Consider the following 223,492-nt stretch of genomic DNA (forward strand, 5'->3'; position numbering starts at 1 on the left):
CGACGAGCCGGCGGTCTTCGACGTCGACGTCACCGCCCGGGAGGACTGCCCGGCGGAGCGCCTCGTCGCGCTCGCGGCGACGGCGTCCGCGGCGATCGACGCGGCGCTCGGCACGGCTCCGGCGGGGCGGCGCTTGAGCGAGCTGGTGCTGCGGGCCGGCGACGACGTCCTGGCGATCGCGGATCCGCGGGACCGGACCGCACCCGTCGAGGCCTGGGACGCCCTGCGCCGCGGCATCGACGGGAGCCTCTCGGTGCGGACGGTCGAGTCCTACCCCGTCCTCGCGATCGCCCTCGCCCCGGCGGGTGCGGCGACCGCGCTCGACGCCCTCGATCTGCTCCTCGACCAGCGCTCCGCGATCACCGAGGGCGATCTCGACTGGACGATCGAGCAGCCCGCGACCGACACCCGAGGCGCCGCCTCGATCCGCGTGCAGGAGGAGCGCCCGGCCGACGAGATCGTGCGCCTCGCCCACGAGATCGACGGCGCGTTCTCGGGGGTGCGGGAGTCGACGGTCCACCTGAACGGCACGGTCCTGAGCGTCTCGCTGACCGGTGCTCCCGGGACAGCCGCCCCGCGCTCGCTCCGTGACACGGTCCTCTGGCCGCGCGTGCTCGGCACGATGACGGCGCTGGCCGACCGGGGGAGCGGCTACGCGATTGGCGCCGAGATCGCGGCGGAGGCGGCCGACGGCTCCGGCCCGGTCGTCGACTCGTTCGCCTCGTCGTCAATGGACTGCGGGGCCACGCCCGGCGCGGGCGGGACGACGCAGGCCGCCTTCGAGCACCTCCGCACGTCGATCCGGCCCGCGCATCCCGGCGAGAGCTTCGCCTTGAACGGCCTGACGGCGCCGGCCTGCCGGTGAGCCCCGCACACCATCAGCGGAGAAGGGGGTCCCTCCCCCCACCGAGGAGGCCCACCCTCCTCAGCTGATGGTGTGCGCGGCCCCGGTCAGTCCAGGTGCCGGAGGTAGCGCTGCGGGTCGCCGAGGAAGCCGCGCCAGGTCCGCACGAGGTCCAGGTCGTCGTACTCCGCGCGGCGCAGGCCCCACTCGCCCAGCTCGTAGAGGTCAGCGCCCGGCAGCGCCGCGAGCACCGGCGAGTGCGTCGAGAGGATCACCTGCGAGCCGCCCGCGACCAGCGAGCGCAGCTGGCCGATCAGCGCGAGGCAGCCCGAGACCGACAGTGCCGACTCCGGCTCGTCGAGCAGCCACAGCCCGCGGATCCGGGAGCGGTTCACCACGATGTCGAGGAACGACTCCCCGTGGGAGCGCTCGTGGTAGTCCGCGTCGCCGAGGCCGATGTCCTCGAGGTAGGTGAAGAAGCCGTGCATCGTCTCCGCGCGGAGGAAGAAGCCGCGCTTCGAGGCGCCCGCCCCGCGCACCAGCTGCAGCTGCTGAGAGGTCGGACTCCGAGACGCGGGTCGAGTGCATCGCGCCGGTGGAGCCGCCCTCGGCGTTCAGCCCGTAGGCGAGCGCGATCGCCTCGAGCAGCGTCGACTTGCCGGAGCCGTTCTCACCGGTGATCACGGAGACCGGGCCGAGGTCCCAGCCCTCGTCGAGCACCTGGCGCACCGGCGGCAGGGTCGAGGGCCAGACGACGTACTCGAGCGCGGACGGGTGCTTCTGCACCCGGCGCACGGGGAGGGAGGAGAACACCTGCACCCCCTCCGGTCGCGACGACCCGGCCAGTCAAGCACGGGCCCGCGGGAGCCGGCGGCTCAGACCGCCCAGCCCGCCTCCGCCAAAGCGAGCGCGGCATCGGCGCGCGGCGAGTACGGCAGGTCCTGATCCAGCACCACGCGGTAGTCGGTGTCGCCCGGGCCGACCCAGAGGATCGAGTCGTCCGCCCCGGCCCGGCCGACGGCGGCGCGCACGGCGAGCGCGGGCTCGGCGATCTCCTGCACCTCGCAGCGGCCGTCGCGGGCGCCGTCGAGCAGGGCGCGGCGGATCCGCGCCGGGTCCTCGGAGCGCGGGTGGTGGTCGGTGACGATCAGCAGGTCGGCCCGCTCGGCGGCCGCGCGGCCCATCGGCGCGCGCTTGCTCGGGTCGCGGTCGCCGTCCGCGCCGAGGATCACCAGCACCCGGCCCGGGGTGACCTCGCGGAGGGCGTCGACGGTGCGGGCGACCGAGTCGGGGGTGTGCGAGAAGTCGACGTAGAGCCGCGGCCCGGCCTCGCCGGAGACGAGCAGGGTGCGGCCCGGTACGGCGACGTCGATGCCGTCGGCGACGGCATGGGTGAGCGCGTCGCGGTCGTGGCCGGCTGTCGCGAGCATCACCAGCGCCAGCGCCGCGTTCGACGCCATGTGCCGGCCGATCAGCGGCACGGAGGTGGTGAGGGTCCAGCCGTCGGGCGCGGTCAGGCGGAACCGGGTCGCGTCGGCGCTCAGCGCGAGGACGTCCACCTGCCAGTCCGCCTCCGCGGTGGAGCCGACGGTGACGACCGGGACCTCCGCCTCCGCGGCGACCGTCCGGCCCTCCGGAGTGTCGACCACGACGACGCCGCGCCGGCTGCGCTCGGGGGTGAAGAGCCGCTGCTTCGCCCGGAGGTAGGCGCCGAGGTCGCCGAAGTCGTCCAGGTGGTCGTGGCTGAGGTTGGTGAAGCCGGCGACGTCGAAGACGAGGCCGTCGACGCGCGAGCGGATGAGCGCCTGCGCGCTGACCTCGATCGCCGCGGAGGCGACGCCGTCCTCGCGCATCCGAGCGAGGAGCGCGTGCAGCTCGGGTGCCTCGGGCGAGGTCAGGCGGCTGGCGACGACGGTGTCGCGGCTGCGGCGGTCCGCGGTCGAGCTGAGGCCGGAGGGCACGCCGAGCCGGCGCAGCACCGCGTCGAGCAGGTGCACGGTGCTGGTCTTGCCGTTGGTGCCGGTGACGCCGAGCAGCTCGGGCCGGTCGCGGTCGGTGCCGTAGACGCGGGCGGCGATCCCGCCGAGGGCGGCCCGCGGGTCCGGGGAGAGCAGCAACGGCAGGCCGCTCGCCCGCGCGGCCGCGAGCCCGGCCTCGTCGGTGAGCACGGCGACCGCTCCGGCCGCGGCGGCCTCGCCGGCGAAGTCGGCCCCGTGCCGGCGCCGGCCGGGCAGCGCCGCGAACAGGGCGCCGGGGGAGATCTCGCGGTGCGCGAGCGTGACGCTGCGGATCAGGACATCGCCGTCTCCGCTCGGCATCGACGCGTCGCCCAGCTCGCGCAGGGGGACGCCCGCGACGCGGCGGGGTTCGAGGAGCCGGAAGGTCGGCATGGGCCTGTCTCCTGGGGACGGACCGGTCCCGCGCGGAAGCGACCGCGCGGGACCGGAGGGGTCGTGCTACTTCGCGGTGGGGCCGTAGAACGAGGTGATCTCGTCCAGCTCCATCTCGGCCGTGGTCTGGATGAGCTTCAGCAGCTCGGGGTCCAGACCCGGCGAGAACTCCTCGAAGCGCTCCGGCGCGATCGTCGACGGCACGCCCTCGGGGGCCTGCTCGTTCGCCGAGAGGTCGGTTCCGTCGTTCGAGGGGGAGGCGCCGCGGAAGATCTTGCCCGCCTCGGACGCGCCCTCGAGGTCGAAGGTGAACTGCTTGCTCTGCAGGCCGAGGTCGACCAGCTTCTTCACCTCGGGGAACTTCTCGGCGTTTGTCTTCGGGATCGGCAGGGTCTTCTTCCAGTCGATGCCGAGGGTCTCCAGTGCCTTCGCGTAGCCGTTCTCGTGCGCCTGGTCGCGGACGATCAGGTACGCGATGGTCGAGCGAGCGGTCTTGTTCTGCGTCATCTCGTAGATGCGGCACTTCTGCAGCCGCCCGGTGGACTCGAGCATGAGGTTGTAGAGCAGGTCGAGCACGAGGTTGCCCGAGTTGTAGACGTAGCTGCCGCTCCACGGGTTGCCGACCGAGTCGACGGGCAGGGCGCCCTGCGCTCCGACGAGGTAGTGGTGGATGTTGCCCGTGTCGAGCGCGATGTTCAGCGGAGTCGCGCCGCCGGCACCCGGGGTGTCCAGCGGGTCGGTCGGCTTGCCCTGGTAGCGCGGCGAGCCGTCGAGCAGGCGCGAGATGGTCGTGCCGATCAGCTCGACGTGGCCGATCTCCTCGGTGCCGATGCCCTGGATCAGGTCGCGGTACGGCTTCGCGTCCGCGCCGCGGAAGTTCATCGCCTGGAAGAGGTACTGCATCATCGTGCGCATCTCGCCGAACTGCCCGCCGAGGCCCTCCTGCAGCGCGTTCGCGGCGGCCGGATCCGGCTCGTCCTGCTCGATGTCGTTGATGAGTCGTTGAACGTGGAAGTACACCATTGCCTCCAGAAGGATCGTCGGTGTTCCCACCCTCCGTCGCGCTGGGGGCGTTTGCAGAGCCCCTTGCCACCGAGGGGGTGCGCGTGCGACCCGGGCGGGCGCGTGGGGGCCGCGCCGTTCGAGGCGTGCGCGCAGGCGTGGTCCGTGCCGGGCGGGATCCGTGCCGGGCGCGCACGGGTGTGCCAGGCTCGGAGGATGAGCGAGCAGGCGCGCACGGCCCCGGGACCCGTCGACTCCCGGGCGCTCGCGAGTGCGGGCGCCGCCGTGCTCGGCGCGCTGCTCGTCGGGATCCCTCTGCTCGCCTCCGCGCTGGCGGTGGCCGCGATCGTGCTCGCGCTCGGAGCGCGCGAGCGCCTGCGCGCCGACGACCGGCTCCGCGGTGCCCGCGCGAGTCTCGTCGGCTTCGTGCTCGGGCTCGGGGTGCTCGCCGTGGCCTTCGGCCCGCTGGTGCTCGGGTGGGTGCTCGGGCTCTTCTCCTGAGGCCCTCGGCTACCGCTGCGCGAACGCCTCCCGGTACAGGCTCGTCAGCTCGGGGGAGTCGGCCGCGCTCAGCCCGCAGGTGAGGATCGTGTCGCCGTCGGCGGCGATCAGGTAGTCGACGCCCCGCTCGAAGACGATCGGGGCCCCGTCGACCGCGGACTCCGCCGCCTGGGTGACCGAGACGGCGTCGCCGACGTCGCCGGCGAAGCGGTCGATCACGCGCAGGGTGACGGTGCCGTCGTCGATCGAGGCGACCTCGGCGCGGAAGGCGAGCTGCGACGGCGCGAGCGCCTCGGCGGTGACCGGGGCGCAGATGTCCATCGGTCCGCCGGTCGCGGGCAGCCGCAGCGCGGAGGCGGAGCCGCCGGTGGTGACGCCGAGGGCGAAGGGGAGCAGGAGCGACGCGGCGGCGCCCACGGCGAGCGCGCCGACTCCGACGATCAGCCAGGGGGAGCGGCGGCGGTGGACGGCGGTGGGGTCGGAGTCGTGGGGCTCGGTGCCCGGCTCGCCCAGCGCCTGCCCGCCCGACGCCTGCGCGCCCATCGCCCGCTCCCGGTGCTCGGCGAGCTGCGCGCGGGTGAGCGGAGCGAGCCCCTCCGCCGGGTCGGTCGAGCGCACCAGCCGGCGCAGCTCCGAGTCCTCGATCGCGGTCATCGTGCTCCTCCTTCTGTCGTCGTCGGGTCTTCGGTGCGGCTCTCGTACAGTTCCGCGAAGCGCAGGCGCGCCCGGTGCAGCCGGATCGACGCCGCGTTCGGCGTGATCCCGAGGACCTCGCCGATCTGCCGGGCGTCGAGCTCCTCCCACGACCACAGCCGCAGCAGCTCCGCGTCCGACTCGCGCAGCCGCGAGAGCACGAAGCGCACGGCGTCGTCGGTGGCGGAGGGTCCGTCGGCGTCGCGCACGACCTGCGGGGGATCGACGACCGCGATCCGGTGGGTGAGCAGTACCTGGCGCCGCTGCATCCGGCGCGCGTTCTGCAGCTGCAGCCGGGCGACGCCGATCGACCAGGCGATCGGGTCGTCCTCCGGCACGTCGGCGACGCGGCGCCAGAGCACGGCGAGGGTGGCGGCGAGCACGTCGTCGGCGGTGGCCTCGTCGGTGCGGCGCCACAGGTAGCGGCGGACGGGTTCGGCGACCGCGCCGGCGAGCGCGGCGAAGCGGTCGGGACCCGCGAGGGGAGCTGGCATGTGCCTCATGCTCCCTCCTGTCCGGCACGCCCGCCGTTCTTTCACCGGCGCGCCGAACGCGCTCCCGGCTGCGTCACGGGAGGGCGCCGTCGCCCACCCGCCGCCTCGCTACTCTGGAGCGCCCCCTCCCCACCCCTTCCGCCGAGGAGCCCCATGCCCATCTGGTCCCTGCACGGCGACGGCCGCACCGTCGCGCCCGGAGCCGTCGTCGGCCCCGCCGAGCGGCTCAACTGGCCCGCGACCGTCGCGATCGGCATCCAGCACGTCGTCGCGATGTTCGGCGCGACCTTCCTCGTGCCCGTGCTCACCGGCTTCCCCGTCGCGACGACCCTGCTCTTCTCGGGGGTCGGCACGCTGCTGTTCCTCCTGATCACCCGCAACAAGCTGCCCAGCTACCTCGGCTCGAGCTTCGCGTTCATCGCCCCGGTCACCGCGGCGACGGCGGTCGGCGGCACGGGATCGGCGCTCGCCGGAGTCGTCGCCGTCGGCGTGCTGCTCGCGCTCGTCGGCTTCGTGGTGCAGTTCGCCGGGCTCGGCTGGATCGACCGCCTGATGCCCCCGGTGGTCTCCGGCGCGATCGTGGCACTGATCGGCTTCAACCTCGCCCCGACCGCCTGGTCGAGCTTCCAGCAGGCGCCGGTCACCGCGACGGTCACGCTCGCCGCGATCATCCTCGGCAGCGTCTTCTTCCGCGGCTTCCTCGGCCGCGTCTCGATCTTCGTCGGCGTCGTGATCGGCTACGTCGTCGCGCTGATCCGCCAGGAGATCGACTACTCCGCCGTCGCCGACGCCGCCTGGGTCGGCCTGCCGCCGTTCACCTTCCCCGACTTCGCCTCCGGATCCACGTGGTCGGGCATCGCGATGTTCCTGCCCGTCGTCCTCGTGCTCATCGCCGAGAACGTCGGCCACGTGCGCGGCGTCGCGACGATGACCGACTCCTCGGTCAACCAGCACACCGGCCGCGCCCTGATCGCCGACGGCATCGCCACCACCGTCTCCGGCGCGTTCGGCGGCTCGGGCACCACCACCTACGGCGAGAACATCGGCGTGATGGCCGCGACCCGCGTCTACTCCACCGCGGCCTACTGGGTGGCCGGCGTCACCGCCGTGCTGCTGAGCCTCTCGCCCAAGGTCGGCGCGGTCTTCAACTCGATCCCCGCGGGCGTCCTCGGCGGCGCGACCACCGCGCTCTACGGCCTCATCGGCGTGATCGGCATCAAGATCTGGATCGACAACCGCGTCGACTTCTCCCGCCCGGTCAACCAGTACACCGCCGCCGTCTCCCTCGTCATCGCGATCGCCGGCTTCTCCTTCAGCTCCGGCGGCTTCGAGCTCGGCGGCATCGTCCTCGGCGCGGCCGCGGCCCTCGTGATCTACCACCTCGGCAACGCCGTCGCCCGCTGGCGCCGCACCGGCGCCGACGACGGCGGCCCGCTGCCCCCCATCGGCCAGCTCGGCGGCGACCCCCAGCGCTGAGCCCGCTCCCGCTCCGATCCGTCACGAACGGTCGTCCGCCACGCACGCAGACGACCGTCTGCGCCGGACCACGTGCGCCGGTCATCCCGATTCGACACTTTCTGCTGGTTCCGCAGGCTCGAAACCACAGAAAGTGTCGAACCGCGCGCCGGATCCAGCCCGACACGTGCGGCCGGCGCTCGGACACGTCGGTCTCGATACGCCGCCGCGCGGCTACTCGACCAGCAGGGGTGGGTGCGTTCCACGAGTGGACGCGTTTCGGGCTCCAGCTGCCGCTCGGGACCCGAGAAGTGTCCAGTCGGTGACTCCGGGTGCGTCGAGTGGACGCGGAACGGGCGTACGGGCCTGCGCAGCGCCCGGTGCGCGTCCACTCGCATCGGCGGGCTCGCCCCGCGCTCAGGCCTCCAGGGCGTGCAGCGCCAGCTTCGCGTAGAGGTCCTCGAGGAGGAGGCGCGTGTCGACGTGGGTGTAGACGCGGAGGTCCGGGCCGTCGCCGGCGCGCGGGCCGTACTGGCCGTCGGGGGTGATCGAGGGGCGGGGGACCCGTGCGGTGCGGCTGGAGGAGGCGTCGGGCTCGAAGGCGGAGAGCAGGGCGGTCGCGAGGACGAGCGGGCTGTCGCCGAGGGCGTAGGTCTCCCCGAGGCTCAGACCGTGCGCGGCGCCCCTGCGGAAGACGCCGTCGAGGGCGTCGTAGAGGTGCCGGCCGAGCTCGCCTGCGGTGCGCATCCGCACGCGCAGCTCGGCGACGGAGGCGAGCGGCTGCCGGTACGCGTCGCGCGGGAAGTGCTCGATCGGCAGCGAGGACGCGAACACCTCCGCGGCGGCGGGCACGTCGATCAGCAGGTTGTACTCGATCGGCATCGCGCCGGGCGGAGGGACGGCCAGGCCGGGGTGCTCCGGCCCGCCGATCCAGACCAGCGTCATCTGCGACGCGATCGACGGCTCGAGGCGCAGCGCCGCCGCGACCTCGGTCAGCCCGGCACCGGCGCAGAGGTACAGCGGCCGCGGGTCGTCCCGCAGCGCCTCCGCGACGATCGCGCGCGCCGCCGCCGAGACACCAGCATCCGGAGCGTTCGACCCCGCGACCACCGGCACGTCCGGGCGCCCGCAGAGTCCGAGCACCTCGCGCGCCGCCGCCGCCGCGTTGTCGGCGGTCCGCTCGGAGGGATCGAACGGGTCGCCCGGCCGCAGCCGCGAGCCGACGACCAGCGCCAGCTCGACCGACTGCGACAGCGCGTGCTGCGCGAGCTGCACCAGTCCGTCCGGGTCGCCGGAGTAGTCGTTGTCCGAGATCACCCGCACCCGCGGCGGCACTGCGCCCACAACCGCCCCCGCGCCCCCGCTCACGAGACCACCCGCGTCAGCCGCACGGCCATGAACTGCCGCGCCGGCAGCTCCACCCGGAACGACCCGGAGAACACCCCGGGCACCCGCGAGACGGTCATCCCCCAGGTGTCGATCACGTCCACGATCCAGGAGTCGGAGGGGTCGCGCACGATCTGCCGGAACCGCGGCCGGTTGAAGCCGAAGTAGACCAGCTGCACGCCGCCGCCCCCGCCCCAGGGCGCGTCCCAGTCCGAGGGCAGCGGGTCGATCCGCCCGTCCGGCATCTCGGCGGTGATCCGGCGGAGGAAGGCGATGCGCGCCGGGCTGTCGCCGACCAGCTCGCCGCCCTTGGACCACCAGAGCTCCTCGCGGTCGTTGAGGTACGTCTCGCCGTGGCCGACGTAGCCGCCCCGCACCGCCCCCTCCCAGAACCGCCGGACCATCTCCTCGCCGGTGATGTTGCCCCAGCCCTGGTCGATGTCGCCCTCGTAGGCGCACTCGTCGATCACGACCGGCTTGCCCCACTGCTCGCGCCAGGCGTCGGTGTTCTCGGCGGTCCGGTACACGTCGATCCGCTGCACGCTCGCGTGCGTGATCCACGGCCGGGAGTAGTCGTAGAAGCCGAAGCAGTTGTGGATGGAGAGCAGGTGGCCCACGGGATCCTCGGCGACGACGAGCGCGGCGAGGCGCTCCCAGTCGTCGACGGTCTTCGACCAGAGCAGGTCGTACTCGTTGGCGAGCGACCACCAGACGTTCGGCGAGGCGGCCAGGCGGCGGACCACGTAGCGGGTGACGAGGTCGTCGGCCGCGCGGCCCATGTCCGAGAAGCCCCAGCGGTCGTAGGCGTGGAAGAGGATGACGTCGGCCTGAATGCCGAGCGCGTCGAGGTCCGCGACCCGCTCCTCCAGCCGGCGGAAGAACGCGGGCGCCGGCCGGTCGAAGTCCCAGCCGTCGCCGTCGCGCTCGAACGGGTACAGCTCCGGCTCGTTCGTGTTGTACAGGTACGCCTTCGGGAAGACGCAGTGCCGCACCTTGGTGAACGGCGCGTCGGCGAGTGTGGCGAGAGTCGCCTCCTGCAGCGCCTCGCTCTGGTGCGTCCAGGCGTACGCGGTCGTGCCGAGCGGCAGGTGCCGGGTGCCGTCCTCGTGCGCGAAGTGGAAGGTGTCGGCGACCCGCACCGGCCCGTGCGCGCCGGGCAGGGCGGCCTCGACGGTCACGGAGGCGGTGAGCCCGTCGAGCGAGCGCGCGGTGGACGCGGTGGACACGCTCCAGACGCCGGCGGCGGGAGGCAGGAACCGCACCCGGTACACCCCGTCGCCGTCGTAGAACCCGCCCGCCCGCACTGTCTCGGTCCCGAGCGAGAACTCCGCCGAGAACTCGACGTCCACGAACGGGTTGCCGTGCGCCGGCCCGTCGACGACGACCTCGGCCGGCGCCCACACGGTCCCCACCGCGACAGGTCGCACCGCGGCGGACGCGACAGCCACGTCCTCGCCCTCGTAATCGGAGCGCGGCAGCACGGCCACCCGCTCCGGCCGCGGCGCCGCGACTCCGGAGTCGTCGACCGCGTCGAGCGCCGCCCAGAACGACGCCTCGCGCTCGGGGTCCGCCTTCAGCAGCGGGTCCATCCCCACGACGAGTCCGACCGGAGCGGAGCGCAGCTGCACCAGCAGCGGCGAGTTGACGACGCCCGGTACGAAGCGGCGCACGACGTCGCCCGCCTCCCCGTGGTCGAGGACGGCGGCCAGGGTCGATTCGCGGGAGAAGCCCACGGTCACACCTCCACGGTGGTCAGGGTCTGCACGGTGCGCCGGAACTCGGCCTGCATGTCGAGGGCGTCGCGCTGCAGCAGCCACTGCACCTGCAGCCCGTCCATGGTCGCGATCACGCGGATCGCGGCGCTGCGCGGATCGACGCCCGGCACGAGCTGCCCGCGGGTCAGCATGTCGCCGAACGCGCCGGTGAACAGGTCGACGATGAAGCGGTAGCGCTTCGCGAAGTACTCGTGCGCCGGGTGGTCGGCGTGGGTCGCCTCCGCCGAGAGCACGCACTGCAGCTCGACGAGCCCCGGGATCTCGGTGTTGTAGGCGACGAGGTCGATCAGCGCGCGGACCGTGTCGATGCCGGGGACGGCGTCGCCGCTGGGCACCCGGACGATCGAGTGGTCGTCGCGGAGGGTGAGCACCGCCGAGAGCAGCTCCCACTTGTTGGCGAAGTGGTGCAGCACGCCGGCCTGGCTGAGCCCGACCTTCTCGGCGATCTCGCGGAGCGACGCGGCGTGGTAGCCGCTCGCCGAGAAGACCTCCAGGCCCGCGGCCACGATCTCGGCGCGCCGGGCGGCGGTCTTGGCGTACTGCCCGCGCGGTCGCCGCGGGGGAGAGGTGGGGAGTGCCATGAAGTGCCTCCAGGCGCATCGTTGCGAGGGGGCACGGAGCCTCCGGTGCGAGAAACCTAACCCTTCGAGGTTTCTTAGTCAAAAACCCGGCGCGGAGTCGGCTTTCGAAGACGCGCCGGTCGGAGCGCAGTTCCGAGGAGCCGACGCGATGTGAACGGTCACGAGAATCACGAAAACCTAACGGGCCGAAGTTTTTCTTCTCAAAACCTAGGGGTCATCTGTTTTTCGTGTTAGCTTCCTCGGCACCGGTTCATGGGAGAACCGGGAGAACCTGGAGACCGAAGATGTTCCGATGGAAGAGGCTGGCGGCCGCTGCGATCGCCGTCACCACGATGGTCGGCCTGACCAGCTGCGCGGCCGACTCCGGCGGCGGTGCCTCCGGCGGCTCGAGCGAGACGCTCACGCTGGGTGCGATCCAGACCCTGTCGACGTTCGCCGCGGCGGACTCGTACTGGGCCAACGAGTCGCCCTACATGCAGGCCGTCTACGACACGGTGCTGCGCGCCGAGCCCGACGGCACCATCACCGAGGGCCTCGCCTCCGAGTGGTCCTACAACGAGGACAACACCGTCCTCACCCTGACCATCCGCGACGGCGTGACCTTCTCCGACGGCTCGACGCTCGACGCCGACGCCGTCGCGCAGAACCTGATCCGCTTCCGCGACGGCAACTCGCCCGACACGAACAAGATGGCCGACCTCGCCGACGCCGTCGCGACCGACGCCTCGACCGTCACGGTGACCCTCAAGCAGGCCAACCCGACCTTCCTCTTCTACCTGACCCAGAACGCCGGCCTCGTCGAGGCGCCCTCCGCCTTCGAGTCGGCCGACATCCAGACCGTCCCCGTCGGCTCCGGCCCCTACGAGCTCGACGCGGCCAAGACCGTCATCGGCACCTCCTACGCCTTCACCAAGCGCGACGGCTACTGGGACGAGGACTCGGTCCACTACGACAACCTGAACATCAACGTCTACAGCGACTCCACCGCTCTGGTGAACGCGATCAAGGGCGGTCAGGTCAACGCGGCGAACACGGTCGACAACAACGACCTCAAGGAGATCGAGGCGTCGGGCTTCACCGTCAACGCCTTCGAGCTCAACTGGACCGGTCTGCTGCTGCTCGACCGCGACGGCACCATCGCGCCGGCCCTGAAGGACGTCCGCGTCCGCCAGGCCATCAACTACGCGTTCGACAAGGAGTCGCTGCTGAAGGCCATCGGCCAGGGCTACGGCACCCCGACCACGCAGATCTTCCCGACCTCCTCCGAGGGCTACGACGAGTCGCTCGACGACGACTACCCCTACGACCCCGAGAAGGCCAAGGAGCTGCTCGCCGAGGCCGGCTACCCGGACGGCTTCGAGCTGAACATGCCCTCGAGCTCGCTCGTCGGCTCCTCGACCTTCACGCTGATCCAGCAGCAGCTCTCCGAGGTCGGCATCACCGTCACCTACACCGACGCCGGCAACAACTTCATCGCCGACGTCCTCGCCCCGAAGTACGCCGCCACCTGGCTCACGCTGCAGCAGGACCCCGATTGGGCCCTGATCAACTTCGAGCTCAGCCCCAATGCGATCTTCAACCCCTTCAAGAACGCCGACCCCGAGCTCGAGACGCTGATCGAGGCCGTCCGCACCGCGGACGAGTCCGGCTACGCCGCCGCCGTCCAGGCCGTCAACGCCTACACGGTCGAGAACGCCTGGTTCGCCCCCTGGTACCGCCAGCAGTCGAGCTTCGTGACCGACGCGAACACGAAGGTCGAGACCCAGACGGGCAACGCCTACCCGTACCTCTGGAACATCACCCCGGCCTGATCCGGATCGGCGGGCGGGTCGGCTCCGGTCGACCCGCCCGCTCCCTCTCTCCGCGCGTCACCGATCCGCTGATCAGGCCCGCGCCCTCCTCCGTTCGAAGGACCACTGATGACCAGGTTCATCCTGCGACGCGTCGTCTCGGGGATCATCCTCGTGGTGCTGATCTCCGTCGTCGCCTACGCACTCCTCTATCTCGGCGGCGGCGACATCGCCCGCCGCATCCTCGGGCAGAACGCGACGCCGGAGGCCGTGGCCCAGCGGGCCGCGCAGCTCGGCCTCGACCAGCCGATCTGGTCGCAGTACCTCGGCTGGCTCGGCCACGCCGTGACCGGCGACCTCGGCAGCTCCTGGTTCACCGGGCAGGCGGTCACCACCGCCATCTCCACCCGCGTCACCGTCACGCTCTCCCTGGTCATCGGCGCCACGATCATCTCCGCGATCGTCGCGGTCGTGCTCGGCGTCTGGGCCGCGGTCCGCCGGGGCTGGGCGGACAAGCTCGTGCAGCTGGTGTCGATCCTCGGCTTCGCGATCCCCGGCTTCCTGATCGCGCTGGGCCTCGTCACCGTCTTCGCGATCAACCTCCGCTGGTTCAAGCCGACCGGCTACGTCAACCTCACCGACTCGTTCTCGGGCTGGATCGCCACGGTCACCCTGCCGATCATCGCCCTCGCGATCGGCGGCATCGCCGGTGTCGCCCAGCAGGTCCGCGGCTCCGTCATCGACGCCCTCCGCCAGGACTACGTGCGGACCCTGCGCTCGCGCGGCCTCCCGGCCAACCGGATCGTGTTCCAGCACGTGCTGCGCAACGCCGGCGGCCCCGCACTCGCCGTCCTCGCCGTGCAGTTCATCGGCCTCCTCGGCGGCGCCGTCATCGTCGAGCAGATCTTCGCGATCCCCGGTCTCGGCCAGGTCGCGGTCACCGCGACCACCCAGGGCGACATCCCGCTGGTGATGGGCCTCGTGCTCGTCACCGCGATCATCGTCGTCATCGTCAACCTGCTCATCGACCTGCTCCAGGGCTGGCTCAACCCGAAGGTGCGACTCTCATGACCGCCACGACTCCGCTGCCCGCCAGCACCCCGTCGGTCGGAGTGGAGGAGCGCGCCGCCCGCACGCACCTCTTCCGCCGCCTGCTGCACAACCCGGTCGGGCTCGTCTCGCTGGTCTTCCTCGCGATCGTCGTCCTCTCCGGGATCTTCGCGCCGCTGCTCGCCCCGGCCGACCCGAACCGCGCCTCGCTGCAGGACGTGCTCGCCGAGCCCGGCGCCGCGCACCTGCTCGGCGCCGACAGCGCGGGCCGCGACGTCCTCTCACGACTGCTCTTCGGCACCCAGTTCAGCCTCGCCGGCGCCCTGGTCGCGCTCGCCGTCGCCGTCGTCATTGGCGTGACCAGCGGACTGCTGGCCGGCTACTTCGGCGGCTGGTTCGACTCGGTCTCGGCCTGGACCTCCGGCCTCGTGATGGCGCTGCCCGGCTTCGTCGTCCTGCTGGCGGCCCGCGCCGTCATCGGCCCCTCGATGTGGCTCTCGATGGCCATCTTCGGCGTCCTGCTCTCGCCGGCCTTCCACCGGCTGGTCTACGCCTCCGTCACCGCGGTGCGCGGCGAGCTCTTCGTCGACGCGGCCCGGGTGTCCGGCCTCAGCAACGGCCGGATCATCGCGCGGCACATCCTCACCGTCGTCCGCGCTCCCGTCATCATCCAGGCCTCGCTCGTCGCCGGCATCGCGATCGCGATCCAGGCCGGACTCGAGTTCCTCGGCCTCGGCGACCTGTCGATCCCGACCTGGGGCTCGATGCTCAACGACGGCTTCTCCAACGTCTTCAACGCCCCGATCCTGATGCTCTGGCCGAGCCTCGCGATCGCGCTCACCTCCATCGCGCTGACCCTGCTGGGCAACGCGATGCGCGACGAGCTCGAGCGCAGCGCCTCCGGAGCCAAGCGCTCGAAGAAGCGCAAGTCCGCCTCGGCCCCCGCGACGGTGCCGACCAGCCTCTCCACGATCGGCATCCAGACGATGCTCGACGAAACCGCCGCGGCGCCGAAGACCGTCGTGCACGAGGAGGAGGCCGGCGCCCGCAGTGCCGAGGAGATCCTCCGCGTCACGAACCTCTCGGTCGGCTACGGCCAGAACGACGGCTCGGTCAAGACCGTGGTGCACGACGTGTCCCTCGCGGTCCGCCGCGGCGAGATCCACGGCCTGATCGGCGAGTCGGGCTCGGGCAAGACGCAGACCGCCTGGTCGGTGCTGCGCCTGCTGCCCGAGGGCGGCCGGATCACCGGCGGCTCGATCGTCTTCGACGGCAAGGACCTCGCGCACCTGTCGGAGAAGGAGATGACCAAGCTCCGCGGCAAGCGCATCGCGTACATCCCGCAGGAGCCGATGTCGAACCTCGACCCCTCCTTCACCATCGGCACGCAGCTCGTGCAGCCGATGCGGATCTGCCTCGGTCTCTCGAAGGCGGCGGCGAAGGAGCGGGCGCTCGGCCTGCTCGCCCGGGTCGGCATCCCGAACCCGCAGCGCACGTTCGACGCCTACCCGCACGAGGTCTCCGGCGGCATGGCCCAGCGCGTGCTGATCGCCGGCGCCGTCTCCTGCGACCCCGACCTGCTGATCGCCGACGAGCCGACCACCGCGCTCGACGTCACGGTGCAGGCCGAGGTGCTCGACCTGCTCCGCGAGCTGCAGTCGGAGCTGAACATGGGCATGATCCTCGTCACGCACAACTTCGGCGTCGTCGCCGACCTGTGCGACCGCGTCTCGGTCATGCGCGACGGCCGGATCGTCGAGACCGGGCCCGTGCGCTCGATCTTCGCCGACCCCCGCCACCCCTACACCCGCGCCCTGTTCGACGCGATCCTCGAGGAGGGGCCCGCCCGCGGACCCCTCGTCGCCACCACCGCCGTGAAGGAGTCGAGCCGATGAGCGCCGCACCCGCTGCACCGTCCGAGCTGCTGCTGGACGTCAAGGACGTCGTCGTCGAGTACCCGGGCAAGGGCTTCCGCGCGAAGCCGTTCCAGGCGCTCAAGGGCGTCTCGCTCGACATCCGCCCCGGCGAGACGGTCGGCCTGGTCGGCGAGTCCGGCTCGGGCAAGACCACCCTCGGCCGCGCGGTCCTGGGGCTCGCCCCGGTCACCGGCGGCGAGATCCTCTACAACGGGCGCGACATCGCGCACCTCGACCGGCGCCAGCGCCGCGGGCTCTCCTCCGAGATCCAGGTCGTCTTCCAGGACCCGTACACCTCGCTCAACCCGTCGCTGACGATCGAGCAGATCCTGGTGGAGCCGCTCACCGTGCGGAAGGTCGACGCGAAGGTCGCCTCGAAGCGGGTGCGCGAGCTGCTCGACCAGGTGGGCCTGCCCCAGTCGGCGGCCGACCGCCTGCCGCGCGAGTTCTCCGGCGGCCAGCGCCAGCGGATCGCGATCGCCCGGGCGCTCGCCCTCGAACCGCGGCTGATCGTCTGCGACGAGCCCGTCTCGGCGCTGGACCTCTCGACCCAGGCGCGCGTCCTCCACCTCTTCACCGAGATCCAGGAGCGCACCGGAGTCGCGTACCTCTTCGTCTCGCACGACCTCGCCGTCGTGCGGCACCTCTCGCACCGCGTCGCCGTGATGTACCACGGTGAGATCGTGGAGTGGGGCGACGGCGACCAGGTCACCTCCCGCCCGGAGCGCCCCTACACCCAGCGCCTCTTCCTGGCCGCCCCCGTCGCCGACCCCGTCCGCCAGGCCACCCGCCGCGAGGAGCGCCGCGCCTTCGTGGCCGCCCACCCCTGACGCCCCGACCCCTGGACGCGCTGCGCGTCCGTCCCCTCTCCGCGAGATGCCTCTTCGGTACGCCTCACCCGGCGTGTCGCGTACTCAAGTGGCATCTCGCGGAAGGGGCCGGGGCGGGGTGCACCGTCAGAAACCCACTACTGCTAGGTTTTGAGGGACGACGACGTCGCCTCCCGAGAGAGAAAGAGTCACCGTGACCGACACCTCCACTGCTCCCCGCATCCCGGCCGAGGGACCCGACGCCGACGCCCTGCTCACCGAGCTGATCGCGCGCCTCGACCTCGAGGAGAAGGTGCAGCTGCTCACCGGCCGCGACTTCTGGACCACCTGGCCGATCGAGAGGATCGGCCTGCGCCGCATGCTCGTCTCCGACGGCCCGTCGGGCGTCCGCGGCGAGGTCTGGGACGAGCGCTCGCCCTCGCTCAACCTGCCCTCCGCGACCGCGCTGTCCTCCTCCTGGGACCGCTCGATCGCCCGCCGCTACGGCGCCGCCGCCGCGGTCGAGGCGCGCCGCAAGGACGTCGACGTCGTCCTCGGCCCGACCATCAACCTGCACCGCTCCCCGCTCGGCGGCCGCCACTTCGAGGGCTTCAGCGAGGACCCGGTGCTCACCGCCGATCTCGCCGCCGCCTACGTGGCCGGCGTGCAGGAGAACGGCGTCGGCGCCACTCCCAAGCACTACATCGCCAACGACTCCGAGACCGACCGCTTCACCGTCGACGTCCGCGTCGGCGACCGCGCGCTCCGCGAGCTCTACCTGCTCGCCTTCGAGCGCGCGATCGTCGAGACCCGCGCTTGGCTCGTGATGAGCTCCTACAACTCGATCAACGGCACCACCGCCACCGAGAGCGACCTGCTGGAGACCCCGCTGAACAACGAGTGGGGCTTCGACGGCGTCGTCATCAGCGACTGGACCGCCGTGCGCTCGGTCGACAGCGCCCGCGCCGCGCAGGACCTCGTCATGCCCGGGCCCGACGGCCCCTGGGGGGCGGCGCTGGTCGTCGCCGTCCGCGCCGGAGAGATCGAGGAGTCGGTCATCGACCGCAAGGTCCGCCGCATCCTCCGCCTCGCCGCGCGCGTCGGCGCCCTCGAGGGCTTCGAGCCCGCCGTCGCCGAGCCCGTGCTCGTCGAGGACGGCCGCGCCTTCGCTCGCGAGGCCGCCGCGGCCGGCAGCGTGCTGCTGCGCAACTCCGGCGAGCTGCCGTGGGACGCCTCGTCGCTATCCTCCGTCGCCGTGATCGGCCACAACGCCCGCGAGGCGCGCACCCAGGGCGGCGGATCCGCGACCGTCCTCCCCGAGAAGGTCGTCACCCCGCTCGACGGCGTCCGCGCCGCGCTGCCGCACGCCCGCGTCGACTACGCCCTCGGCGCGGTCGTGCAGGACGGCGTCGCCCCGCTCGTCCTCGACACCATCACCAACCCCGTCACCGGCGAGCCCGGGCAGCGCGTCCGCTTCCTCGCCGAGGACGGCGCCGAGCTGTTCGTCGAGGACCGCCGCGCCACCTCGCTGGTCTGGTTCGGCGGCACCGCGCCGATCGCCGCCTCGGCCCGCGTCGAGTTCTCGACGATCCTCACCCCCGCCGCCGACGCGACCGTCCGCCTGGGCTTCGCCGTCGCCGGCACCGCCCGCGTCTACGTCGACGGCGCGCTCTTCCTCGAGGAGACCCTCGCCGCCGTCGGCTCCGACCTCGGCGCCGCGCTGCTCGCCCCGCCGTCGGTCTCCGCGCCGCTGACCGTCACCGCCGGCACTCCCGTCGACATCCGGATCGAGTACGACATCGTGCACGCGGAGGGCGACCTCGAGGGTGCGCTCGGCTTCACCTACGGCCTCGAGCCCGACGCCACCCCCGCCGACGAGCTGATCGCGGAGGCGGTGGCGCTCGCCCGCGACGCCGACGTCGCCCTCGTGGTCGTCGGCACCAACTCCGCGGTCGAGTCCGAGGGTTACGACCGCAGCTCGCTCGACCTGCCCGGCCAGCAGGACGCGCTCGTGCGCGCCGTCGCCGCCGTCAACCCGCGCACCGTCGTGGTCGTGAACGCCGGCGCCCCCGTGCTGCTGCCGTGGCGCGACGAGGTCGCGGCCGTGCTGGTCGGCTACTTCGGCGGGCAGGAGATGGGCGACGCGGTCGCCGACGTCCTGCTCGGCCGCGTCGAGCCCGGCGGACGCCTGCCCACCACCTGGCCGGTCGCCATCGAGGACGTCCCCGTCCTCTCCACGCTGCCCACCGACGGCGAGCTGCACTACGACGAGGGCATCCACATCGGCTACCGCGCCTGGCTGCGCAGCGAGGTCGAGCCGGCCTACGTCTTCGGCCACGGCCTCGGCTACACCTCGTTCGAGCTCGTGTCGGTCTCCTCGCCCGAGCCCGTCCGCGGCGGGGAGGACGTCGCGCTGCTCGTCGACGTCGTCAACACCGGCGAGCGCGCCGGCAAGGTGGTGCTCCAGGCCTACGCCGAGCGCCGCGACTCCGCCGTCGAGCGCCCGGTGCGCTGGCTGGTCGGCTTCGAGAGCGCGACGCTGGAGGCGGGCGCGAGCGCGCAGATCGCCGTCACCGTGCCGACGCGCCTCCTCGCCACCTGGAACGACGGCTGGGAGTACGAGGCCGGAGCGTTCACGATCCGCCTCGGCACCTCGCTCGAGGACGTCCCGCTGGTGACCGGGCTGGAGCTGCGCGCATGAGCGCGGCCGTCGTGCCGGGCGGAGTCGCGATCGGCGACGTCGGCGCCCCCTTCCCCAACCCGCTGATCCCCGGCTTCAACCCCGACCCGAGCATCGTCCGCGTCGACGGCGTCTGCCACCTGGTCACCTCGACGTTCGAGTACCTGCCGGGCATCCCCGTGTACCGCAGCACCGACTTCGAGACCTGGGAGCGCGTCGGCAACGTCGCGACCCGCGCCGAGCAGATCGGCGTGGAGGAGGTGCCCACCGGCCTCGGCGTCTGGGCGCCGACCATCCGCCATCACGACGGCCTCTTCCACGTCATCGTGTCGGTGCCCGCGGGAGTGGGCACCGTCGTCTTCACCGCGGCGGACCCGGCCGGGGAGTGGAGCGACGGCACCGTCCTGACCGATGCCGACGGCGGCCCCCTCCAGGGCATCGACCCGGACCTCGCCTGGGACGAGGACGGCACCGCGTTCGTCACCTACTCCGGCCTCATCCTGAGCGGCGAGGAGGCCGGCGCGCACCTCGGCATCCAGCAGGTGCGGGTCGACCTCGCGGCCGGCCGCATCCTGGAGGAGCCGCGCTCGCTCTGGTCGGGCACCGGCGGCGGCTTCCCGGAGGCGCCGCACCTGTACCGGCGCTCGGTCGACGGCCGGGACGTCTGGTACCTCCTCATCGCCGAGGGCGGCACGGAGCGCGGCCACGGCGTCTCGATCGCCCGCAGCGACTCCCCGATCGGCCCGTTCGAGACCGCGCCCGGCAACCCGTTCCTCACCGCCCGCGGCACCACCCGACCGGTGCAGAACACCGGCCACGGCGACCTGGTGGAGGGCCCCGACGGCGAGACCCTGCTCGTCCTGCTCGGTGTCCGCCCGCGCGGGGCGACCCGTGCCTTCTCGGCGCTCGGCCGTGAGACCTTCGTCACCCGCGTGACCTGGGCGGACGGCTGGCCGGTCGCCGAGCCCGTCGCGCTCGCGCCGCGCGGTCCGCTGCGCGACGACGTCGACTTCTCCGGTCCGCTCGACGCGGGCTGGATCGGTGTGCGCCGCCTGCCGACCGCGCTCGCCACCGTGGCGGACGGCCGGCTGTCGCTGCCGGGGGAGGGGCGCACCCTGCGGCACCCGCAGCCCACGTTCGTCGGCCGCCGCCAGCTCACCCAGACGATGCAGGCCTCGGTCGTCGTCGACGTCTCGGCCGGCGTCGGCGGACTCGCCGTCCGCTACGACGAGACGACGTTCGCGTCGGTCGAGGCGGAGTCGACCGGTTCCGGCACGCGGGTCACCGCCCGCGCAGTGATCCCGTCCTTCGAGCAGGAGTGGACCGCCGAGCTGCCCGAGGGCCCGGTGACGCTGATACTCGAGTCCGAGCGCGACGCCGGCGTCGGCTTCGGCCCCGGCCAGATGACGAGCGACTTCCTCGTCCTCCGCGCGGAGGCCGGCGGCGTCTCCCGCACCCTCGCCCGCATCGACGGCCGCTCCTTCACCGCCGAGACCGCCACCTCTTTCACCGGCCGCGTCCTCGGCCTCTACGCGACGACCGGCACCCCGGCCTTCACCGCCTACCGCTACGCAGGCACCGACGACTGATGCTGATCGAGTAGCCCGCGGGCGGGCGTATCGAGATCCCGCCCGCTCCCGGGTTGTACCACGTCTGCGTCCAGCCGCAACCACGTGAACTCCCAGGCGGCTCGCCTCTACCGTCGAGGGAGGCGACCGCAGCAGCGGCCTGCCGCACACCGAGTGAGACATCAAGGAGCACTACCGTGTCGCAGATCATCGAGACCGTCGACGTCAACGTCCCCGTGTCCGTCGCGTACAACCAGTGGACCCAGTTCGAGGAGTTCCCCAAGTTCCTCGACGAGGTCGAGTCGATCCAGCAGGTCACCGACGTGCTGACCGTCTGGAAGGTGAAGGTCGGCCCCGTCGAGCGCGAGTTCGAGGCCAACATCACCGAGCAGCACCCCGACGAGCGCGTCGCCTGGAACAGCACCGGCGGCGAGACCGACCACGCCGGCGTCGTCACCTTCCACAAGCTCTCGGACACCGAGACCCGCGTCACCGTGCAGCTCGACTGGGAGCCGAAGGGCTTCTTCGAGACCGTCGGCTCGCTCGTCGGAGCCGGCAGCCACGCGGTCAAGAAGGACCTGAAGAACTTCAAGGAGTACATCGAGTCCAAGGGCACGCCGGACGGCGCCTGGCGCGGCGACGTCGAGGCCTGAGCCCCGATGTCGGACGACAGCACCCCGGACACCGGGACTCCTGAGGACGGCGGCCTCGGCACCGAGGGCACCATCCCTGACTCCGAGGACGGGATCGCCCTGGGCGTCTCGGGCGACTCGCACTTCAACCCCGAGGAGGACGCCCCGAGCGACTCCGAGGGCGAGGCCGACGAGAAGTAGCAGCACGAACGGAAGGGCCGGAGGCGGTGACGCCCCCGGCCCTTCGTCGTCTCAGCGCCAGGCGCGAGCGTACTGCGGCGGCACGAGGCCGAGCGGAGCGCCGAGCTCGCGGGCCATCCGCGACGGCGCGTGCGGGTCGCGCAGCAGCTCGCGCGCCAGCAGCACCACGTCGGCGTCGCCGCCGGCCACCACGCCCTCGGCCTGCTCAGCCGTGGTGATCAGCCCGACCGCCCCGACGGGAGCGCCGGTCGCCCGGCCCACCTCGCGGGCGAACGGCACCTGGTAGAGCGGTGCCACCGGGATGTCGGTCCCCTTCACGAGTCCGCCGGTCGAGACGTCGAAGAGGTCGACGCCCTCGTCGCGCGCCCACTCCGAGACCGTGATCGTCTCCTCGAGCGTCCAGCCGCCCTCGGCCCAGTCGGTGGCCGAGAAGCGGACCAGCAGCGGCAGCTCGCCGATCTCGGCGCGCACGGCGCGGACGACCTCGAGCAGGAGCCGCGCACGGTTCTCGAGCACTCCGCCGTAGGCGTCCTCGCGGTGGTTGGAGAGCGGCGAGAGGAACTGGTGCAGCAGGTAGCCGTGCGCCGCGTGCAGCTCGATCACGTCGAAGCCCGCATCGACGGCGCGGCGGGCGGAGGCGCGGAACGCCTCGACGATCCCCGGCAGCTCCTCGGCGTCGAGCGCCCGCGGCGCCGCGTAGCCCTCGAACGCGACGGCGGAGGGGGCGACGCTCTCCCAGCCGCCCTCGTCGACGGGGACGGAGCCGCGCCCGCTCCACTCGCGGTACGTCGACGCCTTGCGGCCGGCGTGCGCGAGCTGGATGCCGGCGAGGGCGCCCTGCCCGTGCACGAAGTCGACGATCGGCGCCCAGGCCGCCTGCTGCGCGTCGTTCCAGAGCCCGGTGTCCCAGGGGCTGATCCGCCCCTCGGGGACGACGCCGGTCGCCTCGACGATCACGACCCCCGCCCCGCCGCGCGCGAGCGAGCCGAGGTGCACGAGGTGCCAGGGAGTCGGGACGCCGTCCTGCGCCTCCACCGAGTACTGGCACATCGGCGCGGCCCAGACGCGGTTGCGCGCGGTGCGCGAGCGGAGGGTCAGCGGCTGGAAGAGGGCGGGCGAGTCGGTCGGGGTGTCAGTCGTGTCGGTCACTCCAGGCCCAACCGACGGAGCGGCCCGACTATGCCCGCGGACGTCCGGTGCGGCCCCGCTGTCGCTCAGCGCGGCCAGCTCGACCCCGGCGCCTCCTGCCAGACCGAGCTCGGCGGCGCGAGCGACTCCAGCTCCTCGAAGAGCGCGTCGGGGATGTCGAGCGCGTCGTCCGCGACGAACGCGTCGTAGTGCTCGGCGGTCGTCGCGCCGACCACCGTCGTCGTCACGCGCGGGTCGCGGGTGGAGAACTGCAGCGCCGCGGCCGCCAGCGGCACTCCGGCCCGCTCGCAGGCCTGGCCCATCGCGGCGACGGCCTCGACGATCTCCTGCGGCGCGGGCGCGTAGGCGTAGGAGCGCACCGGCTCCGGCCAGCGCGCGAGCGCCCCGCCGCCGTAGACGGCCGCGTTCACGACGACGACGCCGCGCTCGACGGAGGCGTCGATCAGCTCCTCGGAGGAGCGGTCGACCAGCGTGAAGCGGTTGTGCGTGATGACCGCGTCGAACAGCCCGGTGTCGACGTAGTGTCGCAGCATCGGCGCCGGCCCGCCCGAGATGCCGATCGAGAGCGCGACGCCCGCCTCCTTCATCGCGACGAGCGCGCGCACCGGACCGTCCTCGGCGAAGGCCTCGTCGTAGGAGATGCGCTCCGGGTCGTGCAGGTAGAGCAGCGGCAGGACGTCCATGCCCAGGCGCTCGCGGCTCTCGTCGAGGCTGCGGCGCATCCGCTCGGCGGAGTAGCTGCCCGTCTCGGGGTCGCGGTCGAGCTTCGTGACGACGGTGACCCCCTCCGGGACCCCGCCGCGCGCCCGCAGCGCCTCGCCGATCAGCCGCTCGCTGTGCCCGCGCGCGTACTCGTTCGAGGTGTCGATCACCGAGACGGGGCGGCCGGCGCCGGAGTCGAGCACGCGCTCGAGCGCGGGGACGGTGCCGAGCGAGCCGACGCGGTCGGGGTTCCAGGAGGTGCCGAGGGTGAGCCGGGTCACCGTGGCGCCCGACGGGCCGAAGGGACGGAGCGCGGAGGGCTGAGAGGTCATCCCGTCAGCCTGGCAGCCGGAGTGCTCAGTGCACCAGGGCGTCAGTGCACCAGCGTGCTCAGCCACACCACGACGAACCCGAGGAGCGTCGTGACGAGCGTGCTGAGCAGTCGGCGCCGCCACGAGCTGCCGCGCCGCGCCGACATCAGGTAGCCGAGCGCGGCGAGGATCGCCACGCCCGCGCCGAGCGCCAGGTAGTACGCCGTCCACTCGTCCAGCACGCCGAGCGGGCCGAGCGCGAGCAGCAGCGCCGGCACGACCATCGCGGCGATCATCCCGATCGAGTGCCGAGCGGTGTCGCGCACAGCGGCGAGCACGGAGCGCGGAGTCGGATCCGACTCGGGGAGGCGGGCGATCGTCCCGGAGTACAGGTGCGCGATCCAGAACACGGTCACCGAGCCGAGAAGGAAGAGCAGGACGTCGAGGTCTGTGTCCTCGTTCCAGCCGACGGCGATCAGCGTGAGCGAGAGCACCGTGCCGTAGATCGCGCCCTCGGTGCGCATCACGGCGCCGAGTGCGCCGACGGCGACGACCGCGCCGGTGCGCGTGGTCACGATCCGCCGCTGCGGCGGGGCCTGCTCGAGGGTCGGGGAGTCGTCGGGATCCATGGAGCTCGGCCTTCCGTCGGGCGCGGGCGACCGGCGGCGGACCGGTCTGACCACACCCTAGGGCCTGTCGGACACGATCCCGCGTGCTCGCGACGGCGGTCCCGCGTCCGGCGGGCCCTAGCGGCGCGCCTGAGCCCGCGGTCGCGTCTTCAGCGGCACGGGCGGCAGGTCGGCGAGGGCCGGAGCGACGAAGCCCGAGACGTCGGAGTAGTGCTCCTCCTCGCCCGCGCGGACGAACGACCAGCACTTCAGTGACGCGGGGCGGTCGCGCAACGGCAGGGGGCTCGCCTCGATGACCAGCGCGCCGTCACCGCGGAAGACCACTCGGGCGGGCACGCCGCGGCGGCGCCCGTCGATCGTGTGGCTCGCGGTGGGGCGGAGCACGCCGTCGCGGCTGTCGAGGCCCACGGAGAGGACGGAGCGGAAGTCGTCCGAGGCCGCGCCCATCCCGATCAGGAAGTCGGGGCCGGTGTCGCGGAGCACGAACACGACGTCGAGCCCCTTCTCGTGCCGCAGGGCGTAGGTCGCGGCCAGCATCCCCTTGCCGAACGAGGCGGCGCGCGCAGCGGCGTCCTCGTGATGGGTTCGAGCTTCCTGCTCGCGCATGCGGCACTCCTTCGGGTCCCCTTCACCGTAGAGGAGAGCCGCCCTATGATCGCCCCGTGCCTCGCATCCCGGACAGCGTCCCCACGCCCGCGCTCGTGCTCGACGAGGCGATCCTCGACCGCAACATCGCGGCCACCGCCCGCTCGGCCCGCGACCGCGGCGTCGCGCTGCGCCCGCACGCCAAGACGCACAAGTCGATCGAGATCGCCCGGCGGCAGCTGGCGGCCGGCGCGGTCGGCCTCACCGTCGCGACGGTGTCCGAGGCGGAGGTGTTCGCGGCCGGCGGCGTCGAGGACCTCTTCATCGCCTACCCGCTCTGGCTCGACGCCGAGCGCGCCGCCCGCCTCCGCGGGGTGCTCGAGCGGGCGCGGGTCCGGGTCGGCGCCGACTCCGCGGAGTCGGCGCGCCGTCTCGCCGCCGCGATCCCGGCGGGGCTCGAGGTCGTCGTCGAGGTCGACTCCGGCCACCACCGCAGCGGAGTGCCGCCGCAGGAGGCCGGCGCGGTCGCTGCCGCCGCGGTCGAGGCGGGGCTCGACGTCGTGGGCGTCTTCACCTTCCCCGGCCACAGCTACGCCCTCGACGGCCGCCGCGCCGCGGCCCGCGACGAGGCCGCCGCGCTGACGGCCGCCGCCGCCTCGCTCGCCGACGCCGGGGTCACGGCCCGCGTGATCAGCGGAGGCTCCACTCCGTCCCTCGAGTTCGCCGACACGGGCGTCCTCACCGAGCTGCGCCCGGGCGTCTCGGCCCTCGGCGACGCGCAGCAGTGGGAGATCGGCACCATCGGCCCGGAGTCGATCGCCGTCACCGTGCTCGCGACGATCGTCGCCCGCCGCGACGACCACCTGATCGCCGACGCGGGCAGCAAGGTGCTCTCCTCCGACCGCGGCGCCACCTCGACCGGCTTCGGCCGCCTGCTCGAGCACCCGGAGGCCCGCATCACCGTCCTCTCGGAGCACCACGCCACGATCACCGGCGTCGACCTGCCGCTCGGCACCCGGATCCGCATCGCCCCCAACCACGTCTGCGTCGCCGTCAACCTCGCTGACGACTACCGCGTCCTCCTCGCCGACGGCACCACCGCCACCTGGCCGGTCGACGCCCGCGGCCGCAACACGTAGCCGTTCCCTGCTGATCGAGTAGCCCGCGGAGCGGGCGTCTCGAGATCCACCAGGTCAGCGCCGCGGCACCCGCAGCCCGACCACCGCGGTCAGCCCGAGCAGCAGGAACGCCGAGGCGAACGCGGCCGTCGGCGACGCGGCGTCCGCGAGCGCCCCCGCGAGCAGCGGCCCGACGACACCGCCGAGGTCCGACGCCGCCTGGAAGAACGACACCGGCTTGCCGCCGCGCTCACCCGCCGCGTCGCCCACGAGCGCGCCCGGCGCCGTCCCCATGAACGCCGCCGCCGCTCCGTACACGCAGAGCAGCGCGATCAGCAGCCACAGCTCGTGCACCAGCGGCATCGCCAGCATCGCGACGGCCGCGACGGCGAACCCGCCGATCAGCGCGGGCCGCCGCCCGACCGTGTCGACGAAGCGCCCGGCCGGCGCGAGCGCGATGGTCTGCACCACCGCTGCGATGGCGAACGCGATGCCCGTCCAGGCCGGCTCGTCGCCCAGTCCCTCGACGACGAGCACCGGCACGAGCGTCGCCCGGACGCCCATCGCCGACCAGCCGAGCGCGAAGTTCGCGAGCACGGCGCTCTGGTAGCGCGGATCGCGGGCGACCTCCCGCATCGGCTTCGGCGCCGCGACGGCCGCTTTCGCCTCCGCGTCCCGGTCCGGCCGCTGCAGGAGCACCAGCCCGACCAGCCCGGCGATCGCGAGCGTCCCCGCGTAGAAGAAGAAGGGAGCGGTCAGCGAGATCGCCGTCAGCACGCCGCCGACGGCCGGTCCCGCCATGCCGCCGAGCAGGAACCCGCCCTGGTAGAAGCCGATCGACCGGCCCCGCCGCTCCGGATCCGCCGTCCGCAGCAGCAGCGTCATCGCGGCGACCGAGAACATCGCGGAGCCGATCCCGCCCGCCCCGCGCAGCAGCAGCAGGTGCGCGTAGTCGCCGGCGAGCCCGACGAGCGCGCTGGACACCGCCACGATCCCGATGCCGACGGCCAGCACGATGCGCTCGCCCACCCGGTCGACCAGCGGCCCGACGAAAGGATTCGCGACCAGCCGCATCAGCGCGAACGCCGACACCACCGCGCCGACCTCGACGTAGCCGACCCCGAAGCTCCGCACGTACACCGGCAGCACCGGCACGACGACGCCGAACCCCAGCATCACGAAGAAGGCGACGATCCCGAGGACCTTCACATCGCGGGGGAGCCGCGCCCCGGGTTCACGGTTCTTCCACGGAGCACGCACCCACCGACGCTACCCCGTGCGTCCGACGCCGTGCAGCGCGTGTTCTGCGCCGATCAGAGCAAAAGCTTTCTCCCCGACAACTCTCGCCCTACTGTGTCAGCTGTGAGTGAAGCTCACGAATGACATCTCAAGAGCAAGATAGGACCGAGGCTGACATGACTACAAGTAATACGTTTTCTCCTTCGATTGCGACCAGGGCGTTCTCCATTGCCGCAATCGGTTTGGCGTGCCTTGCGGGAGCGCCCGCGGCAGCTGCTTCTCCAGACCCGCTCTCCGCACCGTCAATTGCGTACAAGCCGGTAGGGCCGAAGAAACTGACGGTCGCACCGGGTTCGTACAACCGCAACAAGTTGTGCGAATACGAGTACCAGGGCCGATGTGTTACCTGGTACACGGGGGAGTCGACCTGCTACCACATTTTCGAGACATCCCAGCCGGACCATCGGAAGAAGGCGTGCACGATCTGGATTGCGACCGGCCATATGTACGTCGAGGGATGAACTCTCTTGGCTCGAGTCCGATCTCTACGAACGATATCGCTCGCGATCCCTGTCCTTCTGGCGAGCGGTTGCGCGATTCCGGGGCAAGTACAGGACCCGGCTTTCTGTCCTCCGGTCGAGGACTCGTGGAACGCCTTCCTGGCAGATCCCGTGCCACAGAGGCGAGAGGAGGTCGAGATCGCTCTCGACGCGTTGCAGTACGAGAACTCCACATCGACCGCCGCAGACGCGGCACGGCTCGCGAAGTTGGCGCTCCTCACTGATCTGGCGCGGACACCTGCTCGCAGTCCGTCCTTCTGGAACGCCCTCGACCTGATCGCCCGCGAGTGCGCCGCGGCCGGCGTCGACCTCTCCTTCGACGGCCACGGCGAGCCGCTGCCCGCCGTCGGCTGACGCGCCCAGGAATGCCAGGCCGGGACGCGCGTTGTCCTCAGGGATGACTTCCGCAGCAGACCCGTCCACCGTCCCCACTCCCGAGGTCCCCACTCCCGAGCAGCGCGCCCTCGTGGTCGGCGCCACCGGCATCGGCGGCTCCGCCCTCGTCGACCTGCTCACCGAGCGCGGCTGGCCCGTGACCGCCCTGTCCCGCCGGCCGATCGCCGAGCGCCCCGGCGTCATCCCGCTCTCCGCGGACCTCCGCTCGGCCGACGACCTCGCCCGCGTGCTCGCCGACGAGAAGCCGACCCACGTCTTCTTCACCGCCTGGTCGCGCCAGGCCACGGAGGAGGAGAACATCGCCGTCAACGGCGGCATGGTCCGCGACCTCCTCGCCGCGCTCTCGCACGCGCCGCTCCAGCACGTCGCGCTGGTCACCGGCCTCAAGCACTACCTCGGCCCGTTCGAGGCCTACGGCCAGGGCGCGATGCCCGACACCCCGTTCCACGAGGAGGAGGAGCGCCTCGACGCGCCCAACTTCTACTACGCGCAGGAGGACGAGCTCTTCGCCGCCGCCGAGCGCGACCGCTTCACCTGGTCGGTGCACCGCTCGCACACCGTGATCGGCCACGCGGTCGGCAACGCGATGAACATGGGCCTCACCCTCGCCGTCGCCGCGTCGATCCACCGCGCGCAGGGCACGCCGTTCGTCTTCCCCGGCTCGCTCACCCAGTGGAACGGCCTCACCGACATGACCGACTCCACCGTCCTCGCCGAGCAGATGCTCTGGGCGTCGACGAGCGAGGCGGGCCGCGACGAGGCGTTCAACGTCGTCAACGGCGACGTCTTCCGCTGGCGCTGGATGTGGTCGCGGATCGCCGAGCACTTCGGCGTCGAGCCCGTCGGTCCCGGCGAGGAGCCGCAGCCGCTCGAGCAGCAGATGGCCGGCGCCGACGACGTCTGGCAGCGCCTCGTCCGCGAGCACGACCTGATCGAGCCCGACCTCGAGCGCGTCGCCTCCTGGTGGCACACCGACGCCGATCTCGGCCGGCAGATCGAGGTGGTCACCGACATCAGCAAGTCGCGCCTGGCCGGCTTCGGCGTGCACCACCGCACGGTCGACTCCTTCACGGCCCTGTTCGACCGCTATCGCGCGGAGCGCCTGATCCCGTAGGCGCGCGGTAGGGGGTCGGCGGCCCCGTCCGGTCGCCGACCCGTCGCCCCGCGGACACCCGGCCGACACCCTGCGTCCCCCCGCGCTGCCTAGCGTCACGGCATGGCGGCGGCGGGGTACGGACGGGTGGGCACCCGGTGATCGAGCGGGTGGACCCGTTCCTCGGCACCGAGGCGACACAGCTCCCCGACGCGACCGGGCTGGCGGCGACCTGGTGGTCACCGAAGCCGCAGATCGGCAACACGCACCCGGGCGCGACCTTCCCGCTCGGGATGGTGTCCGCGTGCTCCTACTCCGGCGCCTACCCCACCGGCTACGGCCGCTACGACCTGGCGCTCGAGGGGGTCCCGCCGACGATCCAGGACGGCCTCGTCGCCTCCGGCTTCACGCACTTCCAGCAGTCCGGCACCGGCGCGATCCGCAAGTACTACAACTACCTCCGCGTCACGCCGATGCTCGAGCCGCTCGACGAGCTCGGCCGCAGCTGGGCGATCGAGGACGAGGTCGCCGAGCCCGGCTACTACGCCGCGACCCTCTCCTCCGGGATCCGCGCCGAGCTGACCGTCGGGCCCGCCTCGGTCGTGCACCGCTACACCTTCCCCGAGCACCGCAGCGCCCGCGTGGTCGTCGACCTCTCGCTCGGCGGCCTCGCGATCCCGTCCGGAGCGACGATCCCGCTCCGCGCGAAGCTGCACTCGATCTCGCCGGGGGTCGCCGCCGGCGAGGTCGTGATGGAGGGCGCGCCGCTCGCCGTCCACCTCGAGTGCGACGCCCTGCAATGGCGGCAGATGCTCTGGTACGACCGGCGGCTGATGCCCGGCGGCACCCGGCTCGACTTCGACCACATCCGCCCGACGACCCTGCGCCCGTTCGGACTGATGTGGGCCGGACCGAGCACGGCCGGGCAGACCGTCGAGCTGCGGATGGGCTTCTCCCTCCGCGGCACCGACCGCGCCCGCGAGAACCTGCACCGCGACGTCCCGGCCACGATCGGCGGCTTCGACCAGCGCCGCGACCGCACCCGCAAGACCTGGCGGAAGCGCCTGCGCACCGTCGCCGTGGACACCCCCTCGACCGAGCGCGAGACCGTGTTCGCCACGGCGCTCTACCACTCGCTGATCAAGCCGTGCCTGGCGCCGGACGAGAGCCCGTTCTGGCCGAGCGACGGCCCGTTCGTCTTCGACCTCAGCACGATGTGGGACATCTACCGCACTCAGCTCCCGCTGCTCACCGCGCTCGTCCCCGAGCGCGCGGTCGAGGTCGGCGCGGCGCTGCTCACCATCTGCGAGGAGGAGGGCAACTTCCCGATCGGCTACCGGATGGCCAAGGGCAGCGACCGCTTCTCCCGCCAGGGCAGCGCCCTCGCGCACACCTTCCTCGCCGACCTCTGCCGCCTCGGCCTGCCCGGCATCGACTGGGAGGCGGCCCTCGTGCACATGGGCGAGGACCTCAAGCGCACCTACGGCGAGGAGTTCCTGGCGGCGGGGGAGGCGCACCCGATCAGCCACACCCTCGACCTCGCGCACGGCTACTGGTGCACCGCGGTCGTGGCGCGGCACGTCGGCGACCACGTCCTCGCCGACCAGCTCGAGGAGCGAGCCGCCCAGTGGGTGAACGCCTACGACCTGCGCTCGGGCCTGCTCAAGGACTCGACCTACTACGAGGGCACCAGGCACAACTACTCCTTCCGCCTGCTGCACGACATGGCCGGCCGCATCGCGATCAGCGGCGGCGACGACGCCTTCGTCGTGCAGCTGGACGAGTTCTTCGGCTACGGCGCCGAGCCCGTCGTGCAGCCGGGACTGCGCCCGGACCGCGCCGAGATGCTCGCGGGCTCGGCCCTCGGCCGCTTCGAGGGGCTGAACAACGAGCCCGACATGGACGCACCCTGGGCGTACCACTACGCGGGCCGCCCCGACCGCACGGCCGAGGTCGTGCACGGGGTGCTGCACCAGCGCTTCGGCGCCGGCCGCGGCGGCCTGCCCGGCAACGACGACTCCGGGGGTCTGAGCTCCTGGTACGTCTGGGCGAGCCTCGGGCTCTTCCCGGTCGCCGGCCAGGGCCTGCTCCTGGTCAACGCGCCCGCCTTCGCCCGCGCCTCGCTCGCGATCGGCGGCGCGGACGTCGAGATCCGCACCACCGGCTTCATCGAGCCGGTGCCGGGCGGACCCGTCCAGTACGTGCAGCGGGCGGAGCTGAACGGCGCACCGCTCGAGGCGAGCTGGATCACCGCCGCCGAGCTGCACCGCGGCGGCGAGCTGACGCTGCACCTCGGCGCCGAGCCCGTCGCCTGGGGGAGCGCCCCCGAGCACCGGCCGCCGTCGTTCCCGCACCGCTGACCACCCGCACCGCCGACCACCCGCACGCCGCACCCGCCACCCGCACCGACCACCCGCACCCAGCATTCAGGAGGAGCCCCATGGACCAGAGCACGCACGCCCACACCGTGCAGAACCGACTCGTCATCGTGGTCCGCGCGGATCCGGTGATCTGCGGGCACTCGGTCGAGGCCCGCAACCTCGCCGAGACCGCCCTCGAGCGCGGCTTCGACGAGGTGCGCATCGTCACCTGGCCGATCGAGCGCCTCCAGGCCGCCGGCCTCCCGCTCAAGCCGCTCGACGCGGTCCTCCCCTACAGCGACGGCATCATCGTCGAGCGACCGGAGCCCGTCGGCGACTACAAGGTGCCGGACGGCCGCTTCCTCGCCGGCATGGTCGGCCGCCTGGTCGAGCTGTTCACCGACGGCGTGCCCACCGTCTGCCTCTCCCTCTACCTCAGCCCGCACACCCTCGCGGTGGCGGACGCCCTGCGCGCCGCCTGGAGCACCGGCCTCCCGGTCGACGTCACGACGGTCGCCGAGGCGGTCGGCTCCGACGTCACGAACGTCGTCCGCCGGGCGGTCGAGGAGGGCCGGCTCGGCGCCGCCGCGCACATCTTCGCCTCGTACCTGTCGCAGGACCACTGCGTCGCCGTCTCCGAGTACACCCGCGACCTGATCGTCGAGGAGGCCGAGCGGATCGACGCCGTCCACGGCACCCGGTTCGCCGAGCAGTGCCGCGCGCGCATCGAGATCTCCTACCCGGCGATCGACTCCGACGCCTACACCGGACTCGATCCCGCCGTGGTCGACGAGGTCGTGCGCGCCCGCGGCCTCCGCACCGACGGCTACGTGCTCTTCCTCTCCCGACTGACGGAGGCGAAGGGGGTCGAGGACCTGATCGCCGGCTACGAGCGCAGCGGCGTCCACGCCGACCGCGAGCTCGTGATCGCCGGACGCGGACCGCAGGAGGCGGAGCTGCGCCGCCTCGCGGCCGCCTCGCCGCTGGCGCACCGCATCCGCTTCCTCGATGACGTCGGCGACGCCGAGAAGCCCTACCTGATGGCCGGCTGCTCGGCGTTCGTGCTGCCGAGCAAGCCGCGCCCGGAGTTCGTCGAGACGTTCGGCATCGCGCTCGCCGAGAAGATGCTCGCGGGCGGCGGCCCCGTCATCACCACGCTCACCGGCGGGATCGGCGAGGCCGTCGGCGAGCACGCGTTCATCACCCCGGTCGAGGATCCGGACACGATCGCCGCGCTGCTGGACCACGTGGTGCTCGAGCTGACGGCGGAGGATCGGGCGCAGCGCGCGACGGCCGCGCGCGAGTACGCCCTGCAGTTCGACCGGCGGCGGGTCTTCGACCGGCTGTTCGCAGGGATCCCGCGACCGGCGCGCGCCGAGCAGGCCGCCTAGCGAGCAGGCCGCCCAGCGTGCAGGCCGCCCAGCGTGCAAGGCCGCCCGGCGTGCAGGCCGCCTAGATCGAGTCGCCCTGGGCGACCGCGAGGCGGTACCGCACGAAGCGGAGGGTGAACGTGTGCCGGTCGCCGCTGCGGATCCGCTCCGCGAGCACGCGGATCCCGAGGACGGCGACGACGCGCCACCACTCCAGATCGTCCGAGACGACGGCGGTGAACTCGTCGCCGGGCCGCACCTCGTGGACCCCGGCTGAGGCGCGCGGGGCGATGGTCGTGTCGATCGTCATGTCGCCGACTCCTGTCGGCGGGCCTCGCGGAGACGCTTCGGGTGCGCCGCGCACCCGGACGCCGGGCCCACGAGAGGGGGGCTCGCTACCCGGCGTCCGGTCATGCGTGCGGCCACGGGGTCGAGCCCGCCGGAACGAACCCGGACCGCCCTCGAAGTGTAGGCCTGTCAGTCAGGGGTGGCGCGGGATGTCCAGCCCTTGCGAGAGAGTTCGGAGAGTCCGACAGTCATCGGAGAAGTGGGCGGCGAACCGCGGAACCACGGGTCAGGCGGCGGGCTCCGCGCGCCGCAGCGGCACGGCGGCGGCGCCGACCGGCTCGGGAACGATGCGCAGACCGGCGCCGCTGTTGGCGCGTTCCATCAGGGCCTCGATCCACTCGGGGTTGATGGTGGGCTGGCGGCTGCCCTTGAAGTCGAACTGGATCGGGATGGTCGGGTGCATCCAGACGCCGCGGCGCCCGGTCCCCGCGTTCGGGCTGGCGTCGAGCGTCAGGAGGAAGCGCTCGTCCCGGCGGAACTTGTTGATGATCACGATCTGCAGGTGAGCCAGAGTCCGGTCGTCGACCTCGATGGCCGCCGGAGGAGTGCCGTACATGATGCTGCCCATGGTCTTCTCCCTGTCGCACGTCGAACAGGATGGGTGCACCCTGTCGCTAGACAGACTCTCTACTAGTTTGACTAACCATGTCAAGCCGGCCGGATGAACGATCGGTGACGCGGAGGGCGCGACGGAGAGGCGGGCCGTGCCCGCGAGTCGGGAGGCCGCTCAGGCGCGGCGTCGCTCGACCGTGAGCTCGGGCGCGACGTCGTCATCGAGGTCCTCGAGGCCGTCGCCGGGCGCCTCGACGATCTCGCGCACGGTCTGCAGGAAGCGGACCACTGCGCTCGCCTCCTCGGGGGAGAGCCGCTCGGCCGCCTCCAGCATCCGCTGGTTCATGTCGTCCAGCGTCTCGCGGACCTCGCGGTGCGAGGTGGGGGTGGCGACGATGCGGATCGCGCGCCGGTCGCTGGGGTGCGGCTGCCGGACGACGTGCCCGCTCTTGACCAGCCGGTCGATGAGAACGGTCGTCGAGGCGGAGGAGATGCCGAGGTAGGCGGCGAGGTCCTTGGGGCTGACGTGCTGGCCCCCCTGCTGGCGGCGCATGAGGAACTGCACGGCGAGGAGGTCGTTCTCGCCCATCCCCATCGATCCGCGGGTCCGCCGGCGCATCGCGCTCTCGGCGGTCCGGAACGCGCGCATCGCGCCGAGGACCTCGGCGGCGCCGGGCGCGCTCGCAGTGCCCGGGTGCCGAACGGCAGCCGGTCGAGTCAGCGCGACCTCATCCATGCACCACAGCTTAGACAGTCATGTAGCAAGAAGATCTAGTCATGTACAACCCCGTCCTGGTGCTTGTCCGCGAGGGCCGCACAGGGTACGAATGGATCAGCTAGTTAGACGAGCTAGCGATCTCACCGGATCAGATCTCATCGGACAGGAGGACGGGATGCTCGACACCGCACCGGTCCTCCCGCTCGCGGACCCGCTGCTCGGCACGACCCTGGCCGAGCGTTACCTCCTGCTCGAGCGCATCGGCGAGGGCGGCAGCGCCACGGTCTTCCGGGCTCGCGATCTGCGCCTGGCGCGCTCCGTCGCGGTGAAGGTCTACCGCGAGGTCGCCGGCACTCCGAACGAGCGGTCGCGCCGCGAGCGCGAGGTGCGGCTGCTGATCGACTCCCGCCACTCGTCGATCGTCGAGATCCTCGACCAGGGCGAGATCGCGACGGAGGAGGGGGCGCTCGCCTTCCTCGTCCTCGAGTACTTCGATGCGGCCGATCCCGCCGCCGACTGGTTCGCGTCGGGCGACGAGCGGCTTCTCGCTGAGGTCGGCGCGCAGCTCGCCGACGCGCTGGCGCACCTGCACTCCCGCGACGTCCTGCACCGGGACGTGAAGCCGGAGAACGTGCTGGTCCGCTCCCGCGCGATGCCCGCCGCCGGCTCGCTGCACGAGGCGAAGCTCAGCGACTTCGGGATCGCCCGCGCGGTGGACGACGCCCGGCTGACCCGCTCCGACGTCCTCGTCGGGACGGCCGCCTACCTCAGCCCCGAGAGCCTCGGCTCCGGGACGGTCGGTCCGGCGTCCGACGTCTACTCCCTCGGACTGGTCCTGCTCGAGGCCGTCTCCGGCCGCCGCGCCTACACCGGCACCACGCTCGAGATCTCGCTGCAGCGCATGCACCACGCGCCCGTCGTGCCGGCATCGGTCCCCGCCCGCTGGCGCGCGCTGCTCGCCGACATGACGCGACTCGACCCCGCGGCGCGGCCCTCGGCGGAGGAGGTCGCCTGCCGGCTGTGGTCGCAGCTGCGCGACGAGCCGCGGACGTCGACGCTGCGCACCGGCGTGCACGGCGCGATCGCGGCGCTCTCCGCCGCGGCGGTCGGCGTCGCCTCGACGCTCGCGCTCCTCGGCCACCTCGGCTGAAGCTCTCTTCCGCGCCGCGCTCAGCCGCCCGGAAGGAGGGCTGTCGTAGTCTCGCCCCGACTGTCGACCACTGCCGATCGTCGACCGACGCCGACCGTCCGGGGCTGTGCCGCGGACCCGAACGGAGCCGATCCCATGAGCCCCCGCCGCCTGTTCCGCCTCCTCTCGATCCTCGAGGCGGTGACGTGGACCCTCCTGCTCGTCGGCATGCTGCTCAAGTACGCCCTCGGAGCAGGGGACTGGCCGGTCAGCGTCGCCGGGCCGATCCACGGCTTCGCGTTCCTCGCCTACGGGGCGGCCGCCCTCGTCCTCGCGGTGAACCAGCGCTGGTCGGCGCGGGCGACCTTCCTGGCTCTCGTCAGCGCCGTGGTGCCCTACACGACCGTCCCGCTGGAGCGCGGCTTCGAGCGGCGCGGACTCCTCGAGGGGGAGTGGCGTCGCGAGGCCGGCGCCGACCCGCGCGACCGGCGGCTCCCGAGCCGGCTGCTGCGCTGGGCGCTCGGCCGTCCGGTCCTCGCGGCCGCCCTCGTGCTGGCCGCCGTCGCCGCGGTCTTCGCCGCCCTTCTCGTCGTCGGCCCACCCGGCGGCACCGAGGCCTGACAGCCCGGCTCCCTGCTGATCGAGCAGCCCGCGCAGCGCGGCGTATCGAGATCCACCACCGTCAGAACGGTGCGGGTGTGTCGTCGAAGCGGGGCCCGGGCGGTGGGTCCGGCGGACGGCCGGGGAGCCGTGGTGGGCGGTTGCCGACCCGCCGGCCGGTGGGGGTCGTCCAGGTGATGGTTCCGTCGGAGTCGTCCTTGACGTAGCTCCACTGCTCGCCGTGCCTGACGTGGTGGTGGGCGGTGCAGAGCATGACGAGGTTGTCGAGGGAGGTCTCACCGCCGTTGCTCCACTCGATCGTGTGGTCGGCCTCAGAGGTCGCGGCGGGGCGGGTGCAGCCCGCGAAGCGGCAGGTCTGATCGCGGAGCTGGAGGTGCAGGCGCATCTGCGGCGGTGGGACGCGCCAGGTGCGGCCGACCGAGACGACGGCGCCGGTGTCCGAGTCCGTGAGCACTCGGGTGAACGACGCAGCGGTCCGGATCGGCTCGCGGGCGATCTCGGCGGGGACGGGACCGTAGCCGTCCAGCTCCGCCGGGGCGTCGTCGAGGCCGACGGCGGTGGACGCCGCGAGCGTGAGCCGCACCTCGGCGCGGATGCCGGGGACGAACGTCGGGTCGGGGCGGCGCTCGGCGTCGGGAGTCGTCCCGGCGATGTCGCCGTCGCAGAGCAGGTCGATCGCGGCGTCGGCGCTGAGCTGCTGGAGGGTGCGCGGGTCACCGTCGTCGCGGAGGGTGCGGGCGATGCGGCGGAGCCGGTCGTAGGCGCCCGTCACTGCCGGAGCCGGCCCGTGCACGCAGAGCGTCGCCATCCCGTCGACGTCCGGTGTGATCCAGACTGCGCGGTCCTCGCGGGCGCGGGTGTGCCGGTCGGCGAGGGGCTGCTCGTGCAGCTCCTCGCGCCAGCGGCGCAGGGCGCGGCGCAGCTGCGTGGTGGTCATCGTCACGGCGGCGTCGGAAGCGCGCTCATCGAGAGCGGCGCGGGAGCCTTCGGGGAGGCTGCTCGCGGTTCGGCAGATCGCCTCGCCGACCTCCCACAGGATCCGCGCGTCGCGGAGCAGAACGCGCGTGAGGGGGAGGTGCTCCATCAGCATCTGTGCGGTCTCGACGCGGCGGGAGACGTCCCGCTCGGACAGGCCGAACGTTACCGCGAGCTCGGCGCGGATCGAGCGCTCGACGAGGTCGCGGGTCTCGCTGCGGGACGCGCCGCGGGCGAACGCCTCCGGGACGGTGAGCGCGACGCGATAGCCGCGGTGCAGGCGTTCCGCTGCTCGGAGGCGTGTCGGAGAGGCGGCACGCTCGGCGGCCGCGGCGCCGTCGAAGCAGTCGCGCACCTCCGCGAGTGCTGCTGCCGTCTCGTCCTCTGTCATACGCGTATTCAAGCAGGGACCACCGACACCGGAGCGGGGATGCAGGCCGATCGGGGAGAGCGCGGACCGATCGGGGACTGAGGAGGAGGCTTGCATCCCGGATGCCCGACGGTGGTGGGTCTCGATACGCCGCCGGGGGCGGCTGCTCGGCCAGCATGGGGCGCCCTGCGGGCGACTCGATCAGCAGGGGAGGCGCGACGGCGTCAGGCCGCGCGGGTCGCCGCGTCGATCAGGATCTCGGCGGCGCGGCGGGCGTGCAGCGCGGACTCGGGGGTGCCCGAGATGGCGGCGGTGGTCTGGGCGCCCTCGGCGAGGAGGGCGAGCTGGGCGGCCAGCTCGGGGCCGCCGCCCACCTCCGCCGCGAGCGCGGCGAGGAAGCTCTGGAAGGTGTCCTTGTGCTCGCGGGCGAGCGAGGCGACCGAGGGGTTGGACGAGCCGAACTCGCCGAAGGCGTTGATGAAGCTGCAGCCGCGGAAGGAGTCCTCGGAGAACCAGTCGAAGAGGAAGTCGTAGATCGCCAGGAGCTTCGGGCGGGCCCCCGTCGCGGCGGCGACCCGGGTGCGCACGCCGAGCGTCCACTGCTCGTGCCGCGCCTGCAGGACGGCCAGGACGAGCGACTCCTTGCTCGGGAACTCCGAGTAGAGGCGCTTGAGCGAGACGCCCGCGGCGGTGCGCAGCGCGTCCATCCCGACGGACTGGATCCCGCGCTCGTAGTAGAGGCGGTCGGCCGCCGCGAGGATCGCCTCGCGGGGCGGCGGGCCTTCGAGCGTTCGCGGCGTCATCCCTCCATCGTAGGCGCAGAGGGAACGCGCGTTCTCGGTTGTCCGACACTCGTTCGACACTCATCGCCCGGTGTCCGGGCCCCGTGTCGGCGGCTGCTGCTAGCGTCGGCCCCGCTCGGACCCTCCCTGATCGTCACCCGGCGGTCGCGGCCCGCGCGAGAGGCGGTTCCCGTGGTGCTGGCGATGCAGGCGGACGACTTCGGCGGGCCCGAGGCCCTCCGCGCGGTGACGGTGGAGCCGGGCGAGCCCGGTCCCGGCCGGGTGCGGATCCGCGTGCGCGCGGCGGGCGTCAATCCCGCCGACGCGAAGCTCCTCCGCGGCCTCTTCGGTCGCGGGCGCACGCCCGTCCGGCCCGGCAGCGAGGTCGCCGGCGTGGTCACCGCCGTGGGGGATGCAGCGACGGGGCCGCTCGGGGCCCTCGGCGTCGGGGACGAGGTGGTCGCCTTCCGCGTCTCCGGCGGGTACGCCGAGGAGATGGTCGTCCCGGCCGCCTCGGTGCTGCCGAAGCCGTCCAGGCTCGCCTGGGAGCAGGCGGCCGGGCTCCTGCTCGCGGGCACGACCGCGGTGCACCTGCTCGAGGCGACCCGCGTCTCCGCGGGCGACACCGTCCTGGTCCACGGCGCGAGCGGGGCCGTGGGCACCCTCCTCGTCCAGCTCGCGCGCGAGCGCGGAGCGCGCGTCCTCGGCACCTCGAGCGAGCGGGGCGCGGCGGTCGTCGAGCGCTTCGGCGCCGAGTCCGTCCGCTACGGCGCGGGACTGGAGGAGCGGGTGCGCGCCCTCGCGCCCGACGGCGTCGACGTCGCCCTCGACACGGCGGGCACCGACGAGGCGCTCGACGCCTCCGTCGCGCTCGTCGCGGACCGCTCCCGCATCGCCACCGTCGCCGGCTTCGAGCACGGCGCGGAGCTCGGCGTCCTCCTGCTCGGCGGGGGAGCGGGCGCGGATCCCGGCACCGCCCTGCGCGACGCCGCCCGGGCGCCGCTGCTCGAGCGCGCCGGTCGCGGCGAGCTCGAGGTGGTGCTCGGCCCCTCCTTCCCCCTCGCCTCGGCGGCGGAAGGGCTCGCGCTGGTGGAGTCGGGCCGCGCACGCGGCAAGGTGGTGCTCCTCCCCTGAGCACCGTCGATCCCCGCACCGTCGATCCCCGCACCGTCGATCCCCACCCCGTCGACGCGCTCCCCGTCGAGCTCGTCGCGAACGGCCCCTTCGACGTCGTCGGTGCCGCGAACCTCCTCCTGCACCACTCGCTGCCCGGCGTCGAGCGGGTCTCCGACGACGGGCGGCGGCTCGAGCGGCTCGTCACCGTCGGCGCGCGGGCGGTGCCGCTCGCGCTCGAGCTGGCTCCCGTGGGTGTCCGCGTCGCGACGACCGATGCCGCCGTGCTCCCGCTCGTCCGCGCCTGGTTCGACCTCGACTCCGACGTCGAGGGGATCGGAGCGGCCCTCGCCCGCGACCCGCTGCTCGCGCCGATGGTCGCCGCCCGTCCGGGCCTGCGGGCGACGCAGTACCCCGAGCCGTTCGAGGCCGCGGTGATGGCGGTCCTCGGCCAGCAGGTGTCGGTGGCGGCGGCCCGGACCTTCGGCGGTCGCGTCGTCACCGCGTTCGGCGGCGAGGGCGAGTGGGGCCTCCGCTCGTTCCCGACGCCCGCGGCCCTCCTCGCCGGACCGATCGAGGAGCTGCGCGCCGCGATCGGCGTGACCCGGGCCCGCGCGGCGACCGTCCGCGCCGTCGCCGCGGCCTTCGCCGACGGACTCGTGCTCGACCGCGCCGGCGATCTGGCCGAGCAGCGGCGGCTCCTGCTCGCGATACCCGGCATCGGCCCGTGGACCGCCGACTACCTCGGGCTCCGGCTGCTCGGCGACCCGGACGCGTTCCCCGCGGGCGACCTCGTGCTGCGCCGCGCACTCGGCGGGATCAGCACGGCGGCGGCCGACGCGGCGTCGCAGGCCTGGCGGCCGCACCGCGCCCACGCGGCCTTCCACCTCTGGGCGTCGACGGGCGCCGTCTGAGGCGTGCGACCGGGCCGAGCGTCCCCGACTAGCGCGACGAGGCGCGCACGACGAGGCTCCCCTCGAGGAGGATCGAGCCGGTGACGCCGCCGAGCAGGCGGTCGAGCGCGGCCTCGGCCAGCTGCTCGAGAGGCTGCCGGAGCGAGGTCAGGGGCGGCGCGCTGTACTCGCCCTCCCAGGTGCCGTCGAAGCTCGCCACGGCGACGTCGCCGGGCACTCGGAGCTCCGCGTCCCGGAGCGCGCGGAGCAGGCCGATCCCGATCAGGTCGGAGGCGGCGAAGACGGCGTCGGGCCGGGGGGACAGGCCGCTCAGGACGCGGCCGGCGGCCCACCCGCCCTCGCGGGAGTAGTCGGCCTGGAGCGCGGGACCCGGCTGCAGCCCGGCGTCGACGCAGGCCGTCTCCCATCCGCGCCGACGGGCCTCGAAGCGTCCGCGGTCGTCGCGTTCGACGTCGCCGACGAAGGCGATCCGGCGCCGGCCCGACTCGACCAGGTGGCGGGTCGCCAGCTCCGCGCCCGCCTCCAGGTCGACCCCGACGCCGTTCGCCGCCGTCTCGTCGCTGCTGTTGAGCTGCAGCCAGGGAACGCCGAAGGCGTCGATCGGGCCCCGGTCGACGGAGCCGCCCGCCAGGAGGAGCACCCCGGCGATCTGCCGGGCCGTCAGATCGCGGAGGCGGGCGTGCACGGTGTCGACGTCCGGGATCGACGTGATCACGAGCAGATCGAGGCCCCGGGCGCGCGCCGCGTCCTCGACGGCGCTGGCCAGCTCGGTGAAGAACGGGTTGGTGAAGACCCGACGGCTCCCGACCGGGGCGAGCAGCGCGATCGTCCGCGAGGTCCCGGTCCGCAGGGCGGCCGCGGTGGCGTTCGGCCGGTAGCCGAGCTCGGCGATCGCCGCCCGCACGCGGGCCGCGGTCGCCTCGGCGACGGGCGCGGTGCCGGTGAGCGTGTACGTCACGACGGCGTCGCTGACGCCGGCCAGGCGGGCGACGTCGCGTCGAGTGACCCGTCGCGAGGTGTTCATCGCAGCGAACCTACCGCGCCCGTGCCGCCCGTGCCGCCCGCGCCCGCACGACCGGAGTCATCCGCCTCAGCTCGCGAGCGGCCGCACGCTCCCGACCCGCGTCACCTCGTAGAGCACCCCGCGCTCGGGGTGCAGGAGCGGCGGGACGAGACCCGCGCGGCCGAGCAGGGCGCCGGACAGCTCGAAGACCCCGCCGTCCTGCGGCCACCAGATCGCGTCGCGGTCGGCGAGGCCCCGCGTGCCGACGACGACCGGGGCCACCCGGTACACCGACTCCGGATCGAGGCCGGGCAGGCGGACCCGCCCGGGGGAGACGACGCCGGCGCGGGCGAGCGAGACGTAGGAGTAGACGGCGGCCGAGCGGTCGGGAGCGACGACGCCGTGCACCGCGATCGTCTCGTCCGGGTGGTCCAGCCGGACGAGGTCGCCCCCGTGCAGCAGGGGCCGGAGCCGCTTGTGCAGGGCGATCCACTGGCGCAGCTCCTCGAGCTCCTCGTCGCCGGCGGAGCGCAGGTCCCACTCGACGCCGAGGTGGCCGAACAGCGCCGTCAGAGCGCGGAAGGACAGGTCGTGCACGCGGCCCGTCGTGTGCGAGGCGCCCGACGCGATGTGGGTGCCCATCAGCTCGGGCGGCAGCAGCTGGGTGGTCCAGCGGTTCATCTGCTGCCGGTCGAGCGGGTCGTTGTTGTCGGAGACCCAGACGCGGTCGGTCCGCTCCAGGATCTCGAGGTCGACCCGCGCTCCGCCCGAGGAGCAGGACTCGATCTCGAGCCCCGGGTGCAGAGCCCGGATCTCGTCCATCAGCCGGTACACCGCGAGCGTCTGCCGGTGCACGCCCGGGGCGCCGTCGGGGCGCCGACCCGCGTCGGTGAGGTCGCGGTTGTGGTCCCACTTGATGTAGCCGATGTCGTACTCGTCGAGGATCGCGAGGATCGCGTCGCGGAGATGGGCGAAGCAGTCCGGATCGCCCAGGTCGAGGACCTGCTGCCAGCGCGACTCGGGGGGCATCCGGTCTCCGGTCGAGAGGATCCACTCGGGGTGCGCCCGGGCGAGGTCCGAGTCCGGGTTGACCATCTCGGGCTCGAACCAGAGCCCGAACTGCAGGCCGAGCGAGCGCACGTGGTCGACCAGGGGGTGCAGTCCGTCCGGCCAGACGTCGCTCGAGACCGTCCAGTCGCCGAGCCCCGAGTGGTCGTCCCGGCGGCTCCCGAACCAGCCGTCGTCGAGCACGAAGCGCTCGATCCCGAGGTCGGCGGCGCGGTCGGCCAGCTCGACGAGCGCGTCGAGGTCGTGGTCGAAGTAGACGGCCTCCCAGACGTTGATCGTGACGGGCCGCGCCGAGTGCGGGTGACCCGGCCGGGCGCGCAGCTGCCGGTGGAAGCGCCGGGCGACCTCGTCGAGTCCGTCGCCGTGGACGGCGTGGATCCACGGACCGGTGTGGGTCTCGCCGTGCGCGAGCCGGACCTCGCCGGGCAGCAGCAGCTCGCCGCCGCCGAGGGTCTGCACGCCGGTGTGGACGCGCTCGACCTGGTGCACGTGGTTGCCGGACCACGCGGTGTGGATCGCCCAGACCTCGCCGCGGGCGAAGCCGAAGCCGGGCTCGCCGACGCTGAGCAGGGTGGCGGCGTCCGCTCCCGTCCGTCCGTGCCGGCCCTCGCGGCGGTGCGCTCCGATGGTGACGGCCGAGCGCTGCGGCACGCGCTCCTTGCCCCAGCGGCCGGCGAAGTCGAGGATCTCGCTCGCCGAGGGCGGCGTGGGCAGGCTGAGCAGCAGCTCGTCGACCTGATAGCCGTCGGCGCCGAGGTTGGTGAGCGCCGCCCGCATCCGCAGCACGCCGGAGGGGTCGAGGACGATCACGATCTCGAGGCCGAGCGCGGCGACGTCGTCCTGGGCGCGGACGACGAGCGTGCCCGCCCCGGAGTCGGCGATCGCTCCGGTCGGCAGGGCGGCGCCGTCGAGCTCGAGGCTCGTCGTGCGGAAGGACGGCGACCAGGCCGCGCCCGCGCGGGATCCGCTGAGGCCCGGCCGGCCGGTCCAGCCGGTGCGGTGCTCGGGGAGCACCGCGAGGCGGATCGGCTCGTCGATGTCGTTCGGACCGACCGGGGCGGTGCCGGAGAGCACCAGCGCGTCGAACGCCGCCCGGTCGAGCGGCCCGCAGTCCGCGCCCCAGTGCGCGACCATCGGCAGCAGGGAGTCGCTGAGATCCAGCACGAGGGCGACTCCGGCGCTGCGGAGGACGACTCCGGTCGAGGGGGTGGCGAGTGTCACGGTGAGTGTTCCTGTTCTGCCCGGATCAGGGCTGTTCTGCCCGATCAGGGCGCGGACGGTGCGCAGCCGCAGGACTCCCGCAGGAGCAGCTCCCCGCGGAACAGCGTGTGGTGTGCCCGGTCGGGCGTGAAGTCGATGATGGTGTCGATCGCAGCGCGGGCCATCTCGCGGACCGGCTGCTTGAAGGAGGTGAGCCGCGGGACGCTGAACGCGGACTCCGCGGTGCCGTCGTAGGAGACGATCCGGAGGTCCTCCGGGACCCGGAGCCCGAGGTCGGCCGCGCCGCGGAGGACGCCGATGCCGAGGAGGTCCGAGCCGGCGAAGACGGCGTCGGGCCGGTTCGGGGTGTCCAGGAGCATACGCGCCGCCTCGATCCCGCCCTCGCGGGTCCAGGTCGTCGTGACCACCGGTCCCGGCTCCAGGCCGATCTCCTCGATCGCCTCGGCCCAGCCGAGCACGCGCGGGTCGGTGGTCTGCTGCGAGCTCGCGCCGATGACGAGGCCGACGGAGCGGCAGCCGTGCACCTCGGCGAGGTGCCGGACCACGGTGCGAGCGCTGTGGCGGATGTCGACCCCGACGCTGGCGGCGCCCTCCGCGGGGTGGAACGCGTCGATCCACATCACGGGAACGGGGATCGAGTCGAGGGAGGAGCGGTCGCTCGCGTGCCGGACGCTCGAGAGCAGCACGCCGTCGACCCCGCGCTGCGCGATCTCGTCCAGGAGCCGCACCTCCGTCTCCAGGCTCTCGTGCGAATTCGCGATCAGCAGCGCGTAGCCCCGCTCCGTGGCGGCGATCTCGAGCTGCAGGGCGTACTCGGAGAAGAAGGGGTTGCTCACGTCGGCGACGATGAGGGCGAGGGTGTGCGTCCTGCCGGTGCGCAGGGCGCGAGCGGTGGAGTTCGGCCGGTAGCCGAGCTCCTCCATCGCCGTCCGCACGCGCTGGGCCGTCTCGGGGGTGACGTGCTTCGCCCCGGTCATCACGTAGCTGACGACGGCCGAGCTCACCTGGGCCCGCTCGGCGACGTCGTTGCGGGTCGGGCGCTTGCGCGGCGTGCTGATGTCCGGCACGGGGTGCCTCCTCGAGAAAAGCGACGATCGGCGGAGAGGGGGACAGAGCGCCCCCTCTCCGCCAGTCTGGCCGACGGGCTACTGGAACAGCGCGTTCACCTGATCGTTCGCCGACGAGAGCGACGACGGGTCGGCCTGTCCCTCGAACACCGCGTCGACGGCCGGCACCATGATGCCGTTGATCTTCGCCGCGTTGTCGGAGATCGGGAAGAGGAACGTGGTGCCCTCGTCGACCTGGCTGGTGAAGGCCGACACGTCGATCCCGCGCTCCGCGAAGGCGGCCTGCGCCGCGTCCGAGCCCGAGGGGATGGCCGGGAAGACGACGCCGGCGGCGCCGATGACGTCCTGGCAGTCGGCGGAGGCCATGTACTCGACCCACTTGGCCGAGGCGGCCTTGTTGTCCGAGCCGGACCAGATGGAATCGGCCAGTCCGTTGAACATCGTGGCGCGCGCGCCGGTGGGGCCGGTCGGGGTCGGAGCGGTGCCGACCTCGATGTCCTTGAGGCCGTAGAACGAGTTGATGTTCCACGAGCCGTTGGTGATCATCGCGTACTTGCCGGCGCCGAAGGTCTGCGTCGAGTCGCTGCCGGTGACGGCCGCGAGGGAGGGCATGTAGCCCTCGTCGATGACCTTCGCCATCCAGCCGATCGTCGCCTGGAAGCGCTCGTCGTCGTAGTTGTACTTCGTGCCCCACGGGTTCTTGTCGGTGTAGCTCCAGCCGGTGGTGCCGGCGTACATCGACCACTGGGTCTGGCCGTTGCCGCCGCCGGACTGGCCGTCGAGGCCCAGGCCGTACACGGCGACGCGGGTCTTGTCGAAGCCGTCCTCGTCGCCGCGGACGCCGTTGACGTCGACGGTGAGGTGCGCGATGGCCTTCTCGTAGCTGCCGCCGTCCTCCGGGTTCCAGTCCAGTCCGGCGATCTGCTCGGCGGTGTAGCCGCCGTCCTCGACGAGCGCCTTGTTGTAGAAGATCGCGGTGGTGTCCCAGTCCTTCGGCAGGCCGTAGCGCTGGCCGTCCTCGCCGACCCAGAGGTCCGCGAGGCCCTTCTGGTACTGCGAGACGTCGACGCCGTCCTTCTCGACGACGCCGTCGAGCGAGACGACCTGGCCGTTGTTGACGAAGTCCGCGAACTTCGAGAGGTGGTCGGTGAAGACGTCGGGGGCCGTGCCGGCGACGAAGCCGTTCGTGAGCTTCGTCCAGTAGTCGTCCCAGGAGTACTGCGAGATGGTGACGCTCACGTCGGGGTTCGCGGTGTGGAAGTCGTCGGCGCACTGCTGGTAGGCGGCCTTCTGGTTGTTGTCCCAGAGCCAGTAGTCGATGGTGCCGGAAGCGGAGCTGGTGTCGATGTCGGCGCTGTCGCCGCCGCCGCTCGCGGCGCCGCCGGAGCCGCCGACGCAGCCGGTGAGTCCGAGGGTGAGGACGGTGGTGCCGGCCAGGACGGCGGCGGATCGTCGGAGGATGCGGGTCATGGTGCTGGTTCCTGTCTGCTGCTTCATTGCACGGGAGGGAAGGGAGTGGAGAGGGGGAGGGGAAGGGAGAGGGGAGAGGAGAGCGGAAGTGGACGGGGAAGGGGAGAGGAGAGGGGAAGTGGACGGGGAAGGGGAGAGGAGAGGGGAGCGGAGAGGAGAAGAGGAGGGGAAGAGGGGCGGGCGCGTCACTTGACGCCCGAGAAGCCGATGGAGTCGACGATGCGACGGCCGAAGGCGAGGAAGAGGAGGAGGACGGGGACGGCGGCGACGAGGGTCGCGGCCATGAGCCCTGCCCAGTCGGGGCTGCCGCCCGGGGTCTGCGAGCGGAAGACGCCGAGGGCGACGGTGAGGACCCGGCTCTCCTCGGTGTTGCCGGCGAGCAGCGGCCAGAAGTAGTCGTTCCAGGTGTTGATGTAGGTGAGGATGCCCAGCGTCGCGAGCGGCGCCGTGCTCATCGGCACGATCAGGCGGAAGAAGATCCGCAGCTTGCCCGCTCCGTCGAGTTCCGCCGCCTCCTCGATCTCGCGGCTGATGCCGAGGAAGAACTGGCGGAGGAAGAACACCGCGAAGGGGGTCATCAGCAGCGTGGGCAGCGAGAGCCCGATGAACGAGTTGAGCAGCCCGAGATCGCGCATGAGGACGAAGTTGGGCAGGGCGGTGAAGATCGGCGGGACCATCAGCGCGGTGAGGAAGAGGAAGAAGACGGCGTCGCGGCCGGGCCAGCGCAGTCGCGCGAAGGCGTAGGCGGCCAGCGAGCAGAAGAGCAGCTGGCCGAGGGTGACCAGGGTGGCGTAGGCGACCGAGTTGCGCAGGTAGAGCCAGAAATTGACGGAGGCGCCGGACCCGCCCTCGGCGAGGGCCTGCTCCTGGGTGGAGAAGCCCAGGACCCGGGCGAAGGCGCCCCAGGTGAAGTCGACGGGCAGCAGCGAGGTGGTGTCGGTGGCGAGGGCGTTCCCGGTCGAGAACGCGGTGCGCACCATCCAGAAGAAGGGGAAGAGGGTGACGACGAGGGCGAGGATCAGCGCGATCCAGGCGACGACGCGGCCGAGGGAGGGTCGGCGCGCCGGCCGGGTGCGCCGGGGAGCGGGCGCGGGGGACGCGGCGGCGGCGGGATCGAGGGCGACGGGAGCTGCAGTGGTCATCGGCGTTCCTTACGCGAGGTCGGACTGGTCGGCGCGCAGCAGCCGGAGCTGGATCAGCGCGACGCCGGCGAGGATGACGAGGAGGACGACCGAGATCGCACTGGCGTAGCCGAAGTCGTTCTCGCCGAAGCCGACCTGGTAGATGTAGTACTGCATGACCCTCGTGGCGTTGACCGGGCCGCCTCGGGTGGTCACGGCGACGGTGTCGAAGACCTGGAACGAGCCGGTCACGGTGACCACGAGGACCAGCGCGAGCACCGGCCGCAGCAGCGGCAGGGTGATCTTCCAGAACGAGCGCCACTCGCTCGAGCCGTCGATCGCGGCCGCCTCGTAGACGTAGCTCGGGATGAGCTGCAGGCCGGCGAAGACCAGCAGCGCGGTGTAGCCCATGTGCCGCCAGACGTTGACCAGCGCGATCGTCGGGATCGCCCAGTTCGAGTCGGCGAAGAACGGGATGCGGGTGAGCCCGAGGCTCTCGATGACGCTGTTGACGAGGCCGAGCTGGTAGTCGAGCAGGAGGAACCAGATCATCGCCGCGATGACGTTGGAGATCAGGAAGGGCAGCAGGATCGCCCCGCGGATCACCACGGACTGGGTGAGGCGGTGCATCAGGACGGCGAGGCCGACCGCGACGACCGTCTGGACGACGATGTTGATCAGGACGTACTCGAGGGTGACGCCGACCGAGTTCCAGAACAGCGGGTCCTTCGCCAGGCGCAGGTAGTTGTCGAAGCCGATGTACGACGGCGCGCTCATCAGGTTGTAGTCCGTGAAGCTCAGGTAGATGCCGCGGATCGTCGGGACGACGTAGAACGCTCCGAAGCCGACGGCGGCCGGGAGGATGAAGGCGAGCGCGACGAGCAGCTCGGAGCGGCGCGCGCGGCGCCGGCCGAGCGACATCGTCGGGCGGATCCGGACCGCGGCGGCGCCCTCGCGGGCCCGCCCCTCGCGGAGAGCCGTCATCGTGCGCACCCGGTTCGTCGCGCGTTCGAGCGTCGTGAAAGCAGCAAGAGATGACTCCTTCGTCATGATCCGAGCAGGTGGAGAAGCGCCCGTTCCGCGGTGCGCGGGAGCGTGCTGCGAAGGAAGCTACACGAGTAACCAGGAGTATTCAAGACTGGGAAGAATGTTCTTACATGGCTACTGTCGACCTCGGCTCCGTGCAGTGCTGCCGGGCCGGAGAGAGAGCAGTGATGACGACTCCACTCGCGGATCCCGCGCGCATCGACGCGCAGATCGACCCCGACGGCGGCTTCGCCGACCTCCGGGGCTCGGGCGTCCGCGTCCACCTCGCCGAGACCGCATCGGGCGGCCTGCGGGTCGACGTCGGTGCCGTCGCCGCCGTGTCGAGAGTGCGGCTGCGGTGGGCCCGGGCGATCCCCGAGGACTGCCTGGTGCTCGGGGACGCCTGGGAGCGCTCCTACGGCGAGCTCGAGTGGCGCGGCGTCCGCGCCGAGCGGATCCTGCCCTGGACGGCCCTCGTGCACCACCCGCGCACGGGCACGACCGACGGCTGGGGCGTCGAGGTGGGCGGCGCGTCGTTCGCCTTCTGGCAGGTCGACCGGCGCGGAGTCACGCTGACCCTCGATCTGCGCAGCGGCGGCGCGGCGGTCGTCCCCGGCGACCGGACGCTGACCGCGGCGGTCGTGCACAGGATCTCCGGCGAGGAGGGCGCGTTCTCCGCCCAGCGGTCGCTCCTCCGCCGGCTCTGCCCGGAGCCGCTCACGACGGGCGGACCCCTGGTCGGCGCGAACAACTGGTACTACGCCTACGGGCGCGACTTCGGCCTCGCCGCCGTCGTCCGCGACGCGCGCACGATCGCCGACCTCGTCGGCGACCACGCGGTGCGCCCGTTCGGCGTCGTCGACGACGGCTGGAGCTCGGCCGGGACGGCCGACGGCCTCGCGGCCTCACCGGGTCCCTGGCGGGCTGGACGACCCGATCGCTTCCCCGACATGGCCGTGGCCGCGGAGGCCGTCCGGGCGGAGGGCGTGCGGCCGGGGGTGTGGTTCCGGCCGCTGCTGACGCGCGAGGAGCCGCTCGAGGGAGTGCGTGCGGGGCGGGACGGGGCCCTCGCCCTCGACCCCAGCTCGCCCGCCGTGCTCGAGCTCGTCGCGGAGGACGCGGCGCGCCTCGCCGGCTGGGGCTTCGAGCTGATCAAGCACGACTTCTCGACCTACGACCTCCTCGGCGCGTGGGGTCCGGACTTCGGCGCGGCGCCCGGCTCCGGGCCCGCGCTGCACGACCGCTCCGTGACGACGGCCGAGGCGCTCGTGCGCTTCTACGCGACGATGCGCGCCGCCGCCGGCGAGGCGCTGGTGCTGGGCTGCAACGTCGTCGGGCATCTCGCCGCCGGGCTCGTGCACGCCCAGCGGGTCGGCGACGACACGTCCGGCCTGCACTGGGACCGCACCCGCCGCGTCGGCGTCAACGCCCTGGCGTTCCGCCTCGCGCAGCACGACGCGTTCTTCACCCTCGACGCGGACTGCGTGCCCAGCACGAGCAGCACCGACTGGGCCCTGAACCGCCGCTTCCTCGATCTCGTCGCCCGCAGCGGGACCGCGCTCTTCGTCTCCGTCGACCCCGCGACGCGGACCGACGCCGTCGACGCCGACCTCGCGCGGGCGCTGCGGCTGGCGCTGGACGGCGGCACGCCCGGGGGAGTCGCTCCGCTCGACTGGCTGCACTCGCCGACGCCGTCGCGGTGGTCGGCGGGCGACGAGGTCGTCGAGTACGACTGGGTCGGCCCGGACGGCGCCGACGCCTTCGAGCCGTTCCTCGCGGGGAGCCCGGACCCGGCGCTCTGAGAAGCGGGGGCGGGCGCTGCGCCCGCCCCCGCTCAGTGCGTCAGACCCGCGCCGACACCGGGAGCGACGCCCCGACGGCGACCGGGGCGTCGCCGTGGTCGGGGATGGGCAGTCGCGCCCCGTCCTGCCGCGCCGACTCCATCGCGACCAGCCCGGGCAGGGTGTACCGGGCGGCGACCCAGGCGTTCACGGTCGGCAGGGTCCCGGTCGTGACGGCCCGGACGAAGTCGTCGACCAGGAGGTGGTGCGAGCCCTCGTGCCCGTTCGGCGCGCCCTCGAGCTCGCCTGGCAGTCGCGCGGCCTCCGCCTCGTGCACCGGTGCGTGGCCGCTGACGAAGGCGGCGCGCAGCGCGGGGGAGACGTTCTCGAGGCGCGGGTCGTCGTCCGCCATCGTCGCGGTCGTGGCGAGCTGCTCGGTCACGTCCTCGACGCCCTCGCCGGTCTGCCAGACGCTCGTCTGCACGAGCTGCTCGAAGACGCCGGCGGTGCCGAAGAAGCGGAAGCGGCTCTCGCGGAGGAAGGACGGGTAGCCGACCCGGCGGAACTCGTTGATGCGCATCGAGCCGCCGCCGTCGAGCTCGAACAGCGCGGTCATGTTCGAGAAGTCGTTGCCGAACATGCTGACGTCGGTGTCGAAGACCCCGTCGTCGAGGTGGTCGCGCATGCCCGTGCAGCTCACGCTGGTCGCGTGCCTCGGCACGGCCCCCAGCACGCCGCCGATGGAGTGGGTCGGGTACCACATCGGCGGGTAGCTGGCCGTCGCCTTCCAGTCCTCGCCGCCGCTGTAGCGGTAGGCGTCGTAGAAGCCGTGGTCCATGTCGTGGAGGTAGTCCCCCTCGAGGTAGAAGACGCGGCCGAAGGCGCCCTCCTCGAACTTGCGGCGGGCGAACACCGTCGCCGGGTTGTACTGGCTGGTCTCGCCCATCATGTAGGTCAGGCCGGTCGCGGAGACCAGCTCGATGATCTCCGCGATCTCGTCGGCGTCGCTCGCCATCGGGACGGCGGAGTAGACGTGCTTCCCCGCGCGGAGCGCCCGGGCGACCAGGGGGCCGTGGGTCCAGCGCTGCGTGAACAGGGCGACGGCGTCGACCGCCGGATCGGCGAGCATCGCCTCGAAGCTCTCGTGGGTCCCGGCGAGTCCCTCCGACTCGACGAGCGCCTCCGCGCGGCCGTCGAGGACATCGGTCACGGTGATCGCGCCGACTCCGGGGTGGCGGTGGAAGAGGTCGGCGAAGTGGCGGCTGAACTGGCCGGCGCCGACGATTCCGAGGGTGAAGGTCATGGGTTTCTCCTACTGCCGACGACGATCGGTGGCGCGGCGGACCCATTCGAGCACCTGCGTTTACTCGTGTCAACAGCCAGGTTTACTCGTGTCAATATTCGGACAGCGCACTGCGCGATCCGCCCGGCGGAGGAGGGTGGCCGCGCCTAGGTGAGGTACTCGACGTCGTCGTACTGCACGGCGTCGTCCGGCTCGAACTCGTCGACCGGGACGTCCTCGTGCTCGAGGATGACCGCGACGCCGGGGGAGACGAGCACGCAGACCTCGCGGTCGCCCGCGACGGTGAAGCTGACCATCCCGCCGCGCTCGCGCACGGCCTCGACGAGCTTCTTCTCCAGCTCCTCGGTGTCGAAGGAGAGGGCGAGCAGGAAGCGGCGGCCGTCGATGCTGAGGCTGGTGCGGCGCGTCGTGGGGGTCGGCACCTGAGTCCCGCGCCGGTCGGAGCCGGGGGTGACGGCGCGCACGCGCATCGGGGAGGCGTGCATCCGGATCACGGAGTTCATTCGGGATCCGGCCGGGACTCGTGGTGGCGGAGACCGTGCGAGCGACGGTCCTCCTTCATCTCGGACTCGAAGAGGTGGCGGCGACCGGCGGCGAGCTCGTCGCGTGCCGCGCGCTCCTGGTCGCGGAACGCGGCGTAGTAGCCGTCGTCGTAGTCCTCGACGATCTGGAAGGTCCAGCGGCCCTCGATGACGTTGCGGCCGACCAGCTCCTTCTCGAGGGAGTCGGCGAGCTCGTCGCGCCCCGCCTCCCGGAAGGCGTCGACCGCCTCGCCGAGCGCGAGGTCGGCGGCGCCGGTCAGCCGGTGGAAGCCGTAGAGGAGGCCGCGCGCGTGCTCGACGGTCTCGAGCGCCTCGGAGAGCTTGCCCAGCGCAGCGACGGTGGCGTCGTCGAGACCGTCCGGACGCAGGTGCGCGGAATCGGGGTGGTCGTGTGAGCTGGTCATCTCCGAGAGCTTAGGCCGACCATATTCCGCTGTGACCCCCTTGCGCCGCCGACCGGAACAGGTCGTCCCGCGGCTGAGCGGTCTCGAAGGCGGGCGTCGGAGCAGCGGTCCGCTCGTCGCTCAGCGGGTCGGCACGCGCACCGGGAGCGCGACCAGGCGCACGTCGCGGAGCTCGCCGGCGTCCGCGACCGCGGTGAGGTAGGTGCAGGCCGGCTGGCGGCGGCGGTCGGTCGGCGAGCCGGGGTTCAGCAGTCGCATCCCGGCCGGCGTCCGCGAGTCCCAGGGGATGTGGCTGTGGCCGAAGACGAGCAGGTCGGCGCCGGTGTGGGCGGCGTCGGCGCGCGCCTCCCGCCCCGCCGCGGGGCCGGTCTCGTGCACGACGCGCACGTCGAGGCCCGCGATCTCCGCGCGGGCGACCTCGGGGAGGCGCGCCCGCAGCCCGGCGGGGTCGTTGTTGCCCCACACGCCGAGCAGCCGTGCCGCCCGCGCCTCGAGGGCGTCCAGCGTCGCCTCGTCGACCCAGTCGCCGGCGTGCACGACCAGGTCCGCCTCGTCGGCCGCCCGCCAGACCTCGTCGGGCAGCGCCTTCGCGCGCGTGGGGAGGTGGGTGTCGGCGAGCAGGAGCAGCCGGACCGGGCCGTCCAGGCGCAGCAGCGGCTCGCCGGGGTGCTCCGCCGGCATCAGCGCGCGGGGCCGGGAGTCGGCTCCACCCCGCCGTCGGCGCCGGGCTCCTCGGCGGTCGGGGAGGCGCCGAGACGCGCGTCGAGGGCGTCGAGCGCCGGGACGAACCAGAGGTGGTCGCCGCTGTTCGACTCGACGACGAAGTCGTGCAGGGTGCTCGAGGCCGAGACCTGCTCGGTGATGTCGCCGACGACCACGAGCCGCTTGCCGTACATCACGAAGCGCTGCACGAACTCGCCGGCGATGCCCGAGCGGAGCCGGAAGAACTCCGGATCGAGGCGGCCGACCGGGACGACGATGGTCTCGGCGTCGCTGCCGTAGATCTCGCCGATGATGCCGAGCGCGTCCTCCGAGCTGGAGAGGGCGGGCCCGTCGTCGTCGACGAGGAGGAGGGGGACGCCCTGGCGGGTCTCGGTGCGCATGGACCCAGCCAACCACGTCACTCCGCCCACGTCACTCCGCGCGGAACGAGCGCAGCCGGAGGCTGTTCAGCACCACGAAGACGCTGGAGAACGCCATCGCCGCGCCCGCGACCAGCGGGCCGAGCAGGCCGGCCATCGCGAGCGGGATCGCCGCCACGTTGTAGGCGAAGGCCCAGAAGAGATTGCCGCGGATGACGCCCAGGGTCCGGCGGCCGAGCCGGAGCGCGTCGGGCACGCGGGCGAGGTCGTCGCCGACCAGCGTGACGTCGCTCGCCTCGATCGCCGCGTCGGAGCCGGCGCCCATCGCGATGCCGAGGTCGGCGGCGGCGAGGGCGGCCGCGTCGTTCACGCCGTCGCCGACGAAGGCGACCGTGCGGCCCTCGGATCGCAGCCGCTCGATCACCGCGAGCTTCTCCTCCGGCAGCACCTCGGCGACGACCTCGTCGAGGCCGACCGCGGCGGCGACCGCGGCGGCCGCGCGCGGGTTGTCGCCGGTCAGCATCAGCACGCGCAGCCCGCGGGAGCGCAGCGACGCGACCGTGCGTGCCGCCTCGGGCCGTGGCTCGTCGCGGAGGACGGCGAAGCCGCGCAGCTCGCCCTCCCAGCCGATCCCGACGACGGTGCCGCCGTCGGCCGCGGCCTGCTCGGCGCGGGCGGCGAGGTCGCCGGGTGCGTAGCCCCACTGCTCCTCGAGCCAGCGCAGGCGCCCGGCGACGACGAGGCGGCCGTCGACCCGCGCGCGGACACCGAAGCCCGCGCTTGCGCGGAATCCGGTGGCCTCGGGCACGGCCAGCCCGCGCTCCTCGGCCCCGCGGACGATCGCCGCGGCGAGGGGGTGCTCGGAGCCGCGCTCGACGGCCGCGAGCAGGCGGAGCGACTCGTCGTCGCTCGCCGCGGCGACGGAGAAGGCGCCGGTGGTCAGCGTGCCGGTCTTGTCGAGGACGACGGTGTCGACGCGGCGGCTCGTCTCGAGCACCTCGGGTCCGCGGATCAGGATGCCGAGCTGCGAGCCGCGGCCCGTGCCGACGAGGACGGCGGTGGGCGTGGCGAGACCGAGCGCGCAGGGGCAGGCGACGATCAGCACGGCGACGGCGGGCGAGACGGCGGCGGCGAGGTCTGCGCCGGAGAGCAGCCAGCCGACGAGGGTGGCGAGCGCGAGCACGACGACGACCGGCACGAAGACGGCGGAGACGCGGTCGGCGAGGCGCTGCACCCGCGCCTTGCCGGCCTGCGCCTTCGAGACCAAGCGGCCCATCCGGGCCAGGGTCGTGTCGGAGCCGACGTGGTCGACCCGGACGGTGAGCACGCCGTGCGCGTTGAGGACGCCGCCGGTGACCTCGGATCCCGGGCCGACCTCGACCGGCACGCTCTCGCCGGTCAGCAGGCTCGCGTCGACGGCGCTCGAGCCGTCGAGGACGGTGCCGTCCGCGGCGACGACCTCGCCGGGCCGCACCCGCAGCCGGTCGCCCACCGCGAGGGCGGCGGCGGGGACGCGCTCCTCGGAGCCGTCGGCGGCGACGCGGGTCGCCTCCTTCGCACCGAGCTCCAGCAGCGCGCGCAGGGCGGCGCCGGCGTCGCGTTTGGAGCGGGCCTCGAGCCAGCGGCCGGCCAGCACCAGAACGGGGACGGCGGCGGCGACCTCGAGGTAGATCTCGTCGTGTCCGGAGCGGGTGCCGAGCAGCTCGAACGGCATGCTCATCCCGGGGCGGCCGGCGTCGCCGAGGAAGAGGGCGTACAGCGACCATGCGAAGGCCGCGGTGGTGCCGAGGCTGATCAGGGTGTCCATCGTGGTCGTCCCGTGCCGCAGTGCCCGCCAGGCGGTGCGGTGGAACGGCCAGGCGCCCCAGACCGCGACGGGCGCGGCGAGGGTGAGGCAGAGCCACTGCCAGTTCGCGAACTGCAGCGCGGGGATCATCGACAGCAGCACGACCGGCGCGGCCAGCAGGGCCGAGACCGTGAGGCGGGTGCGCAGGACGCGGCGCTCGGACTCGGCGGCCTCCTCCTCGCGGGAGGGGGCGCCGTCGTCCGTGCCGTCGTCCGCCGCGGGCGTCGCTCCGGAGACCGTGGCCGTGTAGCCGGCGGCCTCGACCGCGGCGATCGCGTCGGCGGCCGTGGTGCCCTCGGGCAGCGCGAGCGTGGCGCGCTCCAGGGCGAGGTTGACGCTCGCGCGGACGCCGGGGAGCGCGTCCAGGCGGCGCTCGACCTTGGCGACGCAGGACGCGCAGGTCATGCCGCCGATGGCGAGCTCGAGCTCGGCGGGTGTCTCCGTGCGGCCTGTCGTCTCTGCGTCCGTCACGTCAGGCCAGGGGCGCGAGGCGGTACCCGGCGTCGGCGACGGCGGCCGCGATCTCCTCGCGGCCGAGCGGACGGGACGAGCCGACGGTGACGGTGGAGACGCCGTCGGGGAGGAGCGAGATGTCGACGCTGTCGACCTCGGGGTAGGCGGCGAGCTCCTCGGTGACGCTGCGGACGCAGTGCTCGCAGGTCATCCCGGCGACGCCGAAGCTCTGCACCGAGGTGCCCCCGGCGGAGGCGTGGCCGCCACCGTGCGCCGAGTCGTGACCGCCGCAGGCGCAGGCGCCGCCCGACCCGCAGCCGCCCCCGGACCCGCCGGCGGCTCCCTTGGCGGTGAGTCCGAGATCGAGGTGCGCGGTCATGCTGCTCTCCTTGCGTGGGGCGGGGGGGTCCGGTGGTTCAGTGATACCCCCCGGGGGTACTCCCCATCGTAGACCGGGTGCTTCTCGCGGGCAAGGCGGAGGCGCGAGGGGAGAGAATCTCCGGAGGAGCATCGCGATCCCGAGCGCGCCGGAGGAGGGGACATGGCCGCAGCACCGCCGCCCGACTGGGGCGCCCCGCCGCCGCACGCCTCGGCGCATCCGCTGCCGTCCGACGCGCTCCCGCCGCGCCGCCGCTTCGAGCCGACCGCGCTGATCACCTCGGGAGCCGAGGTCCGCCGGGCGCGGGCCGCGCTCGCCGCGCAGCTGCGGCAGGCGTCCCCGGAGAACCGGCGGCGGCTGGCCGAGTTCGCGGCGGTCGCGGACGGCGTCGCGCTGCTGCGCGGCCGCGAGTTCGACCGAGCGCTGCGGCGGATCGCGGCACCCGCCGCCGCTGTCGCGCCGGACACCACGGGCGTCGTCACCCTCGGCTCGGACGGACCGGCGCTCGCCGGAGAGCGGGCGGACGCGCTGGCGATCGCGTCCTGGAGCGACGTGCTCTCGGTCGAGGTCGGCACGGTCGCGCACGGCGCCTTCCGCGTCCGCGCCGTCGTCCTCTCCGTCGCGGCGGCGCGACCGGAGCGGGGTGCCGCCGCGGGCCAGGGCTTCCGCGGCCTGGTCTCCGAGGCGGCCCGCGCCTCCGCCGCCGCCCTCGCCGCGCGGGCGCGCCGCCGCGTCCTGGTGCCGCTCGTCGTCGCCACGCCGGGGCCGCTCGGCTGGACCGTCGCCGACGACCGCACCTTCCTCCTCGCCCTCGACCGGGTGCGCCGCGCCCGCGAGGCGCGATGAGGGCGCGGCTGCCGTTCGCGCTCGCCGCGATCGCCGCGCTCGCACTCGGCCTCGCCCTGCGCTTCCTCCTGGTCGGCCTGCTCGCCGACCTCGCCGGCAGCGTCCTCTACGTCGTGCTCGTCGCGCTGCTGGTCTGCGTGCTGCTGCCGCGGATCCCGGCGGTGACCGCGGCGGGGATCGCCCTCGCCTGGTCGATCGCGATGGAGCAGCTCCAGGCGATCGGAGCCGCCGCCCGCCTGGTCGAGCTGTGGCCGCCGCTGCGCCTCGTCGTCGGCAGCACCTTCTCCTGGCTGGACATCGCCGCGTACGTGCTCGGCGCGGTCGTCGCCGCGGCCGTGCTGATCGCCGTCGCGCCGCGGGCGCGCTCCGAGCACGAGGAGCCGGGCCGCGAGGAGCCGGGGGAGCTCCGCCCGTAGGGTGGGCGCATGCACGACGCGACACCGCCACTGCCGCAGACGGACGACCGGGCGCACGACACCCGCCGCGACCGCCGCACTCCGGAGCCGGTCGACCGCTTCGCCACCGGCGAGGAGTTCCCGGAGTACCGGGTCGACCTCGAGCGGATCCGCTTCTCGCCCTACTTCGCCCGGCTCTCCGCGGTCACGCAGGTCATCTCGCCCTCGGGCGTCGGCCAGGTCGTGCACAACCGGCTGACCCACTCCATCAAGGTCACCGCGGTCGCCCGCGCGATCGCGATGCAGCTGACCACCACGGACACGGCCCAGCGCGAGCTGGTCGAGCGCCTCGGCGGCTGCGACCCGGTCGTCGTGCAGGCCGCGGCCAGCGCGCACGACCTCGGCCACCCGCCGTTCGGGCACCTCGGCGAGCAGGCGCTCGACCGCCTGGCCCGCGAGAAGCTCGGCCTCGAGGAGGGCTTCGAGGGGAACGCGCAGTCCTTCCGGATCCTCTCCGAGCTCGACGTCTGCGAGACGGTGGAGGCGGGGCTGAACCTCACCGCCGCCTCCCGCGCCGCGGTGCTCAAGTACCCGTGGGGCCGCACGGTCTGCCGACCGGACCTCGAGACGGCCGACCCGACCGAGCTGCCGCGCGGCTCGACCGCCAGCCGCTGGGAGACCGCGCCGCCGAAGTTCTCGGCCTACACGCTCGACCTCGACGACCTGCTCGACTCCCGCACCGGCTTCACCGCGATCGCGCCCTGGCAGCAGACGCTGGAGTGCTCGGTGATGGACGTCGCCGACGACATCGCCTACTCGCTGCACGACCTCGACGACTTCTACCGCGCCGGCGTGCTGCAGCAGGCGGCCGTCGCGGTGGAGTTCCGGGCGTTCCTGCGCGAGCAGAACGCGCTGGCCGCCCTCGACGCCGAGGAGCTGTGGGCGCGGGCGCCCGGGCACTCGCTGGAGATGCTGCGGCGGAGGCTGGTGGCCCGCGACCCGTGGATCGCCAGCGACGAGCACTTCCGCTCCTCCGTCGAGCGGGTCTCGACCGAGCTGGTGGAGGGGCTGCTCGCGGTGCCGTTCGACGGCTCCACCCGCACCGAGCGGGCGATCGAGTCGTTCGTCTCCTCCTGGATCGGGCGGCTGCAGCGCTCGGTGCTCGTGCTCGCCGAGCCGAACGTGCGCTCGGGCCACCTGACGCTCCTGCCCGACGCCTGGCACGACGTCGCGGTGCTGAAGTTCGTGCACACCCGCTTCGTGATCGACCGGCCCGACTTCGCGACCTACCAGCGCGGCCAGTCGCAGGTGCTCGGGACGCTGGTCACCCACCTCGACGCCTGGCTCGACGACCCGCGGGACGGCCCGCGCGCCCCGCAGAAGCTGCTCGACTTGATCGAGCTGGCGACCGACGGCTATTTCCGCCTGCGTGCCGACCGCCCCGAGTGGCTGCCGGCCGGCGAGCGCGGCCGCCCGCGCGTCGACGCGGAGTCGCTGCAGCGCCTCGGCCGGGCCCGCGGCGTCGTCGACTACGTGGCGACCCTCACCGACGAGCAGGCGATGGCGCTCGCCGCCCGCCTCCGCGGCGACCGCGAGCCCTGGGCCATGGGCACCTGACGCCCCTCCCGCTGCCGAGTGCCGGGCGGTTGACACCGGAGGGTCGCCTGTGGCCATCGCGGAGAACACCCGCGAGAACGCGCGCGATTCCGCGCCAGAGCGCGCAGCAGGCCCCCGGAGTGTGCATGTCGCCGCCGTCCAGCCCGCGTCCAGCAAGCGTCGGGTGAACGACAGCGTAAAATCACGGGGGCACATGCCGAGATCGACAACTCGATAGGGAGTTCCGTTGGACGGAAACGCAACGACCACGCACCGCAACGTCGCATTGCTGTCCGTCGCTACCACGATGGCCCCTCGGGTGACCACGTCGGAAGAGATCGACGCGCGACTGGCGCCGGCGCTGAAGCGGCTGCGACTCCCCACCGGACTCCTCCAGCGCGTCGCCGGCGTGCAGGAGCGGCGCAACTGGGGTCCCGAGCAGGGCTTCGACGGCGCCGCGATCGAGGCGGGCAAGCGCGCGCTGGCCGAGGCCGGCATCCGGCCCGACCAGATCGGGCTGATCATCAACACCTCGGTCACCCGCAAGCACCTCGAGCCCTCGGTCGCCGTGCGCCTGCACCACGGGCTCGGCCTGCCCTCCTCCGCGATCAACTTCGACATCGCGAACGCCTGCCTCGGCTTCGTCAACGGCATGACTCTCGCGGCCCAGCTGATCGACTCCGGCCAGATCAAGTACGCGATGATCATCGACGGCGAGGACGCCGACGAGATCCAGGTCAACACGATCGAGCGCCTCAGCCGCGAGGGCATCAAGCGCAAGGACTTCATGAGCGAGTTCGCGAGCCTGACCCTCGGGTCCGGCGCCGCGGCCGCGATCCTCGGCCCGGCCGACGAGCACCCCAAGGGCCACCGGATCCTCGGCGGGATCACCCGCGCGGCCACCCAGTTCAACGAGCTCTGCGTCGGCAGCGTCGACGGGATGTTCACCGACGCGAAGGCGCTGCTCAAGGGCGGCATGGAGCTCGTCGTCTCCGCCTGGAAGGAGGCGAAGCGCGACTGGAGCTGGGGCGGGATGGACCGCTACATCATGCATCAGGTGTCGGACGTGCACACCAACGCCTTCGTGAAGGCCGTCGGCATCGACCCCGAGCTGGTGCCCACCACCTACCCGACGCTCGGCAACGTCGGCCCCGCGTCGATCCCGATCACCCTCGCGCAGGAGTCGAAGACCCTCGAGCCGGGCCACCGCGTCCTGCTGCTGGGCGTCGGCTCCGGCATCAACACCGCGATGCTCGAGATCGCCTGGTGAGCGCCGCCGCCGGCCGGCACCCGGCCGCCAGGATCCGCCGCGCACTCGGCTCGACCTCGGCGGCGGAGCTGCCGCCGGCGGGACTGGACGGCCTCGATCCGTCCTGGTCGCGCCTCGTCGACGCGCCCGACGCGCACGGCGTCCCGCGCCGCTGGCACCTGCTCGACACGCACGACGCGCTGAACGGCGTCGAGCCGCTCGGCACGATCCTCTGCGTGCACGGCAACCCGACCTGGTCCTACCTCTGGCGCGCCCTCGCCGCCGCCACCGTCGCGGCTGCCCACCGCGGCGAGCCGGCCTGGCGCGTCGTCGCCGTCGACCAGCTCGAGATGGGCTTCTCCGAGCGCACCGGCGAGCTGCACGCCCTCGCCGACCGCGTGCGCGAGCTGTCGAACCTCACCGATGTGCTCGCCCTCCGCGACGTCGTCACCCTCGGCCACGACTGGGGCGGAGTCGTCTCGCTCGGCTGGGCGGTCGACCACCCGGAGCTCCTGCGCGGCACGATGCTGCTCAACACCGCGATCCACCAGCCGGCCGACGCGCCGATCCCCGCGCCGCTGCGGCTGGCCCTGGCCTCCGGCGTCCTCGGCGCCTCGACGGTCGGCACGCCGGCGTTCCTCGAGACCACGCTCGCCCTCGGGCACCCGGCGATCCCGGCCGCCGTCAAGGACGGCTACCGCGCCCCCTACCGCTCGGCGGAGCGACGGGGCGGGGTCGGCGGATTCGTCGCCGACATCCCCGTCGGCCCCGCGCACCCGAGCCACTCCGAGCTGGAGCGGATCGCGGCCGGTGTCCGCGCCCTCGAGACCCCGGCGCTGCTGCTCTGGGGCCCGCTCGACCCGATCTTCTCGGACCGCTACCTCGACGACCTCGTCGACCGCCTCCCGCACGCGCAGGTGCACCGCTTCGAGGGCACCGGCCACCTGCTCGCGGAGGACGTCGACTACTCCGCCGCCGTCCTCACCTGGCTCGGCGACGTCACCGCGGGCGTCCAGGCGCCCGACGTGCGCCGCCCGACCGCTCCGATCGAGCCGCTCTGGCGGCACCTCGACGAGCGCGTCGAGGACGACTCGCTCGCGCTGGTCGAGATGGCGCCGCCCGGAGGCGACGGTCCGCGCTCCGTCTCGTGGCGCCTGCTCTCGCGGCGGGTCCGCGAGCTGGCCGCCGGACTCCGGGCCTCGGGCGTCGCGCCCGGCGACCGTGTCTCGCTGCTCGTGCCGCCCGGTGCCGACCTCACCGCGCTCCTCTACGCGTGCCTCCGGATCGGGGCCGTCGTGGTCGTCGCCGACGCGGGCCTCGGCCTGCGCGGACTGACCCGCGCCGTCCGCGGCGCCTGGCCGGACCTCGTCGTCGGCGCGCTGCCGGGCCTCGCCGTCGCCCGGGCGCTCGGCTGGCCGGGCGGGCGCGTCTCGACGCAGACGCTGCCGCGCGCCTCCGCCCGCGCGCTCGGCGTCGACACCTCGCTCGGGCAGCTGATCGAGCTCGGACGTGCAGAGCTGGCCGCCTCCGTCGACGCGCTCGGCGAGGCGCCCGCGGCCGACGCGACCGCCGCGATCCTCTTCACCTCCGGATCGACCGGACCCGCGAAGGGCGTCGTCTACACCCACCGCCAGCTCGCCGGGGTCCGCGACGCCCTGGCCCGCCAGTACGGGATCGGCCCGGGGACCGGACTCGTCGCCGGCTTCGCGCCGTTCGCCCTGCTCGGCCCGGCGCTCGGCACCCGCTCCGCGACGCCGGACATGGACGTCACCTCGCCGCGGACGCTCACTGCGCGGGCGGTGGCGGCCGCCGCGGCGCAGGTCGACGCGACCGTCCTCTTCCTCTCGCCCGCCGCGCTCGCCAACGTGGTCGCCACCGCGGGCGACCTCGACGCCGACGACCACCGCGCGCTCGCCGGCGTCCGCACCTTCCTCTCCGCAGGCGCTCCCGTCGCCGAGGGGCTGCTCGCGCAGGCGCAGGCGCTGATGCCGAACGCGTCGGCCCGCACGCCCTACGGGATGACCGAGGGACTGCTGCTGACGGACGCCTCGCTCGAGGGCATCCGCGCGGCCGCAGCGGACGACAACCCGCGCGGAGGAGTCTGCGTCGGCGTCCCCGCCGCGGGTGTCCGCCTCCGGATCGCGCCGCTCGACGACGACGGGCGCGCCGCTCCCGAGCCGGCCGAGCTCGTCGGCGTCACCGGCGAGATCGTCGTCTCGGCCGGGCACGTCGAGGACCACTACGAGCGGCTCTGGCTGACCGACCGCGCCGCACGCCGCGGCGCCGTGCCGGGCGAGCGCTGGCACCGCACCGGCGACGTCGGACGGATCGACGCCGACGGCCGGCTGTGGGTCGAGGGCCGGCTGCCGCACGTGATCGTCACCGCCGACGGCGTCGTGACTCCCGTCGGGCCGGAGCAGCGGATCGAGGCGCGCGTCGCCGCCGTCTCCCGCGCCGCACTCGTCGGCGTCGGGCCCCGCGGCGTCGCGCAGCTCGTCGCGGTCGTCGAGCGGCACGAGGGTGCCCGCCGCACGCAGCTCGCGTCCGAGGAGCTCGCCGCCGAGGTCCGTGCGGCCGTCGGCGCACCGGTCGCGGCCGTGCTCGTCGTGCCGGCGCTGCCGACCGACATCCGGCACAACTCGAAGATCGACCGGGCCGCGCTCGCGCGCTGGGCGGAGTCGATCCTCGCCGGCGGCCGGATGGTCGCGCCGTGAGGGTCCTCGTCACCGGAGCGAGCGGGCTGCTCGGCGGCGCCGTGGCGGCCGGACTCGTCGCCGAGGGGCACGAGGTCCGCACGTTCCAGCGCCGTCCGTCGGGAGTGAGCGGTGTCGAGGACGTACGCGGCTCGCTGGCCGACGCTCGCGCCGTCGAGGCCGCGGTCGAGGGCCGCGAGGGCGTCGTGCACCTCGCGGCGAAGGTCTCGCTCGCGGGCGACCCGGCCGACTTCGTCCGGGTGAACGTCGACGGGACGCGGGGCCTGCTGGCCGCCGCGGCGCAGGCGGGTGTCACGCGGTTCGTCCAGGTGTCCTCGCCGTCGGTGGCGCACGCCGGAGCCTCGATCGTCGGCGAGGGCGCCGAGCCGGCCGATCCCGAGCGCGCCCGCGGTGACTACGCCCGCACGAAGGCGCGGGCCGAGCTGCTCGCGCTGGCCGCCGACGCGCCGGGCTTCGCCGTCGTGGCGGTCCGCCCGCACCTGGTCTGGGGTCCGGGCGACACCCAGCTCGTGGCGCGCATCGTCGAGCGCGCCCGCACCGGCCGGCTGCCGCTGCTCGGCGACGGCCAGGCGCTGATCGACTCCACCTACCTCGACAACGCCGCCTCGGCGATCGTCGCCGCGCTCGGCCGGGCGGAGGCGGTGCACGGCCGCGCCTACGTCGTCACGAACGGCGAGCCGCGGCCGGTGGCCGAGCTGCTCGCCGGGATCTGCCGGGCCGCCGGCGTGCGCCCTCCGGCCTGGTCGGTGCCCGCGGGCGTCGCACGCGCCGCGGGCTCGCTCGTCGAGCGCGTCTGGGCGGTGCGCCCGGGGGAGGACGAGCCGCCGATGACCCGCTTCCTCGCCGAGCAGCTCTCGACCGCGCACTGGTTCGACCAGCGCGCCACCCGCGCCGACCTGCAGTGGACGCCGGCGGTCACCCTCGACGAGGGCCTCGCCCGCCTGGCCGCCTCCTACCGCTGACACGACGACGCCCCCAGCGCGAGTGCGCGAGGGGCGGGCTGTCGGACGGCGGTGGCCTTCCTCATGCTGATCGAGTAGCTCGCGCAGCGGGCGTCTCGAGATCCACCACCGTTCGGAGGTCGGTCTGCAGACCCACCCTCCTGACAACGCCGGGTCTCGATACGCCCCTGCGGGGCTGCTCGACCAGCATGAGATGCGCGACCTGCGGGACGGCTCGACCAGCATGATCGCCGCCACCGCAGGACGGGGCCCTTCATGCTGATCGAGTAGCCCGCTCCGCGGGCGCAGCGAGATCCACCGGCGGCGGAGCCTCGTCAGTCGGCGAGGATCAGGTACAGCGCGCGGCGGGTCTCGTCGAGCTTCGCGGAGGCGGCGGCGCGCTGCGCCTCCGAGGCCCCGCGGAACTGCTGGACGACGCCCATCAGCTTGCCGATGTTCTCGACGAACTCGCGGTCCGCGTCGCTCGCGCCGGGAGTGGCCTCCCAGGCGGCGGCGAGCTCGTCGGCGTGCTCGCGCACGTAGGTGCCGCCCGCGTCGGTGAGCTGGTACTCGGTGCCGCGGCCCTCGCCGACGGCCGTGATCAGGCCCTCGTCGACGAGCTGCTGGAGCGTGGGGTAGACCGAGCCGGGGCTGGGGCGCCACGAGCCGTTCGTCTTCTCGGCGATCGCCTTGATCAGGCCGTAGCCGTTCGAGGACTTCTCGGCGAGGAGGGAGAGCAGGGCGGCGCGGACGTCGCCGCGACGGGCTCGTCCGCCGCCGCGGCCGAAGCCGGGGCCGCCGAAGCCGGGGCCGAAGCCGCCGAAGCCGGGGCCGAAGCCGAAGCCGGGGCCGAAGCCGCGGCCGTGACCGCCGGGGCCGCGGCGCTCGCGCCGGCCGGGCTGGTCGTGGCCGCCGTGGCCGTGCTCGCCGTGCGAGCGGTCGAAGCGGTCGCTGTGGTCGTGGAAGGAGTTCCTGGTGTTCATGGTGTCTCTTCTCGTGTCAGGGGATTCCTCTCGAAATCCGTCTCGCCCGTCGGAGCGAGTGCTCACGATCTGTCGGCGATGTAGTAACGATATATCGGCGACTGTCACTCGTCAAGCACGACTTTCTGACTACGCTCGAGGGACCCCCACCGGAAGGCCCCTCCGCATGCCGCTGTCCGCCGCCGCGCTCGCCGCGATCCTCGACGAGTCGCTCCTCACCGGCGCCGTCCTCACCGGCCGCGCGAGCAACCTCGGCAACCTGCGCCGCCTGGCCGCCCGCGAGCCCGCCCACCTCTACGGCGTCGACGTCGCCGAGCACTGGGACGTCGAGAGCCTGCTCGCCCTGATGGGGGAGCGGGTCGGCATCAGCACCGATCCGGCGTTCGAGCACGGGCAGGACCGCATCGACGCCGCCCTCACCGTCGCCGCGCTCGACGCCTACCGCGACCGCTTCGCGCGCGCCGTTCGCGAGGGTGCGCTGATCCTCTTCGCCACCGCGCATCCCGCGACCCTGCTGGACGTCTACCGCCGGCTCGCCGCGGCTGCGACGGCGGCCGGCGCCCTCGTGATCGACGTCAACGCCCTCCCGTTCGCCCGCCCCGACGGCGTCCGGGTCGCCCTGGCCGACGAGCACCAGCGGCTGTGGTGCACCGGCGGCGTCACCTGCGCCTACCGCGGCGGCAGCCTTCAGCACACCCACTCGGCCGAGCCGATGAACGCGCTGCTCGACGAGCTCGAGGCGCTCGGCGTCCGCCCCGACCTCGTCGTCGCCGACCACGGCTGGGCCGGCGCCTCCGGGCGGCGCGGCCTGCCGACGATCGCGATCGCCGACTGCAACGACCCCGCCGTCTTCGTCGCCGAGGCGCAGGGCTCGATCGAGGTGGTCGTGCCGATCGACGACGGCCTCGCCGTGCACCTCTACGAGCCGGTGATCGCCTACCTCCTGGACGCTCTCGCCGCCACCTCCGAGCCGGCTCCGACCTCGGGCTCGTAGAATCGCCTACGGCTCGTCAGGATCCCGTGATCCGACGAGCCGTCCGCGTTCCCGCGAGCCCGAGGTCAGTCCTCGCCACCACTTCCCAGACGGAGCATCCGTGACCCAGCCCCACGACGGCCTCCTCCCGCGCTTCGCCGTCGGCGTCGACATCGGCGGCACCTCGATCAAGGCCTCCCTCGTCGACGTGACCACCGGCGAGCGCGCCGCCCGCCGCTTCGCCGTCGCGAACCCCGCCGGCAAGGAGCCCGAGGACTTCGCCGCGGCCATCGCCGGCATCGTCCGCGACGTCTCGCCGATCGCCGGCACTCCCGTCGGCGTCGGCTTCCCCGGCATCGTCCGCGGCGGCATCGTCCGGCAGACCACCCACGTCTCGCAGCGCTGGGTCGGGATCGACGCGCAGGCGCTGCTGTCCGAGGCGACCGGCGTGGACGTCGTCGTCGTCAACGACGCGGACGCGGCCGGTGTGGCCGAGCGCGAGTTCGGCGCGATGCGCGACCGCGAGGGCCTCTGCCTGCTCACGACGCTCGGCACCGGGATCGGTACCGCGCTGGTCTACGAGGGCGAGGTCATCCCCAACTCCGAGCTCGGCCACGTGCACATCGACGGCCCCGACTTCGAGCCGCGCGTCGGCTTCTCCGCGGTCCGCCGCGAGGGCATCACCCTCGAGGAGTGGGCGGGGCGCCTCAACGTCTACTACCGGCACCTCGAGATGCTGCTCTCGCCGCAGCTCTTCGTGATCGGCGGAGCGGCGGCCCACGTCTTCGACGAGTTCGCCCGCTTCCTCGACCTCGGCACCGAGATCGTCTCCGCCCGCTTCGGCAACGACGCCGGCTTCACCGGCGCCGCCATGGTCGCCGTCTCGCCCGACCGCCTCGCCCCCTGGTACCGCTCCACCCGCGGCGCCCACTTCGACCCGGGCGCGACAGCCATCGCCGACTAGCCGGCGGTCGCGGCGCGTCTGCGTGCTGGTCGAGTAGCGCGCAGCGCGTATCGAGACCCGCCCTCCGGACGACGGTGGATCTCGATACGCCCTCGGCGAGGGCTACTCGATCAGCATGCAGTGCGGGCCGCGCGATGAGGAGGGCGGCCCGCCGCGCGGGCCGCTCCCTTCCCTGCTGGTCGAGTAGCCGCGCAGCGGCGTATCGAGACCCGCCCACCGAATGACGCCGGATCTCGATACGCCCTCGGCGAGGGCTACTCGATCAGCATGTCGGCGTCAGCGCGTCCGCAGGAGCCCGCGGTACACCGCGTCCAGGCGCGCCGCCGCCGCCGCCCAGCTGTGCGCCGCCGCCCACTGCACCCCGCCGCGGCCGAGCCGCGCGCGCTCGGCGTCGTCGCCCAGCAGCCGGCGGATCTCCGCCGCCCACGCCCCGGGGTCGCCGGAGTCGATCAGCACGCCGCTCCCGCCGTCGCGGACCGCGTCCACCAGCCCGGTCGTCCGCCGCGCGAGCACCGGCGTCGCGCTCGCCGCCGCCTCGAGCGCGATCAGCCCGAACGTCTCCGCCGCCGAGGGCACCAGTGCGATCCGCGCCCGCCGCAGCAGCGCCGCCGCCGTCTCCCGGTCGGCCACGCCCTCGAAGCTCACCCACTCGTCCACGCCCAGGTCGCGCGCCGTCGAGCGCACCTCCTCCAGGTATCCCTCGCGCCCGGGCGCCGGCCCGCCCGCCAGCCGCAGCAGCGGCCGCTCGTCCATCGGGATCCGCGCCAGCGCCTGCACCGCGAGCAGCTGCCCCTTCAGCGGCTGCACCCGCCCGAGCAGCACGATCTCCCGAGCCCGCTCCTCGGCTCCTGGCGAGAACCGCGCATCCACCCCGGGCGGCACGACCACCACGCGCGCCGGATCCACCCCGTAGCCGCCCACGACGTCCGACCGCTCCGACGCCCCCGCGACCACCACCGCGTCCGCCGAGGCCAGCACCGAGCGCTCGGCGCGGATCCGCTCCTCCGGCTCCTGCACGTCGCCCGGCACCAGCCGCACGTTCTTCGCCAGCGAGTTCGAGTGCATCGAGTGCACGTGCGGAGCGCCGGTCAGCGCCCCCGCCAGCCCCGACACCCAGTAGTGCGAGTGCACGACGTCCGCGCCCTCGGCCGCCGCGGCGAAGGCGGGCGCGGACGCCGCGAGCGCGTACTTGTCCGCCGCCTCGACCGGCACCCCGACCACCGCCACGCCCGGCGCGAGCCGCCGCACGCCCTCGCCGCGGGTCAGCACGGTGACCTCCCAGCCCAGCGCCGCGAGCTCGGGCAGCACCCCGGCGAGGTAGACGTTCATCCCGCCGGCGTCGCCGGTCGAGGGCTGCTCGAGGGGCGAGGTGTGCGCCGAGACGATCGACAGGCGGGGCATCCGTCCATCGTAGGAGCGGGCGCCGAGGGCACGGATCCCGCCCCGCGGCTCACGGCGCCTCCGGAATCGGGTTGAATGGACGGATGCGCTCCGGTCGGTGCGCGGAGAGTGTGAGGTCCATGGCCCGCCGGAGTCCCCCCGAGGAAGTGCTGCCGCCCTCGGCCGCGCCCGGGGCAGCGGGTCGCGAGCCGTTCAGCGAGCAGGACATCCGGGGTCTCGTCGGCTCGGCCGCCCTCGACAAGGGCGTCGCCTACGCCGACGAGGGCCGCGTCGCCGAGCTGCAGTGGTTCGGCGGCCGCACCCGGCTCTTCGGCCAGGTCCGCGGCTCCGGCCGCTCGCCCTACGCGGTGAGCGTGCAGCTGCGCGACGAGGGCGACCACTCGATCCTCCTCGGCGGCGCCTGCAGCTGCCCCGTCAAGCACGAGTGCAAGCACGTCGCCGCCGTGCTGATCGAGGCGCTGCGCCGCGAGCGCGAGGGCGCCCTGAGCGGCCCGTTCCCCGGCGAGGCCGCCGTCGACGCGGTCCCGGAGTGGCGCAGCGCCCTCGCTCCGCTGCTCGCCGGCGCCGAGCGCTCGCACTCCGGCATCCCGCTCGGCCTCCAGTTCGAGCTCCTCCCCGGCGAGCCCGTGCGCCGCCCGCCCGGCCGCTACAACAGCTACCGTCCGCCGCCCGAGCCGCGCCCGCGCCTCGGCGTCCGCCCGGTGCGGATGGGCGACCGCGACCGCTGGGTGCGCACCGGCACCAGCTGGCGCGACCTCGGCTACCTGCACTACAGCCACGACTACGACGAGCGCCAGATCGACGTCGTGCGGGAGATGCAGGGCCTGCTCTCGGGGCACAGCGCCTCGAGCTACTACTCGCCCGACACCTGGCTCTACCTCGACCAGTGCCGGAGCGAGGCGATCTGGGCGGCCCTGCACGGCGCCGTCCGCGCGGGCATCGGCCTGGTCATGGGCGACCGCGACCAGACCCCGCTGAAGATCCTGGACACCACCGCGACCGCCTCGATCGACGTCACCCGCACCCCCGCCGGCCTCGAGCTGCGCTCGCTCGTCGCGATCGGCGACCACCCGGCGCCCGAGCACTTCGGCTTCATCGGCGACCCCGCCGTCGGCCTCTACACCTGGGACGAGGGCGACGAGCTGCGCGGCAAGGCCGTCACGCTCGTGCCGTTCGCCGCCCCGCTGGTCTCCTCCGCGCGCACCTTCCTCTGGAGCAGCGAGCCGATCCGCATCCCGGAGCAGGAGGAGTCGGCCTTCCTCACCGAGCACTACCAGCGCCTGCACCGCCTCTTCGACATCGTGTCGCGCGACGGCTCCTTCGAGGCGCCGCCCGTCCCCGAGCCGCGCCTCGGCCTGACCCTCGAGCACACCGAGGGCGCGGGCCTGCGCGGCTCCTGGTGGTGGCGCTACGGCATCGAGGGCGGTCGCGGCACCGAGGCCGAGCGCCTGCCGCTCCGCCTGGACGACGAGTCCGGCTACCGCGACGCCGAGGCCGAGCAGCGGATCCTCGACTCCCTCGGCGGCGCCGGCATCGACCCGGAGTCGACGCCCGCCCTGGTCTCGCCCTCGAGCCGCCGCCTCCGCCCGACCTTCGACCTGCGCGGCATGCAGACCGTCGGCTTCCTCACCGGCGAGGTCGAGCGCCTGCGCGAGCTCGGCACCGTCGAGATCGAGGAGATCGGCCAGCGCGTCGAGTACCGCGAGGCCGAGACGGCCCCGGTCGTCGCCGTGCAGACGGTCGCCCAGCCGGACAGCCGCGACTGGTTCAACCTCGAGATCTCGGTCACGGTCAACGACGAGGCGGTCCCGCTCGCGGAGATCTTCCTCGCCCTGGCCCGTGGCGACGAGTACATGGTGCTGCCGAGCGGCGTCTACTTCGCCCTGGACGACGAGCGCTTCGGCCGCCTCCGCGAGCTGATCGCCGAGGCGCGCGAGCTCTCCGACGACCCGAGCGAGACGCTCCGGATCAGCCGCTTCCAGTCCTCGCTCTGGGACGAGCTGGTCGAGCTCGGCGTCGTCGAGGCGCAGGCCGCGGCCTGGCGCCGCTCGGTCGAGGGCCTCTCCGGCTTCACCGCCACCGGCGCCCTCGAGTCCCGCGCCCTGCCCGAGGGCTTCGCCGTCGAGCTGCGGCCGTACCAGCAGCTCGGCTACGACTGGCTGTCCTTCCTCTACGACAACCAGCTCGGCGGCGTGCTCGCGGACGACATGGGCCTCGGCAAGACCGTGCAGTCGCTCGCGCTCGTCACCCGGGTGATGCAGGAGCAGCGCGCGGCCGCCGAGAGCGCGGGCACCTCGCCGCGCCCGTTCCTCGTCGTCGCCCCGACGAGCGTCGTGCCCAACTGGGTCGGCGAGGCCAAGCGCTTCGCCCCCGGCCTGCGCGTGGTCGGGATCGACGAGACCTCGAAGAAGAAGCGCAAGGCGCTCTCGACGATGATCGGCGAGGCCGAGCTGGTCGTCACCTCCTACGCCCTGTTCCGGCTCGACTACGAGTCCTACGCCGGCATCCAGTGGTCGGGCTTCCTGCTCGACGAGGCGCAGTTCGTCAAGAACCGCCAGTCGGCCACCCACCAGCTCGCCCGGCGCCTCGACGTGCCGTTCAAGCTCGCCATCACGGGCACGCCGATGGAGAACAACGTCATGGAGCTGTGGTCGCTCCTGTCGATCGTCGCTCCGGGCCTCTTCCCCTCGCCGGCCGGCTTCGCCGAGTACTACCAGAAGCCGATCGAGCGCGACGCCGACACCGAGCGCCTCAGCCAGCTGCGGCGTCGCATCCGCCCGCTGATGCTCCGCCGCACCAAGGAGCTCGTCGCCACGGAGCTGCCGCCCAAGCAGGAGCAGACCATCGAGGTCGAGCTCGGCACCCGCCAGCGGAAGGTCTACGACACCTACCTCGCCCGCGAGCGGCAGCGGGTGCTCGGACTGATCGGCGACTTCGAGAAGAACCGCTTCGCGATCTTCCGCGCGCTCACCGTGCTCCGCCAGGTCGCGCTCGACGCGGCCCTCGTCGACGAGGCGCACGCCACCGTGCCGTCGACCAAGCTCGACCTGCTCGACGAGCTCCTCGCCGACGCGCTCGCCGAGGGCCACCGGGTGCTGGTGTTCAGCCAGTTCACCCGCTTCCTCGGCCGGGTGCGCGGCCGGCTCGACGCGGCGGGTGTCGAGTACGCCTACCTCGACGGCGCCACCAAGAAGCGCGACGAGGTGATCGACCGCTTCCGCTCCGGCGAGGCGGGCGTGTTCCTGATCTCGCTGAAGGCGGGCGGCTTCGGCCTCAACCTCACCGAGGCCGACTACTGCATCCTGCTCGACCCGTGGTGGAACCCGGCGACGGAGTCGCAGGCCGTGGACCGCGCGCACCGCATCGGCCAGACCCGCTCGGTGATGGTCTATCGGCTCGTGGCGAAGGACACGATCGAGGAGAAGGTGATGGCGCTCAAGGAGGCGAAGGCCGCCCTGTTCGCGGCCGTCATGTCCGACGACGGCGCGGCGGCCACCGGCGGCATCACCGCGGAGGACGTGCGGGAGCTGCTCGGCTGAGCAACGCGGGTCGGCGCCTGTCCGGTCAGCAGGCCGGGTCCGCGAGCGCCTTCGCGAACGCGCCGGTCTGGTACACGTACTCGTAGGCCCAGTCGCCGAGCGTGTACGGCTCGCCGGAGGACACCATCGAGAGCTCGCCGTCGAAGCAGCGGTCGAGCAGCAGCCGTGCCCGTGCGATGTGCGGGGTCTGCGTGATGACGACGACGCTGCCCCAGTGGTCCGCGCGCGCGTCGTCGGCCAGGGCGCGCGCCTCGCCCTGGGTGGTCCCGGGCTCGGCGGTGAAGCAGATCACGTCCATGTCCGGCTCGTCGCAGGCCACCACGTCGTTCTCGCCCGGAGCCGCGGCGAGATCCGAGGCCCAGACCGAGATCACCAGGGTGTCGGCCACGCCCGCCTCGACGAGGTCGCGGCCGAGCTCGGTGCGCGCGCGGGTGGGCGGCCCGAGGACGAGGACCGCGTCGGCGTGCTCGGGGACCGGATCGGTCGCGGGCAGCACGTAGACCGGGATCCCGGCGCCGACCGCCAGCACGAGCGCGGCGAGGGCGCCGACGCCGAGGCGCCGTGCCAGCCGTCGTCCTCCGTGCATGCGTCTCCTCGCGAACCCCGGCGGTCACCGTACCCCAGGCAGGTGACGCCGGTGTTTCGGCGGGAGGGGGAATCCGACATCACGCGGGACTGCGTCCCGCCGCGTCAGCGACCTCTCGGCGTCACCTGACAGTGCACGAACCGAACTCTGACATCCTGTGTCTTCGGAGCACAGGACGGTGACTCGTGGCGCTCCCGCGACGCCGTGACAGTCGCTCCTCCTCGACAGAAGGACAGGCGATGGCTGAACCGACACTGGTGGACGTCGCGCGCATCGCGGGGGTGTCGCGCGCGACCGCCGCTCGAGTGCTCGCGGGCAGGACCAACGTCGACGCCGGCATGACCGCCGCCGTGGAGCGCGCCGCGAAGCAGCTCGGCTACGAGGCGAACGGCGCCGCGCGCATGCTTCGCGGGGGACGCGCGGGCTCGATCGCGCTGATCGTCGCCTTCGAGGATCTCGACCGCCTGCCCGGGACGATCCTCACGGCGGTCCTGAAGGGCGCCGCGGCGAGCCTGCACGCGCAGGGAGTCCAGCCGGTCCTGCTGCCCGCGGACTACGACGACAGGGGCCGCGTCGCCCGGCTCCTCCGCACGCGCGCGGTCGACGGGGCCATCGTGATCCTGCAGAACGAGATGACGCAGGTGACGCAGGAGCTGGCGGACTCTCCCGCGCCCATCGCCTGGGTGGGCCGACCGCGGGTCGCCCTCGCGGACGACGCGCTCGTGATCGACGCGGACAACTACGGGGGCGGACGGCTCGCCGCGCGAGTGCTGGCCGAGTCCGGCCGTCGCCGGCTCGGCATCATCTCCGGCCCCCACGACATGAAGCCCGCTCGTGAGCGGCTGCGCGGCTGGCGCGACGAACTGGAGCACCTGGGCATCGACTACACGCCCCTCGCGCACGGTGCGTTCACGGTCGAGAGCGGTGTGACCGCGATGGTGCGCCTCCTGCAGCGCTATCCCGACCTCGACGGCGTCTTCGCCTCCTCCGACCTGATGGCGCACGGCGCGATTCACGTCCTCCGGGCAGCCGGACGACGCGTGCCGACGGACGTCTCGGTCGTGGGCTTCGACGACGTCGTCATCGCGACCACCACGGACCCCCCGATCACGACCATCCGCCAGCCCCTCGCGGAGATGGGCCGCATCGCTGCCGAGACCGTCGTCGCCGTCCTGCAGGGACGCGAGGTCGACCGGCAGCCGATCCTGCCCGTCAGCCTCGTCCAGCGGGAATCGGCGTAGCGCGGAGACCGTCCTCGACGACCCCGGCTCCCGGGATCGCCGCCGCCTCAGTCCGCGATCAGCAGCCGCAGCTCCCGCACTCCCGCGACCACGTCGGCACCGATCCGACCCGCCTGCACCGCCGCGCGCAGCGGCAGCGTCCGGTGCGGCCGCAGCAGCCGTCGCGCCGCCGTGCAGGGCAGCGCGTAGAGGGCGACGACACCCGCGTCGATCCCGTCGAGCCCGCCGTCGTCGCGGCCGAAGACCAGCTCGCGTCCCTCGCGGGCCAGCTCCTCGGGCAGCGCCGCCTCGCCCACCGGCAGCCGCACCGCGGCGAGCACGGCGGCCGCGACGACCCGGCGCCGCAGCGGCCGGCCGATCGTGTCCCCGGCGAGCTCGCCGAAGAAGTCGGCGTGCCGCTCCAGGATCGCCGCGATCGTCTCGGCGAGCCGCTCCATCTCGGGGTGCAGCGACAGCCGCGCCAGCCGGCGGTAGGCGTGCAGCGCGATCTGCGCGTCGACCGCCAGCGCGAGGGCGATCGGCCCCGCGAGCAGCCGCGCGGACCGGTCTCGCAGCAGCCGGGGCCGGGGGCGGGGCTCGGCCGGGGTCGTGTCGACGCCGCGGATCCGCGGCGAGGCGGCCAGCACCTCGCCGAGCGCATCGGCGATGCGGTGCCGCTCGGCGGCCCAGCTCGTCGCGAACGTCCGCACCCGGGGGTCGGGGTGCGCTCGAGCGAGCGGCAGCACCCGCACGACGGCAGCGTGCTCGAGAGCGCGGAGGTAGGCGGACGCGACGATCGCTTCGCGATCCAGCGGCGCCTCCTCGAACTCGCGGATCGAGAAGTGGTCGTGGAGGCTGCCGTGCGCGCTGCGACGGTAGCTCTCCACGTCGAACGGTTCCGCGATGCCCATGCTCCACCCGCCTTCGCTTCGACCGTACCGCCATCCCGGGCCCGGAAGCTGAACGGCGGGAGGTCCGCCGCTGCCAGACTGGAGCCCGCGCGCCGATCGGCCGCGGGGACGGGGCGGAGATGGGGTCACGCGGCTCCGCCATCGGCGCGATCGTCCTCGCCGCGGTCTGCTTCGGCACCACCGGGACCGCGCAGTCGCTCGGTGCGCAGGGCGTCGATCCGCTGCTGCTCGGCGCCGCCCGGATCGTGCTCGGCGGAGCGCTGCTGGCCGCCCTGCTCGGGGTCGAGACGGCACGCGCTCCCCGCCGCCCCCGGCGCCGCCCGCGCGCCTCGACGGTGCTGCTCGTCCTCCTCGGCGCGGCCGGCGTCGCCGCCTACCAGCCCGCCTTCTTCACCGGCACCGCCCAGAACGGCGTCGCGGTCGGCACGATCGTCGCGCTCGGCTCCGCCCCCGCCTTCACCGGGCTGCTCGAGTGGCTCGTGCTGCGCACCGCCCCGAGTCCGCGCTGGTTCGTCTCGACGGCGCTCGCCGCGGTCGGCGTCGTGCTGCTCGCGGGGCTGCTCACCGGCGGCGGAGCGAGCGGAGTGTCGGCACTCGGTCTCGCCGGCTCGGCCGGGGCGGGCGCCTCCTACGCGCTCTACGCCGTCTGCGGCAAGCTGCTGCTCGAGCGCGGCTTCAGCCCGGTGGCCGCGATGGGCGCGCAGTTCGGCACGGCCGCGCTGCTCGCCCTCCCGGTGCTGCTGGTGGGCGGTCCCGCGAGTCTCGCGGGGTCCGTCCCGGCCGTGCTCTGGCTCGGCGTCGTGACGGTCGCGGTCGCCTACACCTTCTTCGCCCGGGGCCTGCGCCTCCTGCCGGCCGCCACGGTCTCGACGCTGACCCTCGTCGAGCCGGCGACGGCGACGCTCCTCGGCGTGGCTCTGCTCGGCGAGCGCCTGACGGCCGAGGCGGTCGTCGGCGTCGCGGTGCTCGTGCTCGCCGTGCTGCTCCTGGCGCTGCCCGCGCGGGGGGAGGGGCGTCGAGCGCCGGGCATCGGCCTCGAGTCCCGCGCCTGAGGCGCCGTCGAGCCTCGCGGAGTAGCCTCTGCCCTGCCGCGGCGCCCGAGCGCCTCACCGATCGACGACGAGGGGCGGATCCGATGACCAACCCCTGGCTCGCCCTGCCCGGCAGCGGTCGCCGCCGCCCGCTGGTCGAGGCGTCCTGGGAGCGGGCGCGCCGCCACCGCCTTGACCCCGAGCGGCTCACCGCCCCGCTGTCGTTCTCGAGCGACGAGCTGCGCGAGTACCGGATGGGCCACCCGCTCGCCTCGGTGCTGCCCGTCATCCGGCGCCTCCTCGTCCGCGACGCCGATGAGGACAGCGGCGTTCTCGTCGCCGTCGGCGACGCGCTGGGGCGGCTGCTCTGGATCGACGGCGATCAGGCGCTGAAGAGCTCCGCCGAGCGGATGCTCTTCGTCGAGGGCGCGGCCTGGGCCGAGCCCGACGTCGGCACCTCCGCCCCCGGGACCGCCCTCGTGCTCGACCACGGCGTGCAGATCCACGGCGCCGAGCACTTCGCCTCCCTCGTCCACCCGTGGAGCTGCACCGCGGTGCCGATCCACGACCCCGAGACGCACGAGATCCTCGGCGTCATCGACATCACCGGCGGCGCGGAGGTCGTCGCCCCGCAGACCCTGCCGCTGATGGAGGCGACCGCGGCGGCCGTCGAGAGCCAGCTGATGGTGCAGCGGCTGCAGCGCCCGCGCCGCGCGCACCCGCGGCCCGCGGCGGCCCGCGCGCCGAGCCTGCGCGTCCTCGGCCGCGAGACCGGCGTCGTCACCGCGGACGGCGTCGAGCTCGAGCTCTCCACCCGGCACGCCGAGATCCTCACCCTCCTCGCCTGGCACCGAGCGGGGCTGTCCGCCGAGGCGCTCGCCCAGCTGCTCTACGGGCGGGAGGACGCCGTGGTCACCGTGCGTGCCGAGATGGTGCGCCTGCGCCGGATCCTCGAGCCGCGCCTCCCGCGGCTGGTCCCGCTCTCGCGTCCGTACCGCCTCGCCAGCCCGGTCGACCTCGACGCGCGCCAGGTGGTCGGCCTGCTCGACCGCGGCGCGCACCGGCTGGCCCTCGACGCCTACGCGGGCGCCCCGCTGCCCGGCTCCGAGGCGCCGGGTGTCCGCGCCATCGCCGACGAGCTGCGCGCCCGCGTGCGCGCCACCGTGCTCACCAGCGCCGCCGCCGAGACGCTGCTCGCCTACGCGCACGGACCCGACGGCCACGACGACGTGGAGGTCTGGGCCGAGCTGCTGCGGATCCTGCCGCGGCGCTCGCCCCGCCGCGCCGGCATCGTCGCGCACCTCGAGGAGCTCGAGGCCGAGCAGCGCTGACCGGCACCCGGCCGACGTGTCCGTCGTCGCGGCCGTGCAACGGTGTGCAACCTCCCGCGACGTACGGTCGGACCGAGCGCGACACCCCGCACTCACCCGACAACGACGTCGATGGAGGTCCACATGACGCTGTACGCCGACCCGGTAGCCGACCAGGCACCGAAGGAACCGGAGTCCACGGTCTACGCCAACCCGGGCACGGAGGGATCCGTCGCCTCGTTCCGCTCGCGCTACGACCACTTCATCGGAGGCGAGTACGTCGCCCCGGCGAAGGGCCAGTACTTCGAGAACATCACCCCCGTCACCGGCAAGCCCTTCTGCGAGATCGCCCGCGGCACCGCCGAGGACGTCGACCGCGCCGTCGAGGCAGGCTGGAAGGCGTTCCCGAGCTGGGGGAAGACCAGCCCCGCCGAGCGCGCGAACGTCCTCCTGCGCATCGCCGACCGGATGGAGGCGAACCTCGAGCTGCTCGCGGTCGCCGAGACCTGGGAGAACGGCAAGCCGGTCCGCGAGACCCTCGCCGCCGACATCCCGCTCGCGATCGACCACTTCCGCTACTTCGCCGGCGCCCTGCGCGCCCAGGAGGGCGGCGTCTCCGAGATCGACCACGACACCATCGCGTACCACTTCCACGAGCCGCTCGGCGTGGTCGGCCAGATCATCCCCTGGAACTTCCCGATCCTGATGGCGGTCTGGAAGCTCGCCCCCGCGCTCGCCGCCGGCAACTGCATCGTCCTGAAGCCCGCCGAGCAGACCCCCGCGTCGATCCACGTCCTGATGGACCTCATCCACGACCTGCTGCCCGCGGGCGTCCTCAACATCGTCAACGGCTTCGGGATCGAGGCCGGCGCCCCGCTCGCCTCGCACCCGCGGATCCGCAAGATCGCCTTCACCGGGGAGACGACGACCGGCCGCCTGATCATGCAGTACGCGAGCGAGAACCTCATCCCGGTCACGCTCGAGCTCGGCGGCAAGAGCCCCAACGTGTTCTTCGCCGACGTGGCCGCCGAGCGCGACTCCTTCTACGAGAAGGCGCTCGAGGGCTTCTCGTTCTTCGCCCTCAACCAGGGCGAGGTCTGCACCTGCCCCTCCCGCGCCCTCGTGCAGAAGTCCATCTACGACGACTTCGTCGGCGACGGACTCGAGCGCGTCGGCCGGATCAAGCAGGGCAACCCGCTCGACCTCTCGACGATGATCGGCGCGCAGGCCTCCAACGACCAGCTGGAGAAGATCCTCTCCTACATGGACATCGGCAAGCAGGAGGGCGCGAAGCTGCTCATCGGCGGCGACCGCGCCGACCTCGGCGGTGAGCTCAGCGGCGGCTACTACGTCAACCCGACGGTCTTCGAGGGGCGCAACTCCATGCGCATCTTCCAGGAGGAGATCTTCGGCCCCGTCCTCGCCCTCACCTCGTTCGAGGACTTCGACGACGGCATCGCCATCGCCAACGACACCCTCTACGGCCTCGGCGCCGGAGTCTGGAGCCGCAACGGCGCCCAGCTCTACCGCGCCGGCCGCGCCATCGAGGCCGGCCGCGTCTGGTCGAACACCTACCACCAGTACCCCGCCCACGCGGCCTTCGGCGGCTACAAGCAGTCCGGCATCGGCCGCGAGAACCACAAGATGATGCTCGACCACTACCAGCAGACGAAGAACCTCCTGGTCTCCTACGCGGAAGGACCGATGGGCTTCTTCTGAGCCGCTGTGCGGCGATTCCTCGCTCCGCTCGTCATCACCGCCGCGGTCGGCTGACCGAGGTGGTCGCGCCGAGTGGAGCGGGGAGCGTCGCGCTCCGCGAATCCGCTGGCACGCGGATTCGCGCTCCGCGCTCTCCCCTGCTGCCGCCCCGCCCGGACGCGGTGGTGGCGCTCGCTCCGCTTCGCACGTGCCGCGGACATGCTGGTCGAGTAGCCCGCATCGCGGGCGTATCGAGACCCACGTCCTTCAGCGGATGCGGGAGCAAGGCGTCCTCGCTCCGCTTCGCACCTGGGATCCGGGTCGCGCTTCCCGCGGTTGCAGGCCCTTCCATGCTGGTCGAGCAGCCCGCGCAGCGGGCGTATCGAGACCCCCCGCCGACACACCACCCCGAGAGGACACCGCCCATGGACAGCACGCGAGTCGACGTGACCGAGGCGGCAGCCGGCATGCTGCGGAGGATGAGCGAGCTGCACGGGCCGCTGATGTTCCACCAGTCCGGCGGGTGCTGCGACGGCAGCTCGCCGATGTGCTTCCCGGTCGGGATGTTCCGCACGGGAGCGTCCGACGTGCTCGTCGAGACGCTGCACGTCGACGGGCTCGCCCCGATCGAGTTCTACATGTCGCGGACGCAGTTCGAGTACTGGAAGCACACCCACCTCACCGTCGACCTGGTCGACGGGCGGGGGAGCGGCTTCAGCGTCGAAGCGCCCGAGGGCAAGCGCTTCATGATCCGCAGCCGCCTCCTCACCGACGCCGAGCTGGTCGAGTTCGGCCTCCTGCCGGCCGCCGCCGTCCAGCTCTGACCCCTCGGTCACAGGGAATCGCCCGCCGCGGGAATATACCCCCTGGGGGTATGTTGCACCACGGTGACCGACACCGAGGGAGCACCGATGACCGACGCCGCGCACGACCACAGCACGCACACGTCCTCCGCCACGACGTCCTGGCGGACCGCCGCGACGGCCACCCTGCACTGCCTCACCGGCTGCGCCATCGGCGAGGTCCTCGGCATGGTGCTCGGCACCGCACTCGGGCTGCACAACCTCGGCACCGTCGTCCTCTCCATCGTGCTCGCCTTCGCCTTCGGCTATGCCCTGACGATGCGCGGCGTGCTCCGCGCGGGGGTCTCCTGGCGCGCCGCCGTCGGCATCGCGCTCGCCGCGGACACCGTCTCGATCGCCGTGATGGAGGTCATCGACAACACGGCGATGCTGGCGATCCCCGGTGCGATGGACGCCGGTCTCGCGAGCGGCCTGTTCTGGGGCTCCCTGGTGGGCTCACTCGCCCTGGCCTTCGTGGTCACGACGCCGGTCAACCGCTGGCTGATCGGCCGCGGCAGGGGTCACGCGGTCGTGCACCGCTTCCACCACTGACGGCGGAGCGCTGAGGCTCAGACCGACGGCTGCGGCGGGCTCGTCGCGGTCGAGCCGGTGCTGATCCGCACGCCGATCTCCGTACCGCGGATCACCGAGGTCCCGGCCGACGGGTCTGTCCCGGCGACCTGGCCCTCGGGCACCGACGAGTCGACCTGGCTCATCCCGCCGACCACGAACCCCGCCGCCTTCAGCGCGCTGACGGCCGCGTCGACGCTCTTCCCGGTCACGTCCGGGATCGTCACCATCGGCGCCTTCACCAGCGACTGGTCGGGCTTCGCGAAGGCGGAGCCGCCGTACTCGCGGTCGAACGCGGTCATCACCGGATTCCAGATCCGGTGCCGCGCGAGGATCGCCGAGCCGCTGTCGAAGTCGATCGAATCGAGCGCCATCCGCTTGCCGGCGTCGTTCAGGGCGGAGATGCTGCCGACCCAGACCGCGAGGGCGACCTCGGAGGAGGCGCCGAGCGTCCAGCCGTCGGCCGCGCCGTCGGTGGTGCCGGTCTTGGTGATGTGCTCGATGCCGTCGCCGGGGCTCGCCGCCTGACCGGTGCCCTGCGAGGTGACCTCGAGCAGCGCGTACTGCGTGGCACGGGCGACGGCCGTCGTCGTCGACTGCGTGCAGGTCGAGGCGGGCGCCTCGATGTCCTGCCCCTCGGGCCCGACGATCGAGTCGATGGCCACCGCGCTGCAGGTCCGGCCGTCGTTCGCGACGCCCGCGTAGGCGACGGCCATGGTCAGCGGGGCGATCTCGTTCGTGCCGAGCACGGTCGCCGGGGATTCGAGCAACGGGGTCGCATCCGCGCGATGCACGCCGAACGCCTCCGCGGTCTTGCGGATGTCGCAGAGGTCGAGCAGGTGTGCCATGCCGACGAAGCCGGTGTTGATGGAGTCGATCGTGGACTCCAGTGCGTTCAGCGAGGCAGGGAAGATCTGCCCGCCGTTGTTGTTCGGATTGAACACCCCGTAGTCCTGCGGGCCCTCGCAGCTGTCCTGGAAGCCGGTCCAGTTCTTGTTCTTCGCGTCGAACTGCTCGAGCAGGGTGTGCCCGTCCTGCAGCCACTCCATCAGCGTGAAGACCTTGTAGGTGGAGCCCGGCTGGAAGCCGTTGCCGCCCCCGTAGGCCGCGTCGACCGAGAGGTTGATCGCGGAGTACTCGGCGCCGTCGGCCGAGGCGATCTGCTCCGGGTCCTGGCTGTACTTCTTGTTCTGCACCATGCTCAGGATCCGCCCGGTCCCGGTCTCCACGCCGACGGCCGCGGCCCCGACGTCGAAGCGCGGGTCGGTCGCGGGCACCTGGTCGGCCATGACCTGCGCCGAGGTGTCCTGCATGGCGAGGTCGATCGTCGTGTAGACCTTGAGCCCGCCGCGCTTGAGCGCCGCGTAGCGCTCGTCGGCGGTGTCGCCGAGGGCCGGGTCGTTGCGCAGCACGTGCGAGACGTAGTCGCAGAAGTAGGCGGCGCTGCCCGCGGTCTGGCAACCGGTCGACGGGGGAGTGATGACGGGCTCGATCGGCGCGGCCTTCGCGGCGTCGCGGGTCGCGGCGTCGATCTTCCCGTACTCGAGCATCCGGTCGAGGATGTAGTCGCGTCGGCTCGTGGTCAGCGCGTAGCCGTTCGCCTCGCCGTTGTCGGGGTCGTCGGGGCGGTCGAAGCGGAACTTCTCCGGGTTGTTGACGATCGCCAGCAGCGCGGCGGACTGCCCGACCGAGAGGTCGGCCGCGTCGACGCCGTAGTAGTACTCGGCCGCGGCCTCGATGCCGTAGACGGTGCCGCCGAAGAGGGCGATGTTGAGGTAGCCGAGGAGGATCTCGTCCTTCGAGTACTCCTTCTCCACCCCGATCGCGAGGCGCATCTCCTTGAGCTTGCGCTCGGGAGTGGTCGCGGTCGCCTCCGCGTAGGCCGCCGCGCGCTCGGTCTCGTCGCTGATCGACTCGGCCTTCTGCACGAGGACGTTCTTGACGTACTGCTGCGTGATCGACGAGCCGCCCTGCGGCGCCGCGTCGAGGAGGTAGGTGCTGGCGACGGCGCGCAGGGTGCCCTGGAGGTCGATGCCGCCGTGCTCGTAGTAGCGCGGGTCCTCGCTCGAGACGAGGGCGTCGAAGACCGGCGCCGCGATCTGGTCGGCGGCGACCTCGATGCGGTTCTGATCGTAGAAGGAGGCGAGGAGCGTCGGGTCCTCGGGGTCGCCCGCGTAGACGTCCGTCTTCTGCATCAGCTCGCCGACCTCGAGGTAGCTCGGCAGCGACTGGAACGCCGAGATCGTTCCCGAGGTGGCCGCCCCGGTGAGCGCGACCGCCGGAGCCACGACGATCGTCGCGAGCAGCCCCGCCAGCACGCTGACGATCACGAATCCGAACAGCGCGCCGAGGGCCCCGTGGACGGTGCGACGGGGCTGGAAGACGGGAACGTTCGGACGCTTCAGGATGGATCCTCTCGGTGCACCAGCACCCTAGGCGACGCTCCCGACATCCCCGCCCAGGCGCGCCCGCGGCTCCATTGCCCGGCGCGGAACACGTCCGCCCGCTGCCGGGAGTCGGCCGCGGCACTGCCTCCGCGCGACGACCACGTGACCCCGCAGCCGTGCCTGCACATGAAGTGACCCGACGTGGTCAGGGTGAGGGCCGGATCGCCGACGTCCTGCACGGCCGGTGTCGTGAGAGGGGGTGGCGCACGCCGTCAGGTGCGGCGGCTCGGCGACGTCACTCGGATGCGGTGGTGAGCAGCGTGCCGTTGATGTCGGCGCTGTCGCCCGGGTTCTTCGACGCCTCGCCGGTGCTCACCTGCAGCGGGATGACGGCACCCCGCAAGACGGTCTCGTCCGCGCTGGGCGTCGTCGAGACGACGGACCCCTCGGGGATCGACGTCGAGCCGACAGGCTCGCTCCTGCCGACGGAGAAGCCGGCGGCGGTGAGCGTCGCGGTGGCCGCGGCGACCGTCAGCCCGGTCACGTCCGGCACCTCGGTCAGCGTGGCGGTGCGCGGGGACGACGCGAGCATCGAGGCGGGCGGGTCGATGAAGTCGTCGCCGCCGTACTTCTGGTCGAGCGCCGTCATGATCGGCTTCCAGATCGCGTGACGCGCGTCAGCGGCACGGATCGTCCCCTTCTCGCCGGTGAGGCGCGTGGTGCGGAGGTTCTGCTTCGATCCGTCGTCGAAGCCCCTGATGCTGCCGACCCAGACGGCGAGCGACGCGGAGCGGCTGGCACCGGCGGTCCAGACGTCCGCCGCCTCATCGGTGGTACCCGTCTTGCCGATGTGCTCGATGCCGTCGCGCGGATCCGAGGCGGTGGCGGTACCGGAGGTGATGACCCGCTGCATGGCGTACTGCATTCCTCGAGCCACCTCGGGGGTCACGGACTGCGTGCAGGATGAGGCGGGCGGCGCGACGGCCGCACCGGAGCTGTCCGTGATCCGGTCGATGACGATCGCGGCGCAGGTCGTCCCGTCGTTCGCGATGCCGGCGTAGGCGTTGGCGACGGTGAGCGGTGCGATCTCGTTGGTCCCGAGAACGGCTGCCGGTCCGCTCTGCAGCTCCTTGGCGTCGGCCCGGTGGATGCCGAAGGACTCCGCCGTCGTGCGGATGTCGCAGAGGTCGAGCTGGTTGGCCATGCCCATGAAGCCGGTGTTGATCGAGTTCGCCGTCGCCTGGACCGCGGTCATCGACGAGGCGTCCTCGGACGCGACGTCGTTCCGCGGTGCGAACCGCGCACCCGCGTAGTAGCCGTCGTTCGCGGTGTCGCACTTCTGCGGGTATGAACGGAACCCCGAGGTCGGCGAGGGGAACGACTCGTTCAGGGTGTGGCCGGCCTGCAGCCACTGCGCGAGCGTGAAGACCTTGTAGGTCGAGCCGGTCTGCACGCCGGCGGTGCCACCCATGTCGACGTCGACGTTGAGGTTGATCGCGCTGAAGCCGGGGTTCGCGGCGAGGAACTCCTCGTCCTGGCTGTACTTCGTGTTCTGCACCATCGACAGCACGCGGCCGGTGCCGGCCTCGACCGACGCGGCGGTCGCGCCGACCTGGAAGCGGGGGTCGTACGACGGGATGTAGGCGTTGATCGCCGCTTGCGAGACCTGCTGGATGTCGAGATCCAGGGTCGTGACGATGTCGAAGCCGCCCTGGCGGATCCGCTGGTAGCGCTCGTCGTCGTCGGCGCCGAACGCCTCGTCGTTGCGCAGCACGTTCAGCACGTACTCGCAGAAGTACGCCGCGTTGCCCGCGGTGGCGCAGCCGGTGGAGGGCTCCGTGATGTTCGGCGTGATCGGCTCGGCGATCGCCGCGTCGTAGACCTCCTGGCTGATCTTCGAGTACTTCAGCTCCTCGCCGAGGATGTAGTCGCGGCGCTCCTTGGTCGCGGCGTAGCCGTTCGCGGCGCCGTTCGCCTCGTCGGTCGGGTCGTCGAAGCGGAACTTCGACGGGTTGTTGACGATCGCCAGCAGCGACGCGGCCTGCGAGGCCGAGAGCTGGCTGGCGGGGATCCCGTAGTAGTAGTTGGCCGCGGCCTCAATGCCGTAGACCGTGCCGCCGAAGAGCGCGATGTTGAGGTAGCCGAGCAGGATGTCGTCCTTCGACGTCTCCTTCTCGAGGCCGATCGCGAGGCGCATCTCCTTGAGCTTGCGCTCGGGGGTCGGGTCGGTGGCGAGCTTGTAGGCGGCGTCGCGCTCGGCCTCGTCGGTGATCGACTCGGCCTTCTGCACGAGCACGTTCTTGACGTACTGCTGCGTGATCGACGAGCCGCCCTGCAGGTCGTCCCCGGTCAGCGTGACCGCGAGCGCGCGGAGCGTGCCCTGCAGGTCGATGCCGCCGTGCTCGTAGAAGCGCGGGTCCTCGCCGGCGACCGCGGCGTCCTTGGCGGTCTGCGCGACCTCGTCCCAGCCGACCTCGACGCGGTTCTGGTTGTAGACGGAGGCGAGGAGGGTGGTGCCGTCGCCCGCGTAGATGTTCGTGCGCTGCATCAGCTGGCCGGCGTCGAGGTAGCCGGGCAGGTTCTGGAACATCCCGATCGTGTTGCTGGTCGCGAGGCCCGTCAGCGCGAGCGCCGGAGTGACGCCGACGGTGATCAGCACGCCCGCCACGGCGCTCATCCCGATGAAGCCCAGCACTGCCCGCAACGACATCCCCAGCGGTCGAGCGGAGCTGCGGGATGCGGTGGGGAGAGCCATGGAGCGGGAGGTCCTTCCGGCGCGGTGGTGCCGCGCGAATGCAGGGTGGCGGGAGCGTCGCGCCGGTCGTGCGAATCCCCCCGGTCATGGTACGCGACGCGCCCGGGAGGAGGGGGTCCTCCTGCAGGACGAGATGCACCTGTGACAAGAGGTGTCGGTCCCGGAGAGCGGCAGGGGCCCGAGGGGGAATCCGGCGGCCCGGGCCGTCATGAGGCTGCCGTCACGACGCCGCATCCGTATCGTGGAGGGTGCGTCCCCGCAAGGGGAGCGGCGGCAGCACCGCACCACCTGTCGTCCCGGGGCCCCGGGGCGGTCGGCCCCGGCAGAAAGCACACAACCATGGCACGCATCCACGACGACGTGACGCAGCTCGTCGGCAGGACCCCGCTCGTCCGCATCAATCGGCTGGAGGGCGCGGACAGCGCCGTCGTCCTCGCCAAGCTCGAGTTCTACAGCCCGGCGAACAGCGTGAAGGACCGGATCGGCATCGCGATCGTCGACGCCGCCGAGGCGTCCGGCGAGCTCCCGCCCGGCGGCACGATCGTCGAGGGCACGAGCGGCAACACCGGCATCGCGCTCGCCATGGTCGGCGCGGCGCGCGGCTACAAGGTGATCCTGACGATGCCGGAGACCATGTCCACCGAGCGCCGGGTCCTGCTGCGCGCCTACGGGGCCGAGATCGTGCTGACCCCCGGCTCCGAGGGCATGCGCGGCGCGGTCGAGCGGGCGCAGGCGATCGTCGCCGAGACCCCCGGCGCCGTGCTCGCCCGCCAGTTCGAGAACGCCGCCAACCCCGAGGTGCACCGCCGCACCACCGCCGAGGAGATCTGGGCGGACACCGACGGCGAGGTCGACGTCTTCGTCGCCGGCATCGGCACCGGCGGCACCATCACCGGCGTCGGCCAGGTCCTCAAGGAGCGCAAGCCCGGCGTGCAGATCATCGGCGTCGAGCCGATCGACTCGCCGCTGCTCACGCAGGGGACGGCCGGCCCGCACAAGATCCAGGGGATCGGGGCGAACTTCGTGCCGGCCAACCTCGACCGCGACGTCTACACCGAGATCATCGACGTCACCCTCGAGGACTCGGTGCGCGTCGCGCGCGCGATGGCCGCACAGGAGGGCATCCTCGGCGGCATCTCCTCCGGCTCGATCATGTGGGCGGCCCTCGAGGTCGCCAAGCGCCCCGAGAACGCGGGCAAGACCATCGTCGCGATCGTCTGCGACTTCGGCGAGCGGTACATCTCGACCGTCCTCTACGAGGACCTCCGCAGCTGAGCCCCGCCGGATCCCCCCGTCCCCGCCCGTCCGGAGGTTCCGGCGCGCCCGGACATCCCACGGTCCTCGCACGCCTCCGCGAGGACGTGGCGGCAGCGCGCCTGCGCGACCCGGCGGCGCGGAGTACGGCCGAGGTGGTGCTCGCCTACCCCGGGCTGCACGCGGTCTGGGTGCACCGCGTCGCGCACCGCTGGTGGCGGCGCGGCGCCCGGCTGCCGGCCCGGCTGCTCGCGCAGGCGGCCCGCGCGGCGACCGGAGTGGAGATCCACCCCGGCGCGACGATCGGCCGCCGGCTCTTCATCGACCACGGCATGGGCGTCGTGATCGGCGAGACGGCGCGGATCGGCGACGACTGCATGCTGTACCACTCCGTCACGCTCGGCGGGAAGTCGGCCAAGCGCGAGCGGCGCCACCCGACGCTCGGCGACCGGGTCGTCGTCGGCGCGGGGGCCGTGATCCTCGGCCCGATCGTGCTCGGCTCGGACGTGAGCGTCGGCGCGAACGCGGTCGTGGTGAAGGACGCCCCGGACGGCGCCGTGCTGGTCGGGATCCCGGCCCGCGATCTGCGCGTGCTGGGCCGCGCCGAGGACGCCCTCGCGGATCCGGCCTTCTGGATCGACCCCGCGATGTACATCTAGGGCCGAGTCGTCGAGGGCCGGCCCCCGTCGTCAGTCGTCGGAGTCGCGGCGCGAGATGTCGCGCTTCGCGCTCTTGATCACCGCGAAAGCGTCCAGGGCGTGCACCCGCGTCTCCTTGAGGTCGAGGATCGGCGCGGGGTAGCCGTCCGCCTCCGGCGTCAGGGTCTCGCCGAGCGTCCACGGCTCGTGGATCACGGCGCGGTCGAGCTCGGCGAGCTCCGGCACGTACTCACGCAGGTAGCCGCCGTCGGGGTCGAACTTCTTCGACTGCGTCACCGGGTTGAAGACGCGGAAGAACGGCGACGCGTCGGCGCCGGACCCCGCGACCCACTGCCAGTTCGCGGCGTTGCTCGCCGGATCGGCGTCCACGAGGGTGTCCCAGAACCAGTCCTCGCCCACCCGCCAGTCGACCAGCAGGTTCTTGATCAGGAACGAGGCGGTGACCATGCGGACGCGGTTGTGCATGTAGCCGGTCTTCCACAGCTCGCGCATCCCCGCGTCGACCAGCGGGTAGCCGGTGCGGCCCTGGTGCCAGGCGTCGATCCTGTCCTCGCCCGGGTGGCCCCAGGGGAAGGAGTCGAAGCGCGAGTCGAAGTTCGCGGTCGCGAGGTCGGGCCAGTGGAAGAGCAGGTGGTAGCAGAACTCGCGCCACAGCACCTCGGAGAGGAAGCGGTCGCTGCCCTCGCCGCGGTGCTGCCCCTTCGCGTGGGCCTCCTCGAGCGCGTGCCAGACCTGGAACGGGCTGATCTCGCCCCAGCGCAGGTGCGGCGACAGGTTCGAGGTCGCGTCCCGCGCGGGGAGGTCGCGGTCGTCGGCGTAGTCGTCGAGCTGCTCGGCGAGGAACGCGCGCAGCCGCTTCGCCGCCGCCTTCTCGCCCGGGACCCAGCGCTCGCGGAGCCCCCCGGCCCAGTCGGGGCTGGTGGGCAGCAGCTGCCAGTCGTCGAGGTCGTCCGAGGCCGCGTCCGTGTCGATCCCGTCGATCCCGCGCGGTCGCGGCAGGGGAGCGCGCGGGGTGTCGCGGTTGCGGCAGGCGCGCGCGAACGGCGTGTAGACGGAGTAGGGCCCGCCGCCGCCGGTCTGCACGGTCCACGGCTCGAAGAGCAGCGAGCCCTGGTGGCTCTCGGCCTCGACGTCCCGATCGCGGAGCGCCTCCTTGATCGCGGCGTCGACCGTGCGCTCGGCCTTGCCGTAGCGGCGGTTCCAGTGCACCGCGCCGGCGCCGAGCTCCTCCGCGAGCTGGAGCACGACGGCCTCGGCCGGTCCGCGGCGCAGGATCAGGGACGCCCCCGCCTCGTCGAGGTCGCCCGCGAGCGCGAGCAGGCTGCCGTGCAGCCACCAGCGCGCCGCGCCGCCGAGCGGCCGGATGCCGTCGGACTCCTCGTCGAGGACGTAGCAGACGGCGACGGGGCCGCCGCGGTCGATCGCCGCTCGGAGGGCCGGGTTGTCGGCGAGACGCAGGTCGTCGCGGAGCCAGACGAGGGTGGGGGAGGAGCTGCTCATGGTGCCTCCATGATCCGCGAGTGCGGCGCCGGAGCGAAGTGCTGGCCGCGCGGAGCCGGTGCGTGCTAGCGGCGGGCGGGAGTCGTCAGGCGGAGGCGACGCGGTCGCGCAGCTTGTCGCAGAGGGCGGTCAGCTGGTCGAGCTCGTCGTCGTCGAGGGCGGAGCCGACGTGGTCCGAGATTGTCTGCATGTGCGTCATCGCCACGCGGCGGAAGAGGGCGTAGCCCTCGTCGGTGATCTGGATGACCGTGCCGCGGGCGTCGGTCGGGTCCTCGCTCTTGGTCACGCAGCCGCGGGCGACCAGACGGTCGATCAGACGGCTGACGCTCGGCTGCGTCAGGAGGACGTGCTTGTTGAGGTCGCGCAGCCGGGCCCGGCGGCCGGGCTGCAGTGTGAGGTTGAAGAGGACGTCGTACTCGTTGAGCGAGATCTCCTTCGAGGGGAAGTCGGTGCTCAGCGCCCGCATCACGTGCACCTGCGCTCGGAACAGCGACTCCCACGCGGCGACCGCACGTCTCGAGCTCACGCATCCTCCTTGTGTTCCGTTCAGGATACGGCGTCTCGACGCCCGTCCGGCGCGTGCGGCGCGGAGCGGGGCGGAGGGCGGCGCGCGGAGGCGGCGCTCAGTCCGGGAACGACAGAAGGCCGGCCGCTGAGGCGAGCGGCCGGCCTTCATTCCCTTGCACCAAGAGTGTCCTGCAATCACTTCTCGCGCTTCCCGCCACAGCAAACGGTCGACGCACTTGAACTATATAACGGATCGATAACGCCGCAAGGACCGATTTCCTGACGTTTGCCTGTGACCCTCTGTCGCCCCTGCAGGCGGGGCCTCGATACGCCGCGTCCCGCGGCTCCTCGACCAGCGTGATGGCGCCGTCTCCGGCAACTGAGCGCGGGACCCACTGGCGCGGGGCGCTGCCGCCCGATGGCACGCCCAACGCCTCCGCCCCCTGCATGTCGATCGAGTAGCCCGCTCCGCGGGCGTATCGAGATCCACCGTCCGTCTGTGCGTGGGTCTCGAACGCCGCTCCGCGGCTACTCGACCAGCATGTCGTGCCGCCACCGATTCCTCGCCCGACTCGGGGCGGACGACCAGCCGCTGCCCGCAAGGCGTCAGGTGGAAAACGCGTGTCAGCGTTTTCCACGAGCCGTACGCAGGACGCTCTGTGGAACGCGACCATCCGCGGAGCCGACCGCGGCGGAGCGAGCGCTCGCGCTCGCGCAGCACTTCAGAACAGATCGGGGCTAGGGGTCGACGCGTAGCGGATGGCGACGTCCGCGTGGCGGTCGAAGCGGTAGCCGACGCCGCGGACGGTGCGGACGATGTCCTCGTAGCGGCCGAGCTTGGCGCGGAGGCGGCGGACGTGGACGTCGATGGTGCGCTCGTTGGGGGCGTCGTCGTCGGCGGCTCCCCAGAGCGAGGAGATCAGCTCGGCGCGCTCGATGGTGCGGCCCTCGCGGAGGACGAGGTACTGCAGCAGCTCGAACTCCTTGTAGGTGAGGGCGGTGGTCTCGTCGTCGAGGATGACGCGCTTGCGCGAGATGTCGATGACGACGCCCCCGGGGGCGCGGTCGAGGTCGGGCTCGGTGTCGGCGCGGCGGCGGGCGACGGCCGCCGGGTCCTGGAGGGCGAGGCGGACGACGTCGACGTCGCGGCCGCCGGCGCCCTGCGGGGCGAGGGCGACGGAGGCGTAGGTCTCGGCGTCGGGAGCGAACTCGGCGGTGACGCGCTTGAGCTCCTCGACCAGGCGGCCGAGGTCGATGCCGGCGGCGCGGGCCTTGGCCTCGTCGATGCCGACGTAGAGGGCGAAGCCGCGGGCCTCGGTGCCCTGGGGCACGGCGCGGAGGCGGGGGGCGGAGGCCGCGGGCTCGGGTGCGGCCTGCAGGCGGGGGGCGTCGGCGGGAGCAGTGACGGGACGGGCGTGGAGGAGGGACATGACGAATCCTTGGGCTGGTCGGATCCGGGACGAGTGTCCGGGGAGCGGATCCGGGTGTGCGCGCGAGCGCCGGTGCACGAGGTGCGGTCCGGCAGGGGCGGATGCGGGGCATCCAGGGGTTCGCCGCGCCTGCGACGCCCGGCCGATCAGAGGATCGACTCGATCAGTGCGATCGGGGGCGGAGGCTGTGCGGAGAACCGGCGAGGGTGGTTCCTCAGGCGCACATTCGACAGCGCAGGACGAGGCCGCCGGCCATCATCATGCCGGCATCCCCGATGGCCTCAAGGGAGGTCAGGGCGTGCGCGTTGTCAGTCATGGTCGAAAGTAAAGCGGATGGCGGCGGACCTCGTCAACAGGTCCGCCCGTACTGGCGGGTTCCGGGCGCCGCGCGGGGCGCCCGGAACGACTCAGCCGGCGAGCCCGTACAGGCGGTCGCCCGCGTCGCCGAGCCCCGGGACGATGTACCCGAGCTCGTTGAGCTTCTCGTCGAGCGAGCCGAGGACGATGGTCACGTCCTTGCCGACGAAGGCCTTCTCCACGGCCGCGAGGCCCTCGGGAGCGGCGAGCAGGCAGACGGCGGTCACGTCGACGGCGCCGCGGTCGAAGAGGAACTGGATGGCGGCGATCAGCGATCCGCCGGTGGCGAGCATCGGGTCGAGCACGAAGCACTGGCGGTTGGAGAGGTCGTCCGGGAGCCGCTCGGCGTAGGTGGTCGGCTCGAGGGTCTCCTCGTTGCGCGCCATGCCGAGGAAGCCCACCTCGGCGGTGGGGATCAGCTTCACCATGCCCTCGAGCATTCCGAGGCCCGCGCGCAGGATCGGCACGACCAGCGGCTGCGGATCGCTCAGCGCGAGGCCGGTGGTCGTGGTGACCGGCGTCTCGATGGTGACGGTGCGGGTGCGGACGCCCCGGGTCGCCTCGTAGGCGAGCAGGGTCATCAGCTCCTCGGCGAGCTGCCGGAAGGTGGGGGAGGGGGTGCGCTTGTCGCGCAGCACGGTGAGCTTGTGCGTGATCAGCGGGTGGTCGGCTACATGGACGCGCATAAGCTCAATCTACTTGCCGGTCGGAGCCGGCCGGAGCCGGACGAGGGGGCGCGATGCGCGAGAGCGACCTCCCCCTCCCCGCCGAGGCGGACGCCTGGATGCGGCTCGCGCTCGACGAGGCGCGCCGGGCCGCCGAGTGGGGCGACGTCCCGGTCGGAGCGGTGGTCGTCGATCCCGACGGCGCGGTGATCGGGCGCGGGCGCAACGAGCGCGAGCTGCACCGGGATCCGACGGCGCACGCCGAGGTGGTCGCGCTGCGCGAGGCCGCGGCCGCCCGCGGCGACTGGCAGCTCGCGGGCTGCACCCTCGTGGTGACGCTCGAGCCGTGCGCGATGTGCGCCGGCGCGATCCTCGCCTCCCGGCTCGACCGCGTCGTCTTCGGGGCGTGGGACGAGAAGGCGGGGGCGGCCGGCTCGGTGCACGACCTGCTCCGCGACCGCCGGCTGCACCACGTCGTCGAGGTGTACCCGGGACTGCGCGCCGACGAGGGCGCGCGGCTGCTGCTCGACTTCTTCGCGGCCAGGCGCTGAGCGCCCGGCGGCCCGGGGATCCCCGGGCCCGCCCCTTCTCAGCCCTGCGCGCCGACCCACTCGCCGAGCGCGGCCTCGGTCGCCGCTCGCATCCGCTCGAAGCGGCCCTCGCGCACGTCGTCGTCGAGCTGCTCGAGCCCGTAGCCCGCTCCCGCCGCGTAGTCGGCGTCGCCCTCGAGCCAGCGCGCGGCCAGGTCGCCGGTGAGCTCGGGGTGGAACTGCACGCCGAGAAGCCACTCGTCGATCGCGAAGGCCTCGACGGCGTAGGCGGGGGAGGAGGCGAGCAGCGTCGTGCCCGCTGGAAGGTCGAAGGTGTCGCTGTGCCACTGCATCACCGGGACGTCGGCGAGGTGGCGCAGCGGCGAGTGCAGCCCCGCCTCGGTCGCGACGATGCCGCGGAAGCCGACCTCGCGGGTCGGGCCGGGGCGGACCTGCTCCCCCAGCGCGGCGGCGATCAGCTGCGCGCCGAAGCAGACGCCGAGGGTCGGGCGGCGGTGGTGCAGCCGGTCCTGCAGCAGGGCGATCTCGGGCGAGATGAAGGGGTGCCGCGCCGTCTCGTAGACGCCGGCGCTCGAGCCGAGCGTGACGACCAGGTCGGGCGCGAGGATGTCGACGGAGTCGAGGTCGGTGCCCGCGACCGCGTCGACGGCGAAGCCCCGGTCGCGCAGCATCGGCTCGAGGGCGCCGAGCCCGGCGCCGCGCTCGTTGACGATCGCGAGGACCCGGCGCATCAGCCGGCGCTCCCGGCGGAGGCGGTGGGTTCCTCCGTCGTCGGCGCCGCTCCGCGGTCGACGTCGGGTTCGAGGTAGATGACGCGGGCGGCCGGGACCGCGTCGCGGATGCGCTTCTCCGTCGCGTCGATCCCCGCGGCCAGCTCGGCCATCGTCTCGGCGGCGGGGAAGGCGAGCTTGGCGGCGACGAGGATCTCGTCCGGGCCGAGGTAGAGGGTCTTCATGTGGATGATCCGCTCGACGTCCGCGCCCGCCTCGATGGCCGTGCGGATGGCCGCGGCGTCGGCCGGGGTCGCGCCCTCGCCCACCAGCAGGCTCTTCGTCTCGACCCCGAGGACGATCGCGACGACGACCAGCAGCGTGCCGATCATGATCGTGCCGATCGCGTCGAAGACGGTGTTCCCGGTGATCACCGAGAGGCCGACGCCGAGAAGCGCGAAGACGAGACCGGTGAGCGCGGCGACGTCCTCCAGCAGGACGACGGGCAGCTCCGGCGCCTTCGCCCGGCGGATGAACTGCAGCCACGACTGCTGTCCGCGGACCTTGTTCGACTCCTTCACTCCGGTGCGCAGCGAGTAGCCCTCGAGGCAGATCGAGACGACCAGGACGAGGATCGGCAGCCAGGCGTTCTCCAGCTCGTGCGGCTCGGCGATCTTCTCGACGCCCTCGTAGATCGAGAAGACACCGCCGACGGAGAAGAGGATGATCGCGACGACGAAGGCGTAGACGTAGCGCTCGCGGCCGTAGCCGAACGGGTGCTCCTCGTCGGCGGCCCTGCGCGACTTGCGGCCGCCGAGGAGCAGCAGCAGCTGATTGCCGGAGTCGGCGAGCGAGTGCACGCCCTCGGCCAGCATCGAGGCCGAGCCGGAGAAGAACCAGGCGACGAGCTTGGTCAGGGCGATGCCGAGGTTCGCGGCCAGCGCCGCGATGATGGCGGAACCGCCTCCGGATGCGCTCACGGGGTCTCCTCGGGGTGACTCGTCGGGGTGCTGGTGCTCGGGGGTGGTCGGCCCATCCTAGGAGGCGGGGGCCGGGCGGCAGGATCCCCTTCGGACGAGTCGGGTGCGCGCTCGCCGCCCGCGCGTTCGTACGATGGGCGGATGACCGACGCACCCGTGCAGCTCCCGTCCATCGCCGTCCTCGGGCTCGGCTCGATGGGAGGCGCGATCCTCAGCGGTCTGCTCGCTCCGGGTGTGGAGGTGCAGGGCGGCGTCCGCGTGACCAACCGCGATGCGGAGAAGGCGGCGCGCTGGAGCGGCCACCCGGTGGTGACCGCGTTCGCGACCGCCGAGGACCCGGAGGCGAACCGCCGCGCGGTCGAGGGCGCCGCCGTCGTGCTCGTGGCCGTGAAGCCGCACATGGTGCCCGCGCTGCTCGACGAGATCGCCGACGCTCTCGCCCCGGGGACGATCGTGGTGAGCGTCGCAGCGGGCGTGACCGTCGCGACGTTCGAGGCGCACCTGCCCGCCTCGGTCGCCGTGCTCCGCTCGATTCCGAACACCCCGGCCGTCGTGGGCCGGGCGGTCACCGGCCTGAGCGCCGGCACCCGCTCGAGCGAGGACGACCTGGCGCTGGTGCGCCGGCTGTTCGAGACCGTCGGCGAGGTCGTCGAGGTGCCGGAATCGCAGCTCGACGCGCTGTCGACGATCTCGGGATCCGGGCCGGCCTACGTCTTCCTCCTGGTCGAGGAGCTGACCGCCGCGGCGCTCGCCAAGGGCTTCACTCCCGAGCAGGCCGCGACCATGGTGACCGGCACCTTCCGCGGCGCCGCCGAGCTGCTCGTGCACTCGGGCGAGGACCCGGCCGAGCTGCGCCGCCGGGTCACGAGCCCGAACGGGACGACCGAGCGGGCGATCGCCGTCCTCCAGGAGGCGGACCTCGCCGCCCTCTTCACCCGCGCCACCGACGCGGCCCTGGCCCGAGCCCGCGAGCTCGCCGCCTCCTGACGCCCGCCGTTCCTCACGCGAGATGCCACTCGGGTACGCGACACGCCGTGCGAGGCGTACCGAAGTGGCATCTCGCGGAGGGGGTCAGGAGCCCAGGGCCGCGAAGCGCTCGATGTCGGTGGGGGTGCCGCTGACGACGATGAGGTCGTGGTTGGAGACGACGGTCTGCTCGGTCGCGTAGGTGAACGGCTTGCCCGGGCTCTTCACGCCGACGACGGTGACGCGGTGCTTGCGGCGCACGCCCGACTCGGTGAGGGTCAGGCCGCGGATCGGCTTCGGCGGGTACATCTTGGCGAGCACGAAGTCGTCGTCGAACTCGATGAAGTCGAGCATGCGGCCCGAGACCAGGTGCGCGACGCGCTCGCCCGCCTCGGCCTCGGGGTAGATCACGTGGTTCGCGCCGATCCGCTCCAGGATCTTGCCGTGCGAGCGCGAGATCGCCTTGGCCCAGATCTGCGGGATCTTGAGGTCGACGAGGTTCGCGGTGATCAGCACGGACGCCTCGATCGAGGAGCCGACGGCGACGACGGCGACCTGGAAGTCCTGCGCGCCGATCTGGGCGAGGGCGTCGAGCGAGCGGGCGTCGGCCTGGACCGCGTGGGTGACCCGCTCCGACCACTTCTGCACGAGTCCGGCGTCGGCGTCGATCGCGAGCACCTCGCGGTCGAGGCGGTCGAGCTGGCCGGCCGTGGCGGCACCGAAGCGACCGAGGCCGATCACCAGCACCGGGGCGTCGTACCTGATGCGGTCAACCAACGATGGGCCTCTCTTCCGGTCGTCTGAACAACTGCCTGCGCTGGCTCGCGGCGAGCGCGGCAGCGAGAGTCACGGTACCAACGCGGCCCATGAACATCGTCAGCGCCATCACGTAGACACCCGACGTCGGCAGCTCGGCGGTGAGCCCGGTCGACAGGCCGGAGGTGGCGAACGCCGAGATCACGTCGAAGAGGACGTGGTCCAGCGACGCCTTGGTGATGTGCAGGATCAGGACCGAGGAGACGGCGACGGTGGTGGCGCCCCAGAGCACGACCGAGACCGCGAGGCGCAGCACGTCGTTGGGGATCCGGCGGCCGAACGCCTCCATGTCGTTGTTGCCGCGCGCCTCGGCGAACGCGGCGAGGAAGAGGATCGCGAGCGTGGTCACCTTGATCCCGCCGGCCGTCGAGGCCGAGCCGCCGCCGATGAACATCAGCATGTCGGTGACGAGCAGGCTGGAGCCGTTGAGGTCGGGGATCGAGATCGTCGAGAACCCGCCCGAGCGCGTCATCGTCGACAGGAAGAAGGACTGGAAGACGGTGTCGCCCGCGTCGAGGGTGCCGAAGGTCGTCGGATTGTCGAACTCGAGCACGATGTAGAGCACGGCCCCCGCGACGAGCAGGATCAGCGACGTGACCAGCGTGAGCTTGACGTGCACCGACCACTTGCGCGGTCGCCGCCAGCCGCGTGAGAACGCGTAGATCACGGGGAAGCCGATCGAGCCGAGGAAGACGCCGATCATCAGGATCCCGAGGAACCAGTAGTCGTCCTCGAACGGCGTGAGGCCCGCGGCGTTCGGGGCGAAGCCGGTGTTCGTGAACGCCATCGCCGAGTAGTAGAAGGAGTGCCAGATCGCCTCGCCGACCGGGATGCCGTCGATCAGCATCCGCGGGAAGAGGAGCAGGGCGACCACGATCTCGATCACGGCGGCGCTGATCGCGACCGTGGCGAGCAGGCCGCCGATCTCGCCGAGCCGCACGGCCTGGCCCTCGGCGACGGGTCCGGAGTGGATGCGGAGCGGGTTCGAGTCGCTCGCGGCCATCAGCTTGGCGCGCAGCCCCAGCCGGCGCGAGATGGCCAGGCCCATGATCGACGCCAGCGTCAGCACGCCGAGCGCGCCGATGTTCACGCCGATGAAGACGATCGAGTGCCCGAACGCCGACCAGTGCGTGGCCATGTCCACCGTGGCGAGACCGGTGACGCAGATGACCGACATCGCGGTGAAGAAGGCGTCGTGCAGCGGGGTGACGGCGCCGGTCGTGCTCGACACCGGCAGCGAGAAGAGCAGGGTGAAGACGAGGATCAGCGCCGAGAAGATCATGATCGCGAAGCGCGACGGCGAGCGGCCGGCGAAGTCGTCGACGAGGTCGCGCGCCCGGGCGAAGCTCGACCACGGCGAGGCCGGCGAGACGCCCACGGGGCTGCGGAACTGCTGCCGAACCACCACGGCGGGCCCTCCACTCGATCGCGGCCATGCTACCCGCTCGGCGGTCGGCGCCCGGGGCGCCGGGACGCCATGCGCCGCGGGGCATGCGCACGGGCGACACCCTGCCCCGCGCGCAGGGCGCTGACTACCCTGGGCACATGGCTGACATCTTCGCGGTGATCGCGGACGGCACCCGCCGCGACATCCTCTCCCTCCTGCTGGAGCAGCGGGTCGAGGGCGCGGGCGGCATGAGCGTCTCGCGCATCGTCGCGAAGCTCGAGCTCAGCCAGCCGACGGTGTCCAAGCACCTGAAGGTGCTGCGCGAGGCGGGGCTCGTCACCGTCCGCGAGAGCGGGCAGCACCGCATCTACGCGCTGCAGTACGCGCCGCTCGTCGCCGTCGAGGACTGGCTGCTGCCCTTCGGCGCCGCGGACGAGGCCGACGACGGCGCCGCCGTGCTCGACGCGGCGGCGGCCGCTCGAGCCGAGTCGCTCGGCCGGGCGCTCGCCGAGCGGACGCACCAGGTCAGCGCGGTCGTGCAGGACATCCAGCGCGGCGTGAGCGAGGGGGCGACGAAGGTCGCGGAGGCGCTGCGCATCCGCAAGTGAGGCGGTCGCGCGGCTCGTCCGAGCGGGACCTCGGGCGCGGATCCTCGGCGGGGGCCGCGTCGTGTAAGCTCGCGGGAGCCAGTTTTTCGTAAGCGGCCGTCCGTCGGGCGGTCGACCCCCTGAACGTTGTGAGGTCTTCGTGGGTTCTGTCATCAAGAAGCGTCGCAAGCGTATGGCGAAGAAGAAGCACCGCAAGCTGCTTCGCAAGACTCGTCACCAGCGTCGCAACAAGAAGTAGGCTCGCGCCTCTTCCCCTTCGAGCGTCCGCCCCTCTGGGGTCGGGCGCTCGTCTGCGTTCCGGGGGCGTCGACCCCCCGCGTCGCCCGTGACCGCCCCGGCTAAACTGGGCGGATGGACGTCGCGCTGACTCTCGTGGGCAAGCCGGGCTGCCACCTCTGCGACGACGCCCGCACCGTGGTCCAGCAGGTCCTGGCCGAGCTCGCCGACGTCCCCGGCGCTCCGGACGTCTCGCTCGCCGAGGCCTCGATCCTCGACGACGCGGAGCTGCACGAGCGGTTCGTCGAGGAGATCCCGGTCGTGCTGCTCGACGGGCGCGTGCACACCTATTGGCGCGTCGATCCGGATCGACTGCGCCGGGCGCTGCTCGAGCGCGCCTGATCCCCGCGCGATCCCGCGGATCCGCCGTGATCGGAATGTTGTAGAAGGCCCCTCGGATGGGGGACTGGAGTTCCCTCGAGCGCTCGCGGATCGCGCATAGTCTCTTCACGGGGAGGCTCGCTCCCCACGTTCGGGGTGCGTTCGGCGTCTCGCGGGGAGGAACATCCATGTCTCGACAGCGTCTGCTGCAGCAGCGTCGCCGCTCCACGGCCTCCGCGCTCACGCTCGCCCTGCTCCTCGCCGGGCTCGCGCTGCCCGCGTCGGCTCAGGCCGAGAACCTGCCCGACCCGTCGACGAGCGTCGCTCCGGCTCCGGAGGAGCCCGTGGTGACGGTGCCGGGCGAGCCCGTCGAGACGACGCCGTCCGAGGAGCCCGCGCCTCCGCCTCCGCCTGCGCCCGAGGGGCCCGCCGGTGAGCCGACGACCACGCCTGTGGAGCCGGCACCCGAGCCGGATGAGCCGACGACGCCGCCTGTCGAGGGGATCCCCGATGAGGGCCCGTCGAGTGAGCCCGTCCCTGTTCCGGGCACCGGGGCAGGCAACCCTGGTACCGGCGGCAATGAGAGCCCCGGAACGGGCGGTGGCAACCCGTCGCCCGGCACGGGTGGCGGCTCCACGGGTGGCGGCTCCACCGGTGGCGGGTCCACCGGTGGTGGATCGACAGGCGGCGGGTCCACGGGTGGTGGATCGACCGGCGGCGGCTCCACGGGTGGTGGATCGACCGGCGGCGGCTCCACGGGCGGGGGCTCGACCGGCGGCAGCAGCACGGGCGGCGGCTCGACCGGCGGCGGCAGCACCGGCGGGTCCAACTCCGGCTCGACCGGCGGCGGCAGCGGCACCGCCGGCGGCACCACGACGACCGAGGCCGGCGCGACGCCGCCCCGCGCCTCCGCGCCCGGACGGACCCTGCTCTCGACCTCCGCGGCCGACCCCGCCGCGGCTCCCGTCCCCGGGACCGAGACCGCCGGCGGCCCCGCCGTCTCGGTGTTCCTGACCCGCGACGCCGGCGTCGACCCCGGCGCGCTCACCGTCGACCTCGCCCGCTTCTACGGGGTGGGCGTCGCCTACGCCGGCTTCCAGCGCGAGGAGAACGCCACCGCGACGCTCGCAGCGCCGGCCGGCACCGAGAGCCCGCTGACGGTCGAGAACCGCCAGGACGGCGAGACGACCAGCACCGGATCGGCCACCGTGCCGACCGCCGCGCTCCTCTCCATCGGCACCTACACGATCACCGTCTCCGGCGACCGCGGCTCCTCGGCGACCACCACGTTCGCGTTGATCGCCTCCTCCGCCCCCGGCATCCTCGTCGAGCCGCGCGAGGCGTCCAGCTCCGAGGCGGCCACGCCGCGCGGAGCGGTCTGGGGCTTCGGCCCGGTCGAGAGCGTCACGGTGGGCGCCTTCACGACCGCCGGCGTCCAGGCGGACCTCGCGGCCGGTGACCTCTCGGTCCGCGTCGACGCACTCGGCTGGTCCGACCTCGACCTCGGCGACGCGATCGTCGCGGAGCCCACGGCCGAGGTCTACTGCCTCGTCGCGGTCGGCTCGGTCAGCAAGCGCACCGCCGCGGTCACCGTCGCCTACCCGGGGGAGGGCTCGACCGCGACGGCCCCCGACGCCGCGCAGGTCTGCGGCATCGCCATCACCTCCGCGAAGGCGGGCGCCGTGCCGCCGGCGGCCGCCAGCACCGGCGGGCTCTCGGCCGGGGTCGGCCTCACCATCGGAGCGGGCGTGCTCGTCGCGCTGCTGATCGCCGGACTCGTCACCGCCGTCGTCCTGCGCCGCCGCCGCGAGAACGACGACCTGCTCATCGGCGGGCCGCTGCCGCACCCGACGGAGCAGTGAGGCGCTCCTCCGCCGCGACGCCCCCGCTCCGGCGGGACCGCGGCCGCCGGCAGCTGGTGACGGGCACGGGACCCCGGTGCGCGACGACAGTCTGATCGCGGCCCTGCATCGCGGCCGTCCCCGGACGATCGCGGCGGCCGCCGAGCTCGTCCACCTGGACCCGGCCGACGTGCGCACCGCCGTCGACCGGTTCCGCGGCCTCGGCCTCCTCGCCGGGGAGGGCGACGAGATCGGCTACGTCCCGCCCGCCGACTGGGCGGCGGACACCGTGCTCCAGCACACCGTGGCGGCCCGCCGCGCCACCCTCGACGCGCTGGACGGCATCGAGCGCCTGATCGGAGACCTGCCGTCGCTACTCGGAGCGTGGTCGGTCGGCGCCGCGGCGGACGATCTCGTCCCCACGCTGCTGCGCCACGGGCCGCACGCGTCGGAGGATCTCTGGTTCGATCTCGTCCGCAGCGACTCCGGGACGCTGATCGCGGTGCTCCCGGACGTCGAGCGCTTCCTCGATCCGCCGACCGAGCGGGCTCAGCGCTTCGGCCAGGCGCTCGCCGCGAAGGACCGGGTGCGCGTCATCATCCCCGCGGAGGGAGTGCGCGATCCTCGCGTGCTCGCGCGGATCGAGGCGTATCAGAAGGCGGGCGTGGAGTACCGCCTGCTCGAGACGATGCCGAGCTGGTTCTGGGTCGACGGCGAGTACCTGGCGGTGCCGTTCGAGTGGGGCGAGACCCGGCCGACGAGCGTGCTGGGTGTGCGGCACGAGGCGCTGGCCGGGCTGGTCAGCGCGTACTTCGAGGAGCTGTGGCGGCGGGCGCTGCCGGTCGGCACGGCCGAGCAGAGCTGGACGCCGCTGCTCCGCCTGATGCGGACGGGCATGACCCTCGAGGCGGCGTCGCACCGGCTGGGGATCAACCCGCGCACGGGCCGGCGCCGGATCTCGGCGGCGATGGAGCACTACGGAGCGCCCACGCTGTTCGCGCTGGGAGCAGCCTGGTCGGCGGAGGGGGGCCGAGTGGCCCCGGACGGACCGGCCGAGGTCTAGCGGCGCAGGTCTCGTCCGCGCTTCGCGGCCCAGGTGCCGGGAAGGGTCCCGACCACTCGGGGAGGGTTCGGGTCGCCCCGAGTGGTCGTTCTGCGCCGACCAGGCAGGACCCAGTGTCCGGAGTGGCACCCACCCACCGCAAGCGCCGCTAGCGGACATGTCCGGAAGAGGGCGTCGGCGGATGCGCGCCCCCGTGCTGGTCGAGCAGCCCCCGCGGGGGCGTACCGAGACCCGCCGTCCTCAGCAGGGCGGGTCTGCAGACCCGGGTGCTGACGGTGGTGGATCTCGATGCGCCCGCCGCGCGGGCTCCTCGATCAGCAGGGATGCGGGCGCCTGCTCCGAGGCGGCGCGGCGCAGCCGTCCTTCCTTGCTGGTCGAGTAGCCCGGAGGGCGTATCGAGACCCGCCGTCTGTCAGCCGGCCGCGGTGAAGCGCAGCAGGATGGTGCGGGCCTCCGGGCGCAGCTGGAAGTCCGGCCAGACGTCCGGGCCGCAGGCGCGCGAGCCGAGGCCGTGCTGGGCGGCGTCGATCGTGAGCACCGAGCGGGTGGAGGCGGGCAGCTCGTGCGGGTGCCCGGCGGCGGTCAGCTCGTGCGCGGTGTGGCGCGCGAGCGTGAAGCCGGGGAGCCGGCCGTGCAGGTCGGGCGCCGCCTCGATGCGGAGGCGATCGGTCCCGCCCTCGCGGAGGACCAGCTCGCGGACGGCGCTGCGGTGCCCGTTCTCCTGCGGGCGCGCGTACTCCGTCTTCAGCTCGTCGATGCCGGCGGAGAAGCGGCCGACCCGGGCGGCGCGGAGGCTGTCCGGGTACGACTCCCGCGGACCGGTGCCGAACCACTCGGCGCCGTCGACCGAGGCCGGGAGGTCGAGCCGGACGCCGAGCCGCGGCCAGACCGAGCCCCAGCCGCGGGTCGGCACCAGGTCGACGCGCAGGACGACCGCGTCGCCGTCGGTGCTCCACTGCTCCTCGACGAGGAGCGCCGCATCGAGGTCGGCGGCCGACCAGCGGGTCCGCCGGCGGACGCCCGACGAGGTGTCGACCGACTCGACGCGGCCGACGAGGCGGTCCAGGCCCGCCTCGCGCCAGCGGCTCGCGGAGGACGGCGCGGGCACGCCGTTGCCGTTGCCGGTGTACGGGTCGCCGTCCGTGTACGCGGGGAAGCCGTCGCCCTCGTCGTTGTCGGTCGGCGCGCGCCAGAGCTCGGCGCGCGGGCCGTCGACCGCCAGCCCGGCCAGGGCGGTGAGCCGCCCGTTCCGGAAGCTCGCGAGGCCCAGGGCGCCCTCGACGGGCGCGCCGTCGCGGGGCGAGCGCGCCCAGGCGGGGACGGGTGCCGGCGCGGAGAGCCGGCGCTGACCGGTGGAGAGCACGTGCCCCTCCTCGGCCCAGACCGTGCTCGACGCGAGGACCGCGTCGACGCTCAGCCACGCCTCGCCGCCGGTCGGCACGTCGAGCGCCGGCAGCGCCACGCGAGCGGAGTCGCCCGCCGCGATCGCCGGAGCGTCGAGCACGCCCTCCGCGGTGATCCGCCCGTCGAGCTCGACCCGCCACTCGAAGCGCAGGTCGGCGGTCGACGCGTCGTGCCGCCGGTTCTCGATCAGCACGGCGTCGAGCTCGACCGTGACGCGCACCGGCGCCACGATCTGCTTCCACTCGAACAGCCCCGGGCTCGGCGTGCCGTCGGAGAGGACCATGCCGTCCATCACGAAGTTGCCGTCGTGCACGACCTCGCCGAAGTCGCCGCCGTAGGCGTAGTACTCGACGCCCTCGGGAGTGCGGGCGCGCAGCCCGTGGTCGCGCCACTCCCAGACGAAGCCGCCGTGCAGCCGCGGGTAGCGGTCGACGAGGTCCTCGTACTGGCCGATCGCTCCAGGGCCGTTGCCCATCGCGTGCACGTACTCGCAGAGCAGGAACGGCTTCGAGCGCTGGCGCGCGGACTCGCCGGCCGTGCAGCCGAGCAGCGGCGACCGCGAGTCGTCGCGGCCGATCTGCTCGGTCTCGGGGATCGACGAGTACATCCGCGAGTACACGTCGGTGTAGGCACCGGTGTAGTCGCCCTCGTAGTGCACGGGGCGCTCGGGGTCGCGGCCGTGCGCCCATGCCGACATCGCGGCGAGGTTCGCCCCGGTGCCGGCCTCGTTGCCGAGCGACCAGATCACGATGCTCGGGTGGTTCTTGTCGCGCTCGACGGTGCGCTCGATCCGGTCGAGGTACGCCTCGCGCCAGGCCGGGTCGTCGCTGGGGTTGCCGGCCCAGCCGTAGCGCTCGAAGCCGTGGGTCTCGAGGTCGCACTCGAGGATCACCCAGAAGCCCAGCTCGTCGGCGAGGTCGAGCAGGCGCGGGTGCGGCGGGTAGTGGCTGGTGCGGATCGCGTTGACGTTGAACCGCTTCATCATCGCGAGGTCCGCGCGGGCGAACTCCTCGTCGAAGGCGCGGCCGCGGTCGGGGTGCGTCTCGTGGCGGTTGACGCCGTGGAAGACGACGCGCTCGCCGTTGACGAGGAAGCGGTCCCCTCGGATCTCGATCGTGCGGAAGCCGAGGCGGAGCGAGACCGTCTCGCCCGAGGAGGAGACCTCGGCGTCGTAGAGCCGGGGCGCCTCCGCCGACCACGGCTCGACGGCCGGGACCTCGATCGGGCCGACCTCGCCGGCGCTCGCCCAGACCGTCTCGATGCCGAGCTCGGGGACGCGGAGGGTGACCGGGAAGGCCGCGTCACCGGCCGTCAGCTCGGTCTCGATCCGGCCCGCGCCGGCGGCGAAGGAGGCGCGCACGAAGACGTCCTCGACGCCGCCGACCGGGCGGGCGATCAGGTGCACGGAGCGGAAGATCCCCGGCAGCCACCACTGGTCCTGGTCCTCGACGTAGCTGGCCGCCGACCACTGGTGCACGCGGACGACGACGAGGTTCTCGCCGGGCCGCACGACCTCGGTGACGTCGAACTCCTGCGCGAGGCGGCTGCCGGAGCCGATGCCGATCTCGACGCCGTTGACCCAGACGCGGTAGCGCGACTCGACGCCGTCGAAGCGGAGCACGACCGCCTCGGCGCCGGCGAACGACTCCGGGAGCTCGAAGGTGCGGCGGTGGTCGCCGGTCGGGTTCTCGTCCGGGACGAACGGCGGCTCGGTCGGGAAGGGGAACTGCACGTTGGTGTAGGCGGGGAGCCCGTAGCGGCCGTCGCCCTGGAGGACCCAGTGCGACGGGACGGGCAGGACGTCCCAGCCGGAGTCGTCGAAGGACTCCGCCCCGACGTCGTCCACCCCCTCGCCCTCGGGCAGCGCGTCGGCACCGCCGGGCGTCCCCGGCGCGGCGGGGAGCAGGCGGAAGCGCCAGTCCCCGTCGAGCGGGAGCGTCGGGGCGTCGGAGTGCAGCCACGAGCGGGCTGCGCGGCGCCGGCCGGAGCCGGGGCCGGTGTCGGCGAGGTAGTGGGAGGACGTCGGGGCGAGGGTCACTTCACGGATCCTTCGGTCAGGCCGCCGCGCCAGAAGCGCTGCAGCACGATCATGGCGATGGCGAGCGGGATGATCGACAGCAGGACGCCGCCGGTCGTGAGCTCGTAGAACTCGGGCAGCCGGTCCACCTGGCTGAGCCAGTTGTTCAGGCCGAGGGTGATCGGGAAGAGCTCGGTGTCGGAGAGCATCACGAGCGGCAGGAAGTAGTTGTTCCAGATCCCGACCAGCTGGAAGAGGAACACGGTGACCAGCGCCGGGGTGAGGATCCGCAGCCCGAGGGTGTGGAAGATCCGCAGCTCGCTCGCGCCGTCGATCCTGGCCGCCTCGATGATGGCCGTGTCGACCGTCGCCTGCGCGTAGATCCGGCAGAGGAACAGGCCGAAGGGCGAGACCAGCGAGGGGATCAGCACGCTCCAGTAGGTGTTCGCGATGCCCATCTGGCTGAAGAGCAGGAACAGCGGGAGCGCGGTGGCGGTCCCGGGGACGAGGACGCCCGCGAGGATCGTGCCGAAGACGAGTCTGCTGCCCCTGAACTCGTACTTCGCCAGCGCGTAGCCGCCCGCGGCCGCGAGGTAGGTCGCGAGCAGAGCGCCGACGCCGGCGTAGAGCACGGAGTTGAGGAACCAGCGGACGAAGATGCCGCCGTCGTAGGTCAGCACCTGGCCCAGGTTGTCCCAGAGCGCGAAGGTCGGCGCGAACCAGAAGCCGTAGGTGGCGAAGAGGTCGCCCGTGGTCTTCGTCGCGGCGACGACGACCCAGTAGACCGGGATCAGGAAGTAGACCGCGACGACGACGAGGATCGCGGTGACGATGATCGTCGAGGCGCGGTTGCGCCCGGCCGAGCGGTCGGGGCCGCGGCCGGCCTTCGCGGGCCGGTCGGCGGTGACGATGCCGGTGGTCGTGGGCGCATCGGCGGTGGCGCGCTCCGTCGTGCTCATGAGGACTTCCTGTTCGAGATCGAGAGGAACGTGAAGGAGAGGGCGAACGCGACGAGCGCGATCAGCACGGCCTGCGCGGCGGCGACGTTGTAGTCGTTGTAGGCGAAGGCGGTGGTGTACGCGCTGAGGTTCGGCGTGTACTGGCTGTCGATCGCGGGCGCGACCGTCTTCAGCACCTGCGCCTCGGCGAAGAGCTGGAGCGTGCCGATGATCGAGAAGATCGTCGTGAGCACGAGGGCCGGGCGGATGAGCGGCAGCTGGATGCTGCGTGCGACCCGCCAGGTGGAGGCTCCGTCGACCTTCGCGGCCTCGTACAGCTCGACCGGGATCGACTTCAGCTGAGCGACGATGATCAGCATGTTGTAGCCGGTGTAGCTCCACAGCGAGATGTTCGCGATCGACCAGAGCACCGAGTTCGCGCCGAGGAAGTCGGGGTCGAGGCCGACCACGTTCGCGGCGTCGACGATCGGGCTGAGCCCGGGCACGTAGAGGAACGACCACAGGATCGTGGCGATGACGCCGGGCACGCCGTAGGGCAGGAAGTAGGCGGCACGGAAGAAGCCCGGGAAGCGCGCGGACGCGGACTCGAGCATCAGCGCGAGCACCGTGCACAGCGCGATCATGATCGGCACCTGCACGATGCCGAAGAGGAACATCCGGCCGATCGAGGCGATGAAGTTGCCGTCGGCGAGGGCCTGGGCGTAGTTGTCGAAGCCGGCGAAGCCGCTGGTCACGCCCGCCTCGCCGAAGAGGCCCGAGCGGGTCACCCTCGTGAAGCTCGAGCCGATGGCGACGACGATCGGGATGACGAAGGTGAGGACGAAGAGCGCCAGGAACGGCGCGAGCAGGATCCACGGGGCGCGGGTGACCGCGCGGCTGCGCTTCGAGGCGCCGGGCGCCTTCGAGGTGGCGGCGACCGCGGCGGCGGCGGGGGAGGTCGTGGTGGTCATGCGGAGGCCTTCCTGATGCTGAGGCCCTTGTTCTGGAAGACCGTGATGATCTGCTGCTCCGCCTGCGCCACGGCGTCGACGAGGGTGGTCCCGGACGCCTTCTTCCGGAATCCGTCGCTGAGGATGTTGAACGACTGCTGCGTGACCGGCCACCAGGACCAGTCCGGGTTCTGCTCCGTCGCGGCGGGGACGAAGACGTCCTCGTTGTAGTTCTGCCCGCTGAAGAACTCGCTCGGGCCCTTGCGGACCGAGCCGATCTCGCCGACCGCCGGGGACCAGCCGATGCCGCTGTTGGCGATCATCGCGTCGATGCCCTCCTGCGAGGTGGTCATCCAGACGGCGAACTCGAGCGCCTCCTTCGGATGCCTGCTGTTGGCGAAGACGGCCGCCGTCGAGCCGCCGAGGAAGCTCGAGCCGTAGCCCGTGCCCTCCCAGACCGGCATCGGCGCCGCGCGCCACTTGCCGGCACCGCCGCTGACGCCCTCGATCAGCGCGTCGCCCCAGCTCGCCGTCGTGCAGGAGGCGATCCCGCCGTTCGCGGCGGCCGCGAACCACGCGGGGGAGTAGGCGCCGTAGCCGACCTCGACCAGGTCCTGGTCGATCGCGGAGTCGAAGAAGGACGCGACCTTCGTCGTCGCCTCGTCGGTCATGTCGATGACCCAGCCGTCCTCCTCCGCCTTCAGCCACTGCGCGCCGGCCTGCGTGGCGAAGGCGGCGAACACCGAGGCGTCGGCGAGGGGGAAGCAGTCGATGTAGGAGTCGACGCCGCGCAGCTCGGTGGCGACGGCGGCCCAGTCGTCCCAGGTGGTGGGGGTCTCGGCGCCGACGCTGTCGAAGATCTCGGGCTGGTAGAACATCGCCATCGGGCCGCTGTCCTGCGGGATCCCGTAGACGCCGCCGGTGTAGCTGACCTGGCCCCAGAGCGTGGGGTCGTAGAGGTCGGCGTAGTCCTCGGCGCCGTAGCGGTTGAGGTCGACGAGGCCGTTGACGAGCAGGAACTCGGGGAGCGAGCGCATCTCGACCTGGCCGATGTCGGGGCCGCCGCCGGCCGCGAGGGCCGAGTAGAGCTTCTGATAGCCGCCGGCGTTGCCGCCGGGGATCCAGACCGCGTCGACCTGGATCTCGGGGTGCGAGGCGTTCCAGACGTCGCAGACCTTCTGCAGGTCCTTGAGCCAGGCCCAGTACTGGAGCCGGACGGGGCCGGTGGCCGCCGGGATCGCCGCGCCGGCGTTGACCGACACGGTGCCGGGCGTCGCGCAGGCGGTCAGGCCGCCGAGTGCCGCGGTGCCGAGGCCCGCGGCGAGCAGCTGCCGTCGTGTGAACGGGTGCATGTTTCCCTCACTTCATCGTGGTGGAGTCCGGGACCAGTCCGCCCGGCTGATCGGGACGCTACCACAATTTCGAGTGCTTACTCGAAATTGGCAGCCGGCGCCGCCGGGTCGCTCCGAGCGCGCGCTACGCTGGGCGATCGACCGGCTGCGCAGCCGGCACTTCGAGGGCGAGGAGCGGCTGATGACGGAGGCGACCCCTGCCCGCAGCACCCGCCGCGGTCCCTATGCGAAGTCGGCCGAGCGCCGGCGCGCGATCATCGAGGCGGCGCACGCGGTCTTCGCGGCCCGCGGCTACGCTCGCGGCTCGCTGCAGGACGTCGCCGACCGGGTCGGGCTCAGCCAGACGAGCCTGCTGCACTACTTCCCGTCGAAGACGGATCTGCTCCTGGCCGTGCTGCGGCACCGCGACCTGATCACCGGCGACGGCTCGACGCCCGTCGATCCGGAGGAGGGGCTCGTCGAGGGGATCGTGCGCCAGACCCGCTACAACGAGACGGCGCCCGGCGTGATCGAGCTCTACGCGGTGCTCTGCGGGGAGTCGACGACGGACGAGCATCCGGGGCGCGACTTCTTCGCCTCGCGCTTCCAGCGGCTGCGCGCGGACTACGCCGGGCAGCTCCGCGAGCTGCGCGCCGAGGGGCGGCTGCGCGAGGGTGCGGATCCGGACCGGGTCGCCGCCTCGATCATCGCGCTCTGGGACGGCATCCAGCTGCAGTGGCTGCTGGACAACGACGCGGTCGACATGGTGGCCTGCCTGACCGACTACCTCGACCTCATGATCCTGCCCGCGCCGTAGGCTCCGGGCATGACACTCACCCAAGGCTCCGGTTGGCTCTGGTTCGCTCTCGCGATCGTCACGGCCGGCCTCGCCGAGCAGAAGGGGCGCTCGCGCTGGCGCTGGTTCGTGCTCGGGCTGCTGCTCGGGCCGATCGCGACGGCGCTCGTCGTGCTGTGGGCGCGGCCGGAGGCCGGGGTGGTGACCGACGTGCGCTGGAACTTCGCGATCGGCGCGGGGGTCGCCGCGGTGGCGCTCGCGCTGGTCGCCGTGACCTCGGCGCTCTGGCTGCTGCTCGTGCCTGCGACGGTCGCGGCCGCCGTCGCCGGCGTGCTCGGCTGGCTGAGCCGCCGCGTCCCGTACGAGCGCCTGCCCCGCTGACGCGGCTCCACATGCTGGTCGAGTAGCCGCGGAGCGGCGTATCGAGACCCGCCGTCCTGCGAGCGGGTGGATCTCGATACGCCCTCTGCGAGGGCTACTCGATCAGCATGAGACGGACGCCCGCGCGTGCAGCACGAAGTGAACGCGTGCGCACCTTCATGCTGGTCGAGTAGCCGCGGAGCGGCGTATCGAGACCCCGGTCCGCCGGGCCCTACGGCAGCAGGCGGGTGGGCCCGCGGAAGAGGTACGTGACCTCGCGCAGGTTGGCCTGCCCGAGCATCAGCATGATGACGCGGGAGAGCCCCATGCCGAAGCCGCCGTGAGGCGGGACGCCGTAGCGGAAGAAGTCGAGGTAGAACTCGAGCTCCTCCGGCTCCAGGCCCTTCTCGCGCGCCTGCTCGACGAGGACGTCGACGCGGTGCTCGCGCTGCGCGCCGGTGGAGATCTCGACGCCGTTGTAGATGAGGTCGTAGCTGTTGGTGATCGTTCCGTCGCCCTCGCGGCGCATGTGGTAGAACGGCCGGATGCTCGAGGCGTAGTCGGTCAGGAAGACGAAGTCGTGGCCGAACTCCTCCTGCACGTAGGCCGCGATGCGGCGCTCGCCCTCGGGGTCCATGTCGTCGTCCGCGCGGGGCACCTCGTAGCCGCGCTCGGCGACGATCCGCTTCGCCTCGGCGAGCGGGATGCGCGGGAACGGCGTGGTCGGCACGCGCAGGTCGATGTCGAAGAGCGCCTTGACGGCCTCGCCGTGCTTCTCGACGACCGCGGTGAGGCCGGCGACGATGAGCTGCTCGTGCAGCTCCATCACGTCCTCGTGCGAGTCGATCCAGGAGACCTCGGCGTCGACGCTGGTGAACTCGGTCGCGTGCCGGGAGGTGAAGCTCGGGTCGGCGCGGAACGCGGGCCCCACTTCGAAGACCTTGCCGAAGCCGGCCGGCTGCGCCATCTGCTTGAAGAACTGCGGGCTCTGCGCGAGGTAGGCCTTGGTCTCGAAGTACTCGACCTCGAAGAGCTCGGCTCGCGACTCGGAGGCGCTCGCCATCAGCTTCGGGGTGTGGATCTCGATGAAGTCGTGCTCGATCCAGTACGTGCGCAGCGCGTGCTCGAACGTGGTCTGCACCCGGGCGATCAGGTTCTGCTCGGGGCGGCGCAGGTCGAGGAAGCGCCAGTCCATCCGCTTGTCGATGCCGGAGTCGGCCGCGATCGGCGCCTCGGGGATCGACGCGCTGACGATCTCCAGCGACTCGAGCTTGACCTCGAGGCCGCCGAGCTTCACGCGCTCGTCGTGCTTGAGCTGACCGGTCACGCTCACGAACGAGCCCTGCGCGAGTCCGGAGATCGCCTCGGTGATCGCGAGCTTCGCGGCGGAGGCGTCGTCGCCCTCGACGGCCTCGCGCACGGCCGGGTTCACCAGCTGCACGGCGCCGGACTCGTCGCGGAGGACGACGAACTGCACCTTCTTCTGATCGCGCACGGTCTCGACCCAGCCGGCGACGCGCACCGGGCCGTCCTCGAGGGCGGCGAGCTTGCTGACGGTGGTTCGGGGGAGGCGGGTCTCGTCGGTCACGGTAGGGGAGTCTACCCGCGGGGTCCGCCGGGGGGTCAGCGCAGCACGCCCGAGCGGCGCGCGGCCGAGACCGCCGCGGTGCGGGAGGTGACGCCGAGCTTCGCGAACACGTGCGCGAGGTGCGATTTGACGGTGGTCTCGGTCACGAACAGCCGGGCAGCGACCTCGGTGTTGCTGAGGCCCTGGGCGACGAGGGCGAGCACCTCGGTCTCGCGGGCGCTGAGCCGCGGGGCGGGGGAGCGGAGGCGCTCGAACAGCCGCGCGGCGACGGCCGGGGCGAGCGCGCTCTCGCCGGCGGCGGCCGCGCGGATCGCGGCGAGCAGCTCCTCCGGCGGCGCGTCCTTGAGCAGGTAGCCGCTCGCCCCGGCCTCGACCGCGCCCAGGATGTCCGCGTCGGTGTCGTAGGTCGTGAGGACGAGGACGGAGGGCGGCACGGCGGAGGACCGCAGCGCCCGCGTCGCGTCGACGCCGGTCTCGCGGTCGGCGCCGAAGCGCAGGTCCATCAGCACCACGTCCGGGTGCAGGCGGGCGGCGGCGCTGATCGCCTCCGCGGGGGAGCCGGCCTCGCCGACCACGGTCAGACCCGGGTCCGCGGCGATCAGCGCGCGCAGCCCGGTGCGGACGATCGGGTGGTCGTCGACGAGGAGGACGCGGATCACGGGGTGCCGCCGGCGGGGAGCTCGGCGCGGACCGTCGTGCCGGCCGGCGACGACTCGACCTCCAGCCGCCCGCCGAGCTGCTCGGCCCGCTCGCGCATCGCCCGCAGGCCGAAGGAGTCCGGCCGCGCTGAGGGGGCGGCCGCCTCGGGATCGAACCCGGTCCCGTCGTCCGCGATCTCGAGCCGGGCGGTGCCGCCGTCGCTGCGCAGCGTCAGCGAGACCGCGCTCGCTCCCGAGTGCTGCAGCGCGTTCGCGACCGCGCCCTGGGCGAGCCGGAGCAGCGCCGTCTGCGTCTGCATCGACAGGGCGCGACCGTCCTCGGCGTCGACCGTCACGACGACGCCCGAGCGCTCCCAGTGCGTGCCGGCCAGTCGCCGCAGCGCTCCGTCGATGCTCTCGCTGTCGAGAGCCGGCGGGGCGAGCTCGCGGATGAAGCGCCGCGTCTCGTCCAGATCGGCCGCGGCGGTCTCCCGGGCGAGCCGGACGTGCTCGATGCCCGGCCGCCCGGGGTCGGCGCGCTCGGCCGCGTGCAGCAGCATCTGGATGCTCGACAGACCCTGCGCGACGGTGTCGTGGATCTCGCGCGCCAGCCGCGAGCGCTCCTCGGCGACGGCGGCCGCGCGCTCGCTCGCGCCGAGCCGGTCGCGGGTGGCGAGCAGCTCGGCGAGCAGCTCCTCCCGCTCGCGCGCCTCCCGGGCGAGGGCGCGCGCGGCGAGGCCGATCAGGATCGCGATCCCGGCGGCGATCACCGGGCCGACGACCCCGCCGATGCTCCACCGGTCGTCCCAGCCGAGGGCCGCGACGGCGATGCCCGTGAGGCCGAGCACCGCGGCGACCGCCGCCCGTGGGGGCAGCACGTGCATCGCCAGGAAGAACAGCGGGAACGCGAGGTAGGCGGCGTCGGACTCGAGCAGGACGAGTGCGGCCCAGGCGAGCGTCACTCCCGCGAGCCACAGCCTCCCGCGGCGCCGCGAGCGGGCCGTCCAGCGCGGCCCGGCGAGGTACGCGGCGAGCAGGAGGAGGCAGAGCAGGAGCACCGCCGGAGTGCGCGGGCCGGGCTCGACGAGCGTGCGCACGGCGACCAGGGCGAGCAGACCGCCGACCAGGAGGTGCAGTCCCGCGCGCAGTCCCGTCAGGACGGGGGCGAGCGGGGTGTGCGGCACGGGGGAACGCTACGCACCGCGGGGCTGCCTGTCATCGTGCGAAAGGAGGAGGCGGCCGTCCCTCGAAGAGCGGGCGGCGCCCCCGGTCGACCGCACGATGCGCCGGATCCGCGCCGCTTCCAGGCTGGAGGGGCCGCCGATCCCCGCGGCATCGACTCCCTGGAGGTCCCCGTGTTCGTCGCCTGGCGCGAGCTGCGTTCCGCTCGCGGCCGATTCCTGCTCATCGGCGCGGTGGTCGCGCTGCTCACCCTCCTGGTGGGGTTCCTCTCCGGGCTGACCGGCGGGCTGGCCCTGCAGAACGTCTCGGCGGTCCTCGGCGTGCCCGCCGACCGGCTCGTCTTCTCGGCCGGGGACGACGCGCCCTCGTTCGCCGACTCCGCGGTCACCGCGCAGCAGGAGGCGGAGTGGGCGGCGCTCCCGGGAGTCGTCTCCGTCGAGCCGCTCGGCGTGCTGCAGGCCCGGGCGGAGGCGGACGGAGCGCGCGTCGCGGTCGCCGTCCTCGGCGTCGACGCGGCGCTCGGGGCTCCGGCCGACCCGGGCGGCATCGCGCTCTCGGCCCCCGCGGCGAAAGCGCTCGGCGTCGGAGTCGGCGACGCCGTGCGCATCGCGGGCACCTCCGCCGTCGTCTCCTCGATCGGCGGCGACGACTGGTACAGCCACACCCCCGTGGTCCGCCTCCCGCTCGCCGCCTGGCGGGCGCTCGCGGCCTCGCTCGGCACGCCGGCCGACGCGACCGTCCTCGCGGTGCGCGGCTCGCCGGACTGGGCGGCGGGGGAGGCGGCGACCGGCACGATCGCTCGGGCCCCGCTCGCCGCACTCACCGCGATCGGCTCGTTCCGGTCCGAGATCGGCTCGCTGCTGCTGATGGTCGCGATGCTCTTCGGGATCGCCGCGCTCGTCGTCGGAGCGTTCTTCACGGTCTGGACGATGCAGCGCTCCGGCGACATCGCCGTGCTCAAGGCCCTCGGCGCGTCGACACCCTCCCTGCTCCGGGACGCCCTCGGCCAGGCCCTCGTCGTGCTGATCGCGGGGACGGGCGCGGGGCTGCTCGCGGTGCTCGGGCTCGGCTCGCTCGCCGGCTCGGCCCTGCCGTTCCTGCTCAGCCCCGTGACCACGCTGGTCCCGGTCGCCCTGATGATCGCGCTGGGACTGCTCGGCGCCGCCGCGGCCCTGCGCACCGTCGTCTCCACCGACCCCCTCACCGCCCTCGGGAGCGGACGATGATCGAACTGCGGGACGCCACCCTCACCTTCGACGACGGCGGTTCGCGCCTCACCGCCGTCGACCGGGCCGACCTCGACTGCCGCCCGGGCACCGTGACCGGGCTGACGGGCCCGAGCGGCTCCGGCAAGTCCAGCCTGCTCGCGCTGGCGGCGACGCTGATCCGCCCGGACTCGGGCCGCGTGCTGATCGACGGCGACGACGTGTCGCGCCTGTCCCGCGCGGGGGCGGCCCGGCTGCGCCGCTCCCGAGTCGGCATCGTCTTCCAGCAGGCCAATCTGCTGCCCGCGCTGACGGCCCGCGAGCAGCTGCTCGTGATGGACCGGCTCGGCGACCGGCGGCGGCCGTCGGCGTCGGCGCGGGCGGACGAGCTCCTCGCGGAGGTCGGTCTCGCCGACCGCGCCCACGCCCGCCCGGCGCAGCTCTCGGGCGGTCAGCGGCAGCGGGTGAACATCGCCCGCGCGCTGATGAACGCGCCGTCGGTGCTGCTGGTCGACGAGCCGACGAGCGCTCTGGACACCGAGCGCGGCACGGCGATCATCGACCTGATCGTCCGCCTCACGCGCGAGCGCGGGACGGCGACGCTCCTGGTGACGCACGAGGAGGCGCACCTCCCGCGGCTGGACCGGGTCGCGACGATGCGGGACGGCCGGCTGTCGACCGGCGAGGCGTGCGCGGACGTGCCGGCCGGTCGGCGGTCCGCGGCGCGGTAGCGTCGCCCGCATGAGCACCGCACTGATCACCGGAGCGTCCACCGGCATCGGGGCCGCCTTCGCGCGCGCCTTCGCCCGCCGTGGCTTCGACCTCGTCCTCGTCGCCCGCGATCGGGGCCGGCTCGAGGAGGCGGCCGCCGCCTTCCGCGCGCTCGGCGCCCCGCACGTCGAGGTGCTGCCCGCCGACCTCTCCGACCGCGGGGACGTCGAGCGGGTGCGAATCCGGCTCGTCGACCCGGAGCGGCCCGTCCGGGTGCTGGTCAACAACGCCGGCTTCGGGATCGACGGCAGCTTCGCCGAGCCCGACGTCGCGGCACAGGACGAGGCGTTCGAGGTGATGGTCCGCTCCGTGTCCGTGCTCTCCGGCGCCGCGGCGCAGGCGATGGTCGGCCGCGGGCGCGGGGCGATCCTCACCGTGTCGAGCGTCGCCGGCTTCGTGCACCTCGGGCCGTACTCGGCGATCAAGGCCTGGGCGACGGCCTTCACCCAGTCGCTGGCGGTGGAGCTGCGCGGCAGCGGCGTGCGGGCCGCGGCGCTCTGCCCGGGCTGGGTGCGCACCGAGTTCCACGAGCGCGCGGCGATGGACACCGCCTCCATCCCCTCCTTCCTCTGGCTGGACGCGGACGCGGTGGTCGAGGAGTTCCTGCGCGACGTGGCGCGCGGCTCGGTCGTCTCGATCCCCTCCTGGCGGTTCGGCGTGCCGATCAGCGTGGTCCGCCACCTGCCCGGCTCGCTCGTGCGGCGGCTCTCCGCGGCGGTGAGCGCGCGGCGCTGACCGGCCGCTCCAGCCGAGCTCGGCAGAGGTGCGGATCGGCCGTCCCTATTCCCGGCGTTCCTCCACGCGGCGTTCCGTACACTTGACGCTCGTGGTTGCCGATCAGATCCATCTCGTGCGGCACGGCGAGGTCTTCAACCCCGACCGGGTCCTCTACGGGCGACTCCCGCACTTCCGGCTCTCGGACCTGGGCAACCGGATGGCGCGCGCCGCCGCCGACGACCTGCTCGAGCGCCGCCGCCCCGTCACGGCGCTGTTCGCCTCGCCGCTGCAGCGCACGCAGGAGTCGGCCCAGCCGATCTCGCAGGCCTTCGAGCTCGAGATCGTCACCGACGAGCGCCTGATCGAGCCGACCAACCGCTTCGAGGGCAAGCGCGTCGCCGCCCGCAACTCGGCACTCAAGGACCCGCGCAGCTGGCCGCTGCTCCGCAACCCCTTCGAGCCCAGCTGGGGCGAGCCCTACCTCTCCATCTCGGCGCGGATGTACGCGGCGCTCGAGTCCGCCTGGCAGGGCACTGCCTCCGGCGACGCCGCGCTCGTCAGCCACCAGCTGCCGATCTGGACGACCCACCGCGCGATCGCGGGGGAGAAGCTCTTCCACGATCCGCGCAAGCGCCGCTGCGCGCTCTCGAGCATCACCACCTTCGAGCGCCGGGGCGACCGCTTCGTCGAGGTCGGCTACTCCGACCCGGCGGCCGGCCTCCAGGGCCTCGCCACCGACGTCGGAGCGGTCTGATGCGCCGGACCCGCGCGCTCGGCGTGCTCGTGCTCGTCGGCGCCCTCGCGCTGAGCGGCTGCACCCGCGACAAGCTCGCCGAGGACTACCGGCAGGGCACCAACAACGGCTTCATCTCGGGCGACGGCACGATCACGGAGGTGCCGGTCGACCAGCGGGGCGAGACGATCGAGTTCACCGGGACCGACGAGGACGGCGCGACCATCGACTCGGCCGACCTCGCCGGCCAGGTCGTCGTCGTCAACTTCTGGTACGCCAGCTGCGCTCCCTGCCGCGCCGAGGCCGCCGACCTCCAGGCGGTCAACACCGAGTTCGAGGGCCAGGACGTCTCGTTCGTCGGCGTCAACGTGCGCGACCAGGCGCCGACGGCCGCAAGCTTCGCCGCCGACTACGGCATCAGCTACCCCTCCATCGTCGACACCGACTCCTCGGTGCAGCTCGCCTTCACCGGCGATGTCCCGCCGAACGCGGTGCCCACCACGATCGTCCTCGACAGGGAGGGCCGGGTCGCCTCGCGCATCCTCGGCCAGCTGCAGGAGGCGTCGATCCTCTCGACGCTCGTGGGCGACACGCTCGCGGAGTCGGAGTAGCGCGGTGAGCGAGGTCGTCATCAGCGGCCAGCTCCTCCTCGCGGTGCCGATCGCGCTGCTGGCCGGGCTCGTCTCGTTCGCGTCGCCCTGCGTGCTCCCGCTCGTGCCGGGGTACCTCGCCTACGTCGGCGGCTTCACCGACGCCGGCGAGCGCGCCGCCCGCGGACGCCGCCGGGTCGTGCTGGGCGTGCTGCTGTTCGTGCTCGGCTTCTCGCTGGTCTTCGTGCTCTTCGGGGTCGCCGCCGGCTCGGTCGGCTTCTGGCTGCGCGCCTACGGCGACGTCATCACCCGCGTGCTCGGCGTCTTCGTGATCGCGATGGGGCTGGTCTTCATCGGCCAGCTCTCCTTCCTGCAGCGCACGCTCCGGCCCGGCTTCCGCCCGGCGACCGGACTGATCGGCGCCCCGCTGCTCGGCATCGTCTTCGGCGTCGGCTGGACCCCCTGCCTCGGCCCGACGCTGACCTCGATCCTCGCCCTGAGCTACGGCGCCGGATCGCCCTGGCGCGGTGCGCTGCTGACGGTCGTCTACTGCCTCGGGCTCGGCATCCCCTTCCTCCTGGTGGCGTTCGGCTTCAGCTGGGTCACCACCACCCTCGCGTTCGTCAAGCGCCACATCCGCGCGATCAACATCGCCGGCGGCGTCGCCCTCGTCCTGATCGGAGTCCTGATGGTCACGGGCCTGTGGAACACCCTCGTCTACGGAGCACTCTTCGAGGTGATCAATGGCTTCCAGCCCGCGCTCTGAGTCCGGCTCGAGCACCGACGCCCCCGAGGGCGCCTCCACGGCCGACGCGACCCAGCAGAGGGCTGACGCGTCGTTCCGCCCGGCCGACCACTTCGACTCCGACGGCTCGATCACGCAGCCGACCCTCGGCTTCACCGGCTGGGTCCGCTGGATGTGGCGCCAGCTCACCAGCATGCGCACCGCGCTGTTCCTGCTGCTGCTGCTCGCGATCGCGGCGGTGCCGGGCTCGCTCGTGCCGCAGCGCTCCTCCGACCCCAACGGCGTCACCCAGTACTTCGTCGACAATCCGGACCTCGCGCCGCTGCTCGACAAGGTGCAGGCCTTCGACACCTACACCTCGGCGTGGTTCTCGAGCATCTACCTGCTGCTGTTCGTCTCGCTGATCGGCTGCATCATCCCGCGGACGAAGCACCACTTCGAGGCGATGCGCTCGCGCCCGCCGCGCACGCCCGCCCGCCTGCAGCGCCTGGCCGGCTACACCGTCCGCGAGGTCGAGGGCGCGAGCGAGGAGGAGGCGATCGCCTCCGCGCAGGCCGTCCTGCGCCGGGCGGGCTACCGCACCGAGCGCCACGACGACCCGCGCGGGCGCTGGTCGAGCGTCTCGGCCGAGCGCGGCTACCTGCGCGAGACCGGCAACCTCGTCTTCCACTCCGCCCTGGTCGGCATCCTCGTCGCCGTGGGCATGGGCGGCGGCTTCGGCTACAGCGGCCAGCGCGTGCTGGTCGAGGGCTCGCAGGGCTTCGCGAACAACCTGGCCGGCTACGACTCGTTCAACCCGGGCCGGTTCTTCGACAGCGGCCAGCTGGACCCGTACCAGCTCACCCTCGACTCGCTCGACGTGGAGTACGAGGAGCAGAACCAGCAGGCGCTCGGTCAGCCCGTCGACTTCACTGCGCACGTGACGACCACCCAGCGCGACGGAGGCTCCTCCGACGAGACGATCAAGGTCAACGACCCGCTCGCGATCGGCGGGACCAACGTCTACCTGCTCGGCAACGGCTACGCCCCCACGATCACGGTGCGCGACCCCTCGGGGAAGGCGATCTTCACCGACTCGGTGCCCTTCCTCCCGCAGGACGCGAACCTCACCTCGGTGGGCGTCGTCAAGGTGACCGACGGCCTCGCGGAGCAGGTGGGACTCACCGGCTTCTTCTACCCGACGCAGGACGAGCTGCCCTCCGGAGCGTCGACCTCGATCTTCCCGGACCTGCAGTACCCGGTGCTCTCGCTCAACGTCTTCGAGGGCGACCTCGGCCTCGACGGCGGCGTGCCGACCTCCGTCTACGTGCTGAACACGGACACGCTGACCCGCCTCACCGGCGGGACGACCGGGGTGGCGTCGATCACGCTCAAGCCGGGCGACTCCGCCGACCTGCCGAACGGCCTCGGCACGGTCACCTTCGACAACGTCGGAGCGGACACCTCCGTCGTCGGCACCGACAGCGTCAAGCGCTTCGCCTCGTTCGACATCCACCACGACGCGACCCAGGGCTGGGTGCTGCTCTTCGCGATCCTCGTGCTCGCGGGGCTGCTCACCTCGCTGTTCGTGCCGCGCCGGCGCGTCTGGGTGAAGGCGACGAGCGGGGCGGACGGCGGGCTGACGCTCGAGTACGCCGGGCTCGCCCGCGGCGAGGACCCGCAGCTCACCCGCGCGGTCCGGACGATCGCCGACCGGCACGCGCCGCTCGACCAGCCCTGACGCCGGCCGGCCCTGACGCCGGCCGGGACCGGACTCCGCGGTGGCCGCGGTCAAGTGATCCAACCTGTGCATGTGTGCAGGGGCGCCTCACGGCACCGTCGCTTACCCTGGAGGAGTGATCGAGACCCTCTCGCAGTACTCGGTGCTGTGCCTCTACTCCGCCATGGGCATCTACGCCCTGGCCTTCATCTTCTTCGCCATCGACCTGGCCCGACGCTCGTCGGTCGCCGACGGCGACTCGATCGAGGTCGTCCGAGAGGCCGAGAAGGTCGCCTCGAGCGCCGCCGCCGACCGCGCCGCGAGCGGCAGGGCCACGGTCGCCTCCGCCTCCGCCGGGGGCAACGGCCGCACAGCGACGCTCTCCCGCCTCGGCAGCCGCGTCGAGGACGAGGTCTACAACGCCCCGTCCCGCTCCAAGGCCATGCGGATCGGCTTCTCGCTCACCCTCCTCGCCTTCGTCCTGCACCTCGGCGCGACCGTCCTCCGCGGCATCGCCGCCGGACGCGTGCCGTGGGCCAACATGTACGAGTTCTCGATCACCGGGACCGTCCTCATCATCGGCGTCTTCCTCGCCGTGCAGCTGCGCTGGGACCTCCGCTTCCTCGGCGCGTTCATCACCGGCCTCGTCCTGGTGCTCCTCGGCGTCGCGACCGTCAACTACTACGTCGACGTCGTCCCGCTGCCGCCGGCACTCCAGTCGTACTGGCTCGTCATCCACGTGCTCGTCGCGATCCTCGGCACCGCCTTCTTCGCCCTCGGCTTCGCGCTCTCCGTCACCCAGCTGCTCCAGTCGCGGAGGGAGACCAGCGGCGAGAGCGCCCCCTCGGTCCTCCGCTTCCTGCGCACCCTGCCCAGCTCGCTGACCCTCGAGAACCTCGCCTACCGCGTCACGATCATCGGCTTCATCCTCTGGACCTTCACCCTCATCGCCGGCGCCGTCTGGGCCGAGAAGGCGTGGGGCCGCTACTGGGGCTGGGACACCAAGGAGGTCTGGACCTTCATCATCTGGACCATCTACGCCGGCTACATCCACGCCCGCGCCACCCGCGGCTGGCGCGGCACCCCCTCCGCCTGGCTCGCGATCATCGGCTTCTCCGCCGTCATGTTCAACTTCGGCGTCGTCAACGTCTTCTTCAAGGGGCTCCACGCCTACTCCGGCCTCGACACCGGCATGTGATCTGCGGGCGCTGGCGGGCGCGCTCGCGGCGTTGTCGTCGCGGTCCGTGGCGCCGCCACGCACCACTCCTCCGCCTTGCGATCACACCCACCAGCACCCGCAGATCGGTACTGACGGGGGGCGGGGCCGTCGCTGCGCGACGAGCCTCCGGAGCACAGCCGTCGCTGCGCGACGAGCCTCAGGAGCAGGGCCGTCGCTGCGCGACAAGCCTTCAGGCGCACAGCGGTCGCTGAGCGACGAGCCTCCAGGCGCACAGCCGTCGCTGCGCGACGAGCCTTCGGGAACACGACCGTCGCTGCGCGACGAGCGGCTTCGGCGGACTTCCGGAGGATCGGAGCAGGCGGATGACTCGCCCCTGCATGCTGGTCGAGTAGCCCCGCAGGGGCGTATCGAGACCCGCCGTTGTCAGCACGGTGGTCTGCCGGCCCGTCTTCTGACACGGGTGGATCTCGATGCGCGCGCTGCGCGGGCTCCTCGATCAGCACGGGTGTCCGCGGTCTACGAGGCCGTCCTACCCCTTTGCTGGTCGAGCAGCTCCTCGGGGCCTGACGGGACCCACGTGGATCAGTGGGTGGTCGTCGGGTCGCTCCTCCGCCCATCGACCCGACCGGGAACGGGGTCTGCGCAGCGCGCAGGGCCCCGCTCGCGTCCAGTCGACGGCGGCCGCTCCCGCGAGTGGACTCGGATCGGGTCCTGCGGATGCGCCGGGCCCCGTTCCGGGTCCACTCGCTGGGGCGAGCACGCGCATCCGCGCCCTTGCCGGTCGAGCAGCCCCTCAGCGGCCTGCGAGAAGCGGTGGACCTCGATGCGCCACGGGGAGCGGACTGCTCGGCAGCGGGTGAGCAGCGCAGCGGATCCGGTCAGGCGCCCGTGATCACGTCGATCAGGTGCGGCGCGAACGGCGCGGCGAGCGACAGGACGAAGCGGGTGCGGGCGCCCTCGGGGTGCACGTCGCGGTAGAGGCCGCGGAGGTCGGGGAGGGTCTGGCCGCGGCCGGGGCCGAAGGAGGTGTCGACCTCGACGGGGACGCGCGGGGCCGAGGTGAGCTCGAGGGCGCCGACGGCGATGGCGGCGGCCATCGGGTCGTGCAGCGCGGCCGTGCGATCGCCGAAGTGGCCGACGTAGAAGTCGAAGTAGTAGTCGAGCGCGTGACCGATCGCCGACGCCAGCGGGTCGGCGGAGCGGATCAGCACATCCCGCTGCTCCTCGTCCAGCAGGTGCTTCATCGTCACGTCCAGCGGGACGAGCGTGAGGTCCCAGTCCGCGGCCACGACCTCGGCCGCGGCGGCCGGGTCGTGCCAGATGTTCGCCTCGGCGACCGCGGTCACATTGCCCGGCGCCAGCCCGGCGCCGCCCATCACCGTGACGGAGTGCAGGAGCGACGGCAGCTCGGGGTGCTTCCGCAGCGCGAGCGCCAGGTTCGTCAGCGGGCCGATCGCGATCAGCCGCAGCTCGCCCTCGTGCTCGCGGGCGAGGCGGAGCAGCAGGTCCGCGGGGTCCTCGTCGACCGGCTCCGCGCCGGCGGGCAGCAGCACGCCGCCGATGCCGTTCTCGCCGTGCACGTGCGGGGACCCGCCGGAGTAGGGCTCCTCGAGGAAGTCGTGCGCGCCGACCGCGACGGGGACGTCGGTGCGCCCGGCGAGGGCGAGGAGGCCCAGGCTGTTCACGGCGGCCTGGCGGGCGTCGGTGTTGCCGCTGACGGTGCTGATGCCGACGAGGTCGGCGAGCGGCGAGCGCAGCAGGTAGGCCAGGGCGAGGGAGTCGTCGATGCCGGTGTCGCAGTCGAGGAAGACGGGGACGGTGGGTGCGGTCACGGGACTCCGATGCTCGAAGGGGGAGGGGTGCGGCGGGCATCGGCGGCCGGAGCAGATCCATTCTGGCCCTCCGGCGGCGCCGCCCCGACCGCGGGTAGCCTGAACCGGTGCCCGCCGCCCGGCCGGTGCTCGAGACGAGGAGGGGCCCGTGCCGCGTCCGTCCCTCGTCGCCACCGTGGCCGACGCGCTGCTCGACGAGATCGTCGCCGGCCGCATCCCGATCGGCTCCGAGCTGCCGAGCGAGGGCGAGCTGGCGCTCGCGCACGACGTGAGCCGGGCGACGATGCGCGAGGCGCTCGGCCGCCTGCAGGGCCTGAACGTCATCGATGCGCGCCGGGGCAAGCGCGGCACGGTGAACCCGGTCGCCCGCTGGAGCGATCTCGAGCCGATCCTGCGCGCGACCGCGTCGGGCGTCGACTCCGCCGCCGCGTCGCTGCACCTGATCGAGGTGCGGGAGATGATCGAGACCGGCGCCTCGGCGCTCGCCGCTGTCCGCCGCACCGACGCCGATCTCGCGCGGCTGGAGGAGGAGCTCGAGCGGATGACCGCCGCGCACGAGAGCGGCGACCTGGCCGCGTTCGTCGCCGCCGACATCGCCTTCCACGACGTGATCCTCGCCGCGACCGGCAACGTCTTCGTCGCCGCCGTCTTCGCGCCGCTCGCCAAGGTGATGCGGACGGAGCGCGAGCAGACCTCCGCGCTCGTGCAGATCCAGCGGAACGCCCTGGTCAAGCACCGCGCGGTGCTCGAGGCGATCCGGGCCGGCGACGCGGACGCCTCCCGCGCCGCGATGGCCGACCACATCGCCCAGACGGCCGAGGACCTGCGCCGCTACGTGCTCTCCGCCGACGACTCCTCCGACTAGGCGGCCGGCCCGCTGCGGTGGTGGATCTCGATGCGCCCGCCGCGCGGGCTGCTCGATCAGCAAGAGGGGTCGGCTCGAAGGGGGCTCGAAGCGCGTGACTGCGGGGGAACATGCTGGTCGAGTAGCCCCGGAGGGGCGTATCGAGACCCGCCGTCACTCGGAGGTCGGTCTGCAGACCGGCCTGCTGACGGTGGTGGATCTCGATGCGCCCGCCGCGCGGGCTGCTCGATCAGCAGGGGTGGCGCTGGATGTGCCGCTCGATCCGTGCTCGCTCTTCCGCGCACGTCGGGCTACTTGTAAGATATCTGATACCCCAGGACGAAGGAGTACCGGTGATCTCGGAGACCACGCTGCTGCAGCAGTACCCCGCGCAGGTGCCGGTCGAGGCCGCCGCCGTCGCCCGCACGCGGACGGAGCGCACGCCCGTCCTCGTGGTGCTGGACGACGATCCGACCGGCACGCAGTCCGTCGCCGACCTGCCGGTGCTGACCAGCTGGGCGGAGGAGGACCTCCGCTGGGCGCTCGCCACCGGCGCGCCCGCCGTGTACGTCCTCAGCAACACCCGGAGCCTCGCACCCGAGCACGCCGCCGAGCGCAACCGCGCGATCGTCGCCGGCGCGCTCGCCGCCGCCCGCTCCCTCGACGTGCCGGTCGCCTTCGTCAGCCGCGGCGACTCGACGCTCCGCGGGCACTTCCCGCTCGAGACGGACACCATCACGGACGCCCTCGCCGGCGCGGTGGACGCCGTGCTCCTGGTGCCCGCGTTCCCCGACGCGGGCCGGGTGACGATCGGCGGCGTCCACTACATGCGCGGCGAGGAGGGGCTGCAGCCGGTCGCCGAGACCGAGTTCGCCCGCGACTCGACGTTCGGCTACGCCCACTCCGACCTGCGCGAGTGGGTGGAGGAGAAGACCGGCGGGCGCCGGCCGGCCGCGGAGGTCGTCGCCCTCGGGCTCGACACGATCCGCGCCGGTGCCGACGCTGTGGCCGCCGTCCTCGCTCCGCTCCGCGGCGGCGTGCCCGTCGTCGTCGACGCCGTCACCGAGGACGACCTGCGGCTGCTGGCCCTCGGTCTCGCGCAGGCGGAGGAGGCCGGGCTCCGCGTGCTCTACCGGGTCGGTCCGCCGTTCGTCCGGGCGCGCATCGGCCAGGAGGTGCACCCGCCGCTCACCGCGGACGAGGTCTTCCCGAGCGGAGCCGACGCGGACGCGCGGGCGCGCGGCGGCCTCGTCGTCGTCGGCTCGCACGTCGGCCTCACCTCGCGGCAGCTGGCGCGGCTCGCGGCCACCGGCTCGCTCCGCGCGACGCTCGAGATCGACGTCGACCGCGCCGTCGACCCCGAACGCGCGCCGGCGCACCTCGCCGAGCTCGTCGAGGCGGCGGTCGCGGCCCTCGCGGACGGCGACGTCGCCGTGCACACCAGCCGCTCGCTCCGCCGCACCGACGACCCGCAGGAGAGCCTCGACATCTCGCGGCGCGTCTCGGCGGCCGTCGTCACCGTGGTGCAGGGCGTGCTCGCCCGCGTCCGCCCGCGCTTCGTCATCGCGAAGGGCGGCATCACCTCGAGCGACGTCGCCTCGGAGGGCCTCGGCATCCGGCGCGCGATCGTGCGCGGCCCGATGCTGCCCGGCCTGGTCTCGCTCTGGGAGCCGGTCGAGGGGCCGGCCACGGGCATCCCCTACATCGTCTTCGCCGGCAACGTCGGCGACGACGAGTCGCTCGCGCAGGTCGCCGCGACGCTCCGCGCTCCCGCGCTCTGACCGCGCATCCGCATCCGCCCCGATCCCCTGGAGGACCCCGTGACCGCACCCGACACCGCCCCCGCCCCCGCCCCCGCCCCCGAGTACACCGTCGCCGTCCTCGGACTCGGCGCGATGGGCCTGCCGATGGCGACCCGCCTGGCGGGCTCGCTGACCGTGCACGGCTTCGACATCGCCGAGCCGCGCCTCGAGCTGGCCCGTGAGGCCGGGATCACGCCGTTCGGCTCGGCCCGAGAGGCGGTCGCGGGCGCCGATGCGACGCTGCTCGCCGTCCGCAACGGCGCTCAGCTGCGCGAGGTGCTCTTCGGCGGCGCCGGCTCCGAGGGCATCGCGACCGCGCTCCGCCAGGGCTCGGTCGTCATCATGACCAGCACGGTCGGCATCGCCGAGGTGACCGACGTCGCGGCGGCGCTCGCCGAGCACGGGGTCGATCTCGTCGACGCCCCGCTCAGCGGCGGACCGGTGCGGGCGGGGGAGGGCGACCTGCTGATCGTCGTCGGCGCGACCCCCGCCGCCCGCGAGCAGGCCCGCCCCGTGCTCGACCTGCTCGCCTCGACCCTCAGCGTCATCGGCGACCGCCCGGGCGACGGCCAGGCCTTCAAGACCGTCAACCAGTTGCTCTGCGGCGTGCACATCGCCGCCGGAGCGGAGGCGCTCGCGCTGGCCGCGAAGCTCGGCCTCGACCCGGCTGCCACGCTCGAGACGCTGTCCGCCGGTGCGGCCGGCTCGTTCATGCTCGGCAACCGCGGCCCGCGGATGCTGCAGGCCGGCGACGAGGGCGGGGCCGAGGTGCTGAGCCGCCTCGACATCTTCGTCAAGGACCTCGGGATCGTCACGACCGCCGCGCGCGGGGCCGGGCTGGCCACCCCGGTCGCCGCCGCGGCCGAGCAGCTGTTCCTGCTCGGCGCGGCGCAGGGCCTCGCGGCGGCCGACGACTCCGCCGTCATCTCGGTGCTCGCGCCGCCCGCCTGATCAGGGGCGGGGCGGGCCGGAGCGCCTCAGCCGGGGCGCCTCAGCCCGCGCGCCTCAGAGCAGCGCCCACGTCTCGCGGAGGCGGTCGCGCCACCAGCCCAGCCGGTCCGGCGAGACCGCGTGGCGCAGCAGCAGCGCCTCGGACACCTCGACCCGCTCGACCGGGATCGCGCCGTCGACCGGCCGCAGCGGCCGCTCGGTGACGTCCGCGGCGAGCAGCGAGGCCGTGCCGAGGCCGCAGTCGTAGGGCAGCTCGGGCAGTGCCGCGGCGAGCGCCGCTCCCATCGCCAGCCCCACCGAGCTGTCCAGCGCGCTCGAGACCACCGCGGGCAGTCCCGCCTCGGCGACGAGATCCAGCGCCCGCCGCACCCCGCCGAGCGGCTGGGCCTTCACCACGAGCAGGTCGGCGGCTCCGGCGCGGGCGACGGCGAGCGGATCCGCGGCCTTCCGCACGCTCTCGTCGGCGGCGACGGGGATGCCCATCCACTTCACCCGGCGGCGCAGATCGGCGAGCTCGTCGACGCTCGCGCACGGCTGCTCGACGTACTCGAGGTCGGCGGAGGCGAGGGCGTGCACCGCGTGCTCCGCCTCGTCGACGTTCCAGCCGCCGTTCGCGTCCACGCGGATCCGCCCCTCCGGTCCGAGCACCCGGCGCACCTCGGCGACCCGCGCCACGTCGTCGGCGAGGGTCTGCCCGCGCTCGGCGACCTTCACCTTGGCGGTGCGGCAGCCGTGGTAGCTCGCGAGGATCGCGGCGACCTCGTCCGGGTCCACGGCCGGCACGGTCGCGTTCACCGGGATGCGGTCGCGCAGCGGGGCGGGCTGCTCGCTCCAGCCGTAGTCGAGGGCGGCGCGCAGCCAGGCGGCCGACTCCGCGGGCCCGTACTCGAGGAACGGGGAGAACTCGGTCCAGCCCTCCGGCCCGCGGACCAGGGCGATCTCGCGGTGCTCGACCCCGCGGAAGCGCGTGCGCAGCGGCAGCGCGACGACGTGCAGTCCGGCGTCGACCTCGCCGAGCGAGGGCAGGGGAGCGGGGAGCGGGGGAGCGGGAGGCACGACATCGTCCATCCCGCCATCATCCTCCGCCGCGGGAGCGGGCCGGGACGGGCGGCGCTCAGCCCGCGTCGTCGAAGACCGCGGGCAGCCCGCCCTCGCCGCCCCCGCTGCTGAGCACGTGGCCGGTCGCGGCGTCGATCGTGAGCACGAGGTGGTCGAGCGTGAGGTCGATGACGCCGAAGGGCGCCGGGATCTCGCCGGTGTAGCCGACGAGCCAGAGCGAGTCCTCCGGAGCGAGGCCGGGAGGAGCCGCGATCACCTGTCCCGAGGCCCGCAGCGAGCCGTTCTCGCCGTAGACGGAGTCGGCGCTGACCCGGACGGCCCGCTCGCTGCCCGCATCGACGCCCGGGCCCTCGAGCGGGCGCACGACGGCGATCGCGGCCTCGGCGGAGTCGATCGGCGCGCCCGTCGGAGCGGCCGGCGCGTCGGCGGCCGGCGTGCTCCAGATCTCGATGTCCGCGAGTGCGTCGGCGGCCGGGTCGGACGCGGTGACGACGACCGTCTGCGCGGCGGCCTCCGCCTCCCGAGCGCCTCCCGCGCCGGCGACGGACGCGAGTGCCGCCATCGCTCCGACGGCGATCACGCCGACCACCGTCCCGAAGCCCGCTTCGATCCGGTTCACGACGCCTCCCAGCGCGGCCGGTCGTCTCCGGCGCGCGGGGCCAGCGTGGCACACGGAGCGCCGCGTGCCCAGGGGAGGATCGGCGCCGACGGCCGGTGGCCCGGCCCGTGCGAGACTGGCGTCGACGACGCTCGACCCCGGAGGGACGCGATGAGCCAGGTACCCGTGAGCCCGCCCCCGACGAGCCCGGCGGCTCCGTCCGGTGCCCCCGGGGCGCCCCGCCCCCGGCCGCTCGGCACCGGCGGCTGGATCGCGCTCGGCACGAGCATCGTCGTCGGCGTCGTCTACACCGGCGTGCTCGGCACGCTGCTCGCGCTCGGCCTGGGCACGGCGATCGACGCGACCGCCGACGCCCTGCCGACGGCGGCGCCCGGCTTCACCGACGAGCCGTTCGGCGAGGCGACCGAGGGCCCGGACAGCGGCGACCCGGCCGACCCGCTCTACGACTACCCCGGCTACCAGGACGGCGACGCCGCCCTCGTCCTCGCGCAGCCGTCCGCCGAGACCGCGATCGCGCAGTCCGAGGCGGCCGTCTCCGCCATCGAGGCCACCGTCCTGGACGGCTGGACCTCGGCCGACGACGAGTACTACGAGCGCTCCGAGAACGGCTACGGCGGGCCGTCCCTCCTCTACGACTACATCTCGGCCACGAGCTACGCCGACGCGGACCTCGGCTCCGACGCCGCCAAGCAGGCGGTCGTCGACGTCTTCACCGCGGCGGTCGCTCCGCTGGGCTTCGATGCCGTGGACGTCGCCGACACCCCGGCGGAGTGGTCGGAGGTCGGCTACGAGTACGAGGGCGGTCTGAGCGACGAGGAGGCGGGGGCCGCGCTGTGGATCGTCACCGCCTACTCCACGGTCGAGGACGTGCCCGCGATCGAGATCGGCCTCGTCGATCTCGGCGCCGACAGCACCGGAGAGGTCGAGCGGATGCTCGACGACGTCGGGCTCACCCCGCCGGACAGCGGAGCCTTCCTCGCCGGCTACGCCAACTCGATCCTCGAGGAGGGCGACCGGGCCGAGTTCACCGAGCGCATGCAGGCGTACGGCGGAGTCGCGGCGACCTGACCCGCGTCGGTACCGGGATCGCGGTGACCCCGCAAGCCCGAGCCGATCGCCCGTGCGCCGCCTAGCGTGAGGGCATGGCCCAACCCCGAGCGACCAGACCCCTGCGCGACTACGCGGCGATCGGCGACGGGAGGACGGTCGCGCTGATCGCGAGCGACGGCAGCGTCGACTGGCTGCCGGTCCCCGACCTCGGCTCGATCCCGGCGTTCGCGGCGCTCGTCGACGCGAAGACCGGCGGCTGCATCGAGCTCGCGCCGGAGGAGCCCGCGGAGACGACCCGCCGCTACGTGGACGACACGAACGTGCTCGAGACCACCTTCACCACCGAGTCCGGCACCGTGACGGTGACCGACGCACTCGTGACGGGCATCGCCGGCCGGCTCCCGTGGGCCGAGCTGGCGCGCCGGATCGAGTGCACCGACGGCGAGGTCCGGATGCGCTGGGTCGTCCGCCCCGGGACCGGGCTCGGCACCTTCTCTCCGTGGATCCAGAACGCCGACGGCCGCTCGCTGATCCGCGCGGGTGACATCACCATCGGCGTCACCGGCAAGGACCACGGACCCGCCGACGACACCGCGCCCTCCGGCGCCGGCGACGAGCTGGCCGGCGGCTTCGTCGCGACCGCGGGCGGCGAGCGGCACGTCCTGGTCGTCTCCGCGACGCACGACGAGCCCCTGCACTTCCCGGTCGCCGTGAACGTCGACCGCGGCATCGACCGCACGCTCGCCAGCTGGCAGTCCTGGTCCGACGAGTTCTCCTACGACGGTCCCTGGGCCGGCGCGGTGCAGCGCAGCGCGCTCGCCCTCAAGCTGCTGATCTACTCGCCCACCGGAGCGATCGCCGCCGCGGCCACCACGTCCCTCCCCGAGTCGCCCAACGGCGGCAAGAACTGGGACTACCGCTTCGCCTGGGTGCGCGACGCCGCGTACACGGCGCACGCGCTGGTCCGCTTCGGGCTGCGCGAGGAGACGCACGCCGCGCTCTCCTGGCTGCTGCGCACGATCAAGGAGCACGGCCCCGACCTGCACATTTTCTACGGCCTCGACGGCTCGCTGCCGACGGAGCTGAGCGAGTACGACGTCCCGGGCTACGCGGGGATCGGCCCGGTCGTCGCCGGCAACGGCGCGCAGAACCAGCTGCAGCTCGGCGTCTTCGGCGATCTCTTCGACATCTGCCGCATCTACGTCGACGAGGGCAACGTCCTCGACATCGAGACCGGCCGGCTGCTCGCGCGCGTCGCGGACACCACCTGCGACCTCTGGCGCAACCGCGACGCGGGCATGTGGGAGCTCGAGGAGGAGCAGCACTACACCTCGTCGAAGATGGGCTGCTGGCAGGCGCTCGACGCCGCCGTGCACCTCGCCGAGCTCGGCCAGGTGGCGGGCAGTCCGGACCGCTGGCGCTTCGAGCGCGACCGGATCCGCGACTGGATCGAGGAGAACTGCTGGTCCGAGGAGCTCGGCTCCTACGTGATGTACCCGGGCACCGAGGAGCTGGACGCCTCCGTCCTGCTGCACGCGCCGAGCGGCTACGAGCGCGGCGAGCGGATGATCTCGACGATCGACGCGCTGGTGAAGGAGCTGGGTCGGGGCGCGCTGCTGTTCCGCTACTCCGGCATGGAGGCGGAGGAGCACCCCTTCGTCGCCTGCTCGTTCTGGCTCGCCGGCGCGCTCGCCTGCGTCGGCCGCCACGACGAGGCGATCGCGCTGATGGACGAGCTGGTCGCGACCGTCCCGAACGACGTCGGGATCATGTCCGAGATGGTGGCCGTCGACGACCTGGCCTTCTGGGGCAACCTGCCGCAGGGCCTCAGCCACCTCGCGCTGATCAACGCCGCGATCACGATCGAGGAGCTGGCCCCCGAGAAGGTCGGAGGGCGCTGATGGGCCTCGAGGCGCGGGTCTTCCGCGACACCGGCGCGATCCTCGTCGAGAGCCCGTTCTGGCACCGCGGGCGGTTGCACTGGGCCGACATCTCGACCGGCACCGTGCACGTGAGCGCCTGGGACGGAGCGGTCGACGGCTCGGACGACCGTGTGGTCGCCGTGGAGGCGCCGCTCGGCTCCTTCCAGCCGGTCAGCGGCGGCGGCTTCGTCGCCGCGCTGAGCGACCGGGTGGTCCTGCTCGACGAGTCCTTCGCCGTCACCCGGGAGCTCGCTCCGATCGAGCACGTGCACGCGGGCCTGCGGATGAACGAGGGCAAGTGCGATCCGTTCGGCCGCTTCGTGGCGGGATCGATGAACCTCACGACGGGCGAGCCGGACGCCGCGCTCTACCGGATCGACGCGGACGGCGCGCTCGAGACGCTGCTCGGCGGCTTCGGCGTCGCGAACGGGTTCGAGTGGTCCGACGACGGCCGCACGTTCTACTTCACCGACACCGCTGCCTCGACGGTCTACCGCGCCGCCTACGGACCGGGCGACGAGCTCGGCGAGCCCGAGCCGTTCCTCACCGGACGCGCGTTCGACGGGCTCGCGCTCGACGTCGACGGCGGCTTCTGGGCCGGGGCCAACGGCGAGGGCGCGGTGCTGCACTGGAGCGCCGCCGGCGAGCTGCTCGAGGAGATCGCGATCCCGGCGCCGAACGTCACGGGCGTCGCCTTCGGCGGCCCCGACGGCGCGACCCTCTTCGTCGGCACCGCGCGGGAGAACCTCGAGGAGCAGCAGCTGCGCGACGCTCCGCTCTCCGGCGCGGTCTTCGCGATCGGCACGTCCACGCGCGGTAGACCCGCGAACGCGTTCGCGCAAGCGGGTTGAGGGGCTCCGGCGGGGCCGCGTAGACCGGAGTCATCACCTCGGCGCGCTCCGCGCAGCCGGGGTCGTGAGAAGGGAACAGCACTGATGGACCTCGGCATCTCCGGGCGCACCGCCCTCATCACGGGCGGCGACTCCGGCATCGGCTGGCACACCGCCCAGCTCCTGCTCGCGGAGGGCGTCACCGTCGTCCTCAGCGACAAGGACCAGGGGAAGCTTGACGAGGCCGCCGCCCGCCTCGGCGCCGAGGACGGCACGCTGCACGCCTTCGCCGCCGACGTCACGAGCGAGTCCGAGCTCGCCGCCCTGCACGAGCGGACGGCCGCGGCCGTCGGCGAGATCGACATCCTCGTGCAGTGCGCGGGAGTCACCGGCGCTCAGGGCCTGTTCCACGAGATCGACGACGAGGGCTGGACCAGCACGATCGAGACCGACCTGCTCGGTCCCGTCCGCCTGGTCCGCGAGTTCCTGCCCGATCTGCGCTCCGGAGGCTGGGGCCGCCTCGTGCTCACCGCCTCCGAGGACGCGGTGCAGCCCTACGACGACGAGCTGCCGTACTGCGCGGCGAAGGCCGGCGTGCTGGCGCTCGCCAAGGGCCTCTCCCGCTCGTACGCCCTCGAGGGCCTGCTCGTGAACGCCGTCTCGCCGGCCTTCATCCACACGCCGATGACCGACGCGATGATGGACAAGCGCGCCGACGAGAACGGCACCTCGAAGGAGGAGGCGATCTCGTCCTTCCTCGACGAGGAGCGGCCGTACCTGGAGTTGAAGCGACGGGGCCGGCCCGAGGAGGTGGCCGCCGTCATCGCGTTCCTCTGCTCCGAGCGCGCCTCGTTCGTGAACGGCTCGAACTACCGCGTCGACTCCGGCTCGGTCGCCACGATCTAGCCCCCTGTCCCGGCGTCGTCCAGGGCGCGCACCGTGTGCGTCCGGGTGACGTCCAGCCCCATAAGTCACACTCGAAGTCGGGTTTTCCGCATCCCGGCACTGTCAGAGAAAGGAACGGTCCATGACCACCACCCTCGAACGCCACGTCGAAGCCCCCGCGGGCTCCGGAGCGAAGACCAGCCGCCGCCAGAACGCCGAGAAGGGCTTCAAGGCCTCCAAGGAGCTGCTCGACAGCCTCCAGATCGTCCTCGTCGACCTGATCGAGCTGCACGTCCAGGGCAAGCAGGCCCACTGGAACGTCGTCGGCAAGAACTTCCGCGATCTCCACCTCCAGCTCGACGAGATCATCGAGGCCGCGCGCGAGTTCAGCGACGACATCGCCGAGCGCATGCGCGCGCTGCACGGCATCCCGGACGGCCGCAGCGACACCGTCGCCGCGACGACCACGCTGCCGGAGTACCCGCACGGCGAGATCGACACCGCCGAGACCGTCGACCTCGTCACCATCCGCCTCGAGAACACCGCCGCCACCATGCGCGAGGTGCACGACCAGGTGGACGACGAGGACCCGACGAGCGCCGACCTCCTCCACGCGATCATCCAGAGCCTGGAGCAGTACGCCTGGATGGTGTCGGCCGAGAACCGCACCACCTCCGCCGCGAAGTAGCACCAGCGCACCACCCGTCGAGGGACCCCGCCACCGCGGGGTCCCTCTTCGCGTCTCCGGGATGCGCGCCGACGCAGGAGCGCGCGGAGCGGGCGCATCTCATGCTGATCGAGCAGCCCGCGCAGCGGGCGTCTCGAGATCCACGTCGTCTCGAGTGCGGAGGTCGGGTCTCGATACGCCCTGCGGACTGCTCGACCAGCAGGGTGCAGCGGGACCGATCCTGCCCCCAGCCCTCGACAGTAGGGTCGAGGCCATGAGCACGCAGGTTTCCGAGCTGTTCGACGCGCGCCGCTGGGCGCCGGTCGACGGGTTCGACGGTCTCGAGGACATCACCTACCACCACGACCGCTCGGGCCGGATCGCCCGGGTCGCGTTCGACCGCCCGGAGGTGCGCAACGCGTTCCGCCCGCGCACGGTCGACGAGCTGTTCCGGGCGCTCGAGGACGCGCGGACCAACCCGCGCATCGGCGTCGTCATCCTGACCGGCAACGGCCCCAGCCCGCGCGACGGCGGCTGGGCGTTCTGCTCGGGCGGCGACCAGCGCATCCGCGGCCGCGACGGCTACCGCTACTCCGACGGCGAGACCGCCGAGGGCATCGACTCGGCCCGCAACGGGCGCCTGCACATCCTCGAGGTCCAGCGACTGATCCGCTTCATGCCCAAGGTCGTGATCGCCGCCGTCCCCGGCTGGGCGGCCGGCGGCGGGCACTCGCTGCACGTGGTCTGCGACCTCACGATCGCCTCCGCGGAGCACGGCCGCTTCAAGCAGACCGACGCCGACGTCGGCTCCTTCGACGCCGGCTACGGCTCCGCGTACTTCGCCCGGCAGATCGGCCAGAAGAACGCGCGCGAGGTGTTCTTCCTCGCCCGCGAGTACTCCGCGCAGCGCGCCTACGAGATGGGCGCCGTGAACGAGGTCGTCCCGCACGCCGAGCTCGAGGCGACCGCCCTCGAGTGGGCGGAGACCATCCTGACCAAGTCGCCCACCGCGATCCGCATGCTCAAGTACGCCTTCAACGCGGTCGACGACGGACTCGTCGGCCAGCAGCTCTTCGCCGGCGAGACCACCCGCCTCGCCTACGGCACCGACGAGGCCGTCGAGGGGCGCGACTCCTTCCTCGAGAAGCGCGCGCCCGACTGGTCGCCCTTCCCGTGGCAGTTCTGACCGTGGCGGCTCCGGTTCCGGCGGCCGGGCGATGACCCGCCCGCTCGCCTCCGTCGATCCCGCTCCGGAGAAGGTGCTGATCGCCCTGCGCGCGGCGCTCGACGGCAGCGGCCCCGCCGTGCGGATCGGGCCCCCGGCGAGGGAGTCCGAGCCCGAGGCGGACGCGGTCGTGCCGCAGCGCGTCGCCGTCGTCGTCGAGACCTCCGGCTCGTCCGGCCCGCCCAAGCGGGTCGCGCTCAGCACCTCCGCCCTGCTCACCAGCGCCTCCGCGACACTCGCCGAGCTCGGCGGTCCCGGCCGCTGGCTGCTCTGCCTGCCCACCCACTACGTGGCGGGCGTGCAGGTGCTGGTGCGCTCGCTGACCGCCGACGCCGACCCCGTCGTGCTCCCCGCCGGCGCCTTCGACGCCGCCGCCTTCCTCGCGCTCGCGCGCACGATGCCGGCGGGGGAGCGGCGCTACTCGTCCCTCGTCCCCGTGCAGCTCGCGCGGCTGCTCGACCTCGCCGAGAGCGACCCCGCCGAGGCCGCGGTCCTCGCCTCCTTCGACGCGCTGCTGATCGGCGGCCAGTCGACCCCGCAGGCGCTGCGCGAGCGGGCGGCAGCGCTCGGCGTGCGGATCCGGCTCACCTACGGCTCGAGCGAGACCGCCGGCGGCTGCGTCTACGACGGCGTCCCGCTGCGCGACGTGCGGATGCGCGTCGTCGACGGCCAGGTCCTCCTCGGCGGTCCGACCCTCGCGGAGGGCTACCTCGACGCGGACGGCGGACTCGACGCGGAGCGCAGCGCCGCCGCCTTCGTCTCGCTCGACGGCGAGCGCTGGTACCGCACCGGCGACGCCGGCGTCGTCGAGGACGGCCGACTGAGTGTCACCGGCCGCCTCGACCGGGTGATCGTCTCGGGCGGGGAGAAGGTCTCGCTGGACGCGGTCGAGCGGGTGCTGCGCGACGGGCTCCTGCCCGACGCGGTGGTGGTGCGCCGGCCGGATGCGCAGTGGGGCGAGGTGCCGGTGGTCGCGACGGAGGCCCCGGACGTCGACCTGGCCCGGCTGCGCTCCGCTGTCGTGGAGCGGCTCGGGCGCGCGGCCGGTCCGGCGGCGGTGCTCGCCGTCGCGGAGATCCCGCTGCTCGCCTCGGGGAAGCCCGACCGCCGGGCGCTCGAGACCCTCGCGGCGGCCGGAGAGGTCTGACGACGGGCCCGGACGGGGGCGGGGAACGACGCTTCGCCGGACGGCCGACGCCGGGGGAGCGGCACGGCCCACTCGGTAGGATTCCCTCCGTGTCGAGTTCGAGTCGCAAGAAGAAGCCGTCGGCGAAGCCCCGGAGCGGTCGCCCCGGCGGCGACCCCCGCCGCGTCGTCGTCGAGCCCGCCGGCCCGCGCGAGTGGATCGCCGGAGCGCGGCTGCGGACCCTCCCGCTCGCCATCGCCCCCGTCCTGATCGGCACCGGGGCCACCCAGGTGACGGACGAGGGCTGGCACTGGGTGCGCGCCCTGCTCTGCCTCGTCGTCTCGCTCGCGCTGCAGATCGGCGTCAACTACGCCAACGACTACTCCGACGGCATCCGCGGCACGGACGCGAACCGCGTCGGCCCCTCCCGCCTCACCGGATCCGGAGCCGCGAAGCCCCGCGCCGTCCTCACGGTCGCGCTGGTCTTCTTCGGCATCGCGGGCGTCGCGGGCCTCGTGCTCACGGTGCTGTCCGGCTTCTGGTGGTTCCTGATCATCGGGGCCGCCGCGATCGCCGCCGCCTGGTTCTACACCGGCGGCCGGCGTCCCTACGGGTACCTCGGCCTCGGCGAGCTCTTCGTCTTCGTCTTCTTCGGACTCGTCGCCACCGTCGGCACCACGTTCGTGCAGATCGGCCGCGCGAACCAGGAGTCCTGGCTCGGCGCCGTCGCCGCGGGCCTGTTCGCCTGCGCGGTGCTGATGGTCAACAACATCCGCGACATCCCGACGGACCGCCTCTCCGGCAAGCGGACCCTCGCGGTCGTCGTCGGTCCGACCATCGCGCGGGCGATGTACAGCGCCTTCGTGCTGGTGCCGTTCGGCATCGCGGTGGTGCTCGCGCTGTTCTACCCGCTGGCCTGGCTCACGCTCTTCGTCCTGCTGGCGGTCCTGCCGGCCATCCTCATCACGCTGACCGCGCGCACGGCGAAGGAGCTCATCCTCGCCCTGCAGCTGACCAGCCTGAGCGGCCTCGCCTACGCCGTGATCCTCGGCGCAGCCCTCGCCTTCTGACCCCGTGGTGCGCGTCCGGCGCGCCCCTGCTGTCGTGGTGCGCGTCCGGCGGGCTCCTGCTGGCCGTGGTGCGCGTCCCGCGCGCCCCTGCTGGTCGAGCAGCCCCGGAGGGGCGTATCGAGACCCGCCCACCGTCGGCACGCCGGGTCTGCAGACCACCGTCCCGACGACGGTGGATCTCGACACCCGCGCTCCGCGCGCTACTCGATCAGCAAGGGGTGCGCGGGCCGCTCGAGCGGCGGGGTCAGGCGCCGGGGCGCCCGTCGCGGGCCGCGTCGACCGCGGCGTCCTCGATGTCGTCGTCGGTCGGCGCGCGGGGCACGTCCTTGCGGCGCTGGTAGATCGCCTCGGCGATGCGCTCGCGGGGCTTGCGCAGCACGATGTAGGAGAGCGACATGCTCGCGATGGCGGCGACGAAGCCGGCGGTCACGGCCGCGGTCAGCTCGGAGTCGACGAAGGAGCGCGCCGGCAGGTACACCAGCACGAAGACGCCGGCGAACATGGCCAGACGCAGGAGCGAGTAGACGACGACCGCGCGGCTCAGTTTCACCGGGCAAGTGTACGTCGGCCCCCGCATGCGCGTCCGTGAGCACCCCGGGAGCTCCCTGTCCAGCATCCGTGCGCCCGGTTCCTTCGAGGACCCCGGACGTACACTGGACACCATGATCCGCCTGTTCATCGGCCTGCTCGTGGCCCTCGCCGTCTTCACGGTCTACACCGTGATCGACGTCGCCCTGAGCAACCGCCACGCGGTGCGCGCGATCCCCAAGTGGTCGTGGGTCCTCGTGGTCCTCCTCCTGCCGATCATCGGCGCTGGCCTCTGGTTCTGGATCGGCCGCCCGCGCAAGCAGCGCTCCGACGACCGCCGCTTCACGGCGCCGGACGACGACCCCGACTTCCTCGGCACCCTCCGCCGCGAGCGCGACCCCGAGAAGGAGCGCGAGCAGGCCGAGCGCATCGCCCAGCTCGAGCGCGACCTCGCCGATCTCGACGACTCCGGCGAGTCGGACGGCACCGGCCGTCGGGATGCCTGACGCGGCTCCGGTCGCCCCCTCCACCCGTTCCGCGGTCGACCTCCTCTCCCGCTTCGTCGCGCTCGGAGTCCGCGACGTCGTCGTCTCTCCCGGCTCCCGCTCGCAGGCGCTCGCCCTCGTCGCGGCCGAGCTCGAGACCCGCGGCAGCATCCGTCTGCACGTCCGCATCGATGAGCGCTCGGCCGGGTTCCTCGCCCTCGGGCTCGCTCTCGAGACCGGTGTGCCCGCACTCCTGATCACCACCTCCGGCACCGCTACCGCGAACCTCCACCCCGCCGTGCTCGAGGCCGACGCGTCCGACGTGCCGATGATCGTGCTCACCGCCGATCGTCCCGGCGAGCTGCGCGGCATCCGCTCCAACCAGACCACCGACCAGGTCGAGCTGTTCGGCCGGGCCGTCCGCCTCTTCGAGGACGTCGCCGCGCCCGACGCGCAGTCGACGGCGGAGTCGGCCTGCGCGCTCGCCGACCGTGCCTACGCGGCCGCGCTGCGTCCCGGCGGTCCCGTGCATCTCAACCTGGCCTTCCGCGACCCGCTGTCCTCGCGCCTCCCGGCCTTCGACGTGCCGGCCGCGGGATCCGCCGCACCCGCACCGGACGACGTCGTCGTCGCTCCGGAGACGATCACGGCCGGACCGCTCGAGCCCCTCACCGTCGTCATCGCCGGCGACAAGGCGGGAGCCGAGGCCGAGGCTCTCGCCCGCGCCGGCGACTGGCCGCTGCTCGCCGAGGTCTCCTCCGGCGCCCGCTTCGGGCCGCAGCTGGTCGTCGCCTGGCGCCGGCTCCTCGCCGAGCCCGAGTTCGGCGGCCGGGTGCGTCGCGCGATCGTCCTCGGTCACCCCACGCTGTCCCGCGAGGTCCCGGAGCTCCTGCGCCGCGAGGACGTCGAGGTGATCGTCGTCGACCGCGGACGCCGCGAGTTCTACAACCCCGGCCGTCGCGCGCGCAGCGTCCGCGCCCTCGCGGTCGTCCGCCCCGAGGGCTCTCCGCGTCCCGAGCGGTCCGAGCGCGCCTGGGCCGGCACCTGGGTGTCGGCGAGCCGAGCGCTCCTGGCCGACGCCGATCCGGACGCGATCCCCGAGGCGCCCGACGGCGGCTCGATGTCGATCGAGGACCGCCGCGGCTACGCCCGCAACGCCCTCACCGCGATCCGCGCACCGCTCACCCGCGAGTTCGTCGTCGCGGCGGTCTGGCGCGTCACCTGGCCGCACGACCGCCTGCTCTTCGGCGCCTCGCGCCTCATCCGCGTCGCGGACGGCTCGCTGCCCGGCAAGCGGATCACCGTCCACTCCAACCGCGGGCTCGCCGGCATCGACGGCACGGTCTCGACCGCGCTCGGCATCGCCGTCGCCTCGCAGTCCAGCGACGCGGGCTCGGGCGGCGCCACCCGCGTCGTCCTCGGCGACCTCACCCTCCTGCACGAGGCGGGCGGACTACTGCTCGCCCCGGGCGAGAACCGGCCCCGGGTGCAGCTGGTCGTGGTGAACGACGGCGGCGGCACCATCTTCGACGGCCTCGAGGTCGCCACCAGCTCGGCGCCCGACGCCTTCGACCGCGTGCAGTTCACGCCGCAGACCGTCGACATCGCCGCGCTGGCGAGGGCCTACGGCTGGTCGCACCGCCTCGTCGCCACCCGCGGCGAGCTGGAGCAGGCCCTCACCTCGCCCGGCGAGGGCCCCGGCATCGTCGAGATCGCGCTCGAGCGCTAGCGCCGGCCCGGAGGGACGAGCACCGGTCAGCCCAGCGCGTCGAGGATCGGGCGGAACTTCATCCCGGTCTCCGCGAGCTCCGCGTCCGGGTCGCTGTCGGCGACGATGCCCGCGCCGGCCCACGCGGTGACGGCGCCGTCGGCCGAGACCTGGGCGCTGCGCAGCCCTACGGCCCACTCGCCGTCGCCGTTGCCGTCGATCCAGCCCACCGGACCGGCGTAGCGGCCGCGGTCGAACGGCTCGAGCTCCTCGAGCAGATCCAGCGCCCGATCGGTCGGGGTGCCGGCGACGGCCGCCGTCGGGTGCAGGGCGTCGACGAGGTCGAGCGCGGTGGAGCCGTCGTCGAGCGTGCCGCGCACGTCGGTCGCGAGGTGCCACAGGTTCGGCAGCTCGAGCGCGAAGGGCTCGGGGGTGGTGGAGAGCGAGCCGGTGTGCGGGCGCAGCTCGCGGAGGAGGCTGGCGATCGCGAAGGCGTGCTCGGAGCGGTCCTTCGCGCTGGCGAGGAGTGCGCGCGCGATCGCGGCGTCCTCCTCCGCGTCGCCGCCGCGAGCGCTGGTACCGGCGAGGACGCGCGCCGTGATCGCGCCGTGGTCCACGCCGACCAGTGTCTCCGGGCTGGCGCCGAGGAAGCCGTCGACCGAGAAGGTCCAGCAGTCGGGGTAGCCGTCGGCGAGATCGCGCAGCAGGCGGCGGCGGTCGGCGTCGCGGGGGAGCCGTCCCTGCAGATCGCGGGCGAGCACGACCTTCTCGAGCGCGCCCGAGCGGATCGTGCCGACGGCCGACGCGACGGCGGCCCGGTAGGCGTCGGGCGTCGTCGCACCGGGGAGGAGGGGGAGGCGGTACTCGTCGCCGTACGGGACCGAATCGGGGACGCGCGGCGAAGCCGTCGACTGGTCGGCGGTGCCGATGCGGGTCAGCCAGGACCGTCCGCCGCGGGAGCCGATCACGACGCGGGGGACGATGAGGACGCTGCGGGCGCTCGACCGGCTCGAGAACGCGAAGGCGCCGAAGGCCACGAGCCCCGTGCCGGGGACGCCGAGCGGATCCGCGACGACGGCCGAGGCCGACAGTTCGCGCCACGCGGCCGAGGCCTCACGGATGCGGTCCGGGCCGGAGAACTCGAGCCGCAGCGCCTCGCCGAGCCCGGCCAGGCCGGCCCCGCCGCGCTGCCAGAGCAGCGGACGCCGCGGATCCACGCGGGGGAGCAGCTCCTGCGGGCCGTCGAGCGGAGTCGTCTCGGCGTGGAGGGGAGGAGCCCCGGCCCCGGTCGATGTCACTGCTCCACAGTACGCCCGCGCTGGAAAGCGAGACGTTGTGCGCCGCAGCGCCCCTCACCCGGGGGCCCGCTGCTACCGTTTCCTCGTCCGGGGCCGCCGCAGCTAGGCGGAGCAAGGCGGCCCCGGCACCTCCGCCCGCCCCTTCTCCTCCCGGCTCGTCCTCCGGCCGGCGGTGGTCGTCTGAGCGGATGTGCAAGGGCGGGCGATGCACAGCCGCCGCCCCGCTCCTCGCCCTAGACTCGATGATCGTGACAAAGGCAGACCTCACCAAGCGGCCCGACGAGGTCGCTGCCATGTTCGACACGGTGGCGCCCGCCTACGACCTGACGAACACCGTCCTGTCCGTCGGCAACGACCACCTCTGGCGGATCGCCACGACCCGCGCCGTCAACCCGGCGCCGGGCGAGCGGATCCTCGACGTCGCGGCCGGCACCGGCACCTCGAGCGCCTCGCTCGCGCGCTCGGGGGCGCAGGTCGTCGCCGCCGACTTCTCCCGCGGGATGATCTCGGTCGGCCGTCGCCGGCACGCCGAGAACGAGCTCATCGAGTTCGTCCTGGCCGACGCCATGAAGCTCCCCTTCGAGGACGAGTCCTTCGACGCGGTCACCATCTCCTTCGGCCTGCGCAACGTCGCCGAGCCGCGGACGGCGCTCGCCGAGTTCTTCCGCGTCGTGAAGCCCGGTGGCCGTGTCGTGATCTGCGAGTTCTCGACCCCGCCGCTGAAGCCCCTCGCCGCCGCCTACGACTTCTACCTGACGAAGGTCATGCCCGTGATCGTCGGCCTCGCCTCCTCGAACGACCCGGCGTACGACTATCTCGGCGACTCCATCCGCGCCTGGCCCGAGCAGAGGGTCGTGGCCGGCTGGCTCCGCGCCGCCGGCTTCGAGCGCGTCGCCTACCGCGACCTCACCGCCGGCATCGTGGCCCTGCACCGCGGGGTCAAGCCGATCGCGGCGACCTGATGCGCGCCCAGGGGCCTGCCGGGCCGAGACGTTAGGGTTTGAGTGTGAACGCCAGTGCGCCCGTCGCCCGCCGCAGTCCGTCTCTGACGGCGCAGCTCGGCCTCTCCGAGCGCATCTTCTCGACCGCGCCGGACCGCGCCCTCGCCCGCAGCATCGACGACGGGCTCGAACGGGTCGAGGCCGGCATGGTCCAGCAGCTCTCGTTCGCGGACGCGGTCGCGGACGTGTCGACGCGCTACCTGCTCGAGGCCGGCGGCAAGCGGGTGCGGCCGATGCTCACCCTGCTCACGGCGCAGCTCGGCCGGGGCAACACCCCCGAGGTGCTCAGCGCCGCGCAGGCCATCGAGATCACCCACCTCGGCTCGCTGTACCACGACGACGTCATGGACGAGGCGGAGAAGCGCCGCGGCGTGCCCTCAGCGCAGACCGTCTGGGGCAACAACGTCGCGATCCTCACCGGCGACCTGCTCTTCGCGCGGGCGAACCAGCTGATGACCGAGCTCGGCGAGCGCGCGATCCGCCTGCAGACCGACACCTTCGAGCGCCTCGTGCTCGGCCAGCTGCACGAGACCGTCGGCCCGGGTGAGGGCGAGGACCCGGTCGAGCACTACCTCGGGGTCCTGGCGGACAAGACCGGCTCGCTGATCGCCGCCGCCGCGCGCACCGGCGTCGTCTTCTCCGAGGCGCCCGCTCCCTTCGAGGAGGCGGTGCGCGTCTTCGGCGAGAAGATCGGCGTCGCCTTCCAGATCGTCGACGACGTCATCGACCTGTCGCCGCAGCCGGAGGAGACAGGCAAGAACCCGGGCACCGACATCCGCGCCGGCGTCTCGACGCTGCCGATCCTGCGTCTGCGCGAGCGGGCCTCGACCGACCGCGATGCGGCCGTCCTGCTCGCGCGCATCGAGAGCTACGTCAGCCGCACCAACGACGCGATCGCGCACACCGACGAGCAGAGCGCCGACATCTCCGACGCCATCGCGCAGCTGCGCGACCACCCCGTGACGGCGCAGACCCTCGCCGAGGCCCACCGCTGGGCCGACGAGGCCGTCGCCGCCCTCTCTCCGCTGCCCGATGGGCCGGTCCGCAAGGCGCTCACGCGCTTCGCGGACACGGTCGTCGACCGCAACGGCTGACCCCGATCGTCGCGGCGCGTTCGAGCGCCGCAGGAATGAGTCCGGAGACGCGCCTCGGCGCCCCGGCAGGAGGAATGCAATGACCAAGCTCAGGCTGGCCATCGTCGGCGCGGGTCCCGCGGGCATCTACGCCGCCGACCTCATGATCAAGGCCGAGAAGAAGTACGACGTCTCGATCGATCTGTTCGAGCACCTGCCGGCGCCCTACGGCCTCGTCCGCTACGGCGTCGCACCGGACCACCCGCGGATCAAGGGCATCATCACGGCGCTCCGCGAGGTGCTCGACCGCGGCGACATCCGGATCTTCGGCAACGTGCACTTCGGCACCGACATCACGCTCGAGGACCTCAAGCGGCACTACAACGCGGTCATCTTCTCGACCGGGGCGATCCGCGACGCCCCGCTCGACGTCCCCGGCGTCGAGCTCGAGGGCTCGTACGGCGCCGCCGACTTCGTCAGCTGGTTCGACGGCCACCCCGACGTGCCGCGCACCTGGCCGCTCGAGGCCTCCTCCGTCGCCGTCATCGGCAACGGCAACGTGGCGCTCGACGTCTCGCGGATGCTCGCCAAGCACGCCGAGGACCTCCTGCCCACCGAGGTGCCGCCGAACGTCTACGACGCGCTGGCCGCCTCGCCCGTCACCGACGTGCACGTCTTCGGCCGCCGCGGCCCGGCGCAGGTGAAGTTCACCCCGCTCGAGCTGCGCGAGCTCGGCGAGCTGCGCGACGTCGACATGATCGTCGCCGACGAGGACTTCGTGCTCGACCCCGCCTCGCAGGCGGCCATCGACACCAACAAGCAGGTCATGGTGATCAACCGGGTGCTGAACCAGTGGCGCACCCGCGAGGTCGGCTCGGCCTCGCGCCGACTGCACCTGCACTTCTGGGCCAAGCCGCTCGAGCTCGTCGACGACGGCACCGGCCGCGTGTCGGCCATCCGCTACGAGCGCACCGAGCCGGACGGCGAGGGCGGCACCCGCGGCACCGGCGAGATCCGCGAGATCGCTGTCCAGGCCGTCTACCGCGCCGTCGGCTACTTCGGCTCCCCGCTGGACGGCCTGCCGTTCGACGAGATGCGCGGTGTGATCCCGAACCGCGAGGGCCAGGTGCTCGACGACCACGACGAGCCGGTGCACGGCGTCTACGCCACGGGCTGGATCAAGCGCGGACCGGTCGGCCTCATCGGCCACACCAAGTCGGATGCGATGGAGACCGTCGGGCACGTGCTCAACGACCAGGCGTCCTGGTGGACCCCGGCCCACCCCGAGGAGTCGGCGGTCGTCGCCCTGCTCGAGGAGCGCGGCGTCGCCTACACCGACCTCGACGGCTGGCACCGCCTCGACGAGCACGAGCAGGCGCTCGGCGCTCCGCAGGGCCGCGTCCGCGTCAAGGTCGTCCCGCGCGAGGACATGATCTCGATCTCGCGCGGCGAGACCGTCTCGAGCTGAGGCGCGTCCGTCGGAAGGGCCCTCGGAGCGATCCGGGGGCCCTTCGGCGTCTCCCGGATGTCGGAGGGCTCCCCTAGGATTCGGGCACCGCTGACGGACGGAGACCGCATGACCCCCTCGACCCTCGGAGAGGCGGGGCCGCGCGACGCGGGCCCGCACGACGTGATCCGGGTGCGCGGCGCCCGTCAGAACAACCTGCGCGGGGTCGACGTCGACATCCCGAAGCGGCGGATCACCGTCTTCACGGGTGTCTCGGGCTCCGGCAAGTCCTCCCTCGTGTTCGGGACGATCGCGGCCGAGTCGCAGCGGCTGATCAACGAGACCTACTCCGCCTTCCTGCAGCAGTTCATGGGCTCGCCGGCCCGGCCGGACGTCGAGTCGCTCGACGGGCTGTCGGCGACGATCGTCGTCGACCAGGAGCGGATGGGGGCGAACGGCCGCTCGACCGTCGGCACGGCGACCGACGCGTACACGATGCTCCGCATCCTCTTCAGCCGGATCGGCGATCCGCACGTGGGGACCAGCGGCGCCTTCTCGTTCAACCTGCCCGAGGGCATGTGCCCGCGCTGCGAGGGCACCGGCCGAGTCTCGGACATCGACCTCGACGCGCTGCTCGACCGCTCGAAGTCGCTCGAGGGCGGTGCGCTCGACGCGATCCCGAACTTCGTCGTCGGCGGCTGGTACTGGAAGAGCCTCGCCGAATCGGGGCTCTATCCCGCGGACGTGCCGATCGCCGAGTTCACCCCCGAGCAGCTCGACGACTTCCTCTACAAGCCGGCCACCAAGATGCCGATCGCCGGCATCAACATGACCTACGAGGGCCTGGTGGTGAAGGTCACGCGCCTCTACCTCGCGAAGGAGGCCGCGCAGGCGCACATCCGCGCTTTCGCCGAGCGGGTCGCCACCTTCGGCGCCTGCCCGGAGTGCGGGGGAGCCCGGCTCACCCGCGCCGCGCTCTCCTCGCTGATCGGCGGCCGGAACATCGCCGAGTGCTCGTCGATGCAGGCGACCGATCTCGCGGAGTGGCTGCGCGGCGTGCGCGACCCCTCCGTCGCCCCGATCGTCGAGGCGCTGCTGGGCACGCTCGACTCGCTGGTGCAGGTCGGGCTCGGCTACCTCTCGCTCGACCGCGAGTCGGGCACGCTCTCCGGCGGCGAAGCTCAGCGGGTGAAGATGGTGCGGCACCTCGGGTCGAGCCTCACCGACATCACCTACGTCTTCGACGAGCCGACGGCGGGGCTCCATCCCCACGACGTCTCGCGGGTGATCGAGCTGCTGCGGCGGCTCCGCGACAAGGGCAACACCGTGCTCGTCGTCGAGCACAAGCCGGAGATCATCGCGGTCGCCGACCACGTCATCGACCTCGGTCCGCGGGCGGGCTCGCACGGCGGCGAGATCCGCTTCGAGGGGTCGGTCGCGGCGCTGCGCGAGTCCGACACCCTCACCGGCCGCCACCTCGACCACCGGGTGCCGCTCAAGAGCGAGGTGCGGCGGCGCACGGGGGTCGCCGAGATCCGCGGCGCCTCGATGCACAACCTGCGCGGGGTCGACGTCGACGTCCCGCTCGGCGTGCTGACCGTCGTCACGGGCGTCGCCGGCTCGGGCAAGTCCTCGCTCATCCACGGCTCGCTGGCCGAGCGGCCGGGGGTGATCGTCGCCGACCAGTCGCCGATCCGCGGCTCGCGGCGCAGCAACCCCGCCACCTACACCGGCGTGCTCGATGCGATCCGGACCGCCTTCGCGAAGGAGAACGGCGTCAAGGCCGCCCTGTTCAGCGCCAACTCCGCGGGTGCCTGCCCGGTCTGCAGGGGCACCGGGCTGATCTTCACCGAGCTCGGCCCGGCGGCGACCGTCTCGTCGGTCTGCGAGGAGTGCGAGGGCAAGCGGTTCACCGCCGAGGTTCTCGAGTACCGGCTCCGCGGGAGGAACATCCACGAGGTGCTCTCGATGCCGATCGTCGACGCGGCGGCGTTCTTCGGATCCGGGCCGGCGCACACGATCCTGGCCCGCCTCGTCGACGTCGGGCTCGGCTACCTCACCCTCGGGCAGCCGCTGAACACGCTGTCCGGCGGCGAGAGGCAGCGGTTGAAGCTCGCGATCAACATGGCCTCGAAGGGCTCGGTCTACCTCCTCGACGAGCCGACGACGGGCCTGCACCTCGCCGACGTCGACAACCTGCTCGGTCTGCTGGACCGCCTCGTCGACTCCGGCTCGACGGTGATCGTGATCGAGCACCACCAGGCGCTGATGGCGCACGCCGACTGGATCATCGACGTCGGCCCCGGCGCGGGGCACGACGGCGGGACCATCGTGTTCGAGGGGACGCCGGCGGACCTCGTCGCCGGCGCGCAGACACGCACCGGCGACGCGCTGCGGGCCTACACGGCCTGACGGGACGGCCTCCGGAGAGCCTCTGCTGGTGCGCCCGGCGTCAGCGCGAGAACGGGCCGCTCAGAGCCGCCCACTGCAGCAGCATGATCGTCTTCGCGTCGATGATCTGGACGCCGATCTGCGCGAGCGCCTCGTCGAAGGACAGCTCGACCAGCTCGGTGTCCTCGCCCTCGTCGGCGAGTCCGGCGTAGACGCCGTCGCTCGAGCCGGCGCGGTAGGGCCCGGCGTAGAAGTGCAGCATCTCGGTGATCGAGCCGGGGCTCATGAACGCGTCGAAGACGTGCTCGAGCCGGCCGACCTCGAGGCCGGTCTCCTCCGACGCCTCGCGGCGCGCGCCCTCCTCCGGACCGTCCTCGTCGAGGAGCCCCGCCGGCACCTCGAGCAGCATGCCGTCGAGGTTGCCGTTGACATAGGTGGGGTAGCGGAACTGGCGTACCAGCACGACGGACCGCGCCTCGAGATCGTAGAGCAGCACGGCCGCGCCGTTCCCGCGGTCGTAGGTCTCGCGGTGCTCGGTGGTCCAGCGGCCGTCGCGGTGGCGGTACTCGAACTCGGTGGTGCGCAGGACGTACCAGTGGCTGGAGAGGAGGGTCACCGACTTCACGACGACGTCGGCGTTGCCGGTGAGGTCGTGGCCCTCGCGGTCGAGGCCGGTGCGGCCCCGCGCGTCGGGGGCGTCGATGCCGGGGCGGGTCGGCGTGCTCTCGGAATGCGACATCCCTCAGCGGAAGTTGACGAACTGGAGGTCGAGGTCGAGGTCGGCCCCGCGCAGCAGCGCCATCGTCGCCTGGAGGTCGTCGCGGCTCTTCGACGAGACGCGCAGCTCGTCGCCCTGGATCTGCGACTTGACCGACTTGGGCGCCTCGTCGCGGATCAGCTTGTTGATCTTCTTCGCCTGCTCCTGGTCGATGCCGTCCTTGAGCGTGGACTCGATCCGGTACTCCTTGCCCGAGGCGAAGGGCTCGCCCGAGTCGAGGCTCTTGAGGCTGATGCCGCGCTTGATCAGCTTGGTCTGGAAGACGTCGAGGATGGCGTTCGCCCGCTCCTCGGTATTCGCCTTGATCAGGATCTTCTCGCCGCTCCAGGCGATCGAGGCGCCGACGTTCTTGAAGTCGTAGCGCTGCTCGACCTCCTTGTGGGCCTGGTTGAGGGCGTTGTCCGCCTCCATCTTGTCGACCTTGCTGACGACGTCGAACGTTGAATCTGCCATGCCTTCGAGCTTAGCTTTCGCGCCCCGGCGGGGCGGATCCGGAGGCGCGCCTGGTACGAAGGGACCGTGCGCCGCCTCCCCGCCCTGCTGATCCTGCCGCTCGTCGGCCTCGTGCTCGTCGGCTGCACCCGTCCCGCGGAGCCCGCGGTGGAGTACGAGGACGGACTGGTGACCGTGCCGCCGGCCGCCGCCGCGCCCGCCGCAGCCGACCCGGCACTGCTCGAGGATCCGGACGAGACGGCGGCGACGCCCGTCCGGCGGCTCACGAGCGGCGACTGGCTCGCCGGAACCGCCGAGGGCAGCGGGATCCCGGTGCGGGCGCTCACCGCCTACGCGGGCGCGGCGCTGCTGACCTCCTCGGTCGACCCCGGCTGCGGGCTCGACTGGGCGACGCTCGCCGGCATCGGCTACGTCGAGAGCCGGCACGGAACGATCTTCGGCGGCGAGCTGGGTGAGGACGGGCGACCGACCGAGCCCATCTACGGCCCCTCGCTGGACGGCACGCAGTTCGACCGCGTCGAGGACAACGACGGCGGCGCGCTCGACGGCGATCCGGAGACCGACCGCGCGATGGGGCCGCTGCAGATCATCCCCGCCACCTGGATGCGCTGGGCGTCGACCGGCTGGGACCCGCAGAACGTCGACCAGCAGGCGGTCACGGCCGCGCGGTACCTCTGCCAGGCGGGCGGCGACCTCACCACGCAGTCCGGCTGGCGCGACGCGATCGCGGCCTACAACCCGGCGACGAGCTACGCGGGCAAGGTCGCCGAGGCGGCCTCCCGGTACGCGGCGGCCGCGGGCTGACGCCGATTTCCGATCCGGGGAGCGCGTGGGTATCCTTGTCCAGCGCCTTCGGTCGAGAGCACGACTCCCGGTCGGGTGCGCGACGGCGAGTTACCCTAGCGGCCAAAGGGATCTGACTGTAAATCAGACGGCGTAGCCTTCGGGGGTTCGAATCCCTCACTCGCCACAGCATCGAGACCGAACGACTGCACGATCGAAGCCCCGCACCAGCCTCCCGAGGCGGCGAGCGGGGCTTCCTCCGTCTCCCGGTCCTTCGCGCGCGTGGGTCTCGATACGCGCCTGCGGCGCTGCTCGACCAGCACGAGGAGGGCCGTCCGCCGCGCGGTCGACTGCTGCTCGTCCGCCGCGGCGCTCAGTGCTCATGCTGATCGAGGAGCCCGCGCAGCGGGCGTATCGAGATCCACCTGCGTCCGCAGTCGAGTCTGCAGACCCGCCGTGCTGATCACGGAGGTCTCGATACGCCGCGTGCCGCGGCTACTCGACCAGCATGTGCAGGCAGGCGCCCTTCATGCTGATCGAGTAGCCCGCGCAGCGGGCGTATCGAGATCCACCCACGTCAGCAGGATGAGTCTGCAGATCCGCCCTGCTGATGACGGCAGGTCTCGATACGCGCCTGTGGCGCTACTCGACCAGCCTGGGAAGGGCCGTCCGCTGCGCGGCCGATCACTGCGCGGCCGATGAAGCGCCCTGCCCGCGTGCTGGTGGCGACGCCGCGAGGAACTGCGCGAGGGAGAGCGGGGTGCGGCCCGTCAGGCGCTCGACGTCGCCGGAGACGTGCTGCATCTCGCCGGCGGCGACGGCGGTGTAGGTGCTGATCCAGGCGTCGAGCTGCCAGTCGGGGGCGTTCCAGCGGCGGCGGGAGGCACGCGCCTGCTCGAGGGTCTCGTCGACGAAGACCGCGGGGCGGCCGGCGGCGGTGAGGACCGCGGCGATCTCGTCGAAGGTGAGGGCCTCGGGACCGGTCAGCTCGTAGGCCGCGCCGCGGTGCTCCTCCGGGGCGCGCAGGATCGCGGCGGCGGCGCGGGCGACGTCCTCGCGGGCGACGATCGCCGCGCGGCCGGTGCCGGCCGGGCCGCGGATCGCGCCGTCGTCGCCGAGCATCGCGGGGACGAAGTCGAGGTAGAGGTTGTCGCGGAGGAACGTCCAGGCCATGCCGGACGCGCGGATCGCCTCCTCCGTCGCGGCGTGGTCGCGCGCGAGCGTGAAGGTCGCGGTGGGGAGGCGCCGGCGAAGGACGTGTAGACGACGTGCTCGACGCCCGCGGCGGCGGCGGCCGTGACCATCGAGAGGTGCTCGGCGAGCCGGTCCTCGTTCTCGGCCGCCGACACCATCAGCAGCAGGCGGACGCCGTCGAGCGCGTCGCCCGGATCGGTGAAGGAGGAGCGGACCGCCGTCGCCCCAGGCAGCTCGGGCGCTCGGGCGGGGTCGCGGGCGAGGAGGCGGAGGGGGAGGCCGGCCTCGGCGAGCAGACGCGCGACGCGGCCGCCCACCGCCCCGGTGGCTCCGGTCACGGCGATCGGCGGCTGAGGGGTCACGGCGGCGCTCATGCCCCCATGATCCTCCGCGGGCCCGGTCGCCGTCTGCCCCGTCTGACCGCCCGGTCCCTAGGCTGGACGCATGAGCGCCCACGCCTCCCTCCTCGCCATCGCCCGCTCGATCGCCGTCGAGGCGGCGCACCTCGCGCGGCAGCGCCGCCAGGACGGGGTCGAGATCGCCGCGTCGAAGTCGTCACCGGAGGACGTGGTGACGGCGGCCGACCGCGAGGTCGAGCAGCTGATCCGCCGCCGCCTCAGCGAGGCCCGGCCGGACGACGGCTTCCTCGGCGAGGAGTCGGGCGCGGGCGGCGGGACGAGCGGACTCACCTGGGTCGTCGATCCCATCGACGGCACGGTCAACTACCTCTACGGCATCCCCTCCTACGCGGTCAGCATCGCCGTGGTCGAGGGCGAGCCGGAGCCCGAGACCTGGACGGCGCTCGCCGGAGCGGTGGTGAACGGCGCGACGGGCGAGGTCTACACCGCGAGCCGGGGTGGCGGGGCCGAGCGGGACGGGGTCGCGCTGCACGTCACTCCGCCCGCCTCGCTCTCGCTGGCGCTGGTCGGCACGGGCTTCGGCTACGACGCCGCGCGCCGGATGCGGCAGGGCGCCGTGGTCCAGGAGCTGCTCGGCTCGGTCCGCGACATCCGCCGCATCGGCTCGGCGGCGCTCGACCTCTGCTCGGTCGCCTCCGGGTCGCTGAACGCCTACTACGAGCGCGGGCTGAACCCCTGGGATCTCGCGGCCGGCGCCCTCGTCGCGGAGGAGGCGGGAGCCGTCGTCGCCGGCTTCGACGGCCGGCCCGCGGGCAACGGCCTGCTGATCGCGGCCCCCGAGCCGATCTTCAGCGAGCTCGAAGCCCTTCTGCGCCGGCTGCGGGCCGACGAGGTGTGAGCGGAGCCGACTCCGCGCGGAGTCGGTGCATGCGCGCGCATGATCGCGCAGGATCCGAGCGCCGCGCGCGGACCGGACGACGAGGATCCGGCCTCGAGGCGACCTGCTCTGGCCGGATCGGGAGTCCGTGGTTATCCTTTATGAATTCGTGACATTCGCACAGGATGCGGTCGCGGATCCCCGAGAAGCGCTCCGACTCCCTGGCGGAGCGCCCCTCGTCCCCTGCCCCCGACGGAAGATCCGGATTTCGTGAGCCCCGATTCGCCTTTGCCCGCTGCCTCCGCATCGACCCCCGGCGAATCCCTCCCACCCCTCACCCGTCGCGAGCTGCGTGAGCGCGAGCGCGCCCAGGCCCTCGCCGCCGATGCGCAGGCCGAGGGAGTGGCCATCGGTGCGGCCGACCTGCGCGACGCCGAGCTCCGCGTCGCCTCCGTCCGCTCCACGCCGCCCTCGCCCGTCTCGGCTCCCCGGGTCGCGCCGCTGCGGCCGGTGCGCTCGAGCCGCCGCATCGGCGGGCTCGTCGCGCTCTCGTTCGTCGCCGCGATGGTGGCCGCGACCTCGCTGCCGGCCACGTCGCTCCTCACCGCCGAGGACGTGCAGGCGCAGAACCTCGTCGTCGCGCCCGGCGGCACCGTCGACCGCGGCGCGCAGTCGTTCACGACCGGCGAGGTCAGCGCGGAGACCGTCGCCCGCGACGGCTTCGGCGTGCAGGAGCGCAAGACCCAGACGGACATCGCCGCCATCGGCCGCACCTCCGACGCGGGCTTCACCAACGACCCGAACGCCTCGATCCAGTGGCCCTTCGCGGTCGGCGTGCCGGTGGGCGACCGCTTCGGCTACCGCAACTGCGCGGGCTGCTCGGTCAACCACGGCGGGACCGACTTCAACCCGGGGAACGGCTCGCCGATCCAGGCGATCGCCGACGGCGTGGTCCGCACCGTGATCGACGGCGAGGGCTCGCTGGGCGTGCACGTCATCGTCGACCACGAGATCGACGGCCAGGTCGTCTCGAGCGTCTACGCGCACATGCAGCACGGCACCGCGGCGGTCAACGAGGGCGACCCGGTCAAGGTCGGCCAGCTGCTCGGCCTCGTCGGCACGACCGGCATGTCGACCGGGCCGCACCTGCACTTCGAGATCCGCCTCGACGGCGTGACCAAGGTCGACTCCTACCTCTGGCTGAAGGCGAACGCCGGGCGCTGAGCCGCCTCCCGCCCGCCTGCTCCCGTTCGATCTGCAGGCGATCCACGCCCGAGCGCCCGTTCCGCCGCAGGAGCGCAGCCCGCGGCGGCCGATCGCCTGCAGATCGAACCCTGGAGCCGGACGTCAGCCCTCGCGCAGCCAGACCGTCGTGTCGCCCGGCAGGGCCGGCTCGTGCAGCTCCTCCGAGGAGAGCACGACCGTGCCGACCGGGAGCTCCACCAGCGACGAGCCGGTGTTGGCGATCACGGTGAGGTCGCCGTTGCGGAACGCCACGACCTCCTCCGGGTAGCCCTCGAGCCACTCGATCGCGCCCGAGCCGAGGTCCTCCGCGCGGCGCACCGCGAGCAGCGCCCGGTAGAGCTCGAGCGTCGACCCCTCGACGCCGACCTGGCGGTCGCGCGCGAACGGCGCCCAGTCGCCGGGCTGGGGGAGCCAGGAGTCGCCGGAGTCGTTGAAGCCGTACGCGGGCGCCTCCGCCTCCCAGGGCAGCGGCACGCGGCAGCCGTCGCGGCCGTAGCGCTCGCCGTTCGTGCGGAACCAGGTCGGGTCCTGACGTGCCGCGTCGGGCAGGTCGATCGCCTCGGGCAGGCCGAGCTCCTCGCCCTGGTAGACGTAGGCGGAGCCGGGCAGCGCGAGCATCAGCGCCGTCGCGGCCCGCGCGCGGCGGAGGCCGAGCACCGGGTCGGGCAGGCCGGGCGTGCGCGGGCCGATGCCGTAGCCCTGCGGGTTGTCGGCGGTCAGGGCCAGGCGGCTCGCGTGGCGCACGACGTCGTGGTTCGAGAGCACCCAGGTCGAGGGCGCGCCGACCGCGGCGAACGAGCTCAGCGAGGAGTCGATGATGTCGCGCAGCGCGGGCCCGGCCCACGGCGTCTCGAGGTAGGCGAAGTTGAAGGCCTGGTGCATCTCGTCGGGGCGCACCCAGCGGGCGAGCTTCGAGAGCGGCTGCACCCACGCCTCCGCGCAGAGCACGCGGTCGGCCGGGTACTCGGCGAGCAGCGCGTGCCAGTCGCGGTAGATCTCGTGCACGCCGTCCTGCGCCCAGTAGGGAGCGGTGACGGGCTCGGCGTCGTCGCCCGGCGCCACGCCGCCCATCGAGCCGCTGTCGGCGGGCGGGGTGTAGTCGGGCAGGCCCTCGGCCTTGATCATCCCGTGCGCCACGTCGACGCGGAATCCGTCGACGCCGCGGTCGAGCCAGAAGCGCAGGACCTCGCGGAAGCGCTCGCGCACCCACTCGTCCGTCCAGTCGAAGTCGGGCTGCGAGGTGTCGAAGAGGTGCAGGTACCACTGGCCGGGCGCGCCGTCGGGCTCGGTGACGCGCGTCCAGGCGGGGCCGCCGAAGACCGACTCCCAGTTGTTCGGCGGCAGCTCGCCCGAGGCGCCGCGGCCGTCGCGGAAGAGGTAGCGGGCGCGCTCGTCACTGCCGGCGGGAGCGGCCAGCGCGGCCTGGAACCAGCGGTGAGCGCTCGAGGAGTGGTTGGGGACGAGGTCGACGATCACGCGGATCCCGAGAGCGTGGGCGCGGGCGAGCATCGCGTCGAAGTCGGCCAGCGAGCCGAACAGCGGGTCGACGTCGCAGTAGTCGGCGACGTCGTAGCCGGCGTCCTTCTGCGGCGAGGTCATGAAGGGGGAGAGCCAGATCGCGTCGATGCCGAGCTCGGCGAGGCTGTCGAGCCGCGAGGTGATGCCGGGGAGGTCGCCGATGCCGTCGCCGTCGGCGTCCGCGAAGGAGCGCGGGTAGATCTGGTAGATGACCGCGGTGCGCCACCACTCCGCGCCGGGCCGGGCCGCCGCCTCCGGGAACGAGACGGGGGAGTTCTCGGGCGCGGAGGAGTTCTCGGGCGCGCCGGAGAGAGCGGAGTCCAGGGTCATGGCATCAAGGGTAGCGGGCGGCCCGGAGCAGGCCGGCCCGGCGGGGCGCCCGTCTGGCCTAGGGTCGACGGGTGAGCGAAGAGACCCCCGAAGCCGCCCGCGCCCGACGCCGGAGGGCCCTGCTCTGGGTGGTGCCGCTGCTGGTGCTGCTCGTCGGCGGGCTGTTCGCGGTGACGCTCGCCGTCGGCGGCTTCGCGCTCCGCACGATGACCGGGGGCTAGGCCGTCGCGGCCGGGCCGTCCTCGTCCTCGGGCTGCGGGGCGCTCGAGCGCTCGGCGGCCTCGTCCGAGGCGTGCGCCGTCTCCGGGCCCGTCGCGCGCGAGGCGTCGTCCGCCCGCTGGACGGCGTCGGCGAGCTCGTCCGAGACGAGGTAGCCGGTGGAGACCGCCTCGGCCCGGTAGGCCGCGCGACCCACCATGTGCGCCGAGATCGGCACGGTCAGCAGCTGGAAGCCGATCACGAGGACGACGGTGCCCGCGGCGGCGAAGCCGGGGTTCCGGATCGCGACGGCGAGCATCACGCAGATGATGCCGAGCACCTGGGGTTTCGTGCCCGCGTGCATCCGGGAGAGCAGATCGCCGAAGCGGAGCAGCCCGATCGCGGCGATCAGCGAGAGCAGCCCGCCGACGATGACGAGCACGGCGGTGACGACGTCGAAGAAGACGTCCATGTCAGTCCTCCTCGCGGTTGGCCATGAACTTGGCGACGCTGATCGAGCCGAAGACCGCGAACAGCGCGAGCCCGAGCGCGACCGGCAGCGTCGTCGCGTGGTGGTTGATCGCCATCTCGGCGCCGAGGCCGCAGAGGATCGTCGCCACGAGCACGTCGGCGGCGACCACGCGGTCCAGCACCGACGGGCCGATCAGGATGCGCACGAGCGCGAGCAGGGCGGCCGCGCCGAAGATCGGCACCAGTATCCAGACGAGCCAGTCGATCATCGGAGCACCCCCGCGTCCTCGCCCAGCGGCTCGCCGACCCGGGCGACGTCCTCGCGCGAGCCGATCGCCCGGACGATGCGCGCCTCGGTGCGCAGGACCGTGCGGCGGACCTCGTCGATCCGGTGGCCCTCGTCGTGGGTGACGCCGAGGACGTGCAGGTAGAGGACGTTCAGCTGCGGGTCGACGTCGATCACGAGCGAGCCGGGCACGAGCGAGACGGCCTCGGTGGTCCAGACCAGCATCCCCTCGGAGCGGCTGCGCAGGTGCACGGCGACGATCGCGTTGTGCACCGGGACCGGCAGGGTGAGGATCTGGTACGAGACGCGGACGGACGCGACCGCGATGTCGAGCGCGAGGCGCAGCAGGAAGACCAGCAGGTGCCAGGGGTTCACCCGATTCGAGAACTCCACCGGCGGCAGGTAGAAGACGCGGGTGATGATCAGCGCGACGAGGAAGCCCGAGACGATCGAGAGCACCGAGACGTCGTCCCAGAGCAGCACCCAGATGCCGACCAGGGTCACGAACATCGCGAACCGGTTCCAGAAGTCGACGCGGCGGCGGGGGCTCATCGGGGGCCCTCCTCTCCGAAGGACGAGTCGCGGTAGACGGTGGCGATGTAGGTGGAGGGATCGGCGACCGCGGCCGCGGCCTGCTCGCTGGCGTCGTAGAGCGGACCGGCGGCGATCGTCAGGCCCACGCCGAAGACGACCATGCCGGCGGTCGCGAGGACCATCATCGGCGGCGAGTGCCGCGTGCGGACGGTGCCGGTGTCGTGCGGGTCCTCCTGCAGCTGGTCGATCAGCGGGGACTCGTAGCCGGGCACCTCCTCCTGGCGGCGCCAGAACGCCATGTTCCAGACGCGGGCGACGGCGTAGAGGGTGAGCAGCGAGGTGACGGCGCCCGCGGCGATGACCGCCCAGATCAGCCAGGAGGGCTGGTCCGCAGCCGACTCGGTGCCGGCGACGAAGAGGCCGACCTTGCCGAGGAAGCCGGTGAACGGCGGGATGCCGCCGAGGTTCATCGCGGGGATGAAATAGAGAAGCGCCAGCAGCGGCGAGGCCTTCAGCAGCCCGCCGAGCCGGAGGATCGACGTGGTGCCGCCGACGCGCTCGATCAGCCCGGTCGCGAGGAACAGCGTGGTCTGCACGGTGATGTGGTGGATCACGTAGAAGATCGTCGCGGCGTAGCCCGCCTCCGTGCCGATCGCGATGCCGAAGACCATGTAGCCGATGTGCGAGACCAGCGTGAAGGAGAGCATCCGCTTGATGTCCGCTTGCGCGACGGCACCGAGGATGCCCACGACCAGCGTCAGCAGCGCGACGACCATCAGCACCTCGGTGAGCCTGCCGCCGGGGAAGAGCAGAGTCTCGGTGCGGATCAGCGCGTAGACGCCGACCTTGGTGAGCAGGCCGGCGAACACGGCCGTGACCGGCGCCGGAGCGGTGGGATAGGAGTCGGGCAGCCAGAACGACAGCGGGAAGACCGCGGCCTTGATCCCGAAGCCCAGCAGCAGCACCACGTGCAGCACCAGCTGGACGTCGGCGGGCAGCTCGGCGATCCGGATCGACAGCTGCGCCATGTTGACGGTGCCGGTGGCGCCGTAGAGCAGGCCGATCGCGGAGAGGAAGAACACGCTCGAAACCAGGCTGACGACCACGTAGGTCGTGCCCGCCCGGATCCGCGGCGCGGTGCCGCCCAGGGTGATCAGCACGTAGCTCGCCGCGAGCAGGATCTCGAAGCCGACGTAGAGGTTGAAGAGGTCGCCCGCGACGAAGGCGTTGAGGATGCCCGCCGAGAGGATCAGATAGGTCGGGTGGAAGATCGTGACCGGCGTCTCGCGGTTGCCGTCGACCAGGCCCTGGCCGACCGAGAACAGCAGGACGCCGAGCAGCGTGACCGAGGTGATCACGAGCATCAGGGCGGCGAGCGGATCGACGACCAGCACGATGCCCCACGGCGGCTCCCAGCCGCCCACGTAGACGGCGCTGCCGCCCTCCTGGCCGGTGAGGACGAGGACGAGCAGCACGGAGGAGATCACGAGCACCGTCGACAGCGTGACGATGTTGACCGTGATCTGCGCGCGGCGGTGCCGGCCGAGCACGAGCGCGACGGCGGCTCCCAGCAGGGGGAGGGTGACGACGAGGGGGATCAGCACGTTCATCGGTCCTCCTTCCTGTCGTCGGTCATGGCGCTCTCCGCGTGCTTCGAGGCGGTGCCCTCGTCGCTGGACTCGAGCAGCACGTCCAGGGCCCGGTCGTCGGCGGTGGTCTGGGCCGAGATGCCGGCCGCGTCCGCACGGACGGAGGCGTCGTTCTCGTCGTCCTCGACCTGGTCGGCGTTGGCGAGGCGCCAGCGCCGGTAGATCATCGCGAGGAGGAAGGCGGACACTCCGAAGGTGATCACGATCGCCGTCAGGATCAGCGCCTGCGGCAGCGGGTCGGCCATCTCCTCGGCGATCTGCTCGTAGGAGCGGCCGTCGTCGGTGACGAACGGCGCCTCTCCGGAGCGGCCCGCCATCAGCAGGATCAGGATGTTCGTCGCATTGCCGACGAGGAGGAAGCCGATCAGGATCCGGGTGAGGCTGCGCTCGAGCATCTGGTAGACGCCCGCGGCGTACATCACCGCCATCACGACGACGAGGACGAGGGTGATGCTCATGCGCCGTCCCCCCTGCCCGGTCCGCCGACGACGGTGGAGCCGGTCGGCAGCTTCGTCTCGAGGCCGTCGACCGTGCCGGCGCCGGGGCCGGGGGTGCTGTCGGTCGAGTGGGTGACGCCGTCGCCGGAGGGGTCGCCCTGCTCGGCCTCCTCGCCGTGGCGGTCGACCTCCCCGCCGAGGCTGCGGAGGATGTCGAGGGTCAGGCCGATCACGATCAGGTACACGCCGATGTCGAAGAGGGTGGAGGTGCCCAGGTGCAGCTCGCCGAGGACGGGAAGGTAGAGGTCGAGCCAGCTCGACTCGAGCACCTCGAGGCCGAAGGCGAGCGAGGAGACGGCGGTGCCGACCGCGAAGAGCAGGCCGAGGCCGAGGACCTTGCCCGCGTCGATCGGCGCGGCCTCGCCGAGCTCGAACCGGCCGCCGGCGAGGTAGCGCGCGACGAGTGCGAGACCGGCGAGCAGACCGCCCGCGAAGCCTCCGCCCGGGGTGTTGTGACCGGTGAAGAGCAGGTAGACCGAGACGATCATCGCGGGGTGGAAGAGCAGGCGCACCAGCACCTCGAGCACGATCGAGCGGTTCTCGGGGCGGAGCGTCCGGCCGGCGACCAGCCAGGAGCCGCGGTCGCCGGTCTTCTCCGCGTCGGCCGAGGGCGCGGTGAGGTCGGTCGCCCGCTCCTCGCGGTCGGCGGCGGTCGGGTGCTCGAGGCGCGGGGCGCCACCGGCCCGGCTGGAGAGGAAGATCAGGCTCGCGACGCCGGTGGCGACGACGACGAGCACGGAGATCTCGCCCATCGTGTCCCAGGCGCGGATGTCGACGAGCAGGACGTTGACGATGTTGCGCCCCTTGCCCTCCTCGTACGCGAGGCGGGGGAGGTCGACGGAGATCGGGGTCGCGGTGCGGGCGCCGAGGGCGATCGTCGCGGCGAGGGCCATGACCGCTCCGACCGCGATGCCGATGACCGCGCGCAGGCGCTTGCGCATCGGCTGGTGCTTCTGCGCGATCCGGGTGGGGAGGCGGCGCAGCACGAGGACGAAGACGACCAGCGTGATCGTCTCGATCAGCGCCTGGGTGAGCGCCAGGTCCGGGGCGCCCTGGATCGCGAAGAGGGCGACCATCCCGTAGCCGGTGGCGCCGGCGAGCAGCACGGCGGCGACGCGGTTGCGCGCGACGGCGCAGAGGATCGCCGCGAGGATCATCACGGCGGCGACGGCGAGCTGGCCGGGCGAGTCCCAGAAGACGAGGTCGCCGGGCCAGGTACGGTTCAGCGCCGCGGCGCCGCCGACTCCGAGGACGAAGACCGCGAAGATCACCGTGAGGTAGCGGGGGAGCGAGCCGCGCTGGACGAACTCGGTGACCGTGCTGGCGACGCGGTCGAGCCAGCGGACGGTCGCCCAGTAGCCCTCGGCGGAGTCGATCGTGTTCGGGACCCGGGACTGGATCCGCGCGACCGCGATCCGCTTCGCGAAGAGCAGCAGGCCGATCGCGATGACCAGGGCGCTGAGCGCGAGGGCCGGCTCGAAGCCGTGCCAGAGCGCGAGGTGGTAGCCGCCGTGGTCGGACTCCTCGGCCGCCGCGGCGAGCTGCGGGTCGGCGTCGGGGGCGCCGTAGGGGAGCGTGTCCGCGTACACCGCGACCAGCGGGTCGAGGAGGGACGCGCCGATGCCGCCGACGACGCTCACGACGGCGAGGACGACGGTGGGTGCGGTGAAGGTCCACGGCTCCGCGTGGAGGTGGGTGTCCTCGAGGCCCTTCTTACGGGCGAACGCGCCCCAGAAGAAGCGGGCCGAGTAGGCGACGGTCAGGATCGAGCCGAGCACGAGTCCGATCAGCGCGACCCAGGCCCAGAACGAGCCCTGCTCGATCGCGGACAGCAGGCTGGTGAAGACCGCCTCCTTGGCGACGAAGCCGAGCAGCGGCGGGATGCCCGCCATCGAGAGCACGCCGAGCAGCGCGGCGCCAGCGAGCACCGGCGCCTGGCGGCCGAGACCGCTGAGCTTGCGCAGGTCGCGGGTGCCGGCGCGGTGGTCGACGATGCCGACGGCGAGGAACAGGAGCGCCTTGAACAGCGCGTGGCCGATCAGCAGGGTGAGCCCGGCGAGCGCCGCATCGCGCGAGCCGAAGCCGACCGCGACGGTCAGGAAGCCGAGCTGGCTGACAGTGCCGTAGGCGAGGACGAGCTTGAGGTCGTACTGGCGGAGCGAGCGCCAGCCGCCGACGAGCATCGTCCAGACGCCGACGCTGACGATCACGGGCAGCCAGACGGCGTCGTCCGCGAAGCCGGGAGCGAGACGGGCGACGAGGTAGATGCCGGCCTTCACCATCGCGGCGGCGTGCAGGTAGGCGCTGACCGGGGTCGGCGCGGCCATCGCGGCCGGCAGCCAGAAGTGGAAGGGGACGAGCGCCGACTTGGAGAAGGCGCCGAGCAGCACCAGGACGAGGGCGACCGAGACGATCGGGCCGGACGGCGCGGCGGCGACGATGCCCGCGAGGCTCGAGGTGCCGGACTCGACGATCAGGATGATCACGCCGACGAGCATCGCCAGGCCGCCGAGGGTGGTGACCAGCAGCGCCTGGAGGCCGGCTCCACGGCTCTCCTTGCGCCCGCTGTAGTGCCCGATCAGCAGGTAGGAGAGGACGCTCGTGGCCTCCCAGAAGACGAAGAGGATGATCACGTCGTCGGCGGTGACCAGCCCGTACATCACGCCCGCGAAGGCGAAGAGCAGGGCGGCGAAGCGGCCGAGCGACGGCTCGTCGCGCTTGAAGTAGCTGCCGCAGTAGGCGAGGACGAGGGCGCCGACGCCGCTGACGACGAGCGCGAGGACGATCGACAGCGCGTCGAGCCGGAACGAGAGGGAGATGTCGAGGGAGGGGATCCACGGGATCTCCTCGCGGAGCTCCCCGCCGGCGAGGACCGTCGGCAGCGAGGCGGCGGTCGACACGAAGGTGGCGGCCGGCACGAGCGCGAGGGCGTAGAAGACCTTCGGGCCGAAGCGGTCGACGATCCACGGCGTGACCACCGCGAGGGCGAACGTGATCGCGAGGGTGAGGAGCATCACACAGTCCTCCCCGGTTCCACTCAGCACAGTTGTCCAGACAAGGATAAGGGAGGGCGGGCGGCGGGAACCTGAGTGCGGACGGGCTTGACGACCTCCGTTCCCCTACCGTGGTGCGCATGGCCCGCTCACTGCTCCCCGACCAGACCTGCCGGATCCGCGTGCTCGACGTCGCGAGCGGCGTGGCGACGACGGTGTTCTCCTCCGCGGAGCTGCTCGTGGAGGCGCCGAACTGGTCGCCGGACGGGTCGTTCCTCGTCGTGAACGGGGACGGCGGGCTGTTCCGGCTGCCTCTCGGGGATGCGCCGGTCGGGCCCGCCGCCCTCGAGGCGATCCCGCTCGACGGGGTGCCGGACGAGCTCAACAACGACCACGTGCTCGCTCCCGGCGGCGGCACTGCCTACGTCTCGGCTCGGGATGGGCACCTCTACGCGATCGCGCTCGACGGCTCGGCGCCCGCGCGCCGGCTCACCTCCGCCGGACCCTTGCCGCGCTTCAAGCACTACCTGCACGGCGTCTCGCCCGACGGCCGGCTGCTCGCGCTGATCGGCGGCGGCGAGGACGCGTCCGGGCGCTGGGTCACCAACGTGTTCACGATGCCGGCCGAGGGCGGTCCGCTGACCGCGCTGACCGACGACGCGCACCCCGACGACGGCGTCGACTTCTCCGCGGACGGGGAACGGCTCTTCTTCAACTCCGAGCGGGAGGGCGGTGTCGCCCAGCTGTTCCGGATGCGTCTCGACGGCTCCGGGATCGAGCGGTTCGTGGCCTCGGACACGGTCGACTGGTTCCCGCACGAGTCGCCGGACAGCGCGCACCTGCTCTACCTCGCCTACCCCGCGGGGACGGCCGGGCACCCGGAGAACCTGCCGGTCGAGCTGCGGCTGATCGCGCTCGAGGGGCGCGCGGACGGCGACACGTCCCCGGGCCGGGTGGTGCAGTCGCTCTTCGGCGGCCAGGGCACGATCAACGTCGCCGGCTGGTCTCCGGACTCGACGCGCTTCGCCTACGCCGACTACCCGCTCGGCGGCTGACGCCCAGCGCGCCGCGAGTGGCTGAGTGCTTGCTCCGCATGCGCGGCGGGGGATCGGCAGTGCGGCCCGCGGCGAGTTGAATCGGGGGATGACGATCGACAGCGCAGCTCCGTCCCACGACTCCCTCACCCGCACGCCCCTGGGCGACTCCGGCATCGAGGTCTTCCCGCTCTCCCTCGGCGGCAACGTCTTCGGCTGGACCGCCGGGAAGCAGACCTCCTTCGACGTACTCGACGGCTACGTCGCCGCGGGCGGCGACTTCATCGACACGGCCGACTCCTACTCGGCCTGGGTCCCCGGCAACCACGGCGGCGAGTCCGAGACGATCATCGGCGAGTGGCTCTCGCGCCGCTCGGGCTCGCGCGACGACGTCGTGATCGCGACCAAGGTCAGCAGGCACCCCGAGTTCACCGGTCTCGCCCCCGACAACGTCCGCAAGGCCGCCCGCGCCTCGCTCCAGCGCCTGCGCACCGACCGGATCGATCTCTACTACGCGCACTTCGACGACGACGCCGTCCCGCTCGAGGACATCGCCCGGGTCTTCTCCGAGCTCGTCGACGAGGGCCTCGTCCGCGCCGTCGGCGTCTCGAACTTCAGCGCCGACCGCATCGCGGAGTGGCTGCGCCTCGCGAAGGAGGAGGGCCTGCACGCACCGGTCGCCGTCCAGCCGCACTACAACCTCGTCGAGCGCGGCATCGAGGCGGACGTCCTGCCGCTCGCCCGCGAGGCCGGGCTCGCCGTCGTCCCGTACTACGCCCTCGCCTCGGGGTTCCTGACGGGCAAGTACCGCGACGGGTCCACGCCCGACAGCCCGCGCGCCTCGGGTGCCGCGCAGTACCTCGACGCCCGCGGTCGCCGCGTGCTGGCCGCCCTCGACGCGGCGGCCGCCGCGCACGACGCCGAGGTCGCGACCGTTGCCCTCGCGTGGCTCCGCTCGCAGGACGGCGTCGCGGCGCCGATCGCGAGCGCCCGCGTGATGGAGCAGCTGCCCGCCCTCGTCGCCTCCGCGACGCTCGAGCTGACGGCGGACGAGCTGGCCGCGCTCGACACGGCGAGCCGCTCGTAGCCGGGTCCCGAGCAGGGATCGCCGCGTCGAGATCGGGAAGTCCATGCTGATCGAGTAGTCCGCGCAGCGGGCGTATCGAGATCCACCGGCGTCAGAACAGGAGTCTGAAGACCCACGTGCTGACGACGGCGGGTCTCGATACGCCCCTGCGGGGCTACTCGACCAGCATGAAGGGCCCCGTTGCGCAACTGCTCCACCAGCGCAGGGGACGGCTCGTCCCTTGCTGGTCGAGCAGCCCGCGAAGCGGGCGTATCGAGACCCACCCCGCCCGGACCACCCCCTCCACCCCGCGGTCATCACCGCCTCGCGGAGGTGCTATCGTCTAACGGTGCCAAATCGCGGGCACGCCCCGAGAGGGGCAGTCAGACCCGCAGGTGCGCCCCCTTAGCTCATTGGTAGAGCACTTCCTTGGTAAGGAAGAGGTAGTGGGTCCGATTCCCACAGGGGGCTCCGTTCCCGGCAGGCCAGCCTCCGGAAACGTGCGGCGGGGTAGCTCAGGTGGTTAGAGCACACGGCTCATAATCGTGGTGTCGCGGGTTCAAGTCCCGCTCCCGCTACATCGAGAAGGCCCCGGTTCGCACGTCGAGCCGGGGCCTTCGTCGTCCCCGCCGCACCCCCTCCGCGAGATGCCACTTGTGCGCGCGACACGCCGCGAAAGGCGGGCACAAGTGGCATCTCGCGGGGACGACCAGTCGTCAGCGCATCGAGATCGTGCGGTTCTCGATCCGGAGGACACCGTCGCACTCGGCGAGGAAGTCCGTCTCGCCGTGCATCGTCAGGAGGACGGTGACCCCCTCGGCCACCCGCTCGCGGAGGAGGTCCTTGACGACCGCGACGCTCTCCGTGTCGAGCGCGGTGAACGGCTCGTCGAGGAGGAGCACCTTCGGGTCCTCCATCAGAGCCTGCGCGAGGGACAGCTTCTGCTTCATCCCCGAGGAGAAGGTGCGGACCGCTGAGCGCCCCGTGCTCTGCAGACGTACCGAGGCGAGCGTCGCGCGGATCTCCTCGATCCCGATGCGCTTGCGGATCGCGGCCAGTCGCAGGAGGTTCTGCTCCGCGGAGAGGCCTGCGATGTAGGCGGGGCCGTCGATCGTGATCCCGAAGCCGTCCGGGAACGTCCGCCCTTCCGGCGAGATCGCCGGGTCGACGCTGATGCTGCCCGAGTCCGGGCTCAGGAAGCCGCAGAGCAGTCGCAGCAGGACCGACTTCCCGGAGCCGTTCGGGCCGAGGAGCGCGTAGAGCCCGCCTCGGCGCAGCTCGAACGCGACCTCGCTGTAGAGCAGGGTCCCGCGGATGCTCTTGGACACACCCTCGACCGTGATGGCGTTCGTCATGAGCGACCTCTTTCTGTTCTTGGATGCCTCTCGGCCAGTCGAGACGCGATGCCTGCTGCGACGAGGACGATGCAGGCGCTCCCCAGCGCCAGCGCCGTCCCGTGGAGGACGCTCGGCCAGCCCTCCGCGCTCCGCCACAGACCCGCGATGCCGAGCGGGTTGCCCTCGAGGAGCTCGCTCGGCAGGAAGGCCAATCCGGCCGAGAACGCCGCGGGGGCAGCGCCCGATCCGGCGAGCGGCGCGAAGGCGGAGGCGGCGACCGCGACCAGTGTCAGCTGCAGCGTTCCGTTCACCAGGAGCTGATAGCCCACCACCGGGTCGACGAAGGACGCGAGCTCGCAGGGGGCGCCCCGCAGGAGCGCCTCGGCACCGGCCAGAGCGCCGACGAGCGCGCTCACTCCGAGTGCACGGGCGAGGAGCCCTGCGCCGAGTCGCCGATTCCGAGCGCCGCTCGATCCGAACCGGATCAGCTCGCAGCGGAGGATCGGGCGCCGGGGATCGAGCTCGCTGAGCTGCCAGGTCATCGCGAAGCCCGTGACGACGAGGACGGAGAACAGGGTGGGTGCGAGAGCGCCCACTGGGCCCGCGAAGAGAGGACCGAGGACTCTTCCCTCGACCCCGGGTGCCGGATTCCCCTCGGAGACCGACTGGAGCCCCGTCGGCCCGAGCGCGGCCGTGCCGAGGAGGAGGACGTACGCCGCCCATCCGGCACCCCAGGACCGCGCCGCTCCGGACAGCCGGTGATCCTGGACCCGGACGGCGCCGAGGAGGACGACCTCGATCGAGAGGAGGACGACGACGGCGGCCAGCACGCCGAACGGCCGCCCGAGGTGGAGCGAGGAACTGGAGAGGAACGCCGAGCTGACGGCGGAGTCCCTTGGGAGTCCCCCCGCCGCCGAGACGGCGAACCAGCCGAGCAGCACCGTCGCCGCAACCCCGACGAGGACACTCCCGCCCGAGAGCACCCAGCAGGCGGAGAGGAGGGACCCGATCGTCGCGAGGAAGAGCAGGAGGAGCGGGAGCTGGAGCAGCACTCCGACGGGCGGGGGCAGCGCGACGTCCGCGAGCAGCGCACTCACCGATGCGGGCACGCGCGCGACGTCGTTCGCCAGCCCGAGCGAGCACACCCAGCACGTCGTCAGCACCCCGAACAGGACGACCGCAGCGCTCGCCGCGTCGCTGCGCAGGAGGACGAGGAGCACGTTCCTGAGCGATCCGGCCCGGATGCACACCGCCTCCGGCGGGAGGGATCTCGACGCCAGGAAGAAGGCGATGCACCACGGCGCTCCCAGTCCGCAGCAGACGAAGAGCGGGTCGTTCACGACTTCGATCGCCAGGTCGACGAATCCGAACGAGGAACCCGACGCGGCCCAGAGCATCCGCTGGTGGATCGAGTACGCGGCGGCAGCCGCCACCGCCCAGCCGGCGAGCAGCAGGCGGACACGGCGGGAGAGCGAGGCGATCATGTCAGCGCCGGGAGTCGCTGGGCTCTACCGAGGATCCGCCGTGCGGCGAGAACCGTCGCGGCTCCAGCGACCGCGAGCGGCAGGACCATGATGCCGATCGGCGCCTGATCGAGACCGAACGGGAAGGCTCCGTACATGAATCCGAGAAGCGGCCGGTCGACCAGAGCGACAGCCATCGTCTCGACGAAGAAGATCACTGCGGGCAGCACCATCGCCAGCCCCAGGTTCTTCAGTGCGACCAGTGCGAGCACCCCGGCCATCGCCGTGATCGCGCCCCAGGCACCCAGCACCGAGGAGTAGCCGATCAGGTACACCGGCCACCCGAAGGCGAGCAGCTGCGAGTAGTTCACGCGCTCCAGGGCGTTCCGTTCCACCTCGTCCGGTGCGAGTCCGTACACGACCGGATCGATGAAGGGCGCAGCCAGCTCCGGCCAGATCCCGAAGGCGATCAGTCCGGGAAGGAGTGCGGCGACGAAGCCGAGCACGAATGCTCCGAGGGCGACACTCATCATCCGGGTCGCCAGGTAGGACCGGAGATCCGTCCGCGCGCGGACGAGGATGACGAACCTGTTCCTGATCTCGGCAGCGGTGCCGCTGCAGCAAGCCGTCGTGATGAAGACGGGGAAGAGGATGATCATCGGGGAGATCATGAACTGGGAGTAGACGTCCAGCTCATCGCGGTAGACACCGCCGCCCACCTCCGCCAGCCCGAGAGCGGTCGGACCGACGACGAGGATCACACCGAGGAGCGCCTGCGGCCAGCGCAACGACGACCGCAGATCGGTGAGGACCAGTGCGAAGCGCGACGGCACGGTCATGTCGATGGTCGGGCTCCGGCTCTACCAGGCCTGCCACTGACCCCGCACGTGCACCTGATAGAGGGTGAAGGGGGTCGTTCGTGTCGATGTCATCGTCGCCGTTCCTCGCGGTGCGGCCGGGCCCGGCGCCTCGACCATACGAATATGATCCCTCATCGAGGAACAACCACCTACCCCTCCTCGGAACTCACGAAGACGCGACCGTGGGTGGACCCGCGTCGAGCGCGGCCGAGCCGCCGGTCGCCGACCGCACCCCGGGAGGGAGGGGAGGGTTCAGACCTCGCAGCCGGCGAAGAGGACGTCGGGGGAGGAGACGAGGTCGTCGAGGGTCAGCAGGCGGGTGAGGTCGTGGCCGGCGGCCAGGGCGTTCGACCGCTCGAGGTCCGTCTGCGGAGCCAGGCGGCCCTCCATCACGCCGCCGAGGGCGCGGACGGCGCAGGCGGCGACGACGCCCTCGGGGGTGCCGCCGATGCCGAGCACGAGGTCGACGGAGCCGTCCGGGTCCGCGGCCTCGATCGCGACCGAGACGTCGCCCTCGCCGCGCAGCGACAGCGCGACTCCGGCCACCCGCAGCGAGGCGATCAGCCCGGCGTGCCGCGGCTTGTCCAGCACGGCGACCACGAGCTCGGAGACCGGCTTGCCCAGGGCACCCGCCAGCCGCCGCGCGTTCTCGCCCGGAGCCAGGTCCAGCCCGACGACCCCCGCCCCCGCACCGGAGCAGACCAGCTTGTCCATGTAGAAGACGTCGCGCGGATCGAGCATCGTGCCGCGCGGCGCGAGCGCGATCACGCAGACCGAGCCGGGGATCCCCTCCGCCGTCAGCCGCGTGCCGTCCAGCGGATCCACCGCGACATCGCAGGAGGGCGAGCCGGCCCGGCCGAGCCGCTCGCCGTTCGCGAGCATGGGCGCGTCGTCCTTCTCGCCCTCGCCGATGACTACGACACCGTCGAACGGCGCCTCGGCGAGCACCGCGCGCATCGCCGCGACCGAGGCCGCGTCGGCGGCGAGCTTGTCGCCGCGGCCGTACCAGCCGCGCGCCGCCTCCGCCGCCGCCCGGACGCTCGCGGCCACCGCCTCGCGCAGCTCGGCGGAGTAGGACGGCGACGCGATCAGCCGGACGTCGCTCACGCGCGCGCCGGCTGCGACGTCGCGGTGCGCACCAGCCGCTCCAGCGTGCGCAGCCCGTCCGAGGAGAGCACCGACTCGAGGTGGCCCTGCACGGACGCGACTCCCTCGCCGCGCAGCGCGTCGACGATCCCCGTCGCCGGATCGCGCGAGATCTCGAGGTCCAGCAGCGGAGTGCTCGACACGTCCGCCCCGGCGACCGACGAGAAGGTGTTGTAGAAGCCGATCGCCGCGTCCTCGCCGAACACGTCGACCGCGAGCCGCACGCCCTGCCGGGGCGCGGGCAGCGGCTCGACCGGCAGCCCGGCGAGCAGCGACAGCATCTGGTGGCTGAGGCAGACGGCGAGCATCGGCCGCTCCGAGGCGAGCCGCTCGGTCATCAGCGCCCGCAGGCGCGCGATCCGCGGCTCGGAGTCGTCGCGCGGGTCGCCGGGACCGGGCCCGAACACGACGAGGTCGTCGCTCAGCACGTCCTCGACGCTCGACCAGCGCTCGACCCGGGCGTCCATGCCGAGGTGGCGCAGCTGGTGCGCGAGCATCGTCGTGAACTGGTCCTCGTTGTCGACGATGAGGGCGGTGTGGCCGGCGAGACCCTCGATGTGCTCGGGGGCCTGCGGCCGCAGCCAGAACGAGGCGAGCCGCTCGTTGCGCGCCTCGAGCGCCTCCTGCACGCCGGGCTGCGCGTTGAGGTCGATCGCCGGCGGGATGTCGCGGTGGGGGAGCAGCCCCAGCGCGGAGAGCACGCCGGAGGCCTTCGCGCGGGTCTCGGCGACCTCGCCCTCCGGTGTCGAGTGCCGCACGAGCGTCGCCCCGGCCGGCACGGTGAGCCGGCCGTCCTCGCGGAGGTAGGCGGTGCGGATCAGGATCGGCGCGTCGACCGTGTAGCCGTGCTCCTCCGGCTCGAACAGCGCGAGCACACCGGAGTAGTAGCCGCGCGGCTCCTTCTCGTACTCCGCGATCACGGCGCAGGCGTTCTCCATCGGCGAGCCGGTGACGGTCGGCGCGAACATCGTCAGCCGCAGCACCTCGCGGACGTCGAGGTCGGTGCGCCCCTCGAGCAGGTACTCGGTGTGGCTGAGCCGCGACATCTGCTTGAGGAACGGGCCGAGGATCCGGCCGCCGTTCGGGCAGACCGCGCTCATCATCTTCATCTCCTCGTCGACCACCATGAAGAGCTCCTCGCTCTCCTTGACGTCGGCGAGGAACGCGAGGACCTCGGCGCCGGTCGGGCCGGCCGCGGGGTGGCGGAAGGTGCCGCTGATCGGGTTCATCATCGCCACGCCGTCGCGCACCGAGACGTGGCGCTCGGGCGTCGCGCCCACCGCGGTGACGGCCGGCGAGCCGTCGGCGCCGGGAGTGTGGATCGCGAAGGTCCAGTAGGCGCCGGACTCGTCGGTGAGCAGCCGGCGGAACCAGGCCAGCACCGCCTCGACCGCGGGAGCATCGGTGTGCGCGACGAACGCGCGGTTGATGACGAAGTTGGCGCCCTCGCCCCGGCCGATCTCGTCGTCGATCACCCGGCGGACGATCTCCGCGTACTCCTCGTCGGGCACGTCGAAGCCGCGCTCCTCGACCGGGATCTCGCGCTCGGGCAGCAGCCGCAGCACCTCGGCGAGCGGCACGCTCTCGCGCTCGCGCACCACGAGGTTGCGCAGTGGAGCGCCGTCGTCCTTGGCCGCGAACCCGCGCTCGCGCACCTGGCGGTAGGGCACGAGCGTCAGCACGTCGGCGCCGTCGAGCGGGATGTCGGCGAGGCCGTCGACGTCGACGACGTCGCCCGTGAAGACGTCGACGTCCGTCCGGCCCTGCCGGAGGACGACCGCGAACGGCAGCGATCCGTCGGAGGCGAGGATGCGGGAGAGGAGCGAGGTCATCGTGGTCCTTGGGTCGGGGTGTCCCTCACCCGGGCCCCGACATGCAGAACGACCGCCCGGTCGAGGCGGTCGTGTGCGAGAGGAGTCTGCGCGTCGGCCTGCCTAGGAGGCGGGCCACCAGGGGCGGAGGGTCGACGTGAGCACGGGGGAAGTCTAGGGGAGCGGCCGCTCGGGCGGCCACCCGATCAGGCGGTCGCGGCGTCGGCTGCGGGCTCGATCCGCTCCGTCGACTCGCCGCGGAGGGTCCGGAGCAGGAGCGTCGCCCCGGCCGTCGCAGCGGGCGTGGCGACCACCGCGCCGCCGGGGACGAGGAAGGTCAGGTAGACCGCGATGCCGAAGCCGAGCGACACCGCGCGGCGCTCGCCGAGGAGGCGGCGGCGGTCGCGGAGGGTCAGGCCTCGCGCGTCCCCGGCGAACCCGGTCAGCTCGAGGGCGAGCGCCCGGCCGCCGACGAGCGCGCCGGCGATCAGGCCGATCACCTGTCCGACGATCGGGATGACGCCGAGCAGGACCAGCACGACGCCGATCCCGAGCGAGGTGGCCACCAGCACCCCGGAGTCGCGGAGCGAGCGGCCGAGTCCGCTCCAGAACCCCGTCTCGTGCTCGTCGGGCACGCCGCCGAGCTCGTTCTCGACCCCGCGCCAGATCCGCTCGTAGAACGGATCGCCGACCAGGAGGGTGACGGCGGCGAACAGGACGACGCCGAGGGCCACCAGCGCGCCGACCGCGGCGATCGAGATCAGCAGGCGGACGGTCCCCGCCCAGGTCTCGTCCCAGTCGTCCGCGAACGGCGTCAGTGCGAGGACGACGCCGTCGATCCGGGTGAGGACGAGCACCAGCACGCCGACGAAGACGAGGCCGACGATCAGGGGCGGGATCGCGCCGAGGAGCATGGCCCGGGGCGAGCGGACCCAGGTGCCGAACCCCCTGCCGAAGAGCCGTGCACCGAGGGCCAGGTCGCGGAGGATCGCCATGGCTCGATCCTCGCAGAAGCGCCGTTACGCGATCGATGCAGAGCGCGTCCTCGCGGGGGATGTGCGGATGTTCAGGCCGCTGATAGACATCAGCCAGGCGCCACGGGGGCAGCTTCGGCGCCGATCCCGCTTCCACATTCTCGAGAAGGAATACATCCATGTCTCTCCGGGGGACCTCTCTCCGCTCGCGCTCGCGTCTCGCGTGCCTCACCCTCGTCGTCGGCCTCGCCGGCGGCCTGATCGCCCCGGCCGCCGCCGCGTCGACCAGCACTCCGGAGCCGACCGCGACCGCCGTCGCGACGTCGACTCCGACCGCGACCCCGACACCGACGGCTGTCCCGACCGCGGCCCCGCAGCCGACCGGGACCGCGACGCCGACGGCGACGCCGACCGCGACTCCCACGGTCGTGCCGACGACGACCCCGACCGCGACTCCCGGGCCGACGACGACCCCGACCGCGACTCCCGAGCCGACGCCTGCCGAGCCGCAGCCCGCCGCGCCCGGCTGCGACCCGTTCGTGCCGCCGGCTCTCCCCTTCGACGCCGCGGCCCTCACGGTCGACCTGACCCGGCCGGGCACCGTGACGGCGACCGTGCCGCCCTCCGAGCTCGCGGACTGCACCGACGGATCGACGATCATCCTCGCGATCATGCCGACCCTCACCGAGACCACGGACGACATCGCCAGCGCCGAGGTCGTCGTCGGAGACGAGGGCTACGCAGGCGGGACCCTGACCGTCCCGGTCCGCACCAGCCGCGAGTACACCGTCACCGTCACCGTCATCCAGTCGGTGGGTGGGTCCCCGATGTGGATCCTCGAGCCGTACACGCAGGTCGCGACGCTCTACGCCACCGACCTCGAAGCCTGCCTCGGCGCGAACCGCAACTACGTCGTCGAGTCGCTCTCGGGCCCGGTGACCGCGACCGCCGGTGTCCGCTCCGTGACCGTGACCGTCCCCGAGATCGGCACCATCGCCTGCGTCCCGCGCGGCGAGGTCCGGATCTGGTCCTTCGACTACGAGCGGCCGAACGAGCTCGACGGCTTCACGCCGGTTCTGCTCGGGTCGATCCCCTTCGACGGCGGCTACTTCCCCGGTGCGACGCGGACCTACGCGACCACTCCCGGTCACAACGACGTCCGCGTCACCATCGTCGGATTCGTGGACGGCGGTGAGACCGGACGCGAGTACGTCGGCGATCAGATCCACCTGACCGTCGCGTCCGGCGCCGTGACCACGACCTCGGGTGGCTCGGCGCTCGCCGAGACCGGTATCGAGACCGCGGGCCTCGTCTCCGGTGCGGCCGCCCTGCTGGCGCTCGGCCTCGTGTCGCTCGTCGTGACGCGCCGTCGCCGGAGCGCGCAGCAGTCCTAGCCGCTGCACACGAGAGGGCCCGGGAGCGTCTGCTCCCGGGCCCTTCGTGCGTCCCGCGTCGTGCGCTCGCCTCAGGCCAGCGCGAACGGGGCGAGCAGCCCCGTCATCTCCTTCGGGCGCGGTGCTGCGAACTCGTCGCGGCGCGAGGTCGTGACTCCCATCGCGACGAGGCTCTCGACCAGCCGGACCGCGGCGGCGACCCCGTCGATCACCGGGACCCCGAGCTCGTGCGAGAGGTCGCGGCAGAGGTCGGCCATCCCGGCGCAGCCGAGCACGATGACGTCGGAGCCGCCCGTCGCGAGGGCGGCGGCGCACTCCTCGAGGATCACCCGGCGCGCGTCGGAGTGCGGGTCGTCGAGCTCGAGCACCGGGATGTCGCAGGCGTGCACTCCCGCGCAGGCCCGGTCGAAGCCGGCGCGGTGCGCGATGTCCCAGGCCCGTCCGCTCGTGCGCGAGAGCGTGGTGACGACGCTGAACCGCCGGCCGACCAGGGAGGCCATGTGCATCGCGGCCTCGGCGATGCCGATCACCGGCCCGCGGGCGATCTCGCGGGCCGCGTCGATACCCGGGTCGCCGAAGCAGGCGACGACGTAGCCGTCGGTCCCCGCTGCGTCGCCGCGCACGATCTCGTGCAGCAGCCCCGGGACGGCCAGCGCCTCGTCGTAGTGGCTCTCGATCGAGGCGGGCCCCATCGGCGGAGTGACGGCGACGATCTCGGTGCCGACGGAGGCGACGGACCGCGCGGCGCGGCCGATCGCCTCCGTCATACGCTCGCTGGTGTTCGGATTGACGACGGTGATGCGCACGGGCGCTCCTCGGGATGCTGCGGGGGTGGAACGGCGACGGCGCCCGACTCACCACCTGCCACTCCTCAGAAGTCGCGGTAGTCACGCGCGACTACCGCGACTTCTGGAGGATGGAGTGGATGGCGAGGCGGCCGCCCGGGTGGGGTCGGGTGTCAGTGGCGGGCCGGGGGAGCGCGCGGGTCAGACCGCGCTGCCGTCGCTCACGTTGGCGAGGTCCTCCTCGAGGCGGCCGATGCGGGGAGCGCGGCGCTCGAGGAGGGCCATCGCGACGAAGCCGAGGCCGCAGCCGAGGAACCAGCTGTAGTCGCCGAGCCAGGTGAACGACGGTCCGCCCGCCTCCTCGATCCAGCGCGGCACGAGCACCGAGAGGACGGAGGGGACACCGCCGATCACGGTGGCCCAGACGGCGTTGGGGTTGAAGCCGCGGGAGAACCAGTAGCGGCCCTTCTCGCTCATCGTGTAGAGGTCGTCCACCCAGACGCGCTGGCGGCTGACCAGGTAGTAGCCGGCGATCAGGACGCCGAACAGCGGGCCGATCAGGGCGCCGAGGATGCCGAGCGTGTAGTGGATGGCGGTGTCGTTCGAGTACCAGTTCCACGGGGTGAGCAGCACCGAGCCGACCGCCGCGATCATGCCGCCCATCCGCCAGCTGATCTTCTTCGGGTTGACGTTGGAGAAGTCGAACGCGGGCGAGATGAAGTTGGCGACGATGTTGATGCCGATCGTCGCGATGACGAAGGTGAGCCCGCCGAGCAGGACGGCGAACCAGGTGTCGATCCGCTCGACCGTCTCGATCGGATCGGTGATCAGCTCGCCGAAGACGGGGACCGTCGCGGAGGCGGTGATCACGGTGAGCAGGGAGAAGAAGAGGAAGTTGATCGGCAGGCCGAGGAGATTGCCCTTCTTCACGGCGCGGTAGCTGCGGGCGTAGCGGGAGAAGTCGCCGAAGTTGAGCATCGGGCCGGAGAAGTAGGAGACGACCAGCGCGACCGCCGAGATCATCACCGGGATCGACGACGCGAGGTCGAGGACCTCGCCCGAGCCGAGGTTGAGCGAGATGTTCTCCCAGCCGGCCTGCGAGACCAGGTAGATCGCGAGCACGAGCATCACGACGTAGACGGCCGGGCCGGCCCAGTCGATGAAGCGGCGGATCGATTCCATGCCGCGCCAGAAGAGCGCGGCCTGCGCGACCCAGAGGATCGAGTAGGAGAGGTAGCCGAGTGCCGAGAGGCCGAGGAAGGACGCCTCCGGGGTGTTCCAGGAGGCGAGCGCCGGGAAGAACTTGAGGAACACGATGTTCAGCGACTGCGCGGCGAGGTAGGTCTGGACGCCGTACCAGGCGATGGCGATGAGCCCGCGGATGATCGCGGGGATGTTCGCGCCGCGGACGCCGAAGATGGCGCGGTTGATCACCGGGTAGGGGACGCCGGTCACCTGGCTGGGCTTCGCGACGAGGTTGCAGAAGACCTGCACGATGACGATGCCGACCACGAGGGCCACCAGCACCTGCCAGCCGGCGAGGCCGAGGGCGAAGAGCGAGCCGGCGGTGACGTAGCCGCCGACGCTGTGCACGTCGGACATCCAGAACGCGAAGATGTTGTAGCTCGACCAGCGCTGCTTGACGAGCGGGGCGAGGTCCTCGTTGGCGAGGCGGTCGTCGTAGCCCGGCTTGACGAGCGAGGGGCCGGCGAGGCCGGCGCTCTCGGCGGGCGCTGCGGGCGAGGGTTCGATGCGGGGTGCGGTGGCGCGGTCGGTCATGGTGGATCCACCTCTCGGGCGGGCGTGCGCGGGTCGGCGCACGGAGCGGATGTGTCAGGGTGGTCGAGGCGGTCGGCCGAGGCGATCGGCCGCCTCCGCGCGAGCGGTGGGCGTTCGGATCGTGTGAAGTGATGACTTCACACGGGAGAACCTAGGGCTCCGCGCGGCGGGGTTCGTTTCGCGCCCGTTACAGCTGTGTGACGATCACCGAGGAGAGGACGACGCCCCGCATGCCGACCGACGAGATCGCCCCCGATCCCGCTCCCGGCGCGGCTCCGGACGTCGCCGGCGTCCTCCTCGAGACGGGCCCCGAGGGCGTCGGCGCGCGCCTGCGCGAGCTGCGTCTCGCGTCAGGGATGTCGCTGCGCGCGCTCGCTCGCGAGCTGGGCATCTCCGCCAGCGCCGTCTCGCAGATCGAGCGCGGGGCGATGCAGCCGTCGGTCGGGCGCCTGATCGCGATGGTCGGCGCCCTCGGCGTGCCGCTCTCCGCGGTCTTCGACACGACCGCCGCCGGGGCGTCGGCGCCGGCGTCCACTCCGGTGCCCACTCCGGTGCCGCCGACCGAGGGCGCGGCTCCGGCGATCACGACGGCGGTGGTGCGCGCGGGGGAGGTCGCTCCGGTCGTGCTCGAGGGCGGCGTGCTCTTCCGCCGGCTGGCGCCCCGGCCCGTCGACGCCGTCGACTTCTTCGAGTCGACCTACCCTCCGGGGGCGACCTCGACCGCGCACCGCCGGTTCCTCCGGCACGACGGCGTCGAGATCGGGACCGTCACCCAGGGCGAGCTCACCGTCGAGTTCGAGGACGAGACCGTGGTCCTCTCGGCGGGCGACGCGATCACGTTCCCGTGCGAGCGCGGCCACCGGATGATCAACCGCGGCTCCACGAGGGCGGTCGCGACCTGGTTGATCGTGCACCGCTGACGCGGCCCGCCGCGCCGCCATCCCGGTATGGCACAGTGACTGCATTCCTCCACAGGGGGGAGGTGCCGGGTGCCTGTCCACACCCTCCGGGGATCCGGTCGGGGGGCCCGCCTCGATGTCGGTGCCGCCTGGTGTGCTGTGCGCCTCGAACGATTGGTGCGGAACATGGATGGACGACAGGACAGGCGAGACGACGACGGCTGCCCCCGCTGGTGCGCGGGGGAGCACGACGAGATCGAGCGCGCGGAGGAGCGGCTGCACCGCTCGCGGGCGCACTCGATCCCGCTGGTGCTCTGGTGCGACGCGGGGGCGGCCGCGGATCCCGTCGCCGCCGTCGTGCACGTCTCGCTGTGCCGGCCGGGAGGCCGGGGCGAGGAGCGGCTGCGGCTCGAATCCGACGGACTCGGCGCGATCGACCTCGACCTCAGCGCCGCGGCGCGCCTCGCGCGCGGCGTCGAGGAGGCGCTGGGGCTACTGGGCCCCGGTGCCGCCCGATGAGCGGGGCGGGTTCGGCGGCAGGAGGTCCGACAGCTCGATGTCGAGGGCCTCGCAGAGCGCGAAGAGCGTCTTCAGCTGCGGGTTCGCGGGCGAGCCCGGCTTCGACTCGCCCTTCTCGAACTTCTGGTAGGTGTAGCCCGCCAGGCCGGCCGCATGGGCGATGCGCTCCTGGCTCTCGCCCTTGGCCATGCGGGCGCGGTGGAGGTTGGTGCCGAGCTCGCGGGCGTAGGTCATCCAGTCGCGTTCGGGGTCAGGTGTGGACATGCTCGCCAGCTTCGGAGAAGAATCGCCCCGGGTCACCCATACTCGCGTGGGTAATTGCCGATGGTCATACGTGCATGACCCTCATCGAGGGGGGAGGGGCCCGCAGGGGCCTCCGAGGCCAGCGCCTAAGATGGCCGGGTGCCAGTGAACCCCGACCTCACCGGGCGCGTGTTCGCGCCGACGGAGCCCTATCAGGTGGGACGCGAGAAGGTGCGCGAGTTCGCGCGCGCCGTCTCCGCGGAGTCCCCCCTCCACCTCGACCCCGCGGCGGCGCGCCGCGCGGGCTACCGCGACGTCGTCGCCCCGCCGACCTTCGCCGTGGTGATCCAGGAGTTCACGCTCGCCCAGCTGCTCGCCGCCCCCGACGCGGGGATCGACTTCAGCCGCGTCGTCCACGGCGACCAGCGCTTCAGCTACTCGCGCCCCATCGTCGCGGGCGACGAGCTGACCGCGACCCTCTCGGTCGCGAGCATCAAGCAGCTCGGCGCGCACTCGATGATCACCACGCAGTCGACCATGGTCGACGCCGACGGCGACCACGTCGTTACCGCCCTGTCCACCCTCGTCGTCAGGGGAGACGAATGAGCGCCGAGCGCCCCCTCCTGTCCGAGCTCACCGTCGGCGACGTCGTCGGCGAGCGGCGCTTCCACCTGGAGCGCGGCTCGCTCGTGCGCTACGCCGGCGCCTCCGGCGACTTCAACCCGATCCACTACCGCGACGACGTCGCGGCCGAGGTCGGGCTGCCGGGTGTGCTCGCGCACGGCATGCTCACGATGGGCACCGCCGTCCAGGTCGTCGTCGACTGGGTCGGCGACCCCGGCCGCGTCGTCGACTACCAGGTCCGCTTCACCCGGCCGGTCGTCGTCGACCCGAAGGAGGGCGCCGAGCTCGACGTCGTCGCGAAGGTCGGAGCGCTCGACGCCGAGGCCGGGACCGCGCGCATCGACCTCGCCGTGACCTTCGGCGGCCAGGCCGTGCTCGGCAAGGCCCAGGCGCGCGTCTCGCTGGCCTGATCGCGCCCCGATGACAGCACCCGCCCTCTCCACCCTCACCACTCTGCGCGTCGGAGGGGTCCCCGAGCGCCTGCTCGAGCCGGCCACCGAGGCCGAGCTGATCGCGACCCTCCGCGAGGTCTGGGCCGACGACGAGCCCTGGCTGCTGCTGGGGGGAGGCTCCAACCTCCTCGTCGGCGACGAGGGTGTCGAGGGGACGGTGGTGCGGGTCCGCACGACCGGCATCGAGCGGCTGGCGTCCGACCTGCCGGGCGCGGTGCACCTGCGCGTGCAGGCGGGCGAGTCGTGGGACGGCCTCGTCGCGGCCACCGTCGAGCGCGGCTGGGCCGGGCTCGAAGCGCTCAGCGGCATCCCCGGGACGGTCGGGGCGTCGCCGGTCCAGAACATCGGCGCCTACGGTCAGGAGCTCTCCGACACCCTCGTCGCGGTCGACTTCCTGGACGAGGGCGCGCACCAGCCCGTGCGGCTGACGGCGGCGGAGCTCGAGCTGGGCTACCGGACGTCCGCCGTCAAGCAGGGTCGACGCGGCGCCGTCCTCGCGGTCGAGTTCGCGCTCGAGGACGTCGGCGGTGCGGGCCTCGGCGCCCCCGTCGCCTACGGGCAGCTCGCCAGCGCGCTCGGCGTGGAACTGGGCGATCGCGTGCCGCTCGCCGAGGTGCGCGCGAGCGTGCTGCGGCTGCGCGGCGCGAAGGGCATGGTGCTCGATCCGGACGATCCGGACACCGCCAGCGCCGGCTCCTTCTTCACCAACCCGATCGTCACAGTCGCGGCCGCGAGCGGTCTTCCGCCGACCGCCCCGCGCTGGCCCGAGACCCCCGCGAGCGAGGCTCCCCTGGTGACGCCGCTCGCCGACGTCGAGGCGGGCGCGCCGATCCGGCTGCCCGCGCCGTCCGCGCCCGACGCGCTCGTCAAGCTCAGCGCCGCGTGGTTGATCGAGCACGCGGGGGTCGCCCGCGGCTTCTCGCTCCCGGGCTCGCGCGCGGCGGTGTCGAGCAAGCACACCCTCGCGCTCACGAACCGCGGCGGCGCCACCGCCGAGCAGGTCGCCGAGCTCGCCCGCTACGTGCAGGGCCGGGTGCTCGCCGAGTTCGGCATCCTCCTGCACCCCGAGCCCGTGGTCGTCGGCACCACCGTCTGACGCGCCACAGACCGCGGGGCGCGCGCCAGCCTGCTGGTCGAGCAGCCCGCGGAGCGGCGCGTCGGGATCCGCCGGCAGCGGTGCCGTCAGGCGTCGCGGCGGATCCAGCGGAAGGTGAGGCGGCTCGCGATCAGGCCGAGCACCAGCCAGATCCCGAGCACGATCGCGACTCCGGCCAGGTCCCACGCGCCGTTCACCTCGGCCTGCTCGAAGTCGGCAGGCAGGAAGACCGCGCGCATGCCCTGCGCGATCCACTTGAGCGGGAAGATGCTCGCGATCGTCTGCAGCCAGTCCGGCAGCGTCGTGAAGGAGAGGTAGGAGCCCGAGATGAACTGCAGCACGAGCAGCGGCGGCACGATGACCGCCGTCGCGCTCTTGCCTGTGCGGGGGAGTGCGGAGACCGCGATGCCGAGGATCGCCGAGGTGGCGACCCCGGCGAGGTAGACCCAGGCGAAGGTCGCCCAGCGGCCGCCGTCGGTCGGCAGCGGCACGGAGAAGGCGGTCGCAGCGACCGCGAGCAGCAGCGCCGTCTGCGCGGCGCTGGTGACGAGCACCTGGCCGAACTTGCCGAGGAAGTAGCTCAGGACGGGCAGGGGAGCGCCCGCGAGGCGCTTGAGCGTGCCGTCGCCGCGCTCGATGGCGATGTCGACTCCGAGGTTCTGCACGCCGGAGAGCAGGATGCCCGCCGCTGCGAGTCCCGGCACGTAGTACTCGGCCATGCTGATCCCTGGATCCTGCGGGTCGGCCTGCATGACCGCGCCGTCACCGAAGGCGACCGAGAAGATCGCGAGCAGCAGGACGGGGAAGAGGAAGGTGAAGAAGACCTGGTCGGGCGCACGGAAGTAGGAGCGCACCTCGTAGCGGGCGCGCGCTGCGCCGAGCCGGAGGGTGCGGCCGACGCCGGTGCGCAGCGCGGGGCGGGGTGCGGTGACGGCGCTCATGCCGGCTCTCCGATCACGTCGAGGGCGGTCTCGCCCGCACGGTCGTCGCGGATCAGGTCGAGGTAGATGTCCTCGAGGCTGGGCCGGAGGACCTCCAGGGCCGTCGGCTCGCCGAGGCGGGCGCTGAGCTCGGCGACGACGCGGGCCGGCTCCGTCGTGCGCCGTCGACGCCGCGCGCCGTCCTCCCGCCACTGCACGATCGGCACGCGGGCCTCCTCGCCGCCGATCTCGTCCATCGGACCGATCGCGAGGAGCCGCCCGCCCGCGATGACCGCGGCCCGGTCGGCGAGCTGGGCGGCCTCGTCCAGGTAGTGCGTCGTGAGCAGGATGGTCGTGCCCTCGCTCTTGAGGAGGGCGACGAGGTCCCAGAACGAGTGCCGCGCCTCCGGGTCGAAGCCCGTCGTCGGCTCGTCGAGGAACACCAGTTCCGGGCGGCCCACGATCCCCAGCGCCACGTCGACGCGGCGGCGCTGCCCGCCGGAGAGCTTGCCGATGCGCGAGCGCGCCTTGGCCGTGAGTCCGACCGCCTCGATCGTCTCGTCGACGTCCCGCGGGCTCGGGTAGAGGCTCGCGAAGTGCGCGATCTGCTCGCGGACCGTCGCGTTGCCCGATTCGCCGCTGGACTGCAGCACGATCCCGAGCCGCGACTTCCAGGCGAGGTCGCCGTGGCGCGGATCCACGCCGAGCACCGAGGCCTCGCCGCCGGAGCGGTCCCGGTACCCCTCGAGGATCTCGATCGTCGTCGACTTGCCCGCTCCGTTGGGGCCGAGCAGCGCGAACGTCTCCCCGCGCGCGATCTCGAACGAGACTCCGCTCAGCGCGGGCGCACCCCCGTAGTCCTTCCGCAGATCACGGACTCGGACGGCGTCGTCAGGCGTCATCCACCCAGCGTGCCCTGTCCCGCCCCCCGAGCCCAGTCATCCGCCCCCGCGAGATGCCACTTGCGCTCCCCCGCTCGGCGTGTCATGCCCACGACCGGCCTCCCGCGAAGCCCCGCACTTCAGGAAGAGACACCGCTCGGGGTCTCCGCAGCAGGGCCGAGCGCAACCGGCGATTCGCGTGCCAGCGAATCGTCGTGCGTGGACGCGGGACGCTCTGCGGAACGCGCCCGCCTCAAACGGCCGACCGCGGCTGATCGACGACGGAGGAGGAGATCAGCTCAGGAACTCCGTCGGCACGGCAGCAGGGCCGAGCGCAACCGGCGATTCGCGTGCCAGCGAATCGTCGTGGTGGACGCGGGACGCTCTGCGGAACGCGCCCACCTCAAACGGCCGACCGCGGCTGATCGACGACGAAGGAGGAGATCAGCTCAACGGAACAGCGCTTGAAGGCGCTTCGCGCCTTCGAGCAGCGCGTCGTCGCCGAGCGCGTAGGAGAGGCGGAGGTAGCCGCTGGGGCCGAAGGCCTCCCCGGGGACGGTGGCGACCTCGGCCTTCTCGAGGATGAGGTCGGCGAGTTCGAGCGAGGTGGTCGGGGTGACGCCGTCCCACTCGCGGTTCAGCAGTCCTCGGACGTCCGGGTAGACGTAGAACGCGCCGCCGGGGGTCGGGCAGTCGACGCCGTCGATCGCGTTCAGGGCGTCGACGATGGCGCGGCGGCGGCGGTCGAAGGCGAGGCGCATCTCCTCGGCGGGCTCCTGCGGGCCGGTGAGGGCGGCGATGGCGGCGCGCTGCGAGATGTTCGAGACGTTGCTCGAGAGGTGCGACTGCAGGTTGGAGGCGCCCTTGATCGCGTCGGCGGGGCCGACCATCCAGCCCACGCGCCAGCCGGTCATCGCGTAGGTCTTGGCCACGCCGTTGACGAGGATCGTGCGGTCGCGCAGCGCGGGGACGGCCTCGACGATCGAGGTCGCGCGCGTGAGCGGGCTCGCGTCGTCCTGCCCCTCGGCCGCGTAGACCAGGTTCTGGTAGATCTCGTCGGCGATGATCCAGAGGCCGTGCTCCTCGGCCCACTCGCCGATCTCACGCGTCTGCTCGGCGGAGTAGACCGCGCCGGTGGGGTTGGAGGGGGAGACGAAGAGGAGGACCTTGGTGCGCTCGGTGCGCGCGGCCTCCAGCTGCTCGACGGTGACCAGGTAGCCCTGGTCCGCGCCGGCGAAGACGTCGACCTGGACGCCGCCGGCGAGCTTGATCGCCTCGGGGTAGGTCGTCCAGTAGGGGGTCGGCACGAGCACCTCGTCGCCGTCGTCGAGGAGCGTCTGGAACGCCTGGTAGACGGCCTGCTTGCCGCCGTTGGTGACGACGACCTGCGACGCCTCGACGGCCCAGCCGGAGTCGCGCGCGGTCTTCTCGGCGATCGCCTGGCGGAGGTCGGGGAGGCCGGCCGCCGGGGTGTACCGGTAGTTCTTCGGGTCCAGCACCGCGGCCGACGCGGCCTCGACGATGTGCTGCGGCGTCGTGAAGTCGGGCTCGCCCGCGGCGTAGGAGATCACGGGCCGCCCCTGGGCCTGGAGGGCCTTCGCCTTCGCGTCGACCTTGAGGGTCGCGGACTCGGCGATGGCGGCGATGCGGGCGGAGATGCGCGTGGTGGAGGACACGACGGCCAGCGTATCGCGCGGGCGCGGAGGGCGGCGGGCGACGGGCTGCGCCCGGCTGGACACGTCCAGCGGGTCCACGTACACTCGTCTGCGGTAGTCGAACGCTGCCAGGATTCACAGCGCCATCCAGGGTGCAGCGCCGTCCAGGTGCAGCGCCCGAGAGGGCCGCGGTGGGGTTCGGAAGAGTTCGGCTCCTCCTCGGATGCTCGCAACGGCATCCATAGGGCGGTGGCTCAATTGGTAGAGCAGCGGTCTCCAAAACCGCAGGTTGCAGGTTCGAGCCCTGTCCGCCCTGCACATCGATGCCCGTCGCACGCGGTCCCCGCGATGCAGCGGTCATCGGTCCAGGACCGCCCACGGGCGGTCGGCCACACCGGAGGTTCCGGTGCGGGAAAGGTGCGTGCAGGTGGCCGGGAAAGCAGTCGACGAGCCGAGCGAGGACGTCGTCGCGATCGCCAATCAGCAGCGCGAGGCGCGGCGCAGTCCGTTCGCGCGCATCGCCCTCTTCATCCGGCAGGTCATCGCCGAGCTGAAGAAGGTCGTCACTCCGACGCGGAAGGAACTCGGCAACTACGTCGTCGTGGTCCTGATCTTCGTCGTGATCATGATGGCGCTGGTGTCGCTGCTGGACTGGGTGTTCGCGCTCGCCGTGACCTACGTGTTCGGCACACCGGCGGCCTGACCCCCGCCACCCGACCCGGGAGCGTCCCGTCCGCACGAGCGGGGGACGCCGACGGCAGCGGCACGCGATTCCCGGACGGGACGCGGCCGATCGATCGAGAGAGAGTTACGAGTGTCTGACAGAAACCGCGACGACGTCGACTGGGCCACCGCCGCCGAGCAGTCGTCCGAGGTCGACGAGGTTCAGGAGGGCGACACCCAGGCTCAGGCCGAGGACGCCGTCGAGCCCGCCGAGGAGGGCGCGCTGAGCATCATCGACGAGAACGAGTCCGAGGACGACCTCGCGTCGGACCTCGAGGCCGCGCTCGACGCGATCGGCTCGGTCGACGACCCCGAGGCCGACTCGGCCGTCGACGAGGCCGCGCACATCGACACCGTCGAGGAGGCCGAAGCGGCCCTCGAGGCCGTCGAGGACGAGGCCGAGGTCGCCGCGGAGGACGCGGAGGCCGAGGGCGAGGACCTCGCCGACATCGACCCGTACGAGGCGTTCCGCGCCGAGCTGCGCGGCAAGCTGGGCAAGTGGTACGTCATCCACTCCTACGCGGGCTTCGAGAAGCGCGTGAAGTCCAACATCGAGAACCGCAAGGTCTCGCTCGAGGCCGAGGACTACATCTTCGAGGTCCAGGTCCCGATGGAGGACGTGGTCGAGATCAAGAACGGCCAGCGCAAGATGGTCACCCGCGTGCGCATCCCCGGCTACGTGCTGGTGCGCATGGACCTCAACGAGGACTCGTGGTCGGTCGTCCGCCACACCCCGGGTGTCACCGGCTTCGTGGGCAACGCCCACAACCCGACGCCGCTGCGCTTCGAGGAGGCCTTCACGATGCTGAAGAGCCTGGTCGAGATCAAGGAGGTCGCGCCGTCCAAGACGGCCGGCGTCAAGGGCCAGAAGCAGGCCCAGCGCGTGCTGCCCGCCGAGGTCGACTTCGAGATCGGCGAGACCATCACGATCAAGGAGGGCTCGTTCGCGGGTCTTCCCGGCTCGATCAGCGAGATCAAGCCCGAGAGCGGCAAGCTCACGGTGCTCGTGTCGCTCTTCGAGCGCGAGACCCCGGTCGAGCTGTCGTTCGACCAGGTCACCAAGCTCTGACGACGGACCCCGTCCGGCCGAGGCCCTTCCCGCACTGTCGGGGAGGGCCTTCGCCGTGTAAGCTCGTACGGGTTTTCGTGTCGGCGCCCGTTCTCGTGCGCGCCGACCGACCCTCCTCCACCGCGATCCGGCCCCGCCGGGTGCGCGGGAGAGCGGCCGGGAGCCCCCGACCACTCGAACCCTGAGAAAAGGAATCCTGAATGGCCCCCAAGAAGAAGGTCACCGGCCTGATCAAGCTCCAGATCAAGGCGGGCGCCGCGAACCCGGCCCCTCCGATCGGTCCGGCGCTCGGTCAGCACGGCGTCAACATCATGGAGTTCTGCAAGGCGTACAACGCGCAGACCGAGTCGCAGCGCGGCAACGTCATCCCCGTCGAGATCACCGTCTACGAGGACCGCTCGTTCACCTTCATCCTGAAGACCCCGCCCGCGGCGGAGCTCATCAAGAAGGCGGCCGGCGTCGCCAAGGGCTCGTCGACCCCGCACACCGTGAAGGTCGCCAAGCTCACCATGGCGCAGGTCCGCGAGATCGCCGAGGCGAAGCAGACCGACCTCAACGCGAACGACATCGAGGCCGCCTCGAAGATCATCGCCGGCACGGCTCGCTCGATGGGCATCACGGTCGAGGGCTAGTCCTCCGCCTTTCCAGAACTCACACCGTGGGAGAGCCCGCCAGGCTCTAGAACCACATTCTCGTTTCAAGGAGAAACAACATGGCACAGAAGTCGAAGGCCTACCGGGCCGCCGCCGCCAAGCTCGAAGAGGGCAAGTTCTACACCGCCGACGAGGCCGTCGCGCTCGCGCGCGAGACCGGCTCGGCGAAGTTCAACAGCACCGTCGAGGTCGCGCTCAAGCTCGGGGTCGACCCGCGCAAGGCCGACCAGATGGTCCGCGGCACGGTCATCCTGCCGCACGGCACGGGCAAGACCGCCCGCGTCATCGTGTTCGCGACCGGTCCGGCCGCTGAGGCCGCGATCGCCGCGGGCGCCGACGAGGTCGGCGGCGCCGAGCTCATCGAGAAGGTCGCCGGCGGCTACACCTCGTTCGACTCCGCGGTCTCGACCCCGGAGCTCATGGGCCAGGTCGGCCGTCTCGGAAAGGTGCTCGGCCCCCGCGGCCTCATGCCCAACCCGAAGACCGGCACCGTGACCCCGGACGTGGCGCGCGCCGTGACCGAGATCAAGGGCGGAAAGATCGAGTTCCGCGTCGACAAGCACGCCAACGTGCACCTCGTCGTCGGCAAGGCCGCCTTCACGGAGGAGCAGCTCCAGGAGAACTTCAAGACGGCTCTCGACGAGATCGTCCGCCTGAAGCCGTCCTCCTCGAAGGGCCGCTACATCCAGAAGGCCGCCGTCTCGACGACCTTCGGCCCCGGCATCCCGCTGGACGTCAACGTCCTGGCCTGAGCCTCGGCACAGCACTGAGCTGCGCAGGCAGTGACAGGAGGGGATCCGCTTCGGCGGGTCCCCTCCTTCGTCGTCCCGGGGGAGCCGCGCGCGCCGGGCATACTGAACGGCGTGTCCGACTCCCTCCACCCGAGCGCCGACCCCGTGACCGTCCGCCGCGCAGAGCCCGCTGACGCGGAGGAGCTCGCGGCGGTCGCCGCTGCGACGTTCCCGCTCGCCTGCCCTCCGCACGTCACCGAGGAGGCGAAGGCCGACTTCATCCGGACCGTGCTGTCGGTCGAGCGGTTCCGCGGCTACCTCGCCGACCCCTGTCGCGTGCTGTTCCTCGCGGAGGACGACTCGCGCGCGCTCGGCTACACGATGCTCGTGCGGGGCGAGCCGTCCGACCCCGAGGCGGAGGTCGCGGTCACGGTCCGGCCGACGATCGAGCTCAGCAAGTGCTACGCGCTGCCCGACCGTCACGGCTCGGGGATCGCGGCGCGGCTGATGGCCGCGACCCTCGACGAGGCGCGCGCGATCGGCGCCCTCAGCGTCTGGCTGGGCGTGAACCAGGAGAACGAGCGCGCGCGTCGCTTCTACGCGAAGCACGGCTTCGCGCCCGTCGCCCTCCGGCACTTCCTCGTCGGCGGCCGGCTCGAGGAGGACTTCGTCCTCGAGCGCCCCCTGCCCTGACGCCCTGCTCCCCGCCGCGAGATGCCACTTGTGCACGCCGGACACGGCGTGTCGCGTGCACAAGTGGCATCTCGCGGCGGGGAGGGGGTCAGCCCTCGGCGACCGTGAGGACGAGCTTGCCGCGGGTGTGGCCGGTCTCGAGCTGCGCGTGCGCCTCGCCGGCGCAGGAGAGCGGGTAGACGCCGTCGATGAAGACGCGGACGTCGCCGGATTCGAGCAGGCGCGAGACGACGCCGAGGGTCGCGCCGTCGGGAGCGACCCGGAAGGTGGAGGCGCGCACGCCCGCGGCGGCCGCCTCCTCGAAGAACTCGGGCCAGCTGCCGGTCGGCGCGTTGACGATCAGCCCGCCGGGGCGCAGCACCGACAGTGAGCGGGAGCCGGTGCTGTCGTGCACGTTGCCGACGAGGTCGATCACCACGTCGACGCCGGACAGCAGCTCGTCGAAGCGCTCGGTGGTGTGGTCGATGACCTGGTCGGCGCCGAGCTCGCGGAGCCACTGCAGATTGCGGGTCGAGCCGGTCGCGATCACCGACGCGCCGAAGTAGGCGGCGAACTGCACCGCGAAGTGACCGACGCCGCCCGACCCGGCGTGGATCAGGATCCGCTGGCCCTCGTGCGCCTTCGCCAGCTCGACGACCATGCCCCAGGCGGTCAGAGCGGCGAGCGGCACCCCCGCCGCCTCGACGTGCGAGAGCGTCGACGGCTTGCGGGCCAGCGAGACGCTCGGGACGCTGACGTACTCCGCGTAGGAGCCGGAGTAGCGCGGCACCATCACGAAGCCGTAGACCTCGTCGCCGGGGCGCAGCGGGTGCGCCGGGTACGGACTCGAGACGACGATGCCGGAGAAGTCGTGGCCGAGCACCGCCGGGTAGGAGGGGATCTGCGCGGCGACTCCCTTGCCCGCTCGCGTCTTCACATCGAGCGGGTTCACTCCCGCCGCGATCACCTTGACGGCGAACTCGGCGTTGATCGCGGTCGGCGTGGGCACCGTCGCCAGGTGGAGGACCGAGCAGTCGCCCGGGGCGTCGATGACCGCCGCCGTCATCGTGTCGGGGAGCACCACCTCCTCCGGGATGTCGCCGATCGCGAGGCCGTGGCCGAGCGCGCTGTTGTGCATCATCGCCCTTTCCTGATCCGGCGCCGGTGGTCCTTCGAGCAGGCGGGAGGCGGCTGTCCGCCCCGACCGACCCCGCTTCCGCGCGCCGCGTTCAGTCAAGCCCGGTAATGAGTCCGGGCTGTTTCGGCGGTGTCACCCCTCCGAGAAGAAAGCCTCTGTGTCCCCCGTACGGGAGGGCAGGGCGGTGACCCGCCTCCTGAGCGGCACCCCCGGTGCGGTCTGGCACCATGAGCAGGTGCGACGACGAGCGAACGGTCCCCTTCTCGTGGCCGGAGCGCTCCTGGTCCTCGCGGGGCTCGCCCTGCTGCTCGCCGCGCGCTTCAGCATCGGCACCAGCCGCTGGGTCTACGTCAGCGAGATGGGCGCACCGGACCTGCCGACGGCGGGAACCTTCCGCGTCGCCCTGCTGCTGGTCGCGGCCGGCGGCGTCGCCATCGCCGTCGGGGCGCGAGCGGTGCGGACGCGGCTGCTGCCCGGCTTCCGGCCGGCGCTGGCGATCCTCCTCGCCGCGCTGTGCTTCGCGCTCGCCTCGCAGGTGACCTGCTCGGCGGGCTGCCCGCTGCCGGTCGGTCCGGCGTTCAGCTGGCAGGACCTGATCCACACGTCGGCCGCGGTGCTCGGCTTCTCCGCGGCGTGCCTGGCGATGCTGCAGCTCGCCACGGCGCGGGAGCGGCCCGGGGTCGCCCGGCTGTCACTGGTCGCGGGCGTCGCGGTGGCCCTGGTGGCAGGGACCGGCGCGATCTTCTCGCTGCTGCGGCTGTGGCTGGGAGTCGGCGGCACCCTCGAGTTCGTCGCGACGGCGATCGCGGTGCTCTGGCTGGCCGTCGTCGGGCTCGTCCTGGCGGGCGAGGAGTTCAAGGGTGGGCTCGCTGGCGAGGAGTTCAAGGGTGGGCTGGCCGGCGAGGAGCTCAGCGGCCGAGCCACTCCCGGACGTGGCCGCGGATCCGCTCCTGCTGCTGCGCCAGACCGGCGTCCCGCGACGGGACCCGCTCGAGGTCTGCGTTCGGAAGAGCCCTAGCCCACTGCTCCGCGACCGCCACGGGGTGCACCGGGTCGCGGTCGGCCGCGATCACCAGCGTGCGCGCGATGACCCCGCCGAGCTCGCCGGAGTCGCGGTAGGCGGCGTTGCGGGGGATCTCGGCCAGGCGGACGGCCCGCTCCTGTGCCTGCGGCGACCGGAACTGCAGGCAGAGCGCGTCTGCCGACGCGGGCGACACCTGGGCCGCGCGCTCGAAGAGGCCGGACGCGCGGAAGAGCCGCTCGCCGCGCTTGGCGCCGTGGTCGTGCAGCAGCTGTGCGATGACGGGGAAGACTGTGAGGTTGTCCGGCAGCGGCTCCGCCGTGAAGGCGGGGCGGACGAACACCGCGCGGTCGATCGGGAGGACCTTCCGGCTCGCGAGGCGCAGCGCGATCGCGGCGCCCATCGAGATGCCGAGGACGGTGAGCGGCTTGTGCGCTGCTCCGGCCCGGATCACGTGCTCGGTGACCTCGTCGGCCAGGGCGTCGAGCGAGAAGTCGGCGGCGCCGCCGATCAGCTCGGAGGCGCCGTGGGCGCGGACGTCGGGCGCGATGACCTCGGTGCCGGCCGGCAGGGCCGCGCGCAGGAGGCCGAGCGGCTGGGAGCGGTCGCCGCCCAGGCCGTGCAGGAGCAGGGCGGTCACCGCCGGCCCGCGCGCGTTCTCTCGTGCAGCTCGGCCATCAGCATGCCGGCGAGGCGGACCAGCACGTGGATCTCGTCCTCGTCGCGGTCGACCCAGCGGAACTCGGGGACGGCGTCGATCGGGACGAAGTCGCGGTGCTGCTCCCAGACGACGAGAGTGCGCTCGGCGCCGAGGACGTACTGCTGCCAGAAGACCTGGCGCAGGTAGTGGCGCGGGATGCTGCGCCACTGCTTCGAGGTCGTCTTGATCTCGCAGAGCTCGAGGCGGCCGTCCTCGCGGAGGCCGATGCCGTCGGGAGTGGCCAGGTGGCGGCGCTCCTGACTCGCGTGGAAGAGGGTGCTGCTCGGCTCGATGGCGTGCTCGCGGAGCACCCAGGCGGCGATCTCCGGCTCGCGGGCGCGGCCGTGGTCGGTGAAGGCGTTGCCGCTGAAGCTCGAGCCGTAGAGCTTGTCGAGCGCGGCGCGGTCGATGGCCGCGGGGGAGGACAGGCGCGCGACGTCGGTCGCGGTGATGCCCCGCGAGCGGGCGCGCAGCCAGGCGACGCGGTCGGAGGAGTCGGCGACGACCCGGCGGAGGTGCGGCGGCTTCGCGTCCACGAAGACGGGCTGCGTCTCCCAGGGGAACGAGAGCTGCAGATCGGGCACCGATTCATTCTCTGCCTGTTCGGCCGTCCTGCCCAACCGGCACGCCGTCGCCGGAGGGAGGTCGGCGCGGGTGCGCGGCGGGGTCAGGCGCCGAGGAAGGCGTCGACCTCGGCGGGGGAGAGCAGGTGGCGGCGGACCATCAGGGCGGCGCCGCGGACGCCGCCGCCGGTGTCGCCGGAGGCCTGCACGATGTCGAGGGCGCGGGTCGCCAGGGGGAGTGAGCGGCGGTAGACCACCTCGCGGACGCCGGCGAGAACCTCGTGGCTCGCCTCCGCGATGCTGCCGCCGATGACGATGACGGAGGGGTTGAGCAGGTTGACGCAGGTCGCGAGCACCTCGCCGAGGTCGCGGCCGGCGGCGCGGGTCAGCTCGACGGTGGTCGGCTCGCCCGCGGTGAGCAGGGCGACGACATCGGAGGTGCTCGAGACCGGCAGTCCCGCGGCCGTGTGCAGGCCCGCGGCGGTGAGGCGGCGGGCGATGGCCGAGCCGCTCGCGATGGCCTCGAGGTCGGCCTCGCCGCGGTCGCCGGGCACCTGCACGTGGCCGAGGTCGCCCGCCGCGCCGAGGGCCCCGCGCTGGAGGGCGCCGCCGCTGACGATGCCGGCGCCGATGCCGGTGGAGACCTTCACGTAGAGGAGGTCGTCGACGTCGGAGTAGTGGGCGGCGTGCTCGCCGAGGGCGAGGAGGTTCACGTCGTTGTCCACGAGGACCGGCACGGGGAGGCTGCGGGCGACGGACGACGGGATGTCGAAGCGGTCCCAGCCGGGCATGATCGGCGGCTTCACCGGGCGGCCGGTCGCGTGCTCGACCGGGCCGGGGACGCCGACGCCGACGCCCGCGAGCGGACCGGCGCCGGGAGCCTCCTGGAGCAGCGCGCCGGCGACGTCGAGGGCGTGACCGAGGACGATCTGCGGGCCGTCGGCGATCGCGATCGCCTCGCGGCGCTCCGCCAGCACCCGGCCGTCGAGGTCGGTGAGGGCGACGGTCGCGTGCGCGGCGCCGAAGTCGATGACGAGGAGGCTGCGCGCGCGGGCGTCGAAGGCGACGCGGCCGGCCGGGCGCCCGCCGGAGGAGGGGGCGTCGTCGCGGCGGGCGACGAGTCCGGTGGCGATCAGCGCGTCGAGCTGGGAGGAGACGGCGGCCCGCGGCAGGCCGGTCTCGGCGACGACGTCGGCCCGGGTGCGCGGCGCCCCGTCGGACAGCAGGAGCAGCAGCTCGCCCACCGCGCTGATCGAGGAGCGGCGACGCGGGGACATGGCTGGAGTCAACCACAGCGAACACGTCTTCTGCGCGTCGGGAGCGCGCTTTCCCGCGCCACTCGACGGGGTTTTGCTTGGCTGCAAGCAAAAGTCCGCGTAGGGTCGGGGGACCAATGTTCGACGTCGATCAGGAGCACCCCCCGGTGGCCACACCCCCAGACCTCTCCGTCCAGCTGTACTCGGTCCGCGACGCGCTCGCCGCCGACCTGCCCGCCGCGCTCGACCGGCTCGCCGGCCTCGGCTTCGCGAAGGTCGAGCTGTTCGACGTCGTGAACCGCGCCGACGCCTACCGCTCCGCACTCCCGGCCAGCGGGCTCACCGCGCCGAGCGCGCACGCCCGCCTCCTCGAGACCGGGGCGCCGGTCGAGGAGATCCTCGACATCGCCGCCTCGCTCGGCGTGCAGACCGTGATCGACCCCATGGTCGACCCGGAGCGCTGGACCAGTGCGGATTCCGTCGCTGGAGTCGCCGACGAGCTCAATGCGCTCGTCGACTCCGCCGCGTCGCGCGGGCTGGCGCTCGGCTACCACAACCACGCCTTCGAGTTCGAGAACCGCGTCGACGGCCGCAGCGCCTTCGAGCACCTCGCGGGCCTGCTCGATCCGCGCATCGTCCTCGAGCTGGACACCTACTGGGCCGCGGTCGGCGGTGACGACCCGGTCGAGGTGCTCGGCCGACTCGGCGACGGGGTGCAGTTCCTGCACGTCAAGGACGGGCCGATCTCGAAGGAGACGTCCGAGCAGCTGCCCGCGGGCGAGGGCACGATGGACGTCCCGGCGATCCTCGCCGCCGCCCCGCAGGCCCTGGCCGTCCTCGAGTTCGACGCCTACGCGGGCGACGTCTTCGAGGGCCTCGCCTCCGGCCTCCGCTACGTCTCGGAGCTCGGCGCATGAGCGGCACCGGGCGCGTCGGCGTCGGCGTCATCGGCGCCGGCAACATCAGCACGCAGTACCTGACCAACCTCACCGTCTTCCCCGACCTCGAGGTCCTCTTCGTCGCCGACATCGACCTCGACCGCGCGCGGGCGCAGGCCGAGGCCTTCGGCGTGCCGGCCTCGGGCACGGTGGACGAGCTGCTCGCGCACCCCGGCATCGAGATCGTCGTGAACCTCACCATCCCGGCCGCCCACGTCGAGGTGGCGCGGAAGGCCGTCGAGGCGGGCAAGCACGTCTGGACCGAGAAGCCGTTCTCGCTCGACCGCGACAGCGGCGTCGAGCTGCTGGCCCTCGCGAAGGAGAAGGGGCTGCGCGTCGCCACGGCGCCCGACACCTTCCTCGGCGCCGGCCTGCAGACCGCGCAGCGCATCATCGAGAGCGGGGCCATCGGCACGCCGCTCTCGGCGATCACCCTCTTCCAGGGCCCGGGCCCCGAGGGCTGGCACCCGAACCCCGAGTTCTTCTTCACCACCGGCGGCGGCCCGCTGCTGGACATGGGGCCGTACTACATCACGACCCTCGTGCAGAACCTCGGCCCGGTCGAGAGCGTCACCGCGGTCTCCTCGCAGGCGCGCGCGACCCGCACCGTCGGCTCCGGCCCGCGCGAGGGGACCGAGTTCCCCGTCACGATCCCGACGCACATCGGCGGGCTCCTGCGCTTCGAGTCGGGCGCCTCGGCGCAGGGCGTCTGGAGCTTCGAGTCGAGCCTGCCGCGGATGGGCTTCGTCGAGATCAACGGCTCGGAGGGCACCCTCGTGCTGCCCGACCCGAACATGCACGACGGCGAGCTGACGCTGTACCGGCGCGGCGGGTCCGAGCCCGAGGTCATCCCCGCGACCGGCTCGACCGCCTCGCGCGGCACCGGTGTGCTGGAGCTCGCGCGCGCGATCCGGGCCGACCGCCCCGAGGCGGCGTCGGGCGACCTGGCCTACCACGTGACCGACGTGATGCTGTCGCTGCTCGAGGCCGCCGAGACCGGTGAGAAGGTGCTCGTCGAGAGCACCGTCGTGCCGCGCCCCGCTCTGCCGGAGGACTGGGACCCGAGCGAAGCGACGCTCGTCTGATGGCCGGACCCCTGCGGGTCGGCGTGCTCGGCGGCGGCTTCATGGCCGCCGTGCACAGCCGAGCGGCCCGCAGCGCGGGAGCGGTGCTCGCGGGCATCGCCTCTTCGAGCCCCGCGAAGGGGGAGCGGGCGGCCGGAGAGCTCGGCTTCGAGGTCGCCCACGACGACGCGCGCGCGCTGATCGAGGACGACTCGATCGACGTCGTGCACGTCTGCACGCCGAACGGGACGCACGCCGGGCTCGCGCTCGCGGCGATCGCGGCGGGCAAGCACGTGGTCTGCGAGAAGCCGCTCGCGGCGACGACGGCGGAGGCGACGGCGCTCGTCGAGGCCGCCGCCGAGGCCGGAGTGGTCGCCACGGTGCCGTTCGCCTACCGCTTCCACCCGATGGTGCGCGAGGCGCGAGCCCGGGTCGCGGCCGGCGAGGCCGGGCGGCTCGTGACGGTGCGCGGGAGCTATCTGCAGGACTGGCTGCTCGGCGCCTCCGACGACAACTGGCGCGTCGACCCGGCGGCGGGCGGGCGCTCGCGCGCCTTCGCCGACATCGGCTCGCACCTGGTCGATCTGCTCGAGTTCGTGACCGGCGAGCGGATCGCGGCGCTCGCCTCGCTCACGAGCACGGTGCATGCGGAGCGCGGCGGGCGCGTCGTCGAGACGGAGGACGCGGCCGGGGTGATCGTCCGCCTCGCGGGCGGCGCCGTCGGCACGCTGCTCGTCTCGCAGGTGACCGCCGGGCACCGCAACGAGCTGGTGCTCGAGGTGTCGGGGCTCGAGGAGTCGCTGCGGTTCGAGCAGGAGCTGCCGGAGACGCTGTGGGTCGGGCGGCGCGACAGCGCGACGCTCGTTCCGCGCGACGGGTCGATCCTCCGCCCGGATGCGGCGCGGCTCTCGATCGTGCCGAGCGGCCATCCGATGGGCTACCAGGACGCGTTCACCGCGTTCGCCCGGGACACCTACGCCGCCGTCGCGGGCGCCGAGGTCGAGGGCCTGCCGACCTTCGCCGACGGCCTGCGCGCCGCGCGCATCACGGACGCCGTGCTCGACGCGTCGGCGGCCGGCGCCTGGGTGGACGTGCCGGCCTAGCCGCCTCCGCGAGATGCCACTTGTGCACGCCTCTCACGGCGTGTCGCGTGCACAAGTGGCATCTCGCGGCAGTCCGGCTTACGCGGACTCGGCGTCCTTGGCGGCGCGCTCGGCCTTCAGGCGGGCCTGCTCGCGGCGGACCTCGGCGTAGCAGTTCTGCTCGACGCGGAGCCACTCGGGGACCTCGTCGAGGAGGGCCTGGATCTGCTCGGTGGTCAGCGCCTCGTCGATGCCGCCGCGGGCGAGGCCCGAGATGGAGACGTTCAGGCGCGAGGCGATGACGGGGCGCGGGTGCGGACCGGTCTCGCGGAGCTTCGTCAGCCACTCGGGCGGGTTCGCGACGAGGTCGTCGTACTGCTCGCGCGTGATCGCCGACTCCTGGAACTCCTCCGGAGTCGCGGGGAGGAAGATCTGGAGCTTCTTCGCCGCGGTCGCAGCCTTCATCGTCTGTGTCGCCTTGGCCATGCGGCAACCCTACCGGTGGCCGCGCAGGACCTACCCTGGACGGATGAGCGACGAGCCGGACCACCGCGAGCAGCCGGCACACCGCGAGGACGCGGTCGGCCTGGACGACGGGGCCGACGCCGCGCAGACGGAGTTCGAGACGCCGGAGCCGGACGACGCCGTGCCGGACGACGCCGTGCTCGACGACGCGGAGCCGGACGACGCCGAGCGGGACGTCGCCGAGCCCGAGGGCCCGGCCCTCCTGATCGCGCTGGTGCCCGGCGTCACGCCGACCAAGTGGACCCGCGTCTGGGCCGAGCGCCGACCCGACCTGCGGCTCCGGGTGCTCCCGATCGCCGAGAGCGAGCAGGAGGAGGTGCTGCGCGACGGCCGCGCGCAGATCGTCTTCGTGCGCGGCGACGTGCGCAGCGACTCCGTCAGCTCGATCCTGCTCTACGAGGAGCAGCCCGTCGTGGTCCTGCCCCGCGACCACGCCTTCGCCGACGCCGAGGGGATGGACGTCGCCGATCTCGCGGACGAGCACCTGCTGCAGGAGCCGGCGACGGTGCCGGAGTGGGCGGCGCTCGCCGTGGAGATCGCGGACGGGACCCGCCGCGCGCTGCCGCGGATGGCCGGACTCGACGACGCGGTCGAGCAGGTCGCGGCCGGCGTCGGCGTGCTGATCGTGCCGCAGTCGGTCGCCCGCGTGCACAGCCGGAAGGACGTGCGGGTCGTCCCGGTCAGCGGCGTCGCGCCCACCAGCATCCGCCTCGCCTGGGCGACCGAGGACAAGACCGACGACGTCGAGGACTTCATCGGCGTCGTCCGCGGCCGCAGCGCGAACACGACCCGCGGCACTGCGGCGACCCCGAAGGTCGAGTCGCGCGCGAAGGCGGCGAAGGCGAAGGCCCGCGAGGCGCGGGAGAAGCTCGAGAAGGCGGGCGGCGGGAAGAAGAAGCCCGCCCGGCCCGGCGGGACCGCGCGGCCGGCGGTGCGGCGGACCCGGAAGCCCCGTGGGCGCTGAGCGCGCCGCGCACTGGAGCCTCCGTCCCGGGACGCTCGACGACGCCCCGGTCATAGCCGAGCTACGCGCCGTCGTGATGCGGCCGGACCTCGACCGGCTCGACCGCTACGACGAGCACCGGGTGCGTCACCGCTTCCTGGACGGCTACCGGCCGGAGCACACCCGCGTGATCGAGGTGGACGGCGAGCTCGTCGGCTGCATCGCCTCGCGCCTCGAGGAGGACGCGGTCTGGATCGAGCACTTCTACCTCGCGACCGCCGCGCAGGGGCGCGGGATCGGCGGGGCGGTCCTCCGGCGGGTGATGCTCGAGGACGGGCGCGCCGATCGGCCCTTCCGGCTCGACGTGCTGCGGGGGAGCGCCGCCCGCCGGCTCTACGAGCGGCACGGCTTCCGCTACGAGAGGCCCGAGGGAGAGTGGGACGAGATCCTCGTCGCGCCGCCGCTCACGCCTGCGGCGGGCTGACTGCGACTCCGGGACAGCTCCGGCACGTCACCTCCGGCACGTCACCTCCGGCACGTCGGAACGGCTCCGGCTCGCGGGAATCGCGACTCCGGAGCACCTCCGGCTCGCGGAGTCGGCTCCGGCTCGCGGGAGTCGGCCGTTTCGACGAGCCGGACGAGGTTCTGCGTGCCGGAGGACCGCCAGTGGGTGCGCTCCCGGCTCGCGGGTCTAGGGTGCGCAGATGCCCACGAGCGATGAGACCTGGACCCTGGCCGACCACGATGTACCGGTGTACTGCAGCGGGGAGGGCGGGCGCGTCCTCATCCTGATCCACGAGGTGTGGGGGGTCGACGGCCACATCCGCTCGGTCGCCGACCGGTACGCGGCCGAGGGCTTCCGGGTCGTCGCGCCCGAGCTGCTCGCCGACAGCGGGCTGCTCGAGCAGCTCGAGACCGAGCAGCGCGCGGACTACGACCACCCGGTGCGCCGGCTGCCGCGCCAGGTGGAGCTGCGGACGTTCTTCGCCCCCGTGTTCACGCCGCAGCACGCGGTGCGGACGGTCGCGATCCTCCGGGCGCTGGTCGAGCGGCTCCTGCGCGAGGAGGGGACGACGAGCGTCTCCGTCACCGGCTTCTGCTACGGCGGCACCTTCAGCTGGGCCCTCGCGCTCGCGGAGCCGCGCGTGGCCGCGGCGGTGCCGTTCTACGGGCACAACACGGCCTCGGCGGAGGAGCTCGGCTCGCTGCGGGTGCCGGTTCTCGCGTTCTACGGCGACCAGGACGAACCGCTGATGGCGCAGGTGCCCGGGATCCGCGAGGCGACCGCGGGCAAGGACGTGGAGGTCGTCGTGTATCCGGGGGCGGGGCACGCGTTCTTCAACGACGCGAACGAGGGCATGTACCGGGCGGACGCGGCGACCGACGCGTGGCCGCGTGCGCTGGCGTTCCTGCGGGAGCACGCGGGCTGAGGCGGTCGGCGACACGTCCGCCGAGCTGTGCCCGCACACTTGCTGATCGAGTAGCCCGCGCAGCGGGCGTATCGAGATCCACCGACGTCTGGACGTGAGTCTGCAGATCCGCCCTGTTGGGGGCGGCGGGTCTCGATACGCCCCTGCGGGGCTACTCGACCAGCATGTGTGCTCCTCCGCCGTCAGGCGACGTCGCGGACGTGGCCGCCCTTGAGGTGCAGGCGGCGCTGGGCGCGGCGGGCGACGGCGGAGTCGTGCGTGACGATGACGAGGGTGAGGCCGAGGTCCTTCCAGAGGGTCTCGAGCAGGGTCATGATGTCGTCGCGGGTGTCCTCGTCGAGGGCGCCGGTCGGCTCATCGGCGAGGAGCACCGTCGGGTTCTTGACCAGCGCGCGGGCGATCGCGACGCGCTGCTGCTGACCGCCGGAGAGCTCGGCGGGCAGGTGGTCGAGGCGGTCGGCGAGGCCGACCGAGGCGAGCGCCGCCTTCGCCCGCTCGGCACGCTCCGCCCGCGGGATGCGCTGGGGAGCGAGGGCCGTCTCCACGTTCTCGAGCGCCGTGAGCGTCGGGATGAGGTTGAAGCTCTGGAAGACGATCCCCACCTCCCGCGCCCGGATCGCGGCGAGGCGCGCATCGCCCGCCGAGGAGATCTCGTGCTCGCCGAGGACGACGGTGCCCGAGGTGGGCCGGTCGAGCGCGCCGAGCATCTGCAGCAGCGTCGACTTGCCGCCGCCGGTCGGGCCCTGGATCGCGACCATCTGCCCGTCCGGGATCGTGAGGGTGACGTCCTTCAGCGCGGTGACCGTCGTCTTGGCGCCGTCGTAGCTCTTGGTGACGTTCGTGAGGGTGTACATGCGGGTGTCCTTCCGGGGACGAGGGGACGAGGAGTCGAGGGGGTCAGCCGACCGAGCGGAGCGCGGCAGCGGGGCGCAGGCGCGACGCGCGCCAGCCGCCGAGGGCGCCGGCCAGCAGCCCGCCGAGGACGGCGAGGCCGACCGCGAGCAGGATCACCGGCACGGTGACGGGGAGCGAGAGCGCCACCTCTGTGGCCGCGGCGGTCTGCGCGGCGCCGGGGCCGCCTCCGCCGAAGCCGCCGCCGGGACCACCGGCGCCCATCGCCGACGTGGCGGTGGAGGAGCCCGAGAGCGTGGGCGCGATCAGGTTGACGATCACGACGCCGACGAGCCCGAGGACGATGCCCGCGGTGCCGCCGATCAGCCCCTGGACGACCGACTCGCCGGCCACCTGGCGCACGATCGCGCCGTTGCTCCAGCCGATGGCCTTGAGCGTGCCGAACTCGCGGGTGCGCCGAGTGACGCCCGAGACGGTGAACAGGATCGCGATCAGGAACGCGGCGGCGAGGACCAGCAGCGAGAGCCAGGTGCCGAGGTTCGCGACCAGGTCGCCCGCGGTGGAGAGCGAGCCGGAGACGCTCGAGGCGAGATCGGCCTGCGTCGAGACGGTCGCGTCGGGCAGCGCGGTCTGCAGGGCGGTCTGAATCGAGGAGATGTCCTCGGAGGAGGCGGCCTGGACGTAGACGGAGGAGATCAGGCCGGCCTGGCCGGAGAGGGTCTGGGCGACGTCGAGCGGGATGTACGTGTCGGAGGCGGTGCTCGCGTCCGTGGAGTCGGTCGTGACGATGCCGATCACGCTGAAGGCGGTTCCGCCGATGTCGACGGTCGAGCCGACGGACAGCGCGGCCGTGGTCGCGTAGGAGGAGTCGACGACGACGACGTCCTGGCCCGCGTCGTCCGTGGTGAAGGTGCGGCCGTCGGTGAGGCTCACGTCGGCCAGGGGGCCGATCGCGGAGCCGGCCGGGTCGAGGCCGAGCACCGAGAAGGAGTCGACGCCGAAGGAGGAGCCGCCCGCGCCGTCCGGGCCGCCCGTGGGCGCCTCGCCGGCCGCCGGAGCGGTGCCCGCTGCTCCCTGGTCCGCGGTGCCGTCCGTGCCGCCCTGCTGGGAGGAGCCGGGCAGCTGCCCGCTGAAGGTGGTGTTGTTCAGCGAGAGAACGCCGATCGCAGCGGAGACGCCGGTCACGCCCTGCGCGGTGGCGACGGCCGAGGCGTCGAACGTGGTCGTGCCGCGGTCGGCCTCGAGGCGTGACTGGCTGACGGAGGTGGTGCCGTCGTCGGTCGTGCCGTCGGTGGAGCCGAAGTCGAAGCGCTGGCCGGGGGCCTCGCCCTCCGTCGGCGCGGCGGCGGCCTGGGTCACGGTGATGTCGGTGCCGACGCCGTAGACGGACTCGAGGACCGAGGCCTGGGCGCTGCGGACGCCGGCGGAGAACGAGGTGACGAGGATCACGAGGGCGATGGCGAGCGCCATACCGGCGGCGATGATCATCGTCTGCCGGCGGCGGTTGGTCAGCTCTCGCCGGAGATAGGTGGCGAACATGGCGTCCTTCGGTCGGGGAGGACGAGCGGAGGGGCCCGCTCGACGTCCCGACAGTAGGAAGGCCGGCTATCCGAGTCGTCTCTGTCGTCTTTGAGTCGCCGATGAGCGAGCGCCTGCGGAAGGGTCGTGGCGAGGCCGAGGATCGCGACGTTGCGGCCCGCGGTGCTGGCGCCGACACCGTCCACCAGCGGCTCGCGGCCCTCGATCGGCTGCTCGGCCGGGAGTGGCGGGAGCGGGTGCTGGAGCTGCAGGTGCTGCTGCGGCTGCGTCGCGCCGCGGAGGACCTCGACGACGGCTGACCCGGCGGCGGATCCGTCCGGGCCCGCCAGCGGCGCGCGATTCCGCGACGCCTGATCGGGCCGCGCGGCGAGCCTGCGCCCGGCGGATCGGACCGCGGGCGAGCCCTCGGCCGTGGGAGCGGCGAGCGGCGGCGCCCGGAACGGCGCGGAATCGAGTGTCCGACCTCAGAGGCCGCGTTCAGAGCGCTCCCAGGATCAGACGGAAGCGAAGGATCCTCGCCGGCTCCGGCGGTGTGGATCGAAAGGGGGACAGCTCCCTAGCTTTCCCCTTGTCCGGACGCGGGGGGTTCCTCCGACGCACGGCCTCCGACCCCACTCCTCTCGAAAGGGAACCCGTGCCCGAGAACTCCATCTCCCGCCGAAACCTCGCCAAGACCGCTGCGTGGAGCGTGCCGGTCGTCGCCGTCGCCATCGCCACGCCCGCCGCCGCCGCGTCGAACGCGACCGTCGACATCGTCGTCTCCAAGAGCTGCGCGACCGTCGGTCTGCTCGGCACGTTCCCCGAGTTCACGATCACAGCTGCCTCCGGGAACATTCCCGCGGGCACGACGTTCACGCTCTCCGGTCCGTCGCTCGCCAACGTCTCCCTCACCTCGACCGCCGCGACCGTCGGTGTTCTCGTCGGGACGAACCGCACGATCACCATCGGTGCTGCCACTCCGTCGGTGACCGTGAAGTTCACCGCTGCCCTCGGCGCTTTCGTCGCGACGAACTTCACCCTGTCCCTGGCCAGCCTCCCGGCCGGCTACACCGAGTCGAACGCCGGCAACAACTCCGCTACCGCGCGCCTCACCGGTCTCGGCAACCAGTTCATCGGCTTCACCGGCCTCTGCAACCTGCTGCCTCTCTGACCCCACCTCCACAGAAGCGCCAGGACCGGTTCGGGGTCCTGGCGCTTCTGCGTTCCCGGGCGCGATCGCGCCGTCGTTCCGTCCCCGGGGCTTCCCCCTGCCTCCCGCGCGGCCCTAGGCTCGCGCCACCCGGTACGAACCGATGGAGGCGCGATCATGACGGCGACCAGCGAGAAGACGGCACCTCCCGAGCTCAAGCGGGTCCTCGGCCCCAAGCTCCTCCTGCTGTTCGTGGTGGGGGACATCCTCGGCACCGGCATCTACGCCCTGACCGGGCAGGTCGCCTCGGAGGTGGGCGGTGCCGCCTGGCTGCCGTTCGTGATCGCCTTCGTCGTCGCGACGCTCACCGCCTGCTCCTACCTCGAGCTGGTGACCAAGTTCCCGCAGGCCGCCGGGGCCGCGCTCTACGCGCACAAGGCGTTCGGGATCCACTTCGTCACCTTCCTGGTCTGCTTCACCGTGATGGCGAGCGGGATCACCTCGGCCTCGGCCGCCTCCGGCGCGTTCGCGAGCAACTTCGCGATCGGCTTCGGCCTCGGCGACGGCGCGGGCACGCGGCTGAGCATCGCGCTGATCTTCATGGTCTGCATCGCGCTGGTGAATCTGCGCGGAGTCGCCGAGAGCGTCGGCCTCAACGTGGTGCTCACCCTGATCGAGCTGTCGGGCCTGCTGCTGGTGATCCTCGTCTGCTTCTTCGCGGTCTTCGGCGGCCAGGCCGACTTCTCCCGGGTCGTCGCCTTCGAGACGCCCGAGGACAAGTCGCTGCTGCTCGCGATCAGCACCGCCACCTCGCTGGCCTTCTTCGCGATGGTCGGCTTCGAGGACTCGGTCAACATGGCCGAGGAGACCAAGGATCCGAGCCGCATCTTCCCGAAGGTGATGCTGACCGGTCTCGGCATCACGGCCGTCGTCTACGTGCTGGTCTCGACGCTGGCCGTCGCGATCGTGCCGATCGGCGAGCTGGCAGGCAACGACACCCCGCTCGTGACGGTCGTCGAGACGGCCGCGCCGGACTTCCCGATCTCGACGCTGCTGCCGTTCATCTCCCTCTTCGCCGTCGCGAACAGCGCTCTGATCAACATGATGATGGCCAGCCGACTGCTCTACGGGATGAGCAAGCAGGGCGTGCTGCCGCCGTTCCTGAAGAACGTGCTGGCCGGCCGGCGGACGCCGTGGGCGGCGATCCTGTTCACCACGGTCCTCGCGCTGCTGCTCACCGCGTACGTGTCGCGCGACCCCTCCGACCCGATCGCGGTCCTGCTCGGCGGCACCACGTCGCTGCTGCTGCTCGCGGTCTTCGCGGTGGTGAACGTCGCGGTCCTGGTGCTGCGGCGCCAGCCGGTCGAGCACGAGCACTTCCGGACGCCGACCGTGCTGCCGGTGCTCGGCGCGATCGCCTGCGTCTACCTGGTGCTGCCGATCACCTCCGGTCGCGACATCGCGCAGTACGAGATCGCGGCCGTGCTGCTCGTGATCGGCGTGCTGCTCTGGTTCGCGACCTTCATCGACCGGCGCGTGCGCGGCTACGCCCGCTCGGCGGTCGTCGACCCGGAGGAGTTCGACGCCGACCCGGCCGACGAGTCGGCGCCGGCGCCGAAGCGCTAGGGCGGCAAGCCCATGCTGATCGAGTAGCCCGCGCAGCGGGCGTCTCGAGATCCGCCCGCCGCCTGATGGACGGGTCTGCACGCCAGCCCTGTTGGTCACGGCGGGTCTCGATGCGCCCCTGCGGGGCTCCTCGACCAGCATGCAGAGGGGCACGGCCGTGTCCTTCTCCTCGCAGCCGAGACGCGACGCGGCTTCGCCGCTCGAGACGAGAGGGGGACTTCCGCTTTCGGAGAAAGCCGGTCGGGCGTCCATCGCCGCCGTCGCTCTCCGGCCGCGCACAGCCAGGCCATCGCCCGGGCATAGCGTGCTCATAGGAAACTCCTGATACTGGGGAGTCATGAGCACCCCGGCCCCTTCGAAGCACCTCGCCTCCGCGCAGCGCACCCGCCTCAAGCGAGCGGACGGCACGCCGATCCGCGTCCTCGTCGTCGACGACGAGAGCACCCTCACCGATCTGCTGCAGATGGCGCTGCGCTACGAGGGCTGGGAGGTGCGCACCGCTGCCGAGGGCCGCTCCGCGATCACGATCACCCGCGAGTTCCGCCCCGACGTCATCGTGCTCGACGTGATGCTGCCCGACATCGACGGGCTGCAGGTGCTCCAGCGGATCCGCGCCGACGGCAGCGAGACCCCGGTCCTCTTCCTCACCGCCAAGGACGCGCTCGACGACCGCATCGCGGGGCTCACCGCCGGCGGCGACGACTACGTCACCAAGCCGTTCTCGCTCGAGGAGCTCGTCGCCCGGATGCGCGGGCTGATCCGCCGCTCCACCCTGCTCGCCAACGACGTCGACGACCCGGAGGTCGTCGTGGGCGACCTCGTCCTGAACGAGGACAGCCACGAGGTGCGCCGGGCCGGCACCGACATCGAGCTGACCGCGACGGAGTTCGAGCTGCTGCGCTTCCTGATGCGGAACCCCCGCCGTGTGCTGAGCAAGGCGCAGATCCTCGACCGGGTCTGGTCGTACGACTTCGGCGGCAAATCGAGCGTGGTCGAGATCTACATCTCCTACCTCCGCAAGAAGATCGACGCCGGGCGCTCGCCGATGATCCACACGGTCCGCGGCGCCGGCTACCTGCTGAAGCCCGCCGAGCAGTGACGACCGGGGGCGGGCGGCTGCGTCCCACACTCGGCGACTTCGCCACCCGGTCCGCGCTGCGGCGCTCGAACGCGGCCCGCCGCGCGCCGTGGACGCTGCGGCGCCGCATGGTCGTCGCCGTCGTCGCGCTGGTCGCGGTGACCGCGGGGATCGTCGGCACGGTGAGCGTGCTGTCCCTGCGCGGGATCCTCTACGACAACGCGGAGACCCAGCTCTCGGAGTCGCTGGACCGGCTGGCCGGATTCGACGGGCCGAGCCAGTTCGCCGGCTCCAGCGCGATCGAGCGCGCGACGACCTGCCCGAGCGGCGACTTCGCGGGGCGGCCGAACCAGGACACCCAGACGATCACCGCGGTGCTCGGGTCGACCGGCGCCTACACCGGCGCGTACATCGACAGCTCCGGGTCCTGCCGGGAGTTCGCCGAGCCCGCCGACTCCGTCCTCGCCGACGCTGTGCAGAGCCTCGGCGACGCGACGACGCTCGACCTCGGCGGCGCCCTCGGCGAGTACCGGGTCGAGGCGCGGCTCGTCGACGGCGCGGTCGTGCTCGTCGGCGTCCCGCTCGGCCAGACGGAGGAGACGCTCGGCACCCTCACCACCGTCGTGGTCGTCGTCGTCCTGCTCGCGATGCTGCTGGTCGCCCTGATCGCGACCGCGATCATCCGGGTGGCGCTGCGCCCGCTCGAGCGGGTGGAGGCGACGGCGACCCGCGTCGCCGAGCTGCCGCTGGAGCGCGGCGAGGTCGAGCTGATCGAGCGCGTGCCAGAGGAGGACGCCGACGTCCGCACCGAGGTCGGCCGGGTGGGCGCCGCCTTCAACCGCATGCTCGACCACGTCGGCGGTGCTCTGGAGTCGCGCCAGGCCAGCGAGAACAAGGTCCGGCAGTTCGTCGCCGACGCCTCGCACGAGCTGCGCACGCCGCTCGCGGCCATCCGCGGCTACGCCGAGCTGCCCCGTCGCGGCGACGTCGAGCTCTCCGAGGCGGCGGAGTACTCGCTCGACCGGATCGAGTCGGCGGCGACCCGGATGACCTCGCTCGTCGAGGACCTCCTGCTGCTGGCGCGCCTGGACGAGGGCCGCGATCTCGAGAAGGAGCCGGTCGATCTGACGATGGTGCTGATCGAGGCCGTCTCGGACGCCCACGTCGCCGGCCCCGACCACGAGTGGGACCTCGGCCTGCCCGAGGAGCCGATCGAGATCCGGGGCGACGGCTTCCGCCTGCACCAGGTGGTCGCGAACCTGCTGCGGAACGCCACCGTCCACACGCCGCCGGGGACGCGCGTCGTCGCGGCGCTCGCCGAGGACCGGGACGAGCGCGGCCGGCCGATCGCGGTGGTGACGGTCACCGACTCCGGTCCGGGCATCGACGAGGCGCTGGTGCCGGTGCTGTTCGAGCGCTTCGCCCGCGGCGACTCCTCCCGCGCGCGGACGACCGGCTCGACGGGGCTGGGCCTCGCGATCGTGGCGGCGGTGGTCGACGCGCACGGCGGACGCGTGCTGGTCGAGTCCGAGCCGGGGCGCACGAGCTTCCGCGTGGAGCTGCCGGCGGGCTGACGACTGCCGGGTGCCTGTTCGATCCGCGGGCGACCCCGCCCGGAAGGCGCTCTCCTCCGCGCAGGAGCGGCGCGGGGAGGCCGGATCACCTGCAGATCGGACTTCCGCGCGTCAGACCTCGACGCCCAGGCGCCGGCGCGCCTCGTCCAGCGTGCGCACCACCTGCACCGTCTCGTCCAGCGGGTGCACCGGCGACTCGGTGCGCCCCTCCGCCACGTACTGCGCGAGGTGCACCGCCTCCCAGGCGAGGCCCTCGCCGCCCTGCAGCCCCGTCTCGTCACGCCACGAGGCGCTCTCGGAGCCGCGGGTCAGGGTGACGCCGCTCGGCGTCCAGAACGACGGGTGCACGTCGATCCGCCCCTCGCTGCCCGCGACGCTCGCGGCGTGCAGGGTGTCGGCCAGCACGGTCGACGTGGCGACCGACTGGACGCCGTGCGCGTGCCGCCCGACGATCGTCGCCATCGCGTCCACCCCGGTCGAGGTCAGGGCGCCGGCGACGACGGTGCTCTGCGGGGCGCCGGCCACCATCGAGACGAACGAGGAGGCGTAGACGCCCACGTCGAGCAGGCCGCCGCCCGCCAGCGCCGGATCGAAGATGCGGCTGGCCGGGTCGAACGCGAACGCGGCGCCGAAGTCGGCGGAGACCAGCGCGGGAGCGCCGACCGCGCCGTCCGCGAGCAGCTGCCGGACGACGTCCATCTGCGGCAGGTAGCGCATCCACATCGCCTCCATCGCGAAGACGCCGGCGTCGCGCGCGGCGTGGACGATCATCTCGGCCTCGCCCGCCGTGGTGGCGAACGGCTTCTCGACGAGGACGTGCTTGCCCGCGGCGATCGCGCGCAGGGCCTGGCGCGCGTGCTCCGAGTTCGGCGAGGCGATGTAGACGACGTCGACCTCCGGGTCGTTCACGACGGCCTCGTAGCCGGCCGAGGCCCGCTCGACGCCGAAGCGCCGCGCGAACTCGTCCGCGCGCTCCTGGGAGCGCGAGCCGACGGCGACGACCCGCTGCCGCGTGTGCTTCTGCAGCGCGTCGACGAAGGTGCCGGCGATCGAGCCGGGGGCGAGGACTCCCCAGCGCAGCACCGGGGAGTCGAGGAGCGAGGGGAGCCGGGGCTCGGGAAGCGTCAGTGCCATCCCGCCACGCTATTCCCTCCTCCTGCGCGACGCCGAGCCCCCGTCGCGCAGGCCCGGAGCTCCTGAGTCGCCCGAGAAGGCTCGTTCCCGGGCTGGAGAACGAGCCCTCCCGGGCGACTCGCCGATGCGGCCCGCCGACTCCCGCGGCGGCGGCGCGCACCCCTAGGGTGTGAGAACCCGCGCCGCCGCGGGCGGAGGAGGCGTCATGCCGGAGTGGTACACCCTCGGCGTCGTCGCCCTGGTCATCGTCGTGGTCGTCGTCGCGATCGTCCGCTTCCGCTTCAATCCGGTGCTCGCGCTCGCCGTGGGCGCCGCGGCCATCGGGCTGCTGACCGGGCTCGGTCCCGTCGACACCGTCTCGACCATGACCCGCGGCTTCGGCGAGGTGATGATGGAGGCGGGGCTCCTGATCGGCTGGGGCGTCCTGATCGGCGCGATGCTCAACGAGATGGGCGCCGTCGTGCGCCTCGTCGAGGGGCTGCTGCGGGTCTTCGGCAAGCGCGGCATCCCCTACGCGCTGGGGCTGTCCTTCGCCACGTATCTGCAGACGATCTTCGTCGACGCCCTGATCGTCATCGCGGCGCCGCTCGCCCGGAGGATCGCGCCGCGGCTCGGCCGGAACGGCACCGGGATCGTCGCGGTCACCTTCGCCGTCGGCCTCGAGATGGGCATCGTGATGATGGTGCCGGGCTTCGCGGCCGTGGCGCTCGCGGGGCTGCTCGGGGTGCCGCTCGGCGTGATGATGCTGGGCGGCTTCGTCGTGGTCGCGCCGACCGTGGTGGTCACGATCCTGCTGATGTCGCTCGCCTTCCGGATGGGCTTCTGGGACCCGGCGCGCGACGAGCAGCTCGTCGTCCGCGACGAGACCGCCGGGCTCGCCACGGTGCCGGCGGGGGAGCGGGTGGAGGGCGAGGCCGCCGGCGGGTCGGCCTCGGTTGGGTCCGCACGATCCGCGGGAGGCCCGTCCGACGGCGGCGAGCGCGGGACGGACGGTGGCCGTGACTCCGCCGGAGCGCTCGACTCCGCCGTCGCGCACGACGCCGACGCCCCGCGCGAGCGCCCGCTGCTCCTGCTGTTCGCCCCGATGCTGCTCGCGCTGCTGCTCATCGCCGCTCAGGCCGTGCTCTCGGTCGCGGGCGCGGAGGTGCCGGTGCTGCAGTTCCTCGGCAACCCGGTGATCGCGCTGCTGCTCGCCGTGATCGCCACCGGGCTCGTCGGCCGCTCGGTCGCGGGCACGGCGCGGATGGAGAAGGCGGTGGCGAAGGGCTTCCAGGACGGCGGCCAGATCTTCCTGCTCACCGGCGTCGGCGGGGCGCTCGCCGCGGTGATCGCGGAGGGCGACCTCGGCGAGGTGCTGAAGGGCTACTTCTCGGCGAACGCCTCCGCGCCGCTGCTGCTGGTCTGGGTGATGGCGGCCGTGCTGCACATCGCCGTCGGCTCGGTCACCCTCTCGGCGATCACCGCCGCGGGCGTCGTCGCCCCGGTCGCCGCGACCCTCGGACTCGACCCGCTGCTGATCGCGCTCGCCGCCGGCTCCGGCGCGCTGTTCTGCATCCACGTCACCTCGAACACCTTCTGGCTGCTGCAGAGCTTCCTCGGCCAGTCCGTCCGCGGCGCCCTCAAGTCCGTGACGGTCGGCGTCTCCCTCGCCTCCGTCCTCGCCCTCGGCATGGTCCTCCTCCTCTCCCTCTTCCTGGGCTGACCCCGCTGACCCCCGGCGCGAGATGCCACTTGTGCACGCCTTTCACGGCGTGTCGCGTGCACAAGTGGCATCTCGCGAGGGGGGGGCGGGCGTGACACGTGCCGGAAACACGGGTGGCCTAGGTTCCTGAGAGGGTTCACACGTTGCTCCGAGGTCGATGACGCAGGAGCGAGCGCGGAGCCTCGTCCGCGCCGACCTCCGACACGAAAGAACTCCGCTTGAGAACACGCACCGCCCTGACCTCCGGCTGCGCGGCCCTCGCGCTCGCCGCCGCCGGTCTGCTGATCGCGCCCGCCGCGACAGCGACCACCACCGCGACACCGACCGCCGCCGCACCCTCCGCCTTCGAGCGGGTGGACCTCGTCCGCCCCGCCTCGGCGCCGATCACCGAGCCCGCGAGCTACCCCTACCGGGAAGCCCTCACCGAGGTCGCGGTCGATCCGACCGACGCCTCGCTGACCCGCGGCGTCACGCCGTACGACCAGATCGCGCCGGCGCTGAACGACCTCGCCGCGCGCTCCGACCGCGTCTCGACCCAGGTGGTCGGGAAGTCCGGCCTCGGCCGCGACATCTACCTGGTCACCGTCACCGCACCCGAGTCCGCCGCCGAGACCGCGCAGCAGGCCGAGTGGCGCGATCGCCTGAAGAACGAGCCGGAGGCGGCCGCCGCCGACGCCGAGCTGATGGCCGAGTACAAGGTGCCGACCTGGTTCAACGGCAACATCCACGGCAACGAGTGGGAGGGATCCGACGCGATCCTGGACTACATCGAGAAGGTCGCCACCGCCGAGGACGCCGAGACCGAGGCGCTCCTCGAGGGCAACCGCCTCTACTTCACCGTCACCAACAACCCCGACGGCCGGGCCCTCGGCCAGCGCGCCGTCGCGGCGGGCTACGACCCCAACCGCGACATGATCACGGGAGCGACCAACGAGGCGGCCGTCATCCGCGACCTCTCCAGCGTCCTACAGCCGACCTACTTCATCGACATCCACGGCTACACCGGCATCCTGCAGGTCGAGCCCTGCGGCCCGCCGCACGGCGAGAACTACGAGTACGACCTGTTCCTGCCGCACGCCTACGCGACCGCGCTCGAGATCGAGCGCCGCGTCGTCGAGGCGGACGTGCCCGGCAACACCTACAAGGCGGCCGACGGCAGCGTCACGACCGAGAACACGGGCCAGATCCTGATCCCCTACCGCGACATCCGCGCGGGCTGGGACGACTGGCCCCCGATCTTCGCGCCGCAGTACGTCGCCTTCCAGGGCGCGATCACCAACACGGTCGAGCTGCCGCTGGGCCGCACCGACAACGAGACGCCCGAGCAGATCGCCGAGGGCCAGGCGAACGCCGACATCGACATCGAGGTCGCCGGGATCGTCATGGACGCCTCGGTCGACTACATCGAGGCCAACCGCGACGCCCTGCTGAGCAACCAGGTGCAGATCTTCGAGCGCGGCGTCACCGGCGCCCCCGCCGTCGAGATCCCCGCCGACGTCTCCGCCTCGGACCTGCCGGCCGGCACGCCGACCGAGTGGACCGAGATCTGGGACGAGACCGACGTCTACACGACCGAGTACCCCCGCGCCTACGTCATCCCCGCCGGTGACGCCCAGCGCTCGGCGTCCGACGCCGAGACCCTCGTCGCGCAGCTGCTCGCGCACGGCGTCGAGGTCGACCGCACGACCACGGCGATGACCGCGGGCGGCACGACCTACCAGGCCGGCTCCTACGTCGTCGACATGCACCAGCCCGTCCGCGGCCTCGCGAACGTGCTGCTCGCCGACGGCACCGACATCTCCGACCGCGTGCCCGAGATGTACGACGTCTCGGCCTGGAGCCTCTCGCTGCTCTGGGGCGCCGACGTGATCCCGGTCGGCTCCACGCTCGACCCGATGCCCGCCGTCGAGCTCGAGCCGGTCACCGCGGTCGCTCCGAGCGGCAGCGTCCCCGCGGACGCCGGCTACCTCGCCTTCGAGCCGCGCGGCGTGCTCGAGTACCAGGCGGTGAACGCGCTCCTGGGCGCCGGAGTCGCGCTCGAGCAGTTCGCCGACGGCACGATCGCCCTCCGCGCCGACGCCGACGGCCTCGCCGCCGCGAAGGCCGCCGCCGCCGAGTTCGGCGTCGACTTCACGGCGACCACCGCCGAGCGGATCGAGGACGAGGACGGCACCGCGCTCTCCGCCGTCCGCGTCGCCTACTCCGGCTCGCACGAGGACCGCGACGCGCTGGCCAAGCTCGGCTTCGCCGACGCGGTCGCCGTCACGGCCGAGACGCTCGCCTCGGGCGAGACCGTCCTCACCGACACCGACGTGCTGCTGCTCGGCCGCGCGCTGTCCTTCACCCCGGAGCAGGCCGCGGGCCGCACCGCCGTCGAGGAGTTCCTCGCGGCGGGCGGCGACGTGGTCGGCCGCGGCGGAGCGGGAGCGGCCTTCGCGACCGACTTCGGCCTCGCGACGCTGACCGCGCAGACCGGCACCGGCGGCTCGAACGGCATCGTCTCGGTCGAGACCCCGGCCGACGGGATCCTGGGCGACTTCCCGCAGGACACCGCCTTCGTCTCGCCGGCCCTCTGGTTCGACGGCTTCGACGCATCCGTGACCGTGGAGCAGAGCTACGCCGCCGAGGACACCTTCGTCGCCGGGCACTGGGTCGCCTCCGAGGGCCAGTCCCGGAGCGACGCGGCCGGGCAGGCCTCGGCCGTCTCGTTCGCGACGGAGTCGGGCACCGAGGGCTTCCTCTTCGGCACCTCGCCGGTCTTCCGCAACCACCCGGTCGGCGCGTTCAGCGACGTCGCCCGAGCGCTGCTCGCCGTGGCGCCCGAGGGCGCGGCCGTCGAGCTGCCGGGGACGCCGGAGCCGACCGCGACGCCGACCGCGACGCCGGAGCCGACGGCGACTCCTGAGCCGACCGCGACGCCGGAGCCGACCACGACTCCCGAGCCGACGGCCACGCCCGAGCCGACCGCGACCCCGGAGCCCACCGCGACTCCCGAGCCGACGGTGACCCCGGAGCCCTCCGCCACGCCGGAGCCGACCGCGACCGCCGCTCCGACGGTCGCGCCCACCGCGGCTCCGGAGCCCACCGCCACGGCGACCGCGGCACCCGTCGCGACGCCCGGCACCGGCGGCCTCGCGTCGACCGGCGTCGACACCGGCCCCTGGCTGCTGCTCTCGGGAGGTGCTGTCGTGCTCGGTCTCGGCGCCCTGCTGATCGCCCGCAGCCGCCGCGAGGCCGAGGAGGCGTAGCCTCCGCCCCGGGAGGGCCGGCGAGCACGATCCGCCGGCCCTCCCGCCTCGCTCTCTCCGCACGACCGCAACGCCGCACGACCGCACCTCCGCACCTCCGAACGCCCGCACTTCCGCACCGACGCACCACAGCACCCGCACCACCGAGGAGTCCCGATGCCGCCCCGTACCGCCCGCACCCTCGGGATCGTCCTCGCGGTCCTCGGCCTCGTCGCCGTGATCGTCGCGATCGTCCTCCTCGTCCGCCCGGCCGACGGCGCGGGCGCCCCGACGTCCACCCCGGTCGCCCCCTCCGCCTCGGCCGCCGCCGCCCCGTCGACCGCGCCCACCGAGGCCGCGACGACCGGGCCCGCGGCGGAGACGACCGCCCCCGCCGCAGACGCCCCCTCGGCCGCCTCCCCGACCGAGGGAGTCGTCGCCTCGGCCGCCCCCGAATCCGCCGCCGCCGCCGTCCTCTCCTTCACCGCCTCGCCCGCGACGATCGACTGCGCCGGCGACCGCACCGCCTCCGTCCCGGTCGCGCTCTCCTGGCAGACCGAGGGCGGCGTCGCCGCCCGTCTCGCCGTCGGCACGACCGATGCGCAGTCCGGCGACCCCGTCGACCTCTCCGCGACCGGCTACTCCGCCCTCTCCGTCCCCTGCCGCGACGCCGAGACACTGATCACCCTCGCCGTCGAGTCCCCCGACGGCACCCTCACGCAACGCACCCTCGTCCTGACCACGGACTGACCTCCTCCCCGCCGCGAGATGCCACTTGTGCACGCGACACGCCGTCGAAAGCGTGCACAAGTGGCATCTCGCGGGGACGGCCGGTCGCGCGCGCACGGCAGAATGGAGACGATGACCTCCACCACACCTCCGCTCGGCCTGCTCCTCGACGTCGACGGGCCGATCGCCAGCCCGATCAGCCGCACGATCGCCATCGACTCGATCGCCGACGACCTCGTCACGCTGGCCAACGCCGGCATCCCGCTCGTGTTCAACACGGGGCGCTCCGACGCGTTCCTGCGTGAGCGCGTGCTGCCGTCGCTGCTCGAGCGCGGCGTCTCGGCCGATGCGCGCATCGTCTGCGTCTGCGAGAAGGGCGCCGTCTGGTTCACCGTCGACTACCGCGGCACCTCCGAGCCGATCGTGGACGAGTCGCTCGCGATTCCGGAGGCCGTCGCCCGCGACCTCGAGCGGATGATCCGCGAGGACTACGACGACCTGGTCTTCTTCGACGAGACCAAGCGCGCGATGGTCTCGGCCGAGCAGCTCGTCGATCTCTCCAGCGAGGACTACCTCGAGCGCCAGCTCGTCTTCGACGCCGACGCCCTGCAGATCATGACCGCGGCCGGCCTCGGCGTCGAGCGCCGCGGCATCCGCTACCCGAACGACACCGGCGCCGTCGAGTACCGCATCGACCCGACCGTGATCTCCACCGACATCGAGTCGAACCGCCTCGGCAAGGACCTCGGCGCTCAGCGCGCCGTCGAGCTGCTCGGCGCCACCGGCCCGATCCCGCAGCGCTGGCGCACGGTCGGCGACTCCCGCAGCGACTACGCGATGGCCGACTGGCTGTCCGAGCACGCCTACGACGTCGCCCACGTCGACGTGCGCCCCGCGGAGGGCGTCCCGGACAAGCCGTACCCGATCCTCGTGGTCGACGGCGCGATCAACGACGAGGCCGGCGCCGCCGTGCTGCGCCGCTGGACCGAGCTCGTCGCCGACGAGACCACGCCCGAGGTCGGCGGCGGCATCTCCCTCCACGTCGCGGGCTGATCCGCCAGCCCCTCGTCCGCAGGCCCGCGGCCCGTTAGCGTTCGAGGCATGAGAATCGCAGTCACCGGTGGATCCGGGAAACTCGGCCGCAGCGTCGTCACCCGCCTCCGCGAATCCGGCCACGACGTCTTCGTCCTCGACCGCGCGGGAACCCGCGGCGAGGGCGTCATCAGCATCGACATCACCGACTACGGGCAGGTCGTCGACGCCCTGCAGGCCGTGGGCGACCGCTACGAGGGGATCGACGCGGTCGTGCACCTCGCGGCCGTGCCGGCGCCCGGTATCGTGCCCGACATCGCGACCTTCCAGAACAACATGTCGTCGACGTTCAACGTCTTCCACGCGGCGATCCGCGCGGGCATCCGCAGCATCGTCTACGCGTCCAGCGAGACCGTGCTCGGCCTGCCGTTCGACGTGCCGCCGCCCTACATCCCGGTCGACGAGAAGTACCCGGCCCGCCCGGAGTCGGTCTACTCGCTCACCAAGCACCTCGAGGAGCAGCTCGCGATCGAGCTCTGCCGCTGGCACGAGGACCTCACGATCATCGGCCTGCGCTTCTCCAACGTGATGAACGAGGAGGACTACGCCGAGTTCCCGTCCTTCGACGCCGACGCGACGCTGCGCAAGTGGAACCTCTGGGGCTACATCGACGGCCGCGACGGCGCCCAGGCGGTCGAGAAGGCCCTCGCGCACCGCGAGCCCGGCTTCGACCGCTTCATCATCGCGGCGGCCGACACCGTGATGACCCGCCCGAACGACGAGCTGGTCGCCGAGGTCTTCCCCGGCGTCGAGCTGCGCGGCGAGCTCGGCGTGAACGACACGCTGCTCTCGATCGACCACGCCCGCGAGGTCCTCGGCTACGCCCCCGAGCACTCCTGGCGCGACGCGCAGTAGCCACCACCGCCCGGCACGCGGAAACGCCTCCGGCTCGCGGGGATCCGAGGATCCCGCGAGCCGGAGGCGTTCGTGCGAGCCGGAGGAGCCGGCTCAGGAGCCGAGCGTCAGCTCGGGATGTAGTTGAACTCGTCCGGGTTCGGGCCGGTGCGCTCGTCGCGGTTGAGCGCGGAGATCGCGGTCATCGACTCGTCGTCCAGCTCGAAGTCGAAGAGGGCGAAGTTCTCCTCCACGCGCTTGCGCGTGACCGACTTCGGGAAGACGATGTCGCCGCGCTGGATGTGCCAGCGGAGGACGACCTGCGCGGGGGAGCGGTCGACGCTGCTCGCGATGCGCACGATCGCCTCGTCGTCCAGGACCTTGCCCTGCGCGATCGGCGACCAGGCCTCGGTCGCGATGCCGTGCTCGACGCCGTAGGCGCGGAGCTCGTCCTGCGTGAGGAAGGGGTGCACCTCGATCTGGTTCACAGCCGGGACGATCGTCGCCTCGGCGCGCAGCCGGTTGAGGTGGTTCGTCTGGAAGTTGGAGACGCCGATCGCCTTCGCCTTGCCGCTGCGGTAGATCTCCTCCATGGCCTTCCAGGTCTCCAGGTAGTCTCCGACCTTCGGCAGCGGCCAGTGGATGAGGAAGAGGTCGACGTAGTCGAACTTCAGCTCGGCGAGGGTGTCGTCGATCGCCTGCAGGGCGTCCTCGCGGGCGTGGAAGCCGTTGTTGAGCTTCGAGGTGACGAACACCTCGGAGCGGTCCAGGCCGGAGGCGCGCACGGCCTCGCCGACGCCGGCCTCGTTGCCGTACATCTCGGCGGTGTCGATGTGGCGGTAGCCGACCTCGAGGGCGGCGAGGGTCGCGTCCTTCGTCTCGGCGGGGTCGATCTGGAAGACACCGAAGCCCAGCTGCGGGATCTCGACTCCGTTGTTGAGGGTGATCGTGGGGACAGTGTTCGCGTCCGTGCTCATACTCGAGCGTCCTTTCGTCCGGGGATCGACCGCATCGGAGAGCATGCGGCCGGAGTACAGTCCACGCCCCGCGGCCTCCCAGGTGCAAGGCCTTGCGCGGCTCGCGAACATCGGCGGTCGACCGGCGCCGGTTCCACGACGCCCCGCGCCGTCACCGCGCCGGGGAACGACGAAGGCCCCCGGCACGGATGCCGGGGGCCTTCGAGGGTCGCGTGACTACGCGCGGGACTTGCGGCCGGTGATCGCGCCGTAGATCAGCAGAACGATGATCGCGCCGACGACGGCGAGGATGATGCTGACGAGGTTGAAGCCCATCGGGTCGTCGCGCCCGAAGAGCGCGCCGCCGATGAATCCTCCGAGGAGGGCTCCGACGATGCCGAGGATGATGGTGATGATCCATCCGCCGCCCTGCTTGCCGGGCAGGATGAGCTTTGCGAGTGCGCCGGCGATGAGGCCGAGAACGATCCAACCGATGATGCCCATGATGTGTCTCCTTCGTAGTGTGCTCGACCGGCCGTTCCGGTGCGAGCGTCAACGCCTGTCGTGAAGGCGTCCTTGCAGATGATGTCGATCAGCGGAGTGAGCGCTGCACCTTCGCGCGTGCCTTGTCGGCGACCGCGGTGAAGTGCTTCGCCTCGCGCTTCGAGGTCTTCTTGAGCTTCTTGCGCGTCTTCTTCGTGGCGGGGTCGTTCCACACGCCGAGTGCGAGATGGCGGAGCTCTTCGTAGCGTCCGCGACCGGCGCGGGCGCCGAAGACGTACGCAGCGAGGGCGACGAGCGCCAGCAGGACGAGGCGGGGATTCATGCGGTGACCCTTCCATCGGAGAGAGCACAGGGTCGTGCTCGGCCCCCATTCCACTCTCCTGCGGATGCCGTGACAATTCAGGGCCGGACCGTTGACAACGGCGTCGCCGATCTGCTTGCGCCCGCGCGTTGTAGCAGAGGTCCGCGCGGTCGGAGGAGCGTCAGTGCACCGGAGCGTCCGCGAACCGGTCGTGCAGATACGGTCCGTAGCCGCCGTCCACGCGGTTGCGGCGGCGTCCGGAGGTGGTCACCTCGCCGCGGTCGGTCGCCCCGACCCGCGCGCCCGCGGCGTGCAGGCGCTCCACCAGCAGGACGTCCTCGTGCAGCGGCTCGCCGCCGAAGCCGCCGGCGGCCAGGTACGCGCTCGCGCGGACCCCGAGGTTCGCGCCGTGGATGCTGCCGACCGACTCCTCTTGCTCGCGCGTGCGCCGCCAGCGCCGGTACATCTCCGGCGACAGGTCGGTGGGGTCGGGCCGGACGGTGCCGACCAGCGCGTCGTGGTGGCGGGCGTGCTCGACGTGCTCGAGCAGCCACTCCTCCGGCACGACGGTGTCGGCGTCGGTGTTCGCGAGCCAGACCCGGTCGTCCGGCACGGAGACGGTGCCGAGGGCGTGCGCGATGCCGGCCGCCCGCGCGGCGCCGACCCCGCAGCGCTCGAGCTCGAGCACCTCGGCGCCGGCGGCCCGGGCGCGCTCGACGGTCGCGTCCGTGCAGCCGTCGGCCGCGACGATCAGCCGGACCACGACCGGCGGATGCGCCAGGGCGAGGTGCTCGGCGCTGCGCAGCACGGACGCGACGGCGGCGCCGATCCGCTCCTCCTCGTCGTGGGCCGGCACGACGATCAGCACCTGCTCGATCCGGGTCACAGCAGCCCCGTCCGCCGGGCGACCGAGCGGCCGTCGCGCGAGTGCACCTCGAGGAGCAGGTCCTCCTCCTCGTGCCGGGCGATCCGCCGCAGCCCGAGACCGGCGACGGCGCTCTGCACGGCGTCGCCGTCGAGCTCGAGGCCGTCGATCGGGTGCCGCCAGTGCACGGTGACCAGCTCGCCCGAGGCGGAGAGGCGGTCGCGCACCCCGCGGAGCGTCCGCTCGAGCGTCTCGCGGCCGAGGTAGTAGCCGACCTCGGAGAGCACGATCAGGTCGAACGGGCCCTCCGGCACTCCGCGGGTGATGTCGTGGTGCTCGACCCGCACGTGCTCGAGCGGCGCGAGGCGGCGGGCGGCCCGCTCCACGGCGGCGGCCGAGACGTCCAGGGCGAGCAGGTGCTCGGCCCGCGCGGCGAGGGCCTCGGCGAGCACGCCGATCGAGGAGCCGATCTCGAGGACGGAGTCGTAGCGCCGCTCGGGCAGGCTGGCGAGGGTGAGGGCGCGCTTGCGCTCCTCGTACCAGCGGCTCGTGTACCCCCAGGGGTCCTCGTGCCGCTCGTACAGCTCGTCGAAGTAGCTCATCCCCGTGTCCTCGTCGTCGGGGCCGCGCCCGCTCGTGCCTCCGAGCCTAGGCAGGATCGCGGCTTCTCTCCGCCACTTGTCGGTCGGATCGCCGTGCGCTAGCCCCGGGGTCGCCATCAGCGGACCCGGATCAGGCGGTCGTCGCCGGCGAACGCGCGGACGAAGCGCGGGTGCAGGACGGGGGCGGTGCCGGCCGGCCCGGGCGCGGTCTGGCTCGGGTAGCGCTCGCGGGCGCGTGCCTTGCGCGCCCGCAGATCGTCGTCGGCCTCGACGCGCACGAGGGCGGACCACGGCACCTCGGCGTCGTCGGGCGCGGCCCAGTGCCAGAGCCAGATCGGCGCGGCGAGCAGCGGGTGGCCGAGGGCGTCGGCGGCCTCGGTGCAGACCTCGCCGACCACGCGGTGGTCGCGGTGGCCGTCGCCGGTCCAGGTGGAGAGCAGGAGGACCCGGCCGGACTCGGCGCCGGCGCGCGCGAGGACGTCCGCGAGGATCCGGTCGCGGTGCTCGGGCGTGCCCGAGTCGGGGACGTCGAGGAAGGCGAGGCCGATGCCGGCGCCGAGCTCGTCGAGCGCCGCGCGGGCCTCGGCGCGCCGCTCGGCGACGAGGGCGGCCGCGGCCCCGGGGGAGGAGGCGCCGTGGGCCGCACCGCCGTCCGTCACGATCACGACGTCCACGGGGACGCCGAGGCGGCGGGCGAGGGCGATCGTGCCGCCGCAGCCCAGCGTCTCGTCGTCGGCGTGGGCGACCACGACGAGCACGCGGTCGACGGAGAGGAGCGCGTCCGCGGACAGCACCGGGAGCCGATCGAGCCGGCCGTCCTCGCGCCAGTGCTCCACGGGCGTGCCCTCGAGGTGCCCGTCGAAGGCGATGACCCGGCTCACCACTCCTCCGCCTCCCCGCTGGCGAGGACCGCGCGGCCGAGGGCCGCGTCGTCGCGCTCGGCGTGGTGCTGGCGGACGTAGAGAGCGAGGTCGGCGACCCGCTTGGCGTGCTCCGCGTCGAGGGCGAGCGGAGTGGGCCCGAGGGCGCGGCCGGCGCGCAGCAGGACCTCCTCCACGGCGCTCGCGACGGTGCCGCGGACCCGCTTGGCCAGCAGCGAGCCGCGGCTCCCCTCGGCCTCGCCGGCGTCGATCAGCGCCGATGCCTCGTCGAGCGCGCGCCGGCCGGCGGAGAGAGCGGTGTCCACCGCGCCGAGGTGCGCGAGCAGGTGCGGATCCTCGCGGCGGGCGGCCGCTCGGGCCAGCGCCGCGGCGACGCCCCGGGCACCGCCGAGCCAGCAGGCGGCCACGCCGATGCCGCCCCAGGCGAAGCCGGGCCTCGAGAGGTACCAGCCGGGGGCGCCGACCTCCTGAGCCCGGGCGCCGGAGAAGCGCACCGGTCCGCTGGGGATCTCGGACAGGCCGCGCGCGTGCCAGGCGTTCTGCTCCGGGGTCGCGGCACCGTCTCCGAGACGGACGGCGAAGAGCCGGCGCTCACCCTCGCCGACGTGCGCCGTGATCAGGGCCGCGTCGAGGCGCCCGGCCAGCGAGCACCAGGGCTTCACGCCGTCCAGCCGCCAGGCGTCGCCGTCGGGAGTCGCGATGAGCGGCTCGTCGCCGCCCTCCGCCGCGAAGACGCCCCAGACCGCGTCGTCGTCCACTCCGGCGTCCCGGGCGCTCAGCCCCGCCTCGCCGAGGATCGCGAGCGCGTCGAGATGCGGCTCGATCGCCCGGGCGACGCCGAGGTCGTGCCGGGCGAGGCGCTCGAGCAGCGCATGCAGCTCGGCGGTGCGGCCGGTGCCGGGCCGAGGCGGGTCCGCGGAGAGGGTGCGGGCGAGCGCCAGGGCGCCGTCGACGTCAGCAGGGAGGGAGGGAGGGGCGAGCTGTTCCATCTCCCGCGACGCTACGCGGTCGGCTCCGGGCCCGCGCCCGATTGTCCCCCGGTCGGGGCGGTGCTAGCGCCGCGCATGTCGAGGGCGGTGATGCGGCGCAGCAGGACGGCGAAGAGCTCGACGTCCCCCGCCTCCCAGCGGCGCAGCTCCTCGTGCATCAGCGCCTGGCGCGAGCTGCGGATCGCCCGCATCCGCTCGGCGGTCTCCGGCGGCACGGAGAGGATCGTCGCGCGTCCGTCGTCGGGGTCGGGGGAGCGCTGGAGGAGACCGAGGCGGTCCAGCGCCGAGATCTGCCGGCTGATCGAGGACTTGTCCGTCTCGAGCAGCTCGGCCAGGGCGCCCGAGTGCATCGGGCCGCGCCGCTCGAGGGTGGCGAGCGTCCGGTAGCCCGCGGTGCTGAGCTCGGGGTGGAGTCGTTCGGCGGCCGAGCGCATCGCGTCGCGCACCCGGTTGAAGAGGGTGCTCAGCTCGCCCTCGACGGCGGCGATCGCGGTGTCGGTCGTGCCGTCGGCGTCCGCGTCGGCGCCGTCGTGCGCGCCGGGTTCGGGGTCGGAGGCGGAGGGCGAGCCGGTCATCCCTCCAGCATCCCGTGTCGGGCCGACTTGCGCACGGGCCCGTCGACGTCGTACGCTTCCCGAAGCCAAAGACCGCCGGTTTCCGGTGTGCGCACGAGCAGGGCCCAGGCCCCGCGGATCGCCGCCGGACGAAGGATTCGCGAAGCGAATGGCCCGCGCAGGTGTGCAAGAGACCAGTTCCGCGTTCATCGCGATCCCCAGGCTCCCGCGCTCCTGCGCCGGAGCCTTTTTCTTTGCGTGCCTTCGGGCTACCGGCACGAGAATTCACAGGAGTACCCATGGCGAACAAGGAAGCCTCGGTCGCCGAACTCACGGAGAAGTTCCAGAGTTCGACCGCCGTTCTGCTGACCGAGTACCGCGGTCTCACTGTTGCTCAGCTCAAGACGCTGCGCAAGGACATCAGTGAGCACGCGACCTACGCCGTGGTGAAGAACACGCTGACCAAGATCGCGGCGAACAACGCCGGGATCTCGTCCTTCGACGCCGAGCTCGCTGGCCCTTCGGCCATCGCGTTCGTGCACGGCGACCCCGTCGCCGTCGCGAAGTCGCTGCGTGCCTTCGCCAAGGCAAACCCTCTCCTCGTGGTCAAGGGCGGTTACTTCGACGGTAACCCGCTGACCGCTGAAGAGGTGGGCAAGCTCGCCGACCTCGAGTCCCGTGAAGTGCTGCTCGGCAAGCTCGCCGGCGCCTTCAAGGCCTCGCTCTTCGGTGCCGCTTACCTGTTCCAGGCCCCGCTGTCCAAGGCCGTTCGCACGGTCGAGGCACTGCGCGAGAAGCAGGAGTCCGCGAGCTGACGTCTCCCTCCGGGAGGCAGCGTGCACGCGGTTCGTAGACAAGAAACAACAAGGAGAAAAATCATGGCAAAGCTCACGCAGGACGAGCTCATCGAGGCCTTCAAGGAGCTCACGCTCATCGAGCTCTCTGAGTTCGTGAAGAAGTTCGAAGAGGTCTTCGAGGTCACCGCCGCCGCGCCCGTCGCGGCTGCCGGCGTCGCCGGCCCGGCCGCCCCGGCCGAAGAGGTCGAGGAGCAGACCGAGTTCGACGTCGTGCTCGAGGCCGCCGGCGAGAAGAAGATCCAGGTCATCAAGGAGGTCCGCGCGCTCACGAGCCTCGGCCTCGGCGAGGCGAAGGCTGTCGTCGACGGCGCCCCCAAGGCTGTCCTCGAGGCCGTCAACAAGGAGACCGCCGAGAAGGCCAAGGCCCAGCTCGAGGCCGCCGGCGCGACCGTCACCGTCAAGTAATCCCCTCGCACCCGCTTCGGGTGCACGGATCCGCCTCCGGGCGGGTCCACCGGCGCAGGGCGTCGTCTCCTCGGAGGCGGCGCCCTGCGTCGTTCCCGCTGCGCCGTCGTTCCCGCTGCGCCGCCCCGACCGGGGGTGCCCTGCCTTCCCGGTGTCGCGGGACGCAGCCTCTAGAATCGGCGGGTGACTGCAATCGACCCGCTCGCCGGCCTGCCGGCGCGCGACGTGCCGCCCAGCGAGGTCTCGCTGAGCGAGCTGCTGAGCGACTTCGTCTCGGTGACGCACCGGATCACCCGGCTCGCCGCGCAGGCCACCGACAACCAGGAGTCCCAGGCGGTCTGGCGCACCCTCTCGGTGCTGCTGTCGATGGGGCCGATGCGCCTGGGCGAACTGGCGACGCAGAGCCGCGTCTCGCAGCCCACGATGACCAAGATCGTGAAGAACCTCGTCGAGACCGGCTGGCTCGACCGCATCGCCGATCCGGCCGACGCCCGGGCCTGGCAGATCCGCCTGGCCCCCGACGGCGCCGCGGCGCTCAGCGCGTGGCGCACCCAGCTGGGCGACGCCCTCACGCCGATCTTCGCCGACCTCCGCCCCGAGGACCGCCGCGTCCTCGAGCGCGCCGTCGAGATCATGCACGAGCGCCTCGTCGTCGCCCCGCGCGACTGAGTTCGCCGCGCCCTCCTGCGCACGCATGCTGGTCGAGTAGCCGGGAGGGGCGCATCGAGAGCCACCTCCGTCAGCGACTCGTGCAGGATGAGCGCGTGCAGATGCGACTCGAACTCGTCCCAGTGCCCGTCTCCGACGTCGACCGTGCGCTGACGTTCTACGCCGACGTCGTCGGCTTCCACGTGGACCACGACGTCCGGCCCTCGCCGTCGATGCGGATCGTCCAGCTGACGCCGCCCGGCTCCGCTTGCTCGATCGTGATCGGCACCGGGATGGGGCCCGGGCCGGAGGACGGCGTCGTCCGCGGGCTGCACCTCGTCGTCGACGACATCGTCGCCGCACGCGCCGAGCTGGTCGGGCGCGGGCTCGAGCTCTCGGACGTGCAGGACATGGGCGGCGTGAAGTACGCCCACTTCGCCGACCCCGACGGCAACACCTGGTCGCTCCAGGAGATCGGCTCCCGCACCCCGCCGGCGTGAGCGGCGGGGTTCCCTCCCATGCTGGTCGAGCAGCCCCGGAGGGGCGTATCGAGACCCACGATCATCAGCAGTCAGTGTTGCCGGTGGTGGATCTCGACACGCCCGCTGCGCGGGCTGCTCGATCAGCAGGGGGCGAGCGCGGCCGCCTCGGCTCAGTCCTCGGGCCAGCGGACGCGGGCGCCCGAGTCCGGGTGCTTGCGGAGCCAGGCCGCGATGAAGGGGCAGCGGGGGACGACCGTGCCGCCGGCGTCCGTCACCGCGAGGACCGCGGCGCGGGCGAGGACGCTGCCGAGGCCGTGCCCCTCCCACGCGTCGTCGACGACGGTGTGCGTCAGCACCACCTCGTCGCCGCGGCGGGCGTAGGCCGCGAAGCCCGCGACCTCGCCGCCGACGGAGATCTCGAAGCGCGAGCGCTCGGGGGCGTCGCGGACGACGGGGGAGGGGGCGGCGGAGTCGCTCATGCTCCGATTCTCGCTCCCCGCGGCGCCGACGTGCTGGTGCGGATGACGAGGGAGGCGGGGATGGTCGTGTGCCGGGCGGGCGGCGGCGCCTCGCCCCGGCCGAGCGCCGCCAGCGCCTCCAGCACCAGCGCGACCGCGAGCTCGCCCTGCTGCCGCGGATCCTGCCGGATCGAGCTCAGGCCGAACAGCTCGGCGAGCGGGTGGTCGTCGATCCCGATGATCGAGACGTCCTCCGGCACCGACAGCCCGAGCTCACGGGCGGCGAGGATGATCCCGATCGCGATCTCGTCGGACGCGGCGAAGATCGCGGTCGGCCGGGTCCGAGGGTCGCCGAGCACCTGGCGCCCGGCGCGGTGCCCGCCCGGGATGTCGAACCGGGTCGGCACGAAGTGGCCGGGCCCCTGCTCGAGTCCGGCCGCGGCGAGGGCCTGGCGGAACCCCTCGTGCCGCTTCGTGTGCACGTGGAAGTCCATCTCCTCCTCCGTGAGCCCGCCGATGTGCACGACTCGCTCGTGCCCGAGCGAGAGCAGGTGCTCGGTGGCGAGGCGGGCCGCGGCGACGTCGTCGATGCTGAAGGTGGGGATGCCGGGCAGGGAGCCGCCGATCCCGACGATCGGCTTGCCCAGCGCGAGCAGCGCCTCCGTCTCGTCCGGGGAGATCTCGAGGGTCACCGCGACGATCGCGTCGACGCGCTTGCGGACGAGGTAGTACTCGAAGACGCTCCGGCGCGCGTCGTGGTGCTTGTCGATGTTGTAGAGGAGCACGTCGTAGCCGGCGGCGAGCAGGGCGTGCTCGATGCCCTCGATGATGCCGCCGAAGAACCACTGGTTGATCACCGGGATGATCACCGCGACGTTGTTGCTGCGACCGGTGACGAGGCTCGAGGCGTTCGCCGAGACGACGTAGCCGAGGCTGGACGCGGCGCGCTCGACCCGCTGCTTCGTCCCCGCGGAGACGTAGCCGCGGCCGCTGAGAGCGCGCGACACGGTCGCCTTCGACACTCCGGCGAGCTCGGCGACCTCTTCGATGCCTGGCACGGCGTTCCTCCCGGTCCGTCCGGCGTCGATGCTGGAAACGGTTCCAGAAAGTTATACCCCGGGCGCGACGCGACCGGGAGCGTCGAGATCGATCTCCCGCGGCGGGCGGCCCGGTTTCCCGCGGTTCGTCGCCGGATCGTTATCTCAGAGAGCGCTCTATCGGCGCCGTTGTGCTTTCATCGAACTTGTGGAAAGGTTTCCCTCCGTGGAGGCCCGAGCCCACACGAACCCGGTGTTCCGCTCGGAGAGTCTTCGCACGGAACCACCAACAGCATCCGAGTCGTCGCAGCACCTGCTTCGAGTCGCCTCAGCCCGCCGGCGCGCCGGACGGCACCGGCCCTCGGCTGAACCACCACTCAATGAGGAGGAACCATGCGGTCATCCCTGCACCGCCGTATCACCCTTCCCGTCGCCGTTCTCGCAGCGGCCGGGATCGCCCTCGCCGGCTGCTCGAGCAGCAGCGACCCGAACGACCCCAACGCCGGCGGCGGCAGCTCCGCCGGCACTGTCGGCACCGCCGACGGCGTCGTCAACGTCTACGGCACCATCAACGGCGACGAGGCCACCCTTCTCGAGCAGTCCTGGGCGGACTGGGAGGAGGAGTCCGGCATCGACATCAAGTACACCGGCGACAAGGAGTTCGAGAAGCAGATCGGCATCAAGGTCCAGGGTGGCGACACCCCCGACCTCGCGATCTTCCCGCAGCCCGGTCTGCTCGCCGACACCGTCGCCTCCGGCAAGGTCCAGGAGCTGCCCGAGGGCGCCCTGACCGAGGTCCAGAACAACTGGTCCGAGGACTGGCAGAAGTACGGCCAGGTCGACGGCACGCAGTACGGCGCGCCTCTGATGGCGTCCGTCAAGGGCTACATCTGGTACTCGCCGGCGAAGTTCGCCGAGTGGGGCGTCTCCGTTCCCACCACCTGGGACGAGATGGAGGCGCTGGGCAAGACCATCGCCGAGAAGACCGGCGGACCGTCCTGGTGCGCGGGCTTCAACTCCGGTGAGGCGTCCGGCTGGCCGGGCACCGACTGGATCGAGGACGCCGTCCTCCGCGAGGCCGGCCCCGACGTCTACGACTCCTGGGTCGCGGGCGACACCCCGTTCACCGACCCCGAGATCAAGGCGGCGTTCGACTCCGTCGGCTCGATCCTCCTCGACCCGACCCTGGTCAACGCCGGCTACGGCGACGTCTCCTCGATCAACTCGACCGCTTTCGGCGACGTCGCGCAGAACATCGCGAACGGCACCTGCGCCCTGACCCACCAGGCCTCGTTCTTCGAGGGCTTCCTGATCTCGGCCGGCGCCAACGTGGCCGAGGACGGCGACGTCTGGGCCTTCCTCACCCCGCCGACCAACGCCGACGACCCCCAGGCCGTCACCGGTGGTGGCGAGATGGTCGCCGCGTTCTCGAACGACGAGGACACCGCGAAGGTCCAGGAGTACCTGGCCAGCGCCGACTGGGCCAACAGCCGCGTCAAGCTCGGCGGAGTCATCTCGGCCAACACGGGCCTCGACGCCGAGAACGCCGGCAGCGACATCCTGAAGGACTCCATCGGCATCCTCCAGGACCCGGACACCACGTTCCGCTTCGACGGCTCGGACCTCATGCCGAAGTCCGTCGGCGCCGACAGCTTCTGGAAGGGCATGGTCGACTGGATCGACGGCTCGAGCACCGATCAGGTCCTCGAGGAGATCCAGGCCGGCTACACCTCCTAGCAGTCGGGTGGAGGGCCGCCGCTTCTCGGAGCGGCGGCCCTCGACCGATGCCCGTCCGGCCCG

Annotated in this window: 207 protein-coding genes, 4 tRNA genes and 2 pseudogenes (1 of these 213 running past the window's edge); 115 read left to right on the forward strand and 98 right to left on the reverse strand. The window is 72.9% G+C overall.

What is annotated here, in order from left to right:
* A protein-coding gene (locus tag HRK28_RS10495; RefSeq protein WP_173251436.1) for a hypothetical protein crosses the window boundary here: on the forward strand, positions 1-865 show its 3' portion. 164 nt of this gene lie to the left of the window's left edge; the window shows 865 of its 1,029 coding nt (coding positions 165-1,029); the start codon falls outside the window, past its left edge; its stop codon occupies positions 863-865.
* A gap of 86 nt (positions 866-951) precedes the next feature.
* On the opposite strand, the gene HRK28_RS20825 is transcribed toward HRK28_RS10495, so the two are convergent.
* The 4 genes and pseudogenes from HRK28_RS20825 to HRK28_RS10510 all read right to left on the reverse strand — a co-directional run bounded on the left by HRK28_RS20825 (position 952) and on the right by HRK28_RS10510 (position 4,254).
* Positions 952-1,383: a hypothetical protein gene (locus HRK28_RS20825; protein WP_367948431.1), complete on the reverse strand. Its 432-nt coding sequence runs from the start codon at positions 1,381-1,383 to the stop codon at positions 952-954.
* Positions 1,384-1,489: 106 nt separating this feature from the next.
* Positions 1,490-1,663 (reverse strand): annotated as a pseudogene (locus tag HRK28_RS20830) (AAA family ATPase); the annotation flags it as partial.
* A 56-nt stretch (positions 1,664-1,719) separates the two neighbouring features.
* The gene (locus HRK28_RS10505; RefSeq protein WP_173251437.1) at positions 1,720-3,234 is read right to left on the reverse strand and encodes a Mur ligase family protein; all 1,515 of its coding nucleotides are present in this window, start codon (positions 3,232-3,234) and stop codon (positions 1,720-1,722) included.
* A gap of 66 nt (positions 3,235-3,300) precedes the next feature.
* Positions 3,301-4,254 carry a manganese catalase family protein gene (locus tag HRK28_RS10510; RefSeq protein ID WP_127888570.1) on the reverse strand — a complete coding sequence of 318 codons (954 nt, stop codon included), beginning with the start codon at positions 4,252-4,254 and terminating at the stop codon, positions 3,301-3,303.
* 198 nt (positions 4,255-4,452) lie between these two features.
* On the opposite strand from HRK28_RS10510, the gene HRK28_RS10515 reads away from it, so the two are divergent.
* Positions 4,453-4,737 (forward strand): hypothetical protein, encoded by a 285-nt coding sequence (locus HRK28_RS10515; RefSeq protein WP_173251439.1) that lies wholly within the window; start codon positions 4,453-4,455, stop codon positions 4,735-4,737.
* A gap of 9 nt (positions 4,738-4,746) precedes the next feature.
* Here HRK28_RS10515 and HRK28_RS10520 read toward each other — a convergent pair whose 3' ends face one another.
* Complete coding sequence (locus HRK28_RS10520) at positions 4,747-5,391, reverse strand: hypothetical protein (protein WP_173251441.1); 645 nt, start codon at positions 5,389-5,391, stop codon at positions 4,747-4,749.
* Positions 5,388-5,924: an RNA polymerase sigma factor gene (locus HRK28_RS10525; protein ID WP_173251443.1), complete on the reverse strand. Its 537-nt coding sequence runs from the start codon at positions 5,922-5,924 to the stop codon at positions 5,388-5,390. Before HRK28_RS10525 ends, HRK28_RS10520 begins: the two co-directional genes overlap by 4 nt.
* A 153-nt stretch (positions 5,925-6,077) precedes the next feature.
* Between HRK28_RS10525 and HRK28_RS10530 the strand changes: the two genes are divergently transcribed.
* A complete protein-coding gene (locus tag HRK28_RS10530) occupies positions 6,078-7,400 on the forward strand; it encodes a uracil-xanthine permease family protein (protein ID WP_173251444.1) in 1,323 nt (440 codons plus the stop codon).
* Positions 7,401-7,796: 396 nt separating this feature from the next.
* On the opposite strand, the gene HRK28_RS10535 is transcribed toward HRK28_RS10530, so the two are convergent.
* Genes HRK28_RS10535 through HRK28_RS10545 form a run of 3 tightly spaced genes read right to left on the reverse strand, consistent with a single transcriptional unit; the run spans position 7,797 to position 11,121 of the window.
* Entirely contained in the window at positions 7,797-8,696 is a 900-nt protein-coding gene (locus HRK28_RS10535; protein WP_217274647.1) for a nucleoside hydrolase, read from the reverse strand.
* A gap of 47 nt (positions 8,697-8,743) precedes the next feature.
* Positions 8,744-10,504 carry a DUF5605 domain-containing protein gene (locus HRK28_RS10540; protein ID WP_367948392.1) on the reverse strand — a complete coding sequence of 587 codons (1,761 nt, stop codon included), beginning with the start codon at positions 10,502-10,504 and terminating at the stop codon, positions 8,744-8,746.
* Positions 10,501-11,121, reverse strand: coding sequence for a TetR/AcrR family transcriptional regulator (locus HRK28_RS10545; protein ID WP_173251448.1), 621 nt, complete (start codon positions 11,119-11,121; stop codon positions 10,501-10,503). Before HRK28_RS10545 ends, HRK28_RS10540 begins: the two co-directional genes overlap by 4 nt.
* 284 nt (positions 11,122-11,405) lie before the next feature.
* On the opposite strand from HRK28_RS10545, the gene HRK28_RS10550 reads away from it, so the two are divergent.
* From HRK28_RS10550 to HRK28_RS10585, 8 genes are all read left to right on the forward strand, one after another.
* Positions 11,406-12,932: an ABC transporter substrate-binding protein gene (locus HRK28_RS10550; RefSeq protein ID WP_173251450.1), complete on the forward strand. Its 1,527-nt coding sequence runs from the start codon at positions 11,406-11,408 to the stop codon at positions 12,930-12,932.
* Between the two features lie 108 nt (positions 12,933-13,040).
* Positions 13,041-13,982 carry an ABC transporter permease gene (locus HRK28_RS10555; RefSeq protein WP_123705420.1) on the forward strand — a complete coding sequence of 314 codons (942 nt, stop codon included), beginning with the start codon at positions 13,041-13,043 and terminating at the stop codon, positions 13,980-13,982.
* Positions 13,979-15,856 carry a dipeptide/oligopeptide/nickel ABC transporter permease/ATP-binding protein gene (locus HRK28_RS10560; protein ID WP_173251452.1) on the forward strand — a complete coding sequence of 626 codons (1,878 nt, stop codon included), beginning with the start codon at positions 13,979-13,981 and terminating at the stop codon, positions 15,854-15,856. Before HRK28_RS10555 ends, HRK28_RS10560 begins: the two co-directional genes overlap by 4 nt.
* Positions 15,853-16,707 (forward strand): dipeptide/oligopeptide/nickel ABC transporter ATP-binding protein, encoded by an 855-nt coding sequence (locus tag HRK28_RS10565; protein ID WP_173251453.1) that lies wholly within the window; start codon positions 15,853-15,855, stop codon positions 16,705-16,707. The genes HRK28_RS10560 and HRK28_RS10565 overlap by 4 nt, the downstream gene beginning before the upstream one ends.
* Positions 16,708-16,957: 250 nt before the next feature.
* On the forward strand, positions 16,958-19,387 hold the full coding sequence (locus tag HRK28_RS10570; protein WP_217274717.1) for a glycoside hydrolase family 3 C-terminal domain-containing protein: 2,430 nt from the start codon (positions 16,958-16,960) through the stop codon (positions 19,385-19,387).
* A complete protein-coding gene (locus tag HRK28_RS10575) occupies positions 19,384-20,955 on the forward strand; it encodes a glycoside hydrolase family 43 protein (RefSeq protein WP_173251455.1) in 1,572 nt (523 codons plus the stop codon). The genes HRK28_RS10570 and HRK28_RS10575 overlap by 4 nt, the downstream gene beginning before the upstream one ends.
* A gap of 176 nt (positions 20,956-21,131) precedes the next feature.
* On the forward strand, positions 21,132-21,587 hold the full coding sequence (locus HRK28_RS10580) for an SRPBCC family protein (RefSeq protein WP_160090744.1): 456 nt from the start codon (positions 21,132-21,134) through the stop codon (positions 21,585-21,587).
* A gap of 6 nt (positions 21,588-21,593) precedes the next feature.
* Entirely contained in the window at positions 21,594-21,767 is a 174-nt protein-coding gene (locus tag HRK28_RS10585) for a hypothetical protein (protein ID WP_164874539.1), read from the forward strand.
* A gap of 51 nt (positions 21,768-21,818) precedes the next feature.
* On the opposite strand, the gene HRK28_RS10590 is transcribed toward HRK28_RS10585, so the two are convergent.
* The 4 genes from HRK28_RS10590 to HRK28_RS10605 form a co-directional block, all read right to left on the reverse strand.
* Positions 21,819-22,916, reverse strand: a complete 1,098-nt coding sequence (locus HRK28_RS10590; protein ID WP_160090743.1) for an NADH:flavin oxidoreductase/NADH oxidase — start codon at positions 22,914-22,916, stop codon at positions 21,819-21,821.
* A 65-nt stretch (positions 22,917-22,981) separates the two neighbouring features.
* Entirely contained in the window at positions 22,982-23,950 is a 969-nt protein-coding gene (locus tag HRK28_RS10595; RefSeq protein ID WP_173251457.1) for an aldo/keto reductase, read from the reverse strand.
* A 41-nt stretch (positions 23,951-23,991) separates the two neighbouring features.
* Positions 23,992-24,558 (reverse strand): hypothetical protein, encoded by a 567-nt coding sequence (locus tag HRK28_RS10600; RefSeq protein ID WP_160090741.1) that lies wholly within the window; start codon positions 24,556-24,558, stop codon positions 23,992-23,994.
* A 117-nt stretch (positions 24,559-24,675) separates the two neighbouring features.
* Positions 24,676-25,164, reverse strand: a complete 489-nt coding sequence (locus tag HRK28_RS10605; protein WP_160090740.1) for a hypothetical protein — start codon at positions 25,162-25,164, stop codon at positions 24,676-24,678.
* Between the two features lie 56 nt (positions 25,165-25,220).
* Here HRK28_RS10605 and HRK28_RS10610 point away from each other — a divergent pair, with 56 nt between their 5' ends.
* Positions 25,221-26,282 (forward strand): alanine racemase, encoded by a 1,062-nt coding sequence (locus HRK28_RS10610; RefSeq protein WP_367948393.1) that lies wholly within the window; start codon positions 25,221-25,223, stop codon positions 26,280-26,282.
* 54 nt (positions 26,283-26,336) lie between these two features.
* On the opposite strand, the gene HRK28_RS10615 is transcribed toward HRK28_RS10610, so the two are convergent.
* Positions 26,337-27,521, reverse strand: a complete 1,185-nt coding sequence (locus tag HRK28_RS10615; RefSeq protein ID WP_244231678.1) for an MFS transporter — start codon at positions 27,519-27,521, stop codon at positions 26,337-26,339.
* Positions 27,522-28,171: 650 nt separating this feature from the next.
* Between HRK28_RS10615 and HRK28_RS10620 the strand changes: the two genes are divergently transcribed.
* The 4 genes from HRK28_RS10620 (at position 28,172) to HRK28_RS10635 (ending at position 33,300) form a co-directional block, all read left to right on the forward strand.
* Entirely contained in the window at positions 28,172-28,414 is a 243-nt protein-coding gene (locus HRK28_RS10620) for a hypothetical protein (protein ID WP_173251458.1), read from the forward strand.
* Between the two features lie 43 nt (positions 28,415-28,457).
* Positions 28,458-29,570, forward strand: a complete 1,113-nt coding sequence (locus HRK28_RS10625; RefSeq protein WP_173251460.1) for an SDR family oxidoreductase — start codon at positions 28,458-28,460, stop codon at positions 29,568-29,570.
* A 137-nt stretch (positions 29,571-29,707) separates the two neighbouring features.
* The gene (locus HRK28_RS20835; RefSeq protein WP_173251462.1) at positions 29,708-31,909 is read left to right on the forward strand and encodes a glycoside hydrolase domain-containing protein; all 2,202 of its coding nucleotides are present in this window, start codon (positions 29,708-29,710) and stop codon (positions 31,907-31,909) included.
* An 80-nt stretch (positions 31,910-31,989) separates the two neighbouring features.
* Entirely contained in the window at positions 31,990-33,300 is a 1,311-nt protein-coding gene (locus HRK28_RS10635) for a glycosyltransferase (RefSeq protein ID WP_173251464.1), read from the forward strand.
* Positions 33,301-33,361: 61 nt separating this feature from the next.
* Here the strand turns inward: HRK28_RS10635 and HRK28_RS10640 are convergent, their stop codons facing one another.
* From HRK28_RS10640 to HRK28_RS10650, 3 genes are all read right to left on the reverse strand, one after another.
* Positions 33,362-33,589, reverse strand: coding sequence for a hypothetical protein (locus HRK28_RS10640; protein WP_160090735.1), 228 nt, complete (start codon positions 33,587-33,589; stop codon positions 33,362-33,364).
* Between the two features lie 264 nt (positions 33,590-33,853).
* Positions 33,854-34,195, reverse strand: coding sequence for an ATP-dependent DNA ligase (locus HRK28_RS10645; RefSeq protein WP_160090734.1), 342 nt, complete (start codon positions 34,193-34,195; stop codon positions 33,854-33,856).
* A 159-nt stretch (positions 34,196-34,354) separates the two neighbouring features.
* On the reverse strand, positions 34,355-34,915 hold the full coding sequence (locus tag HRK28_RS10650) for a MarR family winged helix-turn-helix transcriptional regulator (protein WP_160090733.1): 561 nt from the start codon (positions 34,913-34,915) through the stop codon (positions 34,355-34,357).
* A 157-nt stretch (positions 34,916-35,072) separates the two neighbouring features.
* Here HRK28_RS10650 and HRK28_RS10655 point away from each other — a divergent pair, with 157 nt between their 5' ends.
* Complete coding sequence (locus tag HRK28_RS10655) at positions 35,073-36,047, forward strand: serine/threonine-protein kinase (protein ID WP_173251465.1); 975 nt, start codon at positions 35,073-35,075, stop codon at positions 36,045-36,047.
* Positions 36,048-36,182: 135 nt separating this feature from the next.
* Complete coding sequence (locus HRK28_RS10660; RefSeq protein ID WP_160090731.1) at positions 36,183-36,647, forward strand: DUF3817 domain-containing protein; 465 nt, start codon at positions 36,183-36,185, stop codon at positions 36,645-36,647.
* Between the two features lie 61 nt (positions 36,648-36,708).
* On the opposite strand, the gene HRK28_RS10665 is transcribed toward HRK28_RS10660, so the two are convergent.
* Both HRK28_RS10665 and HRK28_RS10670 read right to left on the reverse strand, forming a co-directional pair.
* Positions 36,709-38,013, reverse strand: a complete 1,305-nt coding sequence (locus HRK28_RS10665; RefSeq protein ID WP_173251467.1) for an HNH endonuclease signature motif containing protein — start codon at positions 38,011-38,013, stop codon at positions 36,709-36,711.
* Positions 38,014-38,216: 203 nt separating this feature from the next.
* On the reverse strand, positions 38,217-38,795 hold the full coding sequence (locus tag HRK28_RS10670; RefSeq protein ID WP_160090729.1) for a TetR/AcrR family transcriptional regulator: 579 nt from the start codon (positions 38,793-38,795) through the stop codon (positions 38,217-38,219).
* Between the two features lie 171 nt (positions 38,796-38,966).
* Here HRK28_RS10670 and HRK28_RS10675 point away from each other — a divergent pair, with 171 nt between their 5' ends.
* Both HRK28_RS10675 and HRK28_RS19765 read left to right on the forward strand, forming a co-directional pair.
* A complete protein-coding gene (locus tag HRK28_RS10675; protein WP_367948394.1) occupies positions 38,967-39,908 on the forward strand; it encodes a zinc-binding alcohol dehydrogenase family protein in 942 nt (313 codons plus the stop codon).
* Positions 39,905-40,801, forward strand: a complete 897-nt coding sequence (locus tag HRK28_RS19765; RefSeq protein WP_302051516.1) for a DNA-3-methyladenine glycosylase — start codon at positions 39,905-39,907, stop codon at positions 40,799-40,801. The genes HRK28_RS10675 and HRK28_RS19765 overlap by 4 nt, the downstream gene beginning before the upstream one ends.
* 28 nt (positions 40,802-40,829) lie before the next feature.
* Here HRK28_RS19765 and HRK28_RS10685 read toward each other — a convergent pair whose 3' ends face one another.
* The 6 genes from HRK28_RS10685 to HRK28_RS10710 form a co-directional block, all read right to left on the reverse strand.
* Positions 40,830-41,825 carry a LacI family DNA-binding transcriptional regulator gene (locus tag HRK28_RS10685; RefSeq protein ID WP_173251469.1) on the reverse strand — a complete coding sequence of 332 codons (996 nt, stop codon included), beginning with the start codon at positions 41,823-41,825 and terminating at the stop codon, positions 40,830-40,832.
* A gap of 66 nt (positions 41,826-41,891) precedes the next feature.
* Positions 41,892-44,093 carry an alpha-galactosidase gene (locus tag HRK28_RS10690; RefSeq protein ID WP_367948395.1) on the reverse strand — a complete coding sequence of 734 codons (2,202 nt, stop codon included), beginning with the start codon at positions 44,091-44,093 and terminating at the stop codon, positions 41,892-41,894.
* A 44-nt stretch (positions 44,094-44,137) separates the two neighbouring features.
* The gene (locus HRK28_RS10695; RefSeq protein ID WP_160090727.1) at positions 44,138-45,160 is read right to left on the reverse strand and encodes a LacI family DNA-binding transcriptional regulator; all 1,023 of its coding nucleotides are present in this window, start codon (positions 45,158-45,160) and stop codon (positions 44,138-44,140) included.
* 78 nt (positions 45,161-45,238) lie between these two features.
* Positions 45,239-46,630: a sugar ABC transporter substrate-binding protein gene (locus tag HRK28_RS10700; RefSeq protein ID WP_173251471.1), complete on the reverse strand. Its 1,392-nt coding sequence runs from the start codon at positions 46,628-46,630 to the stop codon at positions 45,239-45,241.
* Between the two features lie 185 nt (positions 46,631-46,815).
* Complete coding sequence (locus tag HRK28_RS10705; RefSeq protein ID WP_160090725.1) at positions 46,816-47,772, reverse strand: carbohydrate ABC transporter permease; 957 nt, start codon at positions 47,770-47,772, stop codon at positions 46,816-46,818.
* Positions 47,773-47,781: 9 nt separating this feature from the next.
* On the reverse strand, positions 47,782-48,672 hold the full coding sequence (locus HRK28_RS10710) for a carbohydrate ABC transporter permease (protein WP_244231872.1): 891 nt from the start codon (positions 48,670-48,672) through the stop codon (positions 47,782-47,784).
* Between the two features lie 293 nt (positions 48,673-48,965).
* On the opposite strand from HRK28_RS10710, the gene HRK28_RS10715 reads away from it, so the two are divergent.
* The gene (locus tag HRK28_RS10715; RefSeq protein WP_217274649.1) at positions 48,966-50,579 is read left to right on the forward strand and encodes a hypothetical protein; all 1,614 of its coding nucleotides are present in this window, start codon (positions 48,966-48,968) and stop codon (positions 50,577-50,579) included.
* 40 nt (positions 50,580-50,619) lie between these two features.
* Here HRK28_RS10715 and HRK28_RS10720 read toward each other — a convergent pair whose 3' ends face one another.
* From HRK28_RS10720 to HRK28_RS10750, 7 genes are all read right to left on the reverse strand, one after another.
* Positions 50,620-51,861, reverse strand: coding sequence for a Gfo/Idh/MocA family protein (locus HRK28_RS10720; RefSeq protein ID WP_173251473.1), 1,242 nt, complete (start codon positions 51,859-51,861; stop codon positions 50,620-50,622).
* A 146-nt stretch (positions 51,862-52,007) separates the two neighbouring features.
* A complete protein-coding gene (locus HRK28_RS10725) occupies positions 52,008-52,364 on the reverse strand; it encodes a hypothetical protein (RefSeq protein ID WP_173251475.1) in 357 nt (118 codons plus the stop codon).
* A complete protein-coding gene (locus HRK28_RS10730) occupies positions 52,361-52,807 on the reverse strand; it encodes a hypothetical protein (protein ID WP_160090722.1) in 447 nt (148 codons plus the stop codon). The genes HRK28_RS10725 and HRK28_RS10730 overlap by 4 nt, the downstream gene beginning before the upstream one ends.
* Positions 52,808-52,927: 120 nt before the next feature.
* On the reverse strand, positions 52,928-53,488 hold the full coding sequence (locus HRK28_RS10735) for a metallophosphoesterase (RefSeq protein ID WP_173251477.1): 561 nt from the start codon (positions 53,486-53,488) through the stop codon (positions 52,928-52,930).
* Positions 53,488-53,910, reverse strand: coding sequence for a DUF4180 domain-containing protein (locus HRK28_RS10740; protein ID WP_160090720.1), 423 nt, complete (start codon positions 53,908-53,910; stop codon positions 53,488-53,490). The genes HRK28_RS10735 and HRK28_RS10740 overlap by 1 nt, the downstream gene beginning before the upstream one ends.
* 31 nt (positions 53,911-53,941) lie before the next feature.
* Positions 53,942-56,206, reverse strand: coding sequence for a heavy metal translocating P-type ATPase (locus HRK28_RS10745; RefSeq protein WP_367948396.1), 2,265 nt, complete (start codon positions 56,204-56,206; stop codon positions 53,942-53,944).
* A 1-nt stretch (position 56,207) separates the two neighbouring features.
* Positions 56,208-56,567, reverse strand: coding sequence for a heavy-metal-associated domain-containing protein (locus HRK28_RS10750; RefSeq protein ID WP_160090719.1), 360 nt, complete (start codon positions 56,565-56,567; stop codon positions 56,208-56,210).
* 162 nt (positions 56,568-56,729) lie between these two features.
* Here HRK28_RS10750 and HRK28_RS10755 point away from each other — a divergent pair, with 162 nt between their 5' ends.
* The 6 genes from HRK28_RS10755 (at position 56,730) to HRK28_RS10780 (ending at position 64,329) form a co-directional block, all read left to right on the forward strand.
* On the forward strand, positions 56,730-57,413 hold the full coding sequence (locus HRK28_RS10755; protein ID WP_173251479.1) for a hypothetical protein: 684 nt from the start codon (positions 56,730-56,732) through the stop codon (positions 57,411-57,413).
* Complete coding sequence (locus HRK28_RS10760; protein WP_160090717.1) at positions 57,410-57,829, forward strand: DUF2809 domain-containing protein; 420 nt, start codon at positions 57,410-57,412, stop codon at positions 57,827-57,829. Before HRK28_RS10755 ends, HRK28_RS10760 begins: the two co-directional genes overlap by 4 nt.
* A 9-nt stretch (positions 57,830-57,838) precedes the next feature.
* Positions 57,839-59,425, forward strand: coding sequence for a deoxyguanosinetriphosphate triphosphohydrolase family protein (dgt, locus tag HRK28_RS10765; protein ID WP_173251481.1), 1,587 nt, complete (start codon positions 57,839-57,841; stop codon positions 59,423-59,425).
* A 226-nt stretch (positions 59,426-59,651) separates the two neighbouring features.
* Complete coding sequence (locus HRK28_RS10770; RefSeq protein ID WP_123446645.1) at positions 59,652-60,674, forward strand: 3-oxoacyl-ACP synthase III; 1,023 nt, start codon at positions 59,652-59,654, stop codon at positions 60,672-60,674.
* Positions 60,671-63,367 (forward strand): alpha/beta fold hydrolase, encoded by a 2,697-nt coding sequence (locus HRK28_RS10775; protein ID WP_367948397.1) that lies wholly within the window; start codon positions 60,671-60,673, stop codon positions 63,365-63,367. The genes HRK28_RS10770 and HRK28_RS10775 overlap by 4 nt, the downstream gene beginning before the upstream one ends.
* On the forward strand, positions 63,364-64,329 hold the full coding sequence (locus HRK28_RS10780) for an NAD-dependent epimerase/dehydratase family protein (protein ID WP_173251483.1): 966 nt from the start codon (positions 63,364-63,366) through the stop codon (positions 64,327-64,329). The genes HRK28_RS10775 and HRK28_RS10780 overlap by 4 nt, the downstream gene beginning before the upstream one ends.
* Positions 64,330-64,643: 314 nt before the next feature.
* On the opposite strand, the gene HRK28_RS10785 is transcribed toward HRK28_RS10780, so the two are convergent.
* Positions 64,644-65,291 carry a PadR family transcriptional regulator gene (locus HRK28_RS10785; protein ID WP_160090714.1) on the reverse strand — a complete coding sequence of 216 codons (648 nt, stop codon included), beginning with the start codon at positions 65,289-65,291 and terminating at the stop codon, positions 64,644-64,646.
* A gap of 166 nt (positions 65,292-65,457) precedes the next feature.
* Between HRK28_RS10785 and HRK28_RS10790 the strand changes: the two genes are divergently transcribed.
* Entirely contained in the window at positions 65,458-66,285 is an 828-nt protein-coding gene (locus tag HRK28_RS10790) for a phosphatase (protein WP_173251485.1), read from the forward strand.
* Positions 66,286-66,385: 100 nt separating this feature from the next.
* Positions 66,386-67,228, forward strand: coding sequence for an ROK family protein (locus HRK28_RS10795; RefSeq protein WP_367948398.1), 843 nt, complete (start codon positions 66,386-66,388; stop codon positions 67,226-67,228).
* Positions 67,229-67,504: 276 nt separating this feature from the next.
* On the opposite strand, the gene HRK28_RS10800 is transcribed toward HRK28_RS10795, so the two are convergent.
* Positions 67,505-68,629: a glycosyltransferase gene (locus HRK28_RS10800; RefSeq protein ID WP_173251486.1), complete on the reverse strand. Its 1,125-nt coding sequence runs from the start codon at positions 68,627-68,629 to the stop codon at positions 67,505-67,507.
* A 119-nt stretch (positions 68,630-68,748) separates the two neighbouring features.
* On the opposite strand from HRK28_RS10800, the gene HRK28_RS10805 reads away from it, so the two are divergent.
* Positions 68,749-72,168, forward strand: coding sequence for a DEAD/DEAH box helicase (locus HRK28_RS10805; protein WP_160090711.1), 3,420 nt, complete (start codon positions 68,749-68,751; stop codon positions 72,166-72,168).
* Positions 72,169-72,193: 25 nt separating this feature from the next.
* On the opposite strand, the gene HRK28_RS10810 is transcribed toward HRK28_RS10805, so the two are convergent.
* Positions 72,194-72,754, reverse strand: coding sequence for a hypothetical protein (locus HRK28_RS10810; RefSeq protein ID WP_173251487.1), 561 nt, complete (start codon positions 72,752-72,754; stop codon positions 72,194-72,196).
* Between the two features lie 239 nt (positions 72,755-72,993).
* On the opposite strand from HRK28_RS10810, the gene HRK28_RS10815 reads away from it, so the two are divergent.
* Positions 72,994-73,995: a LacI family DNA-binding transcriptional regulator gene (locus tag HRK28_RS10815; protein ID WP_160090709.1), complete on the forward strand. Its 1,002-nt coding sequence runs from the start codon at positions 72,994-72,996 to the stop codon at positions 73,993-73,995.
* 47 nt (positions 73,996-74,042) lie between these two features.
* Here the strand turns inward: HRK28_RS10815 and HRK28_RS10820 are convergent, their stop codons facing one another.
* Complete coding sequence (locus HRK28_RS10820) at positions 74,043-74,885, reverse strand: ferritin-like domain-containing protein (RefSeq protein WP_173251488.1); 843 nt, start codon at positions 74,883-74,885, stop codon at positions 74,043-74,045.
* Between the two features lie 119 nt (positions 74,886-75,004).
* Between HRK28_RS10820 and HRK28_RS10825 the strand changes: the two genes are divergently transcribed.
* The 5 genes from HRK28_RS10825 (at position 75,005) to HRK28_RS10845 (ending at position 80,318) form a co-directional block, all read left to right on the forward strand.
* Positions 75,005-75,937 carry a DMT family transporter gene (locus tag HRK28_RS10825; RefSeq protein ID WP_173251489.1) on the forward strand — a complete coding sequence of 311 codons (933 nt, stop codon included), beginning with the start codon at positions 75,005-75,007 and terminating at the stop codon, positions 75,935-75,937.
* 83 nt (positions 75,938-76,020) lie between these two features.
* The gene (locus tag HRK28_RS10830) at positions 76,021-77,247 is read left to right on the forward strand and encodes a helix-turn-helix domain-containing protein (protein ID WP_173251490.1); all 1,227 of its coding nucleotides are present in this window, start codon (positions 76,021-76,023) and stop codon (positions 77,245-77,247) included.
* Between the two features lie 123 nt (positions 77,248-77,370).
* Positions 77,371-78,945, forward strand: a complete 1,575-nt coding sequence (locus tag HRK28_RS10835) for an aldehyde dehydrogenase family protein (protein ID WP_173251491.1) — start codon at positions 77,371-77,373, stop codon at positions 78,943-78,945.
* A 404-nt stretch (positions 78,946-79,349) separates the two neighbouring features.
* On the forward strand, positions 79,350-79,748 hold the full coding sequence (locus HRK28_RS10840) for a DUF779 domain-containing protein (RefSeq protein WP_123736755.1): 399 nt from the start codon (positions 79,350-79,352) through the stop codon (positions 79,746-79,748).
* Between the two features lie 63 nt (positions 79,749-79,811).
* Positions 79,812-80,318, forward strand: coding sequence for a DUF4396 domain-containing protein (locus HRK28_RS10845; RefSeq protein ID WP_244231673.1), 507 nt, complete (start codon positions 79,812-79,814; stop codon positions 80,316-80,318).
* Positions 80,319-80,335: 17 nt separating this feature from the next.
* Here the strand turns inward: HRK28_RS10845 and HRK28_RS10850 are convergent, their stop codons facing one another.
* Positions 80,336-82,666, reverse strand: coding sequence for a penicillin-binding protein (locus HRK28_RS10850; RefSeq protein WP_160090704.1), 2,331 nt, complete (start codon positions 82,664-82,666; stop codon positions 80,336-80,338).
* A 352-nt stretch (positions 82,667-83,018) separates the two neighbouring features.
* Entirely contained in the window at positions 83,019-85,478 is a 2,460-nt protein-coding gene (locus HRK28_RS10855) for a transglycosylase domain-containing protein (protein WP_173251492.1), read from the reverse strand.
* 339 nt (positions 85,479-85,817) lie between these two features.
* On the opposite strand from HRK28_RS10855, the gene cysK reads away from it, so the two are divergent.
* Together cysK and epsC are read left to right on the forward strand one after the other, a co-directional pair.
* Positions 85,818-86,753 (forward strand): cysteine synthase A, encoded by a 936-nt coding sequence (gene cysK / locus HRK28_RS10860; protein ID WP_173251493.1) that lies wholly within the window; start codon positions 85,818-85,820, stop codon positions 86,751-86,753.
* A gap of 86 nt (positions 86,754-86,839) precedes the next feature.
* Positions 86,840-87,391 carry a serine O-acetyltransferase EpsC gene (gene epsC, locus HRK28_RS10865; RefSeq protein ID WP_367948399.1) on the forward strand — a complete coding sequence of 184 codons (552 nt, stop codon included), beginning with the start codon at positions 86,840-86,842 and terminating at the stop codon, positions 87,389-87,391.
* Positions 87,392-87,421: 30 nt separating this feature from the next.
* Here the strand turns inward: epsC and HRK28_RS10870 are convergent, their stop codons facing one another.
* From HRK28_RS10870 to upp, 4 genes are all read right to left on the reverse strand, one after another.
* Positions 87,422-88,891 (reverse strand): deoxyribodipyrimidine photo-lyase, encoded by a 1,470-nt coding sequence (locus HRK28_RS10870; RefSeq protein WP_173251494.1) that lies wholly within the window; start codon positions 88,889-88,891, stop codon positions 87,422-87,424.
* Positions 88,892-88,976: 85 nt separating this feature from the next.
* Positions 88,977-89,357: a MarR family winged helix-turn-helix transcriptional regulator gene (locus HRK28_RS20145; protein WP_244231871.1), complete on the reverse strand. Its 381-nt coding sequence runs from the start codon at positions 89,355-89,357 to the stop codon at positions 88,977-88,979.
* A gap of 763 nt (positions 89,358-90,120) precedes the next feature.
* The gene (locus HRK28_RS10880; protein ID WP_160090699.1) at positions 90,121-90,828 is read right to left on the reverse strand and encodes a winged helix-turn-helix domain-containing protein; all 708 of its coding nucleotides are present in this window, start codon (positions 90,826-90,828) and stop codon (positions 90,121-90,123) included.
* A 407-nt stretch (positions 90,829-91,235) separates the two neighbouring features.
* The gene (gene upp / locus HRK28_RS10885) at positions 91,236-91,871 is read right to left on the reverse strand and encodes a uracil phosphoribosyltransferase (RefSeq protein ID WP_173251496.1); all 636 of its coding nucleotides are present in this window, start codon (positions 91,869-91,871) and stop codon (positions 91,236-91,238) included.
* 53 nt (positions 91,872-91,924) lie between these two features.
* On the opposite strand from upp, the gene tadA reads away from it, so the two are divergent.
* Positions 91,925-92,401: a tRNA adenosine(34) deaminase TadA gene (gene tadA / locus HRK28_RS10890; RefSeq protein ID WP_244231671.1), complete on the forward strand. Its 477-nt coding sequence runs from the start codon at positions 91,925-91,927 to the stop codon at positions 92,399-92,401.
* Between the two features lie 38 nt (positions 92,402-92,439).
* Here tadA and HRK28_RS10895 read toward each other — a convergent pair whose 3' ends face one another.
* The gene (locus HRK28_RS10895) at positions 92,440-93,132 is read right to left on the reverse strand and encodes a gamma-glutamyl-gamma-aminobutyrate hydrolase family protein (protein WP_160090697.1); all 693 of its coding nucleotides are present in this window, start codon (positions 93,130-93,132) and stop codon (positions 92,440-92,442) included.
* Positions 93,132-94,091 (reverse strand): cation diffusion facilitator family transporter, encoded by a 960-nt coding sequence (locus tag HRK28_RS10900; protein WP_160090696.1) that lies wholly within the window; start codon positions 94,089-94,091, stop codon positions 93,132-93,134. The genes HRK28_RS10895 and HRK28_RS10900 overlap by 1 nt, the downstream gene beginning before the upstream one ends.
* A 141-nt stretch (positions 94,092-94,232) precedes the next feature.
* On the opposite strand from HRK28_RS10900, the gene proC reads away from it, so the two are divergent.
* Entirely contained in the window at positions 94,233-95,078 is an 846-nt protein-coding gene (gene proC, locus HRK28_RS10905) for a pyrroline-5-carboxylate reductase (RefSeq protein WP_173251497.1), read from the forward strand.
* A gap of 84 nt (positions 95,079-95,162) precedes the next feature.
* On the opposite strand, the gene HRK28_RS10910 is transcribed toward proC, so the two are convergent.
* Both HRK28_RS10910 and HRK28_RS10915 read right to left on the reverse strand, forming a co-directional pair.
* Positions 95,163-95,834: a TrkA family potassium uptake protein gene (locus tag HRK28_RS10910; protein ID WP_123446620.1), complete on the reverse strand. Its 672-nt coding sequence runs from the start codon at positions 95,832-95,834 to the stop codon at positions 95,163-95,165.
* A complete protein-coding gene (locus tag HRK28_RS10915) occupies positions 95,827-97,158 on the reverse strand; it encodes a TrkH family potassium uptake protein (RefSeq protein ID WP_244231870.1) in 1,332 nt (443 codons plus the stop codon). The genes HRK28_RS10910 and HRK28_RS10915 overlap by 8 nt, the downstream gene beginning before the upstream one ends.
* A gap of 260 nt (positions 97,159-97,418) precedes the next feature.
* On the opposite strand from HRK28_RS10915, the gene HRK28_RS10920 reads away from it, so the two are divergent.
* The 5 genes from HRK28_RS10920 to HRK28_RS10940 all read left to right on the forward strand — a co-directional run bounded on the left by HRK28_RS10920 (position 97,419) and on the right by HRK28_RS10940 (position 101,369).
* Positions 97,419-97,868 (forward strand): helix-turn-helix transcriptional regulator, encoded by a 450-nt coding sequence (locus HRK28_RS10920; RefSeq protein ID WP_160090694.1) that lies wholly within the window; start codon positions 97,419-97,421, stop codon positions 97,866-97,868.
* 139 nt (positions 97,869-98,007) lie between these two features.
* A complete protein-coding gene (locus HRK28_RS10925; protein WP_003792170.1) occupies positions 98,008-98,106 on the forward strand; it encodes an AURKAIP1/COX24 domain-containing protein in 99 nt (32 codons plus the stop codon).
* Between the two features lie 113 nt (positions 98,107-98,219).
* Positions 98,220-98,486: a glutaredoxin family protein gene (locus tag HRK28_RS10930; protein WP_160090693.1), complete on the forward strand. Its 267-nt coding sequence runs from the start codon at positions 98,220-98,222 to the stop codon at positions 98,484-98,486.
* Positions 98,487-98,653: 167 nt separating this feature from the next.
* Positions 98,654-100,327, forward strand: coding sequence for a hypothetical protein (locus HRK28_RS10935; RefSeq protein ID WP_173251498.1), 1,674 nt, complete (start codon positions 98,654-98,656; stop codon positions 100,325-100,327).
* A gap of 76 nt (positions 100,328-100,403) precedes the next feature.
* Positions 100,404-101,369, forward strand: a complete 966-nt coding sequence (locus tag HRK28_RS10940; RefSeq protein ID WP_173251499.1) for a hypothetical protein — start codon at positions 100,404-100,406, stop codon at positions 101,367-101,369.
* Positions 101,370-101,781: 412 nt separating this feature from the next.
* Here the strand turns inward: HRK28_RS10940 and HRK28_RS10945 are convergent, their stop codons facing one another.
* From HRK28_RS10945 to HRK28_RS10960, 4 genes are read right to left on the reverse strand one after another with little or no spacing between them, the layout of a single operon-like run.
* Complete coding sequence (locus HRK28_RS10945) at positions 101,782-104,811, reverse strand: glycoside hydrolase family 2 TIM barrel-domain containing protein (RefSeq protein ID WP_173251500.1); 3,030 nt, start codon at positions 104,809-104,811, stop codon at positions 101,782-101,784.
* Positions 104,808-105,749, reverse strand: a complete 942-nt coding sequence (locus HRK28_RS10950) for a carbohydrate ABC transporter permease (RefSeq protein ID WP_173251501.1) — start codon at positions 105,747-105,749, stop codon at positions 104,808-104,810. The genes HRK28_RS10945 and HRK28_RS10950 overlap by 4 nt, the downstream gene beginning before the upstream one ends.
* Positions 105,746-106,699 carry a carbohydrate ABC transporter permease gene (locus tag HRK28_RS10955; protein WP_173251502.1) on the reverse strand — a complete coding sequence of 318 codons (954 nt, stop codon included), beginning with the start codon at positions 106,697-106,699 and terminating at the stop codon, positions 105,746-105,748. The genes HRK28_RS10950 and HRK28_RS10955 overlap by 4 nt, the downstream gene beginning before the upstream one ends.
* Positions 106,696-108,030 (reverse strand): ABC transporter substrate-binding protein, encoded by a 1,335-nt coding sequence (locus tag HRK28_RS10960; protein ID WP_173251503.1) that lies wholly within the window; start codon positions 108,028-108,030, stop codon positions 106,696-106,698. The genes HRK28_RS10955 and HRK28_RS10960 overlap by 4 nt, the downstream gene beginning before the upstream one ends.
* Positions 108,031-108,103: 73 nt before the next feature.
* Between HRK28_RS10960 and HRK28_RS10965 the strand changes: the two genes are divergently transcribed.
* Both HRK28_RS10965 and HRK28_RS10970 read left to right on the forward strand, forming a co-directional pair.
* Positions 108,104-108,826 (forward strand): TetR/AcrR family transcriptional regulator, encoded by a 723-nt coding sequence (locus HRK28_RS10965; protein ID WP_367948400.1) that lies wholly within the window; start codon positions 108,104-108,106, stop codon positions 108,824-108,826.
* A gap of 9 nt (positions 108,827-108,835) precedes the next feature.
* Positions 108,836-109,186, forward strand: a complete 351-nt coding sequence (locus HRK28_RS10970) for a hypothetical protein (RefSeq protein ID WP_173251024.1) — start codon at positions 108,836-108,838, stop codon at positions 109,184-109,186.
* Between the two features lie 211 nt (positions 109,187-109,397).
* On the opposite strand, the gene aspS is transcribed toward HRK28_RS10970, so the two are convergent.
* From aspS to HRK28_RS20155, 3 genes are read right to left on the reverse strand one after another with little or no spacing between them, the layout of a single operon-like run.
* Positions 109,398-110,753, reverse strand: coding sequence for an aspartate--tRNA(Asn) ligase (gene aspS / locus HRK28_RS10975; RefSeq protein ID WP_367948401.1), 1,356 nt, complete (start codon positions 110,751-110,753; stop codon positions 109,398-109,400).
* 35 nt (positions 110,754-110,788) lie between these two features.
* Entirely contained in the window at positions 110,789-111,412 is a 624-nt protein-coding gene (locus tag HRK28_RS20150; protein ID WP_173251504.1) for a response regulator transcription factor, read from the reverse strand.
* Entirely contained in the window at positions 111,409-112,575 is a 1,167-nt protein-coding gene (locus HRK28_RS20155) for a sensor histidine kinase (RefSeq protein ID WP_173251505.1), read from the reverse strand. The genes HRK28_RS20150 and HRK28_RS20155 overlap by 4 nt, the downstream gene beginning before the upstream one ends.
* A 171-nt stretch (positions 112,576-112,746) precedes the next feature.
* Here HRK28_RS20155 and HRK28_RS10990 point away from each other — a divergent pair, with 171 nt between their 5' ends.
* The 8 genes from HRK28_RS10990 to ccsB all read left to right on the forward strand — a co-directional run bounded on the left by HRK28_RS10990 (position 112,747) and on the right by ccsB (position 120,231).
* On the forward strand, positions 112,747-113,799 hold the full coding sequence (locus HRK28_RS10990; RefSeq protein WP_173251506.1) for an ABC transporter permease: 1,053 nt from the start codon (positions 112,747-112,749) through the stop codon (positions 113,797-113,799).
* Positions 113,796-114,509: an ABC transporter ATP-binding protein gene (locus HRK28_RS10995; protein WP_173251507.1), complete on the forward strand. Its 714-nt coding sequence runs from the start codon at positions 113,796-113,798 to the stop codon at positions 114,507-114,509. The genes HRK28_RS10990 and HRK28_RS10995 overlap by 4 nt, the downstream gene beginning before the upstream one ends.
* Before the next feature lie 10 nt (positions 114,510-114,519).
* Positions 114,520-115,284 carry an SDR family oxidoreductase gene (locus HRK28_RS11000; RefSeq protein WP_173251508.1) on the forward strand — a complete coding sequence of 255 codons (765 nt, stop codon included), beginning with the start codon at positions 114,520-114,522 and terminating at the stop codon, positions 115,282-115,284.
* Positions 115,285-115,375: 91 nt separating this feature from the next.
* Positions 115,376-116,020 (forward strand): histidine phosphatase family protein, encoded by a 645-nt coding sequence (locus HRK28_RS11005; protein WP_123446605.1) that lies wholly within the window; start codon positions 115,376-115,378, stop codon positions 116,018-116,020.
* Positions 116,020-116,610, forward strand: coding sequence for a TlpA disulfide reductase family protein (locus HRK28_RS11010; RefSeq protein WP_160090680.1), 591 nt, complete (start codon positions 116,020-116,022; stop codon positions 116,608-116,610). Before HRK28_RS11005 ends, HRK28_RS11010 begins: the two co-directional genes overlap by 1 nt.
* Before the next feature lie 4 nt (positions 116,611-116,614).
* The gene (locus HRK28_RS11015) at positions 116,615-117,355 is read left to right on the forward strand and encodes a cytochrome c biogenesis CcdA family protein (protein ID WP_160090679.1); all 741 of its coding nucleotides are present in this window, start codon (positions 116,615-116,617) and stop codon (positions 117,353-117,355) included.
* Positions 117,333-119,054 (forward strand): cytochrome c biogenesis protein ResB, encoded by a 1,722-nt coding sequence (locus tag HRK28_RS11020; protein ID WP_173251509.1) that lies wholly within the window; start codon positions 117,333-117,335, stop codon positions 119,052-119,054. Before HRK28_RS11015 ends, HRK28_RS11020 begins: the two co-directional genes overlap by 23 nt.
* Positions 119,055-119,217: 163 nt before the next feature.
* Positions 119,218-120,231, forward strand: a complete 1,014-nt coding sequence (gene ccsB, locus HRK28_RS11025) for a c-type cytochrome biogenesis protein CcsB (protein WP_160091432.1) — start codon at positions 119,218-119,220, stop codon at positions 120,229-120,231.
* Positions 120,232-121,091: 860 nt separating this feature from the next.
* Here the strand turns inward: ccsB and HRK28_RS11030 are convergent.
* A complete protein-coding gene (locus HRK28_RS11030; protein WP_173251510.1) occupies positions 121,092-122,045 on the reverse strand; it encodes a nucleoside hydrolase in 954 nt (317 codons plus the stop codon).
* Between the two features lie 148 nt (positions 122,046-122,193).
* Here HRK28_RS11030 and HRK28_RS20840 point away from each other — a divergent pair, with 148 nt between their 5' ends.
* The 3 genes from HRK28_RS20840 to HRK28_RS11045 all read left to right on the forward strand — a co-directional run bounded on the left by HRK28_RS20840 (position 122,194) and on the right by HRK28_RS11045 (position 125,642).
* Positions 122,194-122,910: a FadR/GntR family transcriptional regulator gene (locus HRK28_RS20840; protein WP_160090676.1), complete on the forward strand. Its 717-nt coding sequence runs from the start codon at positions 122,194-122,196 to the stop codon at positions 122,908-122,910.
* Positions 122,911-123,242: 332 nt separating this feature from the next.
* Positions 123,243-124,670 (forward strand): four-carbon acid sugar kinase family protein, encoded by a 1,428-nt coding sequence (locus HRK28_RS11040; RefSeq protein ID WP_367948402.1) that lies wholly within the window; start codon positions 123,243-123,245, stop codon positions 124,668-124,670.
* Positions 124,671-124,709: 39 nt separating this feature from the next.
* Positions 124,710-125,642, forward strand: coding sequence for an NAD(P)-dependent oxidoreductase (locus tag HRK28_RS11045; RefSeq protein ID WP_367948403.1), 933 nt, complete (start codon positions 124,710-124,712; stop codon positions 125,640-125,642).
* Between the two features lie 54 nt (positions 125,643-125,696).
* On the opposite strand, the gene HRK28_RS11050 is transcribed toward HRK28_RS11045, so the two are convergent.
* Together HRK28_RS11050 and HRK28_RS11055 are read right to left on the reverse strand one after the other, a co-directional pair.
* On the reverse strand, positions 125,697-126,710 hold the full coding sequence (locus HRK28_RS11050) for an o-succinylbenzoate synthase (protein WP_173251511.1): 1,014 nt from the start codon (positions 126,708-126,710) through the stop codon (positions 125,697-125,699).
* Between the two features lie 46 nt (positions 126,711-126,756).
* Complete coding sequence (locus HRK28_RS11055) at positions 126,757-127,320, reverse strand: hypothetical protein (RefSeq protein ID WP_173251512.1); 564 nt, start codon at positions 127,318-127,320, stop codon at positions 126,757-126,759.
* A gap of 165 nt (positions 127,321-127,485) precedes the next feature.
* Here HRK28_RS11055 and HRK28_RS11060 point away from each other — a divergent pair, with 165 nt between their 5' ends.
* The 8 genes from HRK28_RS11060 (at position 127,486) to HRK28_RS11095 (ending at position 136,095) form a co-directional block, all read left to right on the forward strand.
* On the forward strand, positions 127,486-128,388 hold the full coding sequence (locus tag HRK28_RS11060) for a hypothetical protein (RefSeq protein WP_173251514.1): 903 nt from the start codon (positions 127,486-127,488) through the stop codon (positions 128,386-128,388).
* Positions 128,389-128,462: 74 nt separating this feature from the next.
* A complete protein-coding gene (locus HRK28_RS11065) occupies positions 128,463-130,271 on the forward strand; it encodes a glycoside hydrolase family 15 protein (RefSeq protein WP_173251516.1) in 1,809 nt (602 codons plus the stop codon).
* Positions 130,271-131,143: an SMP-30/gluconolactonase/LRE family protein gene (locus HRK28_RS11070; protein ID WP_173251517.1), complete on the forward strand. Its 873-nt coding sequence runs from the start codon at positions 130,271-130,273 to the stop codon at positions 131,141-131,143. Before HRK28_RS11065 ends, HRK28_RS11070 begins: the two co-directional genes overlap by 1 nt.
* An 84-nt stretch (positions 131,144-131,227) precedes the next feature.
* Entirely contained in the window at positions 131,228-132,028 is an 801-nt protein-coding gene (locus tag HRK28_RS11075; protein ID WP_173251518.1) for an SDR family NAD(P)-dependent oxidoreductase, read from the forward strand.
* Positions 132,029-132,149: 121 nt separating this feature from the next.
* Positions 132,150-132,695 carry a Dps family protein gene (locus tag HRK28_RS11080; RefSeq protein WP_160090669.1) on the forward strand — a complete coding sequence of 182 codons (546 nt, stop codon included), beginning with the start codon at positions 132,150-132,152 and terminating at the stop codon, positions 132,693-132,695.
* A gap of 253 nt (positions 132,696-132,948) precedes the next feature.
* Positions 132,949-133,860 (forward strand): 1,4-dihydroxy-2-naphthoyl-CoA synthase, encoded by a 912-nt coding sequence (locus tag HRK28_RS11085; protein WP_160090667.1) that lies wholly within the window; start codon positions 132,949-132,951, stop codon positions 133,858-133,860.
* Between the two features lie 31 nt (positions 133,861-133,891).
* Entirely contained in the window at positions 133,892-135,046 is a 1,155-nt protein-coding gene (locus HRK28_RS11090) for an AMP-binding protein (protein ID WP_160090666.1), read from the forward strand.
* 89 nt (positions 135,047-135,135) lie between these two features.
* Complete coding sequence (locus tag HRK28_RS11095; protein WP_173251519.1) at positions 135,136-136,095, forward strand: 1,4-dihydroxy-2-naphthoate polyprenyltransferase; 960 nt, start codon at positions 135,136-135,138, stop codon at positions 136,093-136,095.
* A 244-nt stretch (positions 136,096-136,339) separates the two neighbouring features.
* On the opposite strand, the gene HRK28_RS11100 is transcribed toward HRK28_RS11095, so the two are convergent.
* Positions 136,340-136,645, reverse strand: a complete 306-nt coding sequence (locus tag HRK28_RS11100; RefSeq protein ID WP_173251520.1) for a DUF4229 domain-containing protein — start codon at positions 136,643-136,645, stop codon at positions 136,340-136,342.
* A gap of 112 nt (positions 136,646-136,757) precedes the next feature.
* Between HRK28_RS11100 and HRK28_RS11105 the strand changes: the two genes are divergently transcribed.
* Together HRK28_RS11105 and menD are read left to right on the forward strand one after the other, a co-directional pair.
* Positions 136,758-137,129, forward strand: a complete 372-nt coding sequence (locus HRK28_RS11105; RefSeq protein WP_160090661.1) for a PLD nuclease N-terminal domain-containing protein — start codon at positions 136,758-136,760, stop codon at positions 137,127-137,129.
* Positions 137,122-138,837 carry a 2-succinyl-5-enolpyruvyl-6-hydroxy-3-cyclohexene-1-carboxylic-acid synthase gene (gene menD / locus HRK28_RS11110; protein ID WP_173251521.1) on the forward strand — a complete coding sequence of 572 codons (1,716 nt, stop codon included), beginning with the start codon at positions 137,122-137,124 and terminating at the stop codon, positions 138,835-138,837. The genes HRK28_RS11105 and menD overlap by 8 nt, the downstream gene beginning before the upstream one ends.
* A 26-nt stretch (positions 138,838-138,863) precedes the next feature.
* On the opposite strand, the gene HRK28_RS11115 is transcribed toward menD, so the two are convergent.
* Complete coding sequence (locus tag HRK28_RS11115) at positions 138,864-140,114, reverse strand: chorismate-binding protein (RefSeq protein WP_173251522.1); 1,251 nt, start codon at positions 140,112-140,114, stop codon at positions 138,864-138,866.
* 248 nt (positions 140,115-140,362) lie between these two features.
* Here HRK28_RS11115 and ubiE point away from each other — a divergent pair, with 248 nt between their 5' ends.
* The 4 genes from ubiE (at position 140,363) to HRK28_RS11135 (ending at position 146,047) form a co-directional block, all read left to right on the forward strand.
* The gene (gene ubiE, locus HRK28_RS11120; protein ID WP_367948404.1) at positions 140,363-141,076 is read left to right on the forward strand and encodes a bifunctional demethylmenaquinone methyltransferase/2-methoxy-6-polyprenyl-1,4-benzoquinol methylase UbiE; all 714 of its coding nucleotides are present in this window, start codon (positions 140,363-140,365) and stop codon (positions 141,074-141,076) included.
* 44 nt (positions 141,077-141,120) lie between these two features.
* Positions 141,121-142,209: a polyprenyl synthetase family protein gene (locus HRK28_RS11125; RefSeq protein ID WP_160090657.1), complete on the forward strand. Its 1,089-nt coding sequence runs from the start codon at positions 141,121-141,123 to the stop codon at positions 142,207-142,209.
* A gap of 79 nt (positions 142,210-142,288) precedes the next feature.
* Entirely contained in the window at positions 142,289-143,656 is a 1,368-nt protein-coding gene (locus HRK28_RS11130) for an FAD-dependent oxidoreductase (protein WP_160090656.1), read from the forward strand.
* 108 nt (positions 143,657-143,764) lie between these two features.
* Complete coding sequence (locus HRK28_RS11135; protein ID WP_173251526.1) at positions 143,765-146,047, forward strand: excinuclease ABC subunit UvrA; 2,283 nt, start codon at positions 143,765-143,767, stop codon at positions 146,045-146,047.
* A gap of 40 nt (positions 146,048-146,087) precedes the next feature.
* Here HRK28_RS11135 and HRK28_RS11140 read toward each other — a convergent pair whose 3' ends face one another.
* Both HRK28_RS11140 and HRK28_RS11145 read right to left on the reverse strand, forming a co-directional pair.
* Positions 146,088-146,765: an NUDIX domain-containing protein gene (locus HRK28_RS11140; protein WP_173251528.1), complete on the reverse strand. Its 678-nt coding sequence runs from the start codon at positions 146,763-146,765 to the stop codon at positions 146,088-146,090.
* Positions 146,766-146,768: 3 nt separating this feature from the next.
* A complete protein-coding gene (locus HRK28_RS11145) occupies positions 146,769-147,257 on the reverse strand; it encodes a YajQ family cyclic di-GMP-binding protein (protein WP_123447856.1) in 489 nt (162 codons plus the stop codon).
* A 66-nt stretch (positions 147,258-147,323) separates the two neighbouring features.
* On the opposite strand from HRK28_RS11145, the gene HRK28_RS11150 reads away from it, so the two are divergent.
* Together HRK28_RS11150 and HRK28_RS11155 are read left to right on the forward strand one after the other, a co-directional pair.
* Positions 147,324-148,061, forward strand: a complete 738-nt coding sequence (locus HRK28_RS11150; RefSeq protein WP_160090653.1) for a hypothetical protein — start codon at positions 147,324-147,326, stop codon at positions 148,059-148,061.
* A gap of 84 nt (positions 148,062-148,145) precedes the next feature.
* Positions 148,146-148,227 (forward strand) — tRNA-Tyr (locus tag HRK28_RS11155).
* A 497-nt stretch (positions 148,228-148,724) separates the two neighbouring features.
* Here HRK28_RS11155 and HRK28_RS11160 read toward each other — a convergent pair.
* Positions 148,725-149,608: pseudogene (locus tag HRK28_RS11160) on the reverse strand (SDR family oxidoreductase).
* A 70-nt stretch (positions 149,609-149,678) separates the two neighbouring features.
* Between HRK28_RS11160 and HRK28_RS11165 the strand changes: the two are divergent.
* Positions 149,679-150,491 (forward strand): inositol monophosphatase family protein, encoded by an 813-nt coding sequence (locus HRK28_RS11165; RefSeq protein ID WP_160090650.1) that lies wholly within the window; start codon positions 149,679-149,681, stop codon positions 150,489-150,491.
* A gap of 267 nt (positions 150,492-150,758) precedes the next feature.
* Positions 150,759-151,694 (forward strand): M23 family metallopeptidase, encoded by a 936-nt coding sequence (locus tag HRK28_RS11170; RefSeq protein WP_217274653.1) that lies wholly within the window; start codon positions 150,759-150,761, stop codon positions 151,692-151,694.
* 123 nt (positions 151,695-151,817) lie between these two features.
* Here HRK28_RS11170 and HRK28_RS11175 read toward each other — a convergent pair whose 3' ends face one another.
* A complete protein-coding gene (locus tag HRK28_RS11175) occupies positions 151,818-153,563 on the reverse strand; it encodes a glycoside hydrolase family 13 protein (RefSeq protein ID WP_173251532.1) in 1,746 nt (581 codons plus the stop codon).
* Positions 153,564-153,634: 71 nt separating this feature from the next.
* Between HRK28_RS11175 and HRK28_RS11180 the strand changes: the two genes are divergently transcribed.
* Positions 153,635-153,784, forward strand: a complete 150-nt coding sequence (locus HRK28_RS11180) for a hypothetical protein (protein WP_173251534.1) — start codon at positions 153,635-153,637, stop codon at positions 153,782-153,784.
* On the opposite strand, the gene mnhG is transcribed toward HRK28_RS11180, so the two are convergent.
* The 6 genes from mnhG to HRK28_RS11210 are packed head-to-tail and all read right to left on the reverse strand — an operon-like array spanning position 153,781 to position 160,212.
* Positions 153,781-154,233, reverse strand: a complete 453-nt coding sequence (gene mnhG / locus HRK28_RS11185; protein WP_160090645.1) for a monovalent cation/H(+) antiporter subunit G — start codon at positions 154,231-154,233, stop codon at positions 153,781-153,783. The two genes, HRK28_RS11180 and mnhG, sit on opposite strands and share 4 nt — an antisense overlap.
* A 1-nt stretch (position 154,234) precedes the next feature.
* A complete protein-coding gene (locus HRK28_RS11190) occupies positions 154,235-154,501 on the reverse strand; it encodes a monovalent cation/H+ antiporter complex subunit F (protein WP_160090644.1) in 267 nt (88 codons plus the stop codon).
* A complete protein-coding gene (locus HRK28_RS11195; protein ID WP_173251536.1) occupies positions 154,498-155,070 on the reverse strand; it encodes a Na+/H+ antiporter subunit E in 573 nt (190 codons plus the stop codon). The genes HRK28_RS11190 and HRK28_RS11195 overlap by 4 nt, the downstream gene beginning before the upstream one ends.
* Positions 155,067-156,662 (reverse strand): Na+/H+ antiporter subunit D, encoded by a 1,596-nt coding sequence (locus HRK28_RS11200; RefSeq protein WP_173251538.1) that lies wholly within the window; start codon positions 156,660-156,662, stop codon positions 155,067-155,069. The genes HRK28_RS11195 and HRK28_RS11200 overlap by 4 nt, the downstream gene beginning before the upstream one ends.
* Positions 156,659-157,159 carry a Na(+)/H(+) antiporter subunit C gene (locus HRK28_RS11205; protein ID WP_160090641.1) on the reverse strand — a complete coding sequence of 167 codons (501 nt, stop codon included), beginning with the start codon at positions 157,157-157,159 and terminating at the stop codon, positions 156,659-156,661. The genes HRK28_RS11200 and HRK28_RS11205 overlap by 4 nt, the downstream gene beginning before the upstream one ends.
* Positions 157,156-160,212, reverse strand: coding sequence for a Na+/H+ antiporter subunit A (locus HRK28_RS11210; protein WP_173251540.1), 3,057 nt, complete (start codon positions 160,210-160,212; stop codon positions 157,156-157,158). The genes HRK28_RS11205 and HRK28_RS11210 overlap by 4 nt, the downstream gene beginning before the upstream one ends.
* A 119-nt stretch (positions 160,213-160,331) precedes the next feature.
* On the opposite strand from HRK28_RS11210, the gene HRK28_RS11215 reads away from it, so the two are divergent.
* The 4 genes from HRK28_RS11215 (at position 160,332) to HRK28_RS11230 (ending at position 162,869) form a co-directional block, all read left to right on the forward strand.
* Positions 160,332-161,246 (forward strand): PD40 domain-containing protein, encoded by a 915-nt coding sequence (locus HRK28_RS11215; RefSeq protein WP_173251542.1) that lies wholly within the window; start codon positions 160,332-160,334, stop codon positions 161,244-161,246.
* A gap of 88 nt (positions 161,247-161,334) precedes the next feature.
* Positions 161,335-162,312, forward strand: a complete 978-nt coding sequence (locus HRK28_RS11220; protein ID WP_173251544.1) for an aldo/keto reductase — start codon at positions 161,335-161,337, stop codon at positions 162,310-162,312.
* Between the two features lie 378 nt (positions 162,313-162,690).
* Positions 162,691-162,762 (forward strand) — tRNA-Thr (locus HRK28_RS11225).
* A gap of 33 nt (positions 162,763-162,795) precedes the next feature.
* Positions 162,796-162,869, forward strand: a tRNA-Met gene (locus tag HRK28_RS11230).
* A gap of 138 nt (positions 162,870-163,007) precedes the next feature.
* Here HRK28_RS11230 and HRK28_RS11235 read toward each other — a convergent pair.
* The 6 genes from HRK28_RS11235 to HRK28_RS11260 all read right to left on the reverse strand — a co-directional run bounded on the left by HRK28_RS11235 (position 163,008) and on the right by HRK28_RS11260 (position 169,903).
* Entirely contained in the window at positions 163,008-163,646 is a 639-nt protein-coding gene (locus HRK28_RS11235; RefSeq protein ID WP_173251546.1) for an ATP-binding cassette domain-containing protein, read from the reverse strand.
* A complete protein-coding gene (locus HRK28_RS11240) occupies positions 163,643-165,112 on the reverse strand; it encodes a hypothetical protein (protein ID WP_173251548.1) in 1,470 nt (489 codons plus the stop codon). The genes HRK28_RS11235 and HRK28_RS11240 overlap by 4 nt, the downstream gene beginning before the upstream one ends.
* Positions 165,109-165,930: a hypothetical protein gene (locus HRK28_RS11245; RefSeq protein WP_173251550.1), complete on the reverse strand. Its 822-nt coding sequence runs from the start codon at positions 165,928-165,930 to the stop codon at positions 165,109-165,111. The genes HRK28_RS11240 and HRK28_RS11245 overlap by 4 nt, the downstream gene beginning before the upstream one ends.
* 273 nt (positions 165,931-166,203) lie before the next feature.
* A complete protein-coding gene (locus HRK28_RS11250; RefSeq protein WP_173251552.1) occupies positions 166,204-167,058 on the reverse strand; it encodes a fructose-bisphosphatase class II in 855 nt (284 codons plus the stop codon).
* Positions 167,055-168,929, reverse strand: coding sequence for an anthranilate synthase family protein (locus HRK28_RS11255; RefSeq protein ID WP_173251554.1), 1,875 nt, complete (start codon positions 168,927-168,929; stop codon positions 167,055-167,057). Before HRK28_RS11255 ends, HRK28_RS11250 begins: the two co-directional genes overlap by 4 nt.
* A gap of 185 nt (positions 168,930-169,114) precedes the next feature.
* Positions 169,115-169,903 carry an EI24 domain-containing protein gene (locus HRK28_RS11260; protein ID WP_173251556.1) on the reverse strand — a complete coding sequence of 263 codons (789 nt, stop codon included), beginning with the start codon at positions 169,901-169,903 and terminating at the stop codon, positions 169,115-169,117.
* A 158-nt stretch (positions 169,904-170,061) separates the two neighbouring features.
* Here HRK28_RS11260 and HRK28_RS11265 point away from each other — a divergent pair, with 158 nt between their 5' ends.
* Entirely contained in the window at positions 170,062-171,276 is a 1,215-nt protein-coding gene (locus HRK28_RS11265; protein ID WP_173251025.1) for a hypothetical protein, read from the forward strand.
* 71 nt (positions 171,277-171,347) lie between these two features.
* On the opposite strand, the gene HRK28_RS11270 is transcribed toward HRK28_RS11265, so the two are convergent.
* Both HRK28_RS11270 and HRK28_RS11275 read right to left on the reverse strand, forming a co-directional pair.
* On the reverse strand, positions 171,348-172,082 hold the full coding sequence (locus HRK28_RS11270; protein ID WP_173251558.1) for an aspartate/glutamate racemase family protein: 735 nt from the start codon (positions 172,080-172,082) through the stop codon (positions 171,348-171,350).
* 180 nt (positions 172,083-172,262) lie between these two features.
* Complete coding sequence (locus HRK28_RS11275) at positions 172,263-173,840, reverse strand: NCS1 family nucleobase:cation symporter-1 (RefSeq protein WP_173251560.1); 1,578 nt, start codon at positions 173,838-173,840, stop codon at positions 172,263-172,265.
* Positions 173,841-174,070: 230 nt separating this feature from the next.
* On the opposite strand from HRK28_RS11275, the gene HRK28_RS11280 reads away from it, so the two are divergent.
* Together HRK28_RS11280 and HRK28_RS11285 are read left to right on the forward strand one after the other, a co-directional pair.
* Complete coding sequence (locus HRK28_RS11280; RefSeq protein ID WP_173251562.1) at positions 174,071-174,760, forward strand: helix-turn-helix domain-containing protein; 690 nt, start codon at positions 174,071-174,073, stop codon at positions 174,758-174,760.
* A gap of 165 nt (positions 174,761-174,925) precedes the next feature.
* On the forward strand, positions 174,926-175,258 hold the full coding sequence (locus HRK28_RS11285) for a hypothetical protein (RefSeq protein ID WP_173251563.1): 333 nt from the start codon (positions 174,926-174,928) through the stop codon (positions 175,256-175,258).
* Here HRK28_RS11285 and HRK28_RS11290 read toward each other — a convergent pair.
* Positions 175,232-175,522: a helix-turn-helix domain-containing protein gene (locus tag HRK28_RS11290; protein ID WP_160090625.1), complete on the reverse strand. Its 291-nt coding sequence runs from the start codon at positions 175,520-175,522 to the stop codon at positions 175,232-175,234. The two genes, HRK28_RS11285 and HRK28_RS11290, sit on opposite strands and share 27 nt — an antisense overlap.
* 138 nt (positions 175,523-175,660) lie before the next feature.
* On the opposite strand from HRK28_RS11290, the gene HRK28_RS11295 reads away from it, so the two are divergent.
* The 3 genes from HRK28_RS11295 to HRK28_RS11305 are packed head-to-tail and all read left to right on the forward strand — an operon-like array spanning position 175,661 to position 177,673.
* Positions 175,661-176,107 carry a MaoC family dehydratase N-terminal domain-containing protein gene (locus tag HRK28_RS11295; RefSeq protein ID WP_160090624.1) on the forward strand — a complete coding sequence of 149 codons (447 nt, stop codon included), beginning with the start codon at positions 175,661-175,663 and terminating at the stop codon, positions 176,105-176,107.
* The gene (locus tag HRK28_RS11300) at positions 176,104-176,535 is read left to right on the forward strand and encodes a MaoC family dehydratase (RefSeq protein WP_160090623.1); all 432 of its coding nucleotides are present in this window, start codon (positions 176,104-176,106) and stop codon (positions 176,533-176,535) included. The genes HRK28_RS11295 and HRK28_RS11300 overlap by 4 nt, the downstream gene beginning before the upstream one ends.
* Positions 176,536-176,545: 10 nt before the next feature.
* Positions 176,546-177,673 (forward strand): UDP-N-acetylmuramate dehydrogenase, encoded by a 1,128-nt coding sequence (locus HRK28_RS11305; protein WP_173251565.1) that lies wholly within the window; start codon positions 176,546-176,548, stop codon positions 177,671-177,673.
* A gap of 86 nt (positions 177,674-177,759) precedes the next feature.
* Here HRK28_RS11305 and HRK28_RS11310 read toward each other — a convergent pair whose 3' ends face one another.
* From HRK28_RS11310 to HRK28_RS11320, 3 genes are all read right to left on the reverse strand, one after another.
* Positions 177,760-178,614: an ABC transporter permease gene (locus HRK28_RS11310; protein WP_173251567.1), complete on the reverse strand. Its 855-nt coding sequence runs from the start codon at positions 178,612-178,614 to the stop codon at positions 177,760-177,762.
* Complete coding sequence (locus tag HRK28_RS11315) at positions 178,611-179,495, reverse strand: ABC transporter ATP-binding protein (protein ID WP_173251569.1); 885 nt, start codon at positions 179,493-179,495, stop codon at positions 178,611-178,613. The genes HRK28_RS11310 and HRK28_RS11315 overlap by 4 nt, the downstream gene beginning before the upstream one ends.
* 428 nt (positions 179,496-179,923) lie before the next feature.
* Positions 179,924-181,150, reverse strand: a complete 1,227-nt coding sequence (locus HRK28_RS11320; RefSeq protein WP_173251571.1) for a pyridoxal phosphate-dependent aminotransferase — start codon at positions 181,148-181,150, stop codon at positions 179,924-179,926.
* Between the two features lie 222 nt (positions 181,151-181,372).
* Here HRK28_RS11320 and HRK28_RS11325 point away from each other — a divergent pair.
* The 6 genes from HRK28_RS11325 to HRK28_RS11350 all read left to right on the forward strand — a co-directional run bounded on the left by HRK28_RS11325 (position 181,373) and on the right by HRK28_RS11350 (position 184,998).
* A tRNA-Trp gene (locus HRK28_RS11325) sits at positions 181,373-181,445 on the forward strand.
* 111 nt (positions 181,446-181,556) lie between these two features.
* Positions 181,557-181,832: a preprotein translocase subunit SecE gene (gene secE / locus HRK28_RS11330; protein ID WP_160090618.1), complete on the forward strand. Its 276-nt coding sequence runs from the start codon at positions 181,557-181,559 to the stop codon at positions 181,830-181,832.
* Positions 181,833-181,943: 111 nt separating this feature from the next.
* Positions 181,944-182,921, forward strand: a complete 978-nt coding sequence (gene nusG, locus HRK28_RS11335) for a transcription termination/antitermination protein NusG (protein ID WP_160090617.1) — start codon at positions 181,944-181,946, stop codon at positions 182,919-182,921.
* A gap of 200 nt (positions 182,922-183,121) precedes the next feature.
* Positions 183,122-183,553 carry a 50S ribosomal protein L11 gene (rplK, locus tag HRK28_RS11340; RefSeq protein WP_123447822.1) on the forward strand — a complete coding sequence of 144 codons (432 nt, stop codon included), beginning with the start codon at positions 183,122-183,124 and terminating at the stop codon, positions 183,551-183,553.
* 80 nt (positions 183,554-183,633) lie between these two features.
* Entirely contained in the window at positions 183,634-184,326 is a 693-nt protein-coding gene (gene rplA / locus HRK28_RS11345; RefSeq protein ID WP_123447821.1) for a 50S ribosomal protein L1, read from the forward strand.
* A 111-nt stretch (positions 184,327-184,437) separates the two neighbouring features.
* Positions 184,438-184,998 carry an N-acetyltransferase family protein gene (locus tag HRK28_RS11350; protein WP_367948405.1) on the forward strand — a complete coding sequence of 187 codons (561 nt, stop codon included), beginning with the start codon at positions 184,438-184,440 and terminating at the stop codon, positions 184,996-184,998.
* Positions 184,999-185,086: 88 nt separating this feature from the next.
* Here the strand turns inward: HRK28_RS11350 and HRK28_RS11355 are convergent, their stop codons facing one another.
* A complete protein-coding gene (locus tag HRK28_RS11355; RefSeq protein WP_173251996.1) occupies positions 185,087-186,043 on the reverse strand; it encodes an NADP-dependent oxidoreductase in 957 nt (318 codons plus the stop codon).
* Between the two features lie 256 nt (positions 186,044-186,299).
* On the opposite strand from HRK28_RS11355, the gene HRK28_RS11360 reads away from it, so the two are divergent.
* A complete protein-coding gene (locus HRK28_RS11360) occupies positions 186,300-187,133 on the forward strand; it encodes a DUF998 domain-containing protein (RefSeq protein WP_367948406.1) in 834 nt (277 codons plus the stop codon).
* Here the strand turns inward: HRK28_RS11360 and HRK28_RS11365 are convergent.
* The 3 genes from HRK28_RS11365 to HRK28_RS11375 form a co-directional block, all read right to left on the reverse strand.
* Positions 187,024-187,776, reverse strand: a complete 753-nt coding sequence (locus HRK28_RS11365) for an alpha/beta fold hydrolase (RefSeq protein ID WP_173251573.1) — start codon at positions 187,774-187,776, stop codon at positions 187,024-187,026. The two genes, HRK28_RS11360 and HRK28_RS11365, sit on opposite strands and share 110 nt — an antisense overlap.
* A complete protein-coding gene (locus HRK28_RS11370) occupies positions 187,773-188,372 on the reverse strand; it encodes a YqaJ viral recombinase family protein (protein ID WP_243581359.1) in 600 nt (199 codons plus the stop codon). The genes HRK28_RS11365 and HRK28_RS11370 overlap by 4 nt, the downstream gene beginning before the upstream one ends.
* Positions 188,373-188,503: 131 nt before the next feature.
* Positions 188,504-189,676 (reverse strand): ROK family protein, encoded by a 1,173-nt coding sequence (locus tag HRK28_RS11375; RefSeq protein WP_173251574.1) that lies wholly within the window; start codon positions 189,674-189,676, stop codon positions 188,504-188,506.
* 146 nt (positions 189,677-189,822) lie between these two features.
* On the opposite strand from HRK28_RS11375, the gene HRK28_RS11380 reads away from it, so the two are divergent.
* The 3 genes from HRK28_RS11380 to HRK28_RS11390 are packed head-to-tail and all read left to right on the forward strand — an operon-like array spanning position 189,823 to position 192,760.
* Positions 189,823-190,572: a sugar phosphate isomerase/epimerase family protein gene (locus tag HRK28_RS11380; RefSeq protein ID WP_367948407.1), complete on the forward strand. Its 750-nt coding sequence runs from the start codon at positions 189,823-189,825 to the stop codon at positions 190,570-190,572.
* The gene (locus tag HRK28_RS11385; RefSeq protein ID WP_173251577.1) at positions 190,569-191,678 is read left to right on the forward strand and encodes a Gfo/Idh/MocA family protein; all 1,110 of its coding nucleotides are present in this window, start codon (positions 190,569-190,571) and stop codon (positions 191,676-191,678) included. Before HRK28_RS11380 ends, HRK28_RS11385 begins: the two co-directional genes overlap by 4 nt.
* On the forward strand, positions 191,678-192,760 hold the full coding sequence (locus tag HRK28_RS11390) for a Gfo/Idh/MocA family protein (protein WP_173251578.1): 1,083 nt from the start codon (positions 191,678-191,680) through the stop codon (positions 192,758-192,760). Before HRK28_RS11385 ends, HRK28_RS11390 begins: the two co-directional genes overlap by 1 nt.
* A gap of 78 nt (positions 192,761-192,838) precedes the next feature.
* Here the strand turns inward: HRK28_RS11390 and HRK28_RS11395 are convergent, their stop codons facing one another.
* A complete protein-coding gene (locus tag HRK28_RS11395; RefSeq protein ID WP_173251579.1) occupies positions 192,839-193,225 on the reverse strand; it encodes a DUF5997 family protein in 387 nt (128 codons plus the stop codon).
* A gap of 43 nt (positions 193,226-193,268) precedes the next feature.
* Here HRK28_RS11395 and HRK28_RS11400 point away from each other — a divergent pair, with 43 nt between their 5' ends.
* The 3 genes from HRK28_RS11400 to HRK28_RS11410 all read left to right on the forward strand — a co-directional run bounded on the left by HRK28_RS11400 (position 193,269) and on the right by HRK28_RS11410 (position 195,637).
* A complete protein-coding gene (locus HRK28_RS11400) occupies positions 193,269-194,228 on the forward strand; it encodes a LysR family substrate-binding domain-containing protein (protein WP_173251580.1) in 960 nt (319 codons plus the stop codon).
* Positions 194,218-194,691, forward strand: a complete 474-nt coding sequence (locus HRK28_RS11405) for a GNAT family N-acetyltransferase (RefSeq protein WP_367948408.1) — start codon at positions 194,218-194,220, stop codon at positions 194,689-194,691. Before HRK28_RS11400 ends, HRK28_RS11405 begins: the two co-directional genes overlap by 11 nt.
* 220 nt (positions 194,692-194,911) lie before the next feature.
* Positions 194,912-195,637, forward strand: a complete 726-nt coding sequence (locus tag HRK28_RS11410; protein ID WP_173251581.1) for a dienelactone hydrolase family protein — start codon at positions 194,912-194,914, stop codon at positions 195,635-195,637.
* Positions 195,638-195,819: 182 nt separating this feature from the next.
* On the opposite strand, the gene HRK28_RS11415 is transcribed toward HRK28_RS11410, so the two are convergent.
* On the reverse strand, positions 195,820-196,491 hold the full coding sequence (locus HRK28_RS11415; protein ID WP_173251582.1) for an ABC transporter ATP-binding protein: 672 nt from the start codon (positions 196,489-196,491) through the stop codon (positions 195,820-195,822).
* Between the two features lie 43 nt (positions 196,492-196,534).
* A complete protein-coding gene (locus tag HRK28_RS11420) occupies positions 196,535-198,028 on the reverse strand; it encodes an ABC transporter permease (protein ID WP_173251584.1) in 1,494 nt (497 codons plus the stop codon).
* A 101-nt stretch (positions 198,029-198,129) separates the two neighbouring features.
* Between HRK28_RS11420 and HRK28_RS11425 the strand changes: the two genes are divergently transcribed.
* The 5 genes from HRK28_RS11425 (at position 198,130) to HRK28_RS20565 (ending at position 203,435) form a co-directional block, all read left to right on the forward strand.
* Positions 198,130-198,327 carry a hypothetical protein gene (locus tag HRK28_RS11425; protein WP_173251586.1) on the forward strand — a complete coding sequence of 66 codons (198 nt, stop codon included), beginning with the start codon at positions 198,130-198,132 and terminating at the stop codon, positions 198,325-198,327.
* 335 nt (positions 198,328-198,662) lie between these two features.
* Positions 198,663-199,178, forward strand: coding sequence for a hypothetical protein (locus HRK28_RS11430; RefSeq protein WP_173251588.1), 516 nt, complete (start codon positions 198,663-198,665; stop codon positions 199,176-199,178).
* 156 nt (positions 199,179-199,334) lie between these two features.
* Positions 199,335-200,783 carry an APC family permease gene (locus tag HRK28_RS11435; RefSeq protein WP_173251589.1) on the forward strand — a complete coding sequence of 483 codons (1,449 nt, stop codon included), beginning with the start codon at positions 199,335-199,337 and terminating at the stop codon, positions 200,781-200,783.
* A gap of 337 nt (positions 200,784-201,120) precedes the next feature.
* Positions 201,121-201,882, forward strand: coding sequence for a response regulator transcription factor (locus tag HRK28_RS11440; protein WP_159984019.1), 762 nt, complete (start codon positions 201,121-201,123; stop codon positions 201,880-201,882).
* Entirely contained in the window at positions 201,879-203,435 is a 1,557-nt protein-coding gene (locus HRK28_RS20565; RefSeq protein WP_217274654.1) for a HAMP domain-containing sensor histidine kinase, read from the forward strand. Before HRK28_RS11440 ends, HRK28_RS20565 begins: the two co-directional genes overlap by 4 nt.
* A gap of 111 nt (positions 203,436-203,546) precedes the next feature.
* On the opposite strand, the gene HRK28_RS11450 is transcribed toward HRK28_RS20565, so the two are convergent.
* Entirely contained in the window at positions 203,547-204,569 is a 1,023-nt protein-coding gene (locus tag HRK28_RS11450; protein ID WP_173251591.1) for a Gfo/Idh/MocA family protein, read from the reverse strand.
* Between the two features lie 205 nt (positions 204,570-204,774).
* Here HRK28_RS11450 and HRK28_RS11455 point away from each other — a divergent pair, with 205 nt between their 5' ends.
* The 5 genes from HRK28_RS11455 (at position 204,775) to HRK28_RS11475 (ending at position 212,174) form a co-directional block, all read left to right on the forward strand.
* Positions 204,775-206,271, forward strand: coding sequence for a GntP family permease (locus tag HRK28_RS11455; RefSeq protein WP_173251593.1), 1,497 nt, complete (start codon positions 204,775-204,777; stop codon positions 206,269-206,271).
* A 218-nt stretch (positions 206,272-206,489) separates the two neighbouring features.
* Entirely contained in the window at positions 206,490-209,519 is a 3,030-nt protein-coding gene (locus HRK28_RS20570; protein ID WP_173251595.1) for a M14 family zinc carboxypeptidase, read from the forward strand.
* 156 nt (positions 209,520-209,675) lie between these two features.
* Complete coding sequence (locus HRK28_RS11465) at positions 209,676-210,248, forward strand: hypothetical protein (RefSeq protein WP_173251596.1); 573 nt, start codon at positions 209,676-209,678, stop codon at positions 210,246-210,248.
* Positions 210,249-210,359: 111 nt separating this feature from the next.
* Positions 210,360-211,280 carry a hypothetical protein gene (locus HRK28_RS11470; protein ID WP_173251598.1) on the forward strand — a complete coding sequence of 307 codons (921 nt, stop codon included), beginning with the start codon at positions 210,360-210,362 and terminating at the stop codon, positions 211,278-211,280.
* Between the two features lie 48 nt (positions 211,281-211,328).
* Positions 211,329-212,174, forward strand: coding sequence for an NAD(P)-dependent oxidoreductase (locus HRK28_RS11475; protein WP_160090595.1), 846 nt, complete (start codon positions 211,329-211,331; stop codon positions 212,172-212,174).
* A 107-nt stretch (positions 212,175-212,281) separates the two neighbouring features.
* On the opposite strand, the gene HRK28_RS11480 is transcribed toward HRK28_RS11475, so the two are convergent.
* From HRK28_RS11480 to HRK28_RS11515, 8 genes are all read right to left on the reverse strand, one after another.
* The gene (locus HRK28_RS11480; RefSeq protein ID WP_173251600.1) at positions 212,282-213,130 is read right to left on the reverse strand and encodes an aldo/keto reductase; all 849 of its coding nucleotides are present in this window, start codon (positions 213,128-213,130) and stop codon (positions 212,282-212,284) included.
* Between the two features lie 216 nt (positions 213,131-213,346).
* Entirely contained in the window at positions 213,347-213,613 is a 267-nt protein-coding gene (locus HRK28_RS11485; protein ID WP_056041656.1) for a GlsB/YeaQ/YmgE family stress response membrane protein, read from the reverse strand.
* Between the two features lie 88 nt (positions 213,614-213,701).
* Entirely contained in the window at positions 213,702-213,935 is a 234-nt protein-coding gene (locus HRK28_RS11490; RefSeq protein WP_123447798.1) for a YtxH domain-containing protein, read from the reverse strand.
* Positions 213,936-214,095: 160 nt separating this feature from the next.
* Entirely contained in the window at positions 214,096-214,800 is a 705-nt protein-coding gene (locus HRK28_RS11495; protein ID WP_173251602.1) for a glycosyltransferase family 2 protein, read from the reverse strand.
* A complete protein-coding gene (locus HRK28_RS11500; RefSeq protein WP_160090592.1) occupies positions 214,797-215,381 on the reverse strand; it encodes an SAM-dependent methyltransferase in 585 nt (194 codons plus the stop codon). The genes HRK28_RS11495 and HRK28_RS11500 overlap by 4 nt, the downstream gene beginning before the upstream one ends.
* A 116-nt stretch (positions 215,382-215,497) precedes the next feature.
* Entirely contained in the window at positions 215,498-216,262 is a 765-nt protein-coding gene (locus HRK28_RS11505) for a PIG-L family deacetylase (RefSeq protein ID WP_173251603.1), read from the reverse strand.
* Positions 216,259-217,251: an acyl-CoA dehydrogenase gene (locus HRK28_RS11510; RefSeq protein WP_173251605.1), complete on the reverse strand. Its 993-nt coding sequence runs from the start codon at positions 217,249-217,251 to the stop codon at positions 216,259-216,261. Before HRK28_RS11510 ends, HRK28_RS11505 begins: the two co-directional genes overlap by 4 nt.
* Before the next feature lie 11 nt (positions 217,252-217,262).
* The gene (locus HRK28_RS11515) at positions 217,263-217,826 is read right to left on the reverse strand and encodes a MarR family winged helix-turn-helix transcriptional regulator (RefSeq protein WP_173251607.1); all 564 of its coding nucleotides are present in this window, start codon (positions 217,824-217,826) and stop codon (positions 217,263-217,265) included.
* A 278-nt stretch (positions 217,827-218,104) separates the two neighbouring features.
* Here HRK28_RS11515 and rplJ point away from each other — a divergent pair, with 278 nt between their 5' ends.
* The 4 genes from rplJ to HRK28_RS11535 all read left to right on the forward strand — a co-directional run bounded on the left by rplJ (position 218,105) and on the right by HRK28_RS11535 (position 220,215).
* Entirely contained in the window at positions 218,105-218,620 is a 516-nt protein-coding gene (gene rplJ / locus HRK28_RS11520) for a 50S ribosomal protein L10 (protein ID WP_123447792.1), read from the forward strand.
* A gap of 63 nt (positions 218,621-218,683) precedes the next feature.
* Positions 218,684-219,067, forward strand: a complete 384-nt coding sequence (rplL, locus tag HRK28_RS11525; RefSeq protein ID WP_055791021.1) for a 50S ribosomal protein L7/L12 — start codon at positions 218,684-218,686, stop codon at positions 219,065-219,067.
* A 183-nt stretch (positions 219,068-219,250) separates the two neighbouring features.
* A complete protein-coding gene (locus HRK28_RS11530) occupies positions 219,251-219,736 on the forward strand; it encodes a MarR family winged helix-turn-helix transcriptional regulator (RefSeq protein ID WP_243732947.1) in 486 nt (161 codons plus the stop codon).
* A gap of 95 nt (positions 219,737-219,831) precedes the next feature.
* Positions 219,832-220,215, forward strand: coding sequence for a VOC family protein (locus HRK28_RS11535; protein WP_367948409.1), 384 nt, complete (start codon positions 219,832-219,834; stop codon positions 220,213-220,215).
* Between the two features lie 152 nt (positions 220,216-220,367).
* Here HRK28_RS11535 and HRK28_RS11540 read toward each other — a convergent pair whose 3' ends face one another.
* Together HRK28_RS11540 and HRK28_RS11545 are read right to left on the reverse strand one after the other, a co-directional pair.
* Positions 220,368-220,676: a GNAT family N-acetyltransferase gene (locus tag HRK28_RS11540; RefSeq protein ID WP_160090588.1), complete on the reverse strand. Its 309-nt coding sequence runs from the start codon at positions 220,674-220,676 to the stop codon at positions 220,368-220,370.
* Positions 220,673-221,713 (reverse strand): LacI family DNA-binding transcriptional regulator, encoded by a 1,041-nt coding sequence (locus tag HRK28_RS11545; protein WP_160090587.1) that lies wholly within the window; start codon positions 221,711-221,713, stop codon positions 220,673-220,675. Before HRK28_RS11545 ends, HRK28_RS11540 begins: the two co-directional genes overlap by 4 nt.
* Positions 221,714-222,085: 372 nt before the next feature.
* Between HRK28_RS11545 and HRK28_RS11550 the strand changes: the two genes are divergently transcribed.
* Positions 222,086-223,429 (forward strand): ABC transporter substrate-binding protein, encoded by a 1,344-nt coding sequence (locus HRK28_RS11550; RefSeq protein ID WP_160090586.1) that lies wholly within the window; start codon positions 222,086-222,088, stop codon positions 223,427-223,429.
* Positions 223,430-223,492 lie beyond the last annotated feature (63 nt).

The organism is Rathayibacter sp. VKM Ac-2835, assembly GCF_013266705.1.
Classification (GTDB): Bacteria; Actinomycetota; Actinomycetes; order Actinomycetales; family Microbacteriaceae; genus Rathayibacter.

Excerpts from the sequence above, each read along its gene's own strand:
- HRK28_RS11135 (WP_173251526.1), top strand. The coding sequence starts at position 143,765 with ATGACCCCCTCGACCCTCGGAGAGGCGGGGCCGCGCGACGCGGGCCCG.
- HRK28_RS10645 (WP_160090734.1), bottom strand. The coding sequence starts at position 34,195 with ATGGGCAGCATCATGTACGGCACTCCTCCGGCGGCCATCGAGGTCGAC.
- HRK28_RS11420 (WP_173251584.1), bottom strand. The coding sequence starts at position 198,028 with ATGTTCGCCACCTATCTCCGGCGAGAGCTGACCAACCGCCGCCGGCAG.
- HRK28_RS11010 (WP_160090680.1), top strand. The coding sequence starts at position 116,020 with ATGCGCCGGACCCGCGCGCTCGGCGTGCTCGTGCTCGTCGGCGCCCTC.
- HRK28_RS10530 (WP_173251444.1), top strand. The coding sequence starts at position 6,078 with ATGCCCATCTGGTCCCTGCACGGCGACGGCCGCACCGTCGCGCCCGGA.
- upp (WP_173251496.1), bottom strand. The coding sequence starts at position 91,871 with ATGCGCGTCCATGTAGCCGACCACCCGCTGATCACGCACAAGCTCACC.
- HRK28_RS11400 (WP_173251580.1), top strand. The coding sequence starts at position 193,269 with ATGAGCGACGAGCCGGACCACCGCGAGCAGCCGGCACACCGCGAGGAC.
- HRK28_RS11475 (WP_160090595.1), top strand. The coding sequence starts at position 211,329 with ATGAGAATCGCAGTCACCGGTGGATCCGGGAAACTCGGCCGCAGCGTC.
- HRK28_RS10880 (WP_160090699.1), bottom strand. The coding sequence starts at position 90,828 with ATGTCCCTCCTCCACGCCCGTCCCGTCACTGCTCCCGCCGACGCCCCC.
- HRK28_RS11425 (WP_173251586.1), top strand. The coding sequence starts at position 198,130 with ATGAGCGAGCGCCTGCGGAAGGGTCGTGGCGAGGCCGAGGATCGCGAC.
- HRK28_RS10545 (WP_173251448.1), bottom strand. The coding sequence starts at position 11,121 with ATGGCACTCCCCACCTCTCCCCCGCGGCGACCGCGCGGGCAGTACGCC.
- HRK28_RS10920 (WP_160090694.1), top strand. The coding sequence starts at position 97,419 with ATGGCTGACATCTTCGCGGTGATCGCGGACGGCACCCGCCGCGACATC.
- HRK28_RS10520 (WP_173251441.1), bottom strand. The coding sequence starts at position 5,391 with ATGACCGCGATCGAGGACTCGGAGCTGCGCCGGCTGGTGCGCTCGACC.
- rplL (WP_055791021.1), top strand. The coding sequence starts at position 218,684 with ATGGCAAAGCTCACGCAGGACGAGCTCATCGAGGCCTTCAAGGAGCTC.
- HRK28_RS10715 (WP_217274649.1), top strand. The coding sequence starts at position 48,966 with ATGACGACTCCACTCGCGGATCCCGCGCGCATCGACGCGCAGATCGAC.
- HRK28_RS11455 (WP_173251593.1), top strand. The coding sequence starts at position 204,775 with ATGCCGGAGTGGTACACCCTCGGCGTCGTCGCCCTGGTCATCGTCGTG.
- HRK28_RS11130 (WP_160090656.1), top strand. The coding sequence starts at position 142,289 with ATGACCAAGCTCAGGCTGGCCATCGTCGGCGCGGGTCCCGCGGGCATC.
- HRK28_RS10835 (WP_173251491.1), top strand. The coding sequence starts at position 77,371 with ATGACGCTGTACGCCGACCCGGTAGCCGACCAGGCACCGAAGGAACCG.
- HRK28_RS11020 (WP_173251509.1), top strand. The coding sequence starts at position 117,333 with ATGGCTTCCAGCCCGCGCTCTGAGTCCGGCTCGAGCACCGACGCCCCC.
- HRK28_RS10505 (WP_173251437.1), bottom strand. The coding sequence starts at position 3,234 with ATGCCGACCTTCCGGCTCCTCGAACCCCGCCGCGTCGCGGGCGTCCCC.
- HRK28_RS10560 (WP_173251452.1), top strand. The coding sequence starts at position 13,979 with ATGACCGCCACGACTCCGCTGCCCGCCAGCACCCCGTCGGTCGGAGTG.
- HRK28_RS11140 (WP_173251528.1), bottom strand. The coding sequence starts at position 146,765 with ATGTCGCATTCCGAGAGCACGCCGACCCGCCCCGGCATCGACGCCCCC.
- HRK28_RS11205 (WP_160090641.1), bottom strand. The coding sequence starts at position 157,159 with ATGAGCATCACCCTCGTCCTCGTCGTCGTGATGGCGGTGATGTACGCC.
- HRK28_RS11000 (WP_173251508.1), top strand. The coding sequence starts at position 114,520 with ATGAGCACCGCACTGATCACCGGAGCGTCCACCGGCATCGGGGCCGCC.
- ccsB (WP_160091432.1), top strand. The coding sequence starts at position 119,218 with ATGGGCATCTACGCCCTGGCCTTCATCTTCTTCGCCATCGACCTGGCC.
- HRK28_RS11300 (WP_160090623.1), top strand. The coding sequence starts at position 176,104 with ATGAGCGCCGAGCGCCCCCTCCTGTCCGAGCTCACCGTCGGCGACGTC.
- HRK28_RS11355 (WP_173251996.1), bottom strand. The coding sequence starts at position 186,043 with ATGACGGCGGCGGTCATCGACGCCCCGGGCGACTGCTCGGTCCTCCAC.
- HRK28_RS11390 (WP_173251578.1), top strand. The coding sequence starts at position 191,678 with ATGGCCGGACCCCTGCGGGTCGGCGTGCTCGGCGGCGGCTTCATGGCC.
- HRK28_RS10970 (WP_173251024.1), top strand. The coding sequence starts at position 108,836 with ATGACACTCACCCAAGGCTCCGGTTGGCTCTGGTTCGCTCTCGCGATC.
- HRK28_RS11410 (WP_173251581.1), top strand. The coding sequence starts at position 194,912 with ATGCCCACGAGCGATGAGACCTGGACCCTGGCCGACCACGATGTACCG.
- proC (WP_173251497.1), top strand. The coding sequence starts at position 94,233 with ATGACCGACGCACCCGTGCAGCTCCCGTCCATCGCCGTCCTCGGGCTC.
- rplJ (WP_123447792.1), top strand. The coding sequence starts at position 218,105 with ATGGCGAACAAGGAAGCCTCGGTCGCCGAACTCACGGAGAAGTTCCAG.
- HRK28_RS10950 (WP_173251501.1), bottom strand. The coding sequence starts at position 105,749 with ATGAGCACGACGGAGCGCGCCACCGCCGATGCGCCCACGACCACCGGC.
- HRK28_RS10825 (WP_173251489.1), top strand. The coding sequence starts at position 75,005 with ATGGGGTCACGCGGCTCCGCCATCGGCGCGATCGTCCTCGCCGCGGTC.
- HRK28_RS10625 (WP_173251460.1), top strand. The coding sequence starts at position 28,458 with ATGACTTCCGCAGCAGACCCGTCCACCGTCCCCACTCCCGAGGTCCCC.
- HRK28_RS11050 (WP_173251511.1), bottom strand. The coding sequence starts at position 126,710 with ATGGACGATGTCGTGCCTCCCGCTCCCCCGCTCCCCGCTCCCCTGCCC.
- HRK28_RS10785 (WP_160090714.1), bottom strand. The coding sequence starts at position 65,291 with ATGAACACCAGGAACTCCTTCCACGACCACAGCGACCGCTTCGACCGC.
- HRK28_RS11480 (WP_173251600.1), bottom strand. The coding sequence starts at position 213,130 with ATGAGCACGGACGCGAACACTGTCCCCACGATCACCCTCAACAACGGA.
- HRK28_RS10595 (WP_173251457.1), bottom strand. The coding sequence starts at position 23,950 with ATGACCTCTCAGCCCTCCGCGCTCCGTCCCTTCGGCCCGTCGGGCGCC.
- HRK28_RS11065 (WP_173251516.1), top strand. The coding sequence starts at position 128,463 with ATGGCCCAACCCCGAGCGACCAGACCCCTGCGCGACTACGCGGCGATC.
- HRK28_RS11240 (WP_173251548.1), bottom strand. The coding sequence starts at position 165,112 with ATGATCGCCTCGCTCTCCCGCCGTGTCCGCCTGCTGCTCGCCGGCTGG.
- HRK28_RS11515 (WP_173251607.1), bottom strand. The coding sequence starts at position 217,826 with ATGACCGGCTCGCCCTCCGCCTCCGACCCCGAACCCGGCGCGCACGAC.
- HRK28_RS10755 (WP_173251479.1), top strand. The coding sequence starts at position 56,730 with ATGGCCGCAGCACCGCCGCCCGACTGGGGCGCCCCGCCGCCGCACGCC.
- HRK28_RS11175 (WP_173251532.1), bottom strand. The coding sequence starts at position 153,563 with ATGACCCTGGACTCCGCTCTCTCCGGCGCGCCCGAGAACTCCTCCGCG.
- HRK28_RS11485 (WP_056041656.1), bottom strand. The coding sequence starts at position 213,613 with ATGGGCATCATCGGTTGGATCGTTCTCGGCCTCATCGCCGGCGCACTC.
- HRK28_RS10870 (WP_173251494.1), bottom strand. The coding sequence starts at position 88,891 with ATGAGCAGCTCCTCCCCCACCCTCGTCTGGCTCCGCGACGACCTGCGT.
- HRK28_RS11450 (WP_173251591.1), bottom strand. The coding sequence starts at position 204,569 with ATGGCACTGACGCTTCCCGAGCCCCGGCTCCCCTCGCTCCTCGACTCC.
- HRK28_RS10735 (WP_173251477.1), bottom strand. The coding sequence starts at position 53,488 with ATGCCGGCGGAGCACCCCGGCGAGCCGCTGCTGCGCCTGGACGGCCCG.
- HRK28_RS11255 (WP_173251554.1), bottom strand. The coding sequence starts at position 168,929 with ATGACCTCGCTCCTCTCCCGCATCCTCGCCTCCGACGGATCGCTGCCG.
- HRK28_RS10810 (WP_173251487.1), bottom strand. The coding sequence starts at position 72,754 with ATGCACGGAGGACGACGGCTGGCACGGCGCCTCGGCGTCGGCGCCCTC.
- HRK28_RS11085 (WP_160090667.1), top strand. The coding sequence starts at position 132,949 with ATGAGCACGCAGGTTTCCGAGCTGTTCGACGCGCGCCGCTGGGCGCCG.
- HRK28_RS11190 (WP_160090644.1), bottom strand. The coding sequence starts at position 154,501 with ATGATCGACTGGCTCGTCTGGATACTGGTGCCGATCTTCGGCGCGGCC.
- HRK28_RS11105 (WP_160090661.1), top strand. The coding sequence starts at position 136,758 with ATGATCCGCCTGTTCATCGGCCTGCTCGTGGCCCTCGCCGTCTTCACG.
- HRK28_RS10740 (WP_160090720.1), bottom strand. The coding sequence starts at position 53,910 with ATGCGCACCGAGACCCGCCAGGGCGTCCCCCTCCTCCTCGTCGACGAC.
- HRK28_RS10995 (WP_173251507.1), top strand. The coding sequence starts at position 113,796 with ATGATCGAACTGCGGGACGCCACCCTCACCTTCGACGACGGCGGTTCG.
- HRK28_RS10600 (WP_160090741.1), bottom strand. The coding sequence starts at position 24,558 with ATGGATCCCGACGACTCCCCGACCCTCGAGCAGGCCCCGCCGCAGCGG.
- HRK28_RS11075 (WP_173251518.1), top strand. The coding sequence starts at position 131,228 with ATGGACCTCGGCATCTCCGGGCGCACCGCCCTCATCACGGGCGGCGAC.
- HRK28_RS10670 (WP_160090729.1), bottom strand. The coding sequence starts at position 38,795 with ATGACGCCGCGAACGCTCGAAGGCCCGCCGCCCCGCGAGGCGATCCTC.
- HRK28_RS10815 (WP_160090709.1), top strand. The coding sequence starts at position 72,994 with ATGGCTGAACCGACACTGGTGGACGTCGCGCGCATCGCGGGGGTGTCG.
- HRK28_RS10605 (WP_160090740.1), bottom strand. The coding sequence starts at position 25,164 with ATGCGCGAGCAGGAAGCTCGAACCCATCACGAGGACGCCGCTGCGCGC.
- HRK28_RS11165 (WP_160090650.1), top strand. The coding sequence starts at position 149,679 with ATGAGCGCCCACGCCTCCCTCCTCGCCATCGCCCGCTCGATCGCCGTC.
- HRK28_RS11415 (WP_173251582.1), bottom strand. The coding sequence starts at position 196,491 with ATGTACACCCTCACGAACGTCACCAAGAGCTACGACGGCGCCAAGACG.
- rplK (WP_123447822.1), top strand. The coding sequence starts at position 183,122 with ATGGCCCCCAAGAAGAAGGTCACCGGCCTGATCAAGCTCCAGATCAAG.
- HRK28_RS10635 (WP_173251464.1), top strand. The coding sequence starts at position 31,990 with ATGGACCAGAGCACGCACGCCCACACCGTGCAGAACCGACTCGTCATC.
- HRK28_RS10565 (WP_173251453.1), top strand. The coding sequence starts at position 15,853 with ATGAGCGCCGCACCCGCTGCACCGTCCGAGCTGCTGCTGGACGTCAAG.
- HRK28_RS10750 (WP_160090719.1), bottom strand. The coding sequence starts at position 56,567 with ATGACCGCGCACCTCGATCTCGGACTCACCGCCAAGGGAGCCGCCGGC.
- HRK28_RS10655 (WP_173251465.1), top strand. The coding sequence starts at position 35,073 with ATGCTCGACACCGCACCGGTCCTCCCGCTCGCGGACCCGCTGCTCGGC.
- HRK28_RS10555 (WP_123705420.1), top strand. The coding sequence starts at position 13,041 with ATGACCAGGTTCATCCTGCGACGCGTCGTCTCGGGGATCATCCTCGTG.
- HRK28_RS11305 (WP_173251565.1), top strand. The coding sequence starts at position 176,546 with ATGACAGCACCCGCCCTCTCCACCCTCACCACTCTGCGCGTCGGAGGG.
- HRK28_RS10935 (WP_173251498.1), top strand. The coding sequence starts at position 98,654 with ATGTCTCGACAGCGTCTGCTGCAGCAGCGTCGCCGCTCCACGGCCTCC.
- HRK28_RS11070 (WP_173251517.1), top strand. The coding sequence starts at position 130,271 with ATGGGCCTCGAGGCGCGGGTCTTCCGCGACACCGGCGCGATCCTCGTC.
- HRK28_RS11195 (WP_173251536.1), bottom strand. The coding sequence starts at position 155,070 with ATGAGCCCCCGCCGCCGCGTCGACTTCTGGAACCGGTTCGCGATGTTC.
- HRK28_RS10895 (WP_160090697.1), bottom strand. The coding sequence starts at position 93,132 with ATGCGCCGGGTCCTCGCGATCGTCAACGAGCGCGGCGCCGGGCTCGGC.
- HRK28_RS10700 (WP_173251471.1), bottom strand. The coding sequence starts at position 46,630 with ATGACCCGCATCCTCCGACGATCCGCCGCCGTCCTGGCCGGCACCACC.
- tadA (WP_244231671.1), top strand. The coding sequence starts at position 91,925 with ATGCGCGAGAGCGACCTCCCCCTCCCCGCCGAGGCGGACGCCTGGATG.
- HRK28_RS11395 (WP_173251579.1), bottom strand. The coding sequence starts at position 193,225 with ATGGCCAAGGCGACACAGACGATGAAGGCTGCGACCGCGGCGAAGAAG.
- HRK28_RS11080 (WP_160090669.1), top strand. The coding sequence starts at position 132,150 with ATGACCACCACCCTCGAACGCCACGTCGAAGCCCCCGCGGGCTCCGGA.
- HRK28_RS10840 (WP_123736755.1), top strand. The coding sequence starts at position 79,350 with ATGGACAGCACGCGAGTCGACGTGACCGAGGCGGCAGCCGGCATGCTG.
- HRK28_RS10585 (WP_164874539.1), top strand. The coding sequence starts at position 21,594 with ATGTCGGACGACAGCACCCCGGACACCGGGACTCCTGAGGACGGCGGC.
- HRK28_RS11290 (WP_160090625.1), bottom strand. The coding sequence starts at position 175,522 with ATGTCCACACCTGACCCCGAACGCGACTGGATGACCTACGCCCGCGAG.
- HRK28_RS11260 (WP_173251556.1), bottom strand. The coding sequence starts at position 169,903 with ATGGCGATCCTCCGCGACCTGGCCCTCGGTGCACGGCTCTTCGGCAGG.
- HRK28_RS10820 (WP_173251488.1), bottom strand. The coding sequence starts at position 74,885 with ATGGGCATCGCGGAACCGTTCGACGTGGAGAGCTACCGTCGCAGCGCG.
- HRK28_RS11265 (WP_173251025.1), top strand. The coding sequence starts at position 170,062 with ATGTCTCTCCGGGGGACCTCTCTCCGCTCGCGCTCGCGTCTCGCGTGC.
- HRK28_RS10710 (WP_244231872.1), bottom strand. The coding sequence starts at position 48,672 with ATGTCGCTCGGCCGGCGCCGCGCGCGCCGCTCCGAGCTGCTCGTCGCG.
- HRK28_RS11465 (WP_173251596.1), top strand. The coding sequence starts at position 209,676 with ATGCCGCCCCGTACCGCCCGCACCCTCGGGATCGTCCTCGCGGTCCTC.
- HRK28_RS10550 (WP_173251450.1), top strand. The coding sequence starts at position 11,406 with ATGTTCCGATGGAAGAGGCTGGCGGCCGCTGCGATCGCCGTCACCACG.
- HRK28_RS11315 (WP_173251569.1), bottom strand. The coding sequence starts at position 179,495 with ATGACGCCTGACGACGCCGTCCGAGTCCGTGATCTGCGGAAGGACTAC.
- menD (WP_173251521.1), top strand. The coding sequence starts at position 137,122 with ATGCCTGACGCGGCTCCGGTCGCCCCCTCCACCCGTTCCGCGGTCGAC.
- HRK28_RS10525 (WP_173251443.1), bottom strand. The coding sequence starts at position 5,924 with ATGCCAGCTCCCCTCGCGGGTCCCGACCGCTTCGCCGCGCTCGCCGGC.
- HRK28_RS10955 (WP_173251502.1), bottom strand. The coding sequence starts at position 106,699 with ATGACCACCACGACCTCCCCCGCCGCCGCCGCGGTCGCCGCCACCTCG.
- HRK28_RS20145 (WP_244231871.1), bottom strand. The coding sequence starts at position 89,357 with ATGCGGGCGCTGAGCACCGACTTCCCCTCGAAGGAGATCTCGCTCAAC.
- HRK28_RS11540 (WP_160090588.1), bottom strand. The coding sequence starts at position 220,676 with ATGAGCGACTCCGCCGCCCCCTCCCCCGTCGTCCGCGACGCCCCCGAG.
- HRK28_RS11280 (WP_173251562.1), top strand. The coding sequence starts at position 174,071 with ATGCCGACCGACGAGATCGCCCCCGATCCCGCTCCCGGCGCGGCTCCG.
- HRK28_RS11470 (WP_173251598.1), top strand. The coding sequence starts at position 210,360 with ATGACCTCCACCACACCTCCGCTCGGCCTGCTCCTCGACGTCGACGGG.
- HRK28_RS11375 (WP_173251574.1), bottom strand. The coding sequence starts at position 189,676 with ATGTCCCCGCGTCGCCGCTCCTCGATCAGCGCGGTGGGCGAGCTGCTG.
- HRK28_RS11090 (WP_160090666.1), top strand. The coding sequence starts at position 133,892 with ATGACCCGCCCGCTCGCCTCCGTCGATCCCGCTCCGGAGAAGGTGCTG.
- HRK28_RS11235 (WP_173251546.1), bottom strand. The coding sequence starts at position 163,646 with ATGACGAACGCCATCACGGTCGAGGGTGTGTCCAAGAGCATCCGCGGG.
- HRK28_RS11285 (WP_173251563.1), top strand. The coding sequence starts at position 174,926 with ATGGATGGACGACAGGACAGGCGAGACGACGACGGCTGCCCCCGCTGG.
- HRK28_RS10830 (WP_173251490.1), top strand. The coding sequence starts at position 76,021 with ATGACCAACCCCTGGCTCGCCCTGCCCGGCAGCGGTCGCCGCCGCCCG.
- HRK28_RS11385 (WP_173251577.1), top strand. The coding sequence starts at position 190,569 with ATGAGCGGCACCGGGCGCGTCGGCGTCGGCGTCATCGGCGCCGGCAAC.
- HRK28_RS11210 (WP_173251540.1), bottom strand. The coding sequence starts at position 160,212 with ATGCTCCTCACCCTCGCGATCACGTTCGCCCTCGCGGTGGTCACGCCG.
- HRK28_RS11275 (WP_173251560.1), bottom strand. The coding sequence starts at position 173,840 with ATGACCGACCGCGCCACCGCACCCCGCATCGAACCCTCGCCCGCAGCG.
- HRK28_RS10640 (WP_160090735.1), bottom strand. The coding sequence starts at position 33,589 with ATGACGATCGACACGACCATCGCCCCGCGCGCCTCAGCCGGGGTCCAC.
- HRK28_RS10665 (WP_173251467.1), bottom strand. The coding sequence starts at position 38,013 with ATGACAGAGGACGAGACGGCAGCAGCACTCGCGGAGGTGCGCGACTGC.
- HRK28_RS11200 (WP_173251538.1), bottom strand. The coding sequence starts at position 156,662 with ATGAACGTGCTGATCCCCCTCGTCGTCACCCTCCCCCTGCTGGGAGCC.
- HRK28_RS10705 (WP_160090725.1), bottom strand. The coding sequence starts at position 47,772 with ATGACCACTGCAGCTCCCGTCGCCCTCGATCCCGCCGCCGCCGCGTCC.
- HRK28_RS10685 (WP_173251469.1), bottom strand. The coding sequence starts at position 41,825 with ATGAACACCTCGCGACGGGTCACTCGACGCGACGTCGCCCGCCTGGCC.
- HRK28_RS10725 (WP_173251475.1), bottom strand. The coding sequence starts at position 52,364 with ATGAACTCCGTGATCCGGATGCACGCCTCCCCGATGCGCGTGCGCGCC.
- HRK28_RS10790 (WP_173251485.1), top strand. The coding sequence starts at position 65,458 with ATGCCGCTGTCCGCCGCCGCGCTCGCCGCGATCCTCGACGAGTCGCTC.
- HRK28_RS10575 (WP_173251455.1), top strand. The coding sequence starts at position 19,384 with ATGAGCGCGGCCGTCGTGCCGGGCGGAGTCGCGATCGGCGACGTCGGC.
- HRK28_RS10930 (WP_160090693.1), top strand. The coding sequence starts at position 98,220 with ATGGACGTCGCGCTGACTCTCGTGGGCAAGCCGGGCTGCCACCTCTGC.
- rplA (WP_123447821.1), top strand. The coding sequence starts at position 183,634 with ATGGCACAGAAGTCGAAGGCCTACCGGGCCGCCGCCGCCAAGCTCGAA.
- HRK28_RS11440 (WP_159984019.1), top strand. The coding sequence starts at position 201,121 with ATGAGCACCCCGGCCCCTTCGAAGCACCTCGCCTCCGCGCAGCGCACC.
- HRK28_RS10650 (WP_160090733.1), bottom strand. The coding sequence starts at position 34,915 with ATGGATGAGGTCGCGCTGACTCGACCGGCTGCCGTTCGGCACCCGGGC.
- HRK28_RS10660 (WP_160090731.1), top strand. The coding sequence starts at position 36,183 with ATGAGCCCCCGCCGCCTGTTCCGCCTCCTCTCGATCCTCGAGGCGGTG.
- HRK28_RS10800 (WP_173251486.1), bottom strand. The coding sequence starts at position 68,629 with ATGCCCCGCCTGTCGATCGTCTCGGCGCACACCTCGCCCCTCGAGCAG.
- HRK28_RS11220 (WP_173251544.1), top strand. The coding sequence starts at position 161,335 with ATGACGATCGACAGCGCAGCTCCGTCCCACGACTCCCTCACCCGCACG.
- HRK28_RS11550 (WP_160090586.1), top strand. The coding sequence starts at position 222,086 with ATGCGGTCATCCCTGCACCGCCGTATCACCCTTCCCGTCGCCGTTCTC.
- HRK28_RS10720 (WP_173251473.1), bottom strand. The coding sequence starts at position 51,861 with ATGACCTTCACCCTCGGAATCGTCGGCGCCGGCCAGTTCAGCCGCCAC.
- HRK28_RS10730 (WP_160090722.1), bottom strand. The coding sequence starts at position 52,807 with ATGACCAGCTCACACGACCACCCCGATTCCGCGCACCTGCGTCCGGAC.
- HRK28_RS10760 (WP_160090717.1), top strand. The coding sequence starts at position 57,410 with ATGAGGGCGCGGCTGCCGTTCGCGCTCGCCGCGATCGCCGCGCTCGCA.
- HRK28_RS11215 (WP_173251542.1), top strand. The coding sequence starts at position 160,332 with ATGGCCCGCTCACTGCTCCCCGACCAGACCTGCCGGATCCGCGTGCTC.
- HRK28_RS11490 (WP_123447798.1), bottom strand. The coding sequence starts at position 213,935 with ATGAATCCCCGCCTCGTCCTGCTGGCGCTCGTCGCCCTCGCTGCGTAC.
- mnhG (WP_160090645.1), bottom strand. The coding sequence starts at position 154,233 with ATGGACGTCTTCTTCGACGTCGTCACCGCCGTGCTCGTCATCGTCGGC.
- HRK28_RS11510 (WP_173251605.1), bottom strand. The coding sequence starts at position 217,251 with ATGGAACAGCTCGCCCCTCCCTCCCTCCCTGCTGACGTCGACGGCGCC.
- HRK28_RS10805 (WP_160090711.1), top strand. The coding sequence starts at position 68,749 with ATGGCCCGCCGGAGTCCCCCCGAGGAAGTGCTGCCGCCCTCGGCCGCG.
- HRK28_RS10515 (WP_173251439.1), top strand. The coding sequence starts at position 4,453 with ATGAGCGAGCAGGCGCGCACGGCCCCGGGACCCGTCGACTCCCGGGCG.
- HRK28_RS11500 (WP_160090592.1), bottom strand. The coding sequence starts at position 215,381 with ATGAGCTACTTCGACGAGCTGTACGAGCGGCACGAGGACCCCTGGGGG.
- cysK (WP_173251493.1), top strand. The coding sequence starts at position 85,818 with ATGGCACGCATCCACGACGACGTGACGCAGCTCGTCGGCAGGACCCCG.
- HRK28_RS11245 (WP_173251550.1), bottom strand. The coding sequence starts at position 165,930 with ATGACCGTGCCGTCGCGCTTCGCACTGGTCCTCACCGATCTGCGGTCG.
- dgt (WP_173251481.1), top strand. The coding sequence starts at position 57,839 with ATGCACGACGCGACACCGCCACTGCCGCAGACGGACGACCGGGCGCAC.
- HRK28_RS11435 (WP_173251589.1), top strand. The coding sequence starts at position 199,335 with ATGACGGCGACCAGCGAGAAGACGGCACCTCCCGAGCTCAAGCGGGTC.
- HRK28_RS11310 (WP_173251567.1), bottom strand. The coding sequence starts at position 178,614 with ATGAGCGCCGTCACCGCACCCCGCCCCGCGCTGCGCACCGGCGTCGGC.
- HRK28_RS10855 (WP_173251492.1), bottom strand. The coding sequence starts at position 85,478 with ATGGCTCTCCCCACCGCATCCCGCAGCTCCGCTCGACCGCTGGGGATG.
- HRK28_RS11145 (WP_123447856.1), bottom strand. The coding sequence starts at position 147,257 with ATGGCAGATTCAACGTTCGACGTCGTCAGCAAGGTCGACAAGATGGAG.
- HRK28_RS10960 (WP_173251503.1), bottom strand. The coding sequence starts at position 108,030 with ATGCACCCGTTCACACGACGGCAGCTGCTCGCCGCGGGCCTCGGCACC.